The organism is Sphingomonas profundi (assembly GCF_009739515.1).
Classification (GTDB): domain Bacteria; phylum Pseudomonadota; class Alphaproteobacteria; order Sphingomonadales; family Sphingomonadaceae; genus Alterirhizorhabdus; species Alterirhizorhabdus profundi.
In genome coordinates, this window is record NZ_CP046535.1 from 1,800,861 (window position 1) to 2,024,768 (window position 223,908).

General features: G+C 68.7%; 217 protein-coding genes, 4 tRNA genes, 2 other RNA genes and 3 pseudogenes (2 of these 226 running past the window's edge). 90 read left to right on the forward strand and 136 right to left on the reverse strand.

The window, feature by feature from the left end:
- Positions 1–489, reverse strand: the beginning of a protein-coding gene (locus tag GNT64_RS08395; RefSeq protein ID WP_156679123.1) for a polyprenyl synthetase family protein. Its footprint begins 525 nt before the window's first position; 489 of the gene's 1,014 nt are visible here — the first part of the coding sequence; the start codon lies at positions 487–489; its stop codon lies off the left edge, out of view.
- 103 nt (positions 490–592) lie between these two features.
- On the opposite strand from GNT64_RS08395, the gene GNT64_RS08400 reads away from it, so the two are divergent.
- A complete protein-coding gene (locus GNT64_RS08400; RefSeq protein WP_156679124.1) occupies positions 593–877 on the forward strand; it encodes a chorismate mutase in 285 nt (94 codons plus the stop codon).
- Between the two features lie 164 nt (positions 878–1,041).
- Here the strand turns inward: GNT64_RS08400 and GNT64_RS08405 are convergent, their stop codons facing one another.
- A complete protein-coding gene (locus GNT64_RS08405) occupies positions 1,042–2,418 on the reverse strand; it encodes a methyl-accepting chemotaxis protein (protein ID WP_197277322.1) in 1,377 nt (458 codons plus the stop codon).
- A 163-nt stretch (positions 2,419–2,581) separates the two neighbouring features.
- Here GNT64_RS08405 and sdhC point away from each other — a divergent pair, with 163 nt between their 5' ends.
- From sdhC to GNT64_RS08445, 8 genes are read left to right on the forward strand one after another with little or no spacing between them, the layout of a single operon-like run.
- On the forward strand, positions 2,582–2,980 hold the full coding sequence (gene sdhC / locus GNT64_RS08410; RefSeq protein ID WP_156679125.1) for a succinate dehydrogenase, cytochrome b556 subunit: 399 nt from the start codon (positions 2,582–2,584) through the stop codon (positions 2,978–2,980).
- On the forward strand, positions 2,980–3,369 hold the full coding sequence (gene sdhD / locus GNT64_RS08415; RefSeq protein WP_156679126.1) for a succinate dehydrogenase, hydrophobic membrane anchor protein: 390 nt from the start codon (positions 2,980–2,982) through the stop codon (positions 3,367–3,369). Before sdhC ends, sdhD begins: the two co-directional genes overlap by 1 nt.
- A complete protein-coding gene (gene sdhA, locus GNT64_RS08420) occupies positions 3,366–5,153 on the forward strand; it encodes a succinate dehydrogenase flavoprotein subunit (protein WP_156679127.1) in 1,788 nt (595 codons plus the stop codon). The genes sdhD and sdhA overlap by 4 nt, the downstream gene beginning before the upstream one ends.
- Positions 5,154–5,207: 54 nt before the next feature.
- Entirely contained in the window at positions 5,208–5,456 is a 249-nt protein-coding gene (locus GNT64_RS08425; RefSeq protein ID WP_156679128.1) for a DUF1902 domain-containing protein, read from the forward strand.
- Positions 5,457–5,459: 3 nt separating this feature from the next.
- Positions 5,460–5,657 (forward strand): type II toxin-antitoxin system HicA family toxin, encoded by a 198-nt coding sequence (locus GNT64_RS08430; RefSeq protein WP_156679129.1) that lies wholly within the window; start codon positions 5,460–5,462, stop codon positions 5,655–5,657.
- A gap of 18 nt (positions 5,658–5,675) precedes the next feature.
- Positions 5,676–7,028, forward strand: a complete 1,353-nt coding sequence (gene creD, locus GNT64_RS08435; RefSeq protein ID WP_156679130.1) for a cell envelope integrity protein CreD — start codon at positions 5,676–5,678, stop codon at positions 7,026–7,028.
- Positions 7,025–7,837 carry a nucleotidyltransferase family protein gene (locus GNT64_RS08440; RefSeq protein ID WP_156679131.1) on the forward strand — a complete coding sequence of 271 codons (813 nt, stop codon included), beginning with the start codon at positions 7,025–7,027 and terminating at the stop codon, positions 7,835–7,837. Before creD ends, GNT64_RS08440 begins: the two co-directional genes overlap by 4 nt.
- Positions 7,838–7,849: 12 nt before the next feature.
- A complete protein-coding gene (locus GNT64_RS08445) occupies positions 7,850–8,692 on the forward strand; it encodes a phosphocholine cytidylyltransferase family protein (protein WP_156679132.1) in 843 nt (280 codons plus the stop codon).
- Here GNT64_RS08445 and GNT64_RS08450 read toward each other — a convergent pair.
- Positions 8,626–9,057 (reverse strand): HIT family protein, encoded by a 432-nt coding sequence (locus GNT64_RS08450; RefSeq protein WP_156679133.1) that lies wholly within the window; start codon positions 9,055–9,057, stop codon positions 8,626–8,628. The genes GNT64_RS08445 and GNT64_RS08450 overlap by 67 nt on opposite strands.
- 13 nt (positions 9,058–9,070) lie before the next feature.
- Positions 9,071–10,204, reverse strand: a complete 1,134-nt coding sequence (locus tag GNT64_RS08455; protein ID WP_422396628.1) for a CDP-alcohol phosphatidyltransferase family protein — start codon at positions 10,202–10,204, stop codon at positions 9,071–9,073.
- Positions 10,205–10,340: 136 nt separating this feature from the next.
- Between GNT64_RS08455 and GNT64_RS08460 the strand changes: the two genes are divergently transcribed.
- The 9 genes from GNT64_RS08460 to lpdA all read left to right on the forward strand — a co-directional run bounded on the left by GNT64_RS08460 (position 10,341) and on the right by lpdA (position 21,085).
- Entirely contained in the window at positions 10,341–11,126 is a 786-nt protein-coding gene (locus GNT64_RS08460) for a succinate dehydrogenase iron-sulfur subunit (RefSeq protein ID WP_156679134.1), read from the forward strand.
- Between the two features lie 26 nt (positions 11,127–11,152).
- Positions 11,153–11,608: a PaaI family thioesterase gene (locus tag GNT64_RS08465; protein WP_156679135.1), complete on the forward strand. Its 456-nt coding sequence runs from the start codon at positions 11,153–11,155 to the stop codon at positions 11,606–11,608.
- Complete coding sequence (zapE, locus tag GNT64_RS08470; protein ID WP_156679136.1) at positions 11,605–12,717, forward strand: cell division protein ZapE; 1,113 nt, start codon at positions 11,605–11,607, stop codon at positions 12,715–12,717. Before GNT64_RS08465 ends, zapE begins: the two co-directional genes overlap by 4 nt.
- 159 nt (positions 12,718–12,876) lie before the next feature.
- Complete coding sequence (gene mdh / locus GNT64_RS08475) at positions 12,877–13,839, forward strand: malate dehydrogenase (RefSeq protein ID WP_156679137.1); 963 nt, start codon at positions 12,877–12,879, stop codon at positions 13,837–13,839.
- 40 nt (positions 13,840–13,879) lie between these two features.
- The gene (locus tag GNT64_RS08480; RefSeq protein ID WP_156679138.1) at positions 13,880–14,350 is read left to right on the forward strand and encodes a DUF29 domain-containing protein; all 471 of its coding nucleotides are present in this window, start codon (positions 13,880–13,882) and stop codon (positions 14,348–14,350) included.
- A 39-nt stretch (positions 14,351–14,389) separates the two neighbouring features.
- Positions 14,390–15,274: a succinate--CoA ligase subunit alpha gene (sucD, locus tag GNT64_RS08485; RefSeq protein WP_156679139.1), complete on the forward strand. Its 885-nt coding sequence runs from the start codon at positions 14,390–14,392 to the stop codon at positions 15,272–15,274.
- A 50-nt stretch (positions 15,275–15,324) separates the two neighbouring features.
- Complete coding sequence (locus GNT64_RS08490; RefSeq protein ID WP_156679140.1) at positions 15,325–18,222, forward strand: 2-oxoglutarate dehydrogenase E1 component; 2,898 nt, start codon at positions 15,325–15,327, stop codon at positions 18,220–18,222.
- Position 18,223: 1 nt separating this feature from the next.
- Entirely contained in the window at positions 18,224–19,579 is a 1,356-nt protein-coding gene (gene odhB / locus GNT64_RS08495) for a 2-oxoglutarate dehydrogenase complex dihydrolipoyllysine-residue succinyltransferase (RefSeq protein WP_156679141.1), read from the forward strand.
- A gap of 108 nt (positions 19,580–19,687) precedes the next feature.
- Positions 19,688–21,085 (forward strand): dihydrolipoyl dehydrogenase, encoded by a 1,398-nt coding sequence (lpdA, locus tag GNT64_RS08500; RefSeq protein ID WP_156679142.1) that lies wholly within the window; start codon positions 19,688–19,690, stop codon positions 21,083–21,085.
- Between the two features lie 25 nt (positions 21,086–21,110).
- Here the strand turns inward: lpdA and GNT64_RS08505 are convergent, their stop codons facing one another.
- The 7 genes from GNT64_RS08505 to GNT64_RS08535 are packed head-to-tail and all read right to left on the reverse strand — an operon-like array spanning position 21,111 to position 28,849.
- Positions 21,111–22,505: a c-type cytochrome gene (locus tag GNT64_RS08505; protein ID WP_156679143.1), complete on the reverse strand. Its 1,395-nt coding sequence runs from the start codon at positions 22,503–22,505 to the stop codon at positions 21,111–21,113.
- Positions 22,502–22,921 carry a hypothetical protein gene (locus GNT64_RS08510; protein ID WP_156679144.1) on the reverse strand — a complete coding sequence of 140 codons (420 nt, stop codon included), beginning with the start codon at positions 22,919–22,921 and terminating at the stop codon, positions 22,502–22,504. The genes GNT64_RS08505 and GNT64_RS08510 overlap by 4 nt, the downstream gene beginning before the upstream one ends.
- Before the next feature lie 16 nt (positions 22,922–22,937).
- Positions 22,938–24,395, reverse strand: coding sequence for a c-type cytochrome (locus GNT64_RS08515; RefSeq protein WP_156679145.1), 1,458 nt, complete (start codon positions 24,393–24,395; stop codon positions 22,938–22,940).
- Positions 24,396–24,418: 23 nt separating this feature from the next.
- Positions 24,419–24,856 carry a hypothetical protein gene (locus tag GNT64_RS08520; protein ID WP_156679146.1) on the reverse strand — a complete coding sequence of 146 codons (438 nt, stop codon included), beginning with the start codon at positions 24,854–24,856 and terminating at the stop codon, positions 24,419–24,421.
- The gene (locus tag GNT64_RS08525) at positions 24,853–26,205 is read right to left on the reverse strand and encodes an NADH:flavin oxidoreductase (protein ID WP_156679147.1); all 1,353 of its coding nucleotides are present in this window, start codon (positions 26,203–26,205) and stop codon (positions 24,853–24,855) included. The genes GNT64_RS08520 and GNT64_RS08525 overlap by 4 nt, the downstream gene beginning before the upstream one ends.
- On the reverse strand, positions 26,205–27,098 hold the full coding sequence (locus tag GNT64_RS08530) for a hypothetical protein (RefSeq protein WP_156679148.1): 894 nt from the start codon (positions 27,096–27,098) through the stop codon (positions 26,205–26,207). Before GNT64_RS08530 ends, GNT64_RS08525 begins: the two co-directional genes overlap by 1 nt.
- Positions 27,095–28,849, reverse strand: a complete 1,755-nt coding sequence (locus GNT64_RS08535) for a peroxidase family protein (protein ID WP_197277323.1) — start codon at positions 28,847–28,849, stop codon at positions 27,095–27,097. Before GNT64_RS08535 ends, GNT64_RS08530 begins: the two co-directional genes overlap by 4 nt.
- Before the next feature lie 439 nt (positions 28,850–29,288).
- On the opposite strand from GNT64_RS08535, the gene GNT64_RS08540 reads away from it, so the two are divergent.
- The 3 genes from GNT64_RS08540 to GNT64_RS08550 are packed head-to-tail and all read left to right on the forward strand — an operon-like array spanning position 29,289 to position 30,852.
- Positions 29,289–29,951 carry a TetR/AcrR family transcriptional regulator gene (locus GNT64_RS08540; RefSeq protein WP_197277324.1) on the forward strand — a complete coding sequence of 221 codons (663 nt, stop codon included), beginning with the start codon at positions 29,289–29,291 and terminating at the stop codon, positions 29,949–29,951.
- Positions 29,948–30,280 carry a diacylglycerol kinase family protein gene (locus GNT64_RS08545; protein WP_197277325.1) on the forward strand — a complete coding sequence of 111 codons (333 nt, stop codon included), beginning with the start codon at positions 29,948–29,950 and terminating at the stop codon, positions 30,278–30,280. The genes GNT64_RS08540 and GNT64_RS08545 overlap by 4 nt, the downstream gene beginning before the upstream one ends.
- Positions 30,247–30,852 carry a diacylglycerol/lipid kinase family protein gene (locus tag GNT64_RS08550; protein WP_422396637.1) on the forward strand — a complete coding sequence of 202 codons (606 nt, stop codon included), beginning with the start codon at positions 30,247–30,249 and terminating at the stop codon, positions 30,850–30,852. The genes GNT64_RS08545 and GNT64_RS08550 overlap by 34 nt, the downstream gene beginning before the upstream one ends.
- On the opposite strand, the gene GNT64_RS08555 is transcribed toward GNT64_RS08550, so the two are convergent.
- The 6 genes from GNT64_RS08555 to GNT64_RS08580 all read right to left on the reverse strand — a co-directional run bounded on the left by GNT64_RS08555 (position 30,833) and on the right by GNT64_RS08580 (position 35,320).
- Positions 30,833–31,369, reverse strand: coding sequence for an adenine phosphoribosyltransferase (locus tag GNT64_RS08555; RefSeq protein WP_156679152.1), 537 nt, complete (start codon positions 31,367–31,369; stop codon positions 30,833–30,835). The genes GNT64_RS08550 and GNT64_RS08555 overlap by 20 nt on opposite strands.
- Positions 31,366–32,289 (reverse strand): S-methyl-5'-thioadenosine phosphorylase, encoded by a 924-nt coding sequence (gene mtnP, locus GNT64_RS08560; protein ID WP_231639388.1) that lies wholly within the window; start codon positions 32,287–32,289, stop codon positions 31,366–31,368. Before mtnP ends, GNT64_RS08555 begins: the two co-directional genes overlap by 4 nt.
- Entirely contained in the window at positions 32,286–33,128 is an 843-nt protein-coding gene (locus GNT64_RS08565; protein WP_156679153.1) for a cytochrome c1, read from the reverse strand. The genes mtnP and GNT64_RS08565 overlap by 4 nt, the downstream gene beginning before the upstream one ends.
- Positions 33,129–33,147: 19 nt before the next feature.
- Complete coding sequence (locus GNT64_RS08570) at positions 33,148–34,437, reverse strand: cytochrome b (protein WP_156679154.1); 1,290 nt, start codon at positions 34,435–34,437, stop codon at positions 33,148–33,150.
- 13 nt (positions 34,438–34,450) lie between these two features.
- Positions 34,451–35,020 carry a ubiquinol-cytochrome c reductase iron-sulfur subunit gene (gene petA / locus GNT64_RS08575; protein WP_156679155.1) on the reverse strand — a complete coding sequence of 190 codons (570 nt, stop codon included), beginning with the start codon at positions 35,018–35,020 and terminating at the stop codon, positions 34,451–34,453.
- 224 nt (positions 35,021–35,244) lie between these two features.
- A tRNA-Thr gene (locus GNT64_RS08580) sits at positions 35,245–35,320 on the reverse strand.
- A 309-nt stretch (positions 35,321–35,629) separates the two neighbouring features.
- On the opposite strand from GNT64_RS08580, the gene GNT64_RS08585 reads away from it, so the two are divergent.
- Positions 35,630–35,714 (forward strand) — tRNA-Leu (locus GNT64_RS08585).
- Between the two features lie 36 nt (positions 35,715–35,750).
- Here the strand turns inward: GNT64_RS08585 and queA are convergent.
- The 9 genes and pseudogenes from queA to GNT64_RS08630 all read right to left on the reverse strand — a co-directional run bounded on the left by queA (position 35,751) and on the right by GNT64_RS08630 (position 43,600).
- Positions 35,751–36,797 carry a tRNA preQ1(34) S-adenosylmethionine ribosyltransferase-isomerase QueA gene (gene queA / locus GNT64_RS08590; RefSeq protein ID WP_156679156.1) on the reverse strand — a complete coding sequence of 349 codons (1,047 nt, stop codon included), beginning with the start codon at positions 36,795–36,797 and terminating at the stop codon, positions 35,751–35,753.
- A gap of 287 nt (positions 36,798–37,084) precedes the next feature.
- Positions 37,085–37,673, reverse strand: a pseudogene (locus GNT64_RS08595) (peptidylprolyl isomerase); the annotation flags it as partial.
- Between the two features lie 62 nt (positions 37,674–37,735).
- The gene (gene coaD / locus GNT64_RS08600; RefSeq protein WP_156679157.1) at positions 37,736–38,236 is read right to left on the reverse strand and encodes a pantetheine-phosphate adenylyltransferase; all 501 of its coding nucleotides are present in this window, start codon (positions 38,234–38,236) and stop codon (positions 37,736–37,738) included.
- Positions 38,236–39,138, reverse strand: coding sequence for a polyprenyl synthetase family protein (locus GNT64_RS08605; protein ID WP_156679158.1), 903 nt, complete (start codon positions 39,136–39,138; stop codon positions 38,236–38,238). The genes coaD and GNT64_RS08605 overlap by 1 nt, the downstream gene beginning before the upstream one ends.
- A gap of 4 nt (positions 39,139–39,142) precedes the next feature.
- The gene (locus GNT64_RS08610) at positions 39,143–39,385 is read right to left on the reverse strand and encodes an exodeoxyribonuclease VII small subunit (protein WP_156679159.1); all 243 of its coding nucleotides are present in this window, start codon (positions 39,383–39,385) and stop codon (positions 39,143–39,145) included.
- Between the two features lie 8 nt (positions 39,386–39,393).
- Positions 39,394–41,121 carry an AMP-binding protein gene (locus tag GNT64_RS08615; protein ID WP_156679160.1) on the reverse strand — a complete coding sequence of 576 codons (1,728 nt, stop codon included), beginning with the start codon at positions 41,119–41,121 and terminating at the stop codon, positions 39,394–39,396.
- A gap of 62 nt (positions 41,122–41,183) precedes the next feature.
- Entirely contained in the window at positions 41,184–41,873 is a 690-nt protein-coding gene (locus GNT64_RS08620) for a DUF1013 domain-containing protein (protein WP_156679161.1), read from the reverse strand.
- A 108-nt stretch (positions 41,874–41,981) separates the two neighbouring features.
- Entirely contained in the window at positions 41,982–42,605 is a 624-nt protein-coding gene (locus GNT64_RS08625; RefSeq protein WP_156679162.1) for a glutathione S-transferase family protein, read from the reverse strand.
- Complete coding sequence (locus GNT64_RS08630) at positions 42,602–43,600, reverse strand: NAD(P)H-quinone oxidoreductase (RefSeq protein WP_197277326.1); 999 nt, start codon at positions 43,598–43,600, stop codon at positions 42,602–42,604. Before GNT64_RS08630 ends, GNT64_RS08625 begins: the two co-directional genes overlap by 4 nt.
- A gap of 65 nt (positions 43,601–43,665) precedes the next feature.
- Here GNT64_RS08630 and GNT64_RS08635 point away from each other — a divergent pair, with 65 nt between their 5' ends.
- The 5 genes from GNT64_RS08635 to GNT64_RS08655 all read left to right on the forward strand — a co-directional run bounded on the left by GNT64_RS08635 (position 43,666) and on the right by GNT64_RS08655 (position 48,935).
- The gene (locus GNT64_RS08635; RefSeq protein WP_156679163.1) at positions 43,666–43,863 is read left to right on the forward strand and encodes a DUF1192 domain-containing protein; all 198 of its coding nucleotides are present in this window, start codon (positions 43,666–43,668) and stop codon (positions 43,861–43,863) included.
- A 167-nt stretch (positions 43,864–44,030) separates the two neighbouring features.
- Complete coding sequence (clpA, locus tag GNT64_RS08640; RefSeq protein WP_156679164.1) at positions 44,031–46,343, forward strand: ATP-dependent Clp protease ATP-binding subunit ClpA; 2,313 nt, start codon at positions 44,031–44,033, stop codon at positions 46,341–46,343.
- Positions 46,344–46,423: 80 nt separating this feature from the next.
- Positions 46,424–47,287 carry a class A beta-lactamase gene (gene bla / locus GNT64_RS08645; protein ID WP_156679165.1) on the forward strand — a complete coding sequence of 288 codons (864 nt, stop codon included), beginning with the start codon at positions 46,424–46,426 and terminating at the stop codon, positions 47,285–47,287.
- Positions 47,288–47,618: 331 nt separating this feature from the next.
- On the forward strand, positions 47,619–48,254 hold the full coding sequence (locus GNT64_RS08650; protein ID WP_231639392.1) for a dienelactone hydrolase family protein: 636 nt from the start codon (positions 47,619–47,621) through the stop codon (positions 48,252–48,254).
- A gap of 51 nt (positions 48,255–48,305) precedes the next feature.
- Entirely contained in the window at positions 48,306–48,935 is a 630-nt protein-coding gene (locus GNT64_RS08655; RefSeq protein WP_156679166.1) for a glutathione S-transferase family protein, read from the forward strand.
- A gap of 87 nt (positions 48,936–49,022) precedes the next feature.
- Here GNT64_RS08655 and GNT64_RS08660 read toward each other — a convergent pair whose 3' ends face one another.
- Positions 49,023–49,751 carry a Bax inhibitor-1/YccA family protein gene (locus GNT64_RS08660; protein WP_156679167.1) on the reverse strand — a complete coding sequence of 243 codons (729 nt, stop codon included), beginning with the start codon at positions 49,749–49,751 and terminating at the stop codon, positions 49,023–49,025.
- Between the two features lie 128 nt (positions 49,752–49,879).
- On the opposite strand from GNT64_RS08660, the gene thpR reads away from it, so the two are divergent.
- Positions 49,880–50,413, forward strand: a complete 534-nt coding sequence (gene thpR / locus GNT64_RS08665) for an RNA 2',3'-cyclic phosphodiesterase (RefSeq protein ID WP_156679168.1) — start codon at positions 49,880–49,882, stop codon at positions 50,411–50,413.
- Positions 50,410–52,044 carry an MFS transporter gene (locus tag GNT64_RS08670; protein ID WP_156679169.1) on the forward strand — a complete coding sequence of 545 codons (1,635 nt, stop codon included), beginning with the start codon at positions 50,410–50,412 and terminating at the stop codon, positions 52,042–52,044. Before thpR ends, GNT64_RS08670 begins: the two co-directional genes overlap by 4 nt.
- Here GNT64_RS08670 and GNT64_RS08675 read toward each other — a convergent pair.
- The 6 genes from GNT64_RS08675 to GNT64_RS08700 all read right to left on the reverse strand — a co-directional run bounded on the left by GNT64_RS08675 (position 52,025) and on the right by GNT64_RS08700 (position 56,754).
- The gene (locus tag GNT64_RS08675; RefSeq protein WP_156679170.1) at positions 52,025–52,429 is read right to left on the reverse strand and encodes a VOC family protein; all 405 of its coding nucleotides are present in this window, start codon (positions 52,427–52,429) and stop codon (positions 52,025–52,027) included. The two genes, GNT64_RS08670 and GNT64_RS08675, sit on opposite strands and share 20 nt — an antisense overlap.
- A 106-nt stretch (positions 52,430–52,535) precedes the next feature.
- Positions 52,536–52,715, reverse strand: a complete 180-nt coding sequence (locus tag GNT64_RS08680; RefSeq protein WP_156679171.1) for a hypothetical protein — start codon at positions 52,713–52,715, stop codon at positions 52,536–52,538.
- Between the two features lie 27 nt (positions 52,716–52,742).
- Positions 52,743–53,750: an acyltransferase family protein gene (locus GNT64_RS08685; RefSeq protein WP_197277327.1), complete on the reverse strand. Its 1,008-nt coding sequence runs from the start codon at positions 53,748–53,750 to the stop codon at positions 52,743–52,745.
- A gap of 169 nt (positions 53,751–53,919) precedes the next feature.
- Positions 53,920–55,155, reverse strand: coding sequence for a cytochrome P450 (locus GNT64_RS08690; RefSeq protein WP_156679173.1), 1,236 nt, complete (start codon positions 55,153–55,155; stop codon positions 53,920–53,922).
- Between the two features lie 11 nt (positions 55,156–55,166).
- Positions 55,167–55,493: a 2Fe-2S iron-sulfur cluster-binding protein gene (locus GNT64_RS08695; RefSeq protein WP_156679174.1), complete on the reverse strand. Its 327-nt coding sequence runs from the start codon at positions 55,491–55,493 to the stop codon at positions 55,167–55,169.
- 106 nt (positions 55,494–55,599) lie between these two features.
- Positions 55,600–56,754: a PQQ-dependent sugar dehydrogenase gene (locus tag GNT64_RS08700; protein ID WP_156679175.1), complete on the reverse strand. Its 1,155-nt coding sequence runs from the start codon at positions 56,752–56,754 to the stop codon at positions 55,600–55,602.
- 184 nt (positions 56,755–56,938) lie between these two features.
- Between GNT64_RS08700 and rimP the strand changes: the two genes are divergently transcribed.
- The 10 genes from rimP (at position 56,939) to pnp (ending at position 67,881) form a co-directional block, all read left to right on the forward strand.
- Positions 56,939–57,535: a ribosome maturation protein RimP gene (gene rimP, locus GNT64_RS08705; protein WP_156679176.1), complete on the forward strand. Its 597-nt coding sequence runs from the start codon at positions 56,939–56,941 to the stop codon at positions 57,533–57,535.
- Positions 57,536–57,542: 7 nt separating this feature from the next.
- Positions 57,543–59,147 carry a transcription termination factor NusA gene (gene nusA / locus GNT64_RS08710; RefSeq protein ID WP_156679177.1) on the forward strand — a complete coding sequence of 535 codons (1,605 nt, stop codon included), beginning with the start codon at positions 57,543–57,545 and terminating at the stop codon, positions 59,145–59,147.
- Positions 59,147–59,377 carry a tautomerase family protein gene (locus GNT64_RS08715; protein ID WP_156679178.1) on the forward strand — a complete coding sequence of 77 codons (231 nt, stop codon included), beginning with the start codon at positions 59,147–59,149 and terminating at the stop codon, positions 59,375–59,377. Before nusA ends, GNT64_RS08715 begins: the two co-directional genes overlap by 1 nt.
- A complete protein-coding gene (locus GNT64_RS08720; protein ID WP_156679179.1) occupies positions 59,364–60,143 on the forward strand; it encodes a DUF448 domain-containing protein in 780 nt (259 codons plus the stop codon). The genes GNT64_RS08715 and GNT64_RS08720 overlap by 14 nt, the downstream gene beginning before the upstream one ends.
- Complete coding sequence (infB, locus tag GNT64_RS08725) at positions 60,140–62,782, forward strand: translation initiation factor IF-2 (protein WP_156679180.1); 2,643 nt, start codon at positions 60,140–60,142, stop codon at positions 62,780–62,782. The genes GNT64_RS08720 and infB overlap by 4 nt, the downstream gene beginning before the upstream one ends.
- Before the next feature lie 316 nt (positions 62,783–63,098).
- Positions 63,099–63,494 (forward strand): 30S ribosome-binding factor RbfA, encoded by a 396-nt coding sequence (gene rbfA / locus GNT64_RS08730; protein ID WP_156679181.1) that lies wholly within the window; start codon positions 63,099–63,101, stop codon positions 63,492–63,494.
- Positions 63,484–64,038: a GNAT family N-acetyltransferase gene (locus GNT64_RS08735; protein ID WP_156679182.1), complete on the forward strand. Its 555-nt coding sequence runs from the start codon at positions 63,484–63,486 to the stop codon at positions 64,036–64,038. Before rbfA ends, GNT64_RS08735 begins: the two co-directional genes overlap by 11 nt.
- 1 nt (position 64,039) lies before the next feature.
- The gene (truB, locus tag GNT64_RS08740; protein ID WP_156679183.1) at positions 64,040–65,056 is read left to right on the forward strand and encodes a tRNA pseudouridine(55) synthase TruB; all 1,017 of its coding nucleotides are present in this window, start codon (positions 64,040–64,042) and stop codon (positions 65,054–65,056) included.
- A gap of 22 nt (positions 65,057–65,078) precedes the next feature.
- On the forward strand, positions 65,079–65,348 hold the full coding sequence (gene rpsO, locus GNT64_RS08745; protein ID WP_156679184.1) for a 30S ribosomal protein S15: 270 nt from the start codon (positions 65,079–65,081) through the stop codon (positions 65,346–65,348).
- 187 nt (positions 65,349–65,535) lie between these two features.
- A complete protein-coding gene (gene pnp / locus GNT64_RS08750; protein ID WP_156679185.1) occupies positions 65,536–67,881 on the forward strand; it encodes a polyribonucleotide nucleotidyltransferase in 2,346 nt (781 codons plus the stop codon).
- Positions 67,882–67,976: 95 nt separating this feature from the next.
- Here the strand turns inward: pnp and GNT64_RS08755 are convergent, their stop codons facing one another.
- The 3 genes from GNT64_RS08755 to mscL all read right to left on the reverse strand — a co-directional run bounded on the left by GNT64_RS08755 (position 67,977) and on the right by mscL (position 69,230).
- Positions 67,977–68,252: a hypothetical protein gene (locus GNT64_RS08755; RefSeq protein ID WP_231639394.1), complete on the reverse strand. Its 276-nt coding sequence runs from the start codon at positions 68,250–68,252 to the stop codon at positions 67,977–67,979.
- A 166-nt stretch (positions 68,253–68,418) separates the two neighbouring features.
- Positions 68,419–68,763, reverse strand: a transfer-messenger RNA (tmRNA) gene (gene ssrA, locus GNT64_RS08760).
- 23 nt (positions 68,764–68,786) lie between these two features.
- A complete protein-coding gene (mscL, locus tag GNT64_RS08765) occupies positions 68,787–69,230 on the reverse strand; it encodes a large conductance mechanosensitive channel protein MscL (protein ID WP_156679187.1) in 444 nt (147 codons plus the stop codon).
- Between the two features lie 134 nt (positions 69,231–69,364).
- On the opposite strand from mscL, the gene GNT64_RS08770 reads away from it, so the two are divergent.
- From GNT64_RS08770 to GNT64_RS08785, 4 genes are read left to right on the forward strand one after another with little or no spacing between them, the layout of a single operon-like run.
- Complete coding sequence (locus GNT64_RS08770; RefSeq protein WP_156679188.1) at positions 69,365–69,967, forward strand: LemA family protein; 603 nt, start codon at positions 69,365–69,367, stop codon at positions 69,965–69,967.
- Positions 69,968–69,971: 4 nt separating this feature from the next.
- On the forward strand, positions 69,972–70,808 hold the full coding sequence (locus GNT64_RS08775; protein WP_156679189.1) for a TPM domain-containing protein: 837 nt from the start codon (positions 69,972–69,974) through the stop codon (positions 70,806–70,808).
- Entirely contained in the window at positions 70,808–71,476 is a 669-nt protein-coding gene (locus GNT64_RS08780) for a TPM domain-containing protein (protein WP_156679190.1), read from the forward strand. The genes GNT64_RS08775 and GNT64_RS08780 overlap by 1 nt, the downstream gene beginning before the upstream one ends.
- Complete coding sequence (locus GNT64_RS08785; protein WP_156679191.1) at positions 71,473–72,003, forward strand: NUDIX hydrolase; 531 nt, start codon at positions 71,473–71,475, stop codon at positions 72,001–72,003. Before GNT64_RS08780 ends, GNT64_RS08785 begins: the two co-directional genes overlap by 4 nt.
- Positions 72,004–72,126: 123 nt before the next feature.
- Here GNT64_RS08785 and GNT64_RS08790 read toward each other — a convergent pair whose 3' ends face one another.
- Together GNT64_RS08790 and GNT64_RS08795 are read right to left on the reverse strand one after the other, a co-directional pair.
- Positions 72,127–72,408: an ETC complex I subunit gene (locus tag GNT64_RS08790; RefSeq protein WP_156679192.1), complete on the reverse strand. Its 282-nt coding sequence runs from the start codon at positions 72,406–72,408 to the stop codon at positions 72,127–72,129.
- A gap of 3 nt (positions 72,409–72,411) precedes the next feature.
- On the reverse strand, positions 72,412–72,729 hold the full coding sequence (locus GNT64_RS08795) for a 2Fe-2S iron-sulfur cluster-binding protein (RefSeq protein WP_156679193.1): 318 nt from the start codon (positions 72,727–72,729) through the stop codon (positions 72,412–72,414).
- Between the two features lie 102 nt (positions 72,730–72,831).
- Between GNT64_RS08795 and GNT64_RS08800 the strand changes: the two genes are divergently transcribed.
- The 3 genes from GNT64_RS08800 (at position 72,832) to GNT64_RS08810 (ending at position 76,746) form a co-directional block, all read left to right on the forward strand.
- The gene (locus GNT64_RS08800; protein ID WP_156679194.1) at positions 72,832–73,473 is read left to right on the forward strand and encodes a DNA-3-methyladenine glycosylase family protein; all 642 of its coding nucleotides are present in this window, start codon (positions 72,832–72,834) and stop codon (positions 73,471–73,473) included.
- A gap of 108 nt (positions 73,474–73,581) precedes the next feature.
- Positions 73,582–75,147: a sensor domain-containing diguanylate cyclase gene (locus GNT64_RS08805; RefSeq protein ID WP_197277328.1), complete on the forward strand. Its 1,566-nt coding sequence runs from the start codon at positions 73,582–73,584 to the stop codon at positions 75,145–75,147.
- A 147-nt stretch (positions 75,148–75,294) separates the two neighbouring features.
- Positions 75,295–76,746 carry a hypothetical protein gene (locus tag GNT64_RS08810; protein WP_156679196.1) on the forward strand — a complete coding sequence of 484 codons (1,452 nt, stop codon included), beginning with the start codon at positions 75,295–75,297 and terminating at the stop codon, positions 76,744–76,746.
- Between the two features lie 386 nt (positions 76,747–77,132).
- On the opposite strand, the gene GNT64_RS08815 is transcribed toward GNT64_RS08810, so the two are convergent.
- From GNT64_RS08815 to GNT64_RS08830, 4 genes are all read right to left on the reverse strand, one after another.
- Positions 77,133–77,660, reverse strand: a complete 528-nt coding sequence (locus GNT64_RS08815) for a tetratricopeptide repeat protein (RefSeq protein ID WP_156679197.1) — start codon at positions 77,658–77,660, stop codon at positions 77,133–77,135.
- Positions 77,661–77,692: 32 nt separating this feature from the next.
- The gene (locus GNT64_RS08820; protein WP_156679198.1) at positions 77,693–78,874 is read right to left on the reverse strand and encodes an RsmB/NOP family class I SAM-dependent RNA methyltransferase; all 1,182 of its coding nucleotides are present in this window, start codon (positions 78,872–78,874) and stop codon (positions 77,693–77,695) included.
- Between the two features lie 36 nt (positions 78,875–78,910).
- Positions 78,911–80,368 (reverse strand): IMP dehydrogenase, encoded by a 1,458-nt coding sequence (gene guaB / locus GNT64_RS08825; protein WP_156679199.1) that lies wholly within the window; start codon positions 80,366–80,368, stop codon positions 78,911–78,913.
- Between the two features lie 200 nt (positions 80,369–80,568).
- Positions 80,569–81,375, reverse strand: a complete 807-nt coding sequence (locus tag GNT64_RS08830; RefSeq protein ID WP_156679200.1) for an HpcH/HpaI aldolase/citrate lyase family protein — start codon at positions 81,373–81,375, stop codon at positions 80,569–80,571.
- A 94-nt stretch (positions 81,376–81,469) separates the two neighbouring features.
- Between GNT64_RS08830 and GNT64_RS08835 the strand changes: the two genes are divergently transcribed.
- The 3 genes from GNT64_RS08835 to GNT64_RS08845 are packed head-to-tail and all read left to right on the forward strand — an operon-like array spanning position 81,470 to position 83,178.
- Positions 81,470–82,444 (forward strand): SPFH domain-containing protein, encoded by a 975-nt coding sequence (locus tag GNT64_RS08835; protein ID WP_156681513.1) that lies wholly within the window; start codon positions 81,470–81,472, stop codon positions 82,442–82,444.
- Positions 82,444–82,887 carry an NfeD family protein gene (locus GNT64_RS08840; protein WP_156679201.1) on the forward strand — a complete coding sequence of 148 codons (444 nt, stop codon included), beginning with the start codon at positions 82,444–82,446 and terminating at the stop codon, positions 82,885–82,887. The genes GNT64_RS08835 and GNT64_RS08840 overlap by 1 nt, the downstream gene beginning before the upstream one ends.
- Positions 82,888–82,926: 39 nt before the next feature.
- The gene (locus tag GNT64_RS08845) at positions 82,927–83,178 is read left to right on the forward strand and encodes a hypothetical protein (protein ID WP_156679202.1); all 252 of its coding nucleotides are present in this window, start codon (positions 82,927–82,929) and stop codon (positions 83,176–83,178) included.
- Positions 83,179–83,202: 24 nt separating this feature from the next.
- Here GNT64_RS08845 and folE read toward each other — a convergent pair whose 3' ends face one another.
- Together folE and GNT64_RS08855 are read right to left on the reverse strand one after the other, a co-directional pair.
- On the reverse strand, positions 83,203–83,832 hold the full coding sequence (folE, locus tag GNT64_RS08850; RefSeq protein ID WP_156679203.1) for a GTP cyclohydrolase I FolE: 630 nt from the start codon (positions 83,830–83,832) through the stop codon (positions 83,203–83,205).
- 53 nt (positions 83,833–83,885) lie between these two features.
- Positions 83,886–84,633, reverse strand: a pseudogene (locus GNT64_RS08855) (sulfite exporter TauE/SafE family protein).
- Between the two features lie 123 nt (positions 84,634–84,756).
- Here GNT64_RS08855 and GNT64_RS08860 point away from each other — a divergent pair.
- A complete protein-coding gene (locus GNT64_RS08860; protein WP_156679204.1) occupies positions 84,757–84,924 on the forward strand; it encodes a hypothetical protein in 168 nt (55 codons plus the stop codon).
- Positions 84,925–85,121: 197 nt separating this feature from the next.
- Here GNT64_RS08860 and GNT64_RS08865 read toward each other — a convergent pair whose 3' ends face one another.
- Both GNT64_RS08865 and GNT64_RS08870 read right to left on the reverse strand, forming a co-directional pair.
- Complete coding sequence (locus GNT64_RS08865) at positions 85,122–85,496, reverse strand: hypothetical protein (RefSeq protein ID WP_197277329.1); 375 nt, start codon at positions 85,494–85,496, stop codon at positions 85,122–85,124.
- Between the two features lie 2 nt (positions 85,497–85,498).
- A complete protein-coding gene (locus GNT64_RS08870; RefSeq protein WP_156679205.1) occupies positions 85,499–86,971 on the reverse strand; it encodes a L,D-transpeptidase family protein in 1,473 nt (490 codons plus the stop codon).
- A 188-nt stretch (positions 86,972–87,159) separates the two neighbouring features.
- On the opposite strand from GNT64_RS08870, the gene GNT64_RS08875 reads away from it, so the two are divergent.
- A complete protein-coding gene (locus GNT64_RS08875) occupies positions 87,160–87,840 on the forward strand; it encodes a murein L,D-transpeptidase catalytic domain family protein (RefSeq protein ID WP_156679206.1) in 681 nt (226 codons plus the stop codon).
- A gap of 218 nt (positions 87,841–88,058) precedes the next feature.
- Here GNT64_RS08875 and GNT64_RS08880 read toward each other — a convergent pair whose 3' ends face one another.
- Positions 88,059–90,257 (reverse strand): ComEC/Rec2 family competence protein, encoded by a 2,199-nt coding sequence (locus GNT64_RS08880; RefSeq protein WP_197277395.1) that lies wholly within the window; start codon positions 90,255–90,257, stop codon positions 88,059–88,061.
- 191 nt (positions 90,258–90,448) lie between these two features.
- Here GNT64_RS08880 and gltX point away from each other — a divergent pair, with 191 nt between their 5' ends.
- Positions 90,449–91,903 (forward strand): glutamate--tRNA ligase, encoded by a 1,455-nt coding sequence (gene gltX / locus GNT64_RS08885; RefSeq protein ID WP_156679207.1) that lies wholly within the window; start codon positions 90,449–90,451, stop codon positions 91,901–91,903.
- A gap of 52 nt (positions 91,904–91,955) precedes the next feature.
- The gene (locus tag GNT64_RS08890; RefSeq protein ID WP_156679208.1) at positions 91,956–93,242 is read left to right on the forward strand and encodes a citrate synthase; all 1,287 of its coding nucleotides are present in this window, start codon (positions 91,956–91,958) and stop codon (positions 93,240–93,242) included.
- Between the two features lie 62 nt (positions 93,243–93,304).
- Here the strand turns inward: GNT64_RS08890 and GNT64_RS08895 are convergent, their stop codons facing one another.
- The 4 genes from GNT64_RS08895 to GNT64_RS08910 all read right to left on the reverse strand — a co-directional run bounded on the left by GNT64_RS08895 (position 93,305) and on the right by GNT64_RS08910 (position 97,382).
- On the reverse strand, positions 93,305–94,633 hold the full coding sequence (locus GNT64_RS08895) for a sensor histidine kinase (RefSeq protein ID WP_156679209.1): 1,329 nt from the start codon (positions 94,631–94,633) through the stop codon (positions 93,305–93,307).
- Positions 94,630–95,745, reverse strand: a complete 1,116-nt coding sequence (locus GNT64_RS08900) for a DUF2336 domain-containing protein (protein WP_156679210.1) — start codon at positions 95,743–95,745, stop codon at positions 94,630–94,632. Before GNT64_RS08900 ends, GNT64_RS08895 begins: the two co-directional genes overlap by 4 nt.
- A 35-nt stretch (positions 95,746–95,780) precedes the next feature.
- Positions 95,781–97,010 (reverse strand): hypothetical protein, encoded by a 1,230-nt coding sequence (locus GNT64_RS08905; protein WP_231639396.1) that lies wholly within the window; start codon positions 97,008–97,010, stop codon positions 95,781–95,783.
- Between the two features lie 72 nt (positions 97,011–97,082).
- Positions 97,083–97,382, reverse strand: coding sequence for an Hpt domain-containing protein (locus GNT64_RS08910; protein ID WP_156679211.1), 300 nt, complete (start codon positions 97,380–97,382; stop codon positions 97,083–97,085).
- 84 nt (positions 97,383–97,466) lie between these two features.
- Between GNT64_RS08910 and GNT64_RS08915 the strand changes: the two genes are divergently transcribed.
- The gene (locus GNT64_RS08915) at positions 97,467–99,755 is read left to right on the forward strand and encodes a coiled-coil domain-containing protein (RefSeq protein WP_156679212.1); all 2,289 of its coding nucleotides are present in this window, start codon (positions 97,467–97,469) and stop codon (positions 99,753–99,755) included.
- A gap of 243 nt (positions 99,756–99,998) precedes the next feature.
- On the opposite strand, the gene GNT64_RS08920 is transcribed toward GNT64_RS08915, so the two are convergent.
- From GNT64_RS08920 to GNT64_RS09045, 26 genes are all read right to left on the reverse strand, one after another.
- Positions 99,999–100,277: a DUF1467 family protein gene (locus GNT64_RS08920; RefSeq protein WP_156679213.1), complete on the reverse strand. Its 279-nt coding sequence runs from the start codon at positions 100,275–100,277 to the stop codon at positions 99,999–100,001.
- A gap of 141 nt (positions 100,278–100,418) precedes the next feature.
- A complete protein-coding gene (locus GNT64_RS08925) occupies positions 100,419–101,999 on the reverse strand; it encodes a ribonuclease J (protein WP_197277396.1) in 1,581 nt (526 codons plus the stop codon).
- Between the two features lie 141 nt (positions 102,000–102,140).
- Entirely contained in the window at positions 102,141–102,920 is a 780-nt protein-coding gene (locus GNT64_RS08930) for a type III pantothenate kinase (protein ID WP_156679215.1), read from the reverse strand.
- A 10-nt stretch (positions 102,921–102,930) separates the two neighbouring features.
- Entirely contained in the window at positions 102,931–103,638 is a 708-nt protein-coding gene (locus GNT64_RS08935) for a biotin--[acetyl-CoA-carboxylase] ligase (RefSeq protein ID WP_156681516.1), read from the reverse strand.
- Positions 103,638–105,077 carry an NADH-quinone oxidoreductase subunit NuoN gene (gene nuoN, locus GNT64_RS08940; protein ID WP_156679216.1) on the reverse strand — a complete coding sequence of 480 codons (1,440 nt, stop codon included), beginning with the start codon at positions 105,075–105,077 and terminating at the stop codon, positions 103,638–103,640. The genes GNT64_RS08935 and nuoN overlap by 1 nt, the downstream gene beginning before the upstream one ends.
- Positions 105,077–106,684, reverse strand: coding sequence for an NADH-quinone oxidoreductase subunit M (locus tag GNT64_RS08945; RefSeq protein WP_156679217.1), 1,608 nt, complete (start codon positions 106,682–106,684; stop codon positions 105,077–105,079). The genes nuoN and GNT64_RS08945 overlap by 1 nt, the downstream gene beginning before the upstream one ends.
- 1 nt (position 106,685) lies before the next feature.
- Positions 106,686–108,815, reverse strand: coding sequence for an NADH-quinone oxidoreductase subunit L (gene nuoL, locus GNT64_RS08950; protein WP_156679218.1), 2,130 nt, complete (start codon positions 108,813–108,815; stop codon positions 106,686–106,688).
- 7 nt (positions 108,816–108,822) lie between these two features.
- On the reverse strand, positions 108,823–109,128 hold the full coding sequence (gene nuoK / locus GNT64_RS08955) for an NADH-quinone oxidoreductase subunit NuoK (protein WP_156679219.1): 306 nt from the start codon (positions 109,126–109,128) through the stop codon (positions 108,823–108,825).
- Complete coding sequence (locus tag GNT64_RS08960; protein ID WP_156679220.1) at positions 109,125–109,736, reverse strand: NADH-quinone oxidoreductase subunit J; 612 nt, start codon at positions 109,734–109,736, stop codon at positions 109,125–109,127. The genes nuoK and GNT64_RS08960 overlap by 4 nt, the downstream gene beginning before the upstream one ends.
- A gap of 49 nt (positions 109,737–109,785) precedes the next feature.
- A complete protein-coding gene (nuoI, locus tag GNT64_RS08965; protein ID WP_156679221.1) occupies positions 109,786–110,271 on the reverse strand; it encodes an NADH-quinone oxidoreductase subunit NuoI in 486 nt (161 codons plus the stop codon).
- A 1-nt stretch (position 110,272) separates the two neighbouring features.
- Positions 110,273–111,316, reverse strand: coding sequence for an NADH-quinone oxidoreductase subunit NuoH (nuoH, locus tag GNT64_RS08970; protein WP_156679222.1), 1,044 nt, complete (start codon positions 111,314–111,316; stop codon positions 110,273–110,275).
- A gap of 136 nt (positions 111,317–111,452) precedes the next feature.
- Entirely contained in the window at positions 111,453–113,459 is a 2,007-nt protein-coding gene (gene nuoG / locus GNT64_RS08975) for an NADH-quinone oxidoreductase subunit NuoG (RefSeq protein WP_156679223.1), read from the reverse strand.
- Between the two features lies 1 nt (position 113,460).
- Positions 113,461–113,712 carry a hypothetical protein gene (locus GNT64_RS08980; RefSeq protein ID WP_156679224.1) on the reverse strand — a complete coding sequence of 84 codons (252 nt, stop codon included), beginning with the start codon at positions 113,710–113,712 and terminating at the stop codon, positions 113,461–113,463.
- A 40-nt stretch (positions 113,713–113,752) separates the two neighbouring features.
- Positions 113,753–114,151: a hypothetical protein gene (locus GNT64_RS08985; RefSeq protein WP_156679225.1), complete on the reverse strand. Its 399-nt coding sequence runs from the start codon at positions 114,149–114,151 to the stop codon at positions 113,753–113,755.
- Positions 114,152–114,180: 29 nt separating this feature from the next.
- A complete protein-coding gene (gene nuoF / locus GNT64_RS08990) occupies positions 114,181–115,482 on the reverse strand; it encodes an NADH-quinone oxidoreductase subunit NuoF (protein WP_156679226.1) in 1,302 nt (433 codons plus the stop codon).
- Between the two features lie 16 nt (positions 115,483–115,498).
- Positions 115,499–115,648: a hypothetical protein gene (locus GNT64_RS08995; RefSeq protein ID WP_156679227.1), complete on the reverse strand. Its 150-nt coding sequence runs from the start codon at positions 115,646–115,648 to the stop codon at positions 115,499–115,501.
- The gene (locus GNT64_RS09000) at positions 115,645–116,313 is read right to left on the reverse strand and encodes a complex I 24 kDa subunit family protein (RefSeq protein ID WP_156679228.1); all 669 of its coding nucleotides are present in this window, start codon (positions 116,311–116,313) and stop codon (positions 115,645–115,647) included. The genes GNT64_RS08995 and GNT64_RS09000 overlap by 4 nt, the downstream gene beginning before the upstream one ends.
- Positions 116,313–116,543: a hypothetical protein gene (locus GNT64_RS09005; RefSeq protein ID WP_231639398.1), complete on the reverse strand. Its 231-nt coding sequence runs from the start codon at positions 116,541–116,543 to the stop codon at positions 116,313–116,315. The genes GNT64_RS09000 and GNT64_RS09005 overlap by 1 nt, the downstream gene beginning before the upstream one ends.
- Positions 116,540–117,757: an NADH-quinone oxidoreductase subunit D gene (locus GNT64_RS09010; RefSeq protein ID WP_197277397.1), complete on the reverse strand. Its 1,218-nt coding sequence runs from the start codon at positions 117,755–117,757 to the stop codon at positions 116,540–116,542. Before GNT64_RS09010 ends, GNT64_RS09005 begins: the two co-directional genes overlap by 4 nt.
- Positions 117,758–117,807: 50 nt before the next feature.
- Positions 117,808–118,467 carry an NADH-quinone oxidoreductase subunit C gene (locus GNT64_RS09015; protein ID WP_156679229.1) on the reverse strand — a complete coding sequence of 220 codons (660 nt, stop codon included), beginning with the start codon at positions 118,465–118,467 and terminating at the stop codon, positions 117,808–117,810.
- Positions 118,468–118,477: 10 nt separating this feature from the next.
- Positions 118,478–119,035: a NuoB/complex I 20 kDa subunit family protein gene (locus tag GNT64_RS09020; RefSeq protein ID WP_156679230.1), complete on the reverse strand. Its 558-nt coding sequence runs from the start codon at positions 119,033–119,035 to the stop codon at positions 118,478–118,480.
- The gene (gene ndhC / locus GNT64_RS09025) at positions 119,026–119,403 is read right to left on the reverse strand and encodes an NADH-quinone oxidoreductase subunit A (RefSeq protein ID WP_156679231.1); all 378 of its coding nucleotides are present in this window, start codon (positions 119,401–119,403) and stop codon (positions 119,026–119,028) included. The genes GNT64_RS09020 and ndhC overlap by 10 nt, the downstream gene beginning before the upstream one ends.
- A 149-nt stretch (positions 119,404–119,552) precedes the next feature.
- Entirely contained in the window at positions 119,553–120,368 is an 816-nt protein-coding gene (locus tag GNT64_RS09030; RefSeq protein WP_156679232.1) for an inositol monophosphatase family protein, read from the reverse strand.
- Between the two features lie 158 nt (positions 120,369–120,526).
- Entirely contained in the window at positions 120,527–121,090 is a 564-nt protein-coding gene (gene efp / locus GNT64_RS09035; protein WP_156679233.1) for an elongation factor P, read from the reverse strand.
- A 37-nt stretch (positions 121,091–121,127) separates the two neighbouring features.
- The gene (locus GNT64_RS09040; RefSeq protein WP_156679234.1) at positions 121,128–121,724 is read right to left on the reverse strand and encodes a M23 family metallopeptidase; all 597 of its coding nucleotides are present in this window, start codon (positions 121,722–121,724) and stop codon (positions 121,128–121,130) included.
- Between the two features lie 10 nt (positions 121,725–121,734).
- On the reverse strand, positions 121,735–122,634 hold the full coding sequence (locus tag GNT64_RS09045; protein WP_231639400.1) for a L,D-transpeptidase family protein: 900 nt from the start codon (positions 122,632–122,634) through the stop codon (positions 121,735–121,737).
- Between the two features lie 210 nt (positions 122,635–122,844).
- Between GNT64_RS09045 and GNT64_RS09050 the strand changes: the two genes are divergently transcribed.
- Positions 122,845–123,399 (forward strand): peptidoglycan L,D-endopeptidase MepK, encoded by a 555-nt coding sequence (locus GNT64_RS09050; protein ID WP_156679236.1) that lies wholly within the window; start codon positions 122,845–122,847, stop codon positions 123,397–123,399.
- A gap of 232 nt (positions 123,400–123,631) precedes the next feature.
- Here GNT64_RS09050 and thiE read toward each other — a convergent pair whose 3' ends face one another.
- From thiE to tkt, 7 genes are read right to left on the reverse strand one after another with little or no spacing between them, the layout of a single operon-like run.
- Positions 123,632–124,336 carry a thiamine phosphate synthase gene (gene thiE, locus GNT64_RS09055; RefSeq protein WP_156679237.1) on the reverse strand — a complete coding sequence of 235 codons (705 nt, stop codon included), beginning with the start codon at positions 124,334–124,336 and terminating at the stop codon, positions 123,632–123,634.
- Positions 124,333–124,647 carry a DUF2834 domain-containing protein gene (locus GNT64_RS09060; protein ID WP_156679238.1) on the reverse strand — a complete coding sequence of 105 codons (315 nt, stop codon included), beginning with the start codon at positions 124,645–124,647 and terminating at the stop codon, positions 124,333–124,335. Before GNT64_RS09060 ends, thiE begins: the two co-directional genes overlap by 4 nt.
- A gap of 15 nt (positions 124,648–124,662) precedes the next feature.
- Positions 124,663–125,559, reverse strand: coding sequence for a fructose bisphosphate aldolase (locus tag GNT64_RS09065; protein ID WP_156679239.1), 897 nt, complete (start codon positions 125,557–125,559; stop codon positions 124,663–124,665).
- Positions 125,560–125,592: 33 nt separating this feature from the next.
- Complete coding sequence (locus GNT64_RS09070) at positions 125,593–126,789, reverse strand: phosphoglycerate kinase (RefSeq protein WP_156679240.1); 1,197 nt, start codon at positions 126,787–126,789, stop codon at positions 125,593–125,595.
- The gene (locus GNT64_RS09075) at positions 126,786–127,250 is read right to left on the reverse strand and encodes an MOSC domain-containing protein (protein ID WP_231639402.1); all 465 of its coding nucleotides are present in this window, start codon (positions 127,248–127,250) and stop codon (positions 126,786–126,788) included. Before GNT64_RS09075 ends, GNT64_RS09070 begins: the two co-directional genes overlap by 4 nt.
- 4 nt (positions 127,251–127,254) lie before the next feature.
- Positions 127,255–128,265 carry a type I glyceraldehyde-3-phosphate dehydrogenase gene (gap, locus tag GNT64_RS09080; RefSeq protein ID WP_156679241.1) on the reverse strand — a complete coding sequence of 337 codons (1,011 nt, stop codon included), beginning with the start codon at positions 128,263–128,265 and terminating at the stop codon, positions 127,255–127,257.
- Between the two features lie 4 nt (positions 128,266–128,269).
- Positions 128,270–130,258 carry a transketolase gene (gene tkt, locus GNT64_RS09085; protein WP_156679242.1) on the reverse strand — a complete coding sequence of 663 codons (1,989 nt, stop codon included), beginning with the start codon at positions 130,256–130,258 and terminating at the stop codon, positions 128,270–128,272.
- 157 nt (positions 130,259–130,415) lie between these two features.
- Between tkt and GNT64_RS09090 the strand changes: the two genes are divergently transcribed.
- The 6 genes from GNT64_RS09090 to GNT64_RS09110 all read left to right on the forward strand — a co-directional run bounded on the left by GNT64_RS09090 (position 130,416) and on the right by GNT64_RS09110 (position 133,239).
- Positions 130,416–130,643 carry a hypothetical protein gene (locus GNT64_RS09090; protein WP_156679243.1) on the forward strand — a complete coding sequence of 76 codons (228 nt, stop codon included), beginning with the start codon at positions 130,416–130,418 and terminating at the stop codon, positions 130,641–130,643.
- A 2-nt stretch (positions 130,644–130,645) separates the two neighbouring features.
- Positions 130,646–131,008 carry a cell division protein ZapA gene (locus GNT64_RS09095; RefSeq protein ID WP_156679244.1) on the forward strand — a complete coding sequence of 121 codons (363 nt, stop codon included), beginning with the start codon at positions 130,646–130,648 and terminating at the stop codon, positions 131,006–131,008.
- Between the two features lie 11 nt (positions 131,009–131,019).
- A non-coding RNA gene (ssrS, locus tag GNT64_RS22270) (6S RNA) lies at positions 131,020–131,175 on the forward strand.
- A 46-nt stretch (positions 131,176–131,221) separates the two neighbouring features.
- Positions 131,222–131,785, forward strand: coding sequence for a 5-formyltetrahydrofolate cyclo-ligase (locus tag GNT64_RS09100; protein WP_156679245.1), 564 nt, complete (start codon positions 131,222–131,224; stop codon positions 131,783–131,785).
- Entirely contained in the window at positions 131,782–132,003 is a 222-nt protein-coding gene (locus GNT64_RS09105; RefSeq protein ID WP_156679246.1) for a DUF2842 domain-containing protein, read from the forward strand. The genes GNT64_RS09100 and GNT64_RS09105 overlap by 4 nt, the downstream gene beginning before the upstream one ends.
- A 144-nt stretch (positions 132,004–132,147) precedes the next feature.
- Positions 132,148–133,239, forward strand: a complete 1,092-nt coding sequence (locus GNT64_RS09110) for an alkene reductase (protein WP_156679247.1) — start codon at positions 132,148–132,150, stop codon at positions 133,237–133,239.
- Between the two features lie 104 nt (positions 133,240–133,343).
- On the opposite strand, the gene GNT64_RS09115 is transcribed toward GNT64_RS09110, so the two are convergent.
- Positions 133,344–133,420: transfer RNA gene (locus GNT64_RS09115), tRNA-Asp, on the reverse strand.
- Between the two features lie 88 nt (positions 133,421–133,508).
- Positions 133,509–134,615: an AI-2E family transporter gene (locus GNT64_RS09120; RefSeq protein WP_231639404.1), complete on the reverse strand. Its 1,107-nt coding sequence runs from the start codon at positions 134,613–134,615 to the stop codon at positions 133,509–133,511.
- A gap of 450 nt (positions 134,616–135,065) precedes the next feature.
- On the opposite strand from GNT64_RS09120, the gene GNT64_RS09125 reads away from it, so the two are divergent.
- A complete protein-coding gene (locus tag GNT64_RS09125) occupies positions 135,066–135,653 on the forward strand; it encodes a cell wall hydrolase (RefSeq protein ID WP_156679249.1) in 588 nt (195 codons plus the stop codon).
- Positions 135,654–135,675: 22 nt separating this feature from the next.
- Here the strand turns inward: GNT64_RS09125 and GNT64_RS09130 are convergent, their stop codons facing one another.
- Positions 135,676–137,448, reverse strand: a complete 1,773-nt coding sequence (locus GNT64_RS09130; RefSeq protein WP_156679250.1) for a caspase family protein — start codon at positions 137,446–137,448, stop codon at positions 135,676–135,678.
- A 249-nt stretch (positions 137,449–137,697) separates the two neighbouring features.
- On the opposite strand from GNT64_RS09130, the gene purC reads away from it, so the two are divergent.
- The 7 genes from purC (at position 137,698) to GNT64_RS09165 (ending at position 143,973) form a co-directional block, all read left to right on the forward strand.
- Entirely contained in the window at positions 137,698–138,477 is a 780-nt protein-coding gene (purC, locus tag GNT64_RS09135; protein WP_156679251.1) for a phosphoribosylaminoimidazolesuccinocarboxamide synthase, read from the forward strand.
- Positions 138,478–138,627: 150 nt separating this feature from the next.
- Entirely contained in the window at positions 138,628–139,782 is a 1,155-nt protein-coding gene (locus GNT64_RS09140) for a transferrin-binding protein-like solute binding protein (RefSeq protein ID WP_156679252.1), read from the forward strand.
- Positions 139,783–139,818: 36 nt separating this feature from the next.
- Complete coding sequence (locus tag GNT64_RS09145; RefSeq protein WP_156679253.1) at positions 139,819–141,186, forward strand: surface lipoprotein assembly modifier; 1,368 nt, start codon at positions 139,819–139,821, stop codon at positions 141,184–141,186.
- A gap of 142 nt (positions 141,187–141,328) precedes the next feature.
- Complete coding sequence (locus tag GNT64_RS09150; RefSeq protein ID WP_156679254.1) at positions 141,329–142,606, forward strand: hypothetical protein; 1,278 nt, start codon at positions 141,329–141,331, stop codon at positions 142,604–142,606.
- Positions 142,607–142,638: 32 nt separating this feature from the next.
- Positions 142,639–142,872 (forward strand): phosphoribosylformylglycinamidine synthase subunit PurS, encoded by a 234-nt coding sequence (gene purS / locus GNT64_RS09155; RefSeq protein ID WP_156679255.1) that lies wholly within the window; start codon positions 142,639–142,641, stop codon positions 142,870–142,872.
- Position 142,873: 1 nt separating this feature from the next.
- Positions 142,874–143,542: a phosphoribosylformylglycinamidine synthase subunit PurQ gene (gene purQ, locus GNT64_RS09160; protein ID WP_156679256.1), complete on the forward strand. Its 669-nt coding sequence runs from the start codon at positions 142,874–142,876 to the stop codon at positions 143,540–143,542.
- A complete protein-coding gene (locus tag GNT64_RS09165) occupies positions 143,539–143,973 on the forward strand; it encodes a GFA family protein (RefSeq protein ID WP_156679257.1) in 435 nt (144 codons plus the stop codon). The genes purQ and GNT64_RS09165 overlap by 4 nt, the downstream gene beginning before the upstream one ends.
- 167 nt (positions 143,974–144,140) lie before the next feature.
- Here GNT64_RS09165 and GNT64_RS09170 read toward each other — a convergent pair.
- The 11 genes from GNT64_RS09170 to GNT64_RS09220 form a co-directional block, all read right to left on the reverse strand.
- Positions 144,141–144,217 (reverse strand) — tRNA-Arg (locus tag GNT64_RS09170).
- A gap of 296 nt (positions 144,218–144,513) precedes the next feature.
- A complete protein-coding gene (locus GNT64_RS09175) occupies positions 144,514–145,599 on the reverse strand; it encodes a catalase family protein (protein WP_156679258.1) in 1,086 nt (361 codons plus the stop codon).
- 45 nt (positions 145,600–145,644) lie between these two features.
- Positions 145,645–146,118: a hypothetical protein gene (locus tag GNT64_RS09180; RefSeq protein WP_156679259.1), complete on the reverse strand. Its 474-nt coding sequence runs from the start codon at positions 146,116–146,118 to the stop codon at positions 145,645–145,647.
- A gap of 153 nt (positions 146,119–146,271) precedes the next feature.
- Positions 146,272–146,856 (reverse strand): carboxymuconolactone decarboxylase family protein, encoded by a 585-nt coding sequence (locus GNT64_RS09185; RefSeq protein WP_156679260.1) that lies wholly within the window; start codon positions 146,854–146,856, stop codon positions 146,272–146,274.
- Positions 146,856–147,158 carry a hypothetical protein gene (locus tag GNT64_RS09190; protein WP_231639406.1) on the reverse strand — a complete coding sequence of 101 codons (303 nt, stop codon included), beginning with the start codon at positions 147,156–147,158 and terminating at the stop codon, positions 146,856–146,858. Before GNT64_RS09190 ends, GNT64_RS09185 begins: the two co-directional genes overlap by 1 nt.
- A gap of 52 nt (positions 147,159–147,210) precedes the next feature.
- Positions 147,211–148,314, reverse strand: coding sequence for an NAD(P)-dependent alcohol dehydrogenase (locus GNT64_RS09195; RefSeq protein ID WP_156679261.1), 1,104 nt, complete (start codon positions 148,312–148,314; stop codon positions 147,211–147,213).
- 40 nt (positions 148,315–148,354) lie between these two features.
- Positions 148,355–149,371 carry an aldo/keto reductase gene (locus tag GNT64_RS09200; RefSeq protein WP_156679262.1) on the reverse strand — a complete coding sequence of 339 codons (1,017 nt, stop codon included), beginning with the start codon at positions 149,369–149,371 and terminating at the stop codon, positions 148,355–148,357.
- A 513-nt stretch (positions 149,372–149,884) separates the two neighbouring features.
- The gene (locus tag GNT64_RS09205) at positions 149,885–150,475 is read right to left on the reverse strand and encodes a malonic semialdehyde reductase (RefSeq protein WP_156679263.1); all 591 of its coding nucleotides are present in this window, start codon (positions 150,473–150,475) and stop codon (positions 149,885–149,887) included.
- Complete coding sequence (locus GNT64_RS09210) at positions 150,472–151,461, reverse strand: alpha-hydroxy acid oxidase (RefSeq protein WP_197277330.1); 990 nt, start codon at positions 151,459–151,461, stop codon at positions 150,472–150,474. Before GNT64_RS09210 ends, GNT64_RS09205 begins: the two co-directional genes overlap by 4 nt.
- Entirely contained in the window at positions 151,458–152,282 is an 825-nt protein-coding gene (locus GNT64_RS09215) for an SDR family NAD(P)-dependent oxidoreductase (protein WP_156679265.1), read from the reverse strand. The genes GNT64_RS09210 and GNT64_RS09215 overlap by 4 nt, the downstream gene beginning before the upstream one ends.
- Before the next feature lie 9 nt (positions 152,283–152,291).
- The gene (locus GNT64_RS09220) at positions 152,292–153,581 is read right to left on the reverse strand and encodes a spinster family MFS transporter (RefSeq protein WP_197277331.1); all 1,290 of its coding nucleotides are present in this window, start codon (positions 153,579–153,581) and stop codon (positions 152,292–152,294) included.
- A 253-nt stretch (positions 153,582–153,834) separates the two neighbouring features.
- Between GNT64_RS09220 and GNT64_RS09225 the strand changes: the two genes are divergently transcribed.
- A complete protein-coding gene (locus tag GNT64_RS09225) occupies positions 153,835–155,457 on the forward strand; it encodes an MFS transporter (protein ID WP_156679267.1) in 1,623 nt (540 codons plus the stop codon).
- On the opposite strand, the gene GNT64_RS09230 is transcribed toward GNT64_RS09225, so the two are convergent.
- The 14 genes from GNT64_RS09230 to GNT64_RS09295 all read right to left on the reverse strand — a co-directional run bounded on the left by GNT64_RS09230 (position 155,454) and on the right by GNT64_RS09295 (position 169,557).
- A complete protein-coding gene (locus GNT64_RS09230) occupies positions 155,454–155,957 on the reverse strand; it encodes a nuclear transport factor 2 family protein (protein ID WP_156679268.1) in 504 nt (167 codons plus the stop codon). The two genes, GNT64_RS09225 and GNT64_RS09230, sit on opposite strands and share 4 nt — an antisense overlap.
- Positions 155,957–157,501: an aldehyde dehydrogenase family protein gene (locus GNT64_RS09235; protein WP_156679269.1), complete on the reverse strand. Its 1,545-nt coding sequence runs from the start codon at positions 157,499–157,501 to the stop codon at positions 155,957–155,959. Before GNT64_RS09235 ends, GNT64_RS09230 begins: the two co-directional genes overlap by 1 nt.
- A gap of 144 nt (positions 157,502–157,645) precedes the next feature.
- On the reverse strand, positions 157,646–158,818 hold the full coding sequence (locus GNT64_RS09240) for an acyl-CoA dehydrogenase family protein (RefSeq protein ID WP_156681521.1): 1,173 nt from the start codon (positions 158,816–158,818) through the stop codon (positions 157,646–157,648).
- The gene (locus GNT64_RS09245; protein ID WP_156679270.1) at positions 158,818–159,723 is read right to left on the reverse strand and encodes a hypothetical protein; all 906 of its coding nucleotides are present in this window, start codon (positions 159,721–159,723) and stop codon (positions 158,818–158,820) included. Before GNT64_RS09245 ends, GNT64_RS09240 begins: the two co-directional genes overlap by 1 nt.
- A gap of 98 nt (positions 159,724–159,821) precedes the next feature.
- A complete protein-coding gene (locus GNT64_RS09250; protein WP_156679271.1) occupies positions 159,822–160,634 on the reverse strand; it encodes an HTD2 family dehydratase in 813 nt (270 codons plus the stop codon).
- The gene (locus GNT64_RS09255; RefSeq protein WP_156679272.1) at positions 160,634–161,032 is read right to left on the reverse strand and encodes a Zn-ribbon domain-containing OB-fold protein; all 399 of its coding nucleotides are present in this window, start codon (positions 161,030–161,032) and stop codon (positions 160,634–160,636) included. The genes GNT64_RS09250 and GNT64_RS09255 overlap by 1 nt, the downstream gene beginning before the upstream one ends.
- Positions 161,032–162,174, reverse strand: coding sequence for a thiolase family protein (locus tag GNT64_RS09260; RefSeq protein ID WP_156679273.1), 1,143 nt, complete (start codon positions 162,172–162,174; stop codon positions 161,032–161,034). Before GNT64_RS09260 ends, GNT64_RS09255 begins: the two co-directional genes overlap by 1 nt.
- A 38-nt stretch (positions 162,175–162,212) precedes the next feature.
- The gene (locus GNT64_RS09265; RefSeq protein ID WP_156679274.1) at positions 162,213–163,772 is read right to left on the reverse strand and encodes a class I adenylate-forming enzyme family protein; all 1,560 of its coding nucleotides are present in this window, start codon (positions 163,770–163,772) and stop codon (positions 162,213–162,215) included.
- Positions 163,772–164,617, reverse strand: a complete 846-nt coding sequence (locus GNT64_RS09270; protein WP_156679275.1) for an isocitrate lyase/PEP mutase family protein — start codon at positions 164,615–164,617, stop codon at positions 163,772–163,774. The genes GNT64_RS09265 and GNT64_RS09270 overlap by 1 nt, the downstream gene beginning before the upstream one ends.
- Before the next feature lies 1 nt (position 164,618).
- Positions 164,619–165,419 (reverse strand): dioxygenase family protein, encoded by an 801-nt coding sequence (locus GNT64_RS09275; protein WP_156679276.1) that lies wholly within the window; start codon positions 165,417–165,419, stop codon positions 164,619–164,621.
- Positions 165,416–166,438, reverse strand: coding sequence for a quinone oxidoreductase family protein (locus GNT64_RS09280; protein WP_231639408.1), 1,023 nt, complete (start codon positions 166,436–166,438; stop codon positions 165,416–165,418). The genes GNT64_RS09275 and GNT64_RS09280 overlap by 4 nt, the downstream gene beginning before the upstream one ends.
- 7 nt (positions 166,439–166,445) lie before the next feature.
- The gene (locus GNT64_RS09285; protein ID WP_197277334.1) at positions 166,446–167,768 is read right to left on the reverse strand and encodes an LLM class flavin-dependent oxidoreductase; all 1,323 of its coding nucleotides are present in this window, start codon (positions 167,766–167,768) and stop codon (positions 166,446–166,448) included.
- Positions 167,769–167,896: 128 nt separating this feature from the next.
- On the reverse strand, positions 167,897–168,652 hold the full coding sequence (locus tag GNT64_RS09290; protein ID WP_156679279.1) for a GntR family transcriptional regulator: 756 nt from the start codon (positions 168,650–168,652) through the stop codon (positions 167,897–167,899).
- Between the two features lie 71 nt (positions 168,653–168,723).
- The gene (locus tag GNT64_RS09295) at positions 168,724–169,557 is read right to left on the reverse strand and encodes an SDR family NAD(P)-dependent oxidoreductase (RefSeq protein WP_197277335.1); all 834 of its coding nucleotides are present in this window, start codon (positions 169,555–169,557) and stop codon (positions 168,724–168,726) included.
- A 183-nt stretch (positions 169,558–169,740) separates the two neighbouring features.
- On the opposite strand from GNT64_RS09295, the gene GNT64_RS09300 reads away from it, so the two are divergent.
- Positions 169,741–170,640, forward strand: a complete 900-nt coding sequence (locus GNT64_RS09300; protein WP_156679281.1) for a hypothetical protein — start codon at positions 169,741–169,743, stop codon at positions 170,638–170,640.
- A gap of 81 nt (positions 170,641–170,721) precedes the next feature.
- Here GNT64_RS09300 and GNT64_RS09305 read toward each other — a convergent pair whose 3' ends face one another.
- Genes GNT64_RS09305 through GNT64_RS09325 form a run of 5 tightly spaced genes read right to left on the reverse strand, consistent with a single transcriptional unit; the run spans position 170,722 to position 175,209 of the window.
- Complete coding sequence (locus GNT64_RS09305; RefSeq protein ID WP_156679282.1) at positions 170,722–171,873, reverse strand: acyl-CoA dehydrogenase family protein; 1,152 nt, start codon at positions 171,871–171,873, stop codon at positions 170,722–170,724.
- A 19-nt stretch (positions 171,874–171,892) separates the two neighbouring features.
- Entirely contained in the window at positions 171,893–173,098 is a 1,206-nt protein-coding gene (locus tag GNT64_RS09310; protein WP_156679283.1) for an acetyl-CoA C-acyltransferase, read from the reverse strand.
- Complete coding sequence (locus GNT64_RS09315; protein WP_156679284.1) at positions 173,098–173,418, reverse strand: Rieske (2Fe-2S) protein; 321 nt, start codon at positions 173,416–173,418, stop codon at positions 173,098–173,100. The genes GNT64_RS09310 and GNT64_RS09315 overlap by 1 nt, the downstream gene beginning before the upstream one ends.
- Positions 173,419–173,444: 26 nt before the next feature.
- On the reverse strand, positions 173,445–174,707 hold the full coding sequence (locus GNT64_RS09320; RefSeq protein ID WP_197277336.1) for an aromatic ring-hydroxylating oxygenase subunit alpha: 1,263 nt from the start codon (positions 174,705–174,707) through the stop codon (positions 173,445–173,447).
- Positions 174,708–174,717: 10 nt separating this feature from the next.
- Positions 174,718–175,209 (reverse strand): aromatic-ring-hydroxylating dioxygenase subunit beta, encoded by a 492-nt coding sequence (locus tag GNT64_RS09325; RefSeq protein ID WP_197277337.1) that lies wholly within the window; start codon positions 175,207–175,209, stop codon positions 174,718–174,720.
- A 153-nt stretch (positions 175,210–175,362) separates the two neighbouring features.
- Between GNT64_RS09325 and GNT64_RS09330 the strand changes: the two genes are divergently transcribed.
- On the forward strand, positions 175,363–175,656 hold the full coding sequence (locus tag GNT64_RS09330) for an antibiotic biosynthesis monooxygenase family protein (RefSeq protein ID WP_156679285.1): 294 nt from the start codon (positions 175,363–175,365) through the stop codon (positions 175,654–175,656).
- Between the two features lie 110 nt (positions 175,657–175,766).
- Here the strand turns inward: GNT64_RS09330 and GNT64_RS09335 are convergent, their stop codons facing one another.
- Positions 175,767–176,564 (reverse strand): helix-turn-helix domain-containing protein, encoded by a 798-nt coding sequence (locus GNT64_RS09335; RefSeq protein WP_197277339.1) that lies wholly within the window; start codon positions 176,562–176,564, stop codon positions 175,767–175,769.
- Positions 176,565–176,790: 226 nt separating this feature from the next.
- Between GNT64_RS09335 and GNT64_RS09340 the strand changes: the two genes are divergently transcribed.
- The 3 genes from GNT64_RS09340 to GNT64_RS09350 are packed head-to-tail and all read left to right on the forward strand — an operon-like array spanning position 176,791 to position 181,834.
- Positions 176,791–178,914: an acetate--CoA ligase family protein gene (locus tag GNT64_RS09340; RefSeq protein WP_156679287.1), complete on the forward strand. Its 2,124-nt coding sequence runs from the start codon at positions 176,791–176,793 to the stop codon at positions 178,912–178,914.
- Positions 178,911–181,001, forward strand: a complete 2,091-nt coding sequence (locus GNT64_RS09345) for a 3-hydroxyacyl-CoA dehydrogenase NAD-binding domain-containing protein (protein ID WP_156679288.1) — start codon at positions 178,911–178,913, stop codon at positions 180,999–181,001. The genes GNT64_RS09340 and GNT64_RS09345 overlap by 4 nt, the downstream gene beginning before the upstream one ends.
- On the forward strand, positions 180,998–181,834 hold the full coding sequence (locus GNT64_RS09350; protein ID WP_231639409.1) for an enoyl-CoA hydratase/isomerase family protein: 837 nt from the start codon (positions 180,998–181,000) through the stop codon (positions 181,832–181,834). Before GNT64_RS09345 ends, GNT64_RS09350 begins: the two co-directional genes overlap by 4 nt.
- Positions 181,835–181,877: 43 nt before the next feature.
- On the opposite strand, the gene GNT64_RS09355 is transcribed toward GNT64_RS09350, so the two are convergent.
- The 4 genes from GNT64_RS09355 to GNT64_RS09370 form a co-directional block, all read right to left on the reverse strand.
- Complete coding sequence (locus GNT64_RS09355; RefSeq protein WP_156679289.1) at positions 181,878–182,987, reverse strand: acyl-CoA dehydrogenase family protein; 1,110 nt, start codon at positions 182,985–182,987, stop codon at positions 181,878–181,880.
- A gap of 10 nt (positions 182,988–182,997) precedes the next feature.
- On the reverse strand, positions 182,998–184,182 hold the full coding sequence (locus tag GNT64_RS09360) for an acyl-CoA dehydrogenase family protein (RefSeq protein ID WP_156679290.1): 1,185 nt from the start codon (positions 184,180–184,182) through the stop codon (positions 182,998–183,000).
- Positions 184,182–185,552 (reverse strand): MmgE/PrpD family protein, encoded by a 1,371-nt coding sequence (locus GNT64_RS09365; RefSeq protein WP_156679291.1) that lies wholly within the window; start codon positions 185,550–185,552, stop codon positions 184,182–184,184. Before GNT64_RS09365 ends, GNT64_RS09360 begins: the two co-directional genes overlap by 1 nt.
- Before the next feature lie 119 nt (positions 185,553–185,671).
- The gene (locus GNT64_RS09370; protein WP_156679292.1) at positions 185,672–186,256 is read right to left on the reverse strand and encodes an isochorismatase family protein; all 585 of its coding nucleotides are present in this window, start codon (positions 186,254–186,256) and stop codon (positions 185,672–185,674) included.
- Positions 186,257–186,404: 148 nt separating this feature from the next.
- Here GNT64_RS09370 and GNT64_RS09375 point away from each other — a divergent pair, with 148 nt between their 5' ends.
- Complete coding sequence (locus GNT64_RS09375; RefSeq protein WP_156679293.1) at positions 186,405–187,175, forward strand: enoyl-CoA hydratase/isomerase family protein; 771 nt, start codon at positions 186,405–186,407, stop codon at positions 187,173–187,175.
- 46 nt (positions 187,176–187,221) lie between these two features.
- Here the strand turns inward: GNT64_RS09375 and GNT64_RS09380 are convergent, their stop codons facing one another.
- From GNT64_RS09380 to GNT64_RS09405, 6 genes are all read right to left on the reverse strand, one after another.
- On the reverse strand, positions 187,222–188,904 hold the full coding sequence (locus GNT64_RS09380) for an N-acyl-D-amino-acid deacylase family protein (RefSeq protein ID WP_156679294.1): 1,683 nt from the start codon (positions 188,902–188,904) through the stop codon (positions 187,222–187,224).
- A 96-nt stretch (positions 188,905–189,000) separates the two neighbouring features.
- On the reverse strand, positions 189,001–190,449 hold the full coding sequence (locus GNT64_RS09385; RefSeq protein WP_156679295.1) for an aldehyde dehydrogenase: 1,449 nt from the start codon (positions 190,447–190,449) through the stop codon (positions 189,001–189,003).
- Positions 190,446–192,056, reverse strand: coding sequence for a GMC family oxidoreductase (locus GNT64_RS09390; RefSeq protein ID WP_197277340.1), 1,611 nt, complete (start codon positions 192,054–192,056; stop codon positions 190,446–190,448). The genes GNT64_RS09385 and GNT64_RS09390 overlap by 4 nt, the downstream gene beginning before the upstream one ends.
- Positions 192,057–192,179: 123 nt before the next feature.
- A complete protein-coding gene (locus GNT64_RS09395) occupies positions 192,180–194,633 on the reverse strand; it encodes a TonB-dependent receptor (RefSeq protein WP_197277341.1) in 2,454 nt (817 codons plus the stop codon).
- A 199-nt stretch (positions 194,634–194,832) separates the two neighbouring features.
- On the reverse strand, positions 194,833–195,642 hold the full coding sequence (locus GNT64_RS09400) for an SDR family NAD(P)-dependent oxidoreductase (protein ID WP_197277342.1): 810 nt from the start codon (positions 195,640–195,642) through the stop codon (positions 194,833–194,835).
- A 1-nt stretch (position 195,643) separates the two neighbouring features.
- Positions 195,644–197,113, reverse strand: a complete 1,470-nt coding sequence (locus tag GNT64_RS09405; RefSeq protein WP_156679299.1) for an FAD-dependent oxidoreductase — start codon at positions 197,111–197,113, stop codon at positions 195,644–195,646.
- Positions 197,114–197,261: 148 nt separating this feature from the next.
- Between GNT64_RS09405 and GNT64_RS09410 the strand changes: the two genes are divergently transcribed.
- Both GNT64_RS09410 and GNT64_RS09415 read left to right on the forward strand, forming a co-directional pair.
- Positions 197,262–198,197, forward strand: a complete 936-nt coding sequence (locus GNT64_RS09410) for a phytanoyl-CoA dioxygenase family protein (protein WP_197277343.1) — start codon at positions 197,262–197,264, stop codon at positions 198,195–198,197.
- A 685-nt stretch (positions 198,198–198,882) separates the two neighbouring features.
- Positions 198,883–201,180: a TonB-dependent receptor gene (locus tag GNT64_RS09415; protein WP_156679301.1), complete on the forward strand. Its 2,298-nt coding sequence runs from the start codon at positions 198,883–198,885 to the stop codon at positions 201,178–201,180.
- A 92-nt stretch (positions 201,181–201,272) separates the two neighbouring features.
- On the opposite strand, the gene GNT64_RS09420 is transcribed toward GNT64_RS09415, so the two are convergent.
- From GNT64_RS09420 to GNT64_RS09450, 7 genes are all read right to left on the reverse strand, one after another.
- On the reverse strand, positions 201,273–202,427 hold the full coding sequence (locus GNT64_RS09420; RefSeq protein ID WP_156679302.1) for an LLM class flavin-dependent oxidoreductase: 1,155 nt from the start codon (positions 202,425–202,427) through the stop codon (positions 201,273–201,275).
- A 222-nt stretch (positions 202,428–202,649) separates the two neighbouring features.
- Complete coding sequence (locus GNT64_RS09425; protein WP_156679303.1) at positions 202,650–203,396, reverse strand: LLM class flavin-dependent oxidoreductase; 747 nt, start codon at positions 203,394–203,396, stop codon at positions 202,650–202,652.
- A complete protein-coding gene (locus GNT64_RS09430; protein ID WP_156679304.1) occupies positions 203,393–204,001 on the reverse strand; it encodes a nitroreductase family protein in 609 nt (202 codons plus the stop codon). The genes GNT64_RS09425 and GNT64_RS09430 overlap by 4 nt, the downstream gene beginning before the upstream one ends.
- A 2-nt stretch (positions 204,002–204,003) precedes the next feature.
- Complete coding sequence (locus tag GNT64_RS09435; protein ID WP_156679305.1) at positions 204,004–204,855, reverse strand: ABC transporter ATP-binding protein; 852 nt, start codon at positions 204,853–204,855, stop codon at positions 204,004–204,006.
- Positions 204,856–204,868: 13 nt separating this feature from the next.
- Positions 204,869–205,648 carry an ABC transporter permease gene (locus GNT64_RS09440; protein ID WP_231639412.1) on the reverse strand — a complete coding sequence of 260 codons (780 nt, stop codon included), beginning with the start codon at positions 205,646–205,648 and terminating at the stop codon, positions 204,869–204,871.
- Positions 205,645–206,445 carry an ABC transporter permease gene (locus tag GNT64_RS09445; RefSeq protein ID WP_156679307.1) on the reverse strand — a complete coding sequence of 267 codons (801 nt, stop codon included), beginning with the start codon at positions 206,443–206,445 and terminating at the stop codon, positions 205,645–205,647. The genes GNT64_RS09440 and GNT64_RS09445 overlap by 4 nt, the downstream gene beginning before the upstream one ends.
- Positions 206,445–207,665: an ABC transporter substrate-binding protein gene (locus GNT64_RS09450; protein ID WP_156679308.1), complete on the reverse strand. Its 1,221-nt coding sequence runs from the start codon at positions 207,663–207,665 to the stop codon at positions 206,445–206,447. The genes GNT64_RS09445 and GNT64_RS09450 overlap by 1 nt, the downstream gene beginning before the upstream one ends.
- Before the next feature lie 181 nt (positions 207,666–207,846).
- Here GNT64_RS09450 and GNT64_RS09455 point away from each other — a divergent pair, with 181 nt between their 5' ends.
- From GNT64_RS09455 to GNT64_RS09505, 11 genes and pseudogenes are all read left to right on the forward strand, one after another.
- Positions 207,847–208,938 carry an ABC transporter substrate-binding protein gene (locus GNT64_RS09455; RefSeq protein WP_231639414.1) on the forward strand — a complete coding sequence of 364 codons (1,092 nt, stop codon included), beginning with the start codon at positions 207,847–207,849 and terminating at the stop codon, positions 208,936–208,938.
- Between the two features lie 4 nt (positions 208,939–208,942).
- Positions 208,943–210,082, forward strand: a complete 1,140-nt coding sequence (locus GNT64_RS09460) for a sigma-54 interaction domain-containing protein (protein WP_231639416.1) — start codon at positions 208,943–208,945, stop codon at positions 210,080–210,082.
- Positions 210,083–210,250: 168 nt separating this feature from the next.
- Positions 210,251–211,375, forward strand: a complete 1,125-nt coding sequence (locus tag GNT64_RS09465; RefSeq protein ID WP_156679309.1) for an ABC transporter substrate-binding protein — start codon at positions 210,251–210,253, stop codon at positions 211,373–211,375.
- A gap of 11 nt (positions 211,376–211,386) precedes the next feature.
- Entirely contained in the window at positions 211,387–212,124 is a 738-nt protein-coding gene (locus GNT64_RS09470) for a class II aldolase/adducin family protein (protein ID WP_156679310.1), read from the forward strand.
- Between the two features lie 60 nt (positions 212,125–212,184).
- Positions 212,185–213,549 carry an LLM class flavin-dependent oxidoreductase gene (locus GNT64_RS09475; protein WP_156679311.1) on the forward strand — a complete coding sequence of 455 codons (1,365 nt, stop codon included), beginning with the start codon at positions 212,185–212,187 and terminating at the stop codon, positions 213,547–213,549.
- A 15-nt stretch (positions 213,550–213,564) separates the two neighbouring features.
- The gene (locus tag GNT64_RS09480; protein WP_156679312.1) at positions 213,565–214,617 is read left to right on the forward strand and encodes an ABC transporter substrate-binding protein; all 1,053 of its coding nucleotides are present in this window, start codon (positions 213,565–213,567) and stop codon (positions 214,615–214,617) included.
- A gap of 100 nt (positions 214,618–214,717) precedes the next feature.
- Positions 214,718–216,442, forward strand: a complete 1,725-nt coding sequence (locus GNT64_RS09485; RefSeq protein ID WP_156679313.1) for an ABC transporter ATP-binding protein — start codon at positions 214,718–214,720, stop codon at positions 216,440–216,442.
- Positions 216,442–218,289 carry an ABC transporter ATP-binding protein gene (locus GNT64_RS09490; RefSeq protein WP_156679314.1) on the forward strand — a complete coding sequence of 616 codons (1,848 nt, stop codon included), beginning with the start codon at positions 216,442–216,444 and terminating at the stop codon, positions 218,287–218,289. The genes GNT64_RS09485 and GNT64_RS09490 overlap by 1 nt, the downstream gene beginning before the upstream one ends.
- 15 nt (positions 218,290–218,304) lie before the next feature.
- Positions 218,305–218,541 (forward strand): annotated as a pseudogene (locus tag GNT64_RS21840) (integrase core domain-containing protein); the annotation flags it as partial.
- 468 nt (positions 218,542–219,009) lie between these two features.
- Positions 219,010–221,457: a TonB-dependent receptor gene (locus GNT64_RS09500; RefSeq protein ID WP_197277344.1), complete on the forward strand. Its 2,448-nt coding sequence runs from the start codon at positions 219,010–219,012 to the stop codon at positions 221,455–221,457.
- 50 nt (positions 221,458–221,507) lie between these two features.
- Entirely contained in the window at positions 221,508–222,170 is a 663-nt protein-coding gene (locus tag GNT64_RS09505) for a glutathione S-transferase N-terminal domain-containing protein (RefSeq protein WP_156679316.1), read from the forward strand.
- A 24-nt stretch (positions 222,171–222,194) separates the two neighbouring features.
- On the opposite strand, the gene GNT64_RS09510 is transcribed toward GNT64_RS09505, so the two are convergent.
- Complete coding sequence (locus GNT64_RS09510; protein ID WP_156679317.1) at positions 222,195–222,896, reverse strand: TetR/AcrR family transcriptional regulator; 702 nt, start codon at positions 222,894–222,896, stop codon at positions 222,195–222,197.
- A gap of 481 nt (positions 222,897–223,377) precedes the next feature.
- On the opposite strand from GNT64_RS09510, the gene GNT64_RS09515 reads away from it, so the two are divergent.
- Positions 223,378–223,908 carry the 5' end (the start) of an LLM class flavin-dependent oxidoreductase gene (locus tag GNT64_RS09515; protein ID WP_156679318.1) on the forward strand. Its footprint extends 672 nt past the window's final position, so only the first 531 of its 1,203 coding nucleotides appear in the window; the start codon lies at positions 223,378–223,380; its stop codon lies off the right edge, out of view.

Here is a 223,908-nt window from a genome sequence, read left to right on the forward strand (position 1 = left end):
CAGCTGGTTCACCTCGCCCTCGGCGATCACGGCGGAGGCGTTGGAGAGGATGCGCAGCACCCGCAGCGATCCGTCCTCCACCATCAGCTCGAACGATCGGCTGAAAAGGAAGTCGCCCACCAGCACGCTGGCCGGGTTGCCCCAGATGATGTTGGCGGTGCGCTTGCCCCGGCGCAGGCCGGATCCGTCCACCACGTCGTCGTGCAGCAGGGTGGCGGTGTGGATGAACTCCACGGCGGCGGCCAGACGGTGGTGGCGGGTGCCGCCATAATCGAGCAGGCGCGCGCAGGCGAGCGTCAGCATCGGCCGCATCCGCTTGCCGCCGCCGGCGATCAGGTGGCCGGCCAGTTCCGGGATCAGCGGCACGTCGCTCTGCATCCGCGCCAGGATCACCTCGTTCACCCGGTTCATGTCGGCGGCGACGAGCGCCATCATCGGATCGAGCGAGGGCGCCGTGGTCCGGTGCAGCGGTGTGATCGTGGCGGGCATGGGCGCGATGTGGCGCGGCGATGCGGCAAAGGCAAGCGCGGGGCTTGCGCCGGCGCCCGCTCCCCCCGAAAAGGCCAGCGACCGCGGGAGGGGCAAGGCCGGAATGACCGACGACACGCTGAAGGGCTATCGCGAGAGCATCGACAATATCGACGCGGCGCTCGTCTTCCTCCTGGCCGAGCGGTTCAAGGTGACGCAGGCGGTGGGCCGCCACAAGGCGCAGAGCGGGCTGCCGCCGGCCGACCCCGGCCGCGAGGCGGCACAGATCGGGCGGCTGCGCGAGCTTGCCCGATCCGCAAACCTCGATCCCGATTTCAGCGAGAAGTTCCTCCGCTTCATCATCGACGAGGTGATCCGCCATCACGAGCGGGAACGCGCCGAGGGATAGACCCTCCAGGCGGATCGACATTCAGCTGTGCACGTCCGCTCATCCTGAGGAGAGGCTGAGCGGACATGCGAAGACCCGTCTCGAAGGATCCTTCGAGACGCCAGTTCGACAGGCTCAATGGCTCCTCAGGATGAGCGGTTTGATCCGCTCGATGTCGATCCGTTCTAGGCGGCGATCTTCGCCACGAAGGCGCTGGTCGCCGCCTCCAGCCGCGACAATTGCGTGCCGACCGCGCCGAAGCCGGTCTCCAGATGATCGATCTCGCCAGCTACCGCCTCCGTCTCGGCGCGGATGGCGGCGATCGTCATCGACATGGAATCGGCCGCCAGCGCCGTCTCGTCCACGGCGGCGGTGATCGCCGTCACGGTCTGCGCCTGCGTCTCCATCGCCGTGCGGATGCGGTTGGCGGAGGATTGCACCTCGCCCACCGTGTCGCGGATCGATCCGTTGGCGTCCAGCGTCTGCCGCGTGGCGGACTGGATGGCGGCGATCTTGGCGGCGATATCGTCGGTCGCCCGCGCGGTCTGGCTCGCCAGGCTCTTCACCTCCTGCGCCACCACCGCGAAGCCGCGCCCGGCATCGCCCGCGCGCGCCGCCTCGATCGTGGCGTTCAGCGCCAGCAGGTTGGTCTGCCCGGCGATGTCGCGGATCAGGCCCAGGATCGATTCGATCGCCTTGGCATGATCGCTGAGCGCCTCCGACACGATCACGGCGCGGGCCGATTCGCCCGCCGCCCGCGTGGCGATACCGGCGGCCACCTCCACCTCGCTGCGCGCCTCCTCGATCGCGCGGATCAGGCCCGCCGCGGTCATCGCCGCCTCGCGCATGGCGAGCGCCGACTGCTCGGCCGCCGCCGCCACCTCCGATGCCTTGCCCAGCATCCCGCGCGCCGAGACCGACGCCTCGGCGGTCTGCTCACGCAGGCGGCCGGATCCGACCAGCGTCCCATCCACCACGCCGACGATCTCCTCGCGGAACAGAGCGCTGCGCTGGCCCAGTTCGGCCGTGGCCTCGCGCCGGCTCACCAGCACCATCTGCGCCGCCGTCACGTCGCACTCGAAGATCTTCAGCTGCTGCATCGTCCTGGCCGCCGCCAGGAACGTCGCCGGCTCGGCCGCGAACGTCTCCGCCAGGGCATCCAGGATCGCGACCGCGTGCAGCGAGAGCATGCGCGAGAAGGCCGCCGTGGGCACCTGCATCGCCATCAGGCTGTTCGCCTGCGCGGCGATCATCAGAACCCACGCCGCATCCACCGGGCCGGCGAACTTGCGCGCGACCAGATCGATCGAGGCGCGCGCCAGCAAGGATGCGTCGTGCGGGCGGGTCGCGCCGATCTCGGCGAGGATGCCGGCCGCGCCGCCGGTGTAGAAATCCTCGCTCGCCGCCATGATGACGCCGGAGGCGCGGCTCCAGAGCGCGCGCAGGTCGCGCTCGAACCGCCCGTCGCCATTGTAGAGCGCCAGGCGGAGGGCGACCTCGGCCTCGGCAAGCAGCGGCGCCGGGGTGGGTGCCGTGGCCGGCGACAGGCTGACATGCTGCATGATCGGAAACGGCTCCGCGATCGAGGGACTGTGCGGCGTTCCTAGCCGGGCAATGGTAAAGAGGCCGTAAGGGCCGCGCCCGCGCACCGGCGATGGTTGCAAGCCGGCGACGTTCGGGTAAAGACACGGACCATAGCAAAAGGTCCAATCCAGGGGGACATCGATGGCCCGTAACGCCGCCCGCCCATTGTCGCCGCACCTCACGATCTGGCGATGGGGGCCGCACATGCTCGTCTCCATCCTGCACCGCGCGACGGGCACGGCGAACGCCATCGGCGGCGGCGTGATCTTCATCTGGTGGCTGGTGGCGGCCGCCAGCGGCCCCGCCGCCTACGAGACGTTCTACGGCGTGGCGACATCGTGGTTCGGCTACCTCGTCGGCATCGGCCTGACGTGGACCTTCTTCCAGCACATGTTCTCCGGCCTGCGCCACTTCGTGCTGGATACCGGCGCGGGGTACGAGCTGAAGACGAACAAGACGTTCGCCACCGCCACGATCGTCGCCTCGCTGGCGGTCACGCTGCTGCTGTGGGCGGCCGTCTATGTGGGGAGCATGCACTGATGGGTACGGGAACCGGCATCGGCCGCGTCCGCGGTCTCGGCTCGGCCAGGCACGGCGCGCTGCACTGGTGGCACCAGCGGCTTACCGCCGCCGGCAACCTGATCCTCGTCCTCTGGTTCGTGGTGTCGCTGTTCCGGCTGCCGCTGCACGATCATGCGACGATCGTGCAGTGGATGTCGCAGCCGGTGGTCGCGGTGGGGCTGATCCTGATGACGGTCTCGGTCTTCTGGCACCTGAAGATCGGCCTGCAGGTGTTCATCGAGGATTATCTGCACGACGATGCCAGCCGCGTTGCGGCCATCGCGGCGCTCAATTTCTACGCGGTCGGCGGGGGGGCGCTGGCGATCTTCTCGATCCTGAAGATCGCGCTCATGGGGGTGAAGGGTTGATGGACGCGTACAAGATCATCGACCACGTCTATGACGCGGTCGTCGTCGGCGCGGGCGGGTCGGGCCTGCGCGCCACGATGGGTTGCGCCGAGAAGGGCCTGAAGACCGCCTGCATCACCAAGGTGTTCCCCACCCGCAGCCACACCGTGGCGGCGCAGGGCGGCATCGCCGCGTCGCTGGGCAACAACTCGCCCGATCACTGGACGTGGCACATGTACGATACCGTCAAGGGATCGGACTGGCTCGGCGATCAGGACGCGATCGAATATATGGTGCGCGAGGCGCCGGCGGCGGTGATCGAGCTGGAACATGCCGGCGTGCCGTTCAGCCGCAACGACGACGGCACCATCTACCAGCGCCCGTTCGGCGGCCACATGCAGAACATGGGCGCCGGCCCGCCCGTGCAGCGCACCTGCGCCGCCGCCGACCGCACCGGCCACGCCATGCTTCACGCGCTCTACCAGCAGAGCCTGAAATATGACGCGGACTTCTACATCGAATATTTCGCGCTCGACCTCATCATGGAGAACGGCGTCTGCAAGGGCGTGATCGCGCTCTGCATGGAGGACGGCTCCATCCACCGCTTCCGCGCGCACGCGGTGGTGCTGGCGACCGGCGGCTCGGGCCGCACCTATTTCTCGGCGACCTCGGCCCACACCTGCACCGGCGACGGCGGCGGCATGGTGCTGCGCGCCGGCCTGCCGCTGCAGGACATGGAGTTCGTGCAGTTCCACCCGACCGGCATCTACGGCGCCGGCGTGCTCATCACCGAGGGCGCGCGCGGCGAGGGCGGCTACCTCACCAACAAGGACGGCGAGCGCTTCATGGAGCGCTACGCCCCCTCCGCCAAGGATCTGGCCAGCCGCGACGTCGTCTCCCGCTCCATGGCGATGGAGATGCGCGAGGGCCGCGGCGTCGGCGAGCATGGCGACTATATCTACCTGCACCTCGACCATATCGATCCCAAGGTGCTGGCCGAGCGGCTGCCCGGCATCACCGAGACGGGCAAGATCTTCGCCGGCGTCGATCTCACCCGCCAGCCGCTGCCGGTGACGCCCACCGTCCACTACAATATGGGCGGCGTGCCGTGTAACTATCATGGCGAGGTGGTGACCTTGAAGGATGGCGATCCGGACACGGTGGTGCCGGGCCTGTTCGCCGTCGGCGAGGCGGCGTGCGTGTCGGTCCACGGCGCCAACCGGCTCGGCTCAAACTCGCTGATCGATCTGGTCGTGTTCGGCCGCGCCACCGGCTTCCGCATCGCCGAGCTGGTGAAGCCGAACAGCAAGCACGGCATCGTCAACAAGGCGGCGGACGATGCCGCCCTCGCCCGGCTCGATCGCTACCGCAACGCCGCCGGTGGCACGCCCACCGCGAAGATCCGCACGAACATGCAGCGCACGATGCAGAAGCACTGCGCCGTGTTCCGCGACACCGCGCTGCTGCGCGAAGGCCAGGGGCTGATCGACGACGTGTTCGCCAGCCTGCAGGATGTCGGCATCACCGATCGCTCGATGATCTGGAACACCGATCTGGTCGAGACCCTTGAGCTGGACAACATGCTGCCGCAGGCGGTGGTGACGATGCACTCCGCCGCCAACCGGCACGAGAGCCGCGGCGCCCACATGCACGAGGATTATCCGAACCGCGACGACGAGAACTGGATGAAGCACACCCTGGTCTCGTTCCACCAGGGCGCCGTCTCGATCGACTATCGCCCCGTGCACGACTACACGCTGACCGACGAAGCGGAGTATATCAAGCCGAAGGCGCGGGTCTATTGAGCAGCGCGGCGGCGATCGTCGGTTCGCGATAGGGTATAATCAAGGCGGGACGGCATGGCGTACTGGACGATCAGGGCGGAATATGATCCTGACGCGCACGTCTGGTACGCAGCCGATGGCGACATACCCGGCCTGGCCGCCGATGCCGAGACCGTCGAGGAACTCGCAGCCAAGGCGGGAGCGATGTTGCCGGACCTTCTCCGTCTACATGCCGACGAGATTGCCGACGAAACCCGCATCGCCGGCCCGCATCGTATCCGCATCACCGCCTTTCACGAGCGCGAATTCGACGTAGCCGCCTGAGCGATGGTCGAGGGCTATACTGCCCGGCTGAAAGCGCTGCTGCGCGATCATGGCTGCACCTTTCTGCGCCAAGGCAAGGGCGACCATGAAGTGTGGCAAAGTCCACACGCGCTGCGGCCGTTCGTGGTAGATGGCCGCATCATGTCACGCCACACCGCCAACGCCGTGCTCCGCCAGGCCGGCATCAAGGCCAAGCTGTGAAAGACGAAACGCGCTAGCATGCCCCTCCCCCGCCCCGCTTCCGGCGAACGCTCGCCCGGTTATCGCTTCGGGTTGGCCGTGCTGCTCGGGCTGCTGCTGGCCATCCCGCTCTTCGCGGTCTACCTGCTCGTCTACGATCGCCAGTCCCAGTCGGAGACGGCGCGCGGATCGATCGTCGAGGGCTGGGGTCAGCCGCAGCAGTTCGCCGGGCCGTTCCTCGTCATCCCCTTCTCGCAGATGGTCGAGACGGAGGTGCAGGAGAATGGCCGCACGGTGAAGCGCGCGCAGTCGCAGGATCGCGCATTGTTCGTCGCCCCGGATCAGGTGCGCTTCGAGACCCGGCTCGATCCCGAGCTGCGCCGGCGGTCGATCTACCAGGCGGTCGTCTACTCGGCGGCGATGCGCGCCAGCGGCAGCTTCCGCCTGCCGGATCTCGCCGCGTCGAACATCGATCCCGCCAGCCTGCGCATGGGAGAGGCGGAGATCCGCTTCGGCATCTCCAGCGCCAAGGGCCTCGGCGGATCGCGCCCGCAGGTGCGGGTAGGCGGGCGCGCGATCCCGCTGATCCCGGGCTCCGGCCTGCGCAGCACCGATGGCAGCGGCTTCAGCGGCCGGCTTGGCGCGATGCCGCCGGGCGGACCGATCGCGTTCGACATCGCCTTCACGATGCGCGGGCATGATTCGATCACTCTCCTGCCTTCCGCGCAGGATACGCGCTGGCAGGTGGCGTCGTCCTGGCCGCACCCGTCTTTCGTCGGCGGCTTCCTGCCCGTGGCGCGGCACGTGGACGCGCACGGCTTCTCGGCCGGGTGGCGGATCGGCAATCTCGCGCTCAACCGGCCCGTCGTCTCGATCGACGAGCAGGCGGGCGACACGGCCGATCGCGTGACGGTGGCGCTGATCGATCCGGTGAACCTCTACTCCGAGGTCAACCGCGCGGTGAAGTACGGCTTCATGTTCATCGGCTTCACCTTCCTCACCCTGCTGATGTTCGATGTGATCGCCGGCGTGCCGGTGTCGGGCGTGGCCTATCTGCTGGTCGGCAGCGGGCTGATCCTGTTCTTCGTGCTGCTGCTCGCCTTTGCCGAGATACTCGGCTTCACGCCCGCTTACGTGATCGCCAGCGCGGCGATCGTCGGCCTGCTCGCCTGCTACTCGGCGGCGGTGCTGGGCAGCTGGCGGCGAGCGGGCGCCGTCGCCGGCCTGCTCGCCGGCCTCTACGCCGTGCTGTACGTGCTGCTCGGGCTGGAGGCCTATTCGCTGCTGAACGGTTCGCTGCTGTTGTTCGCGGCGCTGGCGGCCGTGATGTACTTCACCCGCGGGGTCGATTGGGGACGGATCGGCGGCAGAGCGGACACGATCGAGGCGTGATCCCCCTCACCGCCCTTCTTCTCGCCGGCAATCGCCCCGGCGTGGATCCGCTGGCCGCGGCGTTCGGCGTGCCGTTCAAGGCGCTCGTGCCCGTCGGTGGGGAGGCGATGCTGGCGCGGGTGGCGCGCACGCTGGTGGAGCATCCGCGCATCGGCCGGGTGATCCTGCTCTCCCAGGCGATGGACGCCTTCGCCGCGCATCCGGACACGGCGTGGATCGCGGCGCATCCCGATATCGTGATGGAGGCGGCAGGCGGTTCCGTCAGTGGTGCGATCGCCGAGGCGCTGGCGCGGCACCCGGCCGGCTTCCCCTTCCTCGTCACCACCGCCGATCACCCGCTGCTGGATGCGGCGATGCTGGATGCGTTCATCGCGCCGGCGCTGGCCGCCGGCACCGACGTGGCGGTCGGCCTCGTCGCGCGGCGCACTTTGCTGGCGGCCTATCCGGACAATCGCCGCACCTGGCTGCGCTTTCGCGGCGGGGCCTATTCCGGCGCCAACCTGTTCCTGCTCGCCACCCCGCGCGCGCTGACGGCGGTGAACCTGTGGCGGACGATCGAGCAGCAGCGCAAGAAGGGCCGCACCGTGATCGGCGCGTTCGGGCCGATGATCCTCGCCGGCGTCGCGCTGAGGCTGTTCACCTTGCGCGGCGCGCTGGTCCGCGCCGGGCGGCGGCTGGGCATGACGGCGGCGGCGATCGAGCTGCCGATCGCGGAGGCGTGCATCGATGTGGACAAGCCGGCCGATCACGCGCTCGCCAGCGAGATCCTCGCCCGGCGCGCCCGCGATATCGCCACAATTCGCGCCTAACCGCCCGCCCCCATGACGACACAGACCGCCATCACCCGCGCCATCATCCTCAGCGCCGGCCAGGGCTCGCGCCTGCTGCCCGTGACCGCCGATCTGCCCAAATGCCTGATCCCGTTCGCCGGCAAAACGCTGATCGAGTGGCAGATCGCCGCGCTGGCCGCCAACGGCATCGGCGACATCCACGTCGTCACCGGCTTCCGCACCGAGAAGGTGGAGGCGGCGCTCGCCGGCATCTCCGGCCCGACGATCACGACGCATTTCAATCCGTTCTACAAGGTGGCGGACAATCTCGGCTCCTGCTGGATCGTGCGGGAGGCGATGGACCGCGACTTCATCATCCTGAACGGCGACACGCTGATCGATCCGGCGATCGTGGCGGCGCTGATCGCCGGGGCGACGAGCCCGATCACCGTGACGGTCGACGTGAAGGACGCCTACGACGCCGACGACATGAAGGTGCACCGCGCGAACGACGGCCGCCTGATCGCCATCGGCAAGCGGCTGGAGCCGCAGGAGAGCAATGCCGAGTCGATCGGCATGCTGGCCTTCACCGGCGCAGGCCCGGCCCTGTTCCGCGCGCAGGTGGATGCGATGATGCGGACGCCGGAGGGGGTGCTGAACTGGTATCTGAAGGCGATCCACGCGATCGCCCAATCTGCCCCAGCCACTGGCACGGCCGACAGCGCGCCGGCGGTCGGCACCGTGTCGATCGCGGGCATGGACTGGGCGGAAGTGGACTTCCCGGCCGATCTCGCGATCGCCGGCGCGCTCACCGCGCGCTGGGCGGCTCAGCCGGGCCAGCCGTCCTTCAGCCAGGCGACCAGCGCGTCGCGCTCGGCCTCGGGCAGCGCATAGGCCTCGCCCAGCGCCGGCGGCTTGCCCCAGCCGGCATCCGCCACGGTGACGCCGCAGGCGGATCGCGTGCCGGCATAGCGCGGGATGACGTGGAAGTGGACGTGCGGGTCCACCAGCATCAGCATCAGATAGTTGATCTTCTCGTAGGCCACCGCGGCGGAGAGCCGCGTCTCGATCGCCGCGACGATCGTCGCCAGCTCCGCGAACGCCTCGGCCGGCAGGTCGGCGAAGGCGGTGGCATCGGCTTTCGCCGCCAGCACGAGCGCGCCGAGGGTCGGCTGCGCCGGCCGCAGCAGCACCACCCAGTGCGCATAGTCGCGCACCAGGGTGGCGGGGTAGCCGAACTTCTCGATCGTCGCGTTCATGTCCCGCCCCTCACTACGCCGCCAGCCACGAGGTGATCGGATGGCCCGCCGCCTTCCGCGCCATCGCCTGCGCCAGCCGCACGGCGTGGAAAACGAGCGACACGATCGTCCACCACGCCACCGCGATCAAGCCGAGATCGGGCCGGCCGGCGATCACCGAGACCAGCAGGATCACCATGTTCGGGTTGCGCCGCGCGGTGACGAGGCGGAAGCGCGAGTCCGCCTGCCGCCACACATGGATGTGCATGCCGTATAGCCGCATGAACGCGCCCTCGATCACCCGCTGCACCACATAGCCGCCGACGATCGCCAGCATCACCAGCGCAAAGGTGCGCTCGTCATAGCCGAGGCCCCACGTGGCGAGCCCCGCGCCCCATGCCCACCACCAGAAAGGCGGATGCACCAGATCGATGCCGTGATCGAACACGTTGCCCCATTTGGACGAGGTGATCGTGCAGCGCGCCAGCTTCCCGTCCACCGTATCCAGCACCATGAAGCCCAGGCCGGCGGCCATGCCGGCCCAATAGTGCCCGCCGCGGAACAGGAAGAAGGCCCACACGCACAGGACCGCGCCGATGCCCGTCACCATGTTCGGCGTCATGCCGATCCGCGCCGCGACGCGCGTGAGCACCAAAGCCCATTCCGGCCAGAGATATTTGGTGAGGATGTCCGTCACGCCCTTGTAGGCGGCGAAGTAGCTGGCCCGCTCGATCGCGGGCACTGTGGCGGGCGTCAGCGGCATCAGGAACGGCTGCTCGCGCTTGCGCAGCTGATCGTTGTAGAGCGTGAAGCCGGCGTCATGGGCGATGCGGGTCAGCCCCGTGGCGGTCGGCAACGGCAGCCCGTCGCTCATCGCCGCGCCAGCGTCGCCCATCCTGTCGGGCAGCGCGGTGCGCGCCAGGGCCGGTATTCCGTCCCTCGTCAGCACGGTCTCCTCCTGCTCCGCCATGTAGCGCAGCAAGGGCGGATCGAAGGCGAAGGCCGTGTTCACCAGCAGCACGCCGCCCTGCTCGAACGCCGGCGCCTCCGCGAACGGCAGCCCCGCCTTGCCGGCGATGCGGCGGATCCGCTCGCGCGCGCTCATGCCCCAGATCGGCGTCGGATTGTCGCCGACCGGGACCACGGTCGGCTGGGGGCTGTGCGTCACTGTCGCTCGTCCGGATGTGGCGGAAGCGACCACTTACGCATTCCCCGCCGCCGGTCAAAGCCGCAGCGGCCCGAAACAGGCATTGAGCCGCGCCGCGCGAGCCGCTATCCGCGAAGGCAGCAGAAGGGGTTGACGCATGGCCGAGTTCGCACTGCCGAAGAACAGCAAGATCAAGTCCGGCGGGAAAGTGCACAAGGCCGCGTCCGGCGCCAAGAACGTCAAGACGTTCAAGGTCTACCGCTACGATCCCGATTCGGGCGAGAATCCGCGCTACGACAAGTTCGAGCTGGATCTGGACGAGACCGGCCCGATGGTGCTGGACGCGCTGATCAAGATGAAGAGCGAGCAGGATCCCTCGCTCACCTTCCGCCGCTCCTGCCGGGAGGGGATCTGCGGCTCCTGCTCGATGAACATGAACGGCAAGAACGGCCTCGCCTGCACCACCGCGATCGAGGACTGCAAGGGCGAGGTGCGGATCACGCCGCTGCCGCACATGGACGTGATCAAGGATCTGGTGCCCGACTTCACCCACTTCTACGCGCAATATGCCTCGATCCAGCCCTGGCTGAAGACGGTGACGCCGCCGCCCTCCGGCAAGGAGCGGCTGCAGTCGCCGGACGATCGCGCGAAGCTGGACGGCCTCTACGAGTGCATCCTGTGCGCCTGCTGCTCGACCAGCTGCCCGAGCTACTGGTGGAACAGCGACAAGTTCCTCGGCCCGGCCATCCTGCTGCAGGCCTATCGCTGGCTGGCCGACAGCCGCGACGAGACGACCGGCGAGCGGCTCGACGAGCTCGAGGATCCGTTCCGCCTCTACCGCTGCCACACGATCATGAACTGCTCGAACGTGTGCCCCAAGGGCCTCTCTCCCGCCAAGGCGATCGCTGAGGTGAAGAAGATGGTGGTCGAGCGCCAGATCTGATCGCGCAGGCTCCGGCGGTTCCCGGCATGGCGAGCGACCGCGGCCGATACGGCTTCGCTCCCGATCCCGAGCATGCCGGCTGGTTCGTGCGGCGGGCGGCGGGCATCGGCCGCTTCGTCGACATCTTCGGCGACATCCGCGTCCGCCCGGAGGGGCCGGCGACGGCCCGGATGCGCGTCGTCCCCGGTCCGCAGCACCGCAACCTGACCGAGACCGTGCACGGCGGCTTCCTCCTCGCGCTGGTCGATCAGGCCTATTTCGTCTGCCCGACCGCACTCGGCATCACCGGCGCGATGAACGGGCTGACGGTGGACAGCGCCACCCAGTTCCTCGCGCCGCTCGTGATCGATCGCCCGATCGACGTCGTCGTCGAGGTGCTGCGCGAGACCGGCCGGATGATCTTCATGCGCGGCCTGATCGAGCAGGACGATGTCCGCGCCCTCGCCTTCTCCGGCACGATCCGCAAGGCATCCGCCCGGTGACGACCGTGCTCGCCCGCTACGAGGCGCTGCTGGCCAGCGGCGAACTGCGCGCCGATCCCGATCAGCGCGCCACCGTGCTGCGCCTGCACGCTCTGGCGGGCGAGCTGGATGCCACGCCCAACCGCGGCAGCGTGCTCTGGCGGATGCTGCGCAAGCCGCCGCCCAGCCCGCGCGGCCTCTACATGTGGGGCGGCGTGGGGCGCGGAAAGTCCATGCTGATGGACCTGTTCTACGATTGCCTGCACATGGCGGCCAAGCGGCGCGTCCACTTCCACGAGTTCATGATCGAGGTGCACGAGCGGCTGCGGGTGGAGCGCACGAAGGAGAAGGGCGATCCCATCCTGCCGGTGGTGGCGGCGCTGGCGGAGGAGGCGAAGCTGCTCGCCTTCGACGAGATGGTCGTCAACAACACGGCCGACGCGATGATCCTCAGCCGCCTGTTCACCGGCCTGATCGAGGCGGGCGTCACCGTGGTCACGACCTCCAACCGGCCGCCGCGCGACCTCTACAAGGACGGCCTGAACCGCGAGCATTTCCTGCCCTTCATCGCCCTGATCGAGGATCGGCTGGACGTGCTGTGCCTGAACGGCCCGACCGACTATCGCCTCGCCCGGCTGGGCGGCGCGCCCACCTGGTACGTGCCGAACGGGCCGGAGACGACGGCCGCCCTCTCCCGCGCCTTCTTCCGCCTCACCGATTTTCCGCCGGAGGATCGCGCCCACGTGCCGGCCTGCGAGCTGCCCGTCTCCGCCGGCCGCAAGCTGCCCGTGCCCAAGAGCCTGAAGGGCGTCGCCGTCTTCTCGTTCAAGCGGCTGTGCGGCGAGGCGCGGGGGGCGCCCGACTATCTGGCGATCGCCCGCCACTATCACACCGTGATCCTGGTCGGCATACCCGTGCTGGGGCCGGACCAGCGCAACGAGGCCGCCCGCTTCAAGACGCTGATCGACGCGCTGTACGAGTATAAGGTCAAGCTGCTCGCCGGCGCAGACGCGCCCGCGACGAGCCTCTATCCGGAGGGCGACGGCGCCTTCGAGTTCGAGCGCACCGTATCCCGCCTGATGGAGATGCAATCCGACGATTATCTGGCGGAGGGCCACGGCGCGGGATGAGCCCGGCCGCGCCTGACGCAAATGCGAGGCAAAAAGCACAAGCGTCGCGGGTCGCGGCGGTTGCCCCCGCCGTCCCGCCGGTCTAAGCGGTCGGCGGTTTCGACATGGCGGCCGCCCATGCGGTCGCCACCCTGGATCATCCTGAACAGCGGGGGGCATATGGCTCGGAAGAAGATCGCGCTCATCGGCGCAGGCAATATCGGCGGCACCCTGGCGCATCTCGCCGCGAAGAAGGAGCTCGGCGACATCGTGCTGTTCGACGTGGTCGAGGGCGTGCCGCAGGGCAAGGCGCTGGATCTCAGCCAGTGCGGCCCGATCGAGGGCTTTGACGCCAACATCATCGGCTCTAACGACTATGCCGACATCGCTGCGGCCGACGTGATCATCGTCACCGCCGGTGTCGCCCGCAAGCCGGGCATGAGCCGCGACGACCTGCTCGGCATCAACCTGAAGGTGATGAAGGCGGTGGGCGAAGGCATCAAGGCCAACGCGCCGGACGCCTTCGTGATCTGCATCACCAACCCGCTCGACGCGATGGTGTGGGCGCTGCGCGAATTTTCCGGCCTGCCGCACAACAAGGTGGTCGGCATGGCGGGCGTGCTGGATTCGGCCCGCTTCAGCCACTTCATCGCCGACGAGTTCAAGGTATCTGTGAAGGATGTCAGCACCTTCGTGCTCGGCGGCCACGGCGACACGATGGTGCCGGTGGTGCAATATTCCACGGTCGCGGGCATCCCGGTCCCCGATCTCGTCAAGATGGGCAAGTCCACGCAGGAGCGGATCGACGCGATCGTCAAGCGCACGCGCGGCGGCGGCGGCGAGATCGTCGGCCTGCTGAAGACCGGCTCCGCCTTCTACGCGCCCGCCACCAGCGGCATCGCGATGGCCGAGGCGTATCTGGGCGACCAGAAGCGCATCCTGCCCTGCGCCGCGTATGTCGAGGGCCAGTACGGCCTCGACGGCCTCTATGTCGGCGTGCCGGTGGTGATCGGCGCGGGCGGCGTGGAGGAGATCGTCGAGATCGCGCTGGACGACGAGGCCAAGGGCAACCTTCAGGTCTCGGTCGACGCGGTCAAGGAACTGCTCGTCGCCTGCCAGGGCATCGATCCGAGCCTGGCGTGAATCGGTTGCGCGATGGGGCGGAGGCTGACAGGCAGGCTGCATGGCTGAACGGGACCATCTGATCGCGCTTCGCTCGGCGGCGATCGGCTACGAGCAGGATTATGCCGCGTGGCTCGATCGCCAGATCGCGCTGCTGCGCGCCGGTCGCTTCGACGAGCTCGATATGCCGAACCTGCTCGACGAGGTGGAAAGCTTGGGCCGGTCGGACTTCAAGGGCTTCGTCAGCGCGGTCGAGATCGTGTTGCTGCACATGCTTAAGTGGGACCATCAGCCCACGCTGAGGACGCGCAGCTGGCAGGGATCCATCCTGGAGCATCGACGCCGTATCGCCCGCGAGCTGAAGGACAGCCCCAGCTATTCGGCGCGGATCGACGACGCCGTGGAGAGAGCCTATGAGGCGGCGCAGGCGGCGGCCGTCGGCCAGACGGGCCTTCCCCTCGCCACCTTTCCCGATACCTGTCCCTACGACTGGGAGGCGATCACCTCCCGCGACCATCCGCTCGACGACTAAGCCCGTCGGTTCCGTCATAGAAATGGAGCGTTTCCCCGCATGTCGATCCTCGTGAACAAGCACACCAAGGTCATCACCCAGGGGATGACCGGGAAGACCGGCAGCTTCCATACCGAAGCGGCGCTGGCCTACGGCACGCAGATGGTCGGCGGCGTCACGCCGGGCAAGGGCGGCACCGAGCATCTCGGCCTGCCGAACTTCGACACGGTGCACGAGGCGGTCGCCGCCACCGGCGCCACCGCGTCGGTCGTGTACGTGCCGCCGCCCTTCGCCGCCGACTCGATCCTGGAGGCCATCGACGCGCAGGTGCCGCTGATCGTCTGCATCACCGAGGGCGTGCCCGTGCTGGACATGGTGCGCGTGAAGCGTGCGCTCTCCGGCTCCAAGTCGCGCCTGATCGGGCCGAACTGCCCCGGCGTGCTGACCCCCAACGAGTGCAAGATCGGCATCATGCCGGGCTCGATCTTCTCGAAGGGCTCGGTCGGCGTCGTCTCGCGATCCGGCACGCTCACCTACGAGGCCGTGTTCCAGACGACCAACGAGGGCCTCGGCCAGACGACCGCCGTCGGCATCGGCGGCGATCCGGTGAACGGGACCAACTTCATCGACGTGCTGGAGCTTTTCCTCGCCGACAACGAGACCAAGTCGATCATCATGATCGGCGAGATCGGCGGATCGGCCGAAGAGGAGGCCGCTCAGTTCCTGCAGGACGAGGCGAAGCGCGGCCGCAAGAAGCCGATGGCCGGCTTCATCGCGGGCCGCACGGCGCCTCCGGGCCGCCGTATGGGCCATGCCGGCGCGATCGTCTCCGGCGGCCAGGGCGGCGCGGAAGACAAGATCGCGGCGATGGAAGCGGCGGGCATCAAGGTGGCGGCGAGCCCGTCCGAGCTCGGCACCACGCTCGCGCAGGTACTGAAGGGCTGACGAAAGCGGAGCCGCCCGCCGTCGGGCGGCTCCGAGCTGGGGACGTTGCGATGGGCTATGAAGGGCTGGATTTCGATGCGATCGAGGGGGTCAGCCCCTCGTTCGTCGAGGCGCTCTACTCGCGCTATCGCGACGACCCGGACGGGATCGATGCGGGCTGGCGCACCTATTTCGACGGGCTGGAGCAGGCCGTCTCCGGGCCGAGCTGGGGCCGCGCCAACTGGCCGCTCAGCGATACGGACGCGCTGACCGCCGGGCTCGATCCCACCCAGGCGGCGCTTGCCGCCAAGGCCGAGCGCAAGGCGCCCGCGCCCGCCGCCGCCGAGGCGCCGTCCGCCGCGGTGATCGCCAAGGCGGCCGAGGATTCGATCCGCGCGCAGATGCTGATCCGCACCTATCGCGTGCGCGGGCACCTGGCCGCCGATCTCGATCCGCTCGGCCTCTCCAAGCGGGATCTGCCGGCCGATCTCACGCCCGAGTTCCACGGCTTCTTCGGCAAGGATCTCGATCGCCCGATCTACGTGGGCGGCACGCTGGGCTTCGAGACGGCGACCATCCGAGAGCTGATCGCCGTGCTGCGTCGCAATTACTGCGGCCATGTCGGCATCGAGTTCATGCACATCGGCGACATCGAGGAGCGCCGCTTCCTGCAGGAGCGGATGGAAGGCCACGACAAGGCGATCAGCTTCACGCCGGAAGGCAAGAAGGCGATCCTCACCAAGGTGATCCACGCCGAGCAGTGGGAGAAATTCCTCGGCCGCAAATATGTCGGTACCAAGCGCTTCGGCCTGGACGGCGGGGAGAGCATGATCCCCGCCCTTGAGAGCGTCATCAAATATGGCGGCCAATATGGCGTGCGCGAGGTGGTGATCGGCATGGCCCATCGCGGCCGGCTGAACGTGCTGGCCAACGTGATGTCAAAGCCTTACCGGGCGATCTTCTCCGAATTCGCCGGCGGATCGGCCAATCCGGAGGATGTCGGCGGCTCCGGCGACGTGAAATATCATCTCGGCACGTCTACCGATCGCGAGTTCGACGGCAACGTCATCCACCTCTCGCTGGCGCCCAATCCCAGCCATCTGGAGGCGGTGGATCCGGTGGTGCTGGGCAAGGCGCGCGCCAAGCAGACCAAGCTCGGCGACCTGAAGCGCGAGAAGGTGCTGCCGATCCTGCTGCACGGCGACGCCGCCTTCGCCGGCCAGGGCATCATCATGGAATGTTTCGGCTTCTCCGGCCTGGCAGGCTACAATACCGGCGGCACGATCCACTTCGTCATCAACAACCAGGTGGGCTTCACCACCTCGCCGCAATTCGCCCGCTCCTCGCCCTATCCGTCGGACATCGCCAAGATGGTGCAGGCGCCGATCCTGCACGTGAACGGCGACGATCCGGAAGCCGTGACCTTCGCCTGCAAGGTCGCCACCGAGTTCCGCCAGACGTTCAAGCGCGACGTGGTGATCGACATGTGGTGCTATCGCCGCTTCGGCCACAATGAGGGCGACGAGCCGGGCTTCACCCAACCGCTGATGTATGACGAGATCCGCCGCCACCCGCCGATCTCCACCATCTACGCCAACCGGCTGAAGGCCGAAGGCGTCGTCGACGAGAATGGCGTGGCGGATATGGTCGAGACCTTCGTCAAGATGCTGGACGAGGAGTTCGACGCCGCCAAGGGCTTCCGCGTCAACAAGGCCGACTGGTTCGAGGGCGACTGGAGCGGCTTCGCCGCCCCGCGCGAGGCGGTGACGGATCGTCGCGCCGTGGAGAGCGGCGTCAGCCGCGAACGGCTCGACCGCGTGGCGAAGGTGCTGACCACCCCGCCGGCCGACCTCGTCATCCACAAGACGCTCGCCCGCATCCTCGACGCCAAAAAGCAGATGTTCGAGAGCGGCCAGGGCTTCGACTGGGCGACCGCCGAGGCGCTGGCCTTCGGCACCCTGCTGCTCGACGGGTTCGGCGTCCGCCTCTCCGGCCAGGATAGCGGGCGCGGCACGTTCAGCCAGCGGCACGCCGTGTGGGTCGATCAGAAGGACGGGCACAAGTACATCCCGCTCTCCAACCTCGATCGCCGGTTCCAGGTGCTGGACAGCCCGCTGAGCGAGTTCGGCGTGCTCGGCTTCGAATATGGCTATGCGAGCCAGGCCCCCGGCACGCTGGTGCTGTGGGAGGCGCAGTTCGGCGATTTCGCCAATGGCGCGCAGGTGATGATCGATCAGTTCATCGCCGCCGGCGAGGCGAAATGGTTGCGTGTCAACGGCTTGGTGATGCTTCTTCCGCACGGCTACGAGGGCCAGGGGCCGGAGCACAGCTCGGCGCGGATGGAACGCTACCTCCAGCTCTGCGCGGAGGACAATATGCAGGTGTGCAACATCACCACGCCGGCCAACTACTTCCACGTGCTGCGCCGGCAGATGATGCGCAACTTCCGCAAGCCGCTGATCATCATGACGCCCAAGTCGCTGCTGCGGCACAAGGCGGCCGTCTCGTCGATCGAGGATTTCACCGGCGACAGCCACTTCCGCCGCATCCTCTCCGATCCCAAGCAGCCGGCGGACGATCGGGTGAAGCGGCTCGTGCTGTGCTCGGGCAAGGTCTACTACGATCTGGCCGACGCGCGCGACGCGGCCGGCGACGAGGAGACGGCGATCCTGCGCATCGAGCAGGTCTACCCCTTCCCGGCCGAGCCGCTGGCTAGGCGCATCGCGCGGATGACCAACCTGGAGACGCTTGTCTGGGCGCAGGAGGAGCCGAAGAACAACGGCTCCTGGTTCTTCGTCGAATGTTATCTGGAGGAGTGCCTCGCCAAGGCCGGTGTCGGCCCGCGCCGGCCGGTCTATGCCGGCAGGCGAGCCTCGGCCGCGACGGCGACGGGCCTCGCAAGGAACCATGCCGCGCAACAGGCGGCGCTCGTGGCGGAAGCCCTCGGGCATGACGTGAAGGCGAACTGAGATGGCGACCGAAGTGAAGGTGCCCACGCTGGGCGAATCGATCAGCGAGGCGACGCTCGGCCAGTGGCTGAAGCAGCCGGGCGAGGCGGTGAAGGTGGACGAGCCGATCGCCAGCCTGGAGACGGACAAGGTGGCCGTGGAGGTCAACTCGCCGATCGACGGCGTGATGGGCGAGCAGGCGGTCGCCGAGGGCGATACCGTGCAGGTCGGCGCGGTGATCGCGCTGGTGCAGGCCGGCAGCGCCGCCACCGCCGCCACGCCGGCGCCGGAGGACCGCACCGCGGTGGGCCAGGCCGAGGCCGCCGCCCCGCCGGAGCCGGCCAGTGCGCCCGCCGGCGATGCCGCCGCCACGCCGTCCGTCCCGCCGGCCGATGGTGCCGCCGCCGATGCCGGCCCGGCCAGCTACGGCAATAGCGGCGAGCCGACCACCGGCGAGGGCGGGCACGGCGACGATTCACCGCTCACCTTGTCGCCCGCCGTGCGCCGGCTGGTGCTGGAACGCGGCGTCGACCCAAGCCAGATCAAGGGCACCGGCAAGGACGGCCGCATCACCAAGGACGATGTGCTCGCCGCCAGGCCGGCCACCGCCCGGGCGCCGGAGCCGGCACGGCAGGCCCCCGCCCCGGCCCTCTCCGCCCCCGCCGCCGCCACCGCCGGCCGCAAGGAGGAGCGCGTCCGCATGACGCGCCTGCGCCAGACCGTCGCCCGTCGCCTGAAGGAGGCCCAGAACACCGCCGCGATGCTCACCACGTTCAACGACGTGGACATGACGGAGGTGATCGCCGCGCGCGCCCGCTACAAGGACCTGTTCGAGAAGAAGCACGGCATCCGCCTTGGTTTCATGGGCTTCTTCGTGAAGGCGGCGTGCCTGGCGCTGAAGGACGTGCCCGGCGTGAACGGATCGATCGAGGGCGACGAGATCGTCTATCGCGACTATGCCGACATCTCCGTCGCCGTCTCCGCGCCGCAGGGCCTGGTGGTGCCGGTGATCCGCGACGCGCAGGATCTGAGCTTCGCCGGTGTCGAGAAGACGATCGCCGATTTCGGCAAGCGCGCCAAGGACGGCACGCTGAAGATGGACGAGATGAAGGGTGGCACCTTCACCATCTCCAATGGCGGCGTGTTCGGCTCGCTGATGTCCACGCCGATCATCAATCCGCCGCAGTCCGCCGTGCTGGGCCTGCACCGCATCGAGGACCGGCCGGTGGTGAAGGACGGCCAGATCGTCGCCCGGCCGATGATGTACCTGGCGCTCAGCTACGACCACCGCCTGGTGGACGGGCGCGAGGCGGTGACGTTCCTCATCCGCATCAAGGAAGCGATCGAGGATCCGACGCGGCTGCTGATCGACCTTTAGCATCCTATATCTGCGTCACCCCCGCATGTGCCGGGGTCTCGTGCCGGGGCGGCGCGCTCCTGCCCCGCAGGGATCCCGGTTCCGCCGGGATGACGACTGGAGACCATCATGGCTGACTACGACTTCGACGTTCTCGTGATCGGTGCCGGGCCGGGCGGCTATGTTGCGGCGATCCGGGCGGCGCAGCTCGGGCTGAAGACGGCGTGCGCGGAATCGCGCGAGACGCTCGGCGGCACCTGCCTCAACGTCGGCTGCATCCCGTCCAAGGCGCTGCTCCACGCGTCCGAGCTGTTCGAGGAAGCCTCGTCGGGGGCGCTGGCCAAGTTCGGCGTGAAGATCGCCGGGGCGGAGCTGGACCTCGACCAGATGCACGCCGAGAAGGCGAAGGCCGTGAAGGAACTGACCGGCGGCATCGAGGGGCTGTTCAAGAAGAACAGGGTCGAGTGGCTGAAAGGCCGCGCCGCCTTCACCGCCGCCGACACGGTCGACGTCGGCGGCCGCAGGGTGCGCGCGAAGAATATCGTGATCGCAACGGGTTCGTCGGTGACGCCGCTGCCGGGTGTCACCGTCGACGACGAGGTGGTGATCGACTCGACGGGCGCGCTGGCGCTGCCGAAGGTGCCGGAACAGCTGATCGTGATCGGCGGCGGCGTGATCGGGCTGGAGCTCGGCTCGGTATGGAAGCGGCTGGGCGCGAAGGTCACGGTCGTCGAGTATCTCGATCAAATCCTACCCGGCATGGATGGCGAGGTTCGCCGGGAATCGGCCAAGATCTTCAAGAAGCAGGGCTTCGTCCTGAAGACGGGCACGAAGGTGACGAAGGTGGAGCGCAACGGGGCGCAGGCGACCGTCACGGTCGAGCCCGCCGCCGGCGGCGCCGCCGAGACGCTGACCGCCGATGCGGTGCTGGTCGCGATCGGTCGCCGGCCGAACGTGGACGGGCTGAATCTGGATGCGGCCGGCCTCACGCTCAACAATCGCGGGCAGATCGCCGTCGATCATGATTTCGGCACCTCCGTGCCGGGCATCTGGGCGATCGGCGACGTCACACCCGGCCCGATGCTGGCGCACAAGGCCGAGGACGAGGGGATCGCCGTGGCGGAGAATATCGCCGGCCTCACCGGTATCGTGAACCATGATGTGATTCCGGGCGTGGTCTACACCCACCCCGAGATCGCGGGCGTCGGCAAGACGGAGGAGGAGCTGGCGGCGGCGAACGTGGCGTTCAAGGTCGGCAAGTTCCCCTTCCTCGCCAACAGCCGCGCCAAGACGAACCGCGACACGGACGGCTTCGTCAAGGTGATCGCCGATGCCCAGTCCGATCGCGTGCTCGGCGTGCACATCATCTCGTCGCTGGCCGGCACGATGATCGCGCAGGCGGCGCAGGCGATGGAGTTCGGCGCCACCAGCGAGGATATCGCCTATACCTGCCACGCCCACCCGACCCATTCGGAGGCGATCAAGGAAGCGGCGATGGCTGTGACGGGCAAGCCGATCCACATGTGAGCCGCCGGAAGGACGGGGGCGGCCCTCACAGCGTCTTGAGATACTCGATCAGCGCTGCCTTGTCGGTAGAGGGCAGATCGGCGCCGTAGGGATGCCCGCCATTGCCGTTGCCCGGCAGGCGCGTGTCGAACCGCTTGCCGCGATCGCTGGCGAAACCCACTCGCGCCGTGTCATAGGCGGCCGAACCGCGGCCGAACTCCACCGGCCGCCGCTCCGCCGGGCTCAGCAGCGCGGACAGGGTCGGCACCGATCCGTTGTGCAGATAGGGCGCGCGTGCCCAGATTCCGTCCAAGGGCGCCGCCACATAGCCGCCGGTCTTGCGGAAGTGGGTGTAGCGCCACGGATAGTCGTCGATCGCGCGGAAGGCCTCCAGCGCATCGGGCGTCCAGGAGTCGAGGCGGTTGCGATCGGTCCGCACCCAGCCGATCGGGATCACCTGACCCGTCTTGCCGCCGCCCGGCGCGTGGCAATCGGCGCACGCGCGCTGGAACACGGCGTGACCGGCGCCGGCCAGCGCATGGTCGATCGCGAACGGATAGGGCGTGGGCGGCAGCGACGTCGTCCAGCGTTCCATGCGGTCGAGGCTGGGTAGGTCGATCGTCCGCGCGGACGCGCCGTTGCCGATGCCGGAGTTCAGGAACACCTCGTGCAGCGAGGTCTGCAACCCGTCCCAGTGCCAGGCGCCGCCGGCGCGGCGGCCGAGCGCCCAGAGCGGCGGCATGTCGACCACGTCGAGGGTGCCGTCATATGGCCGCTTCAGCACCTGTATCTTGGCGGGATTGAACCCGTCCACCCGCCCCGGCCCCCAATCGGGCTGCGCGTCGGTGAAGGCGAAATCGCGCTGCTGCCGCAGGATCGCCGCCTTGGTCTGGGGGATGATGACGAGGCGGTAGAACAGACGCTGTGCGAGGTTCAGGTCGCCGCCCTGCCGCGCGATCTCGTCCAGGATCGGCCCCGCGCGATACTGCGCGCCGGACGCGCAGGAGAAGAGGAAGCGCAGATAGGCCTGGAGGTCCAGCGTGGCGTTCGGCGCACCCACCAGCAGCCGCGTCGCCCCGCCCGGCCCCGTCACCCGGCCGACATGGCACAGCGCGCAGTTAACCCCCACGCGCGGGACGATCGCCGTCTCGATCGGCATGCCGATCGGCGCGGCATGGCCCGCCTCCCACTGGAAGCCGAACTGGCGGTAGCCGAGCGCCTTCTTCTCCGCGCTCATGCACACGCCGGGCAGCGCCCGCCACACCTCGAACGGCACGCCGGCCACCGGCTCGACCCCCACCGAGCCGTACTTGAAATGCTCCTCGTCGGAGAGGTAGCGCGTCGGCAGCGGGAACAGGCGGGTGTAGAGCGGCGGCGCGACGATGATGATCGCGGCGATCAGCGCCGCGACGATATAGGCGATGCGCCGCCCGCGGCTCACGGCGCCGGCCTGTAGTCGCCCGCCCCCGGCCCTTCGCGGAAGATGCGGAGCAGCAGGATCAGCTCGACGATGCCGAAGCTGCTGTCGGCCAGCGCCAGCCCCAGGAAGCCGCGTGGCATGAAGCCCACCAGCACGCCCAGGATGAAGGTGCTCACCGGCACCAGCCGCCCCACCACCAGCAGCCAGGCATTCGCCCGGTAGCGGAACGGATCGCGCGCCGCCGGTATGTAGAACAGGCTGAGGATCATCAGCAGGATCGCGTAATTGTAGAGCCACAGCACGCTCGGCTGATCGCCCAGCCGCAGCATCGCGAGCAGCCGGTGCGGATCGCCGAACGTCACCCACAGGCCGAACGACCAGTTGGCGATCACCCCTGCCCACACGACGATGCGGAAGATCCTGCGCGCGTCAGACATGGTCCCCGCCCCTCCGCTACAGCGTCTTGAGATATTCGATCAGCGCGTCCTTCTGCGCCGGGCTCAGATCCAGCCCGTAGAGATGGCCGCCATTGGCGTCGCCGCGCGCATGCGTATCGAAGCGGTAGAAGCGCCGGCTGCCGCGCTGCGCCACATCGGACACGAAGCCGACGTTCACCGGATCGTACACGTCGTCGCCACGATAGAAGACGGCGCGGCGCCGGGCCGGCGGATCGAGCAGTTCACGCAGGGTGGGCACCGATCCGTTGTGCAGATAGGGCGCGCGCAGCCAGATGCCGTCCAGCGGGTGGCTGGCATAGCCCTCCGTCGTGCGGAAGCGGTTGAACGCCCACGGCTTGCCCTTGCCGATCGTGTTCATCTTGGCCGCCATCGTGCTGTCGAAGGCGACCTGCCGCTCGGGATCGGTCTGGAGGAAGCGTACCGGGATCACCGCGCCATAGCCGGGCCGCCCGGCCTCGTGGCACTCGGCGCAGGCCGCCTCGTACACCGGCCGCCCCGCCGCCGCCTTCGCATAATCGATCGGGAACGGGTATTTGGGCGGCGGCAGATGGGTGATCCATCGCTTCACCCGGTCCACGCCGGCCAGATTCACGTCGCTGCTCAGGGTCAGCGGCGTGGCGCCGGCGCCGATCGCGGCGGAGAGGTTGCGTTCGTCCAGCGAGTCATTGTTGCCGTCCCAGTGCAGCCACATGCCCTCGCGCGCCTGCTGGTCCCAGATCGACATGAAGTCGGCCGTGCCGATCGACTTGTCCTTCGTCATGTCGTCGTGGAAGACGAGCACCTTGTACGGGTTGAACGTATCCACCCGCCCCGGCCCCCAGGGCGGTCGCCCGACGACGATGCTGTCGAACTGGCTGCCGCCCGCGATCAGCGCCTTCTTCACCTGCGGCACGGCGATCCCGTAGATCTGCCGCTCGAACAGGCCGAGATCCTTGTGGCGTCCGATCGCGGCCAGGACGTTGGCCTTCGTAAAGGCCGGGCTGCGGCCGCAATCGAACAGGAAGCGGAAATAGCCCATCAGATCAAGCTGCTGCGCCGGCGCCGCCAGATAGGTGACGGGCGCCGCGCCGGGCGCCGTGCGCACCGTGGTGGAGTGGCACAGCGCGCAGTTCGGCCCCACCTGATCGAGGAAGCCCACCCGCCGCATCGAGAAGCCGATCGGCGTCATCCGCCCCGGCTCCTGAATCACGCCGAGCGAGGCGTAGCCGCCGGGCAGCAGGCCGCGGCACACCTCTGGCATGGTCGCCCAGATCCAATAGGGGATGCCGCCGACATCGCTGGAGATTGAGCCATATTTGAAATGCTCGTCGTCGCTGGCGTAGGTGACGGGCGCGTCCGCCTTCGATTGCAGGCGGAACAGCGATACGGCCACCGCGATCAGGATCAGCAGCACGCCGGCCGCGACGAAGATCAGCCGGCGCCGGCGCGGTGGAAGCGATGCCAATATCGTCACCGGCCCTCTCCTCTGTTTGGCCTTCAGGGCCGGCTCATCACTTCCGCCGTGAAGTAGCGATAGTAGAACAGGCCCAGCGCCGCCGCCGCCGCCGCCTCGGCCAGCCCTGCGGCGATCAGCCGGCCGCCGCCCGCCAGCAGCAGGACCGCCACCGCGCCGCGCCCGACGACCCCCACCACGTTCGCGATCTTCGCCCGTTCCGGAAAGGCGCGGGCGGCGGCGAACAGGCCGCACAGGATCAGCAGCAGCAGCCCGGCCAGCCGGGTGAAGCCGGCGGGGCCCGGCGGCGCATCCAGCACCAGCCGCGCGACGCTGTGCGGGAACAGCAGCAGCGCCACGCCGGCCGCCGCCTCGACGATCAGGACGAACCCCAGCACCGTCCTGTACCGCTCCCGCGCGGCCAGCGCGAAGGCGACGCAGGGGCCGTGAGCGAGCGAGTCGGAGAGGCCGAGCGCGCTCATCGCGTGAGCAATCCGTCGCGCGCCGGCACTTTGAGGTCGGCATGGGTGGAGTAGATCGACATGATCGTGCGGACCATCGTCTCGTAATCCGGGTAGCGATCCTGCTCGTAGCAGCCGAGCGGGTTCTTGGGCGCGTTGACCAGGCACTTGTTGCAGTAGGTGCACGGCCGGTCCGGCCGCTCGGCGCCGCTCCGCCAGATCTCGACCAGATCGTTGTTGGCGATCAGCGAGCGGGCGATGGCGACCCCGTCGCACACGCCCGCGTCGATCGCGCCGGCGATCACCGAAGCGGTCTGGAAGCCGCCCGTCACGATCACCGGCACGCGCACCGCCGCCTTGATCTGGCGCGCTTCGTCCAGGCTGACGCCCTCCACCGGATGGCCTTTCTTCAGCCGGAACCAGATGTAGTGAAAGATCGGCTGGAGCAGTTTGTAGCGGAACATCAGATAGTTGCGCAGGCCATGCCCGCTGGAGGAGATCATCGCGTCATAGGATTGGGCCAGCATGTCCAGCGGGAAGTCGCCCGGCGGGTTCAGCGGATGCGGGAAGCTCGATCCGCTGGAAACGTGGATGCCGTCCACCCCGGCCGCCTCGCACCATCTGGCGATCTGCACCGCATCGGAGATCATGTTGCCCGGCTTCTCGCCGAAGATCACATTGTTGTGGTCCACCCCGCCCAGCTTCACCTGCAGGTGGAAGTCGCGCCCCACGCGCTGGCGGATGGCATCGATCACCTCCAGCAGGAAGCGCGCGCGATTCTCCAGCGGACCGCCATATTCGTCGGTCCGGTCGTTGATGCCGGAGCTGAGGAACTGGGTGAACAGATAGCCGTTCGCCGAGTGCAGCTCCACCCCGTCCAGCCCCGCCTCGCGCGCGCGCCACGCGCCGTCGGCGAACTGCCGCACGGCATGGGCGATCTCGGCCTTGTCCATCGCGCGGCAGGCGATGCCGTTGATCGGCTCCGTCTTGCTCGTGCTGCTCAGCGCCTTGCGGTTCTTGTTGTGGATGCCCGGCAGGTCCAGCTGCCGCCCGGAATGGCTGAGCTGCATGATGAACTTCGCGCCATGGGCATGCACCGCCTCGCCCAGCTTCGCCCATAAAGGGATCCACTCGTCCCGGTGTACGGTGGCGTAGCCGGCGATGATCCGCCCCTCCATCGCCACCGGCACGTAGGAGGAGATGATCGCGCCGACGCCGCCGGCGGCGAACTTCGATTCCCAGTTGATCCGCGTCTGCGTCGGCGATCCGTCCTCATTGTCGAACCGGCCTGATATGCTGGAGCGGAAGATGCGGTTCTTCACCTCCAGGTTGCGGAACTTAAGCGGCGTGAAGATCACCTCGTTCGCCATCACCGCGCCCCCGTGCCCGCCTGCGCCTGCGCTCGCCGCCACACGGCCGCGAGCAGCGCCGGCACCCAGCGCCGCGCCGGGCACTCGCTCCAGGCGCCGTCCATGAAGGCGGTGTCGTAGCCGGGATCGGCGCGGTTCGCCGTCTCCAGCCGCAGCAGCACCAGCGTGTCGGGCGTGAAGGCGCCGGCGGCGGTCGATCCCGCGACGGTCGGCTGGCGCACGACCTGCCGGGGCGCGACGATCGCCTTGGCGACGGCGGCCGAGACGGACAGCCGCTCGCGCGCCTCCCGATTGCTCCACTGCGCCCGCATCGCCTCCAGCCCGGAGACGATGTTGTGGATCGCCACGCCGGTCGCGTGCACGCCGGTGGCGTCCCCGCCCACCTTCTCGGCCAGCAGGTCGCGCGCCCGCTCCACCCGGCGGGTGAGGCCCCACAACAGCATCCGCAGCGGATTGAAGTCGCTGGGTGCCGCGCCCATCACCCGCGCCGCCGCCCAGCTGGCCCTGTCCGCGCGATAGTCCGCGGCGAACAGCCGGCCCACCGCCTGCTGCGCCAGTTCGCCCACCGGACCGTCGCCGGCGCCGCGCACCCACGCGGCCAGCGCCTCCACATCGTCGCCGGCGATACCCGCCTCGGCCAGCCCGTCCAGCCACGCCTCGGTGGCGGCCTGCGCCGGCAGCGGCCGCTCGGCTCCGCGCGGCGCCACCGGCGGCAGCGGCACGCCGTCGATCGCCAGCACGCGGCGGATGCGCCTCAGCACCATGCGGTTGATCAGCGGTCCGCGCGGCACATATCGCCGGTCAAACCGCGGATCGGCGGCCAGCGCATCGATCTGCGTCGCATCGTCCACGCGCAGCACGTCCAGGATGCCGGGTAGGGCGAGGCGGCTCATGCGGCGCCGCCCTTCGTCCACGGGAAGAACATGTTGCGCACGCCGGCGAAGTGCGGCGTCAGCGCCGGCACGTGGCGCTGCATCACCTCGCGCAGGCCGTTCTCCGCCACCCAGGCGAAACCGGCCGGGGTGTAGACCTCCGGCGTGAAGTCGCGCGTGTAGAAACGGTCGCTCTTCAGCCGGCGAGAGGCCATCAGGATGAAGATGCGGAACACCGTATCGGAGAAGCCGAAGCCCACCGGCGTGCCGCCATTGCTCTCGGCCAGGGTGCCGACCAGCAGGTCCACCTCCTCGACGCTGGAGTAGATCTCCGCGATCTCGCGCTGCCACTCCTTGTTCGTGGTGAGCTCGGCGAAGCTTTTGGGCGCCTTCATCCCCATCATCCGGCGGAAGGCGCAGTAGCGCGGGATGCCGCGTTCGCGATCGCGCAGGATGTCGATCGCGGCGAGATCGCTGTAGACGCCCTTCTCCGGGTTGACCGGCAGCTTGCGCAGCATGTTCGGGTAATTGTGCAGCACCAGCGCGCCCGGATGCATCGTTCCGGCCGAGTAGAGCAGATCCTCGAAGCTCGCCTTGGCGTAGAGGCCGGATGTCGCGCCGTGCGCCACGTCCACCAGGGTCGCGGTAAAGATCTCGCCGTCGTCGCTGGCGCGGCGGAACGAGAAATCGTCCGGCATCAGCGGATGCATGCGGTAGCAGGCGGCGAACTCCTCCGTCATCGCATAGGGCGCGGCGTGATGGTCGGTCGGCGACCCCATGATGCCGGATATCGTCTCGCTGTCGCTCAGCCGGCCGAAGCCCTTCCAGAAATGCTCGCCGGCGATGCCCCACCAGTTGATCCGCATGATGAACCGCCCGGTCGGCGAGTTCATCAGCGCCGGCGTCCACTCGGTCGTGTGGATCTTGGCCATCAGCGCCGCATTCACCAGCCGCGCCTTCTGGAACAGCCACTCGCCGGTGGCGGTCGGGTGATCCGCCTTCAGCCGGTCGACGATGGCGTTGTGCTCGCGGGCGAACAGCGTCTGCAGCAGCGACAGGCCGATCCACCAATTGCCGTTCACCCCGGCCAGTTCCTGCCCGGCGAAGCGGCCGCCCTCGGCGTCGCCCACATCCTCGTCCGGCGGGCAGAGCGGCAAGTTGCCGGTGGCGGAGAGGCCGAGCTTGCCGTCCTCGCGGAACCGGCCCGTCGCCGGATCGGTGCGGACGAGCCGCTGGCGCTTCAGCGTGGAGCCGTAGATCTGCGATCCGTCCCACCAGTGCGTCTCGGTGTTCGTGTACGTTGCGGGCCGGCCGGCGTCGGCGTCCCCCGTCACGTCCGGCGCGGTGCGCAGGATGGTCATCGGCCGCTCGTGCCAGTCGTCGCCATCTTCCAGCGGGATGCGGTGCGGATCCTCCTTCTGGGCCGATCCGTGGCTCAGCCAGTCATGCACCATGAATTGCAGCCAGCCGGAAACGAGCAGGTTCAGGTGCGGCACCGGCACGAACTCGCGCCGCCCCAGCAGCCTGTTGCTGATCAGCCGCGGGTTCGGCGTGACGAGCGCGTCCCCTTCCAGCCCGAACGTCTCGTCGATCGGGAAATTGCGGCCGAAGCGCGCGCCGGCCATCCCCATCCACGGCTTTTCCAGATCGTTGTAGCTGCCGTCCGCCGTGCGCTCGGTCTGCACATCCACCGCCGGCTGCGGCACCGGCGGATGCGAGAGCTGCGTATCGAACAGATTGCCCCATCGCATGTTGACGCGAAGGCCTGCCAAGGTCGGCAGGGCGACGGCGAAAGGCCATCTATGCCAAGGGTTAAGACCAGCCGTCAGGCGGGCAACCAAACCGAGCGCTCGATCGAACCGAGACCTTGCCACCGCCATGCCCCGCAATGAAGTGACACAAAGCTATCATGGCTTCGTCTCGCCGCATACGGGAATATGCAGGTCTCGCTGCTTGGCTGAATCCGCCAAAGCGGTGTCATTATTGCGGCGTCGATGTTTGCGGCGGTTGGTTCGCGATGGAGTAAGTCGCGTCGCTTACACGGCCGCGCGCTGGTATAGGCAGAAGGCGGGATCAGGCCGGCCGCGTGACACGAGCCTGCGGCTGGCGGACCGTCGCGATCGCCGCACATGGTGGCGATTGCACCGTGCGGACGGCTTGACGGCACGATCGAATGGGCTTCCTGACGTGTCCGAAATGAAATCGGCCGATGTGAACACCCCCCACAGCCCGTCGCGTGGCCGCCCATCCAAGCACGACGCCAAATTGCTGCGCCAGCGGATCATGGCGGCGGCGCTCAGCGAGTTCCGCCAGCGCGGCTTCGCCGGAACGAGCATAGACGGCATCGCACGCGTCGCGGCGGTCAGCCGCACGACGATCTACGCACTCTACTCGGACAAATCGACGCTGTTCACCGAGATGATCCGTGGCACCATCAGGATCGCCGACATCGCCGGCCGCGTCGCCTTCGACGACAGGCCGCCCGCGCTGGTGCTGCGCGAGGCGATGACGGTGCTGAACGGGGCTTATTATCGCGAGCCGAACCTGGAGATCGTCCGCCTCTGCATCGCGGAAGCGGACCGCTTCCCCGACCTGTTCGAGCAGGTGCGCGACATGCTGGCGCATGCCCTCACCGGCCTGATCCACTATTTCGCGCGGATGCACGCCGCCGGCAGCATGACCACGGCGGATAGCCCGCGCGCCGCCCTGCTGTTCAACATGCTGGCGCTCGGCTCGCTCAAGCCGTTCTTCGTCCACCAGCAGCGCCTGACACAGGACGAGATAGACGGTCACATCGACCTGGCGCTCGACCTCTTCCTGCGCGGCTGCTTCGTCGACGCGGCGAAGTCGGGAGGGGCGATCGCGCCGCAGTGACCGATCGGCGCGTCCCGGTGGTCGTGAACCGTCGCTCGGGCGCGGCGGCGCGGGCCGGCGTAGCGCTGGTCGCCCGCATCCAAGCCGCGTTCGCGGCGGCCGGGCTCGTCGCTGAGGTCCACCTCGTCGAGGGTCCGGATGTGGCCGCGGCCATGCGCCGCCATGCGGCCGCGCCGCTGATCGCCGTGGGCGGCGGCGACGGTACGCTCGGCAGCGCCTTCGCGGCCCACGCCGCGCCGGTGCGCTGGCCATCCTGCCGCTCGGCACGCGCAACCACCTTGCCCGCGATCTCGCCATCCCGCTGGGCCTCGATGCCGCCGCGCGTGTGATCGCCGACGGGGCGACGCGGGCGATCGATCTCGCGGCGGTGAACGGCCACGGCTTCGTCAACAACGCGTCGGTCGGGCTCTATCCGCTGATGGTGCGGCATCGCCAGGCCGGAGCGCGCCACGGCTGGCCCAAGTGGCTGGCGACGATCCCCGCCGCCTGGGCCGCGCTGCGCCGGCTGCCGCGCCATCGCCTGCACCTGCGGAGCGACGACGGCGATCGCACGCTGCGCACGCCGCTGCTGTTCGTCGGCAACAATCGCTATGCGCTGGAGCGAGGCCGCATCGGCACCCGCCTGGCGCTGGACGACGGCACCCTCTGTGTCTTCGCCGTCGCCGCGCAGACGCGTTCCGGCCTGCTGTGGTTCGCCCTCCGCGCGCTTCTCGGCCGCAGCGATCCGGCGCGCGACTTCGCCGCGATCGGCGCGTGCGCCGGCCTGCTCGTGCTGTCGCGCGCGCGCTTCGTCGATATCGCCCTGGATGGGGAGGTGCACCGGCTGCGGCCGCCGCTGGGCTTCACCGTGGCGCCGCGCGCGATCCGCCTGTGCGTGCCCCTCAGTGGCCCGGAAAACTGACGAGCGCGCCTGCCGCCACCCCTTCCGCGGCGATGCGCGCGGCCCCGCCCAGATCCGGCAGGTCGATCACGAAGCTGGCAGCCGCCACCGTGCCGCCCGCCTTGCGGATCAGCCGGATCGCCGCCAGCGCGGTGCCGCCGGTGGCGATCAGATCGTCCACCAGCAGCACGCGGGCGCCGGGCACCACCGCATCCTCGTGCATCTCCACCCGGTCCTGGCCATATTCCAGGGCGTAATCGACGCCTACCGTCACGCCCGGCAGCTTGCCGTCCTTGCGGATCAGCACCAGGCCCGCGCCCAGCGCATGCGCCACCGCCGCGCCGAAGATGAAGCCGCGCGCCTCGATCGCCGCCACCAGATCGACCGGCCCCGCGTGCAGCGCGGCGAGGCGCTCGATCGTGGTGGCAAGGCCCCGCGCGTCCAGCAGCAGTGTGGTGATATCGCGGAACAGGATGCCGGGCTTGGGGAAGTCCGGGATGGTGCGGATCAGCGCGGCGATATCGTCGTTCGGGCTCATGCCGAGTCCGTCGCGACGGTTTTCGGCGCAAAGACCCTCGGCGCGATACAGGCCAGCCGCCTCGCGGTAGCCTCCGGCCACGCCTCGCGCGGCGTGATGACGGCGGTGTCGAGCGCGTGGGTACAGCCGGCCGGGCATCGCTCCGGCGGCGCTACGCCGCGCCGTGCCACCTCGTGCACCAGCGCCTGCGCATTCTCCGCATTGCGGCCGAGCACGGCGATCACCTCCGACACATCGACGTGGGTGTCGGACCACGCGTCCAGATCCGTCACCATCGCGACATTCTGGTAGCAGAGCTCCGCCTCGCGGGCGAGGCGCGCCTCGGGCAGGCCGGTCATGCCGACCACGTCCAGCCCCTGCGCCTTGTAGCCCAGCGATTCCGCGCGGGTGGAGAATTGCGGCCCCTCCATCACCAGCATCGTGCCGTGCGTGGCGTGCGGCAGGCCGAGCGCGGACAGCGCCGCCGCCACCGTCTCCGCCAGCCGCCCGCACGTGGGATTGCCGAAGCCGACGTGGCCGACGATACCTTCGCCGAAGTAGCTGCGGCCGCCGCGTATCGTGCGATCGACGAACTGGTCGACCATCACGAACGTACCCGGCGGCAGTTCGGCGCGGTAGGAGCCGACCGCCGATACCGCCAGGATCTCGGCGCACCCGGCCGCCTTCAGCGCGGCGATGTTGGCGCGGGCGTTGATCTCGTCGGGCGCGATGCGGTGGCCGCGGCCGTGGCGCGGCAGGAAGGCCACCTCCCGCCCCGCGATCGTGCCGAGCAGCAGCGCGTCGGACGGACGGCCCCACGGCGTGTCGAACTCGGTCCACACGCCATCGGCGAGAGCGGCCATCCGGTAGAGGCCGCTCCCGCCGATCAGGCCCAGCCGGGCCGCGGGACGGCCGCCGGCCGTCCCGTCCGCTTGGCTCAATGCTTCCTGCCCGCCCAGATGTTCTGGTAGGAGAGATAGGCCAGCGCCGTCGCGATCAGCAGGAAGATCACCACTGCCACGCCCGAGCGATGACGGCTCTCCAGCTTCGGCTCGGCCGACCAGACGAGGAAGGCGGAGACGTCCTGCGCCATCTGATCGACGGTCGCCTTGGTGCCGTCCGAATACGTCACCTGTCCATCGGCGACCAGCGGCGGCGGCATCGCGATGTTCAGGTTCGCGAAGTAGGGATTATAGTGCAGCGTGCCCGAGGGCTTGGCATCCGGGAAGCGCTTCAGCAGCTCGGCCGGCGGGTTCTGGTAGCCGGTCAGCAGCGAGTGGACGTAGGGCGCCCCGCCCTCGCGCGCCTTGGTGATCAGCGAGAGATCCGGCGGCAGCGCGTTGTTGTTGGCGGAACGGGCCGCCGTCTCGTTGGCATAGGGGCTCGGAAAGTGATCGGCCGGGATCGCCTTGCGCGTCGCCGGCTCGCCCGTCTCCGGGTTGATCGACGGCACTTCGGTGGACCACTGGTTCGCGATCGCCTTCACCTCGGGCTTGGTGAAGCCCAGCTCCTCCAGGTCGCGGAAGGCGACGAGGTGCATCGAGTGGCAGGCCGAGCAGACCTCCTTATACACCTGGAAGCCGCGCTGCAGCTGCTGCCGGTCGAACTTGCCGAGCGGGCCGTCGCTCGCCAGGCTCAGCTCCTTCGGCTCGCGATGGAAGACGTGGCTGGCGCTCTCCTCCGCCGCCTCGCGCGGCGTGAAGATGATCGCGAAGAACAAGGCGGCGATGAAGCCCAGGCCCACGATGGGAGCGATGAGGGGGCCGAAGAAGCGGAGCATGTCGGTCTTTCTCCTGGGCTCAGGCGGTCTGGGCGCCGAGCGGCGCGGCTTCGGCCTTCTCGCCGTGCAGCACCGATTCCGAGATCGAGTTGGGCAGCGGCAGCGGCCGCTCGATGCGCGAGACAATCGGCAGGATGACGAGGAAGTGGGCGAAATAATAGGCCGCACACACCTGGCTCGCCAGCACCACCATCGGCGTCACCTCCGCCTGGCCGAGATAGCCGAGCAGCACCACGTCGACGACCAGCACCCAGAAGAACCACTTGTACATCGGCCGGTAATTGGCCGAGCGCACCGGCGACCCATCGATCCACGGCAGGAAGAACAGCAGCAGGATGGAGCCGAACATGGCCATCACGCCCCACAGCTTCGCCGGGATCCACAGGAAGTTGAAGGTGAACGCCTTCAGGATTGCGTAGAAGGGCAGGAAGTACCATTCGGGCACGATGTGCGCCGGGGTGGAGAGCGGGTTGGCCGGGATGTAATTGTCCGGATGGCCCAGCAGGTTCGGCGCGAAGAATAGCAGGATCGAGAAGCAGAGCAGGAACACGCCCAGACCGAAACCGTCCTTGGCGGTGTAATAGGGGTGGAACGGCACCGTATCCTGCGGCCCCTTCACGTCCACGCCGGTCGGGTTGTTCGAACCCGGGATGTGCAGCGCCCAGATGTGCAGGACGATCACGCCGGCGATCACGAACGGCAGCAGATAGTGAAGCGAGAAGAAGCGGTTGAGCGCCGCATTGTCCGGCGCGAAGCCGCCCAGCAGCCAGGTGCGGATCGGCTCGCCGACGATCGGGATCGCCGAGAAGAAGCCGGTAATCACCTGCGCGCCCCAGAAGCTCATCTGGCCCCATGGCAGCACGTAGCCCATGAAGGCGGTGGCCATCATCAGCAGGAAGATCACCACGCCGAGCAGCCACACCATCTCGCGCGGGGCCTTGTACGATCCGTAGAACAGGCCGCGGAAGATGTGCAGGTAGACGACGATGAAGAAGAAGCTGGCGCCGTTGGCGTGGGCGTAGCGCAGCAGCCAGCCGGAGTTCACGTCGCGCATGATGCTCTCGACGCTCTCGAACGCGATCGCGCCGTTGGCCGCATAGTGCATCGCCAGCACGATGCCGGTGATGATCTGGATGCCGAGCGCGGCGCCGGCGAGGACGCCGAAGTTCCAGAAATAGTTCAGGTTGCGCGGCACCGGATAGCCCGCGCCCACCGCGTTGTAGACGAGCCGCGGCAGCGGCAGCCGCTCGTCGAGCCACTGCATGACCGGGTGCTTAGGCGCATAATGCTGTGCCCAGGGAAAGCTCATGACCGTTTACCCCTCAGCCGATCTGCACGACGGTATTGGATTTGAACGCATATTCCGGAACGTGCAGGTTCTGCGGCGCCGGGCCTTTGCGGATGCGCGCGGCGGTATCGTAGGCCGATCCGTGGCACGGGCAGAAATAGCCGCCGAACTCGCCGCGATTCTCGCCCTCGCCGGCGCCCAGCGGCACGCAGCCGAGATGGGTGCACACGCCCAGCGTGATGAGCCAGTTCTTGTGGCCTTCCTTGGTCCGCTCCGCCAGGGTCTGCGGATCGCGCAGATCGGCGAGCGGCACGGCATCGGCCTCCGAGATTTCCTTGGGCGTCAGGTTGCGGATGAACACCGGCTGCTTGCGCCACGAGGTCTTGATCGCCTGGCCCGGCTGGATCGCCGAGACGTCCACTTCGATCGAGGCGAGCGCCAGCACGTCGGCGGACGGGTTCATCTGGTTGATCAGCGGGATCAGCACGGTCGCGGCACCCACGCCGGCGAAGCTCACGGCGGCGATGTTGATGAAATCGCGTCGGCGATGGCCGTCGCCCTCGTGCCCGTCGATCGGGCTGTCTGTCTGTTCGAGCGTCGCCATGTACGGACCCTATCGCTGCCACGAAATGCGCGACGCAGTCGCGGATCCCCCTGTCAGGCGACCCCCGTGCATCACGCCACCGCCTCAACACCCCCGGACGGATGCCCGCGCTGATAGCGCCGCGCCCGCGCATTTGCCAACTGGTAATCGTCCTCACCGCCGCAATGAGAATCGTTCGCACGAAACGGCTTGGCGCGAGAACCAGTGGACATGCGTGCTGAGGATGGTGCCGGGTGTCGGACTCGAACCGACGGCCTCCTGATTACAAATCAGATGCTCTACCAGCTGAGCTAACCCGGCCTGCCCCGCTCCATGCGTCAGCGCCGCGCCGCCGTCCACCCCCGGCATCGTCGAACCCGCCGCGTGTCACGGAACGGGGCGCGGGCAAGCCTCGCGCGTGCGCCTCGGGGCGAATGTCTGGATGATCCGGCACCGGGCGATGGTGCCGCCCTGGCGAGCGGCGCACCGTTCGCCACACTGGCGGGCAACGTCCGCTAAAACACGGACGGTTGCAGCGACCTAGACGAACCGGCCCTTCCTGTGCCATCTGGCGCCGAAGAGCGACAGGGAGCCGCCGGGACCATGATCTCGGCCCTGTTCTAGGTCTGTGCGGGTGTGGTGAAATTGGTAGACGCGCCGGACTCAAAATCCGGTTCCGCAAGGAGTGTCGGTTCGAGCCCGACCACCCGCACCACCTGAAACGCCGACCTTCGAAGGCCGTGGACGGCCTCTATCGTGCGGTCGCGGGCGTGCCTGGCAGAAGCAGGCTGGCATCCCCGTAGGAGTAGAAGCGGTAGCCATGCTCGATGGCATGGGCGTAAGCCGCTTTCATCCGATCGAGCCCCATCAGTGCCGAGACCAGCATGAACAGGGTCGATCGCGGCAGGTGGAAGTTGGTGAGCAGGCCGTCGATGCCGCGGAAGCGGTAGCCGGGGGTGATGAAGATCGCGGTCTCGCCCTCGAACGGGTGGATTGTGCCGGATGCGTCCGTCGCGCTCTCGATCAGGCGCAGGCTGGTGGTGCCGACGGCGATCAGGCGCCCGCCGGCGGCGCGCACGGCGTTCAGCCGCGCGACCGTCGCCTCGTCCAGCCGCCCCCACTCGGCATGCATGCGGTGGTCGGCCGTGTCGTCCACCTTCATCGGCAGGAAGGTGCCGGCGCCGACATGCAGGGTTAGCGTCGCGTGGCCGATCGCGGCGGCGTCGAGGGCCGCCATCAGCGCCGGCGTGAAGTGCAGCGCCGCGGTGGGTGCCGCGACCGCCCCCTCCTCACGCGCGAACATCGTCTGATAATCCTCGGCATCGCGCGCGTCCGCGGGGCGGCGGCCGGCGATGTAGGGCGGCAGCGGCATGCGGCCGGCCCGCTCCAGCAGCAGCTCGACCGGCTCGGTGCCGGTGAAGGTGAGCAGCAGCGAGCCGTCCTCGCCGCGATCCCCGGCGATCGCCGAAACGCCCGCGCCGAAATCGATCGCGTCGCCGTCGCGCACCCGCCTGGCGTTGCGCACGAAGGCGCGCCACGCGCGCGGGCCGACGCGCAGGTGCAGGGTCGCGCCGATCCGGGCATCGCCGCGCCGCCCTTCCAGCTGGGCGGGGATCACGCGGGTATCGTTGAACACCAGCATGTCGCCGGCGCGCAGCTGGGCCGGCAGATCGCCGACATGGCGGTCGCGCGTCACCGCGCCGTCGAGCACGAGCAGCCGTGCCGCGTCGCGCGGCACCGCCGGGCGCAGCGCGATCCGATCGGCCGGCAGCACGAAATCGAAGAGGTCCACCTGCATGATCGGGGGCGGCCGCGCCGGGCCGGCGGCCTAGCGCCTGCGGCGCGCCTTGGCCGGGGTGGCCGGCTTGGCCGCCGAGCCGTCCAGCGCCTCGGCCGCGTCACCGGCCGCGCGGGCGGCGCCGTCCGCCGCCACCTGCGCCGCCTTGGCCCGCTCGGCGGCGGTCGCCTTGTCGCCGGTGGCGGCGGCGCGCGCGCTCTCGGATGCCATCGCCGCGTCTACCGCCTGGGCGGAGGCGGCGTCGGCGGCGGCCGACGCGGCGTCGCTCGCCCTGGCGGCGTTTGGCGGTGGCGGCGGCACGTTGTCACTGCCCAGCGACGCGCGGACGATGCGCGAGGGGTTGGCCGGCGGCTCGCCGCGCTGGATCAGGTCGACATAGCCCATCCCCGCGAAGACGCGGCCCACCGGCGTATATTTGCCATCAAGCTGGAGGTTCGGGGAGAGCATGAGGAAGAACTGGCTGTTCGCGCTGTCCGGCGATTCCGCGCGCGCCATCGACATCTCGCCGCGCACGTGCGGCATGTCGTTGAACTCCGCCTTCAGGTCCGGCAGGTCGGAGCCGCCGGTGCCGTCGCCCTTCGGGTCGCCGCCCTGCGCCATGAAGCCTTCGATCACGCGATGGAAGATCAGGCCGTTGTAGAAGCCGCGCCGCACGAGCGTCTTGATCCGCTCCACGCTGAGCGGCGCCTTGTCCGGCCGCAGCAGGATGGAGACGCGGCCGCCGGTGGAGAGATCGAGGTTGAGGACGTTCGCCGGATCGGGCTCCGCGTTCGGCGCGGGCGCGGCCGCCGCCGGAGTGGGCGTGGCGGGCGCCTGGGCGAGCGCGGGAGCGGACGCCAGCGCCGCCGCCAGGCCGAGCATCGCTTGGAACCGCATCACTCTTCTCCCACGGCGCACGTCGCCGCCATAGGCCGACCGGCTGAAACCAGGCTGAACATTCACTCGCCGCGCCGGCCCAGCCGCTCGACACGGGCGGCGACCTCGTCCGCGACGGAGGCCGTGACGAAGCGGCCGATCGGCCCGCCGTACATCGCGATCTCCTTGACCAGCTTCGACGCGATCGGCTGCAACGCGACGTCGGCCATCAGGAAGACCGTCTCGACGCGATCGTTGATCTGCTGGTTCATTCCCGCCATCTGATACTCATATTCGAAGTCGGCGACGGCGCGAAGGCCACGCACGATGACGGAGGCGCCCTGCCGCTCGGCGAAGTCCATCAGCAGCGAATCGAACGCGACGACCTTGATCGCGGCGTCGATCGTGGCGGTCTCCCGCTCCACCATCGCCATCCGCTCCTCCACCGAGAACATCGGCGACTTGGAGGCGTTGGTGGTGACGCCCACGACGAGCCGGTCGACCAGCCGCGCCGCCCGCGCGATGATGTCCATGTGGCCGAGCGTGATGGGATCGAACGTGCCCGGATAGACGCCGATGCGCATCAGCGATCCCTCTCGACCACGTAGCGGGCGACGGCGCGCAGCAGGTTCGCCTCCGTGCCGAAATTGGAGAGATGGGCGATCGCCTGCTCCACCAGCATGCCCGCCTGCTGCCGCGCGCGATCCACGCCGAGCAGCGAGACGAAGGTCGCCTTGCCGGCCGCCGCATCCTTCTGCAGCGGCTTGCCGACGGCATCGGGATCGCCCTCCACGTCCAGCAGGTCGTCGGCGATCTGGAAGGCCAGGCCCACGTCGCGGGCATAGCCGCGCAGGCGCACGCGGCCGTCGGGCGGCACATGGCCCATGATCGCGGCCGCCTCCAGGCAGAAGCCGATCAGGGCGCCCGTCTTCAGCTGCTGCAGGCGGGTGGTGGTGGAGAGATCGAACGTCTCGGTCTCGGCCGCCAGATCCATCGCCTGGCCGCCGGCCATGCCCGCCGGCCCGGCGGCGCGGGCGAGCTCGGCCACCAGCTCGATCCGCACGAACGGATCGGAATGGGTCGCCTCGTCCGCCAGCAGCTCGAAGGCGAGCGCGTGGAGCGAATCGCCCGCCAGCACCGCCGTCGCCTCGTCGTAGGCGACATGCACGGTCGGCCGGCCGCGGCGCACGGCATCGTCGTCCATGCAGGGCAGGTCGTCGTGGATCAGCGAGTAGACGTGGATGCACTCGATCGCCGTCGCCACGCGCAGGGCGGCGTCGCGATCGACGTTGAACAGGTCGCAGGCGGCGCACACCAGCAGCGGCCGCATCCGCTTGCCGCCGCCGATCGCGGCATGCCGCATCGCCTGGTACAGGCGGGTGCGCGGATCGTCAGGCACCGTCAGCAGCAGGTCGAAATGGCGATCGATCTCGCTCGCGACGCGCTCCAGCGCGGGCTTCAGGCCGATATGGGTGATGGCGGGCATGGGCTCAGCCGGCATCGAAGGGCTGGGTCTTGGCCGGCCGCCCGTCCGGGCCGAGCGTGATCTTCTCGATCCGCGCCTGCGCCGCCGCCAGCCGCGCCTCGCACTGCGCGCGCAGGCGATCGCCCTCCGCATAGAGATCGATCGACTCGTCGAGCGACGCGTCGCCGCTCTCAAGCCGCTGCACGATCGCCTCGAGCCGCTTGAGCGCGTCCTCGAAAGAGAGTTCGGTTATGACGTCCTGACCCATCCCTGCGGCTATTGGCGGGCGGCGGGTTCGGGGTCAAGCGCGGGGCTGCGCGGGGCGTTCGCGGCGGCGGCCTTCGCCTTTTCCTCGGCCACCAGCTCCTTGCGGCTGAGCTTGCCGATCAGCGTCTTCGGCAGGCTCTCCCGCACCTCCACCGCGATCACCCGCTCATGCTTGCCGAGCTGCGGGTTGAGCCACGCGCGCAACGCCTCGCCATCCGCCGGCTGATCGCGGTGGAGGGTGACGAAGGCCTTCGGGCTCTCCCCGCGATAGGGATCGGGGATGCCGATGACGAGCGCCTCGCGCACCGCCGGATGGGCGAGGAGCACCGCTTCCACCTGGCTGGGGAACACCTTGAAGCCACCGACCGAGATCATGTCCTTCAGCCGGTCGACGATGCGGATATAGCCGTCCTCGTCGATCACGCCGACGTCGCCGGTACGCAGCCAGCCATCGACGAAACATTCGGCGTCCGCCGCGGGATTGTTCCAGTAGCCGGTCATCACCTGCGGCCCGCGCAGCACGATCTCGCCGGGTTCGCCGGGCGGTGGCGGGCGGTGCGGATCCTCGCGGTCGACCAGCGCGAAGCGGGTGGCCGGCAGCGGCTGGCCGATCGTGCCGGCGCGATTCTCGCCCTCATAGGGGTTGGTCGAGACGACGCCGCTCTCGGTGAGGCCGTAGCCCTCGACCACCTTGGCGCCGGTCCGTGCCTCGAACCGGGCCTTCAGCTCCGTGCCCAGCGGCGCACCGCCAGACACGCAGGCGCGCAGCGACGAGAGGTTCGCCTTGGCGATCGCCGGATGATCCAGCAGCGCCTGGTACATCGTCGGCACGCCCGGCAGCGCGCTGGCCCGGGTCCGCGCCACGGCGGCGAGCACCTGCCCGGCATCGAAGCGCGGCAGCAGCACGATCTCCCCGCCGACCGATACGGTGCGGTTCAGCACGCAGGCGTTGGCGAAGATGTGGAACAGCGGCAGCACGCCGACGATCCGGTCGGCCTCGCCCGCGTGCGGATCAACGGCGGCGATCTGCCGGGCATTGGCGCTGAGCGCCTGGTGCGTCAGCATCGCCCCCTTCGGCGTGCCGGTGGTGCCGCCGGTATATTGCAGCAGGGCGACGTCGCGCACCGGATCGATCGGCGGGGCGACGCACGCGCCATCGTTGGCGATCAGCGCCGAGAAGGCGATGATGCGCGGATCACTGGGCCGCGCCGTCACCTCGCGGCGGCGGAACAGGCGGTATAGCAGCGACTTGCCCGCCGGCAGCGCCCCCGCCACCGATCCGACGACGAGCCGCTCGATCCCGCCGCGCGCCATCACCGCCAGCGCCGTGGGCAGCAGCGCCGTGGCCGAGAGGGTGAACAGGATGCGCGTGCCCGAATCGGCGACCTGGTGGGCCAGCTCGTCCACCGTGTAGAGCGGGGAGAAATTGACCACCGTCGCCCCGGCCAGCAGCGCGCCGTAATAAGCGGCGACATAATGGGGCACGTTGGGCAGAAACAGGCCGACCCTGTCGCCCTTCGCCACGCCCAGCTTGGCCAGCCCGCACGCGACGCGGCGCACGCCGTCCAGCGTCTCGGCATAGCTGTAGCGCCGGCCCAGGAAATCGATCAACGGCGCCTCGCCCGCGCGGGCCGCCGTCTGCTCGAACATGGCCGGCAGCGACAATGGCGGAAAGGTCCGGTCCCAGCCGGTGGGGTGCCGGTAGGCGTGGCGCCAGGCCGTCTCGGGATCGCTCATGACGTTTACGTAAAGGGCAACGTGCCCTCAGGCAATCCCGCCCGGCCGGGCGATGCCGGCGATCAGGCCGGTTTGCGGAACGGATCGACGACGCCCGGCGGCAGCTGGATGCCGGCCGTCGCCTCGACATGCACCGCCTCGGCCGCGTGGTGCGCCGCCTCGCGCTGGGCGCGCAGCTCGCCGATCAGCGCCTCGCGGTCGCCCTCCAGGCGATCGTCGACGGGCGCCTCGATGCCGGCCGCCTTGGCCGCCTTGGCGACGAGCGCGTCCAGCTCGCGCTGCGAGCAGAGGCCGAGCGTCACCGGATCCTTCGGGGTGATGTTGACGATGTTCCAGTGCGTCCGGTCGCGGATCGCGGCGATCGTGGTGCGGGTGGTGCCGATCAGCTTGGAGATCTGCCCGTCCGACACTTCCGGATGGTTGCGGATGATCCAGGCGATGCCGTCCGGCTTGTCCTGCCGCTTGGAGACGGGGGTGTAGCGCGGCCCCTTGGTGCGGCGCACCTGATCCGGCCCCTTGGTCATGTGCAGGCGGTAGGCGGTATCGCCCTGCGCCTTGTCGATCTCCGCCTGGGTCAGCTCGCCCGCGCGCACCGGATCGCGCCCGGTCAGCTTGGTCGCGGCGGTATCGTCGGCGATCGCCTGGATCTCGAGAATGTGGAGGCCGCAGAAGTCCGCGATCTGCTCGAAGCTGAGGGCGGTGTTGTCGACCAGCCACGACGCGGTCGCGTGCGGCATGAGGGGCTGAGCCATGGCATTCTCCACGAATAAAAAGGGCCGCCCCTTCACGGAGCGGCCGTAGCATGTGGGACGAATGTAATCCCGCCCTCCGCCGAGGGCAAGACGCGATTGCGGCGGCGGTCAGGCGTCGATCGGCACGTGGTTGGGCAGGCCGGCGACACGATCGAGCCAGCGCCGGATCGCGGGATAGAGCGAGAGATCGAACCCGCCCTCCCCGGCCACATGGGTATAGGCGTAGAGCGCGATGTCGGCGAGGCCGAACGCATCGCCGACGAGGAAGCGGCGTTCGGCGAGATGCCCGTCCATCAGCGCCAGCGCCGCCGCGCCGGCGGCCTGCTTGGCCGCGATCTGGTCGCGCTGCGCCGCCGTCAGCGCCCCCTCCCCCACGAAGGCGCGCCAGAAGCGCAGGGTCGCCACGTTCGGCTCGTGATTATACTGCTCGAAGAACATCCAGCGCAGCATGTCGGCCCGGTCGAAGCGATCGGCCGGGATCAGCGCCGATCCGTCCGCCAGATACACGCAGGCCGCATTGCTCTCCGGCAGGAACCGCTCGCCGACCTGCAGCACCGGGATGCGGCCGTTCGCGTTGACCTCGGCGAGAAAGGCCGGCGTCCGCGTCTCGCCCCGGAGGATGTCGTAGCCCCGCCGTTCAAGCGGCACGCCGAGATGCGCCGCCGTCAGCCTGATCTTGTAGCAGTTGCCGGAGGGCGGATATTCGTGGAGGATCAACCTGGTATCGGTCATGGTTCCAGCACGATCTTGCCGACATGGTCGCCCTGCTCCAGCCAGCGATGGGCGTCGGCCGCCTGCGCCAGCGGGAAGGTGCGGTCGAGCACCGGCTTCAGCCGCCCGGCCTCCGCATGCGGCCACACGATCCGGCGGATCTCGTCGGCGACGAGCGCCTTGAAGCCCGCGTCGCGGGCGCGCAGCGTCGATCCGGTCAGGGTCAGGCGGCGCTGCATGATCTTCCAGATCGGGATCTCGGCCTTCAGCCCGCGCTGCACCGCAATCGACACGTGGCGCCCGTCCTCGGCCAGGCAATCGATGTTGCGCGGCAGATAGTCGCCGCCGACCATGTCCAGCACCGCCGCGCAGCCCTTGCCGCCGGTGATCGCCGCCACCTCCGCCACGAAATCGCGATCCTTGTAGTTGATCGCGTGATCCGCGCCGATCTCCCTGGCGCGGGCCGCTTTCTCCTCCGATCCGACCGTGACGATCACGGTGAGCCCGAACAGCTTGCCGAGCGTGATCGCCATCGTACCGATGCCGCTGGTGCCGCCGTGCACCAGAACGGTATCGCCCTCCACCGCATAGGCGCGCTCGAACAGGTTGGTCCACACGGTGAACAGCGTCTCGGGCAGGGCCGCGGCTTCCACCAGGGTCAGCGCGTCGGGCACCGGCAGGCACTGGCCGAACGGCGCCGCCGCATATTCGGCATAGCCGCCGCCCGAGACCAGCGCGCAGACGCGCTGGCCGATCTCGGCGCCGGCGCACCCCTCCCCGATCGCGACGATCTCGCCGGCGATCTCCAGCCCGGGGATCGTGGGCGCGCCCGGCGGCGGCGGATAGCTGCCGACGCGCTGGGCGACGTCGGGCCGGTTGACGCCGGCTGCGGCGACGCGGACCAGCACCTCGCCCGACGCCGGTACGGGCACCGGCCGCTCCACCGGCACCAGCACCTCCGGCCCGCCCGTCTCCGCCGGATCGATCGCGTTCATCATCGCCGGCAGCGCGACCATGGCATTCCCCCTTTTTCGTCCGCGGGTTTATTGACAGCGGCGTCGCGCCGGTCAACGATCCGACGATGGACGCGGAAGAACTTTTTCCGAAGCGATCGGACGACGCGCTTGCAGCGCTGGCGAAGCAGGATCTCGATCCGCTCTCGGTGGCAGAACTGGACGCGCGCGTGGCCGCGCTGGAGGCGGAAATCGCCCGCTGCAAGGCGCGCCGCGCCGCCGCCGTTAATCACCGCTCAAGCGCCGATGCCCTATTCCGGCGATGAGGGCGATCTGGCCGGCACGATCCGCCACGAGGCGACATCCTTCGTGGAACAGGACGAAAACAGCCACCGTTCTTGATGAAGGGGTCGGGCATCACGACATGGTGGTCAACGACCTGCCGGTCGATGAGGGGTCCGGCTTCCGACTGGGCCCGAAGGAGTAGACGCACATGCCCTCATTCGCCCGCGAACTGGAGCAGACGCTTCACAACGCACTGACCGCGGCCAGCAGCCGCCGCCATGAATATGCCACGCTCGAGCATCTGCTGCTCGCCCTGATCGACGACGAGCACGCCTCCAAGGTGATGGCCGCCTGCGGCGTGGAGGTGGCCGAGCTGAAGGAGGCCGTGCGCCTCTACCTCGATACCGAGCTCGATGCGCTGAAGGTGGGGACGGACACCGATCCGTCGCCCACCAGCGGCTTCCAGCGGGTCGTGCAGCGGGCCATCCTGCACGTCCAGTCCTCCGGCCGCGAGGAAGTGACCGGCGCCAACGTGCTGGTCGCCCTGTTCAGCGAGCGCGAGAGCTACGCCGTCTTCTTCCTGCAGCAGCAGGACATGAGCCGCCTGGATGCGGTCAGCTTCATCAGCCACGGCGTCGGCAAGGCCGGCCAACCCACGGAGCAACGCGAAGTGAAAGGCGCCGAGGAAGAGAAAGCCGCCAAGCAGGACGGCAAGAAGAGCGAGAGCGCGCTCAAGCAGTTCTGCGTCGATCTCAACGCCAAGGCCAAGGACGGCCGGGTCGATCCGCTGATCGGCCGCGGCCCGGAGGTGGACCGTACGGTGCAGATCCTGTGCCGCCGCTCCAAGAACAACCCGCTCTACGTGGGCGATCCCGGCGTCGGCAAGACCGCGATCGCGGAAGGTCTCGCCCGCAAGATCGTCGAGGGCCAGGTGCCGGAGGTGCTGCTGCCGGCCGTGATCTACTCGCTGGACATGGGCGCGCTGCTGGCCGGCACGCGTTATCGCGGCGACTTCGAGGAGCGGCTGAAGCAGGTGGTGACGGAGCTTGAGAAGCTGCCGCACGCCATCCTGTTCATCGACGAGATCCACACCGTGATCGGCGCCGGCGCCACGTCCGGCGGGGCGATGGACGCGTCGAACCTGCTCAAGCCGGCGCTCAGCGGCGGCACAATCCGCTGCATCGGCTCGACCACCTACAAGGAGTTCCGCAACCACTTCGAGAAGGACCGCGCGCTGCTGCGGCGCTTCCAGAAGATCGACGTGAACGAGCCGACGGTGGAGGACACGATCAAGATCCTCGCCGGCCTGCGATCGGCGTTCGAGGAGCATCACCACGTCAAGTACACGCCCGACGCGATCAAGTCGGCGGTGGAGCTCTCGGCTCGCTACATCAACGATCGCAAGCTGCCCGACAAGGCCATCGACGTGGTGGACGAGGCCGGCGCGATGCAGATGCTGGTGCCCGAGAACAAGCGCAAGAAGGTGATCACGCCCAAGGAGATCGAGAGCGTGATCGCGACGATGGCGCGCATCCCGCCGAAGTCCGTCTCGTCCGACGACAAGAAGTCGCTGGCGACCTTGGAGACCGACCTGAAGCGGGTGGTGTTCGGCCAGAACCAGGCGATCGAGCTGCTCTCCTCGGCGATCAAGCTGAGCCGGGCGGGCCTGCGCGATCCCGACAAGCCGATCGGCAACTATCTGTTCACCGGCCCCACCGGCGTCGGCAAGACGGAGGTCGCGCGGCAGCTGGCGAGCATCATGGGCATCCCGCTGCAGCGGTTCGACATGTCCGAATATATGGAGCGCCACTCGGTCAGCCGGCTGATCGGCGCGCCGCCGGGCTATGTCGGCTACGACCAGGGCGGCCTGCTGACCGACGCGGTGGACCAGCATCCGCACAGCGTGCTGCTGCTGGACGAGATCGAGAAGGCGCATCCGGACCTGTTCAACATCCTCTTGCAGGTGATGGACAATGGCAAGCTGACCGATCACCACGGCAAGACGGTCGACTTCCGCAACGTCATCCTCATCATGACGACGAATGCCGGCGCCTCAGATATGGCGCGGGAATCGCTCGGCTTCGGCAATCTCACCCGCGAGGGCGAGGATGAGGAGGCGGTGAAGAAGATGTTCACGCCGGAGTTCCGCAACCGGCTGGATGCCATCGTGCCGTTCGGCTACCTGCCGACCGAGGTCGTCTCCCGCGTGGTCGACAAGTTCATCCTCCAGCTGGAGCTGCAGCTGGCGGATCGCGAGGTGCACATCGCGCTGGACGACGATGCGAAGGCGTGGCTCACGGCGCGCGGCTACGACCGGCTCTATGGCGCGCGGCCGATGGGCCGCCTGATCCAGGAGAAGATCAAGCAGCCGCTGGCCGAGGAGCTGCTGTTCGGCAAGCTCGTCCACGGCGGCGAGGTGAAGGTGCATCTGAAGGACGACGCGCTCGCCTTCGAGATCACCGCCGCCGCGCCCAAGCGCCCGAAGAAGGGCGGCAAGCCGAAGGCGGTCGAGCAGGCCTGATCGGGCGCGCCCGATCCCTAGCAAGCTGCCGAGAGGCCGGGGGCCCGTCGCCCCCGACCTCTTTCTTGTGGGAGGCGCGGATGCTTAGGCGCGACGTGATGCTGGCGCTGCTCTCGGCAGCGGCGGCGCCGGCGGCGGCGCTGGGTGCCGCCGCGCCTACGCCGCTCCGCAGCCGGCTGGCGGCGCTGGAGGCGCGATCCGGCGGGCGGCTGGGCGTGGCGGTGCTGGACGTGCGGCACGGGCGCATCGATGGCTATCGCATCGGCGAACGGTTCCGCATGTGCAGCACCTTCAAGGCGCTGGCGGCCGGCTTCGTCCTCCACCGCGCCGATCGTGGCGAGGAGCGGCTGGACCGGCGGATCGGCTATACCAGCGCCGACCTGCCCGATTACTCGCCAGTGACCGAGAAGCATGTCGCGAGCGGCATGACGATGGCCGAATTATGCCATGCCGCCGTGACTGTCAGCGACAACGGCGCCGCCAACCTGCTGTTGGCGAGCTTTGGCGGCCCGGCTGCGCTCACCGCCTTCCTGCGCCGCATCGGCGATCGCAAGACCCGGCTGGACCGGATCGAGCCGGCGCTGAACAGCGGCGCGGCGGACGATCCGCGCGACACCACCAGCCCCGCCGCCATGGCCGCCACGCTGCGGCGGCTGGTGCTGGGCGATGCGCTGTCGCCCGCCTCTCGCGCGCGGCTCGGCGCGTGGCTGGTGGCCTCCACCACCGGGCGGACCAAGCTACGCGCCGGCATCCCCGCCGGCTGGACGGTGGGCGACAAGACCGGCAGCTGGGGCGACGCGGCCGGCGGCATCAGCAACGATGTCGCGATCCTGTGGCCGCCGGGCCGCCCGCCGATGCTGATCGCCGCCTTCCTCGCCGCGCCGCTGGTGGACGAGGCGCGCAGCGCGATCCTGGCGGACGTCGCCCGCATCGTCACCGCCTGAGGATCGACGGCGCTTTCCACCCGGACGGAAAAGGCTGTAGCCTGCCGCGACGGCGCCGGTGGAGGAGAGGCCGATGGACGAGTTCAACCTTCGCCCGCGCGATCGCGCTCCACGATCGCTTCACCCATGAGGAACGCGATCGCCGCGCCTTCATGGCGGAGCTGGCGATGCTGGCCGGAGGCAGCGCCGCCGCCGCCGCGCTGCTGGCAGGCATCGCCGCCGATCCGGCCCGCGCCGCGATCGTCCCCGCCGACGATGCCAGGCTGCCACGGCCACGGTACGCTGGGCGGCGGCGGAAGGGCGGCGCCTCAGCGGTTATCGGGCGGCCCCGGTGGCGACGAAGGGCGTACTGCCGGTGGTCATCGTGATCCACGAGAATCGCGGGCTGAACGACCATATCAGGGATGTGGCACGGCGGGTGGCGCTCGCCGGCTTCGTGGCGGTGGCGCCCGATTTCCTCAGCTCCGCCGGCGGCACCCCGGCGGACGAGGATGCGGCCCGCGCGATGATCGGCGCGCTGGATCCCGCCGCCACCACGGCCGATGCGGTGGCGACCTTGCGCTGGCTCGCGTCTGATCGGCCCGGCCCCGGTACGGCAGGCGGCGGCAGGGTGGGCGCGATCGGCTTCTGCTGGGGCGGCGCGCTCGTCAACCGGCTGGCGGTGGCGGCCGGCCCGCTCCTCGCCGCCGGGGTGCCCTATTACGGGCCGGCGCCCGATCCTGCCGAGGCGATGAAGGTGAAGGCGGCGATGCTGCTCCACTATGCCGGGCTGGACGATCGCGTGAACGCCACTGGCCTGCCGTGGGCGGCGGCGCTGAAGGCGGCGCACGTGCCGGTGGAGGCCTACGTCTATGCGGGCGTCAACCACGCGTTCAACAATGACAGCTCTGCCCAGCGCTACGATCCGGCCGCGGCCAGGCTCGCCTGGGACCGGACGATCGCCTTCCTGCACGCGAGGCTTGCCTGACGCGCGCCACCATGTTCTTCTTACGTTCTACCACTGAGAAGGAGCTCCATCATGGCAGACACACTGACGCTCTACACCAACCCGATGTCGCGCGGGCGGATCGCGCGATGGATGCTGGAGGAGGTGGGCCAGCCCTATGAGGTGGTGAACCTCGATTTTACCGGCAGCATGAAGACGGCCGACTATCTGGCGATCAACCCGATGGGGAAGGTGCCGGCGATCCGCCACGGCGACACGGTGGTGACGGAGGTGGCGGCGATCTGCGCCTATCTGGCCGACGCCTTTCCGGATGCGAACCTGGCCCCGCCGCCCGGCGACGCCGCACGTGGGCCCTATTATCGCTGGCTGTTCTTCGGCGCGGGGCCGCTTGAGGCGGCCGTGATCGACAAGTCGCTGGGCGTGACGATCCCGGAGGATAAGAAGGCGATGGTCGGCTATCGCGATTTCGCGACCATGATCGACACGGTGGAAAAGGCCGTTTCGGGCGACGGATGGCTCGCGGGCGACCGCTTCTCGGCGGCGGACCTCTACATCGGCGCGCATCTGATGTGGGGCACGATGTTCGGATCGATCGAGAAACGCCCCGCCTTCGAGGCGTTCATCGCCCGGCTGGCCGAGCGCCCGGCGCATCAGCGGGCGACCGCGCTGGACGATGCGGCGATGCCGAAGCAGGACGGCTGAACGCGCCGCCCTCGCTAAAGGAAAAGGCCCGGCGGATCGCTCCGCCGGGCCTTTCTTCGTTCGAACCCTGCCGGTCCGGGCACCGCCTCAGCGACGGTCGCCCATGAACTGGAGCAGGAAGGTGAACATATTGACGAAGTCGAGGTAGAGCGTCAGCGCGCCCATTACCACCGTCTTGCCGACCATGTCGGAGCCGCGCACCTGGAAGTAGAGGCTCTTGATCTTCTGCGTGTCGTAGGCGGTCAGCCCCGCGAACAGCAGCACGCCGATGCCGCTGATCACCAGCTGCATCATCGCCGACTGCAGGAAGATGTTGATCAGCATCGCCACCAGCAGGCCGACCACGCCCATGATCAGGAAGGTGCCGAACGCCGACAGATCCCGCTTCGTGGTGTAGCCGAACAGGCTGAGGCCGGCGAAGGCCGCCGCCGTCGCGAAGAAGGTCTGCGCGATCGAGGTGCCGGTGTAGACGAGGAAGATCGTCGACATCGACAGGCCCATCGCCACGGCGAAGGCCCAGAACAGCATCCGCGCGGTGCTGGTCTGCAGGCGGTTGATGCCGAAGCTCAGCACCATCACGAAGCCCAGCGGCGCCAGGATGATGAGCCAGCGCAGCGGCGTCTGCATCACCTGCGCGGCATAGCCGGACGCGGCGAACAGCAGGGCGACGATGCCGGTCAGCAGCACGCCCGATGCCATGTAGTTGTAGACCGAGAGCATGTAGGACCGGAGCCCCGCATCCACTTCGGCCCCCCGCGCTCCGACCGACGACGGGCTCGCCGCAGCGGTCGTCCGGGGGTCAGACCAGTTTGCCATCGCAAGAAAACTCCCGATAAGGCGATCACCGAGATCGGGATCGCAAGGCCTGAATATCGGCGGCCCTCCGCCCGAATACAAGGGAAAGCGGCGGCGCCCGTTCATGTCGATTCATTGCTGGAACGCCGATGCACCGCCTCTTCGTTGCCCTCCGCCCGCCCGCCGCCATGCGCGCGCGCCTGCTGTCGCTGATGGGCGGCATGGCCTCGGCGCGCTGGCAGCGCGACGATCAGCTCCACCTCACCCTGCGCTTCGTGGGCGAGGTGGACCGGCATTGCGGCGAGGATATCGCCGCCGCGCTGGGCGCCGTCCACTTCCCGCGCTTCGCCCTGTCGCTGGACGGTTTCGGCCAGTTCGAGCGCAAGGGGCGGATCGACAGCCTGTGGGTGGGGGTGACGCCGCACGAGGAGGTCGCCCGCCTGCAGGCCAAGGTTACGCAGGCGCTGTCCCGTGTCGGCATCGCGCCGGAGGGACGCGCCTTCCTGCCGCACATCACCATCGCCCGCTTCTCGCGCGCCGCGGGCGCCACCGCCGCGCCGCCGCGCGCAGTGGCGTCGGAGACCTACGACATGACCGAGTTCTGCCTCTACGAGAGCGTGCTGGCGCAAGACGGCGCCGCCTACATGATCGTCGAACGCTATCCGCTCGGGCAGGGCCGATGATCGCGCCGACGCGCGCCACAGGCGGCTATCGCTGGTACGTGCTCGGGCTGATGACGCTCGTCTATGCGTTCAACTTCATCGATCGCCAGATCGTCACCATCCTCGCGCCGTTCCTGAAGGCCGATCTGGGGCTGACGGACGCGCAGGTGGGGCTGCTGTACGGCACCGCGTTCGCCCTGTTCTACGCGCTGTTCGGGCTGCCGCTGGCGCGGCTGGCGGATGGCTGGCATCGGGTGCGCACGCTCGCTTTGGGCCTCGGCTTCTGGTCGGCGATGACGCTCGTCTCCGGCACCACCGGCAGCTTCGCTCAGCTTGCGCTCGCCCGGATGGGCGTGGGCATCGGCGAGGCGAGCGCCACGCCGTCCGCCTTCTCGCTGCTGCAGGATTATTTCCCGAAGGCGCAGCGGGCGACGGCGCTCGCCATCTACTCCAGCGGCATCTATCTGGGGATCGGGGCATCCCTGATGATCGGCGGCGGCATCGTCGCCGGCTGGGACGCGGCCTTCGCCGGCGCGCGCGCGCCCATGGGGCTGGCGGGGTGGCAGGCGGCCTATCTGCTGATCGGCGCGCCCGGCATCCTGCTCGCCATCCTCGTCGCAACGACCGTGCGGGAGCCGGTGCGCGGCGCGATCGACGGGCATGGACAGGCCGGCGACCCCCACCCCTTCCGCGCCGCCTTTACCGAGATGGCGGCCATCACGCCGCTGTTCGCCTCCCTCTCGCTGCGCCGGCTGGGCGCGCGCGGGCGCGGCGTGATGCTGAACGCGCTGCTGCTCGCCGCCTGCCTGGGCGGCGCGGTGCTGCTGGTGGCGCTGACGGACGCGGCGCTGACGCCGGCCAAGCGCGCCGTGGTGATGACAGTCGGCGGCGCGGCGGTGACGACCAACATGGTGCAGTGGGGCGCCATCGCGATCGGCGTCTACGCCACGGGCAGCTGGGTGCAATCGATCCGCCTGCGCGATCCGGTTACGGCGCGGCTGGTGATCGGCACGCCCAGCTTCATGGCGCTGGCGATCGGCGGCGGCCTGCTCAGCTTCGGCAGCTACGGGCTCAGCGCGTTCATCTTCCTCTACGGCAAGACCTATCTCGGCCTCGCCGCCGGCGACGGCTTCACCCTGGGCGCGATCGCCGCCGTGGCGGGCGGCGCGGGCACGGCGCTGGGCGGGGTGATCGCCGATGCGTGGCGCAGGCGGCATCCGGCGGGGCGGCTGCACGTGGCGATGGCGGCGGCGACCCTCTCCGGCCTGTTCTCGCTGTGGCAATATACGACGCCCGATATCGCGAGCTTCTACGTCGCGTGCTTCTGCGCCACGCTGTCGCTGACGATGTGGATCGGGCCGGTGATGGCCAGCTGCCAGGATCAGGTGCTGCCCCGGATGCGCGGCACCGCCACGGCGCTGCAATTCCTGGCGACCAACCTGATCGGCCTCGGCCTCGGCCCGTACATGATCGGGCTGGTCAGCGATGCGACGGGCGACCTGCGCTTCGCCATGCTGGCGGCGCTCGCCACCATTCCGCTGGTGGTCGGCCTGTTCTGGTTCGCCGCCCGGCGTCTGCCGGACGCGGAGGCGAGCCTGAGCGCGCGGGCCGCCGCCGCCGCCGGCGAGCCGGTCAATCGCCCCAGAAGTTGAGCTCGATCAGCACGCCGCCGGGGTCGCGCAGGAATATCTGCCGCAGCCCCGCCGCCGCGACGACATTCTCGTCGATGGCGATCCCGTGCTCGGCCAATCGCACCTTCGTCTCGGCATGGCCCTCGCAGGTGAAGGCGACGTGGTGGACCGGGCCGTGGCCCTCGCCGGGATCGAAGGGCACGCGCGCGTCGCTGGGATAGACGGTGTCGGCATGGCCGATATGGACGACGGCGCGATCGCCCACCATCACCCAGCCGCCGCGCGACAGATCCGTGGTGCCGGGGGCCGGCTGCACCGACATGTCCAGCACGTCGCGGAAGAAGGCGACGCTGGCCTCCGGCCGCGCGTTGCGGATGTTGACATGATCCAGGCTGGCGATCGGCATCGGCCGTTTCTAGCGCTGCACCGGCCGCCGCGCGACTGCCGAAAGCGGCAGGTGAGCGCAGCTTGGCCAGAGCGGCCGGTCAGCGCCGCCCGGCGCGGGCGGCCGGTCAGCGCAGCTTGGCGATGCCGAGGCCGTCCTCCTTGGCGCGCGCCTTCACCGATTCCTCGCTGCGGGTGAGCGCCTTGGCGATGGCCTTAAGCGCCATCCCCTTCTTCGCCAGCGTGTGGAGCTTCTGGATCTCGTCCTGCGTCCAGGGCTGGCGGTGCCGTTCGAACTTCTCTGCCATGCGGGCCTGCTAGCATGGCCGAGCGGATCACGCCTCAACTTTGCGCGCCGCTCCCGCCCCGCGCCACGCGCGGCGGATCAGCCGCAGCGCCGGCCGCTCCACCGCCACGCTCACCGCCCAGCCGAGCGCCAGCGCCGCCAGCAGGGCGATCAGGATCGCCGCATCGGTCGGCACCGCCGCGCTCTTCATCGCCGCGAGCAGCACGAAGCCGATACTCTCGTGCAGCAGATAGAGCGGGTACGAAATGCCGCCGAGCCACGCCAGCGGCCGCCAGCGCAGCCACGCCAGCCGCCCGGTCGCACAGCCGAGGAAGGTCGCGGCGACCAGCGTCGCGACCAGCAGGCTCTCCGCCCCCTCGATCCAGCCGATCGTCGCCAGCGCGCAGGCGAGCACCGGCAGCACGCGGGCGATCCCGGCCTCGCCGACATGCAGGCGATAGGCGCAGATGCCGATGGCGAAGAACGGGATATTGTCCTGCACCAGCAGCATGCCGGCCGCATAGGAGAGATCGGGCAGCCACCACCACAGCCATTTCAGGCCGAGCCAGCCGATCAGCACCCACTCGATGCGATCGAGCAGGCGCGCCACGAACAGGCCCAGCATGCAGGCGTAGAAAGCGAGCTCGATCGCCAGGGTCCAATAGACCCCGTCGACATAGGGCAGACCCAGAAAGCCCTGCACCATGGTGAGGTTCACCAGCACGGTGCCGGCATCGTGGCGCAGATCCGGCAGCGGGCCGATCGCCACCGCCGCCGTCGTCAGCAGCACCGCCGCCCAGTAGGCGGGATAGAGGCGCGAAACGCGCGAGACGACGAAGTCCGCTGCGTGGCGGGTCCGCTCCAGCGTCATGAAGATCACGAAGCCGGAGAGGCCGAAGAAGAACTGCACGCCGTAATGGCCCCACGGCACCGCGATCAGCGGCGGCGACGCATGGCCGTAGAGGCGATCGAACCGGGTGGTGAGATGGAACAGCACCACGGCGAGCGCCGCCAGCCCGCGCAGCGCATCCAGCTCGACGATCCTGCCCCGGCCCATGGCCGCCCTATGCCGCGACACGTCGCAAGACGAGGTTAACGCCGGCGATTGGGGGGTGAGACGGAACGGTGGGTCGCGAACCGCCCCGCCTCGGCGCCCGGAATAGCGGCGCATCGCCCGGCCGTTGTGATGCCCCGCACAGGTGCGAAAAAACGTGCGGTGAAAAGCGTCAGGCCGGCGCGATCGCCCGCGTCGTCGCGACATCCCACACCAGCGGCAGCGCATCGACGCAGCCGACGATGCCGCTGCGCTGGGTGACGACGGCGCCGGGCTCCACCTCGAACTCGGGGATGCGGGTGAGCCACGCCGTCAGCGTCGCCATCACCTCGGTCCGTGCCAGATGCGCGCCGGGGCAGCGGTGCGGGCCGTTGCCGAAGGTGGAGTGGCGGCTCCGCTTGCGCTGGAAGTCCACCGCCAGCGGATCGTCATTCTCCTGCTCGTCCATGCCGTGCAGCTGGGTCGGCAGGGTGATCATGTCGCCACGCTTCAGCGCCACGCCCTCATAATCGATATCGTCGCGCACCTCGCGGCTGATCGCGACCAGCGGGAAACGGCGGAACAGCTCGTCGGTGGCGCGGGGGATCAGCGCGGGATCGGCCACCAGCGCCCGCCGCTGGTCAGGATTGCGGGCGAGGAACAGCATGGCGAAGCCGAGGAAGTTCACGACCGTATCCAGCCCCGCGATCAGGATCTGCGAGCAGAGCTGCACCGATTCGTGCTTCGTCATCGGCCGCCCGGCCACCTCGCCCACGATCATCTGGCTGAGCATGTCGTCCCCCGGCGCCGCCGCCCGGCGATCGACGAACTCGCCGAAATAGCCCTCGAAATTGCGCGTCGCCTGCTCGAAGCCGAGCTCCGGCGTCGGCCGCACGATCGCATCGGACCAGCGCTTCATCATCGGCGCATCCTCGATCGGCAGGCCGACGAGGGTCATGAAGATCTCGATCGGAAAGCGCTCGGCGTAGGCGGTCGTGAAGTTGCATGCGCCGAGCGGGCGCACCGCCTCCGTCAGTTCGGCCGCCAGCCGCTGGATCGTCGGCTCCATCCGCATGATCGCCTTGGGCGCCATGCCGGCGTTCAGCAGGTTGCGGTAGGGGCGATGCTCGGGCGGGTCGATCGTGGTCGGGATCATCTTGTGGAGTTCGCCGATCTCCTTGGGCACCACGATCACGCGGTTGGAGAAATGCTCGTGGTCGGCGAACAGCGCGTTGATGATGCGCCCGCGCGTGGCCATCCAGTGGCCGCCGTTGCGCGGCGTCCAGACGATGTCGGGCACGCCCGGATCCTGCAGCCGCTTCCACGCGGCGTGGAAGCTCTCGGTGGCGCCGTCGGGGGCGTAGACGTCGAAATCGACGATCCGCTCGGGCGGCACGTGCGATGGCGGGGCGGCGAGCGCTTGCGGCATGATCGATCCTCTCAGGCGGAAATCTGTTCGGCGGGCGTCGCCACGCTGAGCCCGTCCAGCGCGTCGTCCAGCCTGATCTGGCAGGCCAGGCGCGAGCCGGGGCGCGGATCGGGCGCGAGGGCGAGCAGTTCGCGCTCCAGCGCCAGCGGCGGATCGAGCCGGTCGCGCCAGGCGTCGGCGACGTGGACGTGGCAGGTGCCGCACGCGCAGGCGCCGCCGCACAAGGCCTCGATCCCGTCGACGCCGTTCCAGATCGCCGCTTCCATCAGGCTGGTGCCGGCCTGCGCATCCACGCTGCGCGCCACGCCGTCCGCCGACATGAAGTGGACCATCACCATCGCCTCTCCCGCCCGTTGCGCGCGTTATCGGGCGATCAGGCGCGATCGCGTCGCGCCGTGCAACTGCCCGAAGTGCTAAGAGGCGAGGTCAGGGCGGGCGTGCGGCTCAGCCCTTCGGCGTCAGCTTCAGCAGGCGGCCGCCGCTCTCGCCGTCCTCCAGCACGTAGAGCGCGCCGTCCGGCCCCTGCTCCACCTCGCGGATGCGCGCGCCCATGTCGAAGCGCTCGGCCTCGCGGGCGGTGTCGCCGCTGAAGGCGATGCGGACGAGGGACTTGCTGGAGAGGCCACCGATGAACGCGCTGCCCCGCCACGCCGGGAACAGCGCGCCCGAGTAGAACATCAGCCCGGCCGGCGAGATCACCGGGTTCCAGCTGACCTTCGGCGCCTCGAACTCCGGGCGGGTCGGATGATCGGGGATGTCGCGGCCGTCATAATGGTTGCCGTTGGAGACGATCGGATAGCCGTAGTTGCGGCCGGGCAGGATCAGGTTCAGCTCGTCGCCGCCCTTCGGCCCCATCTCCTGCTCCCACAGCCGCCCCTGCGCATCGAAGGCGATGCCGAGCAGATTGCGGTGGCCATAGCTCCACACGGCGGGGTCGAAGCCCTTGGCCGCCAGCGGATTGCCGGCGGCGGGCGTGCCGTCGTCGTTCAGGCGCAGCACCTTGCCGAGCGTGGCCTTCGGATCCTGCGCGGGCGTGAACTGCTGCCGCTCGCCATTGGTGAAGAACAGGTATCGACCATCCGGCGAGAACCCGATGCGGCCGGAATAATGGCCGTCGCCCTCCACCTTCGGATGCGCGCGGAAGATCACCTTTGCATCGGCCAGCGCGGCCCGCCCGCCCGCCTCGGCCAGCGTACCGCGTAGCAACGCCACGCCCTTGCCGCCGCCGCCCGCCTCCGAGAAGCTGAGATAGACGAGCCGGTTGCGCGCGAACTGCGGGTGGAGGACGACATCCATCAGCCCGCCCTGACCGGCGCTGTCCACCGCCGGCACGCCAGACACGGCGATGGCCGCCTTCCCGTTCGCGGAGACGAGCCTCAGCGTGCCGGCCTTCTCCGTCACCAGCATCCGCCCGTCCGGCAGGAAGGTCATCGCCCACGGCGCCGCGAACGTCGCCACCGGCGTCGCCACGAACGGCTTGGGCGCGGCGCGCTGCGCGCCGGTGATCGGCGCCTGCCGCGCGGCCAACTCCGCCTCGCCGCGGCTGCCGCAGCCGACCAGGACGACGGCGCTGGCGAGGATGGCGGGGGCGAGGCGCATGGCATGTTCCGATCAAGGGGGGTGAACTCGTCGGCGCGAACGCCCGTTCGGCGGCAATGTTGCAGTCTTGTCCGCGCCCGAGACTCGGTCTATACGGCTCGCGTCCTCTCGACATTGGAAACTTTGCCGAGGTCGGCTCCCTCCGGGGCCGGCTGCGAGGCTGCTTATCCGTTTCCGGGGATTTATGGCCGATATCGCGTTGCTGACGAAGCTGATCGAACCCGAGGCGCAGGCGCTCGGGCTCGCCCTCGTCCGCGTCGCGATGTTCGGCGGCAAGAGCGATCCGACCTTGCAGGTGATGGCGGAGCGGCCGGACACGCGCCAGCTCGACCTCTCGGACTGCGAGGCGCTCTCCCGCCGCATCTCGGACGTGCTGGACGAGCGCGATCCGATCGAGGAGGCGTACCGGCTGGAGGTATCTTCGCCGGGGATCGACCGGCCGCTGACGCGCCGGCCGGACTATGAGGATTTCAAGGGCTTCGACGCGCGCATCCGGCTGGCCGTGCCGCTGGACGGGCGCAAGCAGTTCGACGGCCGGCTCGACGGGATCGAGGGCGATCACGTGAAGCTGCATGCCGAGCGCGTCGGCGAGGTGCTGATCCCCATCGCCGCCATCGCCAGCGCCAAGCTGCTGCTGACCGACGCCCTCATCAAGGCGACCGCGCCCCTCTCGTCGGCGGGAGCCGACGAGATCGTCGAGGAAGCGCCGACCGAAGGCGCGGACAGGATCATCCACGAAGCGCCGGCAGACGGCGCCGATACGACGACAACGGAAGGATAGACCAACGATGGCCACCGCCATTTCCGCCAACAAGGCCGAGCTGCTCGCCATCGCCGACGCCGTCGCGCGCGAGAAGCTGATCGATCGCGAGATCGTGATCGAGGCGATGGAGGATGCGATCCAGCGCGCCGCGCGCGCCCGCTACGGCGCCGAGAACGACATCCGCGCCAAGATCGACACCAAGCAGGGCGACATGCGGCTGTGGCGCGTGGTGGAGGTCGTCGAGGAGGTCGAGGACTATTTCAAGCAGGTGAACCTGAAGGACGCGCAGAAGCTGCAGAAGGGCGCCGCCGTCGGCGACTTCATCGTCGATCCGCTGCCGAACATCGAGTTCGGCCGCATCGCCGCGCAGGCCGCCAAGCAGGTGATCTTCCAGAAGGTGCGCGATGCCGAGCGCGAGCGGCAGTATGAGGAGTTCAAGGATCGCGCCGGCGAGATCATCACCGGCGTGGTGAAGCGGGTGGAGTTCGGCCACGTCGTCGTCGATCTCGGTCGCGCCGAGGGCGTCATCCGACGCGACCAGCAGATCCCGCGCGAGGTGGTGCGCGTGGGCGATCGCGTCCGCTCGCTGATCCTGCGCGTGGCGCGGGAGAATCGCGGGCCGCAGATCTTCCTCAGCCGCGCGCACCCCGATTTCATGAAGAAGCTGTTCGCGCAGGAAGTGCCCGAGATCTACGACGGCATCATCGAGATCAAGGCGGCCGCGCGCGATCCCGGCAGCCGCGCCAAGATCGGCGTCATCAGCCACGACGGCTCGATCGATCCGGTCGGTGCGTGCGTGGGCATGAAGGGCAGCCGCGTGCAGGCGGTGGTGCAGGAGATGCAGGGCGAGAAGATCGACATCATCCCCTGGTCGCCCGATCTCGCCACCTTCGTCGTCAACGCGCTGCAGCCGGCGCAGGTCGCCCGCGTGGTGATCGACGAGGAGGATGCGCGCATCGAGGTGGTGGTGCCCGACGACCAGCTCAGCCTCGCGATCGGCCGTCGCGGCCAGAACGTGCGCCTGGCCAGCCAGCTGACCGGATCGGCCATCGACATCCTGACCGAGGCGGATGCCAGCGAGAAGCGGCAGAAGGAGTTCGTGACGAACAGCGAGCTGTTCCAGAACGAGCTGGACGTCGACGAGACGCTTTCCCAGCTGCTGGTGGCCGAGGGCTTCGGCAGCCTGGAGGAGGTCGCCTACGTCGAGGTCGACGAGATCGCCTCGATCGAGGGCTTCGACGAGGAGCTTGCGGCCGAGCTGCAGAGCCGCGCGCAGGAGGCGCTCGACCGGCGCGAGGCCGCCAACCGCGAGTCCCGCCAGGCGCTGGGCGTCGAGGACGCGCTGATCGACATGCCCTATCTCACCGAGGCGATGCTGGTGACGCTGGGCAAGGCCGGCGTGAAGACGCTCGACGATCTCGGCGATCTCGCCACCGACGAGCTGGTGCTGAAGAAGCGGGTGGAGCCGCGCCGCCGGGTGGAGAGCAACCGCGCCGAGGACAAGCCCGGCATCCTCGCCGAATATGGCCTGACCAACGATCAGGGCAACGAGATCATCCTGGCCGCGCGCAAGGCGGCCGGCTGGTTCGGCGACGAGGACGATGCCGCCGCCGGGGAGGCCGAGGCCTGATGCCGTTCGTCGACATCCGCCTGGCCGGCCCGGCCACGCGCGAGCAGAAATCGGGCATCGTCGCCGACGTCACGCGCTCGCTGGTGGAGCGGCTGGGCAAGGCGCCCGGCGCGGTGCAGGTGAACATCACCGAGCTGTCGACCGAGAATTACGGCGCCGGCGGCATCCTGATCGCCGACCGCCCCGCCCCTCCCGCGCGGGAGGACGCTCGCGCGGATGGTCCACGATGATCGCGCCGACGGCGTAACCGCCCCACCCGCCGAGGACGCAGATGGCGGCCCAGGCCAGGGAAAGCATGTGCGGGGGAAGCATGTGCCCGAGCGCAAATGCGTGCTCTCGGGAGAGGTGAGCCCACGCGCCGGCCTGATCCGCCTGGCGCTGGGGCCGGACGGCACCATCGCGCCGGACGTGCGGGCAAAAGCCGGCGGGCGCGGCGCGTGGATCGGCGTCGATCGGCCGGCGCTGGAAGTCGCGATCGCCAAGGGCAAGCTGAAGGGCGGGCTGGCGCGCGCGTTCAAGAATGGCGCCTTCACGATCCCCGCCGACTTGCCCGACCAGATCGAGGCGGCACTGCGCCGCGCCACGCTGGACCGGCTGGGGCTGGAGGCGCGGGCCGGTACGCTGCTGACCGGATCGGACAAGATCGCCGATGCGGCGCGCAAGGGCGCGGTGGCGCTGCTGCTGCACGCCGCCGACGCTTCCGCCGACGGCAATCGCAAGCTGGATCAGGCGCTGCGCGTGGGCCGCGGCGACGAGGGCGGCAGCAGCCGGGGACTCGTAATCCCCGCCGATCGCGCCATATTGTCGATGGCGCTGGGCCGCGAAAACGTGGTACATATCGCGCTGATCGCGCCGGCTGCCGCCGCGCGGGTCACCGATGCGCTTGGCCGCTGGCGTGGCTTTATTGGACGAGATGACGGCGTCGATCCTTGCGACATGGATTCGCAAGGGCCAACGGCGCACCGGAATGAGAGCGAAGGGTTCGTTTCTGAATGAGCGATAACGACAAGCCGAAACTGGGTATGCGCGCGCCGCTGGGCCTGAAGCGCACGGTGGAGACCGGCAAGGTGAAGCAGAGCTTCAGCCACGGCCGCTCGAACACCGTGATCGTGGAGACCAAGCGCCGCCGCGTGCTGACCAAGCCCGGCGAGGGCGAGGCGGTCGTTCAGGACGCGCCCGCCAGCCCGGTCTCCGCGCCGGCACCCGCCGCCGCGGCGCCTGCGCCAACCGTCGCCGCCGCTCCGCGCCCCGCACCCGCGCCCGTCGCGCCGCCGCGCCCGGCCCCGCCCGCCCGCCCGGCCCAGCCGGCGCGCGCGCTGACGCCGCTGGAACGGCGCGAGCAGCAGGAGCGCCTGCTGCGCGAGGCCGAGGAGGCGCGCATGGCCGCGCTGGAGGAAGCGCGCCGCCGCTCCGATCGCGAGCGCGTGGAGGCTGCGGAGGAGGAGCGTCGCCGCGCCGAGGAACGCGCCCGTGCCGAGGAGGAGGCGCTCAACGCCCCCGCCCCCGCCCCGTCGGCGGCACCCGCCCCGGCGGCACCGCCCGCGCCGCCCGTAGCCGTCGAGGCGCCCGTCGCCGAGGCCGCGCCGGCCGCCGCCGAGGCCGCCGCCGCACCCACCAGCGAGGCGCCGGCCGAGGCGGCCCGCACAACCATCCCGCCGCCGCGCCGCTTCACGCCCGTGATCTCGCCCAAGCGGCCGGAGCCGCCGGCGCGCCCGGCGCGCGGCAAGGGGGTCGACGATCGCCGCCAGTCCGGCAAGCTCACCGTCACCCGCGCCCTCGAGACCGAGGGCGATGGCGCCCGCGCCCGCTCGCTCGCCGCGCTGAAGCGCAGCCGCGAGAAGGACAAGCGCGCCCACCAGGCGGGCGGCCCTTCCGCCAAGCAGGTGCGCGACGTGGTGGTGCCGGAGACGATCACCGTCGGCGAGCTCGCCAACCGCATGGCCGAGCGCGGCGCTGATCTGGTGAAGGCGCTGTTCAAGATGGGCATGCCCGTCACCGTCAACCAGTCGATCGATCAGGATACGGCTGAGCTGCTCGTCACCGAGTTCGGCCACAATCTGAAGCGCGTGTCCGACGCCGACGTCGAGATCGACGTGGCGGGCGACGTGGACGCCGACGAGACGCTGCTCACGCGTCCGCCCGTCGTCACGATCATGGGCCATGTCGATCACGGCAAGACCAGCCTGCTGGACGCGCTGCGCGGCACCGACGTCGCGTCGGGCGAGGCCGGCGGCATCACCCAGCATATCGGCGCCTATCAGGTGACGGTGGCGGACGGATCGAGGATCACCTTCCTCGACACGCCGGGCCACGAGGCGTTCAGCGAGATGCGCGCGCGCGGCGCCAACGTGACCGACATCGTCGTGATCGTGGTGGCCGGCGACGACGGTATGCGTCCGCAGACCATCGAGGCGATCAGCCACACCAAGGCGGCGGGCGTGCCGATGATCGTGGCGATCAACAAGATGGATAAGCCGGGCAGCAACGCGCAGAAGGTGCGCGAGGCGCTGCTGCAATATGACGTCCAGGTGGAGAGCATGGGCGGTGACGTGCAGGAGGTCGAGGTCTCCGCGCTCAAGAAGACCGGCCTCGACGAGCTGATCGAGAAGATCCAGCTCCAGGCCGAGCTGCTGGAGCTGCGCGCCAACCCCGATCGCTCCGCCGAGGGCACCGTGATCGAGGCCAAGCTGGACAAGGGACGCGGCCCGGTCGCCACGATCCTCGTCGGCCGCGGCACGCTGCGCGTGGGCGACATCTTCGTCGTCGGCGCCGAGAGCGGCAAGGTGCGCGCGCTGGTCGACGACAAGGGCAAGCAGGTGAAGGAGGCCGGCCCGTCGGTGCCGGTCGAGGTGCTCGGCCTGTCGGGCGTGCCGTCGGCGGGCGATCCGCTGTCGGTGGTGGAGAATGAGGCGCGCGCTCGCGAGGTCGCGGCCTATCGCGCCGGCCTGATCCAGACGAAGCGCACCACCTCCGCTCCCGCGAGCCTGGAGTCGATGTTCTCGGCGCTGAAGGAGAAGCAGGCGATCGAGTATCCGCTGGTCGTGAAGGCGGACACGCAGGGCTCGGTCGAGGCGATCGTCGGCTCGCTGAACAAGATCAGCACGGACGATATCCGCGCGCGCATCCTGCACTTCGGCGTCGGCGGCATCACCGAGAGCGACGTGACGCTGGCAGCGGCCAGCCGCGCGCCGATCATCGGCTTCAACGTGCGCGCCAACGCAAAGGCGCGCGAGTTCGCCACGCGGGACGGTGTCGCGCTCAAATATTACGACGTGATCTACGATCTGCTGGACGAGATCCGCGCCGGCATGGCCGGCACGCTCGGCCCGGAATATCTGGAGCATGTCGTTGGCCGCGCCGAGATCCGCGAGGTGTTCTCGGCCGGCAAGCACGGGAAGGCGGCGGGCCTGCTGGTGGTGGAAGGCTATATCCGCCAGAAGCTGCGCGCCCGCGTGCTGCGCGACGACGTCATCATCTACAACGGCTCGATCGCGTCGCTGCGCCGCTTCAAGGACGACGTGCCGGAGGTGCGCGCCGGGCTGGAATGCGGCATCACGATCGAGGGTTCGACGGACATCAAGCCCGGCGATATCGTCGAGACGTTCGAGGTCGAGGAGCGCGAGCGGACGCTCTAAAGCCTGTTGTTGTTCCTCTTTTGTTCCTATACAAATCCTATCGGCGTCCCGCTCGGGCGTCGATAGGAGGTGAGGAACATAGGGAATCAATCCGAAGCGGCATTGGCTTTCGGCGTGGCAACGCTCATCGTCGCCATACTCGGCCTGGTGGTGAAGATCATCGAGTTGAGCCGTCGATAGCCGGTGCGGGGTCCGGCGCACGAACGCCGGACCCCAAATGATTTGAGCCCGGATGCACGAACATCCGGGCTCAGAAGGTGACTTAGGAAATTTCCGAAGCCCGACCGATATACTGAAGCCGATCCTACGAGACAAGATGCGCCGCAACGAAACCCCCGAAGGCCAGTCGATCCGCGTGCTGCGCGTGGGCGAACAGGTGCGTCACGCCCTCTCCGACGTGCTGATGCGCGGCGACGTGCATGACGAGACGCTGTCGGGCACGCTCGTCTCGATCACGGAGGTGCGCATGTCGCCCGATCTGCGCCACGCCACCGCCTTCGTGAAGGCGCTGGGCGCGGCGGACGAGGCGGTGGTCATCAAGGCGCTGCGCACCAACACCGCCTATCTGCAGAGCGAAGTCGCGCGACGGGTGAACACGCGCTACGCGGCGAAGCTGCGCTTTGAGCCCGACGAGAGCTTCGACGAGGGCGGCCGCATCGATGCGCTGCTGCGCGATCCCAAGGTGGCGCGCGACCTAGATCATGAAGACTGAGGCGGATGCGGCCCGGCTGCTCGCCCGGCTGGCCGACGATCATGTCCACCTGGAGCCGCTGGACGAGAGCCACCGCGATCCGCTGCGCGCGGCGTGCGCGGCCGATCCGGCCATCTGGGACATCTATTATATCAGCTATCGCGGCGACACCTTCGATCCCGCCTTCGATGCGCTGCTGGAAGGCACGGACCGCAAGGTGTTCGCCGCCTTCGCCGGCGGCGTGCTGGTGGGCATGACCGGCTACCTCCACATCGCGCCGGAGCATCGCGCGGTGGAGATCGGCAACACCTATCTCGCGCCGGATGCGCGCGGCAGCGGCGTGAACGCGCGCTTCAAGCGCCTGCTGCTCGCCCACGCCTTCGCCTGCGGCTTCCACCGCGTCGAGTTCCGCGTGGACACCCGCAATGCCCGCAGCCAGGCGGCGCTGACGAAGCTGGGCGCGGTGCGGGAGGGCGTGCTGCGCGACCATCTGGTGACGTGGAACGGCCATGTCCGATCGAGCGCGATCTTCTCGATCCTCGCGAGCGAGTGGCGGGGCGCCTGACATGCTCCACGGCTGGATCGTCATCGACAAGCCGGTCGGCCCCGGCTCCACGCAGATCGTCTCGGCGGTGAAGCGCGCTTTGCGTAGCGGCGGCTATCCGAAGATGAAGGTCGGGCATGGCGGCACGCTGGATCCGCTCGCCAGCGGCGTGCTGCCGGTGGCGCTCGGCGAGGCGACCAAGCTGTGCGGGCGCATGCTCGACGCCGACAAGGGCTACGACTTCACGATCGCGTTCGGCGCACAGACCGACACGCTGGACCGCGAGGGACCGGTGGTGGCCACGTCCGACGTGCGCCCGACGCTGGCGGAGATCGCGGCGGTGCTGCCGCGCTTCACCGGCCCGATCGAGCAGGTGCCGCCGATCTACTCCGCGCTGAAGGTAGACGGCCGGCGCGCCTATGACCGCGCCCGGGCCGGCGAGGATGTCGAGATGAAGACGCGGGCGGTGAAGATCCACGCGCTGTCCGTCTCCTCCCCCCCGTCCCCTTTCCCCGAGCGAAGTCGAGGGGCGCTCCTCCGGGACGAAGCCGAGGAGCCGACGCCCGGTCTCGGCGCAGGGCGCAACGGAGTCTCGACCTCGCCCGAGATATCGAGCGATCGACTGGACTCCATCACCCTCACCACCCGCGTCTCCAAGGGCACCTATATTCGCAGCCTGGCGCGCGACATCGCGATCGCCGCCGGCACGGTCGGCCATGTCGCCATGCTCAGGCGGACGAAGGCGGGGCCGTTCGGGCTGGAAAAGGCGATATCGCTGGACATGCTGGCCGAAATGGGCCATGCGCGCGGCCTTGAAGATATCCTCTTGCCGCTGACGGCGGGGCTGGACGACATCCCGGCCCTACCCGTCACCCCCGATCAGGCAAGGGCGCTCCGCGAGGGGCGAAGGCTGATCGGGGCAGCCGCAGCGTCTGGCGCAGCATCGGGGCTCCACATGGCGATCGACGGACAGGGTCCGGTCGCGCTCGTGGAGGTTTCCGGGCTGGAGATCCGGGTGGTGCGCGGCTTCAACCTGTAACGGATGTCGGGGACGAGAAGACATGACGATCACTGCCGAGCGCAAGACCGACCTTATCAAGGAACATGGCCGCGCCGAGGGCGACACGGGTTCCCCCGAGGTGCAGATCGCGATCCTGACGGAGCGCATCGCCAACCTGACCGAGCATTTCAAGGGCCACGCGAAGGACAATCACTCCCGCCGCGGCCTGCTGATGATGGTGAACAACCGCCGCAGCCTGCTGGACTATCTGAAGAAGAAGGACGCCAGCCGCTACGCGGACCTCATCGCGAAGCTGGGGCTTCGCAAGTAACCCGCACGGCCCCCTTCACGGGGGCCGTTTCGTTTCCGGGCGGGCGCGTGGCGCCGCCCGGTTCTGCCCGGCATCGCGGCATTCGGCCGCGATCCGGTTATCGGGCACATCGCCCGGAACGGGCGGCGCGGATGCCGCCCCTGCACAGGCCCCGGACGCATAGGGCGGCCGGAGAGAAGGAAACCCAATGTTCGATATCAAGAAGCAGGAAATCCAGTGGGGCGGCCAGACGCTGACGCTGGAGACGGGCCGCGTCGCCCGCCAGGCCGATGGCGCCGTGATGGCGACGCTCGGCGAGACCGTGGTGCTCTGCGCCGTCACCGCCGCGCGCAGCGTGAAGGACGGGCAGGACTTCTTCCCGCTCACCGTCCACTATCAGGAGAAGTACAGCGCCGCCGGCCGCATCCCCGGCGGCTTCTTCAAGCGTGAGCGCGGCGCCACCGAGAAGGAGACGCTGACCAGCCGCCTGATCGACCGCCCGATCCGCCCGCTATTCCCGGAGGGCTTCTACAACGAGATCAACGTGATCGCGCAGGTTCTCAGCTATGATGGCGAGAACGAGCCCGACATTCTCGCGATGGTCGCCGCCTCCGCCGCGCTCACCCTGTCGGGCGTGCCGTTCATGGGGCCGATCGGCGCCGCCCGCGTCGGCTATGTCGACGGCGAATATGTGCTGAACCCCACGCTCGACCAGATCAAGGCGGGCGAGCTCGACCTCGTCGTCGCCGCCACCCACGATGCGGTGATGATGGTCGAGTCCGAGGCCAAGGAGCTCTCGGAAGAGGTGATGCTCGGCGCCGTGATGTTCGCCCATCGCGAGAGCCAGAGGGTGATCGACGCGATCATCGGCCTGGCCGAGAAGGCTGCCAAGGATCCGTGGGAGCTGCCCGCGCTCGACGACGGCGGCGACCTGAAGAAGAAGGTCAAGAAGCTGATCGGCGACGGCCTGACCAAGGCCTACAAGAATACCGGCAAGGCCGATCGCGTCGCCGCGATCGCCGAGGCGAAGAAGGCGATGCACGAGCATTTCGCCGACGCCGACGCCGAGACCCGGCTGAAGGCCGCAAAGCTCGGCAAGAAGCTGGAAGCCGATATCGTCCGCACGGCCATCCTGAAGGAAGGCCGCCGCATCGACGGCCGCGACACCAAGACGGTGCGTCCAATCGAGTCGATGGTCCACTTCCTGCCGCGCGCGCACGGATCGGCGCTGTTCACCCGCGGCGAGACGCAGGCGATCGTCAGCACCACGCTGGGCACGCGCGACGCGGAGCAGATGATCGACGGGCTGAACGGGCTCAACTACGAGCACTTCATGCTGCACTACAACTTCCCGCCCTACTCGGTCGGTGAAGTGGGTCGCTTCGGTGCGCCGGGCCGCCGCGAGGTGGGCCACGGCAAGCTCGCCTGGCGCGCGCTGCACCCGGTGCTGCCGACCAAGGAGGAGTTCCCGTACACCATCCGCGTCCTCTCCGACATCACCGAGAGCAACGGCTCCTCGTCGATGGCGACGGTGTGCGGCGGATCGCTGGCGCTGATGGACGCGGGCGTGCCGCTGAAGCGTCCGGTCTCCGGCATCGCGATGGGCCTGATCCTGGAGGGCAAGGACTTCGCCGTGATCTCCGACATCCTCGGCGACGAGGATCATCTCGGCGACATGGACTTCAAGGTGGCCGGCACCAGCGAGGGCATCACGTCCCTCCAGATGGACATCAAGGTGACGGGCATCACCGAGGAGATCATGCAGGTGGCGCTGGCCCAGGCCAAGGAAGGCCGCGCCCACATCCTGGGCGAGATGGCCAAGGCGCTCGACCACACCCGCGAGGAGATCTCCTCCCACGCGCCGCGCATCGAGACGATGCAGGTGCCCAAGGAGAAGATCCGCGACGTGATCGGCACCGGCGGCAAGGTGATCCGCGAGATCGTCGCCACCACCGGCGCCAAGGTGGACATCGAGGATGACGGCACCGTCAAGATCAGCTCCGCCGACCCCGAGAAGATCGAGGCCGCGAAGAAGTGGATCCTCGGCCTGACCCAGGAGGCTGAGGTCGGCAAGGTGTATGACGGCAAGGTCGTCAACCTCGTCGATTTCGGCGCGTTCGTGAACTTCATGGGCGGCAAGGACGGTCTGGTCCACGTCTCCGAGATCAAGAACGAGCGCGTCGCCAAGGTGTCGGACGTCCTCTCCGAGGGTCAGCCGGTGAAGGTGAAGGTGCTGGAGATCGATCCGCGCGGCAAGGTGCGCCTGTCGATGCGCGTCGTCGACCAGGAGACCGGCGCCGAGCTGGAGGATACGCGCCCCGCACGCGAGCCGCGCGAGGGCGGCGAGCGGTCAGAGCGTGGCCCGCGCCGCGAGGGCGGCGATCGTGGTCCGCGCCGCGACGGCGATCGCGGCCCGCGTCGGGAGGGCGGCGATCGTGGTCCCCGCCGCGAGGGTGGCGATCGCGGTCCGCGTCGGGAGCGCAGCGAGAGCGGCAACGATGACGGCCCCGCGCCCGATTTCGCGCCCGCCTTCCTGACCCGCAACGACGACTGATCCAGCCGTCTCGAACGGAAAAGGCCGGTCGGAGCATCGCTCCGGCCGGCCTTTTCGTTTTCGCGGCGAGGCGGGGCGCCGGCCCCGCCATCGGCTCACATCTTGTTGACGGCGGCCGAGTTCATCGCGGCGGCGTTCACGTCCGCATCGTCGATCGCGTCGGACTTGCGATCGCCCTCGTCGCGCAGCGCGTCGGCCTTGTTCTCCAGCGCGTCGGACTTCGCCTCGTTCGCGGTGTTGTCCGCCATCGCGTCGAGCGCGTCGGCCTGGTTGTCATAGGCCTGCTCGACGTTCGAGCCGAGCGAGTCGTCGCCCTTGCCGCCGCACGCGGCCAGCCCGACGAAAGCCGCCACCGCGGCGATCTTGATCATGCGATGCATATGGATACCCCTGCTCTTACCGCCGGATACCCACAGGCGGGCACGGCATCGACCGTCAAAGCCGCACGGATGAGACAGTTCCGTTAAATGCGACGAGCCGTTATGCGGTCGAAATGCAGGTGGGGAGCTTCTGTTGCTCGGTGCTCCCCATACCGCCGGTGTCCGCTTCTGTTGCCCGGTGCGGCCCGAACCGCGCTTAAGCCTTGTAACCTATTCCCCAGGGGGGAGTCAGTTACGCGGCAATCGCGAGTGCTTCGTTGTCGTTAGCACTTATGGTTTTGATCGGTTTTAGGGCTCAATCAGGCCCGGCAAAAACATCGCCTTTGAACACACGTCGATCCTGGTTCGGCCCCGTCAGAAACCCCGCTGCCGGGATTTTTGGTGGAGCCGCCGGGTACTGCCCCCGGGTCCGCTGCATCTATTACGCGACATCATTTATCACCATAGCCGGGCGAACCCGGCACCGACGGATATAGGCGCATGTCGCCGGAATGCAAAGGGCGGCCGCACCCCGCGCAAAACCGCTCAGCGGCGGAGGCGCAGCTCGTCGCGTATCTCGCGCAGCAGCACCAGATCGGCGGCCTCGGGCGGGGTCGGCTTGGCGGCTTCCTCGGCGCGGTCGCGCAGGGCGATGCGGTTCACCGTGCGCACGATCAGGAAGATGATGAAGGCGACGATCAGGAAGTTCACCGCCACGGTGACGAACTCGCCATAGCCGAGCAGCGGCACGCCGGCCTTCTTCAGATCGGCATAGCTTGTCGGCGATCCCGCATAGCCGGCCGGTATCTCGCCCAGCCGCAGGAAATAGTTGGAGAAATCGAGCCCGCCGGTGATCTTGCCGATCACCGGCATGATGATGTCGTCCGTCAGGGAGGTGACGATGCGGCCGAAGGCGGCGCCGATGATCACCGCCACCGCCAGATCGAGCACGTTGCCGCGCGCGATGAATGCCTTGAACTCGTTCAGCATGCCCGTCTCCCACGTTGGCGCCGATCGCCGTCGGTGGCAGACTTCCATGGTTCCCGCCGGCAATACAACCCACCGATTGCCGGAACCTGCGCCTGCGCCTATCTAGGCGGCCCGCCACTCGAGGGATTGTCGCCATGATGCCGTTCCGCCGCCTCGCCCCCGCCCTGCTCGCGCCCGTGGCGGCGCTCGCCCTCTCCGGCTGCGGCGTCAACAGCATCCCCACCGCCGAGGAGACCGCCAAGGCGCGCTGGGCCGACGTGCAGAACGAATATCAGCGCCGGGCGGATCTGATCCCCAACCTCGTCGCCACCGTGAAGGCGGCCGGCGCGCAGGAGCAGGGCACGCTGACCAAGGTGACGGAGGCGCGGGCGAAGGCGACCTCGATCAACATCACCACCGACGATCTGAGCAACCCGGCCGAGTTCAAGAAATTTCAGGATGCGCAGAACCAGCTGACGCAGGCGATGGGCCAGCTGCGCACCGTGGTGGAGGCGTACCCCCAGCTCCAGACGAACCAGAACTTCCTCGGCCTTCAGGATCAGCTGGAGGGCACGGAGAACCGCATCGGCATCGCCCGGCGGGACTATAACGGCGCGGTGCAGGCCTATAACACCCGCATCCGCACCTTCCCCGATGCGATCGGCGCCAAGATCTTCTACGGCGCCAAGCCGCTGGTGCCGTTCGAGGCGGTGACGGCCAATGCGGACAAGGCGCCCCCGGTCGATTTGGGTAGGTAACGCCATGCCGCGCGTCATCGCGCGTGCGCTGGCGCTGCTCGCGCTGCTGCTCGCGGCGCCGGCGTGGGCGCAGACCTTCCCGGCGTTCACCGGCTTCGTCGTGGATGCGGCCAACGTGCTGCCGCCGGCGGACGAGGCGGCGCTGACCGCGAAGCTGAACGCCTTGCAGAACCGCACCGGGCGGCAGCTGGTCGTCGCGACCGTTCCCAGCCTGCAGGATTATCCGATCGAGGATTATGGCAACCGCCTGATCCGCAGCTGGGGCGTCGGCCTGAAGGACGTCAACAACGGCGCGATCCTGATCGTCGCCCCCAATGAGCGCAAGGTGCGGGTGGAGGTGGGCTACGGCCTCACGCCGGTGCTCACCGACGTCTTCTCCGGCATCATCATCCGCCAGCGCATTTTGCCCGCCTTCAAGGCCGGCGACCTGCCCGGCGGCATCATGGCCGGCACCGACGCGCTGATCGAGCAGCTGAGCCTGCCGGACACGGAGGCCAAGGCGCGGCTGGACGCGGCCGTGGCGCAGTTCGATCGCGAGAAGCAGGGTGGCGGCGGCTTCCCGCTCGGCCTGGCTTTCTGGGGCATCGTCGCGGCCTTCGTGATCCTCGCCATGCTTCGCCGGGGCGGCGGCGGCGGCGATGGCGGCGGGGGCCAGCGGTTTCGCGGGGGCCGTGGCCTGGGCGGCGCGCCGATCATCCTGTGGGGGCCCGGCTTCGGCGGCGGTGGCGGTGGCGGCTGGGGCGGATCCTCGGGCGGTGGCGGTGGCGGCGGCTGGATGGGCGGCGGCTTCGATGGCGGCGGCGGTTCCGGCGGCGGCGGCGGCGCTTCGGGGAGTTGGTGATGCGGCTCACCCCTGCCGACCACGCGAAGGTGACGGCCGCCGTCACCGCCGCCGAGCTGACGACGGACGGCGAGATCGTGACGATCGTCGCCAACCGATCGGACAGCTATCACGACGTGGCGCTGCACTGGGCGCTGCTCGCGATGTTCCTGATGCTGGCGGTGATCGCCACCGTGCCCGATTTCTTCCTCGGCCTGCTCGATCGCGCTGATGGCTGGAGCCACGATTACAGCAAGGGCGCCCTGCTGGGCCTGCTGCTGATGCTGCTGGCGGCGATGTTCCTGCTGTGGCGCGTCGTGCTGAGCTGGACGCCGCTGCGCATGGCGCTGACGCCGCGTGCCACCAAGGCGCGGCGGGTGCGGCGCCGGGCGATCGCCTTCTTCGCCGTGGGCACGGAGCGGCGGACGGAGGAGCGCATCGGCGTGCTGCTCTATTTGTCGCTGGCCGAGCACCAGGCGGAGATCGTCGCCGATCGCGCGATCCACGCGCTCGTCACGCCGGAAACATGGGGCGAGGCGATGGCCGCGCTGATCGAGGCGGTGCGCGATGGCCGCGCGGGCGACGGCATGGCGGCGGCGGTGGAGCGGATCGGCGCGGTGCTGGCGCAGCATTTCCCCAAGACCCCCACGGATCGCAACGAGCTACCGGACAGGCTGATCGAACTATGAGCGACCACGATCACGACGCACCTGAGGAGACGATGTGGCAGGGCCGCTTCATCGCCGCCCGCCGCAAGGGCAGATGGGAATATGTCGGCCGCACGCGCGGGATAGAGGCGGCGGTGATCGTGGCGGTGGACAATGACCACATCCTGCTGGTGGAGCAGTATCGCGTGCCGCTCGGCCGCCGCTGCTTGGAACTGCCGGCCGGGCTGGTGGGCGACGAGGATGCCGGCGAGGCGCTGGAGAGCGCGGCCGCGCGCGAGCTTGAGGAGGAGACCGGCTACCGCCCGGCCGCGGTACGCGCCGCCGGCAAGTTCGCCTCGTCCCCCGGCATGGTCTCGGAGAGCTTCACCCTAGTCGTCGCTTCCGGGCTGACGAAGGTGGGGGATGGCGGCGGCGTAGCCGGCGAGGACATTCTCGTCCACCGCGTGCCGCTGGCGGAGATCGCCGGGTTCATCGAGGCGAAGCGCGCCGAAGGGCTGGCGATGGACGTTAAGCTGCTGCTGCTGCTGGGATCGTCGCTGCTGGGCTGATCGGCGCCGGGCGCGGGCGTGGATCCTGAAACGCGTTCAGAATGACGTACTACCTGTTCGAGTCGCCGACCCGCCAACGCCTACAGGATCATGCGCGCAGGGCGAACCGCCCCGCCGCCCGGCTTATCTGAAATTCTCCGCATAGGTGCGCACGCGGAACGCCTTGGCCGCCGCCGGCACCACCCGCACGTCCAGCCCCTGCTGCGCCGCATAGGCCTGCCCCGCCTCCAGGCTGGGGAAGCGCAGGCGCACCTGCCCGCGCGTGTCGCCGGAGCCAGCCCAGCCGGTCAGCGGATCGGCGCGCTTGGCCTCGGCCGGCTCGAACTCCAACTCCCACTGGCCGGCGCGGGCGCGGCCGGACTGCATGCTGTTCTTGGCAACCTGGTAGAGGCGGGCCGCCGGCATCGATCAATCTTCCGGCGCGATGGTGACGCGCAGGCCGTCCAGCGCGTCGCCGAACGGCAGCTGGCAGGAGAGGCGCGACTCCTCGGTGCGATGATCGGAACTGTCGAGCAGGTCGTTCTCGTCCTCGCTCATCGCCGGCAGCTTGTCGGCCCACGCCTGGTCGACATGCACGTGGCAGGTGGCGCACGAGCAGCAGCCGCCGCACAGCGCCAGCAGTTCGTCGATGCCCGCGTCGCGGATCACCTCCATCACCGACAGGCCGGTCTCGCCCTCGATGGTCGATTCCTCGCCCTCGCGCGTGACGACGATCAGCTTGGGCATTATGGCTCCTTCCAGCGCTGCGGAACTTCGCTTTTCGCGGCCGGCTATGTCTGTGTGCAACCACGAAATCAAGGGGGAGCGGCGTCGCCGCTTGCGGATGCGATGGGGCTGACGAGCGCGCGGCTGGCGGAGTCGCTGGCGGAACTGGCGCGGCGCGAGCCGGCGTTCGCGCGCGGGCTGGCGCGGGTGGGCCACCCCGCCCCGCGCATCCGCCCGCGCGGCTACGCCACCCTGCTGCGCACGATCCTGGGCCAGCAGGTGAGCGTCGCTTCCGCCGATGCGGTGTGGCGGCGGCTGGAGGCGGCGATCGGCGATGCCGGCGATCCGGCGGCGCTGGCCGCCGTGCCCGACGAGGTGCTGCGCGCCGCCGGCTTCTCGCGCCAGAAGAGCGGCTATGCCCGCAGCCTGGCCGAAGCGGTGACTGGCGGCACCCTGCGCCTGGAAGCGCTGCCGGAGGACGATGCGGAAGCGATCGCGGCGCTGGTGCGGATCAAGGGCATCGGCCGCTGGTCCGCCGAGATCTACCTGCTGTTCGCGGAAGGCAGGGCGGACATCTGGCCGGCCGGCGATCTCGCCGTGCAGATCGAGGTCGGCCGGCTGCTGGGCCTGCCCGATCGCCCCGACGAAGCGGCGACTCGCCGGCTGGCCGAGGCGTGGCGGCCGCACCGCGGCGCTGCCGCAATCTTCGCCTGGCATCATTATGGCGCCGCGCCGGACCGGCCCGCAAAGGCGCTGCCGCTGTGATGCGGCCGGCATGATCTGCCGCGCGAAGCTTATGTCATCGCCACGCGATTAACAGTAATAAAAGGGCTTCGCGTTAGCACCGCGCAATCGATGAAACGGCGCGGCACGATGAACCCGGAACGGGACAAGGAACTGATCCGGCCCGATCGGTCGGCCTCCGATCGCCTCGTCGGGCTCGGTGGCGAGTTCCGCTCGCAGCAGCAGGAGCAGGCCTTTCGCTGGGATCGACTCGGCGAGACGATGGTTCACGGCCGCTGGCTGCTGATCGCATCGGCCGTGCTCAACACCCTGTTCTTCGCCAGCGACTGGCGCTTCTACGGCATGAGCCAGTTCTGGATCGCCATACCCGCCCGCACGCTGGTGGTGGCGGCATCGCTGCTCTGCTGGCTCGCCGTGCGGCGTTGCCGCACGCCGGACGCGATGAACCGCGTCATGGCGGCGTGGATGGTCCTCACCACGGTGGGCGTCACCGCTCTGGTCAGCTCGCACAGCGAGCTCGCGCTGTTCGTGGTGCTGCTGCTGCCGATGATCTTCTACCTCGGCGTGCCGCTGCCGTTCCGCTGGACGGCGGCGGCCAGCGCCTGCGCCAGCGCGGCGCTGATGACCGGCTACGAGGCGCCGGCCGGCACCCACGGCGCCGGGCTCGGCCTGGCGCTCGCCCTGCTGACGCTGAACTGCTGCCTCGCGCTCGTCCTCGCCCAGTCGAACCGCTTTCGCCGGCTGGAATGGCACGCCACCCGCACCGCCCGCGCCATAGCGGACGAACTGGCCGTCAGCCGGGAGACGATGGAGAAGATGTTCGCCGCCGCGCCCGTGCCGATGGTGGTGACGGCGCGTGAGGATGGCCGCATCCTGCACGCCAACGATGCCTGCGCGATCATGTTCGGCATCGCGCCGGAGATGATCGGCACCCACTCGTTCCACGAACATTATGTCGATCCGGGCGAGCGCGAGCGGCTGATCGCGCGGCTGGAGAAGGACGGCCGCGTCATTGATTTCGAGATGCAGGCACGCTGCGCCGCGGGCGTGCAGCGGACGGTGCTGGTGAAGGCCGCGACGATCGATCTGCCGGCCGGGCGGGCGACGATCGCCGGCATCATCGACATATCGGACCGCAAGGCGGTGGAGCTGAGCCTGGAGTGGCTGGCCTCCACCGATCCGCTGACGAAACTGCCGAACCGGCTGAGCTTCTTCTCCACCGCGCGGGCGGAGATGATGCGGGCCATCCGCCTGCACCGGCCGCTGGCGCTGCTGATGATCGACCTCGATCACTTCAAGGTGATCAACGATACGTTCGGCCACCATGGCGGCGACATGGCGCTGAAGGCGTTCGGCGCGCTCTGCCTGGAGCGGCTGCGTGGTACCGACATCATCGGCCGTCTCGGCGGCGAGGAGTTCGGCATCCTGCTGCCGGATACGGACGTGACCGAGGCGCTGGCGATCGCGGAGAAGCTCTGCGCCGATCTGCGGGCGCTGCGCCTGCCGACGCCGAACGAGGCGCTGCAGCTTTCCGCCAGCATCGGCCTCACCCTCGTCCGGCGCGACGACAGGGATCTCGACATGGCGCTGGCCCGTGCCGATCGCGCGCTCTACGCCGCCAAGCGCGCCGGCCGCGCGCGGGTATTCTGCGAACCCGCCGACATCGAAGCCGTGCCATTGCGCGCGGCGAACTGATCCCTATTCCCTACTCGCGGCTGATCGTGCAGTATCCGTGCTGGAACGATCGGGGTTCCGGATAGTCGTTCGTCGGCGCTGTGCCGGCCGCGACATCGTCCGCCCCGACGAGACCTTGCCGGGGACGAAGCCGAGATGCGACGCCTGATGCAGAGTATCTATCCGCCGGTCAGCGAGAAGGATCAGGAGCAGGACCGATACATCGGCTGGTTCTTGACCACCTTCTCGCTCGTCCTCATGGTGTCGATGGCGGCCGCCTTCCTGTTCGCCTTCTCGGCCTTCCCGACCGGCTACAAGGGGTTCGAGGCACCCAATTTCGTCACCTTCATGGGGCTGAGCCTGCTCGTCGGCGCCGCCGGCTTCGCGGTGGGCGGCTTCATCGGCTTCCTGTTCGGCGTGCCGCGCATGCGCACCAGCGAGGGCGAGCATGACACGCGGCGCGCCGGCACCTCTCAGGTGGTGAGCAACACCAACCTTGAGCAACTGTCGGACTGGCTGACCAAGATCCTCGTCGGCGTCGGCCTGGTGCAGATCCACGAGGTCGATCCCCTGCTCTCCCGCTTCCGCGACCAGATCGATCACGCGCTGACCGCGCCGGACGGGCACCGCCTGGCCGGCGCGGGCTTCGCCGCCTGCATGATCCTGATCGGCTCCACCGTGGCGGGCTTCCTCGCCGCCTATCTGAAATCGAAGACCGATCTGATGCGCGCCTTCCGCGAGCCGATCGACATGGTGCAGTCGGCCCTCGGCGGCGTCGCGCAGAAGCTGATCGTCGATGCCGCGCGCACCGTGCTCGATCGCCCCTCGTCGGTGCCGGACAATTGCTCCAAGGATACGGCGGCCAAGCTCGTCCAGTTCGTGCCGCCCAATTCCGACGATCCCGAGCTCTACCAGCTCGTCGGCCTGGCGCATGCCGTGCTCAAGAACTTCAAGCCGGCGGCGGAGTCGCTGAAGATGGCGATCGACCTGCGCCAGAAGAAGGGCATGGACGCCGATCTGACCTTGAATGCGTTCGCCACGCGCGCGCTGGCGATCGCGGGCGATGTGGACGTGGCCAAGGCGATCAGCGCCACGACCCTGCCCGCCGGCGTCATCAGCAGCGACGAGGTGGAGAACGCCCTCGCCGCGATGTTCGCCCAGCTCTACTCGCGCGGCGGCTACGATGCAGCGATCGAGATCGGCACCCGCCTGACCAAGGACAGCGAGGCGCGCAAGAGCGGCCGGCTGATGCTCTATCTCGCCTGCGCGTGGGGGCAGCGCCACGCCGCGCTGGTCGCGCAGAAGACGATGCAGGCGGGCGACCGGGACGCGGCGCAGGCCCTGAGCGGCGAGATCGACCACGCGCGCGACCAGGCGCTCGCCGCCACGCGCGACGCCATCCAGCTCGATCGCGAGAAGAACGAGCCGGTGCTGCGGCAATTGTGGGACCCGGCCGCGCCCGGCAAGCCGCCGTCCGAGAATGATCTGGAGAGCCTGCACGGCGATCCCGCCTTCATGGCGCTGCTGCGCGCGGGGCCGATGCCGGCGCCGCCACCGCCACCACCACGAGCAACGCCCGCCACGGCGCCTCCGCCGGCCAGCGATCCCTCCACGGCGTAGCGCCCGATCCCGCACGCCTGCCGGTCGAGTTTGAGCTGGCGGTCGGCCACGATTTCCGTCCGTCGCCCCGGCGCGGGCTGGGGCTTGTGCCGGATCGACATTCAGCTTTCTTGCATGTCCGCTCACCCTGAGGAGGGGCTGAGCGGAGGCGAAGACCCGTCTCGAAGGACCGTCCATGTCCTTCGAGACGCCATTTCGACAGGCTCAATGGCTCCTCAGGATGAGCGTGTGCGTAGAACGCGAGTGAGATCGGCTTGATCCGCTCAATATCGATCTAGCTTGGTCTCTATTCGCGCAGGATAACCTTCTACGCGAGAACGCCGATCCCGGCTTGCGCTGGAATGACGACGATGGCTCGGCTCAGGCCCTGACGAGGAGGCCGAAGGTCACGGCCGCGTCGTGGTCGCTTCCTTGCCCTTCGGCGGCACCACCGTCGTGGCCTGCGCCGTCACCACGGCGGGCGGCGGGCCCTTGACGATCGCGGCGGACAGCTCCGTCGCCGGCGCACAATCGACCTTGCAGAGCGTCTTGATGCGCGCCAGGTTCGCACGCGCGCGCTCCACCGCGCCCTTCTGCACCATCGCCTCACCCTGCCCGGCCAGCGCGGCCGTGTCGTTCGGCTCCAGCGCCAGCGCCTCGCGGTAGAGGCGGATCGCCTTTCCCGGCAGCTCCTGCTGGCGGGCGACGCCGGCCAGCGCGATGAAGGCGGCGCGGTTGCGCGGATCGACGGCGAGCGCCGTTTCCAGCAGATCGTTGGCGCCGACCAGATTGCCCGCGCGGCGCGCCGCGTCCGCCTGCTGCACCAGCGCGACGGACTTGGGGTTGATCTGGTCGTCCGGGCGTTGCCCCTGCCCCGCGCTCGACGCGATCGCGAGGGTCAGCGAGAGCGCGACGGCAACCGGCGAAAAGCGCATGATAAATTCTCCGAGACGTTCGTGTGACACGCCTAGCACGGCCTCGTGAACCTCGCGACGAAAAAGCCGTCGGTCCGGTCGTGCGCCGGGGTGAGCAGCCGGCCGGGGCCGTGCGGGCGGCCGGCGGCGAACGGATCCTCCGCCGACCAGCCCGGCGCCCTCGCGAGAAAGGCCTCGGCCTGCGCCTGTCCTTCCGCCGCCAGCAGCGAGCAGACGGCGTACACCAGCGCGCCGCCCGGCGCCACCAGGGCGGCGGCCACGTCCATCAGCCGCGCCTGCGTATTGACCAGGCGGGCGATCCGCTGCGGCGTCAGTCGCCAGCGCGCTTCGGGATTGCGCCGCCAGGTGCCCGTGCCGGAGCAGGGCGCGTCGACCAGCACCACCGCCGCGCCGCCGGCCAGATCGTCGAGCGCCGCCGCCTCCCGCCCCGGATCGAGCAGCCGCGTCCCGACGATCGTGGCGCCGGCACGCACGGCGCGCGGCGCCAGGCGCGAGAGGCGGGCGCGGTCGGTATCGCAGGCGATCAGCCGGCCGCGATCGGCCATGGCGGCGGCGAGGGCCAGGGTCTTGCCGCCGGCGCCGGCGCACAGATCGATCACGGTCGTTCCCGGCGCGGCGCGGCACGCCTCGGCGATCAGCTGGCTGCCCTCGTCCTGTATCTCGATCCACCCGTCCGCCCAGATCGGCAGCGCCTCCACCGCCAAGCCCTCGGGCAACCGCACGGCATCGGCGGCGTGGGCGCCGGCCACCGCCTCCGGCAGCGCGGCCAGCACCCGCGCGCGATCCGTCTTCAGCCGGTTGACCCTAAGGTCGAGCGGCGCGCGCGCCAGCAGGTGGGGCAGCTCGTCCGCCGCCAGCGTCTCGCCGAGCGCCTCCACGAGCCACGCGGGCGCCGTGCCCGCGGATGCCGGCACCTCGTCGGCCTCGATCGGCGCCGGGCCGTGCGGCGATCCGTCGAACGCTGCGGCGACCAGCGTATCGTCGGCGGCCAGCCCCAGCAGCGCCGCCCGACCGCTCGCCGGCCGCTCGCCCGCGCGGCGAATGGCGGCGTAGACGAGCTCGCGCACCGCGCGACGGTCCTTCGATCCGGCGTAGCGGCGCGTCTTGAAGAAGCGCGCGATCAGCGTGTCCGCCGCCGCCCCGCCGCCCGCGGCCGCCGCGACGATGGCGTCCAGCAGCTCGATCGCCGCCTGCGCGCGCGCGGCCGGCGTCACGCGCCGTCGCCGATCGCGCGCGCCACGGCGCCCACCTCAGCGTGTCGGATAGTTCGGTGCCTCGCGCGTGATCGACACGTCGTGCACGTGGCTCTCGCGCAGGCCGGCGTTGGTGATCCGCACGAACTGCGCGCGCTGCTGCAGTTCCGCGATGGTGCGCGCGCCGGTATAGCCCATCGCCGCCTTCACCCCGCCGACGAGCTGGTGGATGACATCCTTGGCGGCGCCCTTGTACGGCACCTGCCCCTCGATGCCTTCCGGCACCAGCTTCATCTGGTCCTTGATGTCCTGCTGGAAGTAGCGGTCGGCCGAGCCGCGCGCCATCGCGCCGACGGAGCCCATGCCGCGATAGCTCTTGTAGGTGCGGCCCTGGTAGAGGAAGGTCTCGCCCGGCGCCTCGGCCGTGCCGGCCAGCAGCGATCCCACCATCACCGTCGATGCGCCGGCCGCCAGCGCCTTGGCGAGATCGCCGGAGGTGCGCAGGCCGCCGTCCGCGATCACCGGCACGCCCGATTTCGCCGCCTCCGCCGCCGCATCCATGATCGCCGTCAGCTGCGGCACGCCGACGCCCGCCACCACGCGCGTGGTGCAGATCGATCCCGGCCCGATGCCGATCTTCACCCCGTCCGCGCCCGCATCGATCAGCGATCGCGTCGCCTCGGCGGTGGCGACGTTGCCGGCGATCACCTGCACCTCGTTGGACAGGCGCTTCACCCGCTCCACCGCGCGCGCCACGTCGCGATTATGGCCGTGGGCGGTATCGATCACGATGAGGTCGCACTCGGCGTCGACCAGCGCCTCGGTCCGCTCGAAACCCTTGTCGCCCACGGTGGTGGCGGCAGCGACGCGGAGGCGGCCGGACGCATCCTTGGTCGCATCCGGGTAGGTGACGGCCTTCTCGATGTCCTTCACCGTGATCAGGCCGATGCAGCGATAGGCGTCGTCCACCACCAGCAGCTTCTCGATGCGGCGCTGGTGCAGCAGCCGCCGCGCCTCCTCCGTCGTCACGCCGGGGCGCACGGTGACGAGGTTCTGGTGGGTCATCAGCTCGGCCACGGGCTGCATCGCCCGTTCGGCGAAGCGGGTGTCGCGATTGGTGAGGATGCCCACGAGGCGGCCGTCATCCTCCACCACGGGGATGCCGGAGATGCGGTGCCGCGCCATCAGCGCCTGCGCGTCGGCCAGCGTCTGGCGAGGACCGATGGTGATCGGGTTCACCACCATGCCGCTCTCGAACCGCTTCACCGCGCGCACGGCGTCCGCCTGCTCCTCCACCGTCAGGTTGCGGTGGAGCACGCCCAGGCCGCCCATCTGCGCCATCACGATCGCCATGTCCGCCTCGGTCACGGTATCCATCGCCGAGGAGAGGATCGGGATGTTGAGCGCGATCGCCCGCGTCACCCGCGTCCGCGTGTCGGCCTGGCTGGGCAGGACATCCGATTCGGCCGGGCGCAGCAGAACGTCGTCGAAGGTGAGGCCGAGGCTGATATCCATGGCGCGTGGCTGACCCGATCATCTGTGTGTGCGGAGTCGCGCTTCTATAGGTGCCGGTGCCGGGGATTGGTAGGGGCGGCTTGGCCGGCGCAGCCACCGGCTGGTCCCAAGTCGCCGGTGCCTCGCCGCCGCTTGTATCGAGCGCAGTCGAGATGCGCGTCCGTTTCCGCGACTTCGCTCGGGACGAAAGTTCGGCCGCCCTATCGCTCGCCCTTGGCGATCAGCCGGCGGGCCGCGTCGACGTGCATCGTCTCGATCATCCGATCGCGGAAACGTTCGGCGCCGCCGGTGGCGGCGGCCACCAGCGCGCGGGCATCCTCCAGTTCCTCCTCGGTGGGGCCGAAGGCGGCGTTGGCGATCGCGATCTGGTTGGGGTGGATCAGGGTCTTGCCGTCAAAGCCGGTCAGCCGCCCAGCCCGCGCGTCCGCCTCCAGCCCGGCCGCGTCGTCCAGCGCGTTCCACACGCCATCCAGCGCCGCCACGCCGGCCGCGCGCGCCGCCAAAACGATCGATTGCAGCGCCAGCGTCAGCGCCGCCCGCCCCGCCCCCGGCGGCAGCCGCAGGGTGGCGGCAAGATCGTTGGAGCCGGCGATCAGCCCGGCAACGCCGTGCGCGGCGGCGATCTCGCGCGCGGCGAATACGCCGGCCGGGGTCTCGATCATCGCGAACAGGGGCCGGGCGCAGGCATCGGCCACGCGCGTCGCCACCGCGGCGCTCTCCACCTTGGGCAGCACCACGCAGGCCGCGTGCGATCGGCGCGCCGCCGCCACGTCGTCGGCATGCCAGATCGTCTCCGGCCCGTTCAGGCGGATCGCCACGATGCGGTCGCCGAAGCCCGCCGCCACCTCCGCCGCCGCCCGCGCCGTGTCCTTGGCGTCCGGCTTGACCGCATCCTCTAGATCCAGGATCACCATGTCGCAGGCGAGGCCTCGCGCCTTTTCCATCGCGCGGGCGTTGGCGGCGGGCAGATAGAGGGCCGATCGGATATCGGCGAAGGACGGGTTCATCGCGGGTCTCCCAGGGTTCGCGCCCTCGTTATGGTGGACGGCGCGTCGTGCAAGGGGCAAGATCGCCCGCGGCCGGCATGCGGCCGGGGAGATGATGGTGGGCACCTTCGCGCTGTTCCTGGCGATCCTGGCGATCGCCTTCGTCTTCGCCGGCGTCACGGTGGTGCGGCAGGGCTATCGCTACACGATCGAATATTTTGGCAAGTTCGTCGCCACGGCCCAGCCGGGTTTCAATTTCTACATGCCGTTCTTCTACCGCGTGGGCAAGAAGATCAACATGATGGAGCAGGTTCTGGACATTCCGGGGCAGGAGATCATCACGCGCGACAATGCGATGGTCTCGGTCGACGGGGTCGTGTTCTTCCAGGTGCTCGATGCCGCCAAGGCCGCCTATGAGGTGTCCGATCTCTACCAGGCGATCCTGGCGCTGATGACGACGAACCTGCGCACAGTGATGGGATCGATGGACCTCGACGAGACGCTGTCCAAACGGGACGAGATCAACGCGCGGCTGCTGAACGTCGTCGATCACGCCACTGCCGCCTGGGGCGTCAAGATCACCCGCGTCGAGGTGAAGGACATCAAGCCGCCGCAGGATATCGTGAACTCCATGGGCCGGCAGATGAAGGCGGAGCGGGAGAAGCGCGCCTCGATCCTGGAGGCGGAAGGCATGCGCGCCTCCGAGATCCTGCGGGCCGAGGGCGAGAAGCAGGGCCAGATCCTGCAGGCGGAAGGGCGCCGCGAGGCCGCCTTCCGCGATGCCGAGGCGCGCGAGCGCGCGGCCGAGGCGGAGGCCAAGGCGACGCGGATGGTGTCGGACGCGATCGCCGACGGCAACACGCAGGCGATCAACTATTTCGTCGCGCAGAAATATGTCGATGCCGTCGCCAAGTTCGCCACGTCACCGAACAGCAAGACGATCCTGTTCCCGGTCGAGGCGACGCAGCTGATCGGCACGCTCGGCGGCATCGGCGCGCTTGCGAAGGAGGCGCTGGGCAGCGACGACGCGCCCCCCGCCCCGCCGCAGCGCGCCGCGCCGCGCCGTCCCGGCCCGTTCGAGCAGCAGTGATGGCGGCGATCGCCACCCTGCCGGCGCACTGGTGGTGGCTGGTCGCGGCGCTGGCCTTCGCCATCGCCGAGATCGTCGCACCCGGCTTTTTCCTGATCTGGCTGGGCGCCGCCGCGGCGGTGGCGGGCGTGCTGACCCTCGCGCTCGGCCTGCCGCCGGTGGCGCAGGTGGCGGTGTTCGCGGTGGCGGCGATCGGTGCCGTCTACGCCGCCCGCCGGTGGTTCGCCGCCAACCCGGTCGCCTCGCCCGATCCCCTGCTCAACGACCGCGCCGCCCGCCTGATCGGCACCCTGGTGACGGTGGTGGAGCCGATCGCCGCCGGCCGAGGCCGCGTGCGCGTGGGTGACGGCGTCTGGAATGCCGCAGGCGCCGACGCGCTGCCGGGCGACACGGTGCGGGTAACGGGCGCGGACGGCACGACGCTGCTGGTGGAGCGCGCTTAGACGGCCGGGCTAACCGGGTGAAATACCGGAGGAGATTAGGTGAGCAAAGGTGGATACCACGGCGGTTCTACACTCGTCGGACCGGGCAGTCGCTACTGGTGGACTGATCCAGACGATCGCAAGTCGGATCGTCACATCGACCCTGAGTTGCAAGCGATCATGGCAGAGCACGACGCCCTGCGCGCGCAGGGCGTCGATCCTGTGATTGAAGCAAGGAACCGCTCGAAAATGAAGAAAAAGGCTGCGAGACGTGCCCGCGCCAAACGGGTTTCGCCGACGAAAGCGACTTAGTTATTGCTTTAGCCGAATGGCGGATCAGAACCCCATCAGCTTCAGCACCTCCGCCCGGCTGCGCTCGTCGTCGCGGAAGACGCCCATCATGCGGCTCGTCGTCATGGAGACGCCGGTGGTGCGCACGCCGCGGGCGGACATGCAGGCGTGGCTCGCCTCGATCACCACCGCCACGCCCTGCGGCTTCAGGTGGTGCCACACGCAGTCCGCCACCTCCGCCGTCAGCCGCTCCTGCACCTGCAGGCGGCGGGCGAAGCCGTGCAGCACGCGGGCCAGTTTCGATATGCCGACGACGCGGTCGGTGGGCAGGTAGGCGATGTGCGCCTTGCCGATGATCGGCGCCATGTGGTGCTCGCAGTGCGACTGGAACGGGATGTCGCGCAGCAGCACGATCTCGTCATAGCCGCCGACCTCCTCGAAGGTGCGGCTCAGATAGTCGGCGGGATCGACCAGATAGCCCTGGCAATATTCCTTCCACGCCCGCGCCACGCGCTTGGGCGTATCGCGCAGGCCCTCGCGATCGGGATCATCGCCGGACCAGCGGATCAGCGTGCGGATCGCCTCCGCAACCTCGTCCGGCACGGGCAACTTCGCCGCCTCCATCCGGTCGACGATGCTGTCGCCGCCATCGTCGGGTCCGCCGATCTCGCTCATGCTCGCTCTCTCCCGTTCGCTTGCAGCGCAGATGGTGGATCGGGCGGGCGCGGTCAACGCATCGCATCCACTATCAGCTTCAGCCCCACCAGGATCAGCAGCGCGTAGATGATGCCGTAGAAGCGCTGCGCCGACACCCGCCGCACCAGCCACACGCCGGCGAAGGTAGAGGCGATCGCCACCGGCAGCAGCGCCGTCGTGACGAGCAGGGTGGAGCGGCTGAACTGGCCCGCGGCAAGATAGGCCGGCACCTTCATCCAGTTGATCGCGGCGAAGGTGATCGCGGTGGTGCCCACAAATCTGGCCGGCGGCAGGTTGCGCGGGATCACCCACATCTGGAACGGCGGGCCGCCGGCATGGGCGATGTGGCTGGTGAAGCCCGTCGCCACGCCGAACAGCACGCCCACCCACGCCGGCGATCGCGAGGATGCGGCGATGCGCCCGCCGCGCCCCGCCCACAGCCGCTGCACCGCGAACAGGATCGACATGGCGCCGAGCGCGCCGAGCACCACCGTCTCCGGCACCGAGGATGCGAACAGATAGCCGAGCAGCACGCCGATCGCGCCGCCGGACAGCATGATGGCGACGATCCGCCCGTCCCACTCATGCCGGAACGACCAGACGCCGACGACGTCCTGCACGATCAGGATCGGCAGCAGCACCGCCGCCGCCTCCAGCGGCGGCATCACCAGCGCCAGCAGCGGCGGCGAGCACGCCGATGCCGGAGAAGCCGCCCTTGGCCAGCCCCGCGACGAGAACCGCGAGCGTGGTCGCCGCGACGAAGGCGGGATCGGCCGTCATGCCGTCTGCGCCCGCCAGCCGGCGCTTCGTCGAAAGGCGGCTGCAACATGGCGAAACATCCTGACATCCCCGGGCAAAGGCGCGCTCCCATCGATCGGTCTCGACACTATGGAGGACAATGCCGTGCGACGTTCGCGGATGATCGATTGCCGGGCCGGCATCCACCAGCCTTACGGCCGTATCGCCCGGATCGGTGAGGGTATCCAGCGCGCCAGCTGTCGCGGCTGCGGCTGCGCGCTGATGCGCACCGGCGCCACCCGCATGTGGTTCCTGTCCGGCCTGATCGGCTGATCGCGGAAGCGCCGGGCGCAGCGTCTCTTCCCGCGCGCGATCCGGGGCACGGGCGGGCGAAGATCAGTCCGCGCGCAGATCGGACGATAAAGCCCGTCCGATAGTCGCCGCGATCATGACCCGACGAGCCGGAGCAGGCCGGAGCCTGTCTCATCCGACCGCGCCCAGGCCCGATCCGCGCGCACAGGCTCAGGCGCTCACGTCCCCACGCCGTCGTTGCTGATCAGGTCGCCCACCGGGTCGGCGGGCGGATCGGTGACGACGTCCGGCGGCGCGGTGCGGGCGGTGAGGCCGGTCGCGTCGGCATCCTCCAGCATCTGCTCGTCGGGCGACGGCGGCTCGTCCGGCGGCAGCATGTCGGCGATGTTGCCGGCCGGATCGGGCATCTTCGGCGGCGCGGGCTCGGCCTCGCGCGGCGGCGGCGGCGCGGGGCGCGGCGCCTCCTCGACGATGTTCGCCTCCGGTTCCGGCGCGGCCGGCTGCTGCTTCGAGCATCCGGCGAGCAGGGCCGCCGCCAGCAGCCCCGCCGTCATGCCCCGCGTCCATCGCATCGCCGCCATCCTCTTCGCCATGCTCAGCCCGCCGTCGATGCGGTGACGAGGGGCGCGCGGCGGGCGCCCGCCGCGATGCGGCTCGCCAGCATCTCGTCCCACCCGTAGGGGTCGGCGCGGAAGCTCACCTGCCCGCCCGCACTGGCGAAGGCCGTCCAGTAGAGCAGATAGACGGAGATGGGCTGCGGCAGCCGCGCGCGCACGGTGGTGCCGGCATCGATCGCCGTCTGCACCGCATTGCCCTCCCACTTCTCGTCGCCCTTCAGCACCAGTTCCGCAAGGTCGACCGGCCGCTCCAGCCGCACGCAGCCGTGGCTCACCATGCGGGCGTAACGCTCGAACGTGCCCCGGCTGGACGTGTCGTGCAGGTAGACGCCATAGGGATTGTCGAAATCAAACTTGATCCGGCCCAGCGAATTGCCCTCGCCGGGTTTCTGCTGCAGGCGCACGCCGCCGCCATCGAGCGGGATGGTCTTGAAGCCGGCGCGGCGCAGATAGGCCGCGCCCTTCGGCAGCAGCTCCTTCTTGGCGATCGATTGCGGCACGTTCCACGGCGGGTTGATGACGATGCTGTGGATCGACGATTGCAGCATCGGCGTCTCGTCGCCGGGCCGGCCGGTGACGGCGCGCATCGAGGTGACGGGCGCGTCGCCCTTGAACACCGTGAGCACGGCGGCGGCGATGTTCACCTGGATGCGATCGGCCGGCAGATCGGCCGGCAGCCAGCGCCACCGTTCCATGTTCGCCATGATCTGGCGCACGCGCTGCCCGGCCGGCACGTTCAGCGCCGCCAGGGTCTGCCGGGCGGCCACGCCGGTGGGCTCCAGCCCGTAGCGCTTCTGCGCGCGGCGCACGCGCTCGCCCAGCGCCTTGTCGAACGTCTCGGACTTGCCGGACTCGTCGCCATCCTCCACCGAGAGCCGCTTGCGCAGCGCCAGCACGCGCGCGCCGCTGGCGCCGGGGCCGATGTCCGGCCCGTCCGGGATCACGTTCCAGCCGCCGTCGGCCTCGATCTTGCGGTAGGCGGTCAGGCCGCGCCGCAGCGCATCGTAGCCGGCATAGGGCGGCGGCAGCGATGCGATCCAGCTCGCCAGCCGGTCGCTCCGCACGGCGGCGAGGAAGCCCGGCCACGGATCATAGGCCGGCGGCCGCAATCCCCAGGCGGGCAGATAGTCGGCGGAGGCGAGCCGGCCCACGTGCAGCGCGCGGGCATGATCCAGCGCGGCGGTGACGAGCGCCCCGTCGCTGGCATCCAGCGCCGCCGCATGCACCGACGCGGCGGACGTATCGCCGGTTAGCCCGTGGGCGGAGGCGCCGTCCAGCATCTGGCGCAGCAGCTTGGCCTGCGAATCGCTCAGCTTGGGCGCGGGCGGCGGAGCGGGGGCCGGGGCGAGCGGCACGGGCGCGACGGGCAACTGCGCGGCCGCCGCCGGCGGCGATGCCTGCGCGATCACCGGCGCGGAGGCGCCCAGCGACGCGACGGCGATTGCCGCCATGCTCAGGCCGATGAGGGAACGGGCCGGCGCTGCCGGACGACGAACTTGTTTCACGCGTACTCACCCTTTCACGAACGCCCGGTCACATGGGGCGGCGCATCACGGTTCCTAGACCTGCCCGGCGGCTTGGCAAGGCCGCCGCCGGCAAAGCCGCTCGAAACAGCGCGGCGCCTCGGTTAGTGACGTATATGGCCTTCCATCGTGTACCCGCAACGAACCATCCCGCGCTTCGCTCCGGCGCGCGGGGAGCGGCCCGCGGCCTCTCGCGCCGGGCGGTGCTGGCGGGGGGCCTCGCCTTGCCGGCGGTCGCATCCGCCCAGGGCGCGGCGGGCGGCGGGCCGCGCGGCCTGGCGGAGATCGCCACCGCGCTGCGGCCCGATCTGGTCGCCGCCGCCCTCGCCGCCCTCTCCCGCCACGAGCGACAGATCTGGTCGCGCGACGTGGTCGCGATCGTCGATCTCGCTCTGCCCTCGGCGCAGCCGCGTCTGTTCCTGATCGATCTGCTGGCCGGCACGATGACGGCGATGCTGGTCGCCCACGGCAAGGGTTCCGATCCCGATCATGGCGGCATGGCGCGCATCTTCTCGAACGTGGAGGGCTCGATGGCGACGTCGCTCGGCGCCTATCTGACCGGGGAGGCCTATGACGGCGTGCACGGCCGCTCCCGCCGCCTGATCGGCCTCGATCCGACGAACGACGCGGCGGAGGCGCGCGCGATCGTCATCCACGCGGCCTGGTATGTCGGGCCGGAGATCGTCGCGAAGCAGGGCGTGCTCGGCCGCAGCGACGGCTGCTTCGCCGTCTCCACCACCGATATCGGCCCGCTGCTGGCGCGGCTGGGGCGCGGGCGGCTGCTTTACGCCGGCTGATGCTTCGGGGCGCACGACGTCTCCCGGCTTCGTCAAGGCCCGGGATATAGCCGCCGGCGATCCTGGGGTGGATCGACATTCAGCGAATGAAGCCGGTTTGACTTGGCTTTTGTGCAAGCCGCTCATCCTGAGGAGCCATTGAGCCTGTCGAAATGGCGTCCCCGCTCAGCCCCTCCTCAGGATGAGCGGACATGCAAGAAGCTGAATGTCGATCCGGCCTAGCGTGACGCCTCTGCTTTACCGTCGACCCGGCGGATCGGCCGGACCATCGGTTCCGCCTGCCGCCATGGATGCCGGTCGCCCGGCCACGCCACCGTCGCGATCCGCCCTGCGGCGAGTGCGATCGAGAGCCCGCCGGTGCGCGCCAGCAGCGGGCGATCGGCCTTGAACCAGCGCGGCCGGCAGGTGCGCGGCAGCCGGCGGTCGCTCACCACGATGTCGGCCGCGGCGCAGGCGCGGTTCATCGCCGCCACGTCGACCAGATAGGGCGACCGGGTGGCGAGCACCCGCCAGCGACGCCCGCCGCGCATCAGATCGACCGCGCAGAGATCCGGGCCGCACCGCGCGCCCGGCAGCACGTCCAGATCGGCGGCCTCGTCGAACGAACCGCCATTCTCGCCGAGCATGGCGCGGACATAGTCGCCGGCGCGCGGCCGCAGCAGCGCCAGCCTCCCGCCCTCGGCCCGCACCGCCATGTGGCGGCCGTCGCCGGTGACGAGCAGGTCCGGCGGCGGCGTGGCCAGCGCCCAGGCCGCGCCGGCCAGGATCGGGGCGAGGCCCAGCCGCCGCACCCTCGTGCGCCACAAGGCGAGCCACAGGCCGCCCGCGACGATCAGCGCGTACGCGCCGCCCGGCATCGAGGGCAGCGCCGCCACCGCCCCCGGTAGCGCCGCGACATGACGCGCGATCGCCAGCAGCAGCGCCAGCGCACGGCCCGTCAGCCACCAGGCCGGCGCGCCGAGGCCCACCGCGTCCAGCGCCAGTGCCAGCGCCTCCAGCGGCATCACCACGAAGGTGGTGAGCGGAATGGCGACGATGTTGGCGAAGGCGCCGTACAGGCCCGCGCGATGGAAGTGGAACACCGCGATCGGCGCCAGCACGATCTCCACCACCAGCCCGGTCAGCAGCAGCGACAGCAGAGCCCGGCCGATCGCCCGCGCGCGGCTCTCCTCGGCCGGGCCGAAGGCGGCGCGCGTCCACGGATGCTCGTGCAGCGCGACGATGGCGGTCACGGCGGCGAAGCTTAGCTGGAAGCTGGGGCCGGCGATCGCCTCCGGCCGGAACAGCAGCACCACCAGCGCGCCCGTCGCCACCAGCCGCAAGGTCATCGCCTCGCGCCCGATGGCGATGCCGGCCAGCACCAGCAGCGCCGCCACGCAGGACCGCACCGTCGGCACCTCCGCGCCGGCGATGAAGGTGTAGCCGATGCCCGCAAGCGCGCCCGCGCCCGCCGCCACCGGCAGCAGCGGCGCCGACAAGGCGAGGCGCGGGCTCAGCGCCAGCAGGCGCAGCATCAGCAGCATCGTGCCGGCCACCACCGCCGTCACGTGCAGCCCGCTGACGGAGAGCAGGTGGGCGAGGCCGGAGCGGCGCATCGCCTCTGCATCCTCCTCGGCGATCGCGCCCTGATCGCCCGTCACGAAGGCGGCGGCGATCGCCCCCTCCGCGCCCGGCAGCGCGGCGCGGATGTGGCGGGAGAGGCGGTTGCGCACGCCCGCCAGCCACTGCCAGAAGCCGCCGGCGCGCGCGCCCGCATCCACGATCCGCACCGGTCCCAGCGCGCGGCCGGTGGCGCCGAGGCCCTGAAACCAGGCGACGCGCGCGAAATCATAGGCGCCGGGCACGGCCGCCGGCGCGGGCGGCATCAGCCGCGCGCGCAGCACGATCGTGGCGCCGCCGCGCAGGTCCGCCGGCATGTCCTTCTCGGCCACGTTCACCCGCACGTGCGGCGGCAGCGCGGCAGCGGCTCCGGATAGCGGCCCGGTCCGCGAAGCAGGCGGCGCCCCCGCCCCCGAAGCAGGCGATGGCGCGACCCCCGCCACCGGCGCCAGCCGCAGCCGCACCAGCTCGCGCGCGGGCTGCGGCTCCACCGCCTCCACGGTGGCGGCGAAGGTGGCGATGGCGGGGCGGGCCAGGCGCGGCGCGCGCACCGCCTCGCTGCGCCACCACGTGCTGCCGCAGCCGATCGCCAGCGCGAGGCCGCACCAAAGGCCGGCGCGCGCCAGCCGCCGCCCCGGCGCCAGCGCGCCGGCGGCGGCGAGGCCAAGCGCCGCGAGGATGAAACCGGCCCAGCCGGTCGCGTCCGGCAGCAGGAACCAGGCGGCGATGCCGGCGCCCAGCCCCACCGGCAGCCACAGCGGCAGCTGGTCGCGCTCCGCCTCCAGCCAGCGCTCGATCCCGTCGGCGAACGCGCGCATCCGCGCGACCGGCGCGGTTTGTCGCCGGCCGGGTGCCATGCTAGGGGCGGTGCCGAACGTGCCGGGCATCCGGCATGCGTAGAGCGGATCGCGCGATTGCGGAACCGCCCTGCCGATTTCAGCGGCGCGACGTGCCGGCCACCGCGCCTTCCCCGCGCGATCCGGCACACGCGCCACGCGCAAGGAGTATCATGGCGGTGGCAAGTCTGGCGGCGGGCAGCGAGGATCGGGCGGACCGGGATCGCAAGGTGGTGACGCGGTTCGCGCCCTCGCCCACCGGCTTCCTCCACATCGGCGGCGCGCGCACCGCCCTGTTCAACTGGCTCTTCGCGCGCCACCATGGCGGCCGCTTCCTGCTGCGCATCGAGGATACCGATCGCGCCCGCTCCACCCGGCCGGCGATCGACGCCATCCTGGACGGCATGCGCTGGCTGGGACTGGACTGGGACGGGGACGCCGTGTTCCAGTTCGCCCGCGCCGATCGCCATGCGGCGGTGGCGCGCGAGTTGCTGGCGGGCGGCCACGCCTACAAGTGCTTCGCCACCGCCGAGGAGCTGGAGGCGATGCGCGCCGAGCAGAAGGCGAACCGGCAGCCGCTGCGCTACGACGGGCGCTGGCGCGATCGCGATCCGGCCGAGGGTGGCGACGCGCCGTTCGTGATCCGGCTGCGGGCGCCGCGCGAGAGCGCGACCACGATCGAGGATCGCGTGCAAGGCCCGGTGACGGTGCAGAATGGCGAGCTGGACGACATGGTTCTGCTCCGTTCGGACGGTACGCCCACCTACATGCTCGCCGTCGTCGTCGACGATCACGATATGGGCGTGACCCACGTCATCCGCGGCGACGATCATCTCAACAACGCCTTCCGCCAGCTGGCGCTGATCCGCGCGATGGGCTGGGCGGAGCCGGTCTACGCCCATGTGCCGCTGATCCACGGGGCGGACGGGGCCAAGCTCTCCAAGCGCCACGGCGCGCTGGGCGTGGAGGCCTATCGCGACGAGCTGGGGATCCTGCCCGAGGCGCTCTTCAACTATCTGCTGCGGCTCGGCTGGGGGCATGGAGACGCGGAGATCATCAGCCGCGAGCAGGCGACCGAGTGGTTCGATCTCGCCGCCATCGGCCGCTCCCCGTCCCGTTTCGATACGAAGAAGCTGGAGAATCTGAACGGCCACTACATCCGCGAGGCCGCGGACGAGCGGCTGGCGGAGCTTGTCGCTCCTCAGGTCATCGAGGCTGCCGGCCGCGACATCGGCGGTTCGGGGCTCGATCTGCTGCGCCGCGCCATGCCGTTCCTGAAACCGCGCGCGAAGGATCTCCGCGAGCTGGCGGACGCCGCCGGATTTCTGTTTCGCACCCGCCCGTTGGACATGGACGAGCGCGCGTCTTCGCTGCTAGACCCTGCGGCGATCGACCTGCTGGCGGCAGTGCATCGGGCGATCGCGGCGACCGTGGAGTGGAGCGCGCCTGCGCTCGAGGACGCGGTTCGCGGGGTTGCGGATACGGCCGGGATCGGCCTCGGCAAGGTGGCGCAGCCGCTTCGCGCGGCGCTCACCGGCCGGGCCACGTCACCGGGCATTTTCGACGTGCTGGTTCTTCTCGGTCGCGAGGAGAGCCTGGGCCGCCTGAGCGACCGGCTCGCCGGTTGATCGGGCCAGTATGATCCTGACGAGTTTGATCCTTTTGAGGGAGTGAAGGCAGATGGGGGACGGTAGCGCCAAGGTCGAGATCGGCGGCAACGCCACCGACTACAAGGTCCGCTCGGGCACGGTCGGGCCGGACGTGATCGACATCCGCAAGCTGTACGCGAACACCGGCGCGTTCACCTTCGATCCGGGCTTCACCTCCACCGCGAGCTGCGAATCGACCATCACGTACATCGATGGCGACGAGGGCATCCTGCTGCATCGCGGCTACCCGATCGATCAGCTGGCCGAGCAGTCCAGCTTCATGGAAGTCTCCTACCTGCTGCTGAACGGCGAGCTGCCGAGCAAGGCGGAGCTGGAGAAGTTCACCTACACGATCAGCCGCCACACGATGCTGCACGAGCAGCTCTCCACCTTCTATCGCGGCTTCCGGCGCGATGCGCATCCGATGGCGATCATGTGCGGCGTCGTGGGCGCGCTCTCCGCCTTCTACCACGATTCCACCGACATCGCCGATCCGCACCAGCGCATGGTCGCCAGCCACCGGCTGATCGCCAAGATGCCGACGATCGCGGCAATGGCGTACAAATATTCGATCGGCCAGCCCTTCCTCTATCCGCGCAACGACCTGAGCTACACCGGCAATTTTCTGCGCATGACGTTCGGCGTGCCGGCCGAGGAATATGTCGTCGATCCGGTGATCGAGGATGCGATGGACAAGATCTTCATCCTCCACGCCGATCACGAGCAGAACGCCTCCACCTCCACGGTGCGGCTGGCCGGTTCCTCCGGCGCCAATCCGTTCGCCTGCATCGCCGCCGGCATCGCCTGCCTGTGGGGCCCGGCGCACGGCGGCGCCAACGAGGCGGCGCTCAACATGCTGCGCGAGATCGGCACGCCCGATCGCATCCCGGAATATATCGCCCGCGCCAAGAACAAGGACGATCCGTTCCGCCTGATGGGCTTCGGCCACCGCGTCTACAAGAATTTCGATCCGCGCGCGAAGGTGCTGTCCAAGGCGGCGACCGAGGTGCTGGACAAGATGGGCCGCAACGATCCGGTGCTGGATACCGCGCGCGAGCTGGAGCGGATCGCCCTCAGCGACCCCTATTTCATCGACAAGAAGCTGTATCCGAACGTCGATTTCTACTCGGGCGTGATCCTCTCGGCGATCGGCTTCCCGACGACGATGTTCACCGTGCTGTTCGCGCTGGCCCGCACCGTCGGCTGGGTGGCGCAGTGGAACGAGATGATCTCCGATCCGGAGCAGAAGATCGGCCGCCCGCGCCAGCTCTACACCGGCGCGGCCATGCGCGACTACATCCAGGTCGGCAAGCGCTGAGGCAGTCTCCTCCTCCCCTTCGGGGAGGAGGTCGGAAAGCGGGGAAGTCGGGCTTCCGCCGCCTATCGCGCCGGCAGGGTCAGCACGAAGCGGGCGCCCTGGCCCGGCGCGCTGTCCACCGTTATGTCGCCGCCCATCGCCCGCGCCAGCCGGCGCGAGATGTAGAGGCCAAGGCCCGTGCCGCCCGGCTCGCTCGGGTCGACCCGCTCGAACTTCTCGAAGATGCGCGACTGATCCTCGGCCGCCAGCCCCTTGCCCTGATCGGCCACCACCACCGATGCGGTGCGACCACCCGGCTCACAGCGCACCCACAGCATGCCGCCCTCCGGCGAGTAGCGCACGGCGTTGCCGATGAGGTTGACGAGGATCTGGAGCACGCGGCGGAAATCGCCGTGCACCGGCGCCGCCTCGTCCTCCGCCGGTCGATCGATCCGCACGCCGCGATCCGCCGCCCGCACGCCGAGCAGCCCCGCCGCGCGGCGCGCCACGTCGGCCAGGTCGATCGGCTCGGGCGCGACGGTGAAGTCGGGTCGCTCGATCGCCTGGAGATCGACGAGATCGCCCACCAGCGCCAGCAGATGCCGCCCCGCCGTCGCGATATCGGTGGCATAGGCGGAGTAATCGCGCCGCAGCGGCCCCTCCGACTGGGCGCGGATCGTCTCGGCATTGGCCACGATGCGATCGAGCGGGCCGCGCAGCGCCGCGTCCAGCCGCTCGCCGAACGCATCCGCGTTCACCGCGCCCGGCCCGCCCGCCGCCTCCGCCGGCACGATCGTCGCGGCCCCGCTGAAGCCGGCCAGGCGGCCCAGCCCGTCGATCAGCGGCGCGCCGGCCAGCCGCACCTGCTCGCCGCTGACGGCGACGGTGGCGTGCTGATCGGCGAAGCGGCGCTGCATCGCCACCGCCTCCAGCATCGGCAGCGCGCCCTGCTCCCCCGGCTGCAAGGTGAACAGCCGCGTCAGCGGATCGCCCGTCGATACGCCGGAATGGGGCGGCACCAGGCTGACGATGCGCAGCGCCGCGTCCGTCGCGAAGGTCCAGTCGGCATCGGCGCGCGTGAAATCCTGCTCGCGGGCCGGCAGGTCGGCCGATGCCGGCACGGCGGCACGACGGTTCCAGCCGGCGATCGCCAGGCTTACCCCGCCGTCGTCCGGCTGCGCGCGCACCCAGAGATCGAGATCGCCTTCCTCGTCCGCCACCAGCACGCCGCGCGAGACGACGATGCCGATGCGCCGCACCAGCCGCACCAGCGCGGCGAGCTGCGGCGGCGCGAGCACGCCGCCCTCCTGCCCGCCCGCGCGCAGGTGCAGCGTCAGCAACTCCGGATCGGCCTCCACCAGCCGGCCCTGCCCGTCGACACGGCCGCGCACCGGCGCCAGGCGGCCGCTCACCGATCGGTTCCGCGGGCGAGTTCGGCGATGGCGTCGACGTAGACGGGATCGATCCGCCACAAGGCGAGCGCGGCGGATGCGCGGTCCGGCGTCATGCCGCCATAGGCCTCGATCCGGTCGGCCAGCGCATCCTCGTCGCCCTCGTCCGTCAGGCGCAGCGCCATATCGGCCGCCTGCGGCGGGGCGAGGTCGGCGCCGCGACACAGCAGCAGCAGGCGCCCGACATCGGGATCGATCATCATGTCCCACGCGGCATCGACGCCGACGCCGGCGCGCACCGCCAGCGCCGCGGCGGCCAGGCCGGGCTCGCCATCGGCCAGCGCCCGCACGACGATCGCATCGTCCAGCCGCCCGCCTGCCAACAATGCCCGCGCCAGCGCGACGGCGAGCGAGGGCAGCGTCTCGCCCTCGTCATAGCCGGCGAGCACGGCGGCCGCCGCCTGCGCCACGCGCGGATCGACCGATCCCGGCTCCACCGCGTGGCTCGCCACCACATAGTCGCGCAGGGCGGCGGCAACCCGCCAGACGAGCCGGTGCTGCACCTCGGCCGGGAACTCCGCCGCGCCCGGCAGCGCGGCGCCGGTGGGATCGCGCCGGTCGCGCCCGGCGGCGGCGAGACGCGCGGCGGCATCGGCGACGTCCGCCGCCGCATCGCGCGTCAGCATGTCGAGCAGCGCCGGCTGCGGATCCGGCTCCAGTTCCAGCCCGCGATCGCGCGCGCGGCGCAGGCGGGCGATCACCCGCCCCTCCTCCGCCCGCTGGGCGAGCGCCGCGACGAGCGCCGGATCGCGCAGGCTGCCCGATCGCTCCAGGATGGGCCGGGCGATCGGAATACGGCCGGACGCGAGCGATTCCGCCAGCATCGGCCGATCGGCGAAGGCGCCCGCTAGATGCAGCCGCAACGCGCGCTCCGTCGCCTCGACGATGGCGGACAGCAATCCCGCGATCGTGGCGCGATCGTCGTCGCGCAGGCGGCCGTCGTGCGCCAGGAACAGATCGGCCACTGCTACCTCGCGACGGGCGCGCAGGCGCAGCACCGACCGCGCGGCATCGGCCACCAGCCACTCGGTGGCAGGCGGCGATCGATCGGCGGCGAACAAGCGTGACGGCATGGCGGCGGAGATAAACGAGTGTCGTTAACAGCGTGCTAAACCCGCGCCGCGGCCATCCGGCCCGCCACCCGCTGCTGCACCACGGCGAACGAGGCGAGCGCATAGGCCGCCACCACAGCGACCATGGCGAGCCACGGCCCGGCGACCGCCACCGGCAGCGCGATCCAGATCAGCCCGTCAAGGCTGGCGAGCCACAGCGGCGCCGGCCGCTCGTCCACCAGCGCCAGGATGCGGCGCTCGCGCGACAAGGCCGCCATGCCGAGCGGCACGGCGCAGGCCAGCAGCCAGCAGCCCCACCCCTGCGTTGCCGCCAGATCGCCGCCGAGCAGCAGCAGCGCCACGGCCGCGCCAATCGACCGCACGACGTGCAGCCGCCGGACATCGTAGGCGACCAGGCGGATCTCGGCCAGCCGCACCGCCAGCGCCGCCAAGGGGCCGGAGAGCAGCAGCAGCGACAGCGCCGTCCACCGCCAGCCGAACAGCGCGAGGGGCGCCGCCGCCAGCGCCAGCAGCCCGGCCGCCGCGCCGATCCAGCGCGGCTCGATCCCCCGCCGCAGCAGCGGCAGCGCCAGCGCATCGACGATCGGCGGGAACAGGAAGCGCGCCGCCGCATCCTCCGCCTCCCCGCGCCCGCCTCTCGCGAGCGCGCGGTCCAGCGGATCGAGCATGGCCACGGCATCGGCGATCACCGGCGGCGCATCGCCCTCCTCATAGGCATCGATGCGCGCCGCGCCCTCCTGCACCGCCCGCCGCAGCAGGGTGGATTCCAGATCCCACTCGCCCAGCCGGGATGCGGTGTGGCGCAGCCGGGCGCCATCGATCAGCAGCAGCCCGCCCCAGCGCGCGGCGGCGTCGATCCGCTCGAAGCCGGCGTGGTCGGCATCGTCGGGCACGGCGAGCAGCGCCGGCACCGGCACCTCGGCCATGCGGGCGACCAGATCCGCGCCGGCGACCCAGCCGTCCGCCATCACCAGCAGCGTCTCGTCCGGGTGGATGCGATCGACCGCGTCCGTCAGGCCGCGCGCGATCTCCACGTGCAGGCCGTCGCGCCGCAGCCGGTCGACGGCGGCGGTCAGGGTGGCGGGCAACCGCTCGACCAGGATCACGATCGGGCCGGCGCCGGCCGCCGCCGCCAGCCGCGCCTGATGCTCCACCAGGGTCGCGCCGGCGAGAGGCAGCGTGGCGCGCAGCCGCTCGCCCGCGTCGGCGGCGGGATCCTCCACCGTCCGGCAGGCGGATATCAGAGCTGCCAGCGCCACGTCCATGCCCTCATCCCGCAGGCGATAGGCCGGGATGCGGCGGTTGCAAAGCCGGGCGTGCGGCCCGGCGGCGCGGGTTCAGCCGTCGAAGGCCTGGATCGCCAGATCGATCCGCCGCAGCGACACGGGATCGCCGGGCGCGCCGCGTGCCGCCTCGGCCGCGAGATCCATCAGGTCGATCGCGCCGAAGCTGGCGGCCAGGCCGTGCAGCCGCCACGCCGCCGCCTGCCAGTTGGCGTCGCAGCGCGACCGCGCGAGCAGATCCGACATGGTCTCGGCACTGGCGATGAAGGCGGTGCGCAGTTCGGCAACGAGCGCCGGATCGTCACCGACGGCCGCCGCCAGGGCTATGCGCAACGCTCCGGGATCGTAGGACATGGCGCGAGGATAAGCCGTTCCGGTTAACGGAAGGTTGCGCCGCCGCCTCTTTCAAGGCCGGGCAAAAGTGGTAAACCCGGCGGCATGAGCACGGGGGCACGATCGACCGAGCAGTGGCGTGAGCATCGCGCCCTGCTGGAGGCCATTCAGCGCGGCGGGCCGGTCTCGCCGCCGGAGCCGCCGGCACCGCCGCCGGCGCCGGTGCTGGAAGACGCGACCACATCGCCGCTGGAGAGGTTCGGCGGCATCGCCCTCGCCATCGTCGGCCTGCTGTGGGTGGCGGCGATCGTCACCTCGCTGCAGGTGGAGGCGGCGCCCGTCGCGGAGATCGCCGGCCGCATATCGCTGGCGAGCGGCCCGCTGGCGCTGCTCGGCATCCTCTACCTCCTCCTCCAGCGCACCAGCCGGCGCGAGGCCCGCCGCTTCGGCCAGACGGCGGCGGCGATGCGGGCGGAGGCGACCGCGCTGGACGAGACGATCGCCCGCCTGGCCGCGCGCATCGACGACAATCGCAAGGCAGTGGCCGAACACAGCCAGGAACTGCTGTCTCTGGGCGAGGATTCCGCCCTGCGCCTGGCCGAGATCGGCGCACAGATGCGCAACGAGGCCAAGGTGCTCGGCCGCCAGGCGGAGCAGCTGGAGTCGGCCACAACGGGTGCCTTCAGCGACATGGGCGTGTTGATGGCCGATCTGCCCCGTGTCGAGGCGCAGGTGCACGGCCTGTCGGAGCTGCTGCGCGACACCGGGCGCGACGCGAACGACCGCGCGGCGGCGCTCTCCGTCGAGCTGAAGACCCTCGCCGATCGCGCGCGCGAGGTGGACGAGGTGGCCGGCGGCGCGGCGCAGCGGCTCTCCGCCCATCTCGCCCGGATCGAGAGCATCAGCGACGCCGCCGGCAACCGCATCGACGCGGCGGCGGACGGGATCGCGCGCACGGTGGATTCGGCGCTCACCAGCGCCGCCGATGCGGTGGACGCGACGCGCGCCAGCATCGACACGCAGCGCGCGGCTTTGATGGCGATGGTGGAACAGGGCAAGGCCGCCTTCGCCCGCGCGGCCGGCGACGCGGCGGAGGCGCTGGAAGATCGCATCGGCCGCGTGGCGGCGGAGGTTGAGGCGATCGGGATTCGGTTGGGCGGCCACGACACCGCCGCCCGCGCGCTGCTGGACATGCTGGCCGAGCGGATCGCCGGGATCGACCGGGCGCTGGCCGAGGCCGATCTCAACGGCACCGCCCGCGTCACCCAGCTGGCCCAGCGGCTGCGCGCGCTGGGCGAGGATGCGCAGGGCATCGGCGGCGCGATCGAACGCGGCGGCGCGGCCGCCGAGACGCTGATCGCGCGCGGCGAGCGGCTGCGCGACGTGGTCGCCGGCTGCGCGGCCGAGTTCGGCGAGCGGCTGCCCGCGCTCATGGAAGCGATCGAGGCCGAGGCGACGCGCGGCGGCACCGCGATCGAGGCGGTGATGCCGCGCGCGGAGGCGCTGGTCGCCGGGGTCGAGGATGCCGGCCGTGCGCTGGCGACGCTCGACGATCGGCTCGCCGCCCAGCGCGCCGCGCTGGACGGCATCGGCGAGACCGCGCGGGAGCAGCTGGAGATGCTCGAAGCGCGCGCCGCAGCCGTGGATGCGGTGCTGGCCGAGGCCGGCGAGCGGGCGCTGGCGCTGGCCGGCGGCGCCGGGCCGCAGCTGGTCGAGGCGCTGCTGCGCGTGCGCGAGACGGCGACGCAGGCGGCCGACCATGCCGGCCGCGCGCTGGGCGAGGCCGTCCAGTCCGCCGCCGACCGGCTGGGGGCCGAGAGCCGTCGCGCGCTCGACGAGCAGCTGGCCGGTGCCGTCGAGGACAAGCTGGCGGCGATCGCCAGCGCCTCAGACCGCGCCGTCGCCGCGGCGCAGGAGGCGAGCCGCCGCCTGACCGACGAGATGACCGCCATCGCCGCCACCGCGAGCGCCGTGGAGAAGAGGCTCGGCGAGGCACGCGCCAGCGAGCCCGTGGCCGGAGAGGACGGCGTCTCGGCACGTGTCGCCCACCTGATCGAGCAGCTGAACTCCACCGCCATCGACGTCGCCCGATTGCTGGCGAGCGACATCCCCGATACGCTGTGGGCGGCCTATCTGAAGGGCGATCGCGGCGTGTTCACCCGCCGCGCGGCCCGGCTGGTCGAAGCGTCAGAGTCCAAGGAGATCGCCCGCCGCTACGAGGCGGATGCCGGCTTCCGCGATCAGGTGAACCGCTACATCCACGATTTTGAGGCGATGCTGCGCCACATCCTGGCGACGCGCGATGGGTCGCTGCTGGGCGTGACCCTGCTGTCGGCCGACATGGGCAAGCTCTACGTGGCGCTGGCCCAGGCGATCGAGCGGCTGCGCACCTGACGCCGGGTGCCGGCCTTCATACGCTCATGGCGTGTCCGATAGCCTGACCCGGACTTCCGTCGTCATTCCGGCGCAGGCGAGATTCCATGCCTCTCCCTTGACGCCGTCGCTTGCGGATCGGCGAACGGGTAAAACGACGAAGGAGCCGGCGCGCGGTCGCGATGCGCTTGCCAGCCTCTTCGCATCGAGCGAGTCTCGCGTTTCGGCTGAAACAGACTTTACCGTGGCATGGACCAGCCGGGATCAGACACCGGTCGGCTTGCTGGCCGTGAAGAAGTCCAGCGCCTGCGGCCCGATCCAGCCGTTGACATAGTTGAGATAATAGAGCCCGAACACGGCCAGCGACAGCCATGTCGTCCAGATCGCCGTGCGCTTCAGGCTGAAGCGCGGCGGCGCGCCGCGCATCTGCCCGGCCACCTCGATGTCCGGCTCCGCGCTGGATCGCAGGCGGAACGGCAGCACGAAGAACAGGCACAGCGACCAGAACAGCGGATACAAAGCGAGGATCGAGGAGAATTTCATCGTTTGCCTGCGGAGCCGCGCTCCCCCTCATGTCCAGCGAAGTCGAGACCCATTGCCGGGCGCGGGATGAGCCCGGTGCAAGAGCCTCCACCGCGCCCAGCCGGCCGCTCGCTTCCACGAGGGGCAGGCGCGGGCACGGCCTTACACCCGGATGATCGAGACATCCACCACCGGCTTCTTGCCCGTCCACTGCGTCGCGCGGCGGCGCACGGCCAGGCGGATCGCCTCGCGCAGTTTCGCCTCGTCTCGGCCGCCGTCCGCCGCAGCGCCGGCCGCGGCATCGGCCGCCTCGGCGATGAAGTCGTCGCGATCCTCCTCCACGGGTATGCCCTGAATGGCGATGGCGGGCACGCCGCCCACCTGGCCCTTGCCGTCGAGCGCTACCGTCACCGCGATCAGGCCGTGCAGCGAGATCCTGCGCCGCTCGTTAATCGTCGATCCGTCGGCCGGCAGGATCACGTCGCCGTCCAGGATCAGCCGCCCCACCCGCTCGTGGCCGACCAGCGACGGCCCGCCGGGCGCCAGGCGGATCACCGTGCCGTTCTGCTGGATCACCGCATTGGGCACGCCCTCGCTCAGGCCGAAGCGCGCCTGCTCGGCCATGTGGCGCATCTCGCCATGCACCGGCAGCAGGATCTCGGGCCGGATCCACTTGTACATCAGGGCAAGCTCCGGCCGCCCGGGATGGCCGGAAACGTGGACGTGGGCCTGACGATCGGTGATCATGATGACGTTCCTGGCCGCCAGCGCGTTCTGGATGCGGCCGATCGCGATCTCGTTGCCCGGGATCTGCTTGGACGAGAAGACGACCGTGTCGCCCTCTGAGAGCTTCAGCTGGTGGCTGTTGAAGGCGATGCGGGCCAGCGCCGCCCGCGCCTCCCCCTGCCCGCCCGTCGCCACGATCATCACCTCGCGCGGCGGCAGGCGCATCGCCTCGTCGAAGCCGATCGTCTCGGGAAAGTCCCTGAGATAGCCGGTCGCCTTGGCCACCTTGATGATGCGATCGAGCGAGCGCCCGGCCACGCACAACTTGCGGCCGGTATCCACCGCCACCGCGCCCAACGTCTGCACCCGCGCCGCATTGGAGGCGAAGGTGGTGACGAGCACGCGGCCGGTGGCGGCGCCGATCACGCCGTCCAGCCCCTCACGCACCGCCGCCTCCGATCCGGACGCGGCATCGTTGAACACGTTGGTGGAATCGCAGACGAGCGCGAGGATGCCCTTGTCGCCGATCGCCTCCAGCTCCTCGGCGGTGGATGGGGTGCCGAGCAGCGGCTCCTCGTCCAGCTTCCAGTCGCCGGTGTGCATGATGCGGCCGTAGGGCGTCTCGATCAGCAGCGCATTGCCCTCCGGGATCGAGTGGGCGAGCGGCACGTAGGTGAAACCGAACGGCCCGAGCTGGAACGAGCCCTCGTTCTGGATGACGTGCAGCTTTACCTTGTTGCCCAGCCCCTCCTCATCCAGCTTGCCGCGGATCAGGCCGGCGGTGAACGGCGTGGCGTAGAGCGGCACGCCGAGATCGGCGGCCAGATACGGGATCGCGCCGATATGATCCTCATGCCCGTGGGTCAGCACGATGCCGAGCAGGTCGCGCGCATTCTTCTCGATGAAGTCGAGATCGGGCAGGATCAGGTCGATGCCAGGATAGGCCGGATCGGCGAAGGTGAGGCCGAGATCGACCATCACCCACTTGCCCTGGCAGCCGTAGAGATTGACGTTCATGCCGATCTCCCCCGATCCGCCGAGGGCGAGGAAGAGCAATTCGTTACCGGGTTTCGTCACTTGGGTTCCATTCGATAGGGCGCGTGCCGGCATCGGGCCGGCGGGCGCGAACGAGAGCGGCGGCGCTGCGCCGCCTGTGGGTCAGGCCGTGGCCCGACGGTAGAGCAGGCCGAGGCCCTGGATGGTGAGATCGGGCTCGATCGCATCGAAGATGGCGGTGCGCTGGTCGAACAGGGTGGCCAGGCCGCCGGTGGCGATCACCTTGGCCGGCCGGCCGATCTCCGCCTTCAGCCGTGTGACCAGCCCCTCCATCATCGCCACATAGCCCCAGAAGATGCCGACATGCATCTGGTCCTCGGTCGTGCGGCCGATCACGCGGGTGTCGCGCGGCGGCTCGATGGCGATGCGCGGCAGCTTGGCGGCCGCCGCGAACAGCGCGTCGAGCGACAGGTTGATGCCCGGCGCGATGATGCCGCCCTTGTAGGCGCCGTCATAATCGACGACGTCGAAGGTTGTGGCGGTGCCGAAATCGACCACGATCAGATCGCCCTTGTAGCGGCGGTGCGCCGCGATCACGTTGAGCGCGCGATCGGCACCCACCGTGCTCGGCTCGACCACGTCGAGCTCGATACCGTAGGTGGCGGGCGGGTGGCCCGCGACAAGGGCCGTGACGCCGAAATATTTCGATGCCAGCACCTGCAGATTGTGCAGCGCGCGCGGCACGACGGTGCCGATGATGACGGCCGTCACCACGCCGCGATCATGCCCCTCGAGCTGGAGCAGCTGGTGGAGCCACACGGCATATTCGTCCGCCGTGCGGCGGGCATCGGTGGCGATGCGCCAGCGCGCGCGGATATCCCCGCCGTCCGCCACCAGCGCGAAGACGATATTGGTGTTGCCGGCATCGATGGCAAGCAGCATGAGGCGACCTTCAGAGCGCGAACACGTCACCGGCGTGCATGACATGGCGCGATCCATCCGCCAAGCGCAGCCGCAGGGCACCGTCCTCCGCCAGGCCGTCGAACAGGCCCTCGATCGCGCCGCCGTCCGCGCCCCTGGCGAGCAGCGGCGTGCCGATCGGGTGGGCCGCCGCCAGCCACGCACCACGCACCGGCCCCAGCCCCTCGCCTCGCCAGCGCGACACCCAGCGCGCGAACGCGCCGGCGAGATCGTGGAGGAAGACGTCGGGATCGGGCGCCGCGGCGCCGGCGGCGGGCAGGCTCGTAACCGGGCGGCCGAGCCCGGCGGGATGCCAGGCCAGGTTCACGCCGAAGCCGATCACCACCGCATCCCCAGCCTTTTCCAGCAGGATGCCGGAGAGCTTGGCGCCGCCCAGCATCACGTCGTTGGGCCATTTCAGCCGAAGATCCGGCGCGGCGGTATAGGCGGAGAGGACCTCGTGCAGCGCCACCGCCGCCACCAGCGCCAGGGTGGGCGCCGGCGGATCGGCGGCGCGGTGGCGCAGCAGGGTGCTCGCGTGGAGATTGCCGGTAGGGGAGTCCCAGGCCCGCCCCTGCCGCCCGCGCCCGCCGGTCTGCACCGCCGCGCGCAGCCACAACCCCTCGGCTGCGCCGGCGGCGGCGAGCGCCGCGACATCGTCGTTGGTCGATCCCGTCCGCGGGACGGTGCGCAGCTCGATCAGAACAGCGCCCGCGCGGCGGCGAGGCTGGCGGCGCCCAGCGCCGGGATCGTCAGATAGCCGAGCGGCGACACGAACAGCGCCGACAGTGCGATCAGCGTGCCCTCCGCATAGCTGGTGATCGGCGCGTAGGCCGGTGCCGGCTCGTCGAAGTACATCGTCTTGACGATCTTCAGATAATAGAAGGCGCCGATCACCGAGGTGGCGATGCCGATCATCGCCAGCGGCCACAAACCGACGCCGACGACCGCATCGAACACGAGGAACTTCGGCCAGAAGCCGAACAAAGGCGGGATGCCGGCGAGGCTGAACATGAACACCGCGAACGCCGCCGCCAGCCCCGGCCGCGTGCGCGACAGGCCGGCGAGGCTCGCGATCGTCTCCACCGGCTCGCCACCGGCGTCGCGCATCTGCAGCACGCAGAGGAAGCTGCCGAGCGTCATCGCGATGTAGACGGCCATGTACGTCATCACCGCCGCCACGCCCTCGGCCGTGCCGGCGACGAGGCCGAACAGGGCGAAACCGACATTGTTGATCGAGGAGTAGGCCAGCAGCCGCTTGATGTTGCTCTGCCCGATCGCGGCGACGCCGCCGAGGATCGTCGAGGCGAGCGCCGAGAAGATCACGATCTGCTGCCACGCCGACGATGCCGGACCCATCGCCTCCACCGCCACCCGCACCATCAGCCCCATCGCCGCCACCTTGGGGGCCGAGGCGAAGAAGGCGGTGACGGGCGTGGGTGCGCCCTCATACACGTCCGGCGTCCACATGTGGAACGGCACGGCGGCGATCTTGAAGGCGATGCCGGCGAACACGAACACCAAGCCGAACAGCTCGCCCGTGGAGACGCCATCCGCCACGGCGGCGGAGATCCCGCCGAACAGGGTGGTGCCGGTGAAGCCGTAGGTCAGCGAGATGCCGTAGAGCAGGATGCCGGAGGCGAGCGCCCCGAGCACGAAATATTTGAGGCCCGCCTCGGCCGAACGCGCATCCCGCCGCATGAAGCTGGCCAGCACATAGGCGGCCAGCGATTGCAGCTCCAGCCCGACATAGAGGGTCAGCATGTCGCCGGCCGACACCATCATGCCCATGCCGATGGCGGAGAGCAGGATCAGGATCGGATATTCGGCGCGCAGGGCCCCGCCCCGCTCGAAGAAGCGCGGCGCGATCATGATCGAGACGGCGGCCGCCAGGTAGATGAGCAGCTTGGCGAAGGCCGAGAAGGCGTCCGCATGGTAGAGCCCGCCGAAGCCGTCGCCGAATCCGCTGACCGGCGCTACGGCGGCGGCGGTGGCCGCCACCAGGATCGCGACGGCGGCGATCGAGACGCCGCGGGTGGTGCGATCGCCCATGAAGGCGGCGACCATCAGCAAAGCGAGCGAACCCAGCGACAGGATCAGCTCCGGCAGGGTCAGCAGGATGGAGGAGGCGTTGGACATCAGTGCGCCCCCCCCGGCGCGTCGGGCATGTGCGCGGCGGGCGCGTGATCGGCGGCGCCATGACCGGCCGCCCCGTGCGTGGCGGCCGCGGCCGCTGCGGGAGAACCGGCCGTCACCCTAGCGTCGCCGCCGGGCCATGCGCGATCGACGCGGGCCAGCACGACGCCCACGTCGCGCCGCATCGGGTGGATGAAGCTCTCCGGATAGACGCCCATCCACAGCACGACCAGGGCGATCGGCACCATCAGCGCGATCTCGCGCGGCGTGAGATCACGCATGGCCATCACGTCCGGCTTGTCGAGCGTGCCGTAGACGACGCGGCGGTAGAGGTAGAGCATGTATGCCGCGCCCAGGATTATGCCGGTCGTCGCGACCAGCGCCACCCAGCTGTTCGCCCGGTACGATCCCATCAGCGACAGGAACTCGCCGACGAAGCCGCTGGTGCCCGGCAGGCCGACGGACGCCATCGTGAACAGCAGGAACAGGATGGCGTAGCGCGGCATGTTGTTGGCGAGGCCGCCATAGCGCGCGATCTCGCGCGTGTGCAGCCGATCGTAGATGATGCCGACGCACAGGAACAACGCGCCGGAAACGAGGCCGTGGCTCAGCATCACCAGCATCGCGCCCTCGATGCCCTGGCGGTTGAAGGTGAACAGGCCGATCGTCACGAACGCCATGTGCGCTACCGACGAGTAGGCGATCAGCTTCTTCATGTCCGTCTGCACCAGCGCGACGAGCGAGGTGTAGACGATCGCCACCATCGACAGGCCCATCACGAGCCAGAACAGCTGCGCCGACGCTTCCGGAAACATCGGCAGCAGAAAGCGGATGAAGCCGTAGCCGCCCATCTTCAGCAGCACGCCGGCCAGGATCACCGAGCCCGCCGTGGGCGCCTGCACGTGCGCGTCGGGCAGCCAGGTATGCACCGGCCACATCGGCATCTTCACCGCAAAGGAGGCGAAGAAGGCGAGGAACAGCCATGTCTGCGCTTGGACCGGGAAGTCGTGCGCCATCAAGGTCGGGATGTCGGTGGTGCCGGCCTGGCGGGCCATCCACAGCATCGCGATCAGCATCAGCACCGATCCGAGCAGGGTGTAGAGGAAGAATTTGTAGCTCGCGTAGATCCGCTCGGCACCGCCCCAGATGCCGATGATCAGGTACATCGGGATCAGGCCGGCCTCGAAGAAGATATAGAACAGGAACAGGTCCTGCGCCGCGAACACACCGATCATCAGCGTTTCCATCAGCAGGAACGCCGCCATATACTCCGGCACGCGCTTGGTGATCGCCTCCCACGACGCGCCGATGCAGATCGGCATCAGGAAGACGGAGAGCATGATCAGCAGCAGCGCGATGCCGTCGATGCCCAGGGCCCAGGCGAAGCGGCCGAACAGATCGACATGCTCGACGAACTGCCACTGCGGGCCGCCCGCGTCGTAGCCCAGCCACAGAACGATGCCGAGCGCGAGATCGATCAGCGTGGCGATCAGCGCCGCCCAGCGGGCGTTGGCGGCGCGCGCCGCCTCGTCGCCGGGCGCGAACAGGCACCAGAGCGCCGCCGCCAGCGGCACCGCGATCAGGATGGTGAGGATGGGAAGTCCGGTCATGTCAGCGCGTCATCGCCCAGGTCGCGGCCGCGGCGAGGCCGAGCAGCATCACCAATGCATAGGTATAGAGGTAGCCCGATTGCAGCCGCCGCGCCGCCGCGCCGCCGCCCACCACCAGCCGCGCCACGCCGTTAGGCCCGAAGCGATCGATCGTGCCCTGGTCGCCGCGCTTCCAGAAGAAGCGCCCGAACCAGAAAGCGGGGCGGACGAACAGCACGTCGTACAGCTCGTCGAAATACCATTTGTTGAGCAGGAAGGCATAGAGCCCGCGGAACATGGCGGTGAACTTGCCCGGTATGCTCGTGTCAAGAATATAGGCCCAGAGCGCGATCAGGAAGCCGGTGAGCATCACCACCGTGGCGGAGAGCTTCACCCACAGCGGCACGCCGTGCATCGCGTGCATCAGATGCGCGTTGAACGCGACCGAGCCGCGCCAGAACTCGGCGCCGCGCTCCGCATCCAGGAACGGCAGGTGGAACAGGAAGCCGGCGAATATCGCCCCGAAGGAGAGCACGCCCAGCGGGATCAGCATCGTGATCGGGCTCTCGTGCGGATGATAGCCGGCGGTGCCGTGCTTCACATCTTCCGCGCCCGGATCGTGCGGGTGAGGCTCGCCGCCGGCCCCCTCGGCCGGCGCCGCATGATCGGCATCCGCATGGGCCTGCGCCGCCGTCGCGTGATGATCGTGATGCCCGTGATCGTCGTGCGCGTGGCCGCCATGCCCGTGCGCGTCGTGCACCGCATGCTGGATATGCTCGGACGCGGCCCAGCGCGCCTCGCCGAAGAAGGTGAGGAACACCAGCCGCCACGAGTAGAAGCTGGTCAGCAGCGCCGCGAACACCGCGACGAAGAAGGCGATGCCACCCGCCGTCGTGCCCGCCGCATAGCTCGCCTCGATGATCGCGTCCTTGGAGTAGAAGCCGGCGAACCCGAATATGTCGACGATGCCGACTCCGGTGATCGCCAGCGTGCCCGCCGTCATGGCGAAGAAGGTGAGCGGGATGTGCTTCCGCAAGCCGCCGTAGAAGCGCATGTCCTGTTCGTGATGCATCGCGTGGATCACCGATCCCGCACCCAGGAACAGCAGGGCCTTGAAGAAGGCGTGGGTGAGCAGGTGGAACATCGCCGCGCCATAGGCGCCGACGCCGGCGGCGAAGAACATGTAGCCCAGCTGCGAACAGGTGGAATAGGCGATCACCCGCTTGATGTCCGTCTGCACCGTGCCGACGGTCGCGGCGAACAGCGCCGTCGCCGCGCCGACATAGGTGACGACGGTCAGCGCCGTCGGGCTCACCTCGAACATCGGCGAGAGGCGGCACACCATGAACACGCCCGCCGTCACCATCGTGGCGGCGTGGATCAGCGCGGAGACCGGCGTGGGGCCTTCCATCGCATCCGGCAGCCAGGTGTGGAGGCCGAGCTGGGCCGACTTGCCCATCGCGCCGACGAACAGCAGCAGGCACAGCAGGGTCATCGTATCGACCCGACCGCCGAGGAAGCCGATCGTCGATCCCGCCATGCCCGGCGCCGCCGCAAGGATCGCCGGGATGGAGACGGTGCCGAACACCAGGAACGTGCCGAATATGCCCAGCGAGAAGCCGAAATCACCGACCCGATTGACGACGAACGCCTTGATCGCCGCCGCGTTGGCCGAGGGCTTATAGTACCAGAAGCCGATCAGCAGATAGGAAGCGAGGCCCACCCCTTCCCAGCCGAAGAACATCTGCACCAGATTGTCCGACGTCACCAGCATCAGCATCGCGAAGGTGAACAGCGACAGATAGGCGAAGAAGCGCGGCTGGTCCGGATCCTCCGCCATATAGCCCCAGCTGTAGAGGTGGACGAGAGCGGAGACGCTCGTCACCACCACCAGCATCACCGCCGTCAGCGTATCCACGCGCAGCGCCCAGTCCACCGTCATGTCGCCGGAGCGGATGAAGGTGAGCACCGGCTCGACATAGGCGGTGGTGCCGCCGCCGAGGAACCCCAGGAAGATCGGCCAGCTGAGCGCGCAGGAGGCGAACAGCAGCCCCGTCGTCAGCGACTTGACGATCGTGTTGCCGAGCGCGCGATTGCCCAGCCCGCCGACGATCGCGGCCAGCAGCGGCAGGAAGACGATGAGCTTGATCACGGGATGGTCAGCCCTTCATCCGGTTGATGTCGTCAACCGCGATCGTGCCGCGGCCGCGAAAGTAGATGACGAGGATGGCAAGGCCGATCGCCGCCTCGCCGGCCGCCACCGTCAGCACGAACATCGCGAACACCTGCCCGACGAGATCGTGGAGATAGGCCGAGAAGGCGACGAGATTGATGTTCACGCTGAGCAGGATCAGCTCGATCGCCATCAGGATGATGATGACGTTCTTGCGGTTCAGGAAGATGCCGAACACCCCCATCACGAACAGGATCGCCGAGACGAACAGGAAGTGCTGGATGCCGATCATAGCTCCACCCCCTGCCCGACGGCCGGGCTCGCGTTGCGCGTGGCGTCCTGCGGGCGGCGCTGCACCTGCCGCGACACGTTCTGCGGCCGCACGCCGCTGCGCGTGCGATGGGTGAGCACGATCGCGCCGATCATCGCCACGAGCAGGACGAGGCCGGCGCCCTCGAAGATGAACAGGTAGCGCGTGTAGATCAGCGTGCCGATCGCCTGGATGTTCGGCACCTCTTCCGGGATCGGCGCGACGCTGGCGGAGAGCGCGATGCCGCCGGCGCTCCAAGCGGAAACGGCGAAGATCATCTCCGTCGCCAGCACCACCACCAGCAGGATGCCGAACGGCAGGTAGCGCGCGAAGCCGGATCGCAGCTCGGCGAAATCGATGTCCAGCATCATCACGACGAACAGGAACAGCACCGCGACCGCGCCGACGTAGACGATCACCAGCAGCATCGCGATGAACTCCGCGCCCACCAGCACCATCAGCCCCGCCGCGTTGAAGAAGGCGAGGATCAGCCAGAGCACGCTGTGCACCGGGTTGCGCGCCAGGATCGTGAGACCGCCGGAGGCGATCACGATCGTGGCGAACAGATAGAAGGCGATCGTCTGGATCACGACGGTGATGTGCCCCTTGATATTCGTGCGCGTCGGATTCGTGCGCGGCTTAACGATAGGGTGCGTCGGCGGCAAGGTTCGCGGCCAGCGAACGCTCCCATCGGTCGCCGTTCGCCAGCAGCTTGCCCTTGTCGTAGATCAGCTCCTCGCGCGTCTCGGTCGAATATTCGAAGTTCGGCCCTTCCACGATCGCGTCCACCGGGCAGGCTTCCTGGCAGAAGCCGCAGAAGATGCACTTCGTCATGTCGATGTCGTAGCGCGTGGTGCGCCGGCTGCCGTCGTCGCGCGGCTCCGCCTCGATCGTGATCGCCTGCGCCGGGCACACCGCCTCGCACAGCTTGCACGCGATGCACCGCTCCTCGCCGTTCGGGTAGCGGCGCAGCGCATGCTCGCCACGGAAGCGCGGCGAGAGCGGGTTCTTCTCATAGGGGTAGTTGATCGTCGCCTTCGGCTTGAAGAAGTAGCGCAGCGTGACGGCATGCGCCTTCACGAACTCCCACAAGGTGAACGACTTGACGAGATGCGCGAGGCCCATGTCAGACTCCGTAGCGCGTGAGCATCAACCAGCCCGACACGAGGAACACCCAGAATAGCGAGATCGGCAGGAAGATCTTCCAGCCCAGCCGCATCAGCTGGTCGTAGCGGTAGCGCGGCACGGTGGCCTTCACCCACGACATCACGAAGAAGAAGAACAGGATCTTGCCGAAGAACCAGACGATGCCCGGTACGAGGTAGAGCGGCGCCCAATCCACCGGCGGCAGCCAGCCGCCCCAGAACAGCACGGCGTTCAGCGCGCACATCAGGATCACGTTGCCATATTCGCCCAGCCAGAACAGCGCGAACGACATGGACGAATATTCGGTCTGGTAGCCGGCGACGAGCTCGCTCTCCGCCTCGGTCAGGTCGAACGGGGTGCGCGCCGTCTCCGCCATGGAGGAGATGAAGAACATCACCGCCATCGGGAACAGCAGAGGGTTGAAAGCGAAGCCGTTGATGAAGCCGAAAATATGCGCCCGCTGCGCATCGATGATGCCCTGCAGGTTGAACGTGCCGGCCCACAGCACGATCGAGATCAGGATGAACCCGATCGACACCTCGTAGCTTACCATCTGCGCGGCGGCGCGGATGGCCGAGTAGAAGGGGTATTTGGAGTTGGACGCCCAGCCCGCCAGGATGATGCCGTACACGCCGAGCGACGACACCGCGAGGATGTAGAGCAGGCCGACATTCACGTTGGCCAGCACCATGCCCGGCCCGAACGGGATCACCGCCCAGGCGATCAGCGCCACTGTGAAGGTGATGATCGGCGCGATCAGGAACAGCCCCCGGTTCGCCGAGGACGGGATGATCGTTTCCTTGAGGAACACCTTCAGGCCGTCCGCAAAGGATTGCAGCAGCCCGAACGGACCGACCACGTTCGGCCCCCGCCGCAGTGCCATCGCCGCCCAGATCTTGCGATCGGCGTAGATGATCATGGCCACGGCCAGCATCAGCGGCAGCGCGATCAGCAGGATGCAGATAATCGTCGCGACGAACCAGCCGGCATTGTAGCCGAGATAATTGGCGAAGAAGCCGGTCATGCGTCGTGCCTCAGCCGGAGAGGTTCTGGTAAGAGGCCGGACCGACGATCGAGACAGCCGTTCCGATCACCATCCACTAGAACCTGGGCGGACGGAAAGAGCCCACCGATCCGGCGATCGCCTCGAACATCGCGCATCACTCCGCCGCCTCCGCATAATCCTGGCCGTGCAGAATCTCGGCCGAGCAGCGCTGCATCGTCTCGCTGGCGCGGGCGATCGGGTTCGTCAGGTAGAAGTCGGCGATCGGATAGGCGATCGTGCCGGAGACGGAGGGGGCCACACCCTCGTCCGTCGCCGCGCCGACATCGTAGAGGCCTTCCTCCGCCAGATGCGGGTGGGCCGCGGCGATCGCATCGCGGAGGGCGGGCAGCGTATCGAACGGCAGCGTTTTACAAAGCGGATCGGAGAGTGCGCGCAGGATGGTCCAGTCCTCGCGCGCGTCGCCCGGTGGGAAGACGGCGCGGTCGGCGCGCTGCACGCGGCCTTCCATGTTCACCCACGTCGCCGGCTTCTCGGCATAGGAGGCGCCCGGCAGGATCACGTCCGCCACGCGCACGCCGGCATCGCCGTGCGTGCCGATATAGATGGTGAAGGTGTCGGCGAAGGCGGAGAGGTCCATCTCGTCCGCGCCGAGCAGGAACAGCGCCTTCAGCGACGCCGCCTTCGCGCGGATCGCATCCACACCGCCATCGGTGACGAAGCCGAGATCGAGCGCGCCCACCCGCGCCGCCGCCGTGTGCAGCAGGCCGAAGCTGGCGCTGAACCCGGCCGCCGCCGCGCGTGCGGCGGCATGCGCGCCCTCCACCGCCATCGCGCCCATGCCGGCGATCACCACGGCATGCTCGGCATCGTTCAGCGCGCCGCTGGCACCGGCCGGCAGCGCGCCGAGCAGCGAGAGATCCTCGCCGATCCATTCGACCGGATAGGTGAGGTCAACCTGCGGGCCGATCGCGAACACGCGCGCCCCCGCCTTAACCGCCTTGCGGATGCGGGTGTTGACGAGCGGCGCCTCCCACCGCGGGTTGGTGCCGACCAGCAGGATCGCCTGCGCCGTCTCCACCCCGGCGATGGTCGGGCCGAAGCGATAGGCCGCCGGGCTCGACACGTCGAACTTCGCGCCGTCCTGCCGGCACTCGTGCAGCGACGAGCCATAGGCGCCGAGCAGCCGCTTCAGCGCGAACACGCTCTCCACCTCGGCCAGGTCGCCGGCGATGCCCGCCACCTCGTCACCAGACGCGCCTTCCAGCTGCGCGGCGATGACGGCGAACGCCTCGGCCCAGGTCGCCGCCACCAGCCGCCCGTCGCGGCGCACATAGGGCTTGTCCAGCCGGCGGCGGACCAGCCCGTCCACCGCGTGACGCGTCTTGTCGGACGCCCACTCCTCGTTCACCGCCTCGTTGATCCGCGGCAGCGCGCGCAGCACCTGCCGCCCGCGGCTGTCGAGGCGGATGTTGGTGCCGACGGCGTCCATCACGTCGATCGACGGCGTCTTCTTCAGCTCCCACGGCCGCGCCTCGAACGCATAGGGCTTGGAGGTGAGCGCGCCGACCGGGCACAGATCGACGACGTTGCCCGACAGTTCGGAGGTGATCGCGCCTTCCAGATAGGAGGTGATCTGCATGTTCTCGCCGCGCCCGATCGCGCCGATCTCCTCGACGCCAGCGACCTCCTCGGCAAAGCGCACGCAGCGGGTGCACTGGATGCAGCGGGTCATCACCGTCTTGACGATGGGGCCCATATATTTCTCGGTCACGGCGCGCTTATTCTCGTCGTAGCGGCTGTGGCCCTTGCCGTAGGCGACGGACTGGTCCTGCAGATCGCACTCGCCGCCCTGATCGCAGATCGGGCAATCGAGCGGGTGGTTGATGAGGAGAAACTCCATCACCCCCTCGCGCGCCTTCTTCACCATCGCGCTGTCGGTGCGCACCTCCTGCTTGTCGGCGGCGGGCAGCGCGCACGACGCCTGCGGTTTCGGCGGCCCGGGCTTCACCTCGACCAGGCACATGCGGCAGTTGCCGGCGATCGACAGCCGCTCATGATAGCAGAAGCGCGGTATCTCCTTGCCGGCCGCCTCGCATGCCTGGAGCACGGTGGCGCCGGCGGGCACCTCGACCTCGATACCGTCGACTGTGAGGGTGGGCATATCAGTGTTCCGTATCGGTCAGGCCGAGCCGCCGCTCAATGCGATCGACCCGGTCCTTGAGATGAGCGACATCCACCTCGACGCCATGCAGCGATGTCATAAGACCATGAAGCGAGGTGATCATGCCTCGCTGATGATCCTCCATCGCCAGCATGCGCGTCGATAGAGACGTTTGTTCGCGCCGCATCAGGCTGATGTCCGACTGGATCTTTTTCAGTATCTCTAGCATCAGGTCGGCGCGCTCGTCAGTCATACGCGCCGCTCCCCCACGGCTGCACAATGGACCAAAGCCATCAGCGTGCCTCCGTCGACGCCACACGCCATACCCAAGCGTCGCGCAGCTTGATGACGCGGTCGCCACTCTGAACGTCGTCGGTCGCAATAAACGCTGAATGTCGTTCGTCCGGCAGGGTACATTCTCCGTCGCATCGAACCTTGGGAGCATGGCCGCATTTCGGTATGACCCGCTGCTCGAAGATCGCCTTCCATCGGCCATCAAAATAAGTGCCGTATCCATGAGCCCGCTGAAAGCTGACTGCCTCTACGAGCTCGGCGCGCACGATGGGATCGCGATCTCCAACCCGTTCCACGCATTGTCTATACGCCAATGCCGCCTCGGTCGGGATCGCTACAATCGCTGATGCGGGGCAAGCCGTCAGCAGCACCGCGCCTGATGCGATGATCGGCGTCACGCCTCCGATCATTCGTGCCGCCGCAAACTTCACTCCGCCGCCACCGCCATCGGCGCGGCGCCTCCGTTGCGCTCGTTGATACGCCGCTCGATCTCGGGGCGGAAGTGGCGGATCAGGCCCTGGATCGGCCAGGCCGCCGCGTCGCCGAGCGCGCAGATCGTGTGGCCCTCCACCTGGCGGGTCACTTCCTCCAGCATGTCGATCTCGCCGATTTCGGCATTGCCCTCGCGCAGCCGCTCCATCACGCGCCACATCCAGCCGGTGCCCTCACGGCAGGGGGTGCACTGACCGCAGCTCTCATGCTTGTAGAAATAGCTGATGCGACTGATGGCGCGGACGATGTCGGTCGACTTATCCATCACGATCACCGCCGCGGTGCCGAGGCCCGAGCCGACGCCCTTGAGGCCGTCAAAGTCCATCGGCGCGTCCATGATCTGCGCCGCCGGCACCAGCGGCACGGAGGAGCCGCCGGGAATGACCGCCAGCAGATTGTCCCACCCACCGCGGATGCCGCCGCCATGCTTCTCGACGAGTTCGCGGAAGGTGATGCCCATCGCCTCCTCGACCACGCACGGCGTGTTGACGTGGCCGGAAAGCTGGAACAGCTTGGTGCCCTGATTCTTGTCCCGCCCGATGCCGGCAAACCACGCCGCCCCGCGCCGCAGGATCGTCGGCACCACCGCGATGGATTCGACGTTGTTCACCGTCGTCGGGCAGCCGTAGAGGCCGACGCCCGCCGGAAACGGCGGCTTCAGGCGCGGCTGGCCCTTCTTGCCCTCCAGGCTCTCGATCTGCGCGGTCTCCTCGCCGCAGATGTAGGCGCCGGCGCCGCGGTGGACGAACACGTCGAAATCATAGCCGGAGCCGGCCGCATTCTTGCCCAACAGGCCGCGCCCATAGGCCTCGGCAACGGCCGCGAACAACGTCTCGGCCTCGCGGATGAACTCGCCGCGTATGTAGATATAGGCCGCCCGCGCGCGCATCGCGTAGCCGGCGATCAGCGCGCCCTCGATCAGCTTGTGCGGATCGTGACGGATGATCTCGCGGTCCTTGCACGATCCCGGTTCGGATTCGTCGGCGTTGATCAGCAGGAAGCTCGGCTTGCCCGGCTTCGGCTCCTTGGGCATGAAGCTCCACTTCATGCCGGTGGGGAAGCCGGCGCCGCCGCGCCCGCGCAGGCCGGATGCCTTGATGTCCTCGATCAGCTGGTCCTGCCCGCGCGCCATCAGCGCCTTGGTGTCGTCCCAGTCGCCGCGCATGATCGCGCTGTCGAGGGTCCACGGCTGGAAACCGTAGACGTTGGTGAAGATGCGATCGCGATCTTCTAACATGTCACACCGTCGAGCATCAGCGTCCAGGCCCCACGATCTTCTCCGCCAGGAAATAGGCGCCCACCGCCAGCACCAGCGCGATCAGGATGCCGGCCAGCCCCAAAGCGAGCTTCACGAACACCACCACCAGCACGATGAGGACGATCAGGCCGATGATGAAGCTCATGCCGCGACATCCCCGTAGCGATGGTTCTCGTCGACCATCTCCTTGAGCACGGTCGGGCCGCCTTCTGGGCAGCTCGTGTGGCGGCCGTTCTGCGGGCCGGGCGCGGGCGTGCCGCCCGAAGCCAGCGTCTCGAGGATCGCCGACATGCTGTCGAACGTCAGATCCTCGTAATTGTCGTCGTTGATCTGCACCATCGGCGCGTTGGCGCAGGCGCCGAGACACTCGACTTCCGTCAGCGTGAAAAGGCCGTCGGGCGTCGTCCGTCCCTTGGCGAGGCCGCGCTGCTTGCACGCCGCCAGCACGTCGTCCGATCCGCGCAGCATGCACGGCGTCGTGCCGCACACCTGCACGTGATAGCGGCCGACCGGCGCCATATTGTACATCGTGTAGAAGCTGACGACCTCGTAGGCGCGGATGTATGGCATGTTCACCGTCTTGGCGACGAACTCGATCACCGGCACCGGCAGCCAGCCCTGCGTATCCGTCTCTGCGCCCACCTGCCGCTGGGCGAGATCGAGCAGCGGCATGATCGCGCTATGCTCCCGCCCCGGCGGATAGCGGCCGATCACGACCTTGGCCTGCCGCTCATTCTCCGGCGTCCACGCGAAGCCGCCCCAGCGCGCGCGGGTCTCCGCTTCATCAGGGATGGAGGGTGCATCGGACATCAGTGAGCATCCGTGAGGTCGAGCCGTCGCTCGACGCGCCCGAGACGCTCGTCGAACCGGTCCATGCGGCGGTTGAGACTGGAGAGGGACAGGATCACGTTGCCAAGATGCTCCTCGGTCGCCGTCATCCGAACCTTCATTTCGGTCATGTCGAACTTAAGATCTGCCAGGTCGCCCTGCATCCGCTGGAGCACGCCGTAGATAAGCTCGTTGGTCACGGCCTCGCTCACCGGTCGCACTCCCCGAACACCACGTCGATGGCGGAGAGGACGGCGGTGGTGTCGGCCAGCATGTGGCCCTTCATCATGAAGTCCATCGCCTGCAGGTGGCTGAACGCGGTCGGGCGGATCTTGCAGCGGTACGGCTTGTTGCTGCCGTCGCTCACCAGATAGACGCCGAACTCGCCCTTGGGACTCTCGGTCGCGACATAGACCTCGCCGGCGGGCACGTGAAAGCCCTCGGTGTAGAGCTTGAAGTGGTGGATCAGCGCTTCCATCGATCGCTTCATGTCGCCGCGCTTCGGCGGCACCACCTTGCGGTCCAGCGAGGCGATCGGCCCGTCCGGCATCTGCGCCAGGCACTGCTTCATGATCCGCATCGACTGGCGGACCTCCTCCACCCGCACCATGAAACGATCGTAGCAGTCGCCGCGCGTGCCGACGGGGATGTCGAACTCCATCCGGTCGTAGACGTCGTAGGGCTGCGCCTTGCGCAGATCCCACGGCACGCCGGCGGCGCGGATCATCGGGCCGGAGAAGCCCCAGGCGATCGCGTCGTCGCGGCTCACCGTCCCGATGTCCACGTTGCGCTGCTTGAAGATGCGGTTGTCGGCGACGAGGCTGATCGCATCCTCGAACAAGCGGGGCACGCGATTGTCCAGCCAGTCGGCCATATCGGTCAGCAGCTTCAGCGGCACGTCCTGATGCACGCCGCCGGGACGGAAATAGGCCGCATGCATTCGCGCGCCGGACGCCCGCTCGTAGAAGTTCATCGTGTCTTCGCGGATTTCGAACAGCCACAGGTTCGGCGTCATCGCGCCGACGTCCATCACGTGGCTGCCGAGGTTCAGCATGTGGTTGCTGATGCGCGTGAGCTCGGCGAACAGCACGCGCAAATATTGCGCGCGCAGCGGCACCTCCAGCCCCAGCAGCTTCTCCACCGCCAGCACATAGCTGTGCTCCATGCACATCGGCGAGCAGTAATCGAGCCGGTCGAAATACGGCAGGGCCTGCAGATAGGTCTTGTACTCGATCAGCTTCTCGGTGCCGCGGTGGAGCAGGCCGACATGCGGATCGACCCGCTCCACGATCTCGCCGTCCAGCTCCATCACCATGCGCAGCACGCCGTGCGCGGCCGGATGCTGCGGGCCGAAGTTGATCGTGTAGTTCTGGATCTCGACGTCGCCGACGGTCGGGTCGGCCGGCGTCTCGGCCTCCTCAAGCACCGCCACCCGCCGATCCTGATAGGCGGCGTCCCGGATCTCGTGGAGATCGCTCACTTCTTCACCTCGTCCGCCTTCAGCGGGGTCTGCGCGCCGGACGCCTGCGGGGCTTTCTCATCACCCGGCAGCACATATTCGGCGCCCTCCCACGGGCTCATGAAATCGAAGCTGCGGAAATCCTGCGCCAGTTGCACGGGCTCGTACACCACGCGCTTCTCGCGCTCGGAATAGCGCAGCTCGACGAAGCCGGTCAGCGGGAAGTCCTTGCGCTGCGGATGGCCGCGAAAGCCGTAATCGGTCAGGATGCGGCGCAGGTCGGGATTGCCCTCGAACAGCACGCCGTACATGTCGAACACCTCGCGCTCCAGCCAGCCGGCCACCGGCCACAGGCCGGTGACGGAGGGGATCGCATCCGCCTCCGTCGTCGCCACATGCACGCGGATGCGGTGGTTCCGCGTCAGGCTGAGCAGGCAGTAGACCGCCTCGAATCGCAGCGGCCGATCCGGCCAGTCGACGCCGGCGATCTCCATTAGCTGCTGGTAGCCGAGCCTGTCGCGCAGGATCGTCATCGCGGCGACCAGATGCGGGCGATCGACGTGGAGGGCCACCTCGCCCACCTCCTCGCGGGCGTGCAGCAGCATGTCGCCGAGCGCGGCCTGCGCCTCGGCGACCACGCCGTCGCTCGGCTTGTATCTGGGATGCGGGCTCGTCACCGTTCGCCCCTCACCGCTCGATCGTGCCGGAGCGGCGGATCTTCCGCTGCAGCTGCATGATGCCGTAGAGCAGCGCCTCGGCGGTCGGCGGGCAGCCGGGCACGTAGATGTCCACCGGCACGATCCGGTCGCAGCCGCGCACCACGCTGTAGCTGTAATGATAGTAGCCGCCGCCATTGGCGCACGATCCCATCGAGATCACGTAGCGCGGCTCGCTCATCTGGTCGTACACGCGGCGTAGCGCCGGGGCCATCTTGTTGCACAGCGTACCCGCCACGATCATCACGTCGGACTGGCGCGGCGACGCGCGCGGCGCCGCGCCGAACCGCTCCAGATCGTAGCGCGGCATGTTGACGTGAATCATCTCCACCGCACAGCACGCCAGGCCGAACGTCATCCACCAGAGCGAGCCGGTGCGCGCCCACTGGAACAGATCCTCTGTGGATGTGACGAGGAAACCCTTGTCCTGCACCTCGGTCGACAGATCGTGGAAATAGGCCTGGTCCGGCGGCGCGTTCTCCGTCGGCAGGTGCGGGGCACCGGGCTGGCTCGCGAGTTCTACTCCCATTCGAGCGCTCCCTTCTTCCACGCATAGACGTAGCCGAGCGTCAGTTCGGCCAGGAAGATCATCATCGCCAGCCACCCGCCGAAGCCGATCGCGCCCAGCGACACCGCCCACGGATAGAGGAAAGCCGCCTCCAGATCGAAGATGATGAACAGGATCGCGACGAGGTAGAAGCGCACGTCGAACTGCGCCCGGCTATCCTCGAAGGCGGGGAAGCCGCACTCATATTCCGTCAGCTTGTCCGGGTAGGGCCTTGATGCGCCGGTGAATTTCGCCGCGATCATCGGCAGCACGACGAACGCCGTGGACAGCGCCAGCGCCACGCCCAGGAACAGCAGGATCGGCAGATATCCGGCGGCGACCGACGCCATAACGACACTCCTTGAACGCGCGCCCGGAGGCCCGCCTCATCCTCGCGGCTTTACGTCTGCCGCACCTGCGAAGCAAGGCTGCGGGCCGTGAGAATGACTCGCAGGTGGCGGACTTTGTTCCGCTTTCCTTCCACGCGGCCCCAGACCTCTCAGCCTTTCAGGGCGGCGCCCACCAGCTTCTGCAGCTTCGCCTGCAACCCCTCGTTCGTGGCGAGGAACTCGTTGCGCTCCATCACCCGGTCGCCGCCGCGGAAATCGCTGACGAAGCCCCCCGCCTCGCGTACCAGCAGCACGCCGGCCGCCCAGTCCCACGGCTTCAGGTTGCTCTCCCAGAAGGCATCGAACCGCCCGGCCGCCACCCAGGCGAGATCGAGCGCGGCCGATCCGAAGCGGCGGATGCCGGCCACCTCCGGCGCGATCGCGTCGAAGATCGCGCGGAACTGCGGGAAGTCGCCATGGCCGAGGAACGGGATGCCGGTGGCGATCAGCGCCTCGCTCAGGTCGCGCCGGGCAGAGACGCGCAGGCGCCGGTCGTGCAGCCAGGCGCCCCGGCCCTTCTCGGCCCAGAAGGTCTCGTCCGTCACCGGCTGGTAGACGACACCCTGCGTCACCTCGCCGCGCCCGCCCGGCTTTGGCTCCTCCACCGCGATCGAGATCGCGAAGTGCGGGATGCCGTGCAGGAAGTTGCTGGTGCCGTCCAGCGGATCGATCACCCAGCGCGGCTTCGTCGGGTCGCCCTCGATCGCGCCGCCCTCCTCCAGCAGGAAGCCCCAGTCGGGCCGCGCCCGCTTCAGCTCCTCGTAGAGCGTCTGCTCCGCCGCCTTGTCCGCCTGGCTGACGAAATCGGCCGGCCCCTTGCGGCTGACCTGAAGCTGCTGCGTCTCGCCAAAGTCGCGGCGAAGGCGCGGCGCGGCCTTGCGCGCGGCGCGCTCCATGACGGAAATGAGGCCTGAGGTGACTGCCATCGCTAAAACTCCCCCCTCCCGTTCACGGGAGGGGATGGGGTGGGTGATCGGCGGAAGAGGCCCGACGCCCCTGCCGCCATCAAGCCGGGGCGGCTGCCGGCCCGCGGAGGCGGGCGCCCGTCCCTGTCCCTCCGTTCAAGGGAGGGGATCGGAACGGTTCAGTCCGCGCGCCTCACATAGGTCTGCTCGTATACGTCGACCACGATCCGCGTGCCCGCGCCGATATGCGGCGGCACCATCACGCGCACGCCATTGTCCAGCACCGCCGGCTTGTAGCTGGAAGAGGCGGTCTGCCCCTTCACCACCGCGTCCGCTTCCACGATCAGCGCCTCGATCGTGTCGGGCAGCTGCACCGAGATCGGCTTCTCGTCATACAGCTCCATCACCACGTCCATGCCGTCCTGCAGGAAGGCGGCGGCATCGCCCAGGATGCCGCGATCCAGGGTGATCTGGTCGTAATTGTCCTTGTCCATGAAGGTCAGCGCGTCGCCGTCGGCGAACAGGAACTGGAAGTCCTTGGTGTCCAGCCGCACGCGCTCCACCGTCTCGGCCGATCGGAAGCGCACGTTGTTCTTGCGCCCGTCGATCAGGTTCTTCATCTCGACCTGCATGTAGGCGCCACCCTTGCCCGGCTGGGTGTGCTGGATCTTCACAGCCTTCCAGATGCCACCCTCATACTCGATGATGTTGCCGGGACGGATGTCCACGCCGCTGATCTTCATGCCTGTCTCGCGTATTGGAAAAGAGCCGGCGTGCGCCTTAGACCCCGCCCGCCTTTCCGGCAAGCAGCGGATAGGGGTTGATCGGTGCCCCCTCGTGCCACGGCTGGCCGGGCGCCATGCGCTTGATCTCGAAGTGCAGGTGCGGCGCCTCGGGGCTCGCGTCGCCGGTCGATCCCACGGCGCCGATACGCTGGCCCGCGCGCACGTCCACGCCCTCGCGCACGCCCGGCGCATAGGTATCGAGATGGGCGTAATAGTAGAGCGTCCGGCCGTTCGGCGAGCGGATGTAGAGCGTGTGGCCGCCGAGCTCGCTCTCGAAGATCTTCTCGATCGTGCCGTCTGCCGCCGCTACAACCGGCGTGCCGCGCGCCGCCATGATGTCGAGCGCGCCGTGGCCGCGCGTGCCGCCTTCGCCGCGCGGATCGTCGAACGTGTCGCTCAGCTGCTCTGGCCGAACCCCGGCGACGGGCATCGCCAAACCGGACGGGACGAGCAGCGCGAGCGGCTGCTTCGCGGTCGCCTCGCCCGCCGTATCCGATCGCGGCGCGGGCGATCGCGGCAGCATCAGCCCGGCCGCGAACAGCGCCACCAGCAGCAGCGCGATGCCGGCGAACCACCGGCCGAAGCGCGTCATGCTCGCCCCCTCACGGCTGGAACTTCGCCTCGGTGCCGGGCTTCACCATCAGCGAGAGGCGCGCCGCATCCCAGTTCGTCAGACGGATGCAGCCGTGGCTCTCGGCCCGGCCGATCGTCTCCGGGCTCGGCGTGCCGTGGATGCCGTAATGCGGCTTGTTGAGATCGAGCCACACCACGCCCACCGGCCCGTTCGGCCCCGGCTTCAGCAGCTGCTTCTCGTCCTTGTTGTCGGCATCCCAGAACAGCTTGGGATTATAGTGGAATGGCGGGTTGTAGGCCGCGCCCTGGATCTTCCACGTGCCGATCGGCAGCGGATCGTGCTTGCTGCCCATCGTCGCCGGGAATTGCGCGACCAGCTTCTCCTTGTCGTCGTACACGCGCAGCACGCCGTCAGACTTGTCGACCACGACATGATCGGCCTGCGGCTGCTGCGCATCGACCGAGAGGCTCGCCAGGGTCTGGCGCCACTCCGGCTTCAGCGTGTCGGGATAGGCGCCGTCAGCCACGGTGATGCCCGGCACCTTCACCTTCGCGCCGGCCGCCACCTTGGCCTGCGGCCCGTTGAGCGCCACCAGCACCGCCGGGGTGGTGTGGAACCGCTCGGACAGCTTCTCGGTCGGGTTCTGATAGGCCATGCCCGGCAGCCTGGCCTGCTCGGCGGGATCCTTCGGCATCCGGCCCACGAACGGTCCGGCGACATCGGCTTCGGTCAACGTCACCTCGACGACCGGCCGCACCTCGCGATAGGGGTTCAGGGCGGCGAGCGTGGCCTTGTCGATCTCGCCGGTCTTCGCTATGTCATTGGCGGTCTGGAAGCCGATCAGCGCCTTCTTCAGGGATGCGCCCTTCCTGCCGTCGATCACGCCCGGCCCAAAGCCGAGATGGTCGAGAATCACCTGCACGTGCATGATCGTCAGGTCGATGCCCGGATAAGCGGGGTTAACGCTTTTCGCCGCTGGTGGCGGACTCTGCGCCCAGGCACCTCCATTTATGAGGCAAACCGTTGCCGCGACGCGGCAGAGCATTGGAACCGTTATCGTTTTCATTCGTGCGCTTCCCTATAATTCTCCCTGTACAGTCCGAACGCCGGGCACCCCTTTTCTTTCCGACAGGTGAGAATGACCGATACGACCTTGAGCCGTCGCGGGCTCTTCCTCGGTGCGCTGGCGCTGGGGGGAACCGCCCTGATCTCCCCGGCGGCGCTTGCCGCCATTCCGGAAAAGCGCCTCGCCTTCCGCAACGTGCACACCAACGATCGCGTCGATGCGCGCTACTTCGCCAACGGCCGCTTCGATCCGCAGGGGCTGGCCGAACTCAACCACGGCCTGCGCGACTGGCGGACCGGCGACACCACCAACATGGATCCCGATCTGTTCAGCCTGCTCGGCGAGATCCGCGACCGCCTCGGCGTCGATCCGCGCCGCTCGTTCGATCTGATCTCCGGCTACCGCTCCCCCCACACCAACGCCTCGCTGCGCGCGCGTGGCGGCGAGCATACCGGCGTCGCCAGCAAGAGCCAGCACATGCTGGGCAAGGCGACCGATATCGCGCTGCCCGGCATCGGGCTCGATCGCCTGCGGCTGGCGGCACTCTCCGCCCAGCGCGGCGGCGTCGGCTACTATCCGCGCGACGGCTTCGTCCACGTCGATACCGGCCGCGTGCGGACCTGGTGATCGCGGCCTAGAGGCGGGTTCGCTAGGCACGTCGCCATACCGAACGCGGCTCAGGCCGACGCTATCTCGGCCGCCGTAAGCCTCTGTCTTGCCTCAATATACGCTGAGCCGCTCATGCTGAGGAGGGGCTGAGCGAAGGCGAAGACCCGCCTCGAAGTATATGCCCCGACGTCGGCGTGCTTCGAGACGCCGCTTCGCCAGGCTCAGCGGCCCTCAGCATGAGCGGGGTATTTCAGATCGGCTGATCGGACCCTAGCACCGCCGCGAACGCCCGCACACCCGCCGCCGGCCCCTCCGGATGGTTCCACACCGCGCCCGATACCGCCAGGAAGTCCGCGCCGGCCGCCACGAGCGGCGGGGCATTCTCCGCGGTGATGCCGCCGATCGCCACGCAGGGGATGCCGAACAGGGTCGTCCACCAGCTCAGGATCGCGGGATCGGGGCGATGCCGGGTCTCCTTGGTGGTCGTCGGGAAGAAGGCGCCGAACGCGACGTAATCGGCCCCCGCCTCGCCCGCCTCCATCGCCAGGTGGCGGCTGTCGTGGCAGGTGACGCCCACCTGCGCATCCTTGCCCAGCGCGTCGCGCGCCTCGCGCGGATCGCCATCCTCCTGCCCCAGATGCACGCCGTCCGCGCCCAGCCGCTTGGCCAGGCCGATGCTGTCGTTGACGATGAAGGCCACGTCGTGCGCGCGGCACACTGCCATCAGCGGCTCGGCCAGCGCCGCCACGGCGTGGTCGTCCAGCCCCTTCAGCCGCAGCTGGAACGCCGCCACCGGCCCGGCGGAGAGCGCCGCCTCAAGCCGCTTCACGAACTCGGGCGCGATCGCGGGCGGCGAGATCAGATAGAGCTGGCAGGACGGCCGGCCGGGATCCCGCTCGAACCGTTCGGCGAAATGGGGGTCCAGCGGGATGGCGTCGTCGTCATAGTCGATCATGGCGCCGCGCCCTGCACCGATCGCGCGCGCAGGGCAAGGAACAAGGGCAGGCCGCACGACACGCCCACGAGCAGGGTCGCCGGGATGGCGAGCCAGCCGTGCCGCACGCCCCGCCCCTCGACGAGGACGAACAGGATCAGCACCACCGCCGAGACGATCACGTCCCAGCCGAAGAAGGCGCCGATGCGGGTGGCGAACAGCTCCGCCACGAAGGCGGCCGGATCGGCGCCATGCGCGACCAGCCACGGCACGAAGGCCGATAGCGGCAGCAGCGCCCCGATCGCGGCGAGGGCGAGATAGACCCGGTCCATCCCGCCCCGCATCCCTCAGGCCGTCTTCCGGGTCGAGGCCGTGTAGATCTCGTCGATCGCCGCACCCAGCGAGGCGTCGAACGCGTCGTCGCTCATCTGGTGGCGCAGATCCTCCAGCAGCGCCCGGCTGAAGCTGGCGATGATGCCGGGGTTCTTCGCCAGCTCCGCGCACGCCTCCGGCCGCTTGAAGCCGCCCGAGAGCGCCACCACGCGCAGCACGCGCGAATGGTTCACCAGCGGGGTGAACAGGCCGGGCGTCTTCGGCAAAGAGAGCTTGAGCATCACCTTCTCGGTGCCGGGCATCGCGTCCAGCGCCTTTACCAGCTCGTCGAGCAGGATCTGGTCGGCCTCGGCCCGCTCCGGGCTCTTGATGTTGATCTCCGGCTCCAGCATCGGCACCAGCCCGGCGGCCAGCACCTGCCGGCCCACCTCCACCTGCTGCGCGACGATCGCGGCGATGCCGGCCGGATTGGCGAGGTTTATGACCGACCGCTCCTTGGTGCCGAACACGCCCAGGCCCTTGGCGCGGGCCAGCAGCGTCTCCAGCTCCGGCATCGGCTTCATCAGCTGCACGCCGTCGGCCTCGTTTTCAAGGCCCTTGTCGATCTTGATGAACGGCACCACGCCGCGCTCGATCAGCGCCTGCGGCACCGGCTTGCCGTCCGCCTGCCCGTCCATCGTGCGCTCGAACAGGATGGCGCCGATCACCTTGTCGCCGGTGAACGCCTTGGAGGTGATGATCCGCACGCGCATCTCGTGGATCAGGCCGTACATGCCGGCCTCGTCGGACCAGGCGCCCTCCTCGATGCCGTAGCCGGCGAGCGCCTTGGGGGTGGAGCCGCCGCTCTGGTCCAGGGCGGCGATGAAGCCGTTGCCGTCGGCGATCTTCTTCGTCATGTCGGAGAGCTGCATGTCGTCCCTTTCGTTTCGGTGAGTGTGTCGCCGTCAGGCGGTGAGCGCCTTCACGCCCGGCAGTTCCTTGCCTTCCATCCACTCCAGGAAGGCGCCGCCGGCGGTGGAGACGAAGGTGAACTCGTCCGCCACGCCGGCCTGGTTCAGCGCCGCCACGGTATCCCCGCCGCCCGCCACGGAAACGAGCGAGCCGCCGGTCGTCAGCGCCGCCGCCGTCTTCGCCAGCGAAACCGTGGCGGTGTCGAACGGCGGGGTCTCGAACGCGCCCATCGGCCCGTTCCACACCAATGTGCGGCAGTTCTTCAACGCGTCGCCCAGCGCCTCCACGGCGGCGGGGCCGACGTCGAGGATCATCTCGTCGGCCGCCACCTCGTGCACGTTCACCGTGCGCACCGGCGGGTTAGCGCGAAACTCCTTCGCCACCACCACGTCATAGGGCAGGTGAACGATGCAGTTCGCCTTCTCGGCGGCGTCCAGGATGGCGCGGGCGGTATCCGCCAGATCATGCTCGCACAGCGACTTGCCCACATCCACGCCGCGCGCGGCGAGGAAGGTGTTGGCCATGCCGCCGCCGATGATCAGGTGATCCACCTTCGTCACCAGATGCTGGAGCACGTCCAGCTTGGTCGATACCTTGGCGCCGCCCACCACCGCCGCCACGGGATGCTCCGGCTTGCCGAGCGCCTTTTCCAGCGCCTGCAGCTCGGCCTCCATAGACCGGCCGGCATAGGCCGGCAGCGCCCGCGCCAGCCCCTCGGTGGAGGCATGGGCGCGGTGCGCGGCGGAGAAGGCGTCGTTGACGTACAGGTCGCCCAGCTTCGCCATCGCGGCGACCAGCGCCGGATCGTTCTTCTCCTCGCCCTTGTGGAAGCGGGTATTCTCCAGGATGGCGATGCCGCCGTCGGCCAGCAGGTCCACCACTTTGGCCGCGTCCTCGCCCTGGCAGTCGTCGATGAACGTCACCTCGCGGCCCAGCACGTCGGCCAGCGGCCGCGTCAGCAGCGCCAGCGACATGTCCGGCTTGCGCTCCCCCTTGGGCCGGCCGAAATGGGCCAGGATCAGCACCTTGGCGCCCTTGTCCGCCAGTTCGGCGATGGTGGGCGCGGCCGCGCGCAGGCGGGTGTCGTCGGTGACGCGGCCGTCGGCCATCGGCACGTTCAGATCCTCGCGCACCAGCACGCGCTTGCCGCGGATGTCGCCAAGATCATCGAGCGTCCGGAAGTTCGTCATGTCGCCTCTATCCTCACTGCGTCGCCGATCGCGATATGGCCGGCCGTGACGACGCGGGCGAGCACGCCGCCGCGCCAATCCGGCACCAGGGCGGCCATCAGCCCCTGATGCTGCTCGTCCATGCGGCGGCACGGGTCGCACTCGCCGGTGATCTCCAGCTTCACGCCCGCGCCGACGTAGAGATAGTCGCCCGCCCGCTGCGGCAGGCGCAGGCCGGAGACGAGCAGGTTGGCCCGCCGCGTCGTCCACACCAGGCCGGTGCCCAGCTCGGCCTCCACCGTCTCCCAATCCTCCAGCCGGAGGATCGAGACCTGCCGCCGCGTGCTCCGCCCCGGCCGGGCGAGCCCGCGCGTATCGTTGCCGACGCCCGTCTCCAGGGTGACGGCCGCCTCCGACACCGCTTCCATCGGCGCGCGCGGGGCGCTGCGCCGTGCGATGCCGAGAAGGCGGCCGCCGCTCACGGGATCAGAGGAACTTCGCCATCGCGCCGGCGGTATCGACCATGCGGTTCGAGAAGCCCCACTCATTGTCGTACCAGGAGAGGACGCGGACGAGCTTGCCCTCCAGCACCGCCGTCTCCAGGCTGTCCACCGAGGACGAGTGCGGATCGTGGTTGAAGTCGATCGAGACCAGCGGATCGGTGACGTACTGGAGGATGCCCTTCAACGGCCCGCTCTCCGACGCCGCCTTCAGGATCGCATTGACCTCGTCCTTCGTCGTGTCGCGCTTCGGCGTGAAGGTGAGGTCGACGATCGAGACGTTGGGCGTCGGCACGCGGATGGCCGATCCGTCCAGCTTGCCCTTCAGCTCCGGCATCACCTCGCCCACGGCGCGGGCGGCGCCCGTCGTCGTCGGGATCATCGACATCGCGGCGGCGCGGGCGCGACGCATGTCGGAATGGATCTGGTCGAGGATCTTCTGGTCGTTGGTGTAGCTGTGGATCGTCGTCATCAGGCCGCGCTCGATGCCGATGGAATCGTTCAGAACCTTGGCTATCGGCGCCAGGCAGTTGGTGGTGCACGATGCATTGGACACGATCGTGTGATCGGCCGTCAGCTTGTCGTTGTTCACGCCGAACACCACCGTCAGATCCACGCCCTTGGCCGGCGCGGAGATCAGCACGCGCTTGGCGCCCGCGTCCAGATGCTTCTGGGCGCTCTCGCGATCGGTGAAGAAACCGGTGCACTCCAGCGCGATGTCCACGCCGTTCGCCGCGTGCGGCAGGTTGGCCGGATCGCGCTCGGCCGTCACCTTGATGCGCTTGCCGTCGATGATCAGGTCGTTGCCGTCGGCCTCCACCGTGCCGGGATAGGTGCCGTGGACCGAGTCGCGCTTGAACAGCAGCGCGTTCGACTTGGCATCCGCCAGATCGTTGATCGCCACCAGCTCCAGCCCGCTCTCGGGCTTCGCCAGCACCGCGCGCGCCACCAGCCGCCCGATGCGCCCGAATCCGTTGATCGCTACCTTCACTGCCATGGTCTCAGCTCCCTGCCTGTCCCAGCGCCGCCAGGATCTGCGGCGCGATGATGTCGGGCGTGAGCCCGAAATGCCTGTAGAGGTCGGGCGCCGGCGCCGATGCGCCGAACCCGTCGATGCCGAAGCGCAGGCCGCGCGCCATCGTGTAGCGCTCCCACCCGATCGTGGTGCCCGCCTCGATGGAGACGCGGAGGATCTCGTCGGGCTGCACGTCAGGCAGCACCTCGTCTCGATAGGCCTGCGGCTGCGCGTCGAAGCGCGACCAGCACGGCATCGAGACGATGTCGGCGCCGACGCCGGCTTCCTCCAGCCGGTCCGCCACGCCAAACGCGATCTCCACCTCGGAACCGCTGGCGATGAGGATCACCTTGCGCGGGGCGACGGCGGCGCGAAGCCGGTAGGCGCCCTTCGCCGAGAGATTTTCGGATGCGTCGTCACGCACTTGCGGCAGGTTCTGGCGGGAAAGCGCGAGCAGAGACGGCCCGTCCGCCCGCGCCAGTGCGAGCTCCCAGCACTCCGCCGTCTCGATCGTGTCGGCCGGGCGATAGACGTCCAGATTGGGCATCAGCCGCAGCGACATGACATGCTCGACCGGCTGGTGGGTCGGCCCGTCCTCGCCGAGACCGATCGAATCGTGCGTCATCACGTAGATCGCGCGGGTCTGCTGCAGCGCGGAGAGGCGGATCGCCGGCCGGCAGTAATCGGAGAACACCAGGAAGGTGCCACCGTAGGGGATGACGCCGCCGTGCAGCGCCATGCCGTTCATCGCGCAGCCCATGCCGAACTCGCGGATGCCGTAGTAGATGTAGCGGCCGGAATAATCCTGCGCCGTCAGCGGCTTCTGCGACTTCGTCTTCGTGTTGTTCGAGCCGGTGAGGTCGGCCGAGCCGCCGATCGTCTCCGGTAGCAGATCGTTGATCGCGCCCAGCGCCAGTTCGGACGCGCGCCGCGTCGCCACCGTCTGCGGGCTGGCGAGGAGGCCGGCCTTGTAGTCGGCGAGCGAGAAATCCGCGGGCAGCGTGCCGGCCATCCGCCGGGTGAACTCGTCGCGATCGGCGTGATCCGCCAGGCGTGCCTCCCACGCGGCGCGAATGCCCTGGCCGCGCTGGCCGATCTCGGCCCAGGCCGCCACGATCGGCTCGGGCAGGTGGAAGTCGGGCGACTCCCATGCCAGCACCTGCCGCGCGGCGCGGATCTCGTCTGCGCCCAGCGGCGAGCCGTGCGTGGCGGAGGTGCCCTGCTTGGTGGGCGCGCCGTAGCCGATGATCGTGCGGCAGGCGATCAGCGACGGGCGCGGATCGGCGACGGCGGCGTCGAGCGCGCGGGAGATGTCGGCCGGATCGTGGCCGTCGCAGGCGATCACGTGCCAGCCGGAGGCGGCGTAGCGGCCGGCCACGTCCTCGCTGGACGAGAGATCGACCGCGCCGTCGATGGTGATGCGGTTGTCGTCCCACAACACGTTCAGCCGGCCGAGCCGCAGGTGCCCGGCGAGGCCGACCGCCTCGTGGTTGATGCCCTCCATCAGGCAGCCGTCGCCGGCGATCACCCAGGTGCGATGATCGACCAGCGCATCGCCGAACACGGCGTTCAGGTGCCGTTCGGCGATCGCCATGCCCACCGCCGTGGCGAAGCCGGAGCCGAGCGGCCCGGTGGTCGCCTCGATCCCCGCAAGCTCGAAATTCTCCGGATGGCCGGCGCACGGGCTGCCCAGCTGGCGGAAGCGGCGGATGTCGTCCAGGGTTGGCCGGGCATAGCCGGTCAGGTGCAGCAGCGCGTAGATCAGCATCGATCCGTGCCCGGCGGAGAGCACGAAACGATCGCGATCCGCCCACTTGGGCGCCGTGGGATCGAACTTCAGATAATCGGCGAACAGCACCGTGGCGGCATCGGCCATCCCCATCGGCATGCCGGGATGGCCCGAGTTCGCCGCCTGCACCGCATCCATCGTCAGCGCCCGCACGGCGTTGGCAAGCTGCGGCGAGGGTCGGGTCATCCAATGGCCTTCTGGCAAGATCGCGGGCCGGAAACCGGCCCGATTCGGCGGTGCAGCAAAAACGGTCGCGGTCCCTTTGTCGCGGGCGCGGCCCATCGTCAACCGCAGCGGCGGCGCATGCTTGCCGCGCGCCACCGCCGTGCTATTCCGGGGCGATATGAGCGACGACACCCTTCTCCTGGCGATCGGCCGGCTCGAACGCGCCGTCCACCGGCTCGAGGAACGGCTGCCGGCCGCCCTCGCACCGGCCCCGGCCAGGCCCGGCGACCAGGCCCTGCACGAACGCTACGAGCGGCTGGAGGAGCGTCACCGCGCGCTGCGCGAGCGTACCTCCAGCGCGGTGGAGCGGCTCACCCGCCTGCTCGACGCGGCGAAGGCGGACTGACGGTGGCGACGGTCGAACTGACGATCGCCGGCCGCCCGTTCGAGCTCGCCTGCCGTGACGGCGAGGAGGCGCACCTGCGGATGATCGCCGCGATGGTGGACGTGAAGGCGCTGGATGCCGCCAAGGCGATGGGCGGGATGAGCGAGGCGCGGCAGATGCTGTTCGCCGCCCTGCTGCTGGCCGACGAACTCAACGACACGCGCGCCGCCCTCACCCGCGCCGCCGCGGCACCCGCGCCCCCCGCCCCGCCCGACCCGGAGATCGCCGCCCGCGTGGAGCGGCTGGCCGAGCGGGTGGAGCGGCTTTCCCGCACGATCGCCGCCGCCGTATCCGACAGGGTTGAGACTCCGCCCGCCAGCGCCTAGATAGGTGGCGGCGGGTACTGCCCGGTACGAGCTACATGAACATCCCTGAGGCGATTCATCTTCCATGGGAGCTGTCCCTGACAGGGCTCTGGCCCGACTTACACGGCGCCCACCTGACGTTAACGGCGTCAGAGGATATTCTAGCAAACGGCCATGGTGGTCCCGCCACCGCATCGTGACCCTGCCTGACCCCGCCCGCATGATCGCCCCCGCATGAACAAGGCGGACGTCCGGCGCGATCTGCGCGCCCGCCGTGCCGCGCTGGTGGCCGATCCGGCGTTCAAGGCGGATCTGCTGATCCACACGCTGTTCGTCGCCGATCACGTCACGCGCCGCTTCGGCGATGCCCGCATCGTCTCCGGCTACGTCTCGGACGGCGAGGAGGTGGATGCGATCCCGATCCTGTTCGCCGCCATCGATCGCGGGCTGGAGGTCGCCCTGCCCCACGTCACCGCGCGCGAGGCGCCGATGCGCTTCCTGCGGTGGACGCCGGGCGACCCGCTGGTGCCGGGCGCCTTCGGCCTCCTCCAGCCGCGCAGCGACGCGCCGGAGGTATCGCCCGATCTGGTGCTGGCGCCGCTCGTCGGCTTCGATCGCGGCCTCTCTCGTATCGGCCAGGGCGCCGGCTTCTACGACCGCGCGTTCGCCCGCCTGCCCGCCGCCCGCCGCATCGGCCTGGCGTGGAGCGTGCAGGAGGTGGAGCGCCTGCCGCTCGATCCTTGGGACGTGCCACTTAACGGCATCGCAACCGAGCGCGAGTGGATCGGCCCGGCATGACGCAACCGGCCGAGCCCAGCTGGCGCAAGCCGTTCGGCATGTTCCTGATCCTGCTGCTGATCGCGGTGTGGGCGGCGCTGGTGCTGCTCGCCTCGCCGTGGATCGAGCGGTTGCATCCGCTGGCGCAGGCGGCCGTCTACCTGTTCGCCGGCATCGTCTGGATCACGCCGCTGAAGCCGCTGCTGCGCTGGATGGAAACGGGCGTCTGGCGGGACTGACCGCGCCCGCCCGCTGACTGCGCCCGCCCGCCGCGCCCTGCCAAGAACTTCCTCCTGCGCGGCAACATTTCCTCCGCCGCTTCCGCATCGCCGCGCGTTGGTGGCATCCCTACCTACTGGCGATCCACAGCACGGAGGCCCGCGATGCCGTCACTCTTCGATCCGATCCAGCTGGGCGCCATCGCGGCGCCGAACCGCATCCTCATGGCACCGCTCACGCGCGGTCGCGCCACCCGCGCGCATGTGCCGACGCCGATCATGGCCGAATATTACACGCAGCGCGCCAGCGCCGGGCTGATCATCACCGAAGCGACCGGCATCAGCCAGGAGGGGCTCGGCTGGCCCTATGCGCCGGGCATCTGGTCCGACGAGCAGGTGGAGGCGTGGAAGCCGATCGTGGAGAGCGTGCACCGGGCGGGCGGACGCATCGCCGTGCAGCTGTGGCACATGGGCCGCATCGTCCACCCAAGCTTCCTCGGCGGCGCGCAGCCGGTCTCCTCCTCCGCCACCACCGCGCCGGACGCGGCCCACACCTATGACGGCAAGCAGCCCTATGCGGAGGCGCGGCCGCTGCGGCTGGACGAGTTCCCGCGTCTGCTGGACGATTATGCCGCCGCCGCGCGCAATGCCCAGGCCGCCGGCTTCGACGGGGTCGAGCTGCACGCCGCCAATGGCTATTTGATCGACCAGTTTCTGCGCGACAATTCCAACTTCCGCGACGATGCCTATGGCGGCCCGATCGAGAACCGCATCCGCCTGCTGGACGAGGTGACGCGGCGTCTGGTCGACGTGCTAGGCGCCGGGCGGGTCGGCGTGCGCCTCTCACCGAACGGCGACACGCAGGGCGTGAACGACAGCGATCCGGAGGCGCTGTTCGCCGCCGCAGGCGCGGCGCTGGACCGGATCGGCATCGCCTATCTGGAACTGCGCGAGCCCGGCCTGGACGGCACCTTCGGCAAGGCGGACCGGCCGCCCGTGCATCCGGTGATCCGCCGGGCTTTCAAGGGGCCGCTGATCCTGAACTCCGACTATGATTCGGCGCGCGGACAGGCGGCGCTGGACGCGGGCGAGGCCGATGCGATCGCTTTCGGCCGCACCTTCCTCGCCAATCCCGATCTGCCGCATCGCTTCGCCGAGGGTCTGCCGCTGAACAAGGACGATCCGCGCACCTGGTACAGCCAAGGCGAGGAAGGCTACACCGACTATCCGACTGCTGCAGAAGCGGTGGCCGCCTGACGGACCCGGCGGAGGCACGGCGCCTCCGCCCGGTCGAACCGATGCGAACGCCTGTGCGGATGGGTTCCTCGCGGTCGCCCGCCGGCCCCTGCGATGGCCGGGAATGGCGCGAGTGACGGGGCTCGAACCCGCGACCTCCGGCGTGACAGGCCGGCGCTCTAACCAACTGAGCTACACCCGCTTGGAAGCGAGGGCCGCCAACTAGGGGAGGCGTTTCGGGCTGTCAAGCGAGGCGCGCACGCCTTTGCCTCATGTGTGCGGATCGCTGCCTACGCATGCGGATCGCTCGGCGTCGGCGCCGTCAACGTGCCCTCGTCGAACAGGAAGCCGGCGATGTCCGGCTTGCCGGCGGCATCCAGCACCGTCTTCAGGATGATCAGCAGCGGCACCGCCAGCAGCGCGCCCGTAGTGCCCCACACCCAGCCCCAGTAGCTGAGCGCCACCAGAATCAGCAGCGGATTGATCGTCAGCCGCTTGCCCACCACCATCGGCGTGAAGGCGTTGGCCTCGATCAGGTGGATGCCGATGAAGATGGCCGCTGGCAGGAACGCGTACCAGATGTCGGCGAAGGTCATCAGCCCGCCCAGCGCCAGCAGCAGCGCCGCGGCGATCGGGCCGAGATACGGCACGTAGTTGAGCAGCGCGACGAGCCCGCCCCACATCAGCGGCGTGGGCATGCCCACCGCCCACATCGCCGCCGCCACGGCGCAGCCCATCGCCAGGTTGATGAGGGTGATCGTGCCGAGATAGGCGGAGGTCGCGTCCACCATCTCCTGGATCACGCGTGCCGTCGTCATCGCCGAGGAGAAGGAGGAGCGGCTCTGGATCGTCCGCCGGCGCATCCGCGTCCATCCGGCCAGGAAGAAGTAGATCAGCAGGATCGCAAAGAAGCCCTGCACCAGCGCGTGCGGCGCCGACGTCGCGACCAGATCGAGCAGCGAGTTGGGCGTCTCAACCGCGACCGTCGTCGGCGCCTTGGCCGGCGAGCGGGCTAGCAGCCGGGCGGTGTCGTCGATGAACCGCTCGATACTGGCATAGATCTGGATCAGCGGCGCCAGATTGCTGCGGACCTGGCCGATGCGATCGGGCAGCAGCGCGAACCACTCGGTCGCCGGCACCAGGATGGAGGCGACCGCCACGTTCGCGGCGGCCAGGAACATGATGACGCAGCTGACCGCCGCCAGGCCGGAGGGGATGCCGCGCCGCTCCAGCCACTCCAGCATCGGCACCAGCGCGATGGCGATCACGAGCGCGCCCGTGACCGGCAGGAAGAACTCCGCACCCGTCCGCAGCGCGAACGGAAGCGCAAGCAGCAGGCCGAGCCCGGCGATCAGCGTGAGCGAGGCGAGCAGGCGATTGCGGTGGAAATCGGTCACAGGGTCGGGTCGAACCGGCTCGGCCGCGGGCGGCGGCGCGCGGACGGGGGCCGGCGAGGGTTCGATCTCTGCATCCGCGTGGTTGATGGCGACCTCCCTGGATCATCCAGCGTAATCCACGCCGCGCGATTCGGACAGCGAAAGCGGCGACGTGGCAGCGAGTCGCCGACCCGCTGTCGCGGCGTTCGGCGGCAACCTGCGGTCGCCGCGACGAGCCGACGCTTCGCCGCGATGGTTCCATAGCGGGATTTCGGCCCGCCCCAGCCGAGCAACGATTCGTCGTAGTCCGGTTGTATGCTGCGGTGCACCAGCCTCAAGGACGGGCCGTTCCGGTCGTTGGCAGGGGAAGCACGAGGCTCCCGACCCATCAGGCAAGACGTGGAAGTGAAGCTCCGCCCGATTTCGTTCGTGGGGGTGGGGACCGGCTTTTGCGCACAAGAAGGTTGTAGAATGTCGCTTTCCGGGCACACCAGGCTCCTCGCGGCCGGCGCTCTCATCGCCGTCACCGTGTTTCCGGCGACGTTCTTCGCCTCGGACGCCCTGCTCGCCGCGACCTTCTCGACCGATACGCCGCAGCCCACCCTCGCCCTCGACGACGCCGCCCTGCAGGCGGACGACGACATGGATGTGGTGCGCGACGCCGATACCCCGCAGACCGCCGCCTCCGACGAGATCGATGCCGAGCTGGAGTGCATGGCCAAGGTTGTGCTGCACGAGGCCGGCAACCAGCCACGCGCGGGGCAGCTCGCCGTCGCCCAGCTGATCGTCAACCGGATGGAATCGGGCCGCTTCGCCGATACGGCGTGCGGCGTAGTGAACCAGCCCGGCCAGTTCTTCCAGACGGCCAGCTACAATCCCCGCCGCGATACCGATGCCTGGGCCGCGGCGGTCGAGGTTTCGCGCGAGGCGCAGGCGCGGCAGACGGCGGACGTGGCGCCCGGCGCGATGTTCTTCCGCGCAGCCTACGCCGCCCCCACCGGCTTCTTCCGCACCCGCACCCGCGTCGTCACACTCGGCGACCACGTCTTCTACCGCTGAGGCGGCCGGCCTCGCCCCCGCTTCACAGCGAGCGGCACATGCCCTGCGTGGCGCGCGTGCAGTGGAAGGTGCCGCGACCGGGAATGTCCTTCAGCCCGAAGCGCACGGAGCTGTCATAGTCGGCGCGATCGATGCCGGGCTTCGGATCGGGGTGGACGCCGAAACCGCAGCCGTAGACGCGGAAGCCGCCGATCGCGCCCAGATCGCGAATGCCTTGCCGGGCGTCGCAGGCGCGCTCCACCGCGCGATCGCCCTCGCGCGTGCCGATCGGGCCGCTGCTCTCGCGGGCGGGGCCGTAGCAGCGGCTCTCGCGCTCGCTGGTGTCGGTCGATAGCTGACACACTACGATGCCCTCCGGCCAGGCGATCACCTCGTCGGCACGCCCGGCCAGCGCGCGCTTGGGGGGAACGGGTTCGGCGGTGGCGCTCTGGCCGCATTCCTTGGCACTGCCCGTCTCGCAGGCGCGGACGCGAGCGCGCCACTTTGCCTCCTCGCCGGCAAAACGATCGAGCTCGCGCTGATAGGCTTCGCGCTGGAGGCGAACCTTGTCCTCCACCGCCGCCACCTGGAGGCGATATTTCTCCTGCGCCGCCCGGTTCTGCTCGGCGATGGCATCGTTGTGCGCCTGAATGCCCTGGTTCAGCGCGCTGACGGCGGAACTCTCGGCGGGAACGACCGGCGTCGCGTTCACGGTGGCCGGCGGCGGATCGACGCCGCTGCGCGGCAATGTGGGCAGGGCCGAGAAGGACACCGTCTGCACCAGCGGCTGCGGCCGCGACGGCGGCACCGCCACCGGCTCTATCCGCGGGATCGCGCTGGAGAGGCGGCGGACGTTCTGCTCCGCGATCCTGACGAAGCGGCCGTTCGGGAATTGCGTGCTATACTCCTCGAACGCCTCTCGCGTGTTCGCCCGCAACGCGCCCTTCCAGGCGAGCGCGTCGAGTGCCGCGACATCGAGGAACAGGCGCGGCTCGCCGGGACGCGCGGCCGGCGCCAGGCGCGGCTGCGGCGCCAGGTAGACGAGCATCGCGCTGATGCTTGAGCTGACGAACGGCCGCTGCTCGCCGCCGGTCGCCGCCAGCACGTCGTCGCGCACGGCATTGCCCAGCAGCTGCACCGGCAGGTCGATCTGTTGCAGCCGGCGGGAGAGCGAGACGGCGAAGGGCGAGTTGATGCGCATCCCGTCGTTCGCCGTCTGCCCCGGCGCGGCGGCGAAGATCACCAGATAGTCGTCGACCGCGATCTCGCCGAGCCCGCGCACCATCCCGCGCGTCGCGCGCGGCCAGCGGCGCGCGAAGGGCGTGTTGCGGCAGGCATCGAGCACCACCAGCCGCACCTTGGCGCCGGCCACCGCCTCCATCACCCGATCGAGGTCGATCGCCTCGTAGGCCAGGTCGAAATTGCTCTGCAATGTGGCGTCCACCGGGATCAGCCAGTTGTGGCCGCCATCCTCCACGCCGTGCCCGGCATAGTAGATCATCGCCACCTTGGCGCCGGCCGCCTGCGCGCGAAACGCCCGCAGCGCCCGCTCGAACCCGCCGCGATCGAGGTCGGAGGCGACCGTAACCGAATCGAACGCTACCTTGCGCAGCGCATCGGCGACGATGCCGGCATCCGCTATCGGGTTAAGCAGCGGGCCGACCGACGCGTAATTGCCGTTGCCGATCACCAGCGCCACGCGCCGCTCTCCGGCCTCGGGGCCGGCGGCGACATCGCTATTCGCCTGCGCGGACGCCGATCCGGCACCGAACAACACGGCGATCAACAAGATCAGCAGCGCCCCCTGCCGGATCATTGCTCAGCCCCCATCTGCGATGATCTTCCGCGATAGGAACCGTTGCCTATCGAGAACTGTGGAGTCAACAGCCCGCAGCGCTGCCCGTACGATCCGGCGCCGCGGCAGTCCGAGTGCTGGAAGCCGCCCTTCTGCTTCATTTGCGCTGCCATCGGCGTTCCGCTATAGCGCGGCGCAAACGCCCCGCTCGCGTGCCGCCGGCCGGCGCGTGTTCGGGGCGCTGCTCTTTTACGCCTGAGAGGCTTGCCCATGTCCCGCCGCCGCCAGATCTACGAAGGCAAGGCCAAGATCCTGTACGAAGGGCCGGAGCCCGGCACCCTGATCCAGTATTTCAAGGACGATGCGACCGCGTTCAACGCGCAGAAGAAGGGCACGATCTCCGGCAAGGGCGTGCTCAACAACCGCATTTCCGAGCATGTCTTCACCCTGCTCGGCAATATCGGCGTGCCGACTCACTTCATCCGCCGGCTGAACATGCGCGAACAGCTGATCCGCCAAGCCGAGATCATCCCGATCGAGGTGGTCGTTCGCAACGTCGCCGCCGGCTCGATCGTCAAGCGTCTGGGGCTCGAGGAGGGCAGCCAGCTGCCGCGCACGATCATCGAATATTATTACAAGGACGACGCGCTCGGCGATCCGATGGTGGCGGACGAGCATATCGCCTGCTTCGGCTGGGCCAGCCAGGACGAGATGCACGACATCGCCGACATGGCGATCCGGGTGAACGACTTCCTCACCGGGCTGTTCGCCGGCATCGGCATCCGCCTGGTCGATTTCAAGCTGGAGTTCGGCCGCATCTACGATAACGACTACAGCCGCGTGATCCTGGCCGACGAGATCAGCCCGGACGGTTGCCGCCTGTGGGACATGGTTTCCGGCGAGAAGCTGGACAAGGATCGCTTCCGCCTGGATCTGGGCGGCGAGGTGGAGGCCTATCAGGAGATTGCGCGCCGGCTGGGCCTGCTGCCGGAAGGCGACACCACGGTGCTGGACATGGAAAAGCACCGCAAGAGCCGCATCAAGAAGTAGGCCGCAACCAGGCCAAGCAGAAGGGGCGTGCCGCCTGTCGGCGCGCCCCTTCTGCTTGGCGCAGGCACGCGGCGGCCGGGCCGTTTAAACCGGCCTTAACCCTTTTTGGCTACCTCCCCCTCGCAACGAAGGTCTTGGGGGTTTGGTCTGATGCGCAAGTTGATCGCGATGCTTCCGTTCGCGGCGGTAGCGGCCTGCAGCGGCGGCGGCCCCGAATCGGTCGGCAGCATCGCGCCGGCCGGATCCGGCGCGGTGAGCGTCTCGGCCGGCAACGGCAGCGGTGTCTCCGCCGGCAACGGCACCGGCAGCAACAGCGCCAACACCGCCACCAGCTTCCTCTCCGTCACCGGCGAGAAATCCTTCGATCTGCTCGGCGGCGCGCAGTCGCTGAAGGTGGACACGGGGACTGGCGCCACACTCTACGCCGGCAACGCCACCACCGTTCGCGCGCCAAGCGGCACCGTCTCCTATAATCCGCGCGACGGCATCTTCACCGTCACCCTGGCCGACACGAAGGCCATCGTCTCGTCGAACCTGCGCTTTCAGGATCCGGGCCACCGCATCGATTTCACCTCCGCCGGCAGCCCGCAGTTCGGCGTGCCGGATCTCCAGGGCTTTAACTATCTGGAGAGCATAGGCAGCACGCCGAACGACACCTACACCTTCTTCTACCAGCGGCCCGGCACCAGCACGATCTACGTCTCTCTTGCCGGCTACGTCCGCAACAACACGCCCGCGAGCGGCACGACCGACACGTTCGAGCGCGGCGCCTTCGTGTTCGGCGACCAGACCCTGCGCAGCCAGATACCGGCCTCGGGCGCTGGCACCTACAAGGGCGGCTTCGTCGCCTCGATGGTGAACGCGCCGGGCACCCAAGCGTCGGCCTTCCAGTGGATCCAAGGCAGCAGCGCGCTGTCCGTCGATTTCGGCAAGAGCACGGTCAGCCTGTCGCTGAGCGGCACCGTCAACGCGCCGAACACCGGCAGCGATCTGGCGTCCAGCCCGCTCGCCATCGCCGCCGGCTCCACCTTCAACGCCACCGGCACGGCGACCATCGATCTGGTGAAGACCAGCGGCTTCACCGGCCAGTTCCAGTCGGCCGGCTTCACCGACGCCGCCGGCAAGACCACCGCGGTCGATTTCGCCGCGATTTCGCCCGGCTCCAGCACGGCAGGCGCCAGCTCCATCGACGGCGCCTTCTATGGGCCGGACGCGGTGAACGTCGGCGGCAGCCTGCGCATCGTCGGCGGCATCCCGAACCAGCGGGTCGACATCCTCGGCGCCTTCACCGGCGCGAAGCAGTAAGGCGGGCGACGGGCGCGGAAGGCGGGACGAAGGCCGATGCGCCGCCCCTATTCGCTCGCCCTGCTGTGCCTGGGCGCGTTAACCATGATCGGCCTCGCGCCGCTCACCACCTCTCCGTCGCTCTCCGATTGCGAGAACGGCGTGTGCACGATGCGGATGACGGCGCCGCAACTGCTCGCCGCGACCCAGCAGATGGTGCTGGCCAAGCGATATGACGAGGCGAAGCCGATGCTCGCGGCGCTCACCAGCGCGCCCGAATATGGCATGGAGACGCACTTCCTCACCGGCTACGTCGCCGCCGAGACCGGCGACCTGAAGACGGCCGCGCGCGAGTTCCGCGCCGTGCTGCGCGACCGGCCGGACATGGTGCGCGCCCGGCTGGAGCTCGCCCGCGTGCTGATGCTCCAGGGCAAGGACTCGGCCGCCGACCATCACTACCGCCTGGCCGAGGAAGCCGCCGACCTGCCGCCCGAGATCGCCCGCACCATCCGCGATCAGCGCGGCGTGATCCGCAACCGCAAGAAGTGGCACCTCAACCTCGATTTCGGCCTGGCGCCGGACAGCAACGTCAACAACGCCACCGATGCCCGCACGATCGACGTTTCGGTCGGCAACGGCACGATCCCGATCGAGCTGAACGAGGCGGCGCGACGCCGCTCCGGCGTCGGCCAGGTCGCCTCGGTGTCGAGCGGCGTCAAGCTGCGCCTGTCGGACGGGGTGGCGATGCTGATCGACGCGGACGGCCAGTTCATCAACCAGACTGGCAAGGCGGCCGACGACGTCTCCGTCCTCCTCGCCGCCGGGCCGGAGCTGACGACGAAGGACGGCGCCCGCTTCTCGGTGCAGGCGCTGGGCGTGCAGCGCTGGTATGGCGGCCGATCGGCCACCACCGGTGGCGGCATCCGCGCTTCCTACCAGCAGGATCTGAACGCCGGTTCGCGGGTGGGCGTGCAGGTGGATACGAGGCGCATCGAATCGGGCTATGGCGAGGCGTTCGGCGGCTGGCAGCACGCGATCTACGCCAGCTACGAGCGGGTCGTGAACAAGGCGATGGTCGCCTCCGTCAGCGCCTTCCTGCGTCGCGACGATCTCGTCTCCAAGGCCTACTCCAGCACCGAGGTGGGCGGCAATGTCGGCATCGGCGGCGAGCTGCCGTGGGGGCTGAACGCCGGCCTCTCCGGCGGCCTGTCGCGCGTGATGTTCGATGCGCCGCTCGCCTTCCTGTCGCCGGACAGCCGCAAGGACTGGCGGTTCAACGCCCGCGCCTACCTGGGCGCGCGATCGGTGCGGGTGGCCGGCTTCTCGCCCTCCGTCACCTATACCTATAACGGCATCGATTCGACGGTGGGGCTCTACCGGATCAACCGCCATCGCATCCAGTTCGGGCTCGCGCGCTATTTCTGAGGCGGCGCGGGGCGCGCGCTTCGCCGGCGCGGCGCTGCTGCTGGCGCTGCTGCTGCTCGGCCCGGCTATCGCCAACCGCTTCCCGCTCGTCTTTCCGGATAGTGGCACCTATCTCGGCATCGCCCTCGGCCACGATTTCGCGATGGACCGGCCGAGCGTCTACGGGCTGCTGCTGAAGCCGTTCGTCACGGTGGCGCCGGGCCTGGCGGGCCTGTGGCTGGCGGTGACGGCGCAGGCGCTGGCGGTGGCGGCCGCGCTGCTGGCGGCGACGCGCGCGCTGGTGGGGCGGGATGTGCCGCCCGCCCGCCTGCTGCTCGCCTCGGTGCCGGTGGTGCTGCTCACCGCGCTGCCGTGGCATGCCGGCCAGTTCATGCCGGATGCGCTCACCGGCCCGCTCGTGCTGCTCGCCTGCCTCGCCGCCACGCGGGCGCCGGGCGCGCCCGGCGTGCCGCTGCTGTGGCTCGCCATCCTGGTGCTGGCGACGGTTCATTACACCCACATCGTGCTGCTCGCCGCCGTTGCCTTGTCGGCGGTCGCCGCGCAGATCCCGCTCGGCCTCGCGTGGCGCGCCGCGCTAGCCCGAGCCGCGGCGGCGATCGTCGCCTGCCTGGCCGCCGCCGCCCTGCTCGTCGCGGGCAACGCGCTGGTGCTGTCGCGACCGGCGCTTTCCCCGGTCGGCGCCTTCTTCCTGTTCGCCCGCCTGCACGAGGACGGGCTGATCGACCGCTGGCTCGATCGCCACTGCGGCACCGATGCACCGGCCCCGCTCTGCGCCGATCGCGCACGGATGCCGCACGACAGCCAGGCTCTGCTCTGGGGCGGGGCGAACAGCCCGGTCGCCACGCGCATCTGGCAGCAGCGCGACGACGGCCTCCGCTGGCGCTGGATCGACATGATGGCCGCCGCCAATCGCGGCGCCGTGGCCGAGCAGCCGATCGCCTTCCTCCTTTCCTCTGCGCGCGGCGCGGCGCGGCAGTTCGTCACGTTTCGCGCGATCGACGACGAGTGCCCGGCGGGCTGCGGCCGCAACCTTTCCGGCGGCATCGGCCTGATCCTCGCGCGCGATCGGCCGGCGGCGCTGCCGGCCCTGCTCGCCTCCGCGCAATATCGCGACACGACGCCGAAGCGGCTCGTCCGCGCGATCACCACGCCGGTCGCCGCCCTCGCCCTGCTGCTGCTGCCGCTCGCCGCCATGCGTGCGTGGCGCCGTCCGGACGCCAGCGCCCTCGCCTTCTGCGGCGGCATCGCCGCGGCGCTGGTCGCCAACGCGGCGCTGGCCGGCGCGCTCTCCGACGTCCACGATCGCTACCAGAGCCGCATCGTGTGGCTGGCGCCATGGCTGATCCTGCTGCTGCTGCTGCGCTGGCGACGGCCCGCCACGGAACGGGCGCCTTGCCCGCCGCTGGCGACCGGCGCATAAGCCCGCCGATTGCAACCAAGCGGGCGAGATCCATGAAGGCGCGCGTCTACGTTACCCTGAAGAACGGCGTCCTCGATCCGCAGGGGCGGGCGATCCACCACGCGCTCGAGGGGCTCGGCTTCGGCGGCGTGGCGGACGTGCGCGCCGGCAAGCTGATCGAGCTCGATCTGGCCGACGGCACCAGCGACGCCGATCTCGACGCGATGTGCCGCAAGCTGCTGGCCAACACCGTCATCGAAAATTACCGCATCGAGCGGGGCGCCTGAGATGAACAGCGCCGTCATCGTCTTCCCGGGATCGAACTGCGATCGCGATCTGGCCGTGGCGATCCGCGACGTGACGGGCACGGCGCCGACGATGGTGTGGCACCGCGAGACGACGCTGCCTGACGGCATCGACCTGATCGGCGTGCCCGGCGGCTTCTCCTATGGCGACTATCTCCGATCCGGCGCGATGGCGGCGCGCAGCCCGGTGATGCGCGCGGTGGCGGATGCGGCGGCACGCGGGGCGCGCGTGCTCGGCATCTGCAACGGCTTCCAGGTGCTCACCGAGGCGGGGCTGCTGCCGGGCGCGCTGATGCGCAACGCCGGCATTACCTTCGTCTGCCGCGACGTGGCGCTCACCGTGGGCGACGCCCGGACGGACTTCACCCGCCTCTACGCCCCCGGCGAGGCGGTGACGTTCCCGGTCGCGCATCACGACGGCAACTACACCGCCGATGCCGACACGCTCGACCGACTGGAAGGCGAAGGCCGCGTCGCCTTCCGCTACGCCGCCCCGGTCAACGGATCGGCGCGCGACATCGCCGGCATCGTGAACGCCGGCGGCAACGTGCTGGGCCTGATGCCGCACCCGGAGCGCATGATCGAGGCGGCGCACGGCCGCAACGACGGCCGCCGCCTGTTCGAAGGGCTCGTCGAAATGGTGGCGGCATGAGCGGCACGCCGCCTATCACCGGCGGCTGCCTGTGCGGCGCCGTGCGCTTCGAGATCGATACCGCGCCGATCGCCACGCGCGCCTGCTGGTGCCGCCTCTGCCAGTATCTCGGCGCCGGCAGCGGCACCGTGAACGCGATCTTCCCGAGCGCCGCCTTCCGCGTGACCGGCGAGACGAAGGCGCATGTGGCGACGGCAGACAGCGGCACGGTGATGCGGCGGCATTTCTGCCCGGAATGCGGCAGCCAGGTGCACGGCTTCGCCGATACGCGCCCGCACCTCGTGACCGTGCGGGTGGGCTCGCTTGACGATCCCGAGGTCGGCGCGCCGCAATCGACGATCTGGACGGCCGCGGCGCCGACATGGGCCAGCATCGACGAGGCGCTGCCGAAGCTGGCGGGCCAGCCCGCCCCTCCCCCACCGCCCGCCTGACCGCCTCCTTACGTGCCGCCTACGCTGTCGGCCACGAAGACCGAGACTGGTCGGGGCGCGTGGATCGTGAATCCACTGGCGATGTTACGCGGACCGACGGCTCAAGGATTGCGGCAACCTCCTTGCCGTCGTGCTTTCGTCAGGCCGCAAAGCAGGGCGGAATGGCATGGCGCGCCCGGCAGGATTCGAACCTGCGACCCCAAGCTTAGAAGGCTCGTGCTCTATCCGACTGAGCTACGGGCGCACACGGCGGGAATACGGGGTTTGTACGGGTGGTCAACCCGCTCCGTCCGGCCATAGGCCGGCGGTGGTTGAAGCGAGGTAACGTGCTCCTGCCGCAGAGGATGTGCCACACGCGGCTGTATACGAAACCGTAGAGTAGGCGCAGCCTACCCGACCTCGCAGCCAGCGTGTTTATGGCGGTAGACGCTTCGGCCGCTGCCGGCTCATCCCCGGACATGTCAACACAGCTGTCGTCCGCTTCAAGCGCGCGTGTGGTCTCCCATTCCTCGTGAATAGCGAGCGCAGGGCCGGCGATCGTCATCCCGGGATCTCGTCGATGCTGGCGGTGTTCGCGGCGGCGACGCCGTTCTCGCGATGACGGAAGTCGCTCAGCGCCCGGTAGACCTGCAGACGCGCCCGCATCACGCCACCCAGCGGGCGGTGCACCGCGAGGCTGTGCGCCGGGCGGAAGGTCATCACCTCGTCAAAATAGCGGACGCGCTCCGCGCCGTAGGCGGCCTGTCGCGGAAGGCGGATCGTGGCGACGGTGCGGTACTGGCTGTCCTGGGCCGGCCACTCGACCGAAGCGTCCTCGATCGGCTGCGTCTCGGCATTGGCCCATAGCTGCGCGCGCAGTTCGAACACCGCGTCATGCGCGTCGAAATAGGCGATGGCGGCGTGGCGGAAGCCGTCCTCGTCCTGATGCGGATCGAGCTGCCAGTCGTCGAGCGCCAGCTGCTCTGGCGCGACGGGGAAGGCGCCGAGCTTGGCGATATAATCGCCGTACCGCACCGGGCACTGACTGAAGTAATAATCGTCGAGCGGGTGGCTGAAGGGATGTCCGTAGAAATCCAGCGTCGGGCTCGGCCCGCCGGTGACGGCGTTCAGCACCTTGTTGATGTTGCGCGCGATCGCGGCGGCGGCGCTCTTCACGCCCTCGGGCATCGGCGTGGCGAGGCCGATCTTCTTGGCCTGGCTGAGGAAGCCCGCCGCCGTGCCCGCCGGAAAGGTCGTTCCGCTGGCGAGCACGAAATCCTGCGTCGGCGCATCGTGGCCGGGCAGCTTCTCGCCCTCCACCCCGAACACCTTGATCGCCATGCCGCGATGCGTGGACACCCGGTCGCCGAGCGTCTCGCCCGGCCCCTGGGCGAAGCGGACGGCGACCTTGTAGGTGCCGGCCTCGGCGAACAGCCCTTGCGCAAGCTCGGGCGGCAGATCGTCCGCAACCACCAGCTCGCCGATCACGCACGCGGTGCTCTTGGCGTGGCTGGCGCGCACCGCGTGGCCTTCCCGCTTCTCGACCGTCTGGCTCTCCTGTGTCATGCCCTTGATGATGCCGTCGATCGACTGCTGCTCGTCGGCTTCCGGGGTCTCGATGTCGGGGGAGTAGCGCAGGTAGGTCATGGGCGATCCTTCTCGGTCTGGAAGTCGTGGGGACGCGACGTCACGTCATCCTGAACGGCCCGATCGCGTCGCCGCGCGCGCCGCGAGGGCAGTGACGAGGCCGAACGCAACATGGTTGACGGTGTGCATGCCGATGGTCTTGCCACCCTGCGTCCACTCCGGCGCCTTCACGCCGAGCAGCGGACCGGCGAGCCAGTGCGCGAGGGCGTAGAAGGAGAGGCCGAACAGGACGCCGCCGACTAGCGGGTCGGTGTCCTCGTTCGTCGTGGCCGCGTAGGCGAGGCCGGCGAGCCCGGAGAGCAGCATGTGACCGCCCTGGGCAAAAGTCTGCTCGGCCGGTGTCGGCAGCTCGGTCGCTTCCGGTGTCGGGACGTCGAACTTGCGCGCGCTGGCGCGCTCGAGATCGATCAGTTCGGACGGCTTGCCGCTCTTCCGTTCGCCCGCCATCATCATGGCGGTGATGCCGGCCCCGGCCACGAGGCTGCCGGCGATCGCCCCGGCGAGATACTTGCCGTTCATCGCCCGCTCTCCTTCAGGGCACGCGGCGCGCGCCGTCCTCGGCGTTGAAGTGGATCGTGCCGCTGACCATGCCTGCCCACTGCATCCGCCCCGGCCGTCGTCGCGCGCCAGGTGCTCTTCACCCGGATCGCCGCCGCGGCTTTTTGCGAGAGATCACCCACGCGGCAGGCCTTCCTCGCTGCCGGGAACGGACACGTCATAGGCGTTGAGCAGCACCGACACGAGGCAGTAGCCGCCGACCAGATAGACGAGTTCGGCCAGCTGCTCCTCGCCGAACGCCCGCAAGGCGCGCTGATAGGTCGACTCGGGCAGCCCCTTGCCGCCGGCGAGTGCCGCCGCGACGTCGTAGGCCGCTGCTTCCTCCTCGCTCAGGTCCGACGGACGCTCGCCGGCGGCGATCGTCGCGATCTGCGCTTGTGACAGGCCCGCCTGCTCGGCGACATGCTCGTGCGCGTAGAGCTCGTACCGCGAGTTGAAGCGCGCGCCCGTCACCAGGATCGCGACCTCGTGCGGCCCCTTCGGCAGCTTCGCATTCTCGATCAGGGCCTTGGTGTAGGTCCATGCGGGCTGGCCGAATTGCGGGAAGCGCAGCATGGGGGCGAACGGCCCGACCAGCGCACCGTCGTCGCGCCGGGAGACGAAGCCTTTCAGATGCTTCGCGATCTCGCGCCGCATGTCGTCGTCGACGGCCTGCAGCTCGGGCGGGAGCTGATCGTGCGGGATGGGAGGGAGGCGCATCAGCGGGGGCTCACGCGCACGGCCATGAAGGCCATCGGCAGCGGCCGGCCGCCTTCCACCTTGCCCGGCCACGATGCGGCGTTGGCGATGGTGGAGGCGATGGCATGTTCCTCGTCGGGACTGTCGACCGGGAGCACGAAGTCCTGCCCGCTCTGCGCGCCTTTCGTCGGGTCGAAGCGGCGGATCGTGACGTTGTATTTCTTGAGGTTGCCGGGGCTGGTCACGGGCATCTGCGCCTCCAGGGCGGTGGACAGGCCGGGCGACAGGATCGCGACGGCGAACGCTAGAACGGCGGTGCGCATGGATTTCTCCTGATTGACGTCGAGGGGCATGGCGGCGGGGCCACCAGCGCCATCACGCGTCGGCCATTTCCTGCTTCAGGCTCGCCATGTCGATGACGTAGCGGAAGCGGACGTCTTCGTTCTTCACCTTCTTGTAGGCCTCGTTCACGTCCTGGATCGGGATCACCTGCACGTCCGGCGCGACGCCATGTTCGGCGCAGAAATCGAGCACCTCCTGCGTCTCCCTGATCGACCCGATCAGCGAGCCCGCGAGACTGCGGCGGTGCATGACCATTTCCATGTTGTTGTAGCCGGGGATCTGATCGAGCGCGCCGACGGCGCAGTAGGTAGCGTTACGCTTGAGCAGGGTGATGAACGGATCGACCTTGTGCTTCTCGGGGATGGTCGAGAGGATGAAGTCGAACGAGAGTTCCAGCCTCTTGAACGCCTCCTTGTCCCCCTCCATCACGACCTCGCTCGCGCCGAGCGCCTTTCCCGGCTCGATCTTGTCCTTGTCGGTGGTGAACACCGTCACGTCGGCGCCCATCGCCTTGGCGAGTTTCACCGCCACGTGGCCGAGCCCGCCCAGGCCGACGATGCCTACCTTGTCGCCGGCCTTCACACCCCAGTGGCGGAGCGGCGAGAAGGTGGTGACGCCCGCGCACAGGATCGGCGCGGCCGCCTCGATCGGCAGGCTTTCCGGGATCCTGAGAACGAAATCCTCCGGTACGACGACGACGTTAGAGTAGCCGCCATAGGTGTTGTCGCGGCCGTAGGTGTTGACGCCGTCCTCGGTCATCGCCGCCGGCTTCATCGGCCCGTTATAGGTGGCAAGCCAGCTATTATGCCCCTCGCAATGATGCTCGTCGCCCGCGCGACACGGCTCGCACTGGCGGCAACTGTCGATCATGCAGCCCACGCCGACGAGATCGCCCTGCTTGTGCCGCGTGACCGAACTGCCGGTCGCCACGACGCGCCCGACGATCTCGTGCCCGGGCATGCACGGATAGACGGTGTTGCTCCAGTCATTCTCCACCTGGTGAATATCCGAGTGACAGACGCCGCAATACAGTACGTCGATCTGCACTTCGTTCGGCTTCGGCTCCTCCCGCTGGAACTCCAGCGGTTTCAGCCGGGTGAAGGAGTGGTTTGCGGCGTAACCCCGGGCCTTGATCATGATGACGGTCTCCAGTTCCTGTTCACTGTTCGCGCTTAGGCTATGCCGCCGGGGCGGATGGGACGGCAGCATCCGGATGCAGGATGCCGCGCGATCTCAGATCGGCCCAGAACGCGGCCGGGATCTTCGCCCGCAGCGCCGCATGGTCGGCGAGGATATGAGACGGGCTCGCAGTGCCGACGATCAGCGCGGAGGCGACATCGGGCGCAAGGCTGAACTGCAGCGCGGCCGCCACCAGATCGACGCCGTGACTGCCGGCGATCTCGCGCAGCGTGGCCAGCCTCTCCTGCTTCTCGGCGGGGATCAGCGTATTCTCCTGGCCATAATTGTAGCGAGGCGCGCCACCGAGGAACCCGGCGTTGAGCGCCGAGCCGACGACGAAGCTGACACCTTTCTCCCGCGCCTTGGGAAAGACCTGTTCGACGGCGTTCGCATGATCCGCCAGCGAATATTGGCTGGCCAGCAGATGCACGTCGCTGTCGGCCACTTCCAGGCAGCGGATGATCGGCTGCGGGCAGTTCACGCCCATGCCCCAGCCGTCGATCACGCCCTCGTCGCGCAGGCGGGTCAGCGCGGGGAAGGCACCCCGCTCGGCGATCGGCCAGAGCGCCTCCCAATCGTCGGGCAGATAGGCATTGTCGGGCGACAGATCGTGGACGAACACGATGTCGAGCCGATCGAGGCCGAGCCGCTGGAGACTGTCCTCGATCGAACGCATGACCCCATCGGCGCTATAGTCGAAGTGCGGCGTGTTGGGGGAGGTGGTGAAGGGAAAGTAGGTCTTCGCCTGATTGTCGCGCCCGGCACGCAGCAGCTTGCCGACCTTCGAGGAGATCACGAACTCGCCTCGCGGCTTGCGGGCGAGGAAGCGGCCGAAGCGCCGCTCCGCCAGACCGAGCCCGTACCATGGCGACACGTCGAAGTAGCGGACGCCCGCATCCCACGCGGCCGCCAGCGTGGCCTCGGCCTGCTCGTCCGTGGCGAACTGGAACTCGTTGCCGATCGCGACTCCGCCAAGGCCGAACGTGTGAGGCGGACGATACCGTTGCGTAACCATGACGTTCCTTCGTGATCGAGCGCCGGGCGCCTGACATGCCCGGCATCAGGAGATGTTCTTTCGAGGTCGGCCGTGCGCTGCGCTTGTTGGATGGGCAGCCGTTCAGTTCATCATCGGATCGCCCGACGGACGGTGCACCGACCCGGCGGCATCACGCAGGGCCTTGCTACATCGTTGTCTTCACGCCCATTCATTGCGGAAACCCCGATTGTCGCCGTCGCACATTCAACGAATAGGGATCGGGAGGGTTTCACGTGACAAGCCGTCTCACAGCTATGCTGCTGCACGGCCAACCACGCCACCGCGCCGGTGCCGAGATCGACGAAGACTCTCCTGGCATGATCCTTCTACCCGACCGAGGCGCCGCCGATGACGCGAGGTCCGCTCTTGCGATCGCGGACTTTCGCCGGCCGCCATCAGCCAGGGATCATCGGGCAAGCGCTGGCGACGGCGATCGGGCGTCGCTCGGTCGCGCCGGGTAAGTGGCTGTTCTCGGGCGCCGGATAGAGGGCGTCAGGCGATCCTGTTGAAGCGCTCGAACGCGGGCTTCGGGTTGCGCGGGGTAAGGCCGTCTCGCTCGCCATAGCCGATGGCGCACAGGAAATTGGCCCGAACGGACGGCGCATCCGCGAAGAACGCCGCTTCGACCGCAGCCGCATCGAAGCCCGACATCGGCCCTACATCGAGGCCGAGGGAACGCGCCGCGAAGATCAGATAGGCACCCTGAAGCGTGCCGTTGCGCAAGGCCGAGAGCCGCCGCGCCGCGGGGTCGGCAAACCAGGAGCGCGCATCCTGGGCCGGAAAAAGCTCCGGCAGCAGGTCGTGGAAGTCCTCGTCCATGCCGATGACGACGGTCACGGGCGCCCCGAGGATCTTGTCGGCATTGGCGCGGCTGGCACATGCCGCAAGGCGCGTGCGCGCCTCTTCGCTCACGCACCACACGAACCGCGCCGGCATCTGGTTGGCGGAGGTCGGACCCATCTTCGTGAGATCCCAGAGCGCGCGCAGCGTGGCGTCGCCAACCGGCCGGCTGTAAAAGCGATCGAAGCTGCGCGCTTCGCGGAACAGGAGATCGAGCGCGGGCTCGTCCAGCTTCTGCATCATATGTCCTCGATGGTGACAAGGGAGCGATGGATGTCGGCGAGGCGGGCGATCCCGCACAATGCCATGGCGCGCGCCAGCGCGTCACCAAGCCCGGCGAGCAGGGCGGTGACGCCGGCGCTGCCGCCGGCGGCCAAGGCATAGGCCGTCGGCCTACCCAGCAGCACGGCATCCGCACCGAGTGCCAGCGCCTTCAGGATATCGCTGCCGCTGCGCACGCCGCCGTCGACCAGAACGATGCCGCGTCCGCCGGCACACTCGACCACCTCGGGCAAAGCGGCGGCACTGCTCACCGCGCCGGCAAGCTGGTTGCCGCCGTGATTGGAGACGATGAGGCCGGCGGCCCCCGCCGCCAGGCAGGCACGGGCATCGTCGCCGCGCAATATGCCCTTCACCAGCACCGGCAGCCGCGTCGCCGCGCAGATATCGGCGAGATCGTCGAGGGTTGCGCCGCAGAAGAGGCTGGCCGCCGACGTTGCGCGGCCGGTCTCCCAGGCGGCGCGCGGCGGCGGCGGCATCTCGCCCGCCGCCCCCGGCAACAGGTCCACCGTCAACACGATGGCGCGGATGCCGATCGCCTCGGCCTCCGCCAGGCGCCGCCTCATCGCGGCGCGATCGGAGAGGATATAGAGTTGCTGCCACGCCCTGCCGGCAGCGGCCGGCACCTTGGCGTCATGCGCGATCGAGCTTGGCAGCAAGGCGATAGTGCCGGCCTGCGCCGCGCCGTTGACGGTGGCGAGTTCGCCCTCGGCGTGATATCGCGTGCTGCGCCCGGCCGGCGCCAGCAGGATCGGCAGATCGATCGTCTCGCCCAGCAGCGTGGTCGATACATCCACCGCGCCCACGCCCCTGAGAATACGCGGCCGCAACCGCCACCGGCGCCATGCCGCCTCGGCGTGCGTGCCCTCGTCCGCGCGCGCCTCGAGATAGCGCCACACGTCGAACGGCAGCGCCTCCCGTGCGATCGCGCGCTGCTGGTCCAGGATCAACGCCCGGCTTTCCAATAGCTGTGGTTCGATTGCCAATCCGGGTTGGGGCGGATCAGGCGGGCGCCGCCTTCGACCGACAGGATCTGTCCGGTGATCCAGCGCGCTGCGGGGCTGGCCAGAAAGGCGACGGCCTCGGCGATGTCCCAGGCGTCGCCATCATAGGGCAGCACGCACCGCCGCGCGCGGTCGGCCCGCTTCGCAGCCGCGTCCGCGTCGGTCGCGCAATGGCGGTCGACCATGGCCGTCCACACCTCGCCGGGGCGCACGGCATTGGCCCGGATCCGGTCCGCGCCATATTGGAAGGCGGTGTGCGTGGTCAGCGCCTCGACCGCTGCCTTGGTGGCGCTGTAGGTCAGGCTGGTGGTGGGATGATGTACCGCCGTGGTCGAGAGATTGACGATCGAGCCGCCGTCCACCATGCGACCGACCGCCGCCTTGGTCATCAGCGCCGCCGTCTTGAAATTGAGGTCGTAAGCGGCCGCCAGATCGGCCTCGCTCACCTGGCCGACGACGGGGCCGCTGCCGATGCCGACATTGTTGACCAATATGTCGAGCCGGCCGGTCCGCTCCACAGCCTCGGCGGTCGCCCGTTCGCACGCCGCATCCGAACGCAGATCGCCTACGATCGGGAAGGCAAGGCCGCCATCGCCTGCGATCGCCGAGACGGTGCGACCGGCGGCGGCGGGATCGATGTCCAGCACCGCGACGGTCGCACCGCGTCTCGCCAGCAGCCGGGCGGTCGCATCGCCGATGCTGGGCACGCGCGCCATCCCCGTGCCTGCGCCGGTGACGATCGCCACCATTCCGTTCAGATCGTTCATCGGATGCCCTCAGCTCGATTGCAGCTCGGCCGGACCGGCCATCTCGTCCGCCTCGCTTGGCGGAACGCCCAAGTCCTCGATCGGCATGCGCCGGATCGATCGGGCGGCGGCGTAGAAGCCGAAGCTGCCGAGCACGAAGAACAGGCTTACGAAGATCATGCCGCTGCGCAATGGCTGTGCGTGGCCGAGCGCGGCGAACATGTCGCTGGCGATGCCCGTCAAAGGCGGCCCGAAGCCGTAGCCGCCCAAGTTCATCAGCACCGCGAGCAGCGCCGCCAGCGCGCCGCGCATCGCGACCGGCGCGACCGACATGTACGTCGCGAAGGTCGTGCCGTAATAGGTGTGGAGGAAGAAGGTGTAAGCGGCGACCAGAGCCACCGCGACGTGCCAGTCCGAGACCATGAGCGCGCCGAGAGCGCACATGGCGGTGACGAGCATGAGGCTGCCTACCACCTGCGGCGCGGCATGGGTCGAGATGCGCGAGAGGCGATCGGCCAGGACGCCGCCGACCAGGATGCCGATGACCCCCGACGGTCCGTTCGCCAGCCCCACCGCCGACCCTGCCTGATCGAGCGACAGATCATGCACACGGATCAGAAAAGGCGACATGAACGCGGACAGCCCGGCCTGAGCGACAACGACACAGACTGCGCCGAGGATCAGCCACAGCAGGGCCGGATGCGCAAGCAGGGCCTTGATCGCGGCGTCGAGCGAGGCCGGCGGCCGGCGCGGCCCAGCCTGCCCGTCGAACCGGCCACGAAGCGGCTCGCGCACCGTCAGGATCAGTATCGGGGCGAGGATTAGCCCGGGCAACGCGGCCAGCATGAAGGCCGCGCGCCAGCCGAACGCGGCGGCGACGGCGCTGCCGGCGGCGAAGGTGATGCCTACCGCGATCGGGGCGGACGCATAGAAGACCGATAGCGCCAGGCCACGCCGCTCCTTCGGAAAATAGTCGGTGATGATCCCCATGGACGCCGGCGACGCGCCGGATTCGCTGGCGGCGACACCGATGCGCGCCAGAAGCATGTGGAAGGCCGAATTCGCGAAGCCGGTCAGCAAGGTCATCCCGCTCCAGATCGCCAGCAGCCCGCCGAGCACGCGTACGCGGGACATGCGGTCGAGCATCAGCCCGAGCGGGATGCCGGCGAGCGCGTAGGCCACGGCGAAGGCGAGGCCGGTCAGCGCCCCCAACTCCCCGTCAGACAGGTGGAACTCGTTCTTGATCGGCTCGGCCAGGACAGACAGCAGGGTCCGGTCGATGGAGCTGAACGTGTAGATCGCCGTCAGAACCGCGAGCACATAATAGCCATAGCCATCGGTAGCCGGTTGCCGACCCTCTTCGTTTCGCATGTTCAGGTCCTCAACCATCGTACCGGACGCTGCCTCATCCGCGGCGCCGATGGCAGACCATCCCGGGCGCCGCCGCCAGCAGCCGCTCGCCGCAGCCCCTTTTCTTCGCGTAGGCGATAGGCGGAAAACCGGGAGGATTCGACATGCCCGGACGATCCCCGATGCATAGGGTGCCTCATCCCATGATCACGACCGCAGACCATTGACCGCCAGCGTCCTCGCCATACCCATTTTCCGCCGCTTCTGGGTGTCCACGATCCTGTCGACCTTCGGGGCCATGATCCAGGCGGTCGGCGCGGCCTGGATGATGGCCTCGCTCACCGGCGACCCGCAGATGGTCGCGCTGGTGCAGACGTTCGCAACCCTGCCCGTCATGATCGTCTCCCTGCCGGCCGGCGCCCTTGCCGACACGTACGACCGGCGCCGCATTCTGCTGTTCGCACAGACGGTGATGCTGATCGCATCGGCGGCGCTGGCGGCCGTGGCCCTGCTCGGGGCGGCGACGCCGGTGGCCCTGCTCGTCGTGACCTTCGTCATCGGCGCGATGACCGCGCTGAATGGTCCGTCCTGGCAATCCTCGGTTTCGGAGATCGTGCCGCGATCGATGATCGACGAGGCGGTCAGCATGAACAGCGTGGGGTTCAACCTGTCGCGCTGTGTGGGGCCGGCGGTGGGCGGCCTGATCGTGGCCGCGGGCGGCGCGGCGACGGCCTTCGCCATCAACGCCGTTTCCTATCTGCCGATGATCGCGACCTTGATCGGCTGGCGCCGCACCACGGCGGAACGGCCGCTGCCGCCGGAGCGGATGCAGCAGGCGATCCTGTCGGGCCTGCGCTACGCGCTGCTGACGCCGGAGCTGATCGCGGTGGTGATCCGCGCGGGAGTCTTCGGCCTGTGCGGAAGCGGGGTGTGGGCGCTGATGGCCGTGCTGGCGCGCGAGCGACTGGGAACGGGTGCCGCCGGCTACGGGCTGCTGCTCGCCGGCTTCGGGGGCGGGGCGATGCTGGGCGCCCTCTTCCGTTCGCGCCTGCCGCTCAGCCGCGAACAGCTCGCACGGGCCTGCACCGCCCTGTTCGGCTGCGCCGCGATCGTGGCGGGGCTGACCCATAGCCTCATCGTCGCCACCGCCGCGATGGTCGCCGCGGGCTGTGCGTGGGTCGTCTTCCTCTCCTCGCTGAGCGCGGCGGTCCAGATCCTGGCGCCGCGCTGGGTCGTCGGGCGCGCCGTCGCGCTCAACCAGGTCGTGATCTTCGCCGGCATGGCGTTCGGCAGCCTGATCTGGGGCATCGTCGCCGCCCGGATCGGCATCGGTTTCGCCTTCGTCGCGTCCGGCGTGCTGATGCTGGTGACTTTGATCCTGGCGCCGTTCCTGCCGATCAGCGCCGACGCCGACGCCGACCTGACCCCCACGCGCGAGCATCCGATCGACGACCTCGAAGGCTCCGTGCGCCCTGACGACGGACCGATCGTGATGATGATCGAGTACCGCGTCAGGCCGGAACGGTTCCGCGCCTTTGTCGAGGCGATGGAGGCGGTCGGCCGTATCCGGCGCCGCGACGGCGCGCTGCGGTGGGCGTTGCAGCAGGATCTCACCGATCCGACGCGTTGGGTGGAACGCTTCCACAGCGCCACCTGGCTGGATCATCTTCGCCGGCAGGTGCGCCCCACGCAGGCCGACCAGGCCGCCCGTGACCGTCTGGCCGAACTGCATGAGCCCGGCCAGACGATCAGCCGTTTCATCGAACGGCGTCTCTCCACCGAACCGATCGGCCTTCCCGCTCGGCTGGAGGCGGAGACGCGGATCGATCCGACGGAGCCGCGCTAGGATGTGTAGCTGAGATCCAGGGGCGCGGGCGCGCCGAGATGACGACCGGGCGGCACGATCTCGCCGACCGCGTCCAGACGCCCCCACTCGTCTATCAGGGTACGGCGGATGAGGCCCCAGCGACCATCGCGCTTCTCGAACCTGTCGAGGTAACGGCCGCCGCGCACGCGGGTGGTGCGCACGCCATCGACCATCACGTCCTGAAACGACAGGATATAGGATTCGGCTCGGCCGCTGTCGCCTGTCACCTCGATGCGCGTGTTCGTGAGCAGGTGCATGCGTCCGGGCCGGGCCGTCGCCGGTGGTCGGAGCGCGGCGCAGAAGGCCGCGCCCTGCATCGGCTCCGCCCCACCCATGTCCAGTGCGGCGTCCGGCCAGATCGCGCTGGCCAGCAGGTCCGGATCGAACCGATCGGTGCCCCGGGCGATCGCCGTCAGCACGTCACCGATCGCCGCCTTGTCCTCAAGCCGCGCGAGCCGGGCCTCGAGCGTCTCGCCCATCACGCGGATACGCTCTCGGTATCGGCCTTCCGCTCGATCTCGCCCCACTTCAGCGTCCTGGACTCGGCGCCGCTCGGGATGCCGAGCACCTTGATCTCCAGATAGGCCTCGAACCCCTGGCGGCCATATTGGCGGCCGATGCCGCTCTGCTTGAAGCCGCCGAACGGCACGTCCATGTGCATCCACGTCCCGTTGTTGATGCTGACGGTGCCGGTTCGCAGCTTCTTCGCGAACTCGTACGCTTCCTCGTTGGTGCCCGCGGCGACCTGGGCGGAGAGACCGTAGATCGAATTGTTGGCGATCTGGAGCGCCTCCTCCTCGGTGTCATAGGGGATCACGGCGAGGACTGGTCCGAAGATCTCCTCCTGCGCGATCGTATCGTCGGGCTTCACGTCGGCGAACAGGGTCGGCTCGATGAAGCTGCCGGTCGGCTTGCTCTCCGGCACCTTGCCGCCGCGAACCAGACGGTTGCCGTCCGCCAGCGCCCGCTCAATATAGTTCAGCACCCGAGCGCGGTGATGCCGGGAGTTGAGCGGCCCCATGAAGTTCTGCGGATCCTGCGGATCGCCCACGCTGATCGCATCCATCTGCGCCTTGGCGGCGGCGATACCCGCTTCATAGCTCTCGCGCGGCAGCAGCAGACGGCTGCGGGCGACGCAGCCCTGACCGGCATTGGCGCAGATCGTCTTGGCCGCCAGCGCGGCCTGCTCCGCGACATCGGCGCTGCGCAGGACGATGAAGGCGGATTTGCCGCCGAGTTCCAGCAGCATCCGCTTCAGGGTGCCCGACGCCGCCTCCGCCACCTTCCGCCCGTTCGGCGCCGAGCCGGTGAAGGCGATCATGTCGACGCGCGGATCGGTGGTGAGGACGACGCCGGCGAAATTGTCGCTGGCGGTGACGATGTTCACCACGCCCGCCGGGATGTCCGTCTCCTCCTTGATCAGCTTGCCGACGATCGTGCCCATCCAGGGCGCGTCGGGCGACGGCTTGAGGATGATCGTGCTGCCAGAGGCGAGCGCCGGCCCGATCTTGCCCAGGCCGGAGCCCCACGGGCCGTTCCACGGGATGATGCCGGCGACCACGCCGACCGGCTCGTAGCGGATGCGACGCCGGCTGACGAAGCCGCGGAAATCGACGTCCTCCAGTTCGTCGTCGAAGCGATAGGTCTCGGCCAGGTGCGCGTAATGCTCGAGCTTCTCGACAGGCACGTCGAACAGGGTGTCGCGGGTCAGCCAGATCGGCGTGCCCACTTCGGCGACCAGCAGGGGCCGGATGATCTCGGCATGGCGAACCAGGGCGTCCTTCAGCTGGCGGATGCATCTGGCGCGCAAGGCGTGATCGCGCGGCCAGTCCGTCTGGTCGAACGCGCGGCGGGCGGCGGCGATCGCTCGATCGAAGTCCTCCGGCGTCCCGTCCGCGGTGACGCCGATCACCTCGTCCGTGGCTGGATTGATATTGTCGAAGACCGCGCCGGACGAGGATGGCACCAGTTCCCCGTCGATCAGCATGCGCCATTCGGCAATGGCCGGGTTCTGGATGGTCATGTTCCTCTCCTGCGGTACGCTCGCCGTTCCGCACTGACTAACCGAGCCTTGCGGTTCTCGCGTAGCCCCGGTCGCGTGCGGGCCGTGCTTTTCGGCATGGCGATTTGGCCCGCACGATCCCACGACGAGCCGACCCGACCGCGTTCAATAGGATCGCGGAAGGCCGAGCACATGCTCGCCGAGATAGGAGAGGATCATGTTCGTCGAAATCGGCGCCACGCGGTAGAGCCGAGTCTCGCGGAACTTGCGCTCGACATCATATTCCTCGGCGAAACCGAAGCCGCCGAACGTCTGGACGCACATGTCGGCCGCGGCCCAGCTCGCCTCGGAGGCCAGATGTTTCGCCATGTTCGCCTCGGCGCCGATGTTGCCGCCATGATCGTAGCGTTCGGCGGCATGATAGACCATCAGCTCGGCTGCGCGCATCTCGGCATAGGCCTTGGCGATCGGGAACTGCACGCCCTGATTGGCGCCGATCTGCTTGCCGAAGAGGACCCGCTCCTTGGCGTAGCCCGATGCCTTCTCGATGAACCATTTGGCATCGCCGATACATTCGGCGGCGATCAGGATGCGCTCCGCGTTCATGCCCGAGAGGATGTAGCGGAAGCCCTTCCCCTCCTCACCGATCAGCGTATCGGCCGGAATGCGGAGATTGTCGAAGAACACCTCGGTGGTCGAGTGGTTCATCATCGTCTGGATCGGCTTGATGGTCATGCCGTTGCCGATCGCCGCGCGCATGTCGACGAGGAAGACGGACAAGCCCTCGGATTTCTTGGCGACCCGATCCCTCGGCGTCGTGCGGGCGAGCAGCAGCATGAGGTCGCTATGCTCGGCGCGCGAGGTCCAGATCTTCTGGCCGTTAATCACATAATGGTCGCCGTCGCGCGTGGCGGTCGTGCGAAGCCCCAGCGTGTCGGTGCCCGACGTCGGCTCGGTCACGCCGAACGCCTGCAGGCGCAGCTTGCCGCTCGCGATCTCCGGAAGATAGGCGGATTTCTGCGCTTCGCTGCCGTGGCGCAGCACGGTGTTCATGACGTACATCTGCGCGTGGCAGGCGGATCCATTGCAGCCATTGGCCTGGATCTCCTCCATGATCACCGCCGCCGCCTCAAGGCTCAGCGCCGAGCCGCCATAGGCTTCGGGGATCAGGGCGGCGAGGAAACCGGCCTCGGTCAACGCGGCGACGAACGCGGTCGGATATTCCCGCCTGCGGTCCAGCTCGCGCCAATATTCGCCGGGGAAAGCCGCGCAGAGCGCCTTCACCGTCCGGCGTATCTCCTTCAGTTCGTCATTCTGGTGATCGGCGAGGGACTGCATCACTCGGCCCACCCGTCGAAGATGTCGCCGGCTTCGTTCTGCACCATCGTGGCGCCCTCCATCTGGCCGTAGACGAGGGCGTTGCCGATCACGTCCAGCGTGTCGGACTTCGAAACGCCCCATGCCTTGCACAGCAGGACGTTCTCGCGAATACCCTCCGCCACGCGGCTCATCACATGATAATAGAGCATGGCGGTCGGCCAGCACTGCTTGGGCAGATGGTAGAGCATATTCTCGAACCGCGCCCGGTGGGTCTTGATCAGGCTTGGGCGATGCTGCGCCATGAAGCGGACGTAAGGCGGGATTTCGCCGATCGTGCGCAAATACCAGTCGTACAGCTTCGACTTCTCATCCGGAGTAAGGTCTACCGTGGAGAAATCCAGGCCGGATCGGAAGGCGTCCAGATCGGGCGCCCAGCCGGCGGGGAAGCGTGCCGGGGTAGCCGGCGTCTCCGGAAAATCGAGATCCTGCATGGCCTCGGCGATCGTTTCCATGCCACGCGGCCCGGCATGGACGAAGGCGATGGCGATCATTTCCAGCGCCTGCGCCTTGCTCAGCCCGTCGTTCAGAAACGAGTGCATCACGTAGCGCGTGCCCTTCACATACCCCATCAGCATGTAGAAGGCCAAGGTGCCGCCGCCCATGACGGCCGGTTCGACCCGCAAGGTGAGGGAGCAGTAGAGCCGGTAGCGTTTCAGCACCTCCGGGTTCTGGTCGATCCACCAGTCCAGGCCGCCCATCTTGGTGCCGAACTGGGTGCCGTAATGCCCGATGAACGCCTCCGCCTCCGCCGGCGTCAACTCGGTCGGCTTCGACAGATCGAGCCCGCGATGGACCCAGTTGCCGGAGCGCGGATCGAACCCCCCGCTCACCTTCTGCAGCTCCGTCAGTTCGATCTGCGCCACGTTGTGCCTCCGATAGCCCGAGTTGCAGCCGCCCTATCGCGGGCCACCGCAGCGGCGCGGTTAATGTCGTTCGATGTGCGCGGAATTCGCCCTTCCGATCACAGCGGCCGGGCAGTCGCCTGCATCGTCGGCCGCGCATCCTGCGTGACGGTAAGGTCGATGCCCCCGTTCGCAGGCGAAACCGCGATCCGCAGCGGCCGTCCGACGAAAGCGGGCGCGACGCCACGGAAGGCGAAGGCGCCTATATCGCCGAGCTGCTTCCGCGCTTCGTGCGCGAGGATAGTCGCTTGGAGCGGCCCCTGGACGACAAGGTCGGGATAGGCTTCCACGCCGCGCGCGTAGGCACGGTCATAGTGGATGCGGTGGCTGTTGAAGGTCAACGCCGAGTAGCGGAACAGCAGCACCTCGTCGGGCAGGATATCGCTCTCGCCCTCTAAAGCGTGCGGCTGAAGCATGGCCGGCGCGGCCGGCGCCTGATCGCGATAGACCAGATCCTGCTCCTCGCGGATGGCCGGCCCGTCGCCGCCGGACAGTTCATGCAGGACGGTGACGAACACGAGGGTCCCGCTGCGGCCGGATTTCTCGACAATCGTCGCGATCGTCGAGCGACGCTCCACGATCGCGCCGAGCCGGAGAGGAGACGCGAAGGTCAGGCGGCCCCCAGCCCACATGCGACGTGGCAGAGGCACGGGCGGAAGGAAGCCGCCCTTGTGCGGATGGCCATCCTCGCCGGTCTCCGCCGGGGTGCGCGCATCCCAGAAGTGCAGCCAGTGGCCGAGCAGCGGCAGCGGATCGCCGTCGACCAGCCCGCCGGTCGCGCCGAGGGCGGTCAGCAGGGCATTGCACCGGCCGGCGTCCAGCCGGTCGACCCGCGTCTCGCTGCGGCCGATCCAGTCCCGTAATTCGGTCATCAGGCGCGCTCCGCGTGAAGCACCGGCGGCAGATCCGGCGCGAGCCGCACGAAGGTCAGGCGGGCGCGATCGCCGGCCGCAAGGCTTTGAGGATCGGCGGCATGCGCATGCAGGCGGACGCCGCCGGCCAGCTCCACGAGCGCAATGGCGAACGGCATGCGATCGGCCAGCGCCTGCTGGAAGACGCGCGCGAAGGTGACGATGGCGCGAACCTCACCGGTCGGATCAACCTGGCGCCACTCGACGGGACCGGCGGTGACGAAGGGGCTGGACGGGCTTGGCGGCCAGAATGGGCGATCGGTGGTCACGCAATGCGGCAACACGAGACGATCATCCGCGCCGGCCGCGTAGAAGGGCTCGGACAGGCTGTTGACGATCGGGCCGAGAGCATCGGCCATCAGTTGCGCTCCAGCATCAGCGCATCGCCGCCCACGCTGGCCCACATGGCGCGGCGTGGCGAGGCGATCTGGCGACGGCCCGCCTCACCGCGCAGCTGAGTGACGAGCTCGCGTATCTGGCCCCAGCCGTTCAGCTGCGCCTGGGAAAGCTGGCCGCCGGCGGTGTTTACCGGCAGCGCACCGTCATGGCAGATGCGGCCACCCTGAACGAAATCCAGCGCCTGTCCCTCGCCGCAGAAGCCGAAATCCTCGAGCGCGTAGAGCGGCAGCGGTGAGAAGCTGTCGTAGAGGCCGAGCAGACCCACATCGTCCGGACCTGCGCCCGCCATCTGGTAGACGCGCTGGCGTCTCGCTTCGGTCGCGGAGAGGCGGGTGGTGCCCTGCTGGGCCACGCCCAGACCGACCGGCGCGAAGATGAAGGTGTCGCGACCGGCCCTCATGCCCTGCGCGCCGGTGATGACGACGTCGCGACGGCCCTGCCCCGCCGCCGTCACGATCGCGCACACCGCGCCGTCGCCGACCGGGGAGCAATCGAGCAGGCGCAGCGGTGCGACGACGTGCGGCGCGGACTGATAGTCGGCCTCCGTCATCGGCTTGGTCATGACCGCGTCGTCGGTCATCCGGGCGTGTGCGCGGAAGGTCATCGGAATGGCGGCCAGCTTTTCGCGATCCTGTCCGTAGCGGCGGCAGTAGAGATCGAACGCCAGAGCCGCGCCGGCGAAGGGCGAGGCCATGCCGATCCACCCCTCTTCCCCATGCGGACCGCCATTCTCGCGAAACTGTTCGTGGAAGAAGGGGTTGTTCGCTTCGCCCATGCGGCCGATGTCGCTGTTCTTCATCGCCATGATGCAGGCCACGCGGGTGGCCAGGCCGCAGACGACCGCCATGGCCGCCTGGATGAGGACGGTGGCGGCGAAGCGGCCGTGCGACCAGGTCTGGCTGCAAAAGTGCGGCGTCAGCCCGAAAGTCTGGGCCAGGCCGTCATAATCGGCGCCGCGCGGGGAGCCCACCTGAACGATCAGGCCGTCGATCGCCTCCTTCTCCAGCCCCGCGTCCGCCAGAGCGCCGTTTAGGGCGGCGCCGGCCAGTTCGAACACCGAGACGTCCGGCCGCCGCTCGAACCGGCTCGCCCCCACCCCCACGATTGCGGTCCGTCCCGCAAGGGCGCGGCCGGCGACGCTCACAGGCCGAGTTCCGCGCGGGCCTCCTCGGCCAGACGGTGCTTGGCGACCTTGCCGGACGCGAGCCGGGGCAGTCCCGCCTCGTCGCGGAAGAAGACGTGGTGGGGCACCTTGAACGCGGCCGCGCGCTCCTTGACATAGGCGCGCACCTCGGCCTCCTTCAACGGCGCGGCGGCATCGACGAAGGCCACGACGAGCTCGCCCCGCACCGGATCGCCGACGCCGACGACATAGGCGTCGCGCACCTCGGGATGGCCGGCGATCAGCTGTTCCACCTCGACGGGCGATACGTTGATGCCGCCCGACTTGATGACTTCCTTCAGCCGCGCGTGGAACGTGAAGCGGCCGTCGCCGTCAAGCCGGCCGAGATCGCCGGTGTCGAACCAGCCATCCGCCTTGAACGCTTTCGCGGTCTCGATCGGATTGTCGAGATAGCCGGGCGTCACGCAGCCGCGAAGCAGGACCAGCCCGACCTCGCCGGTGGGAAGGTCCGCACCGCTTACGGGATCGACGATCCGCATCTCCATCGTCGGCAGGACGAAGCCGCTGGTCGCGATCTTCGCCTCCAGCGGATCGTCCGGCCAGCCGACCGTGGCGTTGCCGTAGCTCTCGGTGAGGCCGTAGGCGGGCACTGCGCCCTTGATGCCCATCTCCACGAGGGTCATGCGCTTATACTCGGCCACCGTGCCGGCGTTGCCCTTCTGAAGCGAACCGATCTTCACCTGCGCATAATCGGGGTGATCCAGCATCGCGCGCGTCATGTTGCCGGTGCCGTAGTAGACGGTCGCGGCGGTACGGTGGATAACGTCGATCGCGGCACCGGCCTCGAAATGATCCTGGAGGACGATCGCGGCGCCGCGGGTGATGGCGGCGGGCAGCGCGTTGGCGGCACCGAGGCCGTAGAACAGCGGCGTGCCGATCCACACGCGATCCTCGGCCACGATGCCGCGACGCAGGCCAAGCTCGAAGCCGTTGCGCACCACGCCGGCGCCGTTGAGGCGGACGCCTTTCGGATCGGCGGTGCTGCCCGAGGTGTAGAGGATGAAGGCATCGTCATCGCCGCGCACGGCGGCGGTGGCGGCGGCGAAGGTCGCACCGTCCAGGCGGCGTCCGGCCGCCAGGAAGGCCGCCCACTCCGGCGAGTCCAGGAAGAGGACGGTCCGGAGCTTGGGCAGGTCCGTCAGCCCGCCCAGCATCGCGCGGTAATCGGCCTTGAGGAAGGCCGGCACCGCGATGAGCAGCTTCACTCCGGCATGTCGCATCGTCCAGCCGAGTTCGCCTGCCTTGTACCAGGTGTTCATCGGCACCAGCGTCGCGCCGACATAGGAAGCGGCGAGCGCGAGGATGACGAATTCGGGCTGGTTGCCAAGAAGGACGCCGACGCGGTCGCCGCGCACCACGCCGGCGGCGAGGAAGGCCCTGGCCGCCTCGATGCTGCGGCCCTGCAACTCGGCATAATCGATCCGGTCGCCGCGATAGAAGATCGCCGGCGCGGACGGGGCGGCGGCGGCCTTCTCGTCCAGCACGGTGGCGAGGCGGTTGCCCACTGGTCGGTCCATCAGTTCTGCCCGTCCTCGATGGCCCAGGCGTGCGCCATGTCGGCCAGGCCAAGCGTGTCCCGCCGCGCCCGCGCGAGCAGGTCGGCCGACTGATCGATGCCCCCGGTCTCGGCGAGGCCGGTCCACAGATCGCCGAGCGCCACGCCAAGCGCCGCGATGCCGTTGAAGGGATAGAGGCCGAGCGCGAAGCCCGCGGCCCCGAGATCCGCTACGCTCGGCACCGGGGGCGTCACGCCGCCGATCCAGACGAGCGGCACGCCCGGCAGCGCCCGCGCCACGGCGGGCGCCTGATCGGGGCCGAGATCGAGGACGATGATGCCGTCGGCGCCGGCCTCGACACAGGCGCGAGCGCGCTCGATCGCGTCGTTTAGCGAGCCGGTCACCCGCAGGGCGTCGGTCCGCGCGAGGATGAGCATGTCCGCCGCTCCGCGCCCGGCGACGGCGGTGCGGATGCGCGCGGCCATCGCGTCCGGCGTGACCAGTTCACCCCGGCCGCGATGATAGTCGGGGCTCTTGGGATATGGCTGATCGTCTATATGCAGCGCCGCGGCACCTACGGCGGCAATGTCCCGCACCGACAGGTCGAGATGCGACGGCAGGCCGAAGCCCGCGCCCGCATCGACGATCACCGGCACGTCCGTCGCCCGGACGACGCGCGCGGCGATTTCCACGGTTTCGGTCAGCGTGAGGAACGGCTGGCCCTTGCCGAGGCCGAGCGCCATCGCGTTGCCGCCGAGATAGAGCGCCCGGTGCCCTGCCCGCGCGGCAATCTTCGCGCTGATCACGTCGTGCACGCCCGGCGCCGCGACGCAGCCCGGTTCGGCGAGGAGCGCCTGCAGGCTCATGTCAGGCGTTCGGCCGCTGCACGACGAAGTCGAAGATCGCCGCGAAGCGTTCGGGCTCGGCGGTCGTCCGCATGTCCAGGATCAGGTCCGGGCTCACCGCGCCCTCGACATAGTCGCTGGACAGATAGGGATTGCCGGGAACGAAGAGCTGCGTGGTCAGCACGCAGCGACCGTCGATCCAGATCTTCGCATGGACATGGCCGGCACGGCGGTTGTGGCGGCCCATGGCGCGGAACAGCTCGCCGATGGGATCGGTGTCGTGATCCGAATAATCCTTCGGCACGGCGGTCGTCGCGGTATAGCGACCGTACGCATCGGCGATCACCCGGCCGGACAGGTGATGCTCGGCCCGGTCATAATGGCCCTCATGGTCCGCCTGCCACAGATCGACGGTCGCACCGGGGATGGGCAGCCCGGTGGCAACGTCGCGCACCTGCCCAGACAGCACCAGCACCGGTGCGCCGGATGGCGACGGCACGTCGAACAGGCAGCCGTCGTCGCGCACCGGCGCGTCCATCTTGTGAAACGGCCCCTCCAGGTTCGGCCTGGTCGCGCCTTCGACCCGCGCCGTCACGTCGACGCTCGTCATGGCGAGGGAGACATCGACGAGGCTGCGGCAGAAGCCGGACTGGCCGAGACGGTTCAGATAGTCGCCGGCGATGTGCAACTCGTCCTGATCGATCTCGAACTCGCGGACGACCTCCTTCATCTTCTCGACTATGCGCGCGTAGATCGCCTTCAGGCGTTCGTTGCCCTCGACGCCTTCCAGCTCCGCCGGAACCTGTTCTGCTGCCTGGATCATGGTTTCACCACTATGCGGCCCGCGACCGCTCCTTCTTCCACCAGGCGATGGGCCTCGGCGATTTCACTGAGCGGCATCACCCGCGCGACCTGCGGCGTGACGATGCCGCGCGCGACCAGATCGATCGCGTCCTCCAACTGCACCCGGCTGACGGAACCGACCCCTGATATCTGCGCGCGCTTGAAGAAGATCCGCGCCGGGTTGATGCTGATCTCCTCGCCGAACAGCTGCCCGACGACGGCGTAGCGGCCATGGACGGCCAGCGCATCGAAGCTTGCCGCCCAAGTCCGGCTGCCGACCGTATCGATGACCACATCTGCGCCCCAGCCGCCGTTCAGCGCCTTGACCTGCCTCGCGAAATTCTCGCCCTCTCGCGCCACGATCACATGCTCCGCCCCCAGCGACTTCAGGAAGTCGACCTTGGCCGCGCTGCGGCTGATGGCGATCACGCGGCCGCCCATCGCGGTGGCGATCTGCACCGAAGGCGCGCCCACGCCGCCGCTGGCGCCGGTGACGAGCACCCACTCGCCGATCTGCACCCTGGCCGTGTCGCGCACGGCATTGAGCGCGACACCCGCGCCGGGGCCGAGCGAGCAGATCAGTTCGAACGGCAGATCGGCAGGCGCCCGCACCCAGGCATCCTGCGGCAGCGAGACATATTGCGCGTAGCCGCCCCGCACGGGCCGGCGCTTGAAGCAGGTCGTTTCGCGACCGCTGCGGCACAGGCGGCAGCGGCCACAGCTTGAGAACGCCTTCGAGGCGACATGGTCGCCGACCTTCAGGTCCAGCACGTCGCTGCCTGTCGCTTCGACCCGCCCGGCAATCTCCAGCCCGATAATCAGCGGAAAGCTCACGTCCCGCTTGTAGGTGCCGTTCCGCTCCACGACGTCGCGATAGGAGACGCCGCACGCCTGGACGGCCACGCGCACGTCGTCGGCGCCGACCGGCGGCACGGGCACGTCTTCGAGGCAAAAGGCGTCGGGCGCGCCGGGGCCGTGCAGCACGGCCGCGCGCATCATGGCACGGTCAGGCGACAATCCCGGCCTCTTGCCCGAAGAAGCGGTTCGCCGGCCGCAGCAGGCCCAGCGAGTCGCGCAGCGTCGTCCCTTCATATTCGGTGCGGAACAGGCCGCGGCGCTGCAGTTCCGGAACGAGGTGATCGACGATCGCCTCCAGCCCGCCCGGCAGGTAGGCGGCGACCAGATTGAAGCCGTCGCACGCCTTGTCGGCATACCATTCCGCCATCGTGTCGGCGACTTCGGCCGCACTGCCCTTCATCAGAACATGACCGCGCGCCGGCAGCACCCAGCGGTAGAGCTGGCGCAGGTTGAGGCCGTCGCGCCTCGCCACGTCGCCGATCATGTTTCGAAAGCTCGTGATGCCCTTCGTCTCGGGCAGTTCCGGCAGCGCGCTCTCGGGATCGAGGCCGGTGAGATCCAGACCGACGATCTTGGACAGAACCTGCAAGCCGACGGTATCGGGGATGAGTTCCTGCAGTTCCTGATAAGCCGCATCCGCCGCCGCGCTGGTCTCGCCGACGAAGATGCTGGCACCGGGAAAGATCTTCAGCTCGTCCGGATGACGGCCATGCTTCGCCATGCGCGCCTTCACATTGGCGTAAAAGGCCTGCGCGCTCTCCTTGGTCTCGCTGACCGTGAAAAGCACGTCCGCCGTCCGCGCGGCCAGTTCCATTGCCGGCTCCGAGCCGCCGGCGACCACGATCACCGGATGCCCCTGGGGCGGGCGGGCGGCGTTCAGCGGCCCGCGTATGCGGAAGCTGTCACCCTCATGGTCGAGCGTCCGGACCTTGGTGGCATCGAGGAAGCGGCCGCCGGCCTTGTCGAACAGGAAGGCATCGTCGGCCCAGCTGTCCCACAGCCCCTTCACGACGTCCACGAACTCGCCGGCGCGCGCGTAGCGGTCGCCATGCTCGGCATGTTCGTCCTGGCTGAAATTCTTCGAATCCAGCGCGTTGGATGTCGTCACCACATTCCAGCCGGCACGGCCCCTGCTGAGCGTGTCCAGCGCCGCGAAACGACGTGCAACGCTGAACGGCTGGTCGTAGGTGGTCGTCGCGGTGGCGACGAGGCCGAGGCGCGAGGTGGACATGGCCAGCGCGGAGAGCAGGCAGATCGGCTCGATCACCACCGGCCGCGTCGTCGGGTTCGTCTCCAGCAATCCCGGCGTGTCGACACCGTTAACGCCATTGCCGTCGGCAAGAAACATCATGTCGAACTTGCCGCGCTCCAGCAGAGCAGCGAGCTTCGGCCAGTGATCGGGATTGAAGCCGGCGTCCACCAAGGCGTCTGGATGACGCCAGCCGCCGACATGGGCGCCCGTCGGCGACATGAATACGGATAGTTTCAACATGCGAAGCGGTCGCCCTTGATGCACCGGAGCCGTTTACCAGCTCAATCATCTGTCGACACTCCGCGCATGATGGTCAATCGCGTCGAGTCACCTTGGGTATCTTTCGCCTACACGATATGCAGTTGGCGACCGGCCTTGGGTACCGGCCTGGCGAGCGCGTCGACCTGCCCACGATCCCGATGCTTGCGCTGGATCGCATGCAATCCGAACAGGGTCATCGAACGGAGCAAGGATGCGGCGACGTCAGCCTCCCGCTCGATACAGGCCATCACGAGCCGTTGATGATCGAGCAGCAGCCGCTCGGCATCCTGCACCTGGGGGCCGACCAGCCGGCCGACGCTCATCCGCATCTTCCAGGTATTCAGCAGCTTCTTCAGGCTCAGATTACCGCAACGATCGGGCCAGTGATTGTGCAGCTGGCGACGATGCTCCTGAAACCTCTCATACTCGCCGGCCGCGACATCGCTCGCCATGGCCTCGTAGAGGCTGACGCTCTCGTCGAGATCCTCCTGCGTCGCGTTGGCGACGAAGAGGCGGATCATCATCGCGTTGAGGGTCGCGCGGATCTGGTAGAGCTCCTCGACCTCGCTCATGCTGATGTGCGCGACGCGCGGGCGCCGCCGGGGCGGGATTTCCACCAGCCCCTCGCGCTCCAGCAGCATCAGGGCCTCGCGCACTGGCGTGCGGCTGGTGCCGAAGCGGGTAGCCAGCTCCACCGAGTTGAGGTCGGCACCGGGCGCCAGCTCGCCTTCCGAGATCGCCCGCGCTATTTCCGCCGCGATCTGCCCGACGAGCGAATCCTGCCGCTCCTCAAGACTGATGTTCGCCTCGGAATAATCGGGCTTCACGGAATGGTCCGGCATTCCGAAGGGATAAGCCGCGACGACGTTTCGGTCAAAGGAAACGATGCCGGGCGGGTCGGAGGTCACGCCCGTCAGATCCGGTATGCGCCGCCGTCGATGATGAGCGACTGGCCGTTGACAAAGCCGGCCCCTTCCGACGCCAAATAGGCGACCGCCTCGGCGACGTCTTCCGGCGTGCCCGCGCGACCGACCGGCGGCACGCCCATCGCCTTGCGGACCGTCTCCATGTCGGCGTCCGCCGAACCGGTCTTCTTGGCATAGCCCGACAGCGTGCGGCTGGTGATGATGAGGCCGGGCAGCACGGAATTGCAGGTCACGCCGTCGGGGCCGAGTTCCAGCGCCCAGGTCTGGGCGAGCGCGATCACCCCGGCCTTGGAGGCGGCATAGGCAGAGTTCAGCCGCGAGCCCTGACGGCCCGCGACGGAGGCGACGTTGACGATGCGGCCCCATCTGTTCGCGCGCATGATGCCTGCCGCCGCCCGACCCATCAGGAAGGTGCCGCGTACGTTGATCGACATGACGCGATCGAAGGCGTCGGGCTCGACGGTCTCGACATCGCCATGGCCCATGCTGAACGGTGCGCCGGCATTGTTGACCAGTATGTCCAGGCTGCCGTGCGCGCTCCTCGCATGGGCGACGATGCGGGCGACGTCGGTCTCGGACGAGATATCGCCCGTGACGAAGCTCGCCTCGGCACCGGCCGCCCCGAGTTCCTCGACCAGGCTCTCGACGCCGCGCCAGCCGGCAGCGGCGGCGCCGGCGGGCTCGTGGCTGTCGCGAACGCCGGTCGCCTCGACATCGACGACCACCAGCGCGCAGCCCGCGGCCGCCAGCTTGCGGGCGATCGCCGCACCGATCCCGTCCTGCTTGCCGCACCCCGTCACGAGGGCCACTTTCTTGGTCACGCACCATGTCCTTTTGTCGCTGTCGCCCCGGCTGTCCGCCGTGCGGGACGAGAGCGCCAGCCGAACCGGCCGGGGCCGCCGGGTTTTCGAGTTCGCGATGTTTACGCGCTCCCGGCGCGGTCGCGCGTGACCCGGGCGCGAGATCGCACCACACCCGCATCAAACCATCGGAGGGGCTCACCCATGAGCGAGCTGGAAGCGCTGCGCGCCATCAACCACGGCTTTGATCCGCGCGGCGGACACTGGGTGCATCGCGGGCTCGACCTGTCGACGCCGACCGAGATCAGCGCGGACGAGAAGGCCAGCTTTCGCGAGCATTACGCTACTCAGTTCGGCCACTCGCTGGACGGTCTCGACTGGTGGCTGGATCGCAGCCCCGAAGTGCTGAAGCGCTATCGACTTTACTGCAGCCTCACCCTGCGCGTCGTGCCGGCGATCACCGGCAACGGCACCCTCGCCTTCTATGCCCTGAAGGGTCACGTGGTCGGCGTGCGCTACGTGCTGCACAGCTGGAAGGCGCGCGGGGTCAGCAGAGCCCAGGCGCTGGAGATGCTGGCCATGGCCTTCGTCCACGCAGGTCCGCGCGGCATGGAGACGATCGCCGAGGCTCATGAGGGCATCATGTTCGGAGACGCGCCCGAAGTGCCGGCCGTGTTCCCGGAAGGTTGGGCAGTCGACAGGGAGGCGTTCAAGTCGGGGCTGGATTTCACCACCGTCGACATGACCGCGGACGAGGAGTCTAGCCTCTACGACTGGTATCTGCGCACGATCGGCGAGATCCCGCCTTATGTCCGCTTCATGGCCAGGCACCGGCCGAGCCTGATCAAGACCCACCGTGCCCGGTTCGAAAACATGCTGTGTGTTTTGCCGAAGCAGATGTGGCCGACGACCATGCTCTACTATCACGTGATGAGCCGGCAGGCGGAAGGTATCCGCGAGAATGTGCTGCTGTCCAAGGCCTGGGGCGTGAGCAAGGCGGACGTGCTCGATACGATCGGCAACGCCCTGGTCTACGGACAGATGGAGGCCGCGACGATGATCCAGCGCGAGGCCGGGGACGTCTTCGACGGGTGGATCGGGTAGCGGGTCGCCCCCGACCGGCTGGCGCCGAATCCGAGGCTCGCCGGACGCGGACGCCCCGTTTCAAGGTAGGCTCGTCCCGGCCTACGCCTCCGCCCTGATCGGCAATCTCTGCTCGAAAACACTCTCGGCGATGCGGTTCAGCAATATCTCGATCGTGCCGCCGGCGATCATCCAGCCGCGTGTGCGGCGGAAGCAGTATTCGACCAGGCTCTCCTCCGAATAGCCGGTGCCGCCCATGATCTGCATCGCCTCATTGGCCATGTCGAAGCCCGCGCGGTTGCACGCGATCTTGGCGATCGCCGTGTCCTCGGCGGAAGGAAAACCGCGGTCGGCGCCGGTGGCGGCCTTGTAGAGGAGAAGTTGCGCGGCCTCGGCCTTCACCTTCATCTCCGCGAATTTCCACGCAAGGCCCTGGAAGTTCACGAGCGGCTGACCGAACTGACGGCGATTGAGGGCATGTTCGCGGGCAAGGCCGAAGGCGTGACGGCCAAGAGCGAGAGAGCGCGCGCTGTTGCCCAGCCGCTCCACGTTGAACCCGGCGATCTGCTTCTTGAAGCCGCCCGGACCCAGGACGACATTCTCCTTCGGCACTGAGACATTGTCGAAGTACAGCGTGTTCCAGTCCTCGCCCGACAAGAAGCGCGAGGGCTTGCCGAAGCTGAAGCCTTCCGCGCCGCGTTCGACCAGCACCGAGCCGATGCCCCCGGTGCCGGGGCCGAAGCGGACGTACGTGAGGAAGACGGTGGCGTGGAGGCCATGGGTGGTGAAGATCTTCTCGCCGCTGATCCGATAGCCGTCGCCCTCCGGAACGGCGGTGGTCTTCAGCTCGGTGACGGCGGAGCCCGCGCCCGGCTCGGTCATCGCGACGGCGATCAGCGCCTTTCCGGCCAGCAACGGCTTCAACAGCCGTTCCTTCTGCTCCGGCGTGCCATATTGAGCGAGGACGCGGATGGCGCCGAAATTGCCGGCCTGGATGACGTCGGCGCTGCGCGGGCAGACCATCGCGATCTCCTGAATGGCGATGACGGCATCCATCAGCGCGCCGCCGACGCCACCGTCCACCTCGTCGGTGGTGATGCCGATCAGGCCGGCCTCGGCCATCGCCCGCGCGATCTGCCAGGGATAGTCGTCACTATGGGCGCGCTCCAGGGCGCCATCCGCGCAATGGCGCTGCGCGAAGGAGGCGACCGAGTCCTTGAACATCTGCTGTTCGGCGGAAAGCTGAAAATCCATCTTGTCTGCGGTCCTTGGATCAGGCGCGTTCGAGGATCGCGGCGATCCCCTGGCCGAGGCCGATGCACATGGTGACGAGCGCGAAGCGGCCGCCGGTGGCGTGGAGCTGGCGCGTCGCGGTCAGCGCGATGCGGGCGCCGGACATGCCGAGCGGATGCCCGATGGCGATAGCGCCGCCATTGGGGTTCACGCGCGGATCGTCGTCGGCCAGCCCAAGCAGCTGGGTGACGCCGAGCGCCTGGCTGGCGAATGCCTCGTTCAACTCGATCACGTCGATGTCGGCCAGCGTCAACCCGGCCCGCTCCAGCGCCTTCGGCACGGCGCGAACGGGCCCGAGGCCCATGATGCGCGGCTCGATCCCGGCGACGGCGGCCGAGACGATGCGGGCGATCGGCGCGGCGCCGGCCGCCTCCCCCGCCGCGCGATTTCCCACGATGAGCGCGGCGGCGCCATCATTGACGCCCGAGGCATTGCCGGCGGTGACGACGCCGTTCGCGAACAGCGGCTTCAGCCGGGCGAGACCTTCGATCGTGCTGTCGGCGCGGGGATGCTCGTCCTCGGCGACGATCGTCACGGCGCCTTTCCTGCCGGGCACTTCGACGGGCACGATCTCGCCCTCAAAGAAGCCGCGCGCCCTGGCGGCGGCATATTTGCGCTGCGAACCCAGCGCGAAGGCGTCGGCGCGCGCGCGGCTGATCCCGTGCTCAGCCGCGACGTTGTCGCCGGTCATCGGCATGGAATCCTTGCCGAACCGCGCGTGGATCGCCGGATTGGGAAACCGCTCGCCCAGCGCCTCGTAGATCCTGGTCGTGCGCTGGAAGGCCGTCTCGGACTTCGCCATGACGAAGGGCGCGCGCGACATGCTCTCCACGCCGCCCGCGATGAAGAGATCGCCCTGCCCCGTCTCGCAGCAGCGCGCCGCATCGACGATCGCCGCGAGGCCGCTGCCGCACAAGCGGTTAACGGTCAGGCCGCCCGCGCCGACCGGCACCCCGGCCAGCAGCGAGGCGTGGCGGGCGACGTTGCGACTGTCCTCGCCCGACTGGCTGGTGCAACCGGCGATGACATCCTCGATCCTGTCGGCATCGAACGCGGTCGACCCCAGCACCGCGCGGATCACGCCGGCCAGCAGATCATCCGGCCGCACTCCGGCCAGACCGCCGGCATGACGGCCCACGGGCGTGCGGAGGCCGGCATAGATGAAGGCGTCGGTCTCGCGCGCCATCAGCGTTTCGCCCTCACGAACAACGCGCCATCCTCGTTCCGCACGTCGAATGACGGGACGTCCTCATAGGCCGGCCCGCCCTCGATCACCTTGCCGGTGCGGATCTCGAAGCAGCTCTGGTGCAGTGGACATTCGATCGTCCCACCATCCAGAAAGCCTTCGGACAGGCGCACGTCCTCGTGCGGGCAGATATCGCCGATCGCATAGACCGCGCCCTCGAAACGGTAGAGGGCGACGGCCGTGCCGTCATCGAGGGCGGCGGCGAAGGGCTCGCCGTCCACCACGTCCTCGTCGCGCCCTATCCTTGTCCATTCCGTCATCGATCAAGCTCCCCGCTCCGCGCTGGTCACAGGCCCATTTCGCGGCGATAGAAATCATAGAAGGCGCGGATCAGAACCTCCGTCATCATGGTCGATTGCGCCTCGGTGCCGTGACCGCCCATCTCCAGCACCTGCAGCGAATCCGGCCGGCCCTCGACCACCGGCTGCATCAGCGAGAGCACCTCGCTGTCCTCCAGGCTCACGAAGCCGGCCGGCCCGACGAGGTTGCTCTGCTTAAGGCGCAGTTCGCTCACCTGCTCGTCATCATCGGCATAGCCGAAATAGGTCCAGCTGAGCTCATGCTTGCCCGGCCCCTTGAGGATCAGGTGACGGATGACGAGGCAATTGAAGTACTGCTGGACCAGCACGGTCGGAAAGACCTGGAAGGCGCCCATCATGCCATCCTGGAACTCGTCGACGACGGCGGAGACGGTCTCCTTGTCCTTCATCGCCAGGTCCGTGCGGATCGACTTTATCTGTTTGGCCGCATCGCTGGTCTTGCTCTTCAGCGTCGGGTCGTATTGCGAGTAGGTATATTCGTGACGTCCCTCCTGCAGGGGCACGCTATGATAGTCGCCGTCGGTGCGGAGGATACCGAAGGTCGAGAGGAAGGGGTGCATCAGGGTCGCGTGATAGGGATCGCGGCTGTTTTCCCAGTAGAGCTTCCAGTTGCTCTCCACCATCTGGCGGCTGTAGCCGACCAGGCGCAGCGGCCGGCGCGAGACCAGGCGATCGAGGCGCATCAGGATCTCATCGCCGAGATACCGGTCCAGCGGCGGAACGTCGCTCGAATATGTCGCCCAGATGGAGCCGCCACGCGTCGCGACGCGCAGCTTGGTGAGGCCGTTCTTCGACTTGTCGAAGTCGCGCGGCATTCCGCCCTTCCCGCCCGCGCCGCGCAGGAAAGGCAGGCCCATGAGGTCGCCCTTCAGACTATAGTTCCAGTGATGGTAGGGACAGGACAGATCCTTCGCCTTGCCGCTGTTCTTCCAGCACAGCAGCGAACCGCGATGGGCGCAGCGATTTTCCACCACGTTGATCCCGCCGTCATTGTCGCGCGTGACGATGACCGGCCGCTCGCCCACCCAGGAGCGCTTGAAGCTGCCCGGCTCCGGCACCTCGCAATCGAGGCCCACGAAGTTCCAGGTTCTGCCATAGTGGAAGACCTCCAGCTCCCGCCGGTAGATTTCGGGATCCGAATACAGCCAGGCGGGCACCCGGGTCAGCCCTTCGGCGGGCCAAACGCGACTGGCGGGAGCATGATCGTTGCGCGGCATCGGGTCGGTCATCGGCCAGTCCTCAGGCGGGGATCACGAGCGTCGTGCGGACGCTGTAATTGTCGTAGATCGCATCATGCTTGCGGAACCGGAGGTCGGCGCCCTCGCGCACGATCAGGTCGACATAGCGACCGACCATCAGGATTTGCGGCTCCTGCTCGATCAGGCTCTCGATGATGAGGAAGTTCGCTTCGGAACGCACGGCATCGCCGTCAGACCCGGTCACGCGCACGCCGCTGATGAAGTGGCGCAGCGAACGCGGCTGGTAGAGGGCGGCACGCGTCGTCGCCATGATGCGATCCTCGATCATCGCCCTGCCACGGCAATAGATCGGCGCGTGGGCGAGCCCCTGGTCGACATTCTCGCGACTGATGACCCGATACGTCGCATCCTCCACGAAGAAGCCGGGAAAGGCATCCAGATCCTCGGCGTCGAGCGCGGCGGCGCAATCGTCGTAGAAGTCGCGCAGGGCCGCGCGGGTTATTTCGTGCGCGTCCATCGGAACCGTTGCCAAATATCGTCTCCCGGTAATGTCGACACTTTAGCCCGATCAAAGGCCACAGAACGCCAGAGTCGCCGGGGGTGCCGACATATCGAGAGGGCGAAAAGGCGATCGGGTGATGGCGGCCGGGTTGCCGGCGGACCGATACCGGCGGAACAGCACGCCATGTTCCAAGAGATCAACATGGTCGACGTGCTGCCCGGACAGGCTGATGCGTTCGCGGCAGCCTTTATCGAGGTATCCGCCCGGTTGCGGACGGTGCCGGGGTGCCGCGCGGTCGAGTTGCTCCGCTGCGTCGAAACGCCCGATCGCTTCCAGGTGCGCGTCTCCTGGGATCGGATCGAGGACCACGTCGAGCATTATCCGATGACCGAAACGGCAGCCGCGATCCGCGCGATGCTCTCCCCGCTCATCGCCGGGGCGCAGCTTGCCCATTACGAGGTCGTGCCGCTGCATTGACCGCTCAGCCGTCACCCGCCTCGGCGGCGGCGGTCAGAGCGTGCGGCCGCCGATGCGGAGACGGCAGGCATGACGCCTCCGATCGGGGGAACCATGGTCATGCCCCCGCTTCAGAAGCCGATGGCGACGCTGCGGCGTGATGGCGCCGGCGCCACGGCGGGCACGCCCACCGATACGAGACCGAGCGTCCGCGAGACAATCGACCGGAGCGCGCGGACGAGCGCCTGCTCGCTGGCACCCGCCAGCGGCGCGCGAAGGGACAGCGCCAGCTGCTCGCTATGATCCGAGATGGGCAGCAGTATCGCGAGCGAGAGGAAATCGTCCGCGCTGACCCGGACATAGCCCTTCGCTGACGCTTCCACGAGCGCCGCATCGAGATCCTCGTAGCGGACGCGGCGCGCTTCATCCTCCATCTCGGCATTGAGGCGATGGACATATCTGCGGACCAGGCCCCGATCGCAGGTGAGCAGCAGCGCCCGTCCCTCCGACGTGTTGAGGATGTCCATGAGGTCGCCCTGGCGCGGCGCCTCGGCGTGGCGGCGCACCGCGTGGATGCACTGGAGCCGGACGCGGGTGTTGCTGGCCAGCACGACGCTGCCGCCGGTCTCGTCGGCCAGCTCGTCCATCAACCGCAGCAGGCGGCCGCTGCGGGTCAGATGCGGCTGCACCCATGCGCCGAGCATGGCCACGCGCATGGTCAGGTGGAAGGTGCGGCCCCGCTGACCACGGCGCAGGTAGCCGAGCGACACCATGTAGCTCAGCAGCTCCGACGCGGAGGATTGGGGATAGCCATATTCGCGCGCGATGTCGGTGACGGTGGCGGAAGTCCGCTCGCTGTCGAAATATTCCAGCACCGCGAATACGCGCTGCGCCGACTTGATCGTCTTCGGCTCAAGGGAACGTGCCACTTCGCCTCCTCTCTTGCTGTCGATCGGGCTTTTACGCCTCTCTGTCGACACTTCGCATAAGCGATCCTCGCTGAACTGTCGACACATTTCGGCAGAGTAGCCAACTAGGACCGCTAAAAGTGAGTTGCGCGGGGTGCTTCGCGGCCAATTATCGAAAGGACGAATTATCCTGTCGGTTTGTGTCGACACTCCCCGGAACGGCAATCCGGCCGGTACGCAGGCGATCATGAACCCGCCCGTTTCCGAACCCGCCTGCGAGCGAGGCAATCTCGACGCCTTCCTCCGTCCCACGTCGATCGCCGTCATCGGCGCCAGCGACGATCCCTCGCGAATCGGGGGAAGGACGATATCCAACCTCAAGCGCGGTGGCTTCGCCGGGGCCATCTATCCGGTGAACCCCGGCCGCGACACGGTGCAGGGCCTGCCCGCCTATCGGAGCATCCTGGATGTGCCGGACACGATCGACTGCGTGATCGTGGCGCTACCCGGCGACCTCGTCGTGCCTGCGATCAGGGCGGCGGCCGAGAAGCAGGTGAAGGCGGCGGTGATCTTCAGCGCGGGCTTCAACGAGGCCGGTCCGGAAGGCGTCGAGCGACAGCGGCAACTGGTGGAGATCGCGAAGGATGCGGGCATGCGCATCGTCGGCCCCAACTGCCTGGGCGTCTTCAACGCCGCCAACGGCGCCTGGGCCAGCTTCACCACGCAATTTCAGGAGCGCACGGACGCGCCGACGCTCGGCATGGTCAGCCAGTCGGGCGGGTCGGCGGCCCACATCCTGCGGCTGGCGCAGGATCGCGGCATGGCGATCGGCACCTTCATCACCACGGGCAACGAGGCGGACGTCGATTTCGGCGACGGGTTGATGGCGCTGGCCCTGGACGACGGCATCAAGGTGATCCTCGGCTATATCGAGGGTATTCGCGATGCCGCGCGGCTGATCGCGGGTCTGGAGGCCGCGCGGCGCGGCCGCAAGCCGGTGATCGTCCTGAAGGTGGGCCGCACCAGCGCGGGGGCGCAGGCTGCCGCCTCGCACACCGCCTCGCTGGCGGGCGAAGACCGGGTCTACGACGCGATCTTCCGGCAGTACGGCGTCTACCGTGCGGTTTCCACCGAGGAACTGCTGGATGTCGCGGCCGTGGCGGCGCAGGTCGCGGCGTGGCCGGCCGGCAACCGGCTTGGCGTGGTCACGATATCGGGCGGCATGGGCGCTCAGGTGGCCGACGCGGCGTCCGATGCCGGGCTGGTCCTGCCGCCCGCGCCGGATCATACGCAGGAGCGGCTGCGGGCGCTCTGCCCGGTGGGATCGCCGACCAATCCGGTGGACATCACCGCGCAACTCTCCACCGATCCGCATCTGCTGGCGGCTTCGATGCGGGCGATGCTGGAAAGCGGCTGCTATGACAGCCTGCTGGCCTTCTTCGGCGTCTATGCGGGCGTGCCGGCATTGTCCGCGATATTCCTGGAGGATCTGAAGGAACTCCGGCGCGACTTTCCAGAGGCGACGATCGCGCTGTGCGTCGTCTGCCCGTCCGACGAGGCCGCGCGTTACGCGGCCGCCGGTTTTCCGGTGTTCGAGGAACCGGCGCGGGCGGTGCGCGCCATCTCCGCCTTGCACGGGTTCGCGGAAGGGTTTGCGCGAACATCGGCGCCGGTTTCGGCCGATGCGCCGGTCATTGCGGCCCGCGCCTATGACGAGGCGGTGGCGAAGGCCCTGCTGCGCCAGGCGGGCATTCCATCCCCGCGCGAGATCGTGGTCGCGCATGCGCGTGATGTCGGGTCGGCAAGCGCGACACTCAGCTTCCCGGTGGCGCTGAAGATCCTATCGGCGGACATCCTGCACAAGACCGAGGTGGGTGGCGTGAAGCTTGCCATCGCCTGCGCGGCCGAAGCGGCCATCGAGGCGGAGGCGATGGTCAGGCGCGTGGCGATGGCAGCGCCGGACGCGCGCATCGCCGGCCTTCTGCTCTCCGAGATGGCGCCGGCCGGTGTGGAGTTGATCGTCGGCGCGCGGCGCGATCCCCTGTTCGGGCCGCTGGTCATGGTAGGCTTGGGCGGGGTGACGGCCGAGTTGCTCGGCGATGTCGCCATACGGCTCGCCCCGGTGAGTGAGGCCGAGGCCGCAGCGATGCTGCGGTCGCTGCGCTGCTTTCCGCTGCTGGACGGCTATCGCGGCGCGCCGCCCACGGATATTCCGGCTGCGGCGGCCGCTGTCGCCGCCCTATCCCGCCTCGCCGCCGCCAATGCGGACACGATCGAGACGATCGAGATCAATCCGCTGCGGGTGCTTGAGGAAGGCCGCGGCGTCCTGGCGCTCGATGGCGTCATCACCTTGCAGGAGCCTCAGGCATGAGCCCGGTCACGACCGCGATCGAGGACGGCATCGGTCTGATCCTTATCGACAATCCGCCGATCAACGCCAGCAGCGCCGCCGTGCGCGCGGGCCTGGTCGCGGCGCTCGGCGCTCTCGACGCCGACGCGAGCGTGGCGGGGATCGTCATCGCTTGCGCCGGCCGTACCTTCATCGCCGGGGCCGAGATCAGGGAGTTTGGCAAGCCGCGCGTGCCCCCCGGCCTCGACGCCGTCTGCAACGCCATCGAGGCATCGGCCAAGCCGGTGATCGCCGCCATGCACGGCACGGCGCTGGGCGGCGGGCTTGAGATCGCGCTGGCGTGCCACGGCCGGGTCGCCGCGACCGATGCGGCGATCGGATTGCCGGAAGTGACGCTCGGATTGCTGCCGGGGGCCGGCGGCGCGGCGCGGCTGGCGCGGATCGCTGGAGCGAGCGAGGCGCTGGCGCTTGTTGTCACCGGCAGGCGGATCGGCGCGGTCGCGGCGAAGGCGAAAGGCATCGTCGACCAGGTCGTCCCCACCGGCGACCTGATCCAGGCGGCGCGCAAGGCCGCGCGCACGACCGAAGCCTTGCCGACCCGCGATCGCAAGCCGCCCGCCCCGTTCGATCGCGCCGTCTTCGACGCCGAAGCGGCAGGACTGACCGCGAAACTCAAGAGACAGGACGCGCCGGCCGCCTGCGTGCAGTCGGTGCTTCGCGCCATGACACTGCCCTTCGACGAGGCGGTCGCCGCGGACCGCGAGGACTTCCTGCGCCTCTCCGCCGGGTCGCAATCGCATGCGCTGCGCTATGCCTTCTTCGCGGAACGGCAGGCGGCCAAGCTGCCGGATGGCGCGCAGCCGCGTCCGATCGGCACCGTGGCGGTTATCGGCGCCGGCACGATGGGCGGCGGGATCGCGATGAGCTTCGCCGCAGCGGCCGTCCCGGTCACGCTGATCGACCGCGACGAGGAGGCCGTGGCGAAGGGGCTGAAGCGGATCCGCGCGACCTACGCCACATCGGTCGCGCGCGGATCGATCAGCCAGAGCGAGGCGGATGCGCGGATCGGCCACATCCGTGGCGCAACCGCCGTGCAAGCGGCAGCCGACGCCGATCTGGTCGTGGAGGCCGTGTTCGAGGACATGGCGCTGAAGCAAGGCCTCTTCGGCGAACTCGATCGGATCACGCGGCATGACGCCGTCCTCGCCACCAACACCTCGGCGCTCGACGTCGACGCGATCGCCACCGTCATGGCGCGGCCGGAGCGGTTCGTCGGCCTGCATTTCTTCGCACCCGCCAACGTCATGAAACTGGTGGAGGTGGTGCGCACCGCGACTACGGACCCGGTCACGCTCGCCACCGCCGTCGCCATCTCCAGGAGGATAGGCAAGGTGCCGGTCGTTTCCGGCAATTGCGACGGCTTCATCGGCAACCGCATGGTCGCCAAGCGCGGGGCCGAGGTGGATCGCGCGCTCCTTCAGGGTGCCACACCGGAGCAGGTCGACGATGCCCTGAAGGCGATCGGCTTCCCGATGGGGCCGCTGGCGATCAACGACATGAGCGGGCTGGACATCGGCTACGCCATCCGCAAGCGCCGGGGCACGCCGTTCGCGGTGGCGGACGCCGTCGTCGAGCAGGGCTGGCTGGGCCAGAAGACTGGCCGCGGCTATTATGTCTACGAGGCCGGGTCGCGCACGCCGCTGCCGAACCCGGACCTGCCGGCACTGATCGCCGGGGTGGCGGCCGAAGCGGGCGTGGCAAAGCGCAGCTTCGATCAAACCGATCTCGTCGAGCGCATGCTCTTCCCTCTGGTCAACGAGGGAGCGCGCATCCTTGAGGAAGGCATCGCCGCCCGCGCATCGGACATCGATACGGTGTGGCTGAACGGCTACGGCTTCCCCCGCTTCAAGGGCGGGCCGCTCTTTCATGCGGACGAGGTCGGCCTCGCTTACGTCGTCGCCAGACTGGAATCGATGGCGGCCGAGACCGGCAGCGCCTCGCTCGAACCGGTGCCCCTGCTCCGCCGCCTGGCGGAAGCGGGCGAGAAACTCAGCGCCTGGGATGCCGCCGTGCGACGACCCGATGAGCAACAAGGAGAGTGTGCGTGACCCAGACCCGTACCTGGCTGACCCCGATCGCTTACGACAGATACGCCTTCATCAAGGTCGAGGTGGCCGAGGATGGCGTCGCCGTGGTCACTATGAACGCGCCCGACACGCTCAACTCGGTAGGACCGGAAGAGCATCGCGAGATGGAGGACATCTGGCTCGATCTCGCGCGCGACGAGAGCATCAAGGTGATCGTGCTGACCGGCGCCGGCCGCGCCTTCTCGGCCGGCGGCGACGTGAAGCGGATGGCCGCGCGGGCCGGCACAGAGTTCGGCCTCGAATATGCGCTGCGCGTGCCGCAGAACACCTTGCGCCTGTTCGAGCATATGCTGCTGGTGCCGCAGCCGATCATCGCGGCGGTAAATGGCGACGCGATCGGGCTGGGCCTCACCATCGCGCTGTTCGCCGACATGAGCATCGTGGCGGAGGATGCGCGCATCGGCGACACCCACATCAGGGTCGGCCTTGTCGCCGGCGACGGCGGCGCGGTGATCTGGCCGATGCTGATCGGCCCGCAGCGCGCCAAGGAATTCCTGATGCGCGGCAAGCTGCTGAAAGGGGCCGAGGCGGCGGCGATGAACCTGGTCAACCATGCCTTCCCGAAGGCGGACGTTCTGGCCGAGTCCGTCAAGATCGCGCAGGAGATTGCCGGCCAGCCGGTATGGGCCGTGCGCTGGTCCAAGGCGGCGGTGAACAAGCAGGTGAAGCAGCAGCTGAACCAGGTGCTGGAACTCAGCATCGCCTACGAATCCATGACGATGCTGACGCAGGATTATGCCGAGGCGACGAGCGCGTTCGCCGAGAAGCGCAAGCCGACCTTCAAGGGATACTGACTTCGCGAGGTGGGCGCCACCCCTCCAGGTGGCGCCCGCGGCCTTAGGCCGGTGTCAGGCCGCCAGCCTCCGCGAGCATGTCGATCTGCCAATCGGCATCGCCGAAGGCAGCATCGATTGCCGTCAGCCGCTTGAAGGCGTGGCCAACCTTGTACTCGGCGGTGATGCCGATGGCGCCGTGCAGTTGCACCGCCTGCTGGCCGACGATGCGCCCGGAGCGGCCGATCTGGACCTTCGCCGCCGCGATGTTGCGGCGGCGGGTCTCGACGGGCTGGTCGAGCGAGAGCGCGGCGAGGATCGACATGCTGCGCGCCAGCTCCAGTTGGATGAGCATGTCGACGGCGCGATGCTGGAGCGCCTGGAAGCTGCCGATCGACACGCCGAACTGCACCCGCGTCTTCAGATATTCGGTGGTGCGGTCCAGCGTGTCGGCCATGATGCCGACCGCCTCGGCCACGAGCGCGGCATTGGCTTCCTCGATCACGCGGGCAAGGGTTGCGCCATCGCCGACCACGGCGTCCGCGCCGAGCTCGACGCCGTTCAGCGCCACGTCGGCGAGAGGCACGCCGTCATAGCCGACGCGGCGATCCCGCTCGACCATCGCGGCGGGGACGAGGAACAGCTTCAGCCCTTCGTCGGTGATCGCGCTCACGATAAGCTCGTCGGCATCGGCGCCATGGACGACTGCGACCTTGCGCCCCTCGATCCGCCAGCCGGCGGCGGTGCGTTCGGCCCGCGTCGCGGCGCCGAGCGAGAAGCGCGGCCCCTTCGGCTCGTGATGCGCCAGCGCCAGCAGCCATTCGCCGCTGACGATGGCGGGGATGCGCTCGCTCCTCTGCGCCGGCGTTCCACCATGCCGCAGCACCCCGCCGCCGAGGACGATCGTGGACAGATACGGCTCCAGCACCAGTCCCCGGCCCAGCGCCTCCATCACCATCATCGTCTCGACGCCGCCCGCGCCGAAACCGCCGTCCTGCTCGGCGAAAGCGAGGCCCAGCAGCCCCAGATCCGCCATCTCGCGCCAGATCTCGCGGCTCCAGCCGGTCTCGGAGCGCAACAGGTGCGCCCTGCTCTCGAAATCATAGCGTTCGGCGACGAACCGGGTGACGCTGTCGCCCAGCATGCGCTGCTCGTCGGTCAGATCGAAGTCCATGGCCGGTCCTTCACAGCCCGAGAACGGACTTGGCGATGATGTTCTTCTGGATCTCGTTCGAGCCGCCGAAGATCGAGACCTTGCGCATGGCGAAATAGAATGGCGCGGCCGCCTCTACCCAGCCGTCCGCCGGATCGTTGGCGGCAGAACCGCTCGGCATGGCGAGGCCCGCCGGGCCGGCCAGCTCGATCATCAGCTCCGTCATGCGCTGCTGCGATTCGGTGCCGCGCACCTTGAGGATGGAGGCGGCCGCCCCCGCCCCGCCGCCATGCGCGTCGGCCGCGACGACACGCAGCTGCGTAAGCTCCAGCGCGCGCAGTTCGACCTCCACCTCGACCAGCTTGCGCCGGAACGCATCCGCTTCACGCGCGGAGAGGCGCCCGTCCGCCGCCATCGCCGTCGTGGTGGCGCGCAGGTGCCCCAGCCGCTCCTTCGACAGCCCGATGCGGGCGATGCCGGACCGCTCGCTGCCGAGCAGATGCTTGGCATAGTCCCAACCCCTGCCCTCTTCGCCGATGCGGTTCGCGACAGGCACGCGGACATCGTCGAAGAACACCTCGTTGGCGTCCCGCTCGCCGTCGATCGTCTCGATCGGGCGTACCGTCAGCCCGGGCGTCCTCATGTCGATGAGCAGAAAGGTGATGCCCTGCTGCTTCCGGCCGGAGGCATCGGTGCGGACCAGGGCGAACATCCAGTCTGCATGCTGAGCCTGCGTGGTCCAGATCTTCTGGCCATTGATGACATACTCGTCGCCGTCGCGGCCCGCCCGCGTCTTCAGCGATGCGAGGTCGGACCCCGCGCCGGGTTCGGAGAAGCCCTGGCACCACCAATCATCGAGGTTGGCGATACGCGGCAGAAACTGCGCCTGCTGCTCCGGCGTGCCGAACCGGCAGACGATCGGGCCGATCATGTTGACGTTGAACGGCGATCCCTCCGGCGCATGGGCAAGCGCCATCTCCTCCTGGAAGATGTAGCGCTGGGCCGGCGTCCACGCCTGGCCACCATGCTCCACCGGCCACGCGGTGGTCGCCCAGCCGCGGCCGTTGAGGATGCGCTGCCAGCGCACGATGTCGTTCTTCCCCAGATGGCGACGCTCGATCATCTTGCGCCTGAGGTCGTCGGGAAGGTTGTCGCGCAGAAAAGCGCGGACTTCCTCGCGGAACGCCAGTTCGTCGGGCGTGAAATTGAGGTCCATCAGGCGCGCCCGGCAATGTGTGCGTCTGTGCCGGAGAGTCGCGACATCAGCGGCGTCACGCTGTCGGCCTTTTCCAGATTAGCGAGCAGATCGGCAGACCACGCCTGCAGCCCGGCATCGATCATGCCGTCCGTGCAGGCGCGGTACTTCGCCAGCGTCTCCTCGCGGCTCAGCGGCAGCGCGGCATCGCCCTTCGCCTGCACCGCCTCCGCCCGGAAGGCGCGCCCGTCGCTCAGGCGGACGGTGACGATGTCCGCCTTGCCGAGCTGATCGTAGCCCCATTCGTCGTGGACGATCATGTTGGCCTTGCCACGGTGCCTGAGGATCTCGGGCGCGTGCAGCTTGGCGGCGGAGAAGGTGCGCGGATCCATCGGCTCGCCCGCGATCGTGGCGGCGACGACGTGCGGCAGGCTGAAGCGCGCCTCCTCGACATCCTTCGGATCGGGATATTTCATGATCGTCGGGAAGGCGCGATTCACCTCGACTTCGACCCCGACGACGTCGTCCCCGGTAAAGCCATGCTCCGCCATCGTCCCTTTGAGGGAGTCGATGACCCGCTGGAGCATGTAGCAGCAAGGATATTTCTTCTGGCCGACCGCCATGACCCGCAGGTCGCCGCCGGTGCCGAGATCGAAGGCGATTTCGGGCTGGCCGGCGAGGGCATCGAAATAGCCCGCCTTGCCTTCGAGGATCGCCGGATTGCCGCCCAGGCCGCGCGCCGCCAGGCTTGCGGCCATGATGCCGTCGCGGGCGGCGAAACCGGCCTCGACGACATGGGCGGCCGAGCCGGTCTGGCGCACCATGCCGCCGCCGACGGAGACCGAGAGGGTGACGGCGTCGCGGATCTGCTCCCGCGTCAGGCCCATCAGCTTGGCGGCGGCCGCCGCCATGCCGATCGTCCCGACATTGGCGCAGGACAGGAAGCCGCGCGCCGCCGCGCCGCCGTCCGAGCAGGTCATGCCGGGCCGGGCCGCCACCTCAAAGCCGACGATCGCCGCTTTCAGCACCTGCCGCCCGCTCGCACCCAGCGCATCGCCCAGCGTGAGGACAGCGGGCAGCAGGCAGCACGTATACTGCGCCTCCGGCCACGCGACATCCTCAAGCTCGGTACAGTGGGAGGAGATGGCGTTGAGCATAGCCGCCTGTTCGGCGCTGGTTCTGAAGGCGAAGCCGACGACGTTGGCGCAGCCCGCGCCGCCGATCGCGCGGGCGTAATCCGCCATGTTGCGCGGCAGCTCCATCGCAGCGCCCAGGACGGTCGATCCGACCGAGCTGAGGATCAGATCCTTGGTTCGCTCGATCACCTCGGGGGCGAAATCGTCGAAGCGGGTCGCGTGGACATAGTCCGCGATCTGGTCGGAAAGTCTCATGGCGGTACCGGAACGCCGGCGGCCGCACGGCTTCAACCGAATCAGGGCTTTCGCGGGAGCTTTTCGACAGGCCGATGTTTCGGGCGAGAAGCGGCGGGAACGCGCGAACCGACAGGCGATCAGCCGCCGAGCGCCGCGACGATCTGATCGGTCGTTCGTACCCGGCTGATGCGCGGGGCGATCGAGGTCAGCACGTGATCGTGCTCGGCGGCGGTGAACGCCGAGACGGCGTCGCTCGCCAAGACCTGATCGTAACCGAGCGCATGCGCCTCGCGCATGGTCGTATCCACCGCGATGTGGGTGGTGAGGCCGGCGATGACTATCGTGTCGATCCCGCGACGGCGCAGAACGGCGTCCAGACCCGTGCCCGGGAAGGATCCCCAGCCGAGCTTGTCGATGACGATGTCGCCGGGCTCCGGCCCGAGTATGGCCGGGATATCCCGATCCGCCGCGAACGTGCCGCTCCCGGCGAACGTGGCGTCCGCGATCGGGGAAAGCTGCGGCACGGCATTGTCGGGATGGCCGACGCGAACCAGAATGACCAGCACGCCCGCGGCGCGGGCCGCACCGGCCAGCCGCACCGCATTGTCCAGCACCATCGGGCCGGAGAGGGGTGCTGTCGGCAGGGCGACCGTGAAGTCCTGAATGTCGACGATCAGCATGGCGGTGCGCGCCGGATCGAGCGTTAGAACGGGTTGGGTCATGATCGGCCTCTCCTTCTCGTCCGCAACCCTACCGCCCCCGTCGGATCCGCCGAAGACGTGCGTAGCGGTTTCGCATCCTCGATTTAGCGTGCCCCGGGTGCAGCGCAGGCCCGGCCTCTGCTAGTTCGACGGGGGAGGAGCAACGCCCATGTCCATCGATCTTGCCATCGCCGACGCCGTCGCCACGGTGACGATCAACCGGCCGGAGAAGAAGAACGCCGTCACCCTCGAAATGCGCGAGCAACTGTGGACGGCGTTCGAGGGATTGTCGGAAAATGACGATGTCCGGGCGGTGGTGCTAACTGGCTCCGGCGGCTCCTTCTGCTCGGGCATGGACGTCGGCGAGATGGGTGGTGGCGGCCCTGCCCTGTCGATGATGAAGATGCGGCGGCTCCACCGCATCGCGCGGTCGATCTACCAGCTGAAGAAGCCCGTCGTCGCGGCGGTGGACGGGGCATGCGTCGGTGCGGGATGGAGCTTCGCCCTGTGCTGCGACTTCGTGCTGGCATCCGATCGGGCGAAGTTCGCGCAGGTGTTCGGCAAGATCGGCTTCGCGCCCGATGCGGGTGCGGTGTGGCTGCTCACCCGGCAGGTCGGAACCATGCGGGCCAAGGAGATCACCTATTCGGGCCGAACGGTCGGCGCCGAGGAGGCGCGGGCGCTTGGCCTGGTGATGGAGGTGCTGCCGGCCGGCGGCCTGCTCGCGCGCGCCCGCGCTCTCGCGGCCTCGCTCGCGGCGCAGGCGCCGCTCTCCCTCGCCATGGCCAAGCGGCAGTTCCAGCTGGTCGAAAGTCCCGCGCTCGATCCGTTTCTGGAGATGGAATATGCGATGCAGCCGCTGATGAGCCGCACTCAGGATCATCACGAGGGCGTGGCCGCCTTCCGCGAGAGGCGTGAGCCCATCTTCAAGGGCGCCTGAACCGCTCGCGCGACGGCCCGCGCGATCGATCAGCCTGCGCCCCACATCAGCCGACGAAGTCCCGCAGCACCTTGCCGGGCATTTGTCGCGGAGCGATCGGGCCGGTGCCGTCCGCCAGCTTCACCCCGTTGACCCACACGCCATGGAGACCGCGCGCGTCCGTGCGCAGGCGCGTGGCGCCGCCGGGCAGGTCGAACAGCCTCTGTTTCGGACCGATGCCAACCGTGGCCGGATCGAACAGGACGAGGTCGGCCGCCATCCCCGGCTCCAGCGTTCCGCGATCGGCGATGCCGAACAGGTTCGCCTGCTGCCCGGACAGGCGGCGGGCAGCCTCCGCCAGCGACAGCACGGCCAGGTCGCGCACCCAGCGGCCCAGCAGGTGAAGGCCGTAGCCCGCCTCGCAGAGAAATGAGAGGTGCGCGCCTGCGTCCCCTAGCGAGATCTGGTTGTCGGGATCGGCGAGGATGCGGCCGACCGACGGTACATCGTAGTTGGAGAACTCTGTTGCGAACAGGGTCTTGAGATCCTCTTCGAGACCAAGGTCGAGGAAATAGTCGAACGGGTGCTTGCCCGCCTCGCGCGCCAGTTCGCCGATCGCGCGATCCTCAAGCGATCGGTTCGCCGCGTCACCGGCCGTCGCGACGGTCAGCGTCTCCCAATTGCCGCGGAAGATGCGCATGCCGGGCGCGGTCTCGATCTCATGCTTCATCGCGGCGCGGAAAGCGGAGTCTTTCAGCACTTCGATATAGGCGTCGCGTCCGTCCGCCTCGATCGCGCGCTTCCACGCGTCATAGCCTTCGAAGGGGTAAGGGTTCTCAAGGCTGAAATCCATCGCCATGGGCATGCAGGAGCATTGCCCGTAGAGGCGGCGCCCCCGCTCCCGCGCATTGCGCAGCGCGGCGAGATCCTCGAACACCTTGTCGGGCGCCGCCGGATGGTGGCGCATCGCCGAGACCAGCACGGGCCGATCGGCGAGCGACGCCAGATGCTCGATCCAGGCGATGCTGGTCTTCGAGCCCTTCACCAGCATGAGCGTGCCCTTCTCCCTGGCGCCGACCGTTTTCACGATCGCCTCGAACTCATCCGTCTCCGCCAGGCGCGAGGGCATGGGCACGCCGCCCCAACCGACATGCTGCTCGTGCGTCGAGCTTGAGAAGCCCAGCGCGCCGGCCTCCATCGCCTCGTCGACGAGGGCACACATCGCCCCGATCTCTTCCGCTGTCGCCGCCCGCTCCGTGGCGGCGGCGCCGAGCACGAAGGTGCGCAGCGCGGAATGACCGATGTAGACGGCGACGTTCGGCCCGACGCCCTTTGCCTCGACCATGTCGAGATATTCGGGAAAGGTGCGGAAGCCCCAGTCGATGCCCTGCTGCAGCGCCTCGATCGACATGCCCTCGACGCGGGTCAGATGACCCATCATGAGCTGCCGGTCCTCCGCCTTGCAGGGCGCGATCGTGAAGCCGCAATTGCCCATGACGACGGTGGTCACGCCAAGCGCGGGCGATGGATCGCACAGCGGATCCCACGTGACCTGGGCGTCATAGTGGGTGTGGCTGTCGATGATGCCCGGCATCAGGGCGAGGCCGCCGGCCTGTACCTCCTCCGCGCCTTCGCCGATTACGCCGCCGACCTGCGCGATCCTGCCCGCGTCCACGGCGAGGTCGCCGGTGAACGGCCGACCGCCCTTGCCGTCCAGAATGAGGGCACCGCGGATCACCAGATCGTGCACGAGAGTATCTCCTTCAACGCGTGACAGACAGCGCGGCACGGTGGGGATCAACCACGGTATCGCCCGGCCCGCGATTGATCGGCGTCGCGAAATCGATCAGGCGAGATAGACCATCTTCTGCTCCTGGAAGGATCGCAGGCCCTCGATCCCGCCCTCGCGGCCGATGCCGGACTGTTTGAAGCCGCCATAAGGCAGCGTGCGATCGATGATGACGCCGTTCTTGCCGACATTGCCGGTGCGCAGCCGCCGGCCCAGCCGCCAGACGGCATCGTCGTCATGGGTGAAGATGCTGGCGTAGAGGCCGTAGTCGCTGTCGTTGGCGATGGCGATGGCGTCTTCCTCGTCACGATAGGCGATCACGCTGACGACCGGGCCGAAGATCTCCTCGCGCGCGATCCGCATGCTGTTGTCGACGCCGTCGAACAGGGTCGGCGCGACGAAGAAGCCGCGGGGCAGGTTCGCGGGGCGCCCGCCGCCGGTGACGAGGCGCGCGCCTTCCGCTCTGCCGATCGCGACGTAATCGAGCACGCGGTCACGCTGCCGTTCGAGGGCTATGGGGCCTAGCTGCGTGGCGGGATCCTGCGGATCGCCGACACGCATCTGGCGGAGCGCCGCGGCGAATGCCTCGACGAAGGCGTCGCGACGGTGCGGCGGCACCAGAACACGGGTGAGTGCCGAACAGGCCTGCCCGCTCACCATCGTCGATCCGGGCACCAGGCGGCGGACCGCGTCCTCGATGTCCATGTCGTCCAGGATGATCGCCGCAGATTTGCCGCCGAGTTCGAGCGCGACGCGGGCGAGCCGGTCGGCGCAGATCCGGGCGATGTGCCGTCCGACGCCGGTGGAGCCGGTGAACGTCACCTTGTCCACGCGCGGATCGGCAATGAGGCGGTCGGACACGTCGTTGTCGGCGGGCAGCACGCTGACGACGCCTTCCGGAAGGCCGACTTCGTCGAGACATTCGGCGATCAGCAGCGCGTTGAGCGGCGTCGTGGGCGCGGGCTTCAGAATGATCGTGCAGCCGGCGGCGAGCGCGGGCGCCAGCTTCAGGATGGCGAGGTTGAGCGGAGCGTTCCACGGAACGACCGCCGCCACCACGCCCACTGGCTCCATCACGCCGTAGGCGGTTCCCTGGCGGCGATCGCGCTCCTCGATCTCCGGTAGAGTTTCCGCGAGGGTGGCATAGAAGTCGATCAGGGCAGGCGGACCCGCCACGGTCGCCGTGCTGACCGATATCGGCGAGCCCATTTCGGTGGTGAGGGCGGCGGCGAACTCGCTCTGGCGGCGGCGCATGGCGTCACCCAGCAGGCGCAACCTGACCGCGCGCTCCGGCGGCGTCAGGCGTGGCCAGGGGCCATGATCGAACGCCGCCCGCGCCGCCGTCACCGCGCGGTCGACATCGGCGGGGGCGGCAGCCGCGACCTCCATAACGACGCTCTCGTCGGCCGGGTTGACGACCTTCAGGCGTCGGCCGGACGACGGCGTCACCCACGATCCCCCGATATAGAGATGGTCCGGGTGGGCGATCGTGAAGCCGCGGGTCATGCGGCAAGCGCCTTCGCTGCGTCTTCAAGGATCATGGTTGCGCCCTTCTCGGCTATCATCACGACGGGGGCGTTGGTGTTGCCCGATACGACGAACGGCATGATCGAGGCATCGACGACGCGCAGGCCCTCGACACCCCTGACCGCGAGACGCGGGTCGACGATCGCATCGGCGTCCGCGCCCATCCGGCAGGAACTCGCGAAATGGTGGCCGGCGCTCGCCTTACTGCGGACATGGGCCAGGATCGTCTCGTCATCGGCGTCGAGCGGCGGGTCGGCCCGGGCGATGTACGGGGCCAAAGCCGGCTGGCGCATGATCCCGAAGAAGCGCCGGATCCCCTGAACGGTGAGTCGTCGATCCTCCGGGTGGGACAGATAGGCCGGATCGATCAGCGGCATCTCGCGCACGTCGGAGCCGGAGAGCCGCAGCGTGCCGCGACTCTCCGGCCGCAGCTGGTAGGCGGATGTCATGAAGCCGGAGTGACGCTCCAGCGCCGCGCCACTGGCATCGGTGCTGAACAGGAGGAAATAGCCCTGCATGTCGGGGCGTCCGCGCGCACCGTCGGCACGGTAGAACGCGCCCGCATAGCCTGCGGCGATCGTCAGCGGCCCCCTTCCGCGCACCAGATAGTCCGCGCCGCTGACCGCCTTGCCCCAGATCCCGCGCAGGCGATCGTTCATCGTGATCGGACGCGCCGCCCGGTAGACGCTGCGGACGTTGAGATGATCCTGCAGGCCGACGCCGACGAGGCGGTCGATCAGCACGTGCAGGCCGTGGTCCGCCAGATGCGCGGCGGGACCGATGCCGGACAGCATCAGGAGTTGCGGAGAGGCGATCGCGCCGGCGGTGAGGATCACCTCGCGCCTGGCTGCCACCTCGATCTTCCGGCCGCCGCAAAGGAGCGTGACGCCGCTCGCCCGACGCCCGCTGAAGCGGATGCGTTCGGCGACCGTCCCGGTCAGTACCTGAAGATTGTCGCGCCGACGCGCCCTCTTCAGGAAAGCGGTCGCGGTGCTGCAGCGGCGCACGCCACGAACCGTCATCTGATAATAGCCGGCGCCCTCCTGCGCGGCACCGTTGAAATCGCGGGTTCGCGGCACGCCGGCCTGCGCGCAGGCGGCGATGAACGCGTCGCACATCTCATGCGTGTCGACGGGATCGCGCACCGCCAGCGGCCCGCCGGAGCCATGCCAGGTATCCGACCCATGCTGCTGGTCTTCGGAGCGACGGAAATACGGCAGTACGTCGGCATAGGACCAACCGACGCAACCCGCCGCCGCCCACTCGTTATAATCTTCCGGCTGGCCCCGCACGTAGAGGAGGCCGTTGGTCGACGAACTGCCGCCGAGCACGCGCCCGCGCGGCACCGTCACGCTGCGACCGTCGAGGCCGGGTTGCGGCACCGTGCGGAACCGCCAGTCGAACCGGGGATCGCCGGTGACGCGACCATAGCCGAGCGGGATATGCAGCCACGGGTTGCGATCGGCACCGCCCGCCTCGACCATGATGACCGTGTGCCGGCCGTCGGCGGAGAGCCGGTCGGCCAGCACGCACCCCGCCGTGCCGCCGCCGACGATCACGAAATCCGCGACCAGATTGTCAGCCACGCGGTCGGCCGCCGCTGAAGGCAAGTGCGCCTTTCGCTGGAGCGACGTCCGAGCGAACAGGACCCGAGGCTACCGGCGATACCGAAAGCCTCGTAGCCATGCGCTGATCGGCAACCGGCAGCATCATCGTGCGGCGTTGAACCGCCACGTAGCCTGCAAGGCGAAGAAGCGGGGATCGCCCGGATTGCCGTAAGCCCCGGTCACGTCTGCGAACGAGCTGGAAACGCCGGTACGATTGGTCGTCGCGGCAGTGAAATACTTGTCTTTCAGCAGGTTGGTGGCGTAGGCCGCAAGCTCCCACGCACGATCGTCGCTGGTCCAGGAGATGCGGGCGTCGACCAGATCGATCTTGCCCGTCTCCGCGCCCGGGAAGAAGATCGTCTGCAGCGACGCATTGCTCTGGTGAACCCAGCCGCCGCCGAACCGCAGCTCGCCGCCGCCCATCTCGAAGCCGTAGCTGGCGCCCAGGCGGCTGGTGAACTTGGGCGTGCCGACGAACGGCTGATCGGTGAGATCTACCGTCGCTCCGGCCGCCGTGGTGGTGACGAACCTGTCATACTTCGCGTCGGTATAGCCGAAGAAGCCGTCGAGGTTCAGTCCTCGGGTCGGGTTGAGCCGGAACTCGCCCTCCACGCCCTTGATCGTCGCGGCGCCCGCATTGATCACCACGGAGGCCACGCCGCCTCCGCCGGGGATCAGCGAGCTGACGTAGCGCTGCATGTTCTTGTAGTCGGAATAGTAAAGTGCCAGCGAGAAATCGAGGAGGCCGCCTATCCGGCTGCCGCGAAGCCCGACTTCATAGTCGCGCACCTTTTCCGGCCGGAACGGCGCGGCGATGGTGGACTGGATCGGCACGTTGATGCCGCCCGCCTTCTGCCCCAGCGCATGACGCGCGTAGATGGTGAGATTGTCGGTAAGGCGGTAACGCGCACTCGCATCGTAGGACCAATAGTCGAAATTCGCCTTCAACTGCGTATCGGGGCAAGCGCCGTTGGCGATCGCATTGCCGCCGAGCAGGATGAAGCCGCCGGCCGGGCGCAGCACGCCCGCCGCGTTCGGCGTCGTGTAGAGGCAGCCCGCCGGCCCGAGCGTGCCCGCGTTGAACAGGGCGTTCAGGCTGGAGCGGGGATCGGAATAGTCGTTGAGGCGGTTCGGCCGGACTTCGCGCTTGTCGGACGTGTAGCGCACGCCGCCGGCAAGCTCGATCCTATCCGAAGGGCGCACCTCGACGTGGAAATAGCCGGCATCGGAAGTATTCGTCGCCCCCTCGCGGATGACGATGTGATTGCGGAAGGGAGCGGACGGGTTTGCCGCATTGACGCCATAGGCATAGGTATCGGCCACCAGCTTGCCGCGATCGGAGAAGTGGTAGTAACCGGCGACGTAACTGACCAGATCCTCGAACAGCTTACCCGAAACTTGCGGCTCTATCGTGAACTGGTTCGAAGTGCCGCCGTTGATGCTTTCGAGCACCAGCGCCGGACCACCCTCGAGATCGATGCCACCGCGCGCCGAGAGCGTGCGATAGCCGCTGACGACCTTCAGGTTGATCGCGTCGGAAATATCGTATTTCAGCGTTCCACGAACGAAATCGATCTTGGCCTGATCGTTCGGCATCACATAGCCGGTCGTCGAGTCCCAGAAGTCGGAGGGCTGGAGTTGTGCCTCGGTACGCTGGATGCCGCTGGTGTTCACGCCGTTGCGCGTTCCGGCCAGAAGCGCATTGTAGTTCTGGCTGCCGGGGATCAGGCGGCGACCGCCCGGCTGCTGATCGATGTCGATATGCTCGTACGTCAGGTTCAGCGAGAAATCCGACGTCGGCTGGAACAGGGCCGCGGCACGCGCGAGCCACTGATGGCGGCCGCCGACCTGCTGGCCGCTCTCGGTGCTTCGCCCGTAGCCGTCCTGGGTGATGCGCTGGCCTCCGAACCTTACGGCCAGCGTATCGGTGAGCGGCAGGTTGATGATGCCCTGCAACTGCACATAGTCGCGCGAGCCATAGGCCCCGGCCACTTCGCCGGTGGTCGCGCCCAGTTCGGGACCGTTCACGTAGATGTTGATCGCGCCGCCGGTATTGTTCCGGCCCCGCAGGGTGCCCTGGACGCCGCGCGAGACCTCGATCGAGCGGATGTCGAACAGGCCAACGGCGGCACCCTTGTTCTGCGTGACGATCACGTCGTCGAAATAAAAGCCGACGGGAGGATCGTTGGCGATGTTCGAGATGGCGTAGGTCTGGCCGCGGATGATCGCGTCGATCGAGCCGCCGCCGCTGTTCGACTGGCGCAGGATGACGTTGGGCGCGACGCGGTTCAGATCCTGGAAGCTGACGATCGACTGCTGCTGCAACTGCTGCTGCCCCACCGCCGTGATCGACAGCGGCGTATTGAGCAGGGATTCAGAGCGCCGGCGCGCATTGACGATGATTTCCTCGCCGGCCGGTGCCTGCGCAGCAGCGTCGGCGGACTGCGTCGATCCGGCGGCCGCCGGCGTCGCTGCGGGGTCGCTGGTTTGAGCTTCAGCGGCCACCGGCATCAGCAGCGGAATGCAGGACATCCCCGCCAGGAGCGTGGTGCGCATTTTCCCCCGGTACGCGTTCATTCAGGATCCTCCTTGTCGAGTGGCGCGGGGCGTGACTGCCCTTCTGGTCACGACTGTTATGTTCGTCTCACGCGTGTCGTCCAGCGATAGTGTCGGCACTTTCAAGGTATCGCCTACTCGAAGCCGGCTTTTGGTGGAGAGCCTCTGCTATCTGTCGACAGAGAGCGTCCCGGACGCCTTAGTAGCGCAGCGAGAGATAGCCTCCGCCATTCACCGCCAGCAACTCGCCGTTGATGCCGGATGCCGCGTCGGACAGAAGAAAGACGTTCGTCTGTGCGACCTCCGCCATCGTCATGTACCGGCCGGCGGCGGTCTGGGCCGCGAGATGATCGGTCGGATCGGGCGTAGGTGCTGCTTGCGCGGCCGGGATGTCGCGACGGAGCGGCGGCTCGCTCGGGCGCTCGGCACCAGCTCTCTGCGTGCGCACGATCCCCGGCGACACGACGTTGACGCGTACGCCGCGCGGCGCGGCCTCCAGCGCCATCGTGCGCGTCATCGGAACGATCGCGCCCTTCCCCGCCGCCTGCACGGCCATGCCGGCGATCGGGTGGAATGCCGCATCGGCGCTGGTGTTGACGATCGCGCCGGTGGCGCGCGGATACATCACCCGCAAGGCCTCCTGGCACAGGAAGAAGGTCGAGCGCAGGTTCGCGTTGATGACCGCGTCCCACTGCTCCTCCGTCACGTCCAGCGTCTCGCCGCGCCACGAGTAGCCGCCGATGTGGGCGGCGCCGTCCAGATGCGTGAGCAACTGCATCGCCTCGGCATAGGCCGCGCGGATCGAGGCGACGTCGCCGAGGTCGACATGGATCGCCCTGGCCTGCGCGCCCATGCCGTGCAGAAGCTCGGCGGTCGCCGCATTGGGCTCGTCGGCGATGTCCAGGCAGGCGACGTGGGTGGCGCCCTCGCGCACCGCATGAAGCGCGGTTTCGCGGCCGATGCCGCTCGCCGTGCCCGTCACCAGCACGGTCTTGCCTTTCAGGAGCACGTCAATTCCCTTCCAGCGCGGTCTCGGCGGCGATGGCGCCGAACGCGAAGGCCTCTCCGAGATTGGCGCCGGGCGACGGATAGAGCATGCCGATCGCCCCTCCAAGTTCGCCGGCGGAGAAGAGGCCGGGGATGGGATCGCCATAGGGATCGAGGATGCGCGCCTTGGCGTCGCGGCGCGGGCCGCCATTGGTCGTGGCGCCGCCCGGATAGACGGGGATCGCGTAGAACGGCCCCTGATCGATCGGGATCAGGGACGACACGGGACGGCCGAACTCGTCCTCGCCTCTTGCGCACGCCTCGTTATAGGCGGCGATGGTCGCGGCCGCCGCGGCCGGATCCAGGCAGCCGGCAAGGCGCGCGGCTTCCTCCACCGTATCGGCTTCCTTGATCCAGCCGAGCTCGATCTCGGCGCGATTGTCCTTGGACCAGGCATAATGGCCATAGGAGCCACCGGAGATCGGTCGCGCCTCGAGACGGCGCTTGTCGAAGATCCAGAAGGCCGGGATGCGCGGATGCTCAAGCAGGTCCGCGTCGTAATGAAGCAGTTCGTAGTAGAAGTTCGGCTTCGAGACGGCCTGGAGATACTCGTTCGCGAAGCGTCGGCCATATTTGTCGAGGATCGCGTAACCCGGCGGGTTCACCGAGATATTGAAGCTCAGCTCCCGGCCGTCTGGGTGTTTGAAATGGCCGACCGCGCGGCCGATCATCTGGTTCATGTGCCACAGATCGGCTCCCACCGCCTGCGCCATCCGGATGCCGTCGCCGGTATTCGCGGGCGAACCGTAGAAGTAGATCGGATATGCCTTGAGGTTGTTCAGGATCATCTCCTGATTCGCCTCGAACCCGCCGCACGCCAGGACGACGCCGCGGGAGGCGTGCAGATCCTCGCCGTTCACGCGCACGCCGACGACGCGTCCTTCGTTGGTCAGCAGGCGCTCGGCCACGGCTACGAACCGTGTCTCGATGTTCGGTTCGGCGCTCACCGCCTCGACCATTAGATCGTGCAGGGTCTGCCCGTTGCCGAACGGTATGGGCCCCTTGAACGCCAACTCGCCGGGCGCAGGCAGCGTCCATTCGACGGAAGCCGGATCGGTGCCTTTCGGGAGAGGCCCGTAGACTTCGATCGCCTCGCACCCATCCAGTTTGGGATACCACCCGCCAGCCATGTGGATCGACTCGATGCCGCACTCGCGCATCCAGTCCTGACACCGTACGGCGCGCTCCGCCCACGCGCGGCTCACATCGATCGGGATCATGCCGTCCGAGCAGGCATCCAGATAGACGGTCGCCTTCTCGACGTCGTTGGCGCCCATGACGAGACCGCCCGACATGCGGGTGCTGGAATAATGGACATCCTCGCCCTGCTTCTCAATCAGCAGGACGCTGGCGCCCCTCCGCGCTGCCGTCAAGGAAGTGGCGACACCAGCGGCACCATAGCCGACTACGATCAGATCCCAGCTTTGCTTCATGGCCGGATTGATGTGCGCGGATCGCGGCTACATCAAGCGCGTGCTCCGGTTTATCGAAATCGCGAAGGCGCGCGGCGCGCCTGATTTAAGTGTCGACACCCTGCCGACCCGTCCCTAACCTCATGCCATGACTGTTATCGCCGAGGCCATGGAGCCACTCACCGATTGCACATCGCTGATCGGCGATCGCGCCGCGCTTGATCGGGCCATAAAGGACCGTGGCTACTGGTTCTTCCGCAACGTGCTGGATCAGGACGCGATCGCCGCCACCCGCGAGATGTTCCTGGCGGAACTCGAACGCCGCCGCGTGATCGATCCGGGCCGAAAGGACGCCACCTGGAACGGCGCCGACCTCACGGACTTTCCTGTCAAGATCGAGCCGCTGCATGAGGCACGCACATGGCGCGGCTTCGTCGGCCATCCGGCGATACATGCCTTCTTCACCCGGTTGCTCGGCGTGGCGCCATTCTGGATCCCGAGCGTCGAATACAGGATCACGCCGCCTGCCGGCGCGCAGGTTCCGAACGACCTGCTCAGCGGTCGCCATCAGGACGGCTTCGCCAACGGCGGGATGGACCTGTTCACCTGCTGGGTGCCGCTGAACGATATCGGCGCGGACGTGGGCGGACTCACGGTCGCCGAGGGCCTGCACCAGCAGGGCTTCTTCCATGACCTTAACGACAGCCCACAATTCCGGGTGCCCGACGGGGCCATCCCCGACGACGTCTGGAAGCGCAGCGACTATGCGCCGGGCGACCTTGTGATGTTCGAGCCGATGATTCCCCACAGCGGCATGTTCAACCGCTCGAACCGCTTCCGCCTGTCGCTCGACATCAGGGTGATGCCGCTCGACGGCCACCTCCCGCTGGTCGGCACCGTGCTGGAGATCGGCAACGATCATGTCGTCATAGCGAATCATGACGGCCGCGACGTCCGCCTGATCCTGGACGACGATACCTATTGTCGCGGCCTCAGCGGCGCTCGCATCGCCCGATCCGAGATGGTCGCCAGGACCCGGATCGGCGACCCGATGCTGGTGCCCTATGAGGGCGATCGCGCCATACTGTTCCGCCCGCAGCGCTGAGCCCGCACACCAGACGATAAGGTGAAGGCCCGGCCTCGGCTTGCTTGCCGTTGGCCAAGTTCATCCGCATCGTCGGCGGCCTCTCGCCGCAGCGGTAGCCGCGCGACATCGAACGACGCGCACGATTTGTCTCCGTGTTCTCCGATGATCCACGACGTCCCTTGCGGGCTGCGGGACGAGCGTATGAACCCGCACTTACTCTCTCGATCGCCGAACTTGGATCTATCAACGGCCCGGAGGCCTTATAGGGAGGTAAATGACAAGCTGCTGCGGAGCTTTGCTTAAACCTTGTCGACGTACTCATCATCTGCGCTCGATAGCTAAACTTAATTGTCTTAGCCCCGATCGCCTTTCAGTTCTCGAACGGCCCAATCTGTGTTATCCAAAGTCACGACGGTTGACGACCATGCGACAAGCTTACTGAGTTTATGTTGCGCACGCCACATGGCGCACTCAAATGTTGTTGCATAATCATCAGCGCCAGCCCCGGCTCTCCGATGCCGATTTTAGCCTAAACCCTTGATTTCTGCCGCTATTTCTTGCGCTATAAAGGTTGGCACGGTTGCTGCTTTCACCCCTCGCAGGCTGCGTTGTTCGCGCCGCTTCACTTGGGGGAAAAAGGTTCGTGTCTCGTCATCTCATCCACGTAAGCCGCTCAGCCCTGGCAGCCGCCTTGGTGCCGGTAATGGGCCTGATCGGAAGCGTGCCGGCTCGCGCGCAGAATGCGGCAACCGCGCCGGCCACCCAGCTCGCCGCGGCCGACATCGGCGATGCCGCGACCGGCGGCGAGATCGTCGTCACGGCGCAGCGTCGGGAGCAGCGGCTGCAGGACGTGCCGACCGCCGTCACCGCGCTGAGCGGCAGCATGTTCAACGAAGGCGGCGTCGGGCGCTCCGCGAGCGAGGTGTTGACCTATGTGCCGAACGCATCGGCGGGCACGCAGCAGCATGGCCGCCCGCGCTGGTGGATCCGCGGCGTGGGTGCGGGCCAGCAGCAGCTCGACCTCTCCAACCCGGTCGGCTTCTACCTGGACGACATCTATATCAGCAACGCCAGCGCCACCGGCCTGCCGCTGTTCGATCTGGAACGCGTGGAGGTGCTGCGCGGGCCACAGGGCACGCTGTGGGGCAAGAACACCACCGGCGGCGCGATCAACGTCATCTCCAGACGGCCGACCTTCACGCCGCGCGACGACGACAATTATATCAAGCTCGACTACGGCTCCTATGACGACAAGACCGTGCAGGGCGGCGTCGGCACCGTGCTCGCGCCATGGCTTGCCGGTCGCCTGTCCTTCCATGTCGAGGATCGCGGTGGCCGCTTCGACAACCTGTTCACCGGCGATAACGACAACAAGATCTTCGACAGCCACTTCAGGGCCCAGTTGCTCGCCAGGCCGAGCGACACGCTCGAGATACTGCTCAGCGCGCATTATCGCCGCTACCGTACCGACGGCACCTACTGGACGTCCGCCAGCTATGCGTCGACCGGCATCTTCCGCAACGGCTTCGCCCCGTCGACCGACAAGGACGATGTCGAGACGAACGCGCCGGACTTCTCGCGCACCCATCAATATGGCGGCTCGCTGCACATCAACTGGAACGTGGGCGGGCTGACGCTGACATCCATCACCGGCTACGAGCGATACGGCGTGCGCGGCCCGAACGACTCCGACTACACCCCGCTCGAGATATCGCGTGGCTATACGGATGCGAGGAGCAAGCAGTGGACGCAGGAGCTGCGGCTTTCCTCGCCACAGAATGATCGGTTCAACTGGATAGCCGGCCTCTATTACTTCAACGAGAGGATCGACTCCTCCAACTTCTCGGCCCGCCTGCCCAACGGCACCGTGCCCGCCCGGCCGATCACGGCGGGTACGTCGCCGGCCAACGCTTACAGCGCCACGCTGTACGATCACAAGGCGGAGAGTGGCGCCGTCTTCGGCAGCGGCACCTACGATTTCAACGATGCGCTGCACCTCACCGTCGGCGCGCGCTTCACCCGCGAAACCAAAAAGCTCAATTTCGACCGGCTGGCCTCCACCACCGTCGCCGGCGCCTCCACCGCGTCGTGGAGCAACTTCGTCCACTGGTGGGATTCCTATACCGGCACCTTCGGCGGTCCGGGTACCTTCTCGGGCGATCTCAGGAAGACGTGGGACGCCTTTACCTACGATGCGACGCCGACCTGGAAGATCGACCGCAACAACCTCGTCTACTTCAAGTTCTCGCACGGTGTTAAATCTGGTGGTTTCAACACCGCGCCCACCCTGCGGATCGCGCTACAGACCGTGCGGCCCGAGAAGCTGAACGCGTTCGAGTTCGGCTACAAGTCCACCTGGTTCGATGGCGCGCTGACGTTCAACGCAACGGCCTTCCACTATGATTATAAGGACGTTCAGATAAACGTCGTCGGGCCGAACCCCGGTGCTGTGGGCGGTGCGACGATCTCCTATCTACAGAACGCGTCCAAGGCACATACGGACGGCGGCGAGATCGAGCTAGATGCCCGCCCGATCGAGAATCTGCACCTGAACGCCGCGCTCGGCCTGCTCTACACCGAATACGACTCCTTGCAGGTGGTGAACGGCGGCGCCAACCTCTCCGGCGCGCAGTTCGTCCGCGCGCCGCATGTCACGCTGAACGGCGGCGCCAGCTACACGATCCCGCTCCGCAACGAAGGGCGCATCGAAGTGGCGGCCGACGCGCGCTACACCTCGCTCCAATATTATTACATCACGCCGCAGGACACGCGAAATCGCTATCTGCTCGATCAGCCGGGCTACACGCTGGCGAATGCGCGGATCAGCTACACCGCGCCCGACGATCGCTGGACGGCGGTGGCCTATGTCAACAATTTCCTGAACACGGACTATCGCAACCACTCGCTGCCGATCGCCAACGCCGCCGCCGGCATCACCGGGGATGTGACCAACTATGGCGATCCGCGCACCTATGGCGGCTCGTTCATCTTCCGCTTCTGAACACGCTGCACGATCCTCCCCGTCGGGAGGATCGTGCAGCTCTTTGCGAAGATTACGGCAAGCCGACAGCGGGGGGCGGCGCCCCGCCTGCCCTATTCCGCCGCGAGCAGCGCCTGCGCCTGCCGACCCAGCAGCGGCAACACTTCCTCGCCGACCCGATAGGCTTCCTCCAGATGCGGCGTGCCGGCCAGGATGAAGGCATCGGTGCCGCGCGATATCAGCTCGTCCAGCCGGGCCGCGCACTGCTCGTAGCTGCCCACGATGCCGAGCGCAGGGCCGCCGCGCAGCAGGTTGAAGCCACCCCACAGGTTCGGCGCGACGATCAGTTCGTCATAGCGCTTCGCCTCGGTCGGCCTGAGCGCCGCCTGGCGGGAGGCGCCAACCGAGTCCGTCGGCTGGCCACGCCACCGCGCCCGCGTCTCGTCGCTGACATTCCCGAAGCCGATGCGGATGTCGCGCCAGGCCTCTTCCTCCGTCGGCCGGGCGACCAGATCGACGCGCACCGCGCACTTCTGCTCGCCGCCAAGCGCGGCCGTTCGCTCCTTCACGCGAGCGAACTTGTCTCCCAGCTGATCGAACGGCTCCAGCCATGACAGATAATAGTCGGCATGCTTCGCGGCGGACTGCAACGCCGCGTCGGACGAGCCGGAGAACCAGATCTCGGGAATGTCCTCGGCAGCCAGCAGCGGCGCAAGGCCGCCGCCCTCGACCTGGTAGAAGCGGCCCTGATAGGAGAAGTCCCGTTCCTTCCAGACGCCCTTGAACACGTCGAGGAACTCGGTCGTGCGGCCGTAGCGGTCGTCATGGCCGAAGCTGTCGCCCCACCAGAGCTGGGCCGGGCCGCCGCCGCCGGTGATGATGTTGAAGACGGTCCGCCCGCCGGTCGCGCGCTGGAGGCTGGCGGACATGCGCGCGGCCTGCACCGGGTTCAGAAAACCGGGCTGGAAGGCGATCATGAAGCGGAAGCTTCTGGTCTCGCGCGCCAGCAGCGGCGAGATCACCCAGGGGTCGTCCGTGTTCGGGAAGGAGGGGATGAGGCCGCCGATGAAGCCCGACGCCTCGGCCGCGCGCGCGATCTCGCCGAGATGGTCGATGTAGCGGAAGCCGTCGTCCGCGCCGTCGCGGTCGAGGCCGGGCGCGATGTTGCCGGCGGCGAGCGGCGACCAGTCGCCACGGTCATAGACGCCGTGGCGGATCGTGCCGTGGCAGCCGTGCGTCGGCAGGCGCCAGTAGAAGTCGATCGACATGCCTTTGCTCCTTCAGGCGGCGATGCGCGCGTCGCCGATGCGCGCGCGCAGACGGGGCAGCACATGCTGGCCGACGCGATAGGCTTCCTCCAGCGAGGGTACGCCGCCCAACACGACAGGATCGATGCCGAGTGCGATCCGCTCCGCAAGCTGCTCCGCGACGCCGTCATAGTCGCCGGTCAGCCCGTCCTCGCCGACGCGGCGTGCATCCCGCTCCGCCTCCTAGGCCGTCTCGCGCGCGATCACCTGCTGGGCGATACCCGGCGCGACATGGCGCCCGTGCGCGTGCGCCCTCTCGCCAAGCGCGGCCACCGATGTGGACAGCGAGCCGAGCGGCGTGTCCCGGAATATATGGACGTCGGCCGATCGCGCGGACAGATCGAGCGCTGCCTTCGATGCGCCCTCGAAGAACACCGCCGGGAACGGCACGCGGTTGAGCGGCGCGTCGAAACCGCCGCCCTGCACCTCGAAATGGCTGCCGGCGAAGGAGAAGGGTCGCCCGCCATGCACCCCGCGCGCGACGGTCAGGAACTCGACGATCCGGTCGGCAAGCGCGTTCTCCGGCGCATGATCGGCGGCGCGGGCGCGGGTTGCCGCATCCGCATCGGGTGCGATGGCCCAGGCAAGCCGGTTCCGCGTTGCGCGCTGGAAGCTCACCGCCTGCTTTGCGGCATAGACGGCCGAGCCGACCGAGGCCGGAAATTGCGGGATCAGCAGCAGGCGCGGCGCCTCGCGCGCGATCGCTGCGGCGACGATCTGGCTGTCATCCGCGTCGGCGCGATGCGGCAGGAACAGGCCGTCGAAGCCGGCCTGCGCGGCGGCACGCGCGACTTGCGCGTAATAATCGAAGCGGTTCTGCGATGCGGTGCGCACATCCCGCGCGAGATGGCCTAGCCGGCCGCGCAGCGAGGGCTCGCCCCGCGCGGGCTCGGCCGCCACATCGAGTTGCCAGTAGATCCGAACGGTCATGCGGCGCTCCTCTCGGCCGGGAAGGCGGGCGTGCCGAGGCGGCCGGCGAACACCGTCTGATCGAGCGGACGGCGATCGCTGGGCGCCTCGAGCGCGTGGAAATCGGGGTGAAGGCCATCGAGCCCGCCCGCGCGGCCGAGCGCCACCATCGTCTCGACGGCGAACGCCTCCGGGATCGCCAGCCGCTGGCGCGCGGCGATGCGATCGAAGCCGCCGATGCCGTGCGTGTGCCAGCCGAGCAGCAGCGCCTGATGCGCCAGATTCGCCCAGGCGGCGCCGGCATCGAAGCTGCGCGAGACGTTCTCGACGATCTCGCCGCGCCGCTCCACCTGCCGTTCCGCCACGATCAGGATCAGAGCCGAGGCCGCCGAGGCCCAGAGCGCGTTGCGCGGCTGGAGCAGGCTGGTGAAATCCGCCCAGGCCGGATCGTCGCGGCGCGACAGCAGGAAGCGCCAGGGCTGCGCGTTCGATGCGGATGGCGCCCAGCGCGCCGCCTCGAAGATGCTGAGCAGCACGGCATCGGGCACCGGCTCGCCGGAAAAGCTGCGCGGCGACCAGCGGTCGACGAACAGCGGATCGACCGGGTAAGCGGCGACGCGCGGCATTGTCAGCCCTCCCGGCCCGGAAAGCGGACCAGATTGGCTTCGGTCGGGGCCGTGGTGAGGTCGGCGAGGATCTCGTCCTTCAGGCGATGGAGCAGCGGCGCGGCGCGATCGCGCGGATGCGGCAGATCCACGTCGACGATGCGGCGGATGCGACCCGGGTTCGGCGACATCACGATCACGCGGTCGCCCAGATACAGCGCCTCTTCCACATCGTGCGTCACCATGATCATCGTCGATCGCTGCGTCATCCAGATGCGCTGAAGCTCGTTCTGCACACGCACGCGGGTGAGCGCGTCCAGCGCGCCGAGCGGCTCGTCGAGCAGCAGCAGCTTCGGCTCGGTGACGAGCGCGCGGGCGATCGCGGCGCGCTGCGCCATGCCGCCCGAAAGCTGGTGCGGATAGGCCTTCTCGAACCCGGTAAGGTTCACCAGCGCGATATGATCGGCGACGATCTGCCCGCGACGACCCTTGGGCACCCCGGTGTTGAGCAGGGCGAGCCCGACATTCTCCTCCAGCGTCATCCACGGGAAAAGGCGGTGATCCTGGAAGACGATGCCGCGATCGAGGCTCGTCGTGACGACACGCTCGCCATCCAGCCGGATCTCGCCGGCATAATCGTCCTCAAGCCCGACGATCAGGCGCAGCAGCGTCGATTTGCCGCACCCGGACGCGCCCACGATGCTGACGAACTCGCCGGGGCGCACGGCGAGGTCGATACCGTCGAGGATCACCCGCCGCTCGCCGCCGATGGCGAAGCTCTTGCGCAGGCCGCTGATCGTGAGCGCGCCACGCCCCGGATGCGCGGCGGCGGCTGCGGGCGTCGGGGTCGGGGTCGGGCGGAAGTGGGCGCTCATGCGATACTCCGGATCAAAGGGGCGCGGCCTGCCAGCGCAGCAGATGCCGGCGCAGGGCGAGGAACAGCTGGTTGACGGCGAGACCGATCATGGCCGTGACGAGGATGGTCACGAGGATCACGTCCATCCGCTGCTGCATCTGCGCGTTCTGCAAGGTGACGCCGAGACCGCCACCGGTGCCGAGCAGGATCTCGGTGCCGATCTCCGCGATCCAGGTGAAGGCCAGCGCCTGGGTGAGCCCGGTCAGGATCATCGGCATCGCGGCCGGCAGAAGGATGCGGCGGAACCGCTGCATCGGCGTGAAGCCGTAGATGCGGCCGACATCGAGGAAGCGCCGCTCCACGTTCGCCACACCGGCATGCGTGTTCAGCATCGCCGGGAAGAAGGCGGAGAGACAGACGACGATCGCCTGCGATCCCTCGGCCGCGCCGAACCAGAGGCCGAGCAGCGGCAGCCAGCCCATCAGCGGCACCTGGCGCACCGCGTGCAGGAACGGCCCGACGATCCGATCGAGCGGCCGCGAGAGACCGGTCAGCACGCCGACCGCGATGCCGACGCCGCCGCCGACGACGAGGCCGAAGAGGCTTCGCGTGAGTGTGGCGGCGATGTCGAACAGCAGCGCGCCGCTGGCCGCCATTCCGACGAACGCGGTGCCTACCGAGCCGAGCGGCGCAAAGGCGAGCGAGCGCGAGTCCCCCGCCGTCGCCTGATATTGCCACCACGCCAGCAGCAGCACCGGCGCCACGAGCCCGATCGCGAGACGGGCCGGCCGGCGCGAGAGGATCGCGCTCATGCCGCCTTCCACCGGCTCGCGCGGCGCTCGACGGCACGGGCGCCGGCATCCAGCAGGAAGCCGATGATGCCGCTAACCACCACGCCGGCGAGCACCGTGTCGATGCGGAAGAGCTGGCGCCCCATCTCCATCATCTGCCCCACGCCGCTGTCGGCCGCGAGCAGCTCCGCCGCGATCAGCACGAGCCAAGCCCGCGTCAGCGCCACGCGCAGCCCGGTCAGCACCGGCGGCACCGTCGCGGGGATCAGGATGCGGCCCACCAGTTGCAGCAGCGTGAGGCGATAGACGCGGGACACCTCGATCCACGCGCGCGGTATGCCGCGAATGGCGTCGAACGTCGCCAGCGCCACCGGGAAGAAGGCGGCGACCGCCACGATCGTCACCTTGAACGCCTCCTCGATGCCCAGGAACATCACCAGCATCGGCACGAACGCGATCACCGGCACCTGCCACAGCCCGAGGAACAGCGGCGACAGCGCCGCCTCCGTCCAGCGGGAGAGCGCGAGGGCGACGCCGAAGGCCAGGCCCAGCAGACCGCCGATCGCGAAGCCCAGACCGAGCCTGCCCAGGCTCTCGCCCACATGACGCTGCAACTCGCCGGTCTGCGCCAGGGCGGCGAGTTCGCGCAGCACGTCGCTCGGCGGCACCAGGATCTGCGGTGGGAACAGCCCGCTGGTGCAGGCGATCTGCCATAGGGCCAGAAGGACGAGCGGCACGATCAGCGCCTCGAACGCGCGATGGTCGCGGCCGCGTCGTGCGGCGGGCGGCGCTGCGCCGGCGATGGCGACGCTCGCCATCAGTTGCTCACCGCCGGCGCGACGGCCGCCGACGCCACGTGGGCCTGCCAATATCCTTCGAGCTTCAGGTTCCTGAGCGCCTGCTTCACGAAGCGGTCGTCGAGCAGGGCCGTGGCATCCACCTTGCTGCGGACAAGCCCGCGCGCGAAGGTATAGTCCGCCACGGAACGGTAATGCTGCACCACCGCCGGATCGAACAATGGCGAGAACCGATCCCGCCAGGCGACGCCGTCCTCCGCATAATCCTTGCGGATGATCGCCTCGGGCAGGGAACCGTGCGACGCGTCGCTGACCACCCGCGCCTCGTTCTCGGGCCGGGACGACCACGCGGCCGCACGCACATAGGCATCGACGACGAGCTGGGTGAGCGCCGGATTGGCCTCGACGAACGCCGCCCGGGCGAACAGCTCGGCGCGCATCTTCCAGTCGGCCGGCGCTTCCTTGGTGGACCAGATGACGCGGCCCGCACCCCGGCTGGTGAGGAGCAGTCCGTCCGACAGGAGGAAGGCCGCATCGACATTGCCCGACGCGATCGCGGCCGGCGTCGCCGAGGGATTGATGTTCACGATCTTGAAGTCGCTCAGTTTAAGGCCGTTGGCGTCGAGCAGCTTGGAAAAGGGCAGTTCCCATGGGCGGCCGCGGTGCAGCGCTATGCGCTTGCCTTTCAAATCCCTGATGCTCGTCGCCGCCAGCCCGTTGCGTACGACGAGGTAGCTGTTCAGGCCGTGACCGTATGGCGCCACCAGCTTCAGCGGCACGCCGCCCGCCACGGCGATCACCGCGGGAAAGTCGCCATAGGCGGCGAAGTCGATGCGCTTGCCCGAAAAGCCCTCGTTGATAAGCGGACCGCCGACGGCGGTGGGCACGGGCGTGAAGGTGAGGGCCACGCCGCGCTTCTGGAGCTCGCTTTTCAGCCAGCCCTCGCGGATGACAACGCCGGTCAGCGCATTGAACACCTGCCCGCCTTCGTACGGATAGGCGATGCCGGCGATGTTCACCACCTTCGCGCCGCCGTCGCCGCTCGCCGGCCCGGGCCTGCGAATCTGGAAGAAGAGCAATGCCGCGATCAGCAGGATCGCGATGCCGCCGATAACCCAGCCGCGTATGCCGGCTCCGCCCGTGTCTGTTCCGCTACTCGCCACGTACCTGATGCTCCGCCGTCGTCGGTACGTGCCGGTGCATGCCTCGTGCCAAACCGCTTTGCCCGCCAATCCGGCCATTCGGTGGATGGTCGCTGAGCAATTCCGGACAGGGATCCCCGATGAAGTGCGCAAATTTCAGCGGCGAGGTCTGCACCGGCGGCCTTTCGTCCTAGGGAAGCGGGTGGCACAAGGATTGCTGATTTCAGCCGATACCGGCCGGCATGTCCGGACCATAAGCGCGCGGGGAGAAGGCCAGGCGATGAACGGGCGATCTGCGCCGGATCAGATCTGGATCACGCGATGTCCGGTGCCGGCCGCCTCCAGCGTCGCCTGGGCGCTCGGCTGGATGGACGAGGCGTTCGCGGCCGACGGCATCGATGTGCGCTGGGTCCGCGAAGGCGGGCTCAACCTCGTCGCGCCCGATCCCGAGCGGCAGGAGCGACGGCTGTTCCGCGAGGGCGGCAACATCCAGGCGCTGGCCGCCCGCGCGCTCGGCGCGCCCACCCGCGTGATCGGACTGACCTGGATCGACGAGCGGCAGGCCATCATGGTGCGGCCGGACACGCCCGTGTTCGAGCCGCGCGATCTCGCGGGCCTCCGCTTCGCCCTGCCCGGCTTCGCGCGCACGCGCGGCGAGAGCATCTCGCGCGGCATGGCGCTTCACGGCATCAAGAGCGCGCTCGGCCTCGGCGGGCTGGCGCTTGGCGACGCCACTTTCGTCGACGTGCCGGCACCACCCGTGGAGCAGCCGAGCGTCGCCGGCATGCGGCGGCTGTGGGCCGGGCTGGACTGGCTGGCCGATGGCCGCGTGGATGCCGTCTACGTCAAGGGCGCGGCCGCCGCCGAGGCGGCCGATCGACGGGGCTTGGTGATCGGCATGGATCTCGACGCCTATCCCAGCCGGCTCGCGCGCGTGAACAACGGCACGCCGCGCCCGATCACGGTGCATGAGGACATGCTCGAACATCATTTCGATCTCGTCGTGCGCTTCCTCGAACAGACGTTGCGCGCGGCCGACTGGGCGTCGACCAACCTGGCCGCGCTGAAGCCGATTCTCGCGCGGGAGACCCTCTCCAGCATCGCCGGCGTGGAGGCCGCCCACCGCAACAACTTCCACCGCTCGCTCCACCCCGATCTGTCGACGGAACGGCGGGAGATGCTGGCGATCCAGGCGAAGTTCCTGCACCTGCACGGCTTCCTCGAAAAGGCCGTCAGTGTGGAGCGCTGGGTTGAGACGGCCCCGCTGATGGCGGCGCTCGAACGTCGCCGTCGCTCTCTGGCGTCGCGGGAAAGCCTTTGTGGGCAGGCGCCAGCTTTTTCTACTTGTCCGGTAGAATTGAGCCTGTGGTAACGCTATGCCGAAGCGACGGAGTTTCGATGTGCGCGCAACGGCAAAACAGGACATGGACGAGAGCGCCGACGCGACGCACGCAGCGCGGCGAGACGCGTCCCATGCAGTGCTGGCCTTCGATGCGAACGCGTCACACTCCCTCACCATCAGGGCACGCGCGTTCGTCTTCTCCGATCCGCGCTCGCGGGCGCTGCTTCCGCTGATCGACAAGGTCGCGCCAAGCGACGCGAGCGTGCTCATCACCGGCGAGACCGGCACCGGCAAGGAACTGGTCGCCCGCTACGTTCACGCCCGCAGCAAACGGGCCGGAGCGCCGTTCGTCGCGATCAATTGCGGCGCCTTTTCCGAGACGCTGATCGAAGGCGAGCTGTTCGGGTACGAGAAAGGCGCGTTCACCGGCGCGACGATGGCGCGCGCCGGCTGGTTCGAGGCCGCGAAGGGCGGAACGCTGTTCCTGGACGAGATCGGCGATCTGCCGCTACCCTTGCAGGTGAAGCTGCTGCGCGTGCTGCAGGAGCGGGAGGTCGTGCGGCTCGGCTCGCGCAAGCCGATCCCGCTCGACATAAGGCTGATCGCGGCAACCAATATCGATCTCGAACGATCGGTGGCGGCGGGCAATTTCCGGCAGGATCTGTTCTACCGCCTGCAAGTCGTCTCGCTGCCGCTGCTGCCTCTGCGGGAGCGGCGGGCCGACATCCTGCCGCTCGCCCGCCACTTCCTCGAACTCTACGGCGACCGCCTGCAACCACGCCGGCTCGACCTATCGTCCGCCACCGAGGAGGCGCTCTACGCCTATCCGTGGCCGGGCAACATCCGCGAGCTGGAGAATGCGCTGCATCGCGCGACGCTCACCTGCCAGGACGGCATGATCCAGCCTTCGGACCTGCGCCTGCCGTTGCAGCATGCCGCGCATCCGGCCGCCGCAGCCGTGGAGCCCGCCGACACGACGCTCGAACAGCGCGTCGTCGCGCTGACCTCCCGGCTCGTCGGCGAGGGGCAGGAAGATCTGCTCGACCGCATCGTCAGGACCGCCGTGACCGAGGCGTTCCGTCTCTCGGGCGACAACCAGATCAAGGCCGCCGCGATGCTGGGCGTGACGCGCAACGTGGTGCGGACCCACCTCAAGAATTTCGGCCTGATCTGATACTTCGCTTGCGCTGAAAACGCAGCAGCGAGGCTGCTGCATATCGCGCACGACGCGCGACCCCCCGCCTTTAACGCCTGTATTTCGGCCGACTTCGCGCTTGGCATGGTCGTTGCTCTGTACCGCCTCAGGCACCGACTCTGGTCGGCAACGCGGGAGACAGGCACCATGGCAACCACGCTGGAGCGCGCAGATCCCGGCCGGGTCGAGCCCGCGCTGGACGAACTCTGGTTCACCCGCTGCCCGGTGCCGACCGCCACCGGCATCGCCTACAAGCTCGGCTGGCTGACCGATGCCTTCGCTCCGCAGGGCGTGACCGTGCGCACGCTGCAGGAATCCGGGCCGGAACTGGGGCGGCACCATTACGATCACTCGCTGCCGTCCCTGATCCGCGAGGGCGGCAACATGCTGGCGATCGCCGCCCGCGCGCAGGGCGCCGACACCAGGCTGGTCGGGCTCACCTGGATCGAGGAGAGCCAACTCATCCTCACCCGCCCGGACACGGGCATCCGCTCCGCCGCAGACCTCGCAGGGCGCCGCCTCGCGCTACCCGGCTGGACCGCGAACCCGATCCCGGCGCATGTGCGGGGCACCAGCATCGCGCGCGGCATGTCGCTCGCCGGCTACAAGGGCGCCCTCGCCTCCGCCGGCCTCACGCTGGACGACGTGACGCTCGTCGAGACGCCCGACCGGCTGCGCAACATCGGCGGCAGCGGCCGCGATCTCGGCGGGGCGGACCGCGACGGCGCCCGCAGCGGCGTGGGCCGGCTGTGGCCGGTCGCGGCACTCGTCGGCGGCGAGGTGGACGCCATCTACGTAAAGGGCGCCGCCGCGCTGGACCAGGCCAGCGAGAACGGCCTCGTCGTCGCGGTGGATCTCGATGCGCTTCCCGATCGCCGCTTTCGCGTCAACAACGGCACGCCGCGCCCGATCACGGTGCACCGCAGCCTGATCGACGATCACTTCGATCATCTCGCTTGCTTCCTCGCGGTGACGCTGCGCGCCGCCGACTGGATTGCCGCCGATTCCGACCGCCTGCGCGAAATACTGCGATACGAGACGGACGGCAGCACGGCGGCCGTCGACCAGGCATACGCCAAGCTCCACGAAGGTCTGCATCCCACGCTGGACGACGAGCGGCTGGCGCTGTTCGCCCGGCAGAAGAACTTCCTCTTCACCCACGGCTTCCTCGACGCCGATTTCCCGCTGGCCGACTGGATCGACCCGCGCCCGCTGTATGCCGCGCGCAGGCTCGCCGCCGATCTTACCCTCTCCCCGCCCACCCTCGCTTAAGGACGCAGCCCATGTCACAGACCGGCCTCTCGCCCGAAGCCATCGGCTTCATCACCCAGGCGCAGAAAGACGCCAGCAGGGCCTTTCGCCTGCTGCGCGAGACGCGCACCATCTCGCCGTCCGGCACCCTGTTCTACGGAGTGCGCATCCCCGATGAGGACAAGCTGGTCACGCTGAACTATGCCGGCCTGTGGGCCGAGAACCCCGACGACCCGATCACGGCGGTGATCGACTTCGACGGCAACAGCCTCTGGAGCAACCCGCCCGGCGGCACCGCGCGCTACCTGAAGCTGTTCAAGAAGCACGCCGACATTCAGGCGGTCAGCCACGTCCACACGCCGCACCTCGGCGCCTATTCGCAGGCCCATGCCGAGCTGCCCCTGCTCTACGTGCCCAACCGGCGCTTCCGCTTCTCCAGCAAGCTGCCGGTCTACATCAACCGCCGGCAGCCGGAGGTGGACTTCATCCTCGACGCGCTGGAGCAGGATCGCGAGGTGCCCGGCATCGTCGAGGCGAATGGCGGCGCCACCGTGTGGAGCTGGAAGGGCCTGCGCGATCTGACCAACCAGATCGTGCTGCTGGAGGAAGGCGCGCAGTTCCAGATCCTCGCCAGGGCGCTCGGCGGATCGCAGCTCTTCGGCCCCGGCGTGCTGGAGCAGCAATGGAAGATGGGCAAGCTGGTGCCGCCCGACGCCGCCGTCGCCGACGACGGCACGATCAGCTACGCCGCCGCGCAAGCGGCCGAGTGACGAGGTCGCGGGCGCCGCGAACGAGCCGGCGCCCGCCCCAGCAGAAGTTCAGGACAGCGTATGACGAAACAGCAGCAGCGGCAGCTCACGCTCGGCGTGTTCCTCACGCGCCACGGCCACCATCCGGGCGCGTGGCGCCAGCCGGAATCGATCGGCAGCGGCCGGCCCGACTTCGCCCACTGGGCGCACATGGTACAGACCGCCGAGCGCGGCAAGCTGGACACCGCCTTCTTCGCGGACTTCGTCGGCCAGAGCGGCGCCAGCACGAAGGGCATCGAACGCCGCTTCGCCTTCCTCGAATTCGAGCCGCTGACGCTCGCTGCCGCGCTGGCCGCCGTGACGTCGAAGATCGGCCTCGTCGCGACCGTGAACACCAATTTCGACCAGCCCTATGCGCTGGCGCGGCGCTTCGCCTCGCTCGATCATCTGAGCGGCGGGCGGATCGGCTGGAACATCGTCTCCTCGCTGGCTGATGGCGCGGCCAGGAGCTTCGGCGCCGATCCGAGCTTCAGCCACGCCGATCGCTACGAGCGCGCCAGCGAGTTCGTCGATCTCACCCGCCAGCTGTGGGACAGCTGGGAGGACGACGCCTTCGAGAATGCGGATCGGGAGAGCGGCGTCTACCTCGATCCGGACGACGTCCATCCCGTCCACCACAAAGGCAGATATTACGAGCTGGACTCCGTGCTCGATATCGCCCGGCCGATCCAGGGCCATCCGGTGTTCGTGCAGGCCGGCAACTCGGATGTCGGCCGCGACTTCGCCGCGAAATATGCCGAGATGATCTACGCGGCGGCGCAGTTTATCGAGGATGCGCAGGCCTTCTACGCCGACGTGAAGGGCCGCATGGCCAGGTTCGGCCGCGATCCGGATCATCTGAAGGTGATGCCCGGCCTGTCCTTCGCCATCGGCCGCACGCGTGACGAGGCGCAGGACAAGTTCGACGCACTGGAGGCGGCGGTCGATTTCCGCGGCGAGTTGAACCTGATGGGGCAGGACATGAGCGGCTATCCGCTCGACGGGCCGCTGCCCGACCTGCCCGAGCCCGCCAACGGCAAGGGCCGCTGGAAGCAGCTCACCGCCCTCGCCCGGCGCGAGAACCTGACGATCCGCCAGCTGTTCCTGCGGTTCAACGCGGTGCGCGGGCACCGCGTGGTGATCGGCACGCCGGCCGACATCGCCGACCAGATCGAAGATTGGTTCGTCAAGCGCGCGGTGGACGGTTTCAACCTGATCCCGCCGGTGCTGCCGACCTCGCTCGACGAGTTCGTCGATCTGGTCGTCCCCGAACTCCAGCGGCGGGGCCTGTTCCGCACCGAATATGAAGGTAGCACGCTGCGCGAGCATCTGCGCCTGCCGCGCCCCGCCAACCGGAACCGCGCGGCAGCGCCTGCGCCGTCCCCCGTCCTCGAACCCGCTTCCTGACCTGAAGGATCTATCATGGCCGAGACACTCGATACGCTCTGGTACACGCGCTGCCCGGTGCCGACCGGCCTTGGCATCGCCATTCAGAATGGCTGGCTGGAGGAGGCGTTTCGCGCGCGGGGCATCAAGCTCGGCTCGATCCTCGAATCGAACGACTTCAAGACGCGGGAATCGCACTTCAGCCACACAGTCCGCAACTCCGTGCGGCACGGCGGCAACATTCCGGCGATCAGCGCGAAGGCGCTCGGCCGCGACACCCGCGTGATCGGCCTGTCCTGGGCGGACGAGACCCAGCTCATCCTCGCGAGCCCGGAGTCCGGCATCAGGACGGTCGCAGATCTGAAGGGCCGCCGTTTCGGCCTGCCGAAGTGGCGCAACGTGGAGATCGACTTCTCGCGCGCGCAGGCGATCCGGGGGCTGGAGAACGCCCTGAGCCTCGAAGGCCTGTCGGTCGGCGATGTCGAGATCGTGGATCAGGATATCGACGTCCATTACAGCGACGAGGCGGCGCGGAACGTCAACGGCACGCTGGCGCGGGGCACCACGAGCCGCGCGCGCGCCAACAATCTCGAGCTCATCGCCCTCCTGCGCGGCGAGGTGGATGCCATCTTCCTGAAGGGCGTGCACGGCGCGCAGGCCGCCAACCAGTTCGGCCTGACCACCGTGATCGACACCGGCATCCATCCCGATCCGCTGATCCGCGCCAACAACGGCACGCCGCGCACGCTGGCGGTGGACGGCAACCTGCTCGACAATCACTTCGACGCAGCCGTGACGATCGTCGAGCAGGTGCTGCGGGTGGAGGCCTGGGCGCAGGACAACCCCTCCGACGTTCGCCGCTTCCTCGCGCGCGAGACCAACTCCAGCGAATATTGGGTGAGCATCGCCTACGGGCAGGACGCGCAGACCCGGCTGAAGACGGACCTGTCCGAGCAGAACGTGACCGGCATCCAGGACTTCACGGACTTCCTGGCGCGGTGGAAGTTCATCCCCGACACGTTCGACGTGCGCAGCTGGATCGACGTGCGACCGCTCGAAGCCGCGCGCTCTGCCCGACTTGCGGGCTGAGCGTATCGGGCCGGCGCCGGCCGGGCGTGCCGACGCTCTCCCCTCCGCCACCCGCCTCGCGCGGTCCCCGCTCCTCCGCTGCCTCGTCATCTACGGCCAGATGCCCGTCCGCTTCGGGCTGACGGCGCTGATGTTCGCGGCCGTGAACGTGGCGCTCATCGCGCAGCAGGCGCTGGTCGGCCGCGCCGTGCACGAGGCGGGCGCCGGCATCCTCGTGTCGCGCACGGCCGACGGCGGCCTCGATTACGGGCGCGCCTGGTTCTGGGTCGCGCTGCTGCTCGGCCTCTCCACCGCCCGTGCCGTCGTGCAATATGGCGCCGGCCTGCTCTCGCTGACGATCGGGCAGGAACTGCTGACGGTGCTGCGCCGGCGCATCCTCGTGCAGATCCCGCGGCTCGATCTCGCCTACCATTGGCGGCACGGCGTCGGCGAGATGGTGACGCGAATGACCCGCGACGCCGACAAGGTGCGCGATGCGCTCATCAACTTCTGGCGCCAGATGTTCGAGACCGGGCTGATCGTGATCGCCTCGGTAGGCCTGCTTTGCTGGTACGCGCCGTGGCTCGGGCTGGCGCCGCTCATACTGATGCTCGCCGGCATCGCCCTGCTCACCGCGCAGGCGGACGCGCTCGTCGCGCTCGATCGCAAGGTGGGCGGTGCGTACGACGCCGTGACGCAGGATCTGTCCGAAGGCGTGAACGGCGTGCGCGTCATCAAGGCCTTCGCGTTGCAGGCGGCGCGCATCGCCCGCTTCGAAGCGCATATCGAGACCTTCCGGTGCGAGGCGCGTGCCGCCCTGCGCCATGCCGCGCGCACCGTGCCGGTGCCGCAGACGATCATCGCGCTCGGCCATGTCTGGGTACTCGGCTACGGCGCCTGGCTCGTCGGCGCGGGGCGGCTGAACGTCGGCCAGTTCGTGGCGGCGCTGCTCGTCGCGAACACGCTGGTGCTTCGTATCGAGGGCATCGGCCGGCTCCTCCAGATCGTGGCGGACGCCCGCTCGTCGGCGGCGCGCATCTGGGAGGTGCTGGACACCGCGCCGGAAATCGTCGGCGGCGACATGGCGGTGCCGCAAGGCGCGCTCGGCCTGCGCTTCGAACATGTCTGGGTGGGCGCACCGGGCGGCGGAGCACCCGTGCTGCGCGACACGTCCTTCACGATCCACCCCGGCGAGATCGTGGCGCTCGTCGGCGCGACCGGATCGGGCAAGAGCATTCTGACCGGCCTCATCCCCCGTCTCGTCGAGGCGGAGCGTGGCGCGGTGCTGATCGGCTCCGACGAACATGGCTGGCGCGATGTCCGCCAACTGAAGGAGGGCGCGCTCCGCCGGCGCGTTCACGTCCTCCCGCAGGAGAGCTTCCTGTTCTCGGACACACTGGCCGCCAACCTGCGGCTTGCGGCACCCGATGCGAGCCACGCCGAACTGGTCCGCGCGCTGGAACTGGCCGCGGCGGACGAGCTGCTCGAACGGCTCGACGAGGGGCTGGACACGCGCGTCGGCGATCGCGGGGCCACCTTGTCGGGCGGCCAGCGCCAGCGCCTGTGCCTCGCCCGCGCGCTGCTCGCCGACGCGGACATCCTCGCGCTCGACGATGCGACAAGCGCGCTGGATGCCGCGACCGAGGCACGCGCGATCCACAACATCCGTGGCTTGCGGGCACGACGGAGCAAGCCGGTCACGATGCTGATCGTCTCCAGCCGCCTGTCGACCGTGCTTGCCGCCGATCGCGTGCTGCTGCTCGCCGACGGCCGGATCGCGGCGCAGGGCACGCATGCCGAGCTGGAGGCGGGCAGCCCCGCCTACCGCTCGCTGATGGGTCTCTGATGGCGAACGCACTCGCCGGCGACCGGCCGCTCTCCGACATCGAGCTTGAGGAGAAGTTCGCCCGGACCGCGCTCGATCGCGGCATGCTGCACCGCCTGCTGCCGCTGCTCGGGCCGGTGCGCCCGCTGATCGCGGCGGTGATCGGGATCGAGCTGTTGCAGGTCCTCGCCATCTTCGCCCGCCCGGTCCTCATCGGCTGGGTCATCGATCGCGGGCTGCGCGGCCCGGCGGGGATCGATGCGGGCCTGATCGCCTTGGCCTGCATCGGCCTGGCGGCGACTTGGGGCGTGCGCTTCGTGCTGGGCGGCCTGTCGCAATATCTCGCCGGATCGGCCGCGATCAGCGTCCTCAACGATCTGCGCGCGCGCGTGTTCGCCCACGTCCAGTCGCTCAGCGTCGGCTATTTCGATCGCACGAAGGCCGGCCGCATCATCTCGCGCGCGGACCGCGACGTCGACACGCTGGAGCCGCTGCTTATCCAGGGGCCGCCCGAGTTCCTCTCCGCCATCCTCCGCCTGATCGTGTCCGGCATTCTGCTGTTCCTGATCGCGCCAAGCCTGCTGCTCAGCCTCGTCGGCGTCGTGCCGCTACTCGCGATCGCGACGCGCATCTTCAAGCGCATCTCGCAGAAGAGCTTCGCCAGGGTGGCCGAGAACCGGAGCCGCTTCACCGCGCATCTGGTGGAGACGGTGGCGGGCGTGCGGCTCATCAAGCAATCCGGACGCGAGGATGCCAATCTCGCGCGGTACATGGGCCTCGTCGGAGAGTTCAACAGCGCGCTGATCCGCGGCACCAGCCGGTCGGGCTGGTTCGCGCCGTTCACCGGCATGCTCACCACGCTGGCGCTGGCGCTGATGCTCGTCGTCGGCGGGCGCGGCATCGCCCTCGGCACGCTGACCCTCGGCGAGCTGGCGCAGAGCCTGTTCTACGTCTTCCTCTTTCTCGCCCCGCTTCAGGAGTTCGGCGACCTGTTCGAGCGTCATGCGAACGGTACGGCCTGCGCCCAGCGGATCTTCCTGCTGCTCGATACGCGCGCGGAGATCGCCGATGCGGCCGGCGCGGTGGAACTGCCGCGCATCCGCGGCGATATCGAGTTTCGCGACGTCAGCTTCGGCTACGTGCACGGGCGGCCGGTGATACGCAGCCTCAACCTCAAGGTCACGGCCGGCGAGGTGCTCGCCGTGGTCGGCGCGACCGGCCATGGCAAGAGCACGCTCGTCCAGCTGCTCACCCGCTTCTACGATGTCGGCGCGGGCGCGGTGCTGCTCGACGGCCACGACATCCGCGCGCTCTCGGAGGCGAGCCTCCGGCGGCAGGTGGGCATCGTGCTGCAGGACAATGTGCTGTTCGGCGGCTCCATCCTCGACAATCTGCGGCTCGCGCGCCCGGAGGCGTCGGACGACGACCTGATCGCCGCTGCGCGGGAGCTCGGCGCGGACGAGGTGCTGGAGGCACTGCCGCACGGCTACCGCACGCAGGTCGGCACGCTCGGCACGCAGCTGAGCCAGGGCCAGCGCCAACTCGTCTGCCTCGTCCGCGCCTATCTCGCCGATCCGGCCGTGCTCGTGCTCGACGAGGCGACCTCCGCCGTCGACGTGCATACGGAGCGACGCATTCAGCGCGCGCTGCGCCAGCTCTGTCGGGGGCGCACGGCGATCGTCATCGCCCACCGGCTGGCGACGATCCGCGACGCCGATCGCATCGCCGTCGTAAGCAACGGCGAGATCGTCGAGATCGGCCCGCATCACGACCTCGTCGCAGCAGGCGGCGTCTATGCGGCTCTCTACCGCACCTACGACGCTGAGCATTTCGCGCCTCAACGAGTGTTGCCGGCGGATCGCGGATGACGAGCGGCGGCATTGTCGTTCAACGGCCGTCTGCGCGACGAGTGCCTGAACACCCACTGGTTCCTGTCGCTGGAGGACGCGCGAGCCAAGATCGAGGAGTGGCGACGGGACTATAACGAGAGCCGTCCTTACACATCGCTTGGCGGAACCGCTCAAGGTTCCAGCGATGCGCAGCATCGTTGGAAAAGCGGTGGAGGATGGCTGACGCCGGTCGAATGTGCTGGTGCCGCCGCCACGATCGCGGCCAAATGAACACCGAAAACTCACCCTCGACTTGGATGAGAAACCGGGGAACCCTCATTCGCGGCACAGACTATCTCAGTCGATGGACCACTCGGACGGGGGCAGCTCACTCGCCGCTCGCGCGGCGGAGATCGGTGCCGACCGTGTCCGAGCTTGAAGTCGGCCTCCGCGACGGCCGCGTTTTGACGGAATGCAACGGGGCTAGGCCGGTGAGCCGGCGTTCGTCGCGCTTCGGACTGATTCGGCAACCGGTTCACGAGCTTATCCGTAACGCTATCAAACTGAGGCATCTGTCCGCCACGCGGTGAGGGGTCCGGTACCAGCCTGCGGTGATCGCCTTCTCAACACGTCCGTTGACGGGGTATGTTAGCTGCTGTACTTTTCCGGAAATCAGGCCGCTACCCGACCGAAGATCGGGAGTGGCTGGCAAAACGCTCGCGGCGAACGGGTTGCGGGTACGACAACGGGGAGAGTGATGTGCTGAAGCAAAAGGTTGGCATCGCGTCCGTGGTTTCGCTGATCGCGCTGGCAAACGCGACCGGCGCGCTGGCACAGACGGCGGACCCGGCGCCCGCCCCGACGCCTGGCGCTCAGGCGGACCCGGCCTCCGCCCCGGCGCCGAGCGCCCAGGCGGGATTGACCGGAGACATCGTTGTCACCGCACAGCGGCGCTCGGAATCGCTGCAGCGGACGCCGGTCGCGGTCGCGGTGCTGAGCGGCACCACGCTGGCGAAGCAGGCGATCGTCACCGAATCGGACCTCCAGGCCGCCACGCCGGGCTTGACGATCCGCGCCGGCCAGAACTCGAATCAGCTGAATTACGCACTTCGCGGTCAATCGCTCGACGCGTTCAGTGATACACGCCCGGGCGTGCTTCCCTATTTCGATGAAATTCAGCTTGATGGCGTGGGCGGCGGCGCGTCCGCCTTCTACGATCTGCAATCGATCCAGGTGCTGAAGGGGCCGCAGGGGACGCTGTTCGGACGCAACTCGACAGGCGGTGCGGTGCTCTTCACGACGACCCGCCCGACGGAGGATTTCGGCGGCTATGTGAGCGGTCGCTTCGGCAATTACGCTTCGCGCGAGGTGGAGGGAGCAATCAACGTTCCCCTCGTGAATGACAAAGTCCTGACCCGCTTCGCCGGCTTCTACGAGAAGCGGGACGGCTATCAGAAGAATGTCTTTCAGGGTAATCGCGCCGGCAACGTCGATCGCTACGGCTTGCGCGGCAGCGTCACGGTCAATTTCAGCAGCAGCATCAAGAACGAACTGGTCGTCGATTATCTGCATGCGGACGGCAACAGCCTGAGCGGCTTGATCTACAGCCTCGACTCCGCAGGTGCGGTGCCGCTGATCGCGCTCACGGCCTTCGGCAACCAGCCACAGTACAACTTCCTGATCAACGCGTTTACCGGCGGCGCGGCCGGGTGCAACGCGGCGACCAACAATTGCGCCGCCGCCTATGCTGCCGCCAATCCCAAGCTGGATCCGGGCGGCATAACCTCCTATCTTGCGACCCAGAAGGCCCGCGGGCCACATCGGATCGAGACCGACGGCCTGAACAAATATATCGGCCGCAACATCATCATCTCGAACATCACATCCTTCGAGGTCGCGCCGGACACGAGGATCCGTAACATCTTCGGCTTCACCAATCTCAAGGCCAATAGTTCGGGCGATATCGACGGCACGGCCTATGGGATCGACAGCAACGGTCCCGGCGGCGGCAAGAACGATACAACGCGCCAAGATTCCGAGGAACTGCAGTTGGCCGGCAAGACGTTCGGTGGAAACCTGGATTATGTCGTCGGTGGTTTCTACTCGCACGAGACGAACGTCGATCTGACGACGAGCCTTCTGCTGGAGTTCCCGCCGCTCACGTCCACCACCCGCTATCACAAGTTCACCACTCGTGACATGTATGCCGGCTATGGCCAGGGGACCTACGACCTGAGCGAGCTGACGGGCATCCAGGGCTTGGGAGTCACCATCGGCGCGCGTTACACGCATGAGCGGATCAAGTTCGATACGCTTTCCGACGATACTGCCTTCCAGGCACCGCCGGCGCAACAGGCCACCTTCGATTTCAACCAGCGCAAATCCTACGGCAACGTAAGCTGGACGCTCGGCGTGCAGGATCAGATCAACTCGAACCTGCTCGTCTACGTCGCCTCGCGCCGCAGCTACAAGAATGGTGGATATAACGGCATCGAGAATCCCGTACCTGGCCCGGGTTCTGCCGGCGGCAATGAATATGGCCGCGAGACACTGACCGATCTTGAGGTCGGCATCAAATATCGTGGTGAAGTCGGTGCCATCCCGGTGCAGTTCAATCTGGCCGGGTATCAGAACTGGATCAAAGACGGGCAGCGAGTGGCCTACACTCTGCTCGGCTCCACTCCCGCCGCCGTCACCGTTAACGTGCCGCGCTCGAAGATCACCGGTTTTGAGGCGGATGGGTCCGTCCGGCCGTCTTCGTGGCTTACGCTCGGTGGCGCGCTTAACTATACGCGCGCGCGCTTCACCAATAATCTCGTATCGATCGGTGGCGGCACCCCGGTGGAGTTCGGCACCTATCCCGACACGCCAAAATGGTCGGGTTCGGTCTATGGCGAGATCGAGGTGCCCGTCACCAACTCGATCGAAGCCAGCCTGCGGTCCGATCTATATTCGCAATCGTCCTTCTTTTTCTCCTCCACCGGCAACAACAATCCGGGCGCTCGGATTGACGGCTATACCCTCGTGAACTTCCGCCTGGGACTTGAGGATCAGACGGCGGGCTGGTCGATCGCCGGGCTTGTGAAAAATGCGTTCAACCGCACTTATTATGTAGGCGGCATCGCGACCGGCGAACTCTTCCAGTTCAACACGGCGGTTCCGGGGTCACCGCGCACCTTCCTGGCTGAGTTGCGCTACAAGTTCTGAGGCAGACTGGACTTACGCTGTGTGACAGAAGCGGGCGGGGGACGGACGAGATGGCCTACACACTCATCAATGCCCGGCCGAGCCCGTTCGGCCGCAAGGTCGCGATCGTTCTGCACGAGAAGCACATCGTGTTCGACGTGCATTATGATGTGCCGTGGGGGGACCGAACCTGTACGCCCGAATACAGCCCGCTCGAACAACTTCCGATCCTTGTTACGGATGAGAAGGAGGTCGTGTACGACTCGTCTTATATCGTGGAATGGCTGGAGGCGCGCTTTCCCGAACCGGCACTTCTGCCGTCGGCATTGCCGGCCAGACTGGCCGCGCTCAAGCGGCAGATGCTGGGCGAACGGTTGATGGAAGTCGCCCAATCACTGATATTCGAGCTGCACCGCCCCGATCCGAGCGCCGCCTGGGTGGACCGCCAGACCCGCAAGGTGCGTGGAGCGTTGGCGGAGCTCGAGCGCCTTTATGGTCTACGCGCCCGTGCTGCGGACAATGGCCTCGATCTCGGCGACATAGCGGTGGCCACGACCCTGTTAGGCATCGAGTTCGCCGTGGAGTCCGGCCTCAGCCCGAACGTCACGGCCCTCCTCTGGCGCCGATCGCACGCCGCGCTGGGCGAGGCGGTCTCCGCGCTCGAAGCGCGGCCCTCTTTCGCGGAGACCCGGCCGCAGATGATGGATGTAAACCTGCAGGCGACCGTCGCCTGAACCGGAACCCCGCCTGTGCGTCGATCAGTAGGGTGATTCGATCCCTGCGAGGAACAGTTCCGCATATATCTTGCCGATTTCACTGGCGCTCTCGGCGCTCTGATCCGGGCGGAACCAGCGATGGGTCCAGCCGACTATACCAAGCACGCCATAGGCGACGACGCGCGCAGGGCCTACATTGCGAAAGCTGCCGTCCGCATATCCCTGCTCGATGATCGAGATGACGGCATCGGTGGTCTGCCGGTTCAGCCCGCGCATGTCGCGCGACCATTCGGTGCGGCCCTCGCTGACCTGACTCAGGTTTTCGCGGATATAGATGTAGAATACCGGATAATATTCGCCGTAGGAGGACATGAGCGCGATTATCAGATCGCGCAACTTGCGGCGCGGGCTCACTCTGCTGGCCTCGATCCGCTTGACGAGAGCCAGGTTGCGTTCGACCACGGTTCGAACGCACTCGTCGAACAGCACTTCCTTGGAGGATGCATAGTAGTAGAGCGAAGCACGATCGATGCCGAGTTCCTCTGCCACGGCGGACATGCTGGCACGCTCGAGCCCCATCTTGTGAAAGACGCGGATGGCGGCGTCGGCGATCTCCTGACGCCGGGCGACGTAGGATGCGCTTGAGTCCTTCTTCGCGGCGACCCGTCGTTTGCTGATACCACTTTCCCGCGTCACAATCGTCCTGTCCAAGCTGCCCGGAGGCAATCGGTATACGAAAATCATCCGCCCCTGATAGCCCCAAACACACCGGTGTCGGCTCGCCCGCACAAGGCAAGTGTAGCTCAGCCGCGCTGCTCTGCCGCAAGCGCTGCCCGTCCGGAGGCCGTAATCCCGAATTCATCCGCCTCGTCAATACATGCGTTGACAGGTTCTGCGCCGCGCCTTAGGCATTGGACATAGATCGAAAAGGCTTTGAATTTCATTCGAGTCGAGAACAGAAACGGCAGTGTCGCGGCCTCGTTGAACAGGCTCGCGGGCTATATCGATGATCACTCTGCTCGCATCATAAACCGCCCGAGAAGACAAGGAACGCGGAGCGGCGAGAGGATGGCAAGGAGGATGCAAAAAGATGATCTGTCTTTCGCGCTCTTCCGAAATGCCGTCTGCTCGGACAGCTCCGCTTAGTTGAAAAAGGCCGCGCCGTCTTGCTCATCCAAGCCGGCGACGGTCGCCGCTCGCGGAGCGACACAGGAGGGAGTTCGGAATGACTGATAAGCTACGTTACGGCGTCTTCGTCGGCCCGCACCATCCCCTCAACGAGAACCCGACATTGTGCCTCCAGCGGGATCTGGAGCTGGCCGAACATCTGGAATATCTGGGGTTCGACGAGATCTGGTATGGCGAGCATCACTCCGCCGGCTGGGAGACAATCGCCAGCCCCGAGGTGATGATCGCCGCCGCCGCGGAGCGGACGAAGCGGATCAAACTCGGCTCCGCCGTGAGTTCCGTACCCTATCACCATCCGCTTATGCTCGCCGAACGCTACAGCCAGCTGGATCACATGACCCGCGGCCGCGTGATGCTGGGAATGGGGCCGGGCTCGCTCGCGTCGGACGCGGAGATGATGGGCATTTCCGTCGCCCGGCAGCGCGATATGATGGACGAAGCCATTGACGTCATAACCCGTCTGATGCGCGGCGAGACCATCACGCATCAGACGGACTGGTTCACGCTCAACAACGCACGCATCCACATGACGCCCTACAGCCGCCCCAGCATCGACATGATCGCAGCG

What these genes read in the sequence shown, in the direction of transcription:
- GNT64_RS08400 (WP_156679124.1), top strand. Translation starts at nt 593, where the DNA reads ATGACCGACGACACGCTGAAGGGCTATCGCGAGAGCATCGACAATATC.
- GNT64_RS08405 (WP_197277322.1), bottom strand. Translation starts at nt 2,418, where the DNA reads ATGCAGCATGTCAGCCTGTCGCCGGCCACGGCACCCACCCCGGCGCCG.
- sdhC (WP_156679125.1), top strand. Translation starts at nt 2,582, where the DNA reads ATGGCCCGTAACGCCGCCCGCCCATTGTCGCCGCACCTCACGATCTGG.
- sdhD (WP_156679126.1), top strand. Translation starts at nt 2,980, where the DNA reads ATGGGTACGGGAACCGGCATCGGCCGCGTCCGCGGTCTCGGCTCGGCC.
- GNT64_RS08425 (WP_156679128.1), top strand. Translation starts at nt 5,208, where the DNA reads ATGGCGTACTGGACGATCAGGGCGGAATATGATCCTGACGCGCACGTC.
- GNT64_RS08430 (WP_156679129.1), top strand. Translation starts at nt 5,460, where the DNA reads ATGGTCGAGGGCTATACTGCCCGGCTGAAAGCGCTGCTGCGCGATCAT.
- creD (WP_156679130.1), top strand. Translation starts at nt 5,676, where the DNA reads ATGCCCCTCCCCCGCCCCGCTTCCGGCGAACGCTCGCCCGGTTATCGC.
- GNT64_RS08445 (WP_156679132.1), top strand. Translation starts at nt 7,850, where the DNA reads ATGACGACACAGACCGCCATCACCCGCGCCATCATCCTCAGCGCCGGC.
- GNT64_RS08450 (WP_156679133.1), bottom strand. Translation starts at nt 9,057, where the DNA reads ATGAACGCGACGATCGAGAAGTTCGGCTACCCCGCCACCCTGGTGCGC.
- GNT64_RS08460 (WP_156679134.1), top strand. Translation starts at nt 10,341, where the DNA reads ATGGCCGAGTTCGCACTGCCGAAGAACAGCAAGATCAAGTCCGGCGGG.
- GNT64_RS08465 (WP_156679135.1), top strand. Translation starts at nt 11,153, where the DNA reads ATGGCGAGCGACCGCGGCCGATACGGCTTCGCTCCCGATCCCGAGCAT.
- mdh (WP_156679137.1), top strand. Translation starts at nt 12,877, where the DNA reads ATGGCTCGGAAGAAGATCGCGCTCATCGGCGCAGGCAATATCGGCGGC.
- GNT64_RS08480 (WP_156679138.1), top strand. Translation starts at nt 13,880, where the DNA reads ATGGCTGAACGGGACCATCTGATCGCGCTTCGCTCGGCGGCGATCGGC.
- sucD (WP_156679139.1), top strand. Translation starts at nt 14,390, where the DNA reads ATGTCGATCCTCGTGAACAAGCACACCAAGGTCATCACCCAGGGGATG.
- GNT64_RS08490 (WP_156679140.1), top strand. Translation starts at nt 15,325, where the DNA reads ATGGGCTATGAAGGGCTGGATTTCGATGCGATCGAGGGGGTCAGCCCC.
- odhB (WP_156679141.1), top strand. Translation starts at nt 18,224, where the DNA reads ATGGCGACCGAAGTGAAGGTGCCCACGCTGGGCGAATCGATCAGCGAG.
- lpdA (WP_156679142.1), top strand. Translation starts at nt 19,688, where the DNA reads ATGGCTGACTACGACTTCGACGTTCTCGTGATCGGTGCCGGGCCGGGC.
- GNT64_RS08510 (WP_156679144.1), bottom strand. Translation starts at nt 22,921, where the DNA reads ATGTCTGACGCGCGCAGGATCTTCCGCATCGTCGTGTGGGCAGGGGTG.
- GNT64_RS08520 (WP_156679146.1), bottom strand. Translation starts at nt 24,856, where the DNA reads ATGAGCGCGCTCGGCCTCTCCGACTCGCTCGCTCACGGCCCCTGCGTC.
- GNT64_RS08525 (WP_156679147.1), bottom strand. Translation starts at nt 26,205, where the DNA reads ATGGCGAACGAGGTGATCTTCACGCCGCTTAAGTTCCGCAACCTGGAG.
- GNT64_RS08530 (WP_156679148.1), bottom strand. Translation starts at nt 27,098, where the DNA reads ATGAGCCGCCTCGCCCTACCCGGCATCCTGGACGTGCTGCGCGTGGAC.
- GNT64_RS08555 (WP_156679152.1), bottom strand. Translation starts at nt 31,369, where the DNA reads ATGAGCCCGAACGACGATATCGCCGCGCTGATCCGCACCATCCCGGAC.
- GNT64_RS08565 (WP_156679153.1), bottom strand. Translation starts at nt 33,128, where the DNA reads ATGCTCCGCTTCTTCGGCCCCCTCATCGCTCCCATCGTGGGCCTGGGC.
- GNT64_RS08570 (WP_156679154.1), bottom strand. Translation starts at nt 34,437, where the DNA reads ATGAGCTTTCCCTGGGCACAGCATTATGCGCCTAAGCACCCGGTCATG.
- petA (WP_156679155.1), bottom strand. Translation starts at nt 35,020, where the DNA reads ATGGCGACGCTCGAACAGACAGACAGCCCGATCGACGGGCACGAGGGC.
- queA (WP_156679156.1), bottom strand. Translation starts at nt 36,797, where the DNA reads ATGCAGGTGGACCTCTTCGATTTCGTGCTGCCGGCCGATCGGATCGCG.
- coaD (WP_156679157.1), bottom strand. Translation starts at nt 38,236, where the DNA reads ATGCGCATCGGCGTCTATCCGGGCACGTTCGATCCCATCACGCTCGGC.
- GNT64_RS08605 (WP_156679158.1), bottom strand. Translation starts at nt 39,138, where the DNA reads ATGCCCGCCATCACCCATATCGGCCTGAAGCCCGCGCTGGAGCGCGTC.
- GNT64_RS08610 (WP_156679159.1), bottom strand. Translation starts at nt 39,385, where the DNA reads ATGGGTCAGGACGTCATAACCGAACTCTCTTTCGAGGACGCGCTCAAG.
- GNT64_RS08615 (WP_156679160.1), bottom strand. Translation starts at nt 41,121, where the DNA reads ATGAGCGATCCCGAGACGGCCTGGCGCCACGCCTACCGGCACCCCACC.
- GNT64_RS08620 (WP_156679161.1), bottom strand. Translation starts at nt 41,873, where the DNA reads ATGGCTCAGCCCCTCATGCCGCACGCGACCGCGTCGTGGCTGGTCGAC.
- GNT64_RS08625 (WP_156679162.1), bottom strand. Translation starts at nt 42,605, where the DNA reads ATGACCGATACCAGGTTGATCCTCCACGAATATCCGCCCTCCGGCAAC.
- GNT64_RS08630 (WP_197277326.1), bottom strand. Translation starts at nt 43,600, where the DNA reads ATGGTCGCGCTGCCGGCGATGATGAACGCGATCGATCCGGCGGAGACG.
- GNT64_RS08635 (WP_156679163.1), top strand. Translation starts at nt 43,666, where the DNA reads ATGGACGCGGAAGAACTTTTTCCGAAGCGATCGGACGACGCGCTTGCA.
- clpA (WP_156679164.1), top strand. Translation starts at nt 44,031, where the DNA reads ATGCCCTCATTCGCCCGCGAACTGGAGCAGACGCTTCACAACGCACTG.
- bla (WP_156679165.1), top strand. Translation starts at nt 46,424, where the DNA reads ATGCTTAGGCGCGACGTGATGCTGGCGCTGCTCTCGGCAGCGGCGGCG.
- GNT64_RS08655 (WP_156679166.1), top strand. Translation starts at nt 48,306, where the DNA reads ATGGCAGACACACTGACGCTCTACACCAACCCGATGTCGCGCGGGCGG.
- GNT64_RS08660 (WP_156679167.1), bottom strand. Translation starts at nt 49,751, where the DNA reads ATGGCAAACTGGTCTGACCCCCGGACGACCGCTGCGGCGAGCCCGTCG.
- thpR (WP_156679168.1), top strand. Translation starts at nt 49,880, where the DNA reads ATGCACCGCCTCTTCGTTGCCCTCCGCCCGCCCGCCGCCATGCGCGCG.
- GNT64_RS08670 (WP_156679169.1), top strand. Translation starts at nt 50,410, where the DNA reads ATGATCGCGCCGACGCGCGCCACAGGCGGCTATCGCTGGTACGTGCTC.
- GNT64_RS08675 (WP_156679170.1), bottom strand. Translation starts at nt 52,429, where the DNA reads ATGCCGATCGCCAGCCTGGATCATGTCAACATCCGCAACGCGCGGCCG.
- GNT64_RS08680 (WP_156679171.1), bottom strand. Translation starts at nt 52,715, where the DNA reads ATGGCAGAGAAGTTCGAACGGCACCGCCAGCCCTGGACGCAGGACGAG.
- GNT64_RS08685 (WP_197277327.1), bottom strand. Translation starts at nt 53,750, where the DNA reads ATGGGCCGGGGCAGGATCGTCGAGCTGGATGCGCTGCGCGGGCTGGCG.
- GNT64_RS08690 (WP_156679173.1), bottom strand. Translation starts at nt 55,155, where the DNA reads ATGCCGCAAGCGCTCGCCGCCCCGCCATCGCACGTGCCGCCCGAGCGG.
- GNT64_RS08695 (WP_156679174.1), bottom strand. Translation starts at nt 55,493, where the DNA reads ATGGTGATGGTCCACTTCATGTCGGCGGACGGCGTGGCGCGCAGCGTG.
- GNT64_RS08700 (WP_156679175.1), bottom strand. Translation starts at nt 56,754, where the DNA reads ATGCGCCTCGCCCCCGCCATCCTCGCCAGCGCCGTCGTCCTGGTCGGC.
- rimP (WP_156679176.1), top strand. Translation starts at nt 56,939, where the DNA reads ATGGCCGATATCGCGTTGCTGACGAAGCTGATCGAACCCGAGGCGCAG.
- nusA (WP_156679177.1), top strand. Translation starts at nt 57,543, where the DNA reads ATGGCCACCGCCATTTCCGCCAACAAGGCCGAGCTGCTCGCCATCGCC.
- GNT64_RS08715 (WP_156679178.1), top strand. Translation starts at nt 59,147, where the DNA reads ATGCCGTTCGTCGACATCCGCCTGGCCGGCCCGGCCACGCGCGAGCAG.
- GNT64_RS08720 (WP_156679179.1), top strand. Translation starts at nt 59,364, where the DNA reads ATGGTCCACGATGATCGCGCCGACGGCGTAACCGCCCCACCCGCCGAG.
- infB (WP_156679180.1), top strand. Translation starts at nt 60,140, where the DNA reads ATGAGCGATAACGACAAGCCGAAACTGGGTATGCGCGCGCCGCTGGGC.
- rbfA (WP_156679181.1), top strand. Translation starts at nt 63,099, where the DNA reads ATGCGCCGCAACGAAACCCCCGAAGGCCAGTCGATCCGCGTGCTGCGC.
- GNT64_RS08735 (WP_156679182.1), top strand. Translation starts at nt 63,484, where the DNA reads ATGAAGACTGAGGCGGATGCGGCCCGGCTGCTCGCCCGGCTGGCCGAC.
- truB (WP_156679183.1), top strand. Translation starts at nt 64,040, where the DNA reads ATGCTCCACGGCTGGATCGTCATCGACAAGCCGGTCGGCCCCGGCTCC.
- rpsO (WP_156679184.1), top strand. Translation starts at nt 65,079, where the DNA reads ATGACGATCACTGCCGAGCGCAAGACCGACCTTATCAAGGAACATGGC.
- pnp (WP_156679185.1), top strand. Translation starts at nt 65,536, where the DNA reads ATGTTCGATATCAAGAAGCAGGAAATCCAGTGGGGCGGCCAGACGCTG.
- GNT64_RS08755 (WP_231639394.1), bottom strand. Translation starts at nt 68,252, where the DNA reads ATGATCAAGATCGCCGCGGTGGCGGCTTTCGTCGGGCTGGCCGCGTGC.
- mscL (WP_156679187.1), bottom strand. Translation starts at nt 69,230, where the DNA reads ATGCTGAACGAGTTCAAGGCATTCATCGCGCGCGGCAACGTGCTCGAT.
- GNT64_RS08770 (WP_156679188.1), top strand. Translation starts at nt 69,365, where the DNA reads ATGATGCCGTTCCGCCGCCTCGCCCCCGCCCTGCTCGCGCCCGTGGCG.
- GNT64_RS08775 (WP_156679189.1), top strand. Translation starts at nt 69,972, where the DNA reads ATGCCGCGCGTCATCGCGCGTGCGCTGGCGCTGCTCGCGCTGCTGCTC.
- GNT64_RS08780 (WP_156679190.1), top strand. Translation starts at nt 70,808, where the DNA reads ATGCGGCTCACCCCTGCCGACCACGCGAAGGTGACGGCCGCCGTCACC.
- GNT64_RS08785 (WP_156679191.1), top strand. Translation starts at nt 71,473, where the DNA reads ATGAGCGACCACGATCACGACGCACCTGAGGAGACGATGTGGCAGGGC.
- GNT64_RS08790 (WP_156679192.1), bottom strand. Translation starts at nt 72,408, where the DNA reads ATGCCGGCGGCCCGCCTCTACCAGGTTGCCAAGAACAGCATGCAGTCC.
- GNT64_RS08795 (WP_156679193.1), bottom strand. Translation starts at nt 72,729, where the DNA reads ATGCCCAAGCTGATCGTCGTCACGCGCGAGGGCGAGGAATCGACCATC.
- GNT64_RS08800 (WP_156679194.1), top strand. Translation starts at nt 72,832, where the DNA reads ATGGGGCTGACGAGCGCGCGGCTGGCGGAGTCGCTGGCGGAACTGGCG.
- GNT64_RS08805 (WP_197277328.1), top strand. Translation starts at nt 73,582, where the DNA reads ATGAACCCGGAACGGGACAAGGAACTGATCCGGCCCGATCGGTCGGCC.
- GNT64_RS08810 (WP_156679196.1), top strand. Translation starts at nt 75,295, where the DNA reads ATGCAGAGTATCTATCCGCCGGTCAGCGAGAAGGATCAGGAGCAGGAC.
- GNT64_RS08815 (WP_156679197.1), bottom strand. Translation starts at nt 77,660, where the DNA reads ATGCGCTTTTCGCCGGTTGCCGTCGCGCTCTCGCTGACCCTCGCGATC.
- guaB (WP_156679199.1), bottom strand. Translation starts at nt 80,368, where the DNA reads ATGGATATCAGCCTCGGCCTCACCTTCGACGACGTTCTGCTGCGCCCG.
- GNT64_RS08830 (WP_156679200.1), bottom strand. Translation starts at nt 81,375, where the DNA reads ATGAACCCGTCCTTCGCCGATATCCGATCGGCCCTCTATCTGCCCGCC.
- GNT64_RS08835 (WP_156681513.1), top strand. Translation starts at nt 81,470, where the DNA reads ATGGTGGGCACCTTCGCGCTGTTCCTGGCGATCCTGGCGATCGCCTTC.
- GNT64_RS08840 (WP_156679201.1), top strand. Translation starts at nt 82,444, where the DNA reads ATGGCGGCGATCGCCACCCTGCCGGCGCACTGGTGGTGGCTGGTCGCG.
- folE (WP_156679203.1), bottom strand. Translation starts at nt 83,832, where the DNA reads ATGAGCGAGATCGGCGGACCCGACGATGGCGGCGACAGCATCGTCGAC.
- GNT64_RS08865 (WP_197277329.1), bottom strand. Translation starts at nt 85,496, where the DNA reads ATGGCGAAGAGGATGGCGGCGATGCGATGGACGCGGGGCATGACGGCG.
- GNT64_RS08870 (WP_156679205.1), bottom strand. Translation starts at nt 86,971, where the DNA reads ATGGCGGCAATCGCCGTCGCGTCGCTGGGCGCCTCCGCGCCGGTGATC.
- GNT64_RS08875 (WP_156679206.1), top strand. Translation starts at nt 87,160, where the DNA reads ATGGCCTTCCATCGTGTACCCGCAACGAACCATCCCGCGCTTCGCTCC.
- GNT64_RS08880 (WP_197277395.1), bottom strand. Translation starts at nt 90,257, where the DNA reads ATGCGCGCGTTCGCCGACGGGATCGAGCGCTGGCTGGAGGCGGAGCGC.
- gltX (WP_156679207.1), top strand. Translation starts at nt 90,449, where the DNA reads ATGGCGGTGGCAAGTCTGGCGGCGGGCAGCGAGGATCGGGCGGACCGG.
- GNT64_RS08890 (WP_156679208.1), top strand. Translation starts at nt 91,956, where the DNA reads ATGGGGGACGGTAGCGCCAAGGTCGAGATCGGCGGCAACGCCACCGAC.
- GNT64_RS08900 (WP_156679210.1), bottom strand. Translation starts at nt 95,745, where the DNA reads ATGCCGTCACGCTTGTTCGCCGCCGATCGATCGCCGCCTGCCACCGAG.
- GNT64_RS08905 (WP_231639396.1), bottom strand. Translation starts at nt 97,010, where the DNA reads ATGGACGTGGCGCTGGCAGCTCTGATATCCGCCTGCCGGACGGTGGAG.
- GNT64_RS08910 (WP_156679211.1), bottom strand. Translation starts at nt 97,382, where the DNA reads ATGTCCTACGATCCCGGAGCGTTGCGCATAGCCCTGGCGGCGGCCGTC.
- GNT64_RS08915 (WP_156679212.1), top strand. Translation starts at nt 97,467, where the DNA reads ATGAGCACGGGGGCACGATCGACCGAGCAGTGGCGTGAGCATCGCGCC.
- GNT64_RS08920 (WP_156679213.1), bottom strand. Translation starts at nt 100,277, where the DNA reads ATGAAATTCTCCTCGATCCTCGCTTTGTATCCGCTGTTCTGGTCGCTG.
- GNT64_RS08925 (WP_197277396.1), bottom strand. Translation starts at nt 101,999, where the DNA reads ATGAACGTCAATCTCTACGGCTGCCAGGGCAAGTGGGTGATGGTCGAT.
- GNT64_RS08930 (WP_156679215.1), bottom strand. Translation starts at nt 102,920, where the DNA reads ATGCTGCTTGCCATCGATGCCGGCAACACCAATATCGTCTTCGCGCTG.
- nuoN (WP_156679216.1), bottom strand. Translation starts at nt 105,077, where the DNA reads ATGTCCAACGCCTCCTCCATCCTGCTGACCCTGCCGGAGCTGATCCTG.
- GNT64_RS08945 (WP_156679217.1), bottom strand. Translation starts at nt 106,684, where the DNA reads ATGACCGGACTTCCCATCCTCACCATCCTGATCGCGGTGCCGCTGGCG.
- nuoK (WP_156679219.1), bottom strand. Translation starts at nt 109,128, where the DNA reads ATGATCGGCATCCAGCACTTCCTGTTCGTCTCGGCGATCCTGTTCGTG.
- nuoI (WP_156679221.1), bottom strand. Translation starts at nt 110,271, where the DNA reads ATGGGCCTCGCGCATCTCGTCAAGTCGTTCACCTTGTGGGAGTTCGTG.
- nuoH (WP_156679222.1), bottom strand. Translation starts at nt 111,316, where the DNA reads ATGACCGGCTTCTTCGCCAATTATCTCGGCTACAATGCCGGCTGGTTC.
- nuoG (WP_156679223.1), bottom strand. Translation starts at nt 113,459, where the DNA reads ATGCCCACCCTCACAGTCGACGGTATCGAGGTCGAGGTGCCCGCCGGC.
- GNT64_RS08980 (WP_156679224.1), bottom strand. Translation starts at nt 113,712, where the DNA reads ATGACTGACGAGCGCGCCGACCTGATGCTAGAGATACTGAAAAAGATC.
- nuoF (WP_156679226.1), bottom strand. Translation starts at nt 115,482, where the DNA reads ATGTTAGAAGATCGCGATCGCATCTTCACCAACGTCTACGGTTTCCAG.
- GNT64_RS08995 (WP_156679227.1), bottom strand. Translation starts at nt 115,648, where the DNA reads ATGAGCTTCATCATCGGCCTGATCGTCCTCATCGTGCTGGTGGTGGTG.
- GNT64_RS09000 (WP_156679228.1), bottom strand. Translation starts at nt 116,313, where the DNA reads ATGTCCGATGCACCCTCCATCCCTGATGAAGCGGAGACCCGCGCGCGC.
- GNT64_RS09020 (WP_156679230.1), bottom strand. Translation starts at nt 119,035, where the DNA reads ATGGGAGTAGAACTCGCGAGCCAGCCCGGTGCCCCGCACCTGCCGACG.
- ndhC (WP_156679231.1), bottom strand. Translation starts at nt 119,403, where the DNA reads ATGGCGTCGGTCGCCGCCGGATATCTGCCGATCCTGCTGTTCCTGGGC.
- GNT64_RS09030 (WP_156679232.1), bottom strand. Translation starts at nt 120,368, where the DNA reads ATGGCAGTCACCTCAGGCCTCATTTCCGTCATGGAGCGCGCCGCGCGC.
- efp (WP_156679233.1), bottom strand. Translation starts at nt 121,090, where the DNA reads ATGAAGATCAGCGGCGTGGACATCCGTCCCGGCAACATCATCGAGTAT.
- GNT64_RS09040 (WP_156679234.1), bottom strand. Translation starts at nt 121,724, where the DNA reads ATGACGCGCTTCGGCCGGTGGTTCGCCGGCATCGCGCTGCTGCTGGTG.
- GNT64_RS09045 (WP_231639400.1), bottom strand. Translation starts at nt 122,634, where the DNA reads ATGCACGTGCAGGTGATTCTCGACCATCTCGGCTTTGGGCCGGGCGTG.
- GNT64_RS09050 (WP_156679236.1), top strand. Translation starts at nt 122,845, where the DNA reads ATGACCGATACGACCTTGAGCCGTCGCGGGCTCTTCCTCGGTGCGCTG.
- thiE (WP_156679237.1), bottom strand. Translation starts at nt 124,336, where the DNA reads ATGATCGACTATGACGACGACGCCATCCCGCTGGACCCCCATTTCGCC.
- GNT64_RS09060 (WP_156679238.1), bottom strand. Translation starts at nt 124,647, where the DNA reads ATGGACCGGGTCTATCTCGCCCTCGCCGCGATCGGGGCGCTGCTGCCG.
- GNT64_RS09065 (WP_156679239.1), bottom strand. Translation starts at nt 125,559, where the DNA reads ATGCAGCTCTCCGACATGACGAAGAAGATCGCCGACGGCAACGGCTTC.
- GNT64_RS09070 (WP_156679240.1), bottom strand. Translation starts at nt 126,789, where the DNA reads ATGACGAACTTCCGGACGCTCGATGATCTTGGCGACATCCGCGGCAAG.
- gap (WP_156679241.1), bottom strand. Translation starts at nt 128,265, where the DNA reads ATGGCAGTGAAGGTAGCGATCAACGGATTCGGGCGCATCGGGCGGCTG.
- tkt (WP_156679242.1), bottom strand. Translation starts at nt 130,258, where the DNA reads ATGACCCGACCCTCGCCGCAGCTTGCCAACGCCGTGCGGGCGCTGACG.
- GNT64_RS09090 (WP_156679243.1), top strand. Translation starts at nt 130,416, where the DNA reads ATGAGCGACGACACCCTTCTCCTGGCGATCGGCCGGCTCGAACGCGCC.
- GNT64_RS09100 (WP_156679245.1), top strand. Translation starts at nt 131,222, where the DNA reads ATGAACAAGGCGGACGTCCGGCGCGATCTGCGCGCCCGCCGTGCCGCG.
- GNT64_RS09105 (WP_156679246.1), top strand. Translation starts at nt 131,782, where the DNA reads ATGACGCAACCGGCCGAGCCCAGCTGGCGCAAGCCGTTCGGCATGTTC.
- GNT64_RS09110 (WP_156679247.1), top strand. Translation starts at nt 132,148, where the DNA reads ATGCCGTCACTCTTCGATCCGATCCAGCTGGGCGCCATCGCGGCGCCG.
- GNT64_RS09125 (WP_156679249.1), top strand. Translation starts at nt 135,066, where the DNA reads ATGTCGCTTTCCGGGCACACCAGGCTCCTCGCGGCCGGCGCTCTCATC.
- GNT64_RS09130 (WP_156679250.1), bottom strand. Translation starts at nt 137,448, where the DNA reads ATGATCCGGCAGGGGGCGCTGCTGATCTTGTTGATCGCCGTGTTGTTC.
- purC (WP_156679251.1), top strand. Translation starts at nt 137,698, where the DNA reads ATGTCCCGCCGCCGCCAGATCTACGAAGGCAAGGCCAAGATCCTGTAC.
- GNT64_RS09140 (WP_156679252.1), top strand. Translation starts at nt 138,628, where the DNA reads ATGCGCAAGTTGATCGCGATGCTTCCGTTCGCGGCGGTAGCGGCCTGC.
- GNT64_RS09145 (WP_156679253.1), top strand. Translation starts at nt 139,819, where the DNA reads ATGCGCCGCCCCTATTCGCTCGCCCTGCTGTGCCTGGGCGCGTTAACC.
- GNT64_RS09150 (WP_156679254.1), top strand. Translation starts at nt 141,329, where the DNA reads ATGGACCGGCCGAGCGTCTACGGGCTGCTGCTGAAGCCGTTCGTCACG.
- purS (WP_156679255.1), top strand. Translation starts at nt 142,639, where the DNA reads ATGAAGGCGCGCGTCTACGTTACCCTGAAGAACGGCGTCCTCGATCCG.
- purQ (WP_156679256.1), top strand. Translation starts at nt 142,874, where the DNA reads ATGAACAGCGCCGTCATCGTCTTCCCGGGATCGAACTGCGATCGCGAT.
- GNT64_RS09165 (WP_156679257.1), top strand. Translation starts at nt 143,539, where the DNA reads ATGAGCGGCACGCCGCCTATCACCGGCGGCTGCCTGTGCGGCGCCGTG.
- GNT64_RS09175 (WP_156679258.1), bottom strand. Translation starts at nt 145,599, where the DNA reads ATGACCTACCTGCGCTACTCCCCCGACATCGAGACCCCGGAAGCCGAC.
- GNT64_RS09180 (WP_156679259.1), bottom strand. Translation starts at nt 146,118, where the DNA reads ATGAACGGCAAGTATCTCGCCGGGGCGATCGCCGGCAGCCTCGTGGCC.
- GNT64_RS09185 (WP_156679260.1), bottom strand. Translation starts at nt 146,856, where the DNA reads ATGCGCCTCCCTCCCATCCCGCACGATCAGCTCCCGCCCGAGCTGCAG.
- GNT64_RS09190 (WP_231639406.1), bottom strand. Translation starts at nt 147,158, where the DNA reads ATGCGCACCGCCGTTCTAGCGTTCGCCGTCGCGATCCTGTCGCCCGGC.
- GNT64_RS09195 (WP_156679261.1), bottom strand. Translation starts at nt 148,314, where the DNA reads ATGATCAAGGCCCGGGGTTACGCCGCAAACCACTCCTTCACCCGGCTG.
- GNT64_RS09200 (WP_156679262.1), bottom strand. Translation starts at nt 149,371, where the DNA reads ATGGTTACGCAACGGTATCGTCCGCCTCACACGTTCGGCCTTGGCGGA.
- GNT64_RS09205 (WP_156679263.1), bottom strand. Translation starts at nt 150,475, where the DNA reads ATGATGCAGAAGCTGGACGAGCCCGCGCTCGATCTCCTGTTCCGCGAA.
- GNT64_RS09215 (WP_156679265.1), bottom strand. Translation starts at nt 152,282, where the DNA reads ATGAACGATCTGAACGGAATGGTGGCGATCGTCACCGGCGCAGGCACG.
- GNT64_RS09230 (WP_156679268.1), bottom strand. Translation starts at nt 155,957, where the DNA reads ATGGGCGAGACGCTCGAGGCCCGGCTCGCGCGGCTTGAGGACAAGGCG.
- GNT64_RS09235 (WP_156679269.1), bottom strand. Translation starts at nt 157,501, where the DNA reads ATGACCATCCAGAACCCGGCCATTGCCGAATGGCGCATGCTGATCGAC.
- GNT64_RS09240 (WP_156681521.1), bottom strand. Translation starts at nt 158,818, where the DNA reads ATGCAGTCCCTCGCCGATCACCAGAATGACGAACTGAAGGAGATACGC.
- GNT64_RS09250 (WP_156679271.1), bottom strand. Translation starts at nt 160,634, where the DNA reads ATGACCGAATTACGGGACTGGATCGGCCGCAGCGAGACGCGGGTCGAC.
- GNT64_RS09255 (WP_156679272.1), bottom strand. Translation starts at nt 161,032, where the DNA reads ATGGCCGATGCTCTCGGCCCGATCGTCAACAGCCTGTCCGAGCCCTTC.
- GNT64_RS09265 (WP_156679274.1), bottom strand. Translation starts at nt 163,772, where the DNA reads ATGGACCGACCAGTGGGCAACCGCCTCGCCACCGTGCTGGACGAGAAG.
- GNT64_RS09270 (WP_156679275.1), bottom strand. Translation starts at nt 164,617, where the DNA reads ATGAGCCTGCAGGCGCTCCTCGCCGAACCGGGCTGCGTCGCGGCGCCG.
- GNT64_RS09275 (WP_156679276.1), bottom strand. Translation starts at nt 165,419, where the DNA reads ATGATCCAGGCAGCAGAACAGGTTCCGGCGGAGCTGGAAGGCGTCGAG.
- GNT64_RS09280 (WP_231639408.1), bottom strand. Translation starts at nt 166,438, where the DNA reads ATGATGCGCGCGGCCGTGCTGCACGGCCCCGGCGCGCCCGACGCCTTT.
- GNT64_RS09285 (WP_197277334.1), bottom strand. Translation starts at nt 167,768, where the DNA reads ATGTCGCCGACGGGCGCCCATGTCGGCGGCTGGCGTCATCCAGACGCC.
- GNT64_RS09290 (WP_156679279.1), bottom strand. Translation starts at nt 168,652, where the DNA reads ATGCCGGACCATTCCGTGAAGCCCGATTATTCCGAGGCGAACATCAGT.
- GNT64_RS09300 (WP_156679281.1), top strand. Translation starts at nt 169,741, where the DNA reads ATGAGCGAGCTGGAAGCGCTGCGCGCCATCAACCACGGCTTTGATCCG.
- GNT64_RS09305 (WP_156679282.1), bottom strand. Translation starts at nt 171,873, where the DNA reads ATGGATTTTCAGCTTTCCGCCGAACAGCAGATGTTCAAGGACTCGGTC.
- GNT64_RS09310 (WP_156679283.1), bottom strand. Translation starts at nt 173,098, where the DNA reads ATGGCGCGCGAGACCGACGCCTTCATCTATGCCGGCCTCCGCACGCCC.
- GNT64_RS09315 (WP_156679284.1), bottom strand. Translation starts at nt 173,418, where the DNA reads ATGACGGAATGGACAAGGATAGGGCGCGACGAGGACGTGGTGGACGGC.
- GNT64_RS09320 (WP_197277336.1), bottom strand. Translation starts at nt 174,707, where the DNA reads ATGACCGACCCGATGCCGCGCAACGATCATGCTCCCGCCAGTCGCGTT.
- GNT64_RS09330 (WP_156679285.1), top strand. Translation starts at nt 175,363, where the DNA reads ATGTTCCAAGAGATCAACATGGTCGACGTGCTGCCCGGACAGGCTGAT.
- GNT64_RS09340 (WP_156679287.1), top strand. Translation starts at nt 176,791, where the DNA reads ATGAACCCGCCCGTTTCCGAACCCGCCTGCGAGCGAGGCAATCTCGAC.
- GNT64_RS09345 (WP_156679288.1), top strand. Translation starts at nt 178,911, where the DNA reads ATGAGCCCGGTCACGACCGCGATCGAGGACGGCATCGGTCTGATCCTT.
- GNT64_RS09355 (WP_156679289.1), bottom strand. Translation starts at nt 182,987, where the DNA reads ATGGACTTCGATCTGACCGACGAGCAGCGCATGCTGGGCGACAGCGTC.
- GNT64_RS09360 (WP_156679290.1), bottom strand. Translation starts at nt 184,182, where the DNA reads ATGGACCTCAATTTCACGCCCGACGAACTGGCGTTCCGCGAGGAAGTC.
- GNT64_RS09365 (WP_156679291.1), bottom strand. Translation starts at nt 185,552, where the DNA reads ATGAGACTTTCCGACCAGATCGCGGACTATGTCCACGCGACCCGCTTC.
- GNT64_RS09370 (WP_156679292.1), bottom strand. Translation starts at nt 186,256, where the DNA reads ATGACCCAACCCGTTCTAACGCTCGATCCGGCGCGCACCGCCATGCTG.
- GNT64_RS09375 (WP_156679293.1), top strand. Translation starts at nt 186,405, where the DNA reads ATGTCCATCGATCTTGCCATCGCCGACGCCGTCGCCACGGTGACGATC.
- GNT64_RS09385 (WP_156679295.1), bottom strand. Translation starts at nt 190,449, where the DNA reads ATGACCCGCGGCTTCACGATCGCCCACCCGGACCATCTCTATATCGGG.
- GNT64_RS09395 (WP_197277341.1), bottom strand. Translation starts at nt 194,633, where the DNA reads ATGCGCACCACGCTCCTGGCGGGGATGTCCTGCATTCCGCTGCTGATG.
- GNT64_RS09405 (WP_156679299.1), bottom strand. Translation starts at nt 197,113, where the DNA reads ATGAAGCAAAGCTGGGATCTGATCGTAGTCGGCTATGGTGCCGCTGGT.
- GNT64_RS09410 (WP_197277343.1), top strand. Translation starts at nt 197,262, where the DNA reads ATGGAGCCACTCACCGATTGCACATCGCTGATCGGCGATCGCGCCGCG.
- GNT64_RS09415 (WP_156679301.1), top strand. Translation starts at nt 198,883, where the DNA reads ATGGGCCTGATCGGAAGCGTGCCGGCTCGCGCGCAGAATGCGGCAACC.
- GNT64_RS09420 (WP_156679302.1), bottom strand. Translation starts at nt 202,427, where the DNA reads ATGTCGATCGACTTCTACTGGCGCCTGCCGACGCACGGCTGCCACGGC.
- GNT64_RS09425 (WP_156679303.1), bottom strand. Translation starts at nt 203,396, where the DNA reads ATGACCGTTCGGATCTACTGGCAACTCGATGTGGCGGCCGAGCCCGCG.
- GNT64_RS09430 (WP_156679304.1), bottom strand. Translation starts at nt 204,001, where the DNA reads ATGCCGCGCGTCGCCGCTTACCCGGTCGATCCGCTGTTCGTCGACCGC.
- GNT64_RS09435 (WP_156679305.1), bottom strand. Translation starts at nt 204,855, where the DNA reads ATGAGCGCCCACTTCCGCCCGACCCCGACCCCGACGCCCGCAGCCGCC.
- GNT64_RS09440 (WP_231639412.1), bottom strand. Translation starts at nt 205,648, where the DNA reads ATGAGCGCGATCCTCTCGCGCCGGCCGGCCCGTCTCGCGATCGGGCTC.
- GNT64_RS09445 (WP_156679307.1), bottom strand. Translation starts at nt 206,445, where the DNA reads ATGGCGAGCGTCGCCATCGCCGGCGCAGCGCCGCCCGCCGCACGACGC.
- GNT64_RS09450 (WP_156679308.1), bottom strand. Translation starts at nt 207,665, where the DNA reads ATGGCCGGATTGGCGGGCAAAGCGGTTTGGCACGAGGCATGCACCGGC.
- GNT64_RS09455 (WP_231639414.1), top strand. Translation starts at nt 207,847, where the DNA reads ATGAACGGGCGATCTGCGCCGGATCAGATCTGGATCACGCGATGTCCG.
- GNT64_RS09460 (WP_231639416.1), top strand. Translation starts at nt 208,943, where the DNA reads ATGCCGAAGCGACGGAGTTTCGATGTGCGCGCAACGGCAAAACAGGAC.
- GNT64_RS09465 (WP_156679309.1), top strand. Translation starts at nt 210,251, where the DNA reads ATGGCAACCACGCTGGAGCGCGCAGATCCCGGCCGGGTCGAGCCCGCG.
- GNT64_RS09470 (WP_156679310.1), top strand. Translation starts at nt 211,387, where the DNA reads ATGTCACAGACCGGCCTCTCGCCCGAAGCCATCGGCTTCATCACCCAG.
- GNT64_RS09475 (WP_156679311.1), top strand. Translation starts at nt 212,185, where the DNA reads ATGACGAAACAGCAGCAGCGGCAGCTCACGCTCGGCGTGTTCCTCACG.
- GNT64_RS09480 (WP_156679312.1), top strand. Translation starts at nt 213,565, where the DNA reads ATGGCCGAGACACTCGATACGCTCTGGTACACGCGCTGCCCGGTGCCG.
- GNT64_RS09485 (WP_156679313.1), top strand. Translation starts at nt 214,718, where the DNA reads ATGCCCGTCCGCTTCGGGCTGACGGCGCTGATGTTCGCGGCCGTGAAC.
- GNT64_RS09490 (WP_156679314.1), top strand. Translation starts at nt 216,442, where the DNA reads ATGGCGAACGCACTCGCCGGCGACCGGCCGCTCTCCGACATCGAGCTT.
- GNT64_RS09505 (WP_156679316.1), top strand. Translation starts at nt 221,508, where the DNA reads ATGGCCTACACACTCATCAATGCCCGGCCGAGCCCGTTCGGCCGCAAG.
- GNT64_RS09510 (WP_156679317.1), bottom strand. Translation starts at nt 222,896, where the DNA reads ATGATTTTCGTATACCGATTGCCTCCGGGCAGCTTGGACAGGACGATT.